At 71.6% G+C, this 168,593-nt stretch carries 143 protein-coding genes and 2 pseudogenes (1 of these 145 cut by a window edge); 61 read left to right on the top strand and 84 right to left on the bottom strand.

What is annotated here, in order from left to right:
• Nucleotides 1-136: 136 nt before the first annotated feature.
• The 4 genes from ACFY0F_RS28810 to ACFY0F_RS28795 form a co-directional block, all read right to left on the bottom strand.
• Nucleotides 137-862 (bottom strand): 3'-5' exonuclease, encoded by a 726-nt coding sequence (locus ACFY0F_RS28810; RefSeq protein WP_388800372.1) that lies wholly within the window; start codon nucleotides 860-862, stop codon nucleotides 137-139.
• A gap of 113 nt (nucleotides 863-975) precedes the next feature.
• Nucleotides 976-2,217, bottom strand: a complete 1,242-nt coding sequence (locus ACFY0F_RS28805; RefSeq protein WP_388800369.1) for an SAV2148 family HEPN domain-containing protein — start codon at nucleotides 2,215-2,217, stop codon at nucleotides 976-978.
• Nucleotides 2,218-2,319: 102 nt separating this feature from the next.
• The gene (locus ACFY0F_RS28800; protein WP_388800366.1) at nucleotides 2,320-3,639 is read right to left on the bottom strand and encodes a copper amine oxidase; all 1,320 of its coding nucleotides are present in this window, start codon (nucleotides 3,637-3,639) and stop codon (nucleotides 2,320-2,322) included.
• Nucleotides 3,640-3,707: 68 nt separating this feature from the next.
• Complete coding sequence (locus ACFY0F_RS28795) at nucleotides 3,708-4,532, bottom strand: Tat pathway signal sequence domain protein (protein ID WP_388800363.1); 825 nt, start codon at nucleotides 4,530-4,532, stop codon at nucleotides 3,708-3,710.
• A gap of 196 nt (nucleotides 4,533-4,728) precedes the next feature.
• On the opposite strand from ACFY0F_RS28795, the gene glgX reads away from it, so the two are divergent.
• The 3 genes from glgX (at nucleotide 4,729) to ACFY0F_RS28780 (ending at nucleotide 10,692) form a co-directional block, all read left to right on the top strand.
• Nucleotides 4,729-6,849, top strand: a complete 2,121-nt coding sequence (gene glgX / locus ACFY0F_RS28790; protein ID WP_388800360.1) for a glycogen debranching protein GlgX — start codon at nucleotides 4,729-4,731, stop codon at nucleotides 6,847-6,849.
• Nucleotides 6,850-6,919: 70 nt separating this feature from the next.
• A complete protein-coding gene (gene treY, locus ACFY0F_RS28785) occupies nucleotides 6,920-9,277 on the top strand; it encodes a malto-oligosyltrehalose synthase (protein ID WP_388800356.1) in 2,358 nt (785 codons plus the stop codon).
• Between the two features lie 164 nt (nucleotides 9,278-9,441).
• On the top strand, nucleotides 9,442-10,692 hold the full coding sequence (locus ACFY0F_RS28780) for a M14 family zinc carboxypeptidase (RefSeq protein WP_388800409.1): 1,251 nt from the start codon (nucleotides 9,442-9,444) through the stop codon (nucleotides 10,690-10,692).
• Between the two features lie 55 nt (nucleotides 10,693-10,747).
• Here the strand turns inward: ACFY0F_RS28780 and ACFY0F_RS28775 are convergent, their stop codons facing one another.
• Together ACFY0F_RS28775 and ACFY0F_RS28770 are read right to left on the bottom strand one after the other, a co-directional pair.
• On the bottom strand, nucleotides 10,748-11,173 hold the full coding sequence (locus ACFY0F_RS28775) for an SSI family serine proteinase inhibitor (protein ID WP_388800353.1): 426 nt from the start codon (nucleotides 11,171-11,173) through the stop codon (nucleotides 10,748-10,750).
• Nucleotides 11,174-11,258: 85 nt separating this feature from the next.
• Nucleotides 11,259-11,810, bottom strand: a complete 552-nt coding sequence (locus ACFY0F_RS28770) for an FHA domain-containing protein (protein WP_388800350.1) — start codon at nucleotides 11,808-11,810, stop codon at nucleotides 11,259-11,261.
• A gap of 175 nt (nucleotides 11,811-11,985) precedes the next feature.
• Between ACFY0F_RS28770 and treZ the strand changes: the two genes are divergently transcribed.
• Nucleotides 11,986-13,734 carry a malto-oligosyltrehalose trehalohydrolase gene (gene treZ / locus ACFY0F_RS28765; RefSeq protein ID WP_388800347.1) on the top strand — a complete coding sequence of 583 codons (1,749 nt, stop codon included), beginning with the start codon at nucleotides 11,986-11,988 and terminating at the stop codon, nucleotides 13,732-13,734.
• A 28-nt stretch (nucleotides 13,735-13,762) separates the two neighbouring features.
• On the opposite strand, the gene ACFY0F_RS28760 is transcribed toward treZ, so the two are convergent.
• From ACFY0F_RS28760 to ACFY0F_RS28735, 6 genes are all read right to left on the bottom strand, one after another.
• Nucleotides 13,763-14,713 carry an aminoglycoside phosphotransferase family protein gene (locus ACFY0F_RS28760; protein WP_388800406.1) on the bottom strand — a complete coding sequence of 317 codons (951 nt, stop codon included), beginning with the start codon at nucleotides 14,711-14,713 and terminating at the stop codon, nucleotides 13,763-13,765.
• Between the two features lie 52 nt (nucleotides 14,714-14,765).
• Nucleotides 14,766-15,893, bottom strand: a complete 1,128-nt coding sequence (locus ACFY0F_RS28755; RefSeq protein ID WP_388800344.1) for a M24 family metallopeptidase — start codon at nucleotides 15,891-15,893, stop codon at nucleotides 14,766-14,768.
• 160 nt (nucleotides 15,894-16,053) lie between these two features.
• On the bottom strand, nucleotides 16,054-16,617 hold the full coding sequence (locus ACFY0F_RS28750; RefSeq protein WP_388800341.1) for a PDZ domain-containing protein: 564 nt from the start codon (nucleotides 16,615-16,617) through the stop codon (nucleotides 16,054-16,056).
• Nucleotides 16,618-17,061: 444 nt separating this feature from the next.
• Nucleotides 17,062-19,251 (bottom strand): germacradienol/geosmin synthase Cyc2, encoded by a 2,190-nt coding sequence (cyc2, locus tag ACFY0F_RS28745; RefSeq protein ID WP_388800338.1) that lies wholly within the window; start codon nucleotides 19,249-19,251, stop codon nucleotides 17,062-17,064.
• A gap of 95 nt (nucleotides 19,252-19,346) precedes the next feature.
• A complete protein-coding gene (locus ACFY0F_RS28740; protein WP_388800335.1) occupies nucleotides 19,347-20,549 on the bottom strand; it encodes a damage-control phosphatase ARMT1 family protein in 1,203 nt (400 codons plus the stop codon).
• Nucleotides 20,550-20,571: 22 nt separating this feature from the next.
• Nucleotides 20,572-21,219, bottom strand: a complete 648-nt coding sequence (locus tag ACFY0F_RS28735; RefSeq protein ID WP_388800332.1) for a ScbR family autoregulator-binding transcription factor — start codon at nucleotides 21,217-21,219, stop codon at nucleotides 20,572-20,574.
• A 324-nt stretch (nucleotides 21,220-21,543) separates the two neighbouring features.
• Here ACFY0F_RS28735 and ACFY0F_RS28730 point away from each other — a divergent pair, with 324 nt between their 5' ends.
• Nucleotides 21,544-22,500, top strand: coding sequence for a lytic polysaccharide monooxygenase (locus ACFY0F_RS28730; RefSeq protein WP_388800329.1), 957 nt, complete (start codon nucleotides 21,544-21,546; stop codon nucleotides 22,498-22,500).
• Between the two features lie 18 nt (nucleotides 22,501-22,518).
• Here ACFY0F_RS28730 and ACFY0F_RS28725 read toward each other — a convergent pair whose 3' ends face one another.
• Entirely contained in the window at nucleotides 22,519-23,178 is a 660-nt protein-coding gene (locus tag ACFY0F_RS28725) for a Tat pathway signal sequence domain protein (protein ID WP_388800326.1), read from the bottom strand.
• A 675-nt stretch (nucleotides 23,179-23,853) separates the two neighbouring features.
• Between ACFY0F_RS28725 and ACFY0F_RS28720 the strand changes: the two genes are divergently transcribed.
• From ACFY0F_RS28720 to ACFY0F_RS28705, 4 genes and pseudogenes are all read left to right on the top strand, one after another.
• Complete coding sequence (locus ACFY0F_RS28720; protein WP_388800322.1) at nucleotides 23,854-24,555, top strand: DUF6230 family protein; 702 nt, start codon at nucleotides 23,854-23,856, stop codon at nucleotides 24,553-24,555.
• On the top strand, nucleotides 24,555-24,956 hold the full coding sequence (locus ACFY0F_RS28715) for a DUF6114 domain-containing protein (protein WP_388800319.1): 402 nt from the start codon (nucleotides 24,555-24,557) through the stop codon (nucleotides 24,954-24,956). The genes ACFY0F_RS28720 and ACFY0F_RS28715 overlap by 1 nt, the downstream gene beginning before the upstream one ends.
• Before the next feature lie 183 nt (nucleotides 24,957-25,139).
• On the top strand, nucleotides 25,140-25,595 hold the full coding sequence (locus tag ACFY0F_RS28710; RefSeq protein WP_388800316.1) for a tellurite resistance TerB family protein: 456 nt from the start codon (nucleotides 25,140-25,142) through the stop codon (nucleotides 25,593-25,595).
• A 20-nt stretch (nucleotides 25,596-25,615) separates the two neighbouring features.
• Nucleotides 25,616-25,768, top strand: a pseudogene (locus tag ACFY0F_RS28705) (AsnC family protein); the annotation flags it as partial.
• On the opposite strand, the gene ACFY0F_RS28700 reads toward ACFY0F_RS28705, so the two are convergent.
• From ACFY0F_RS28700 to ACFY0F_RS28690, 3 genes are all read right to left on the bottom strand, one after another.
• On the bottom strand, nucleotides 25,729-26,085 hold the full coding sequence (locus tag ACFY0F_RS28700) for an MFS transporter (protein ID WP_388800403.1): 357 nt from the start codon (nucleotides 26,083-26,085) through the stop codon (nucleotides 25,729-25,731). The pseudogene ACFY0F_RS28705 and the gene ACFY0F_RS28700 sit on opposite strands and share 40 nt — an antisense overlap.
• Nucleotides 26,086-26,271: 186 nt before the next feature.
• Nucleotides 26,272-27,768 carry an aromatic amino acid lyase gene (locus ACFY0F_RS28695; RefSeq protein WP_388800313.1) on the bottom strand — a complete coding sequence of 499 codons (1,497 nt, stop codon included), beginning with the start codon at nucleotides 27,766-27,768 and terminating at the stop codon, nucleotides 26,272-26,274.
• Between the two features lie 40 nt (nucleotides 27,769-27,808).
• Nucleotides 27,809-28,765 carry a glycine betaine ABC transporter substrate-binding protein gene (locus tag ACFY0F_RS28690; protein WP_388800309.1) on the bottom strand — a complete coding sequence of 319 codons (957 nt, stop codon included), beginning with the start codon at nucleotides 28,763-28,765 and terminating at the stop codon, nucleotides 27,809-27,811.
• Nucleotides 28,766-29,074: 309 nt separating this feature from the next.
• Here ACFY0F_RS28690 and ACFY0F_RS28685 point away from each other — a divergent pair, with 309 nt between their 5' ends.
• The 4 genes from ACFY0F_RS28685 to ACFY0F_RS28670 are packed head-to-tail and all read left to right on the top strand — an operon-like array spanning nucleotide 29,075 to nucleotide 33,119.
• Nucleotides 29,075-31,588 carry an ATP-binding protein gene (locus tag ACFY0F_RS28685; RefSeq protein WP_388800306.1) on the top strand — a complete coding sequence of 838 codons (2,514 nt, stop codon included), beginning with the start codon at nucleotides 29,075-29,077 and terminating at the stop codon, nucleotides 31,586-31,588.
• Entirely contained in the window at nucleotides 31,585-32,061 is a 477-nt protein-coding gene (locus tag ACFY0F_RS28680; RefSeq protein ID WP_388800303.1) for a roadblock/LC7 domain-containing protein, read from the top strand. Before ACFY0F_RS28685 ends, ACFY0F_RS28680 begins: the two co-directional genes overlap by 4 nt.
• 49 nt (nucleotides 32,062-32,110) lie before the next feature.
• The gene (locus tag ACFY0F_RS28675; protein ID WP_388800300.1) at nucleotides 32,111-32,527 is read left to right on the top strand and encodes a DUF742 domain-containing protein; all 417 of its coding nucleotides are present in this window, start codon (nucleotides 32,111-32,113) and stop codon (nucleotides 32,525-32,527) included.
• Nucleotides 32,514-33,119 (top strand): ATP/GTP-binding protein, encoded by a 606-nt coding sequence (locus ACFY0F_RS28670; protein WP_388800297.1) that lies wholly within the window; start codon nucleotides 32,514-32,516, stop codon nucleotides 33,117-33,119. Before ACFY0F_RS28675 ends, ACFY0F_RS28670 begins: the two co-directional genes overlap by 14 nt.
• Nucleotides 33,120-33,128: 9 nt before the next feature.
• Here the strand turns inward: ACFY0F_RS28670 and ACFY0F_RS28665 are convergent, their stop codons facing one another.
• From ACFY0F_RS28665 to ACFY0F_RS28635, 7 genes are all read right to left on the bottom strand, one after another.
• Complete coding sequence (locus ACFY0F_RS28665; protein WP_388800294.1) at nucleotides 33,129-33,797, bottom strand: ABC transporter permease; 669 nt, start codon at nucleotides 33,795-33,797, stop codon at nucleotides 33,129-33,131.
• Nucleotides 33,794-34,510, bottom strand: coding sequence for an ABC transporter permease (locus ACFY0F_RS28660; RefSeq protein ID WP_388800291.1), 717 nt, complete (start codon nucleotides 34,508-34,510; stop codon nucleotides 33,794-33,796). The genes ACFY0F_RS28665 and ACFY0F_RS28660 overlap by 4 nt, the downstream gene beginning before the upstream one ends.
• Nucleotides 34,507-35,637, bottom strand: coding sequence for an ABC transporter ATP-binding protein (locus ACFY0F_RS28655; protein ID WP_388800288.1), 1,131 nt, complete (start codon nucleotides 35,635-35,637; stop codon nucleotides 34,507-34,509). The genes ACFY0F_RS28660 and ACFY0F_RS28655 overlap by 4 nt, the downstream gene beginning before the upstream one ends.
• A 142-nt stretch (nucleotides 35,638-35,779) precedes the next feature.
• Nucleotides 35,780-36,187, bottom strand: coding sequence for a peptide-methionine (R)-S-oxide reductase MsrB (gene msrB / locus ACFY0F_RS28650; protein WP_388800285.1), 408 nt, complete (start codon nucleotides 36,185-36,187; stop codon nucleotides 35,780-35,782).
• Nucleotides 36,188-36,200: 13 nt separating this feature from the next.
• Nucleotides 36,201-37,589, bottom strand: coding sequence for a UDP-N-acetylmuramate--L-alanine ligase (gene murC / locus ACFY0F_RS28645; RefSeq protein ID WP_388800282.1), 1,389 nt, complete (start codon nucleotides 37,587-37,589; stop codon nucleotides 36,201-36,203).
• Nucleotides 37,590-38,113: 524 nt separating this feature from the next.
• Nucleotides 38,114-38,587: an indole-3-glycerol phosphate synthase gene (locus tag ACFY0F_RS28640; protein ID WP_388800279.1), complete on the bottom strand. Its 474-nt coding sequence runs from the start codon at nucleotides 38,585-38,587 to the stop codon at nucleotides 38,114-38,116.
• Nucleotides 38,588-38,683: 96 nt separating this feature from the next.
• Nucleotides 38,684-39,514, bottom strand: a complete 831-nt coding sequence (locus ACFY0F_RS28635) for a pyrimidine reductase family protein (RefSeq protein ID WP_388800276.1) — start codon at nucleotides 39,512-39,514, stop codon at nucleotides 38,684-38,686.
• Nucleotides 39,515-39,550: 36 nt separating this feature from the next.
• Between ACFY0F_RS28635 and zapE the strand changes: the two genes are divergently transcribed.
• From zapE to ACFY0F_RS28590, 9 genes are all read left to right on the top strand, one after another.
• Nucleotides 39,551-40,663 carry a cell division protein ZapE gene (gene zapE, locus ACFY0F_RS28630; protein ID WP_388800273.1) on the top strand — a complete coding sequence of 371 codons (1,113 nt, stop codon included), beginning with the start codon at nucleotides 39,551-39,553 and terminating at the stop codon, nucleotides 40,661-40,663.
• 185 nt (nucleotides 40,664-40,848) lie between these two features.
• Nucleotides 40,849-41,244 carry a hypothetical protein gene (locus ACFY0F_RS28625; RefSeq protein ID WP_388800270.1) on the top strand — a complete coding sequence of 132 codons (396 nt, stop codon included), beginning with the start codon at nucleotides 40,849-40,851 and terminating at the stop codon, nucleotides 41,242-41,244.
• Nucleotides 41,245-41,324: 80 nt separating this feature from the next.
• Nucleotides 41,325-41,906 carry a carbonic anhydrase gene (locus tag ACFY0F_RS28620; RefSeq protein ID WP_388800267.1) on the top strand — a complete coding sequence of 194 codons (582 nt, stop codon included), beginning with the start codon at nucleotides 41,325-41,327 and terminating at the stop codon, nucleotides 41,904-41,906.
• Nucleotides 41,907-41,914: 8 nt separating this feature from the next.
• Nucleotides 41,915-43,405 carry a SulP family inorganic anion transporter gene (locus ACFY0F_RS28615; protein ID WP_388800264.1) on the top strand — a complete coding sequence of 497 codons (1,491 nt, stop codon included), beginning with the start codon at nucleotides 41,915-41,917 and terminating at the stop codon, nucleotides 43,403-43,405.
• A 186-nt stretch (nucleotides 43,406-43,591) separates the two neighbouring features.
• Nucleotides 43,592-44,437: a slipin family protein gene (locus ACFY0F_RS28610; RefSeq protein ID WP_388800261.1), complete on the top strand. Its 846-nt coding sequence runs from the start codon at nucleotides 43,592-43,594 to the stop codon at nucleotides 44,435-44,437.
• Between the two features lie 157 nt (nucleotides 44,438-44,594).
• Entirely contained in the window at nucleotides 44,595-45,473 is an 879-nt protein-coding gene (locus ACFY0F_RS28605; protein WP_388800258.1) for a PPK2 family polyphosphate kinase, read from the top strand.
• 46 nt (nucleotides 45,474-45,519) lie between these two features.
• Nucleotides 45,520-47,040 carry an FAD-dependent oxidoreductase gene (locus tag ACFY0F_RS28600; RefSeq protein ID WP_388800255.1) on the top strand — a complete coding sequence of 507 codons (1,521 nt, stop codon included), beginning with the start codon at nucleotides 45,520-45,522 and terminating at the stop codon, nucleotides 47,038-47,040.
• Nucleotides 47,041-47,126: 86 nt separating this feature from the next.
• Nucleotides 47,127-47,984, top strand: coding sequence for a polysaccharide deacetylase family protein (locus tag ACFY0F_RS28595; RefSeq protein ID WP_388800252.1), 858 nt, complete (start codon nucleotides 47,127-47,129; stop codon nucleotides 47,982-47,984).
• Between the two features lie 18 nt (nucleotides 47,985-48,002).
• On the top strand, nucleotides 48,003-48,218 hold the full coding sequence (locus tag ACFY0F_RS28590) for a hypothetical protein (RefSeq protein WP_388800248.1): 216 nt from the start codon (nucleotides 48,003-48,005) through the stop codon (nucleotides 48,216-48,218).
• Here the strand turns inward: ACFY0F_RS28590 and ACFY0F_RS28585 are convergent.
• Together ACFY0F_RS28585 and ACFY0F_RS28580 are read right to left on the bottom strand one after the other, a co-directional pair.
• Complete coding sequence (locus tag ACFY0F_RS28585; protein WP_388800246.1) at nucleotides 48,210-48,881, bottom strand: ABC transporter; 672 nt, start codon at nucleotides 48,879-48,881, stop codon at nucleotides 48,210-48,212. The genes ACFY0F_RS28590 and ACFY0F_RS28585 overlap by 9 nt on opposite strands.
• Complete coding sequence (locus ACFY0F_RS28580; RefSeq protein WP_388800243.1) at nucleotides 48,878-49,780, bottom strand: ATP-binding cassette domain-containing protein; 903 nt, start codon at nucleotides 49,778-49,780, stop codon at nucleotides 48,878-48,880. The genes ACFY0F_RS28585 and ACFY0F_RS28580 overlap by 4 nt, the downstream gene beginning before the upstream one ends.
• 79 nt (nucleotides 49,781-49,859) lie before the next feature.
• On the opposite strand from ACFY0F_RS28580, the gene ACFY0F_RS28575 reads away from it, so the two are divergent.
• From ACFY0F_RS28575 to ACFY0F_RS28555, 5 genes are all read left to right on the top strand, one after another.
• A complete protein-coding gene (locus ACFY0F_RS28575; protein WP_388800239.1) occupies nucleotides 49,860-50,576 on the top strand; it encodes an aminoacyl-tRNA hydrolase in 717 nt (238 codons plus the stop codon).
• A 182-nt stretch (nucleotides 50,577-50,758) separates the two neighbouring features.
• The gene (locus ACFY0F_RS28570) at nucleotides 50,759-52,069 is read left to right on the top strand and encodes a DUF692 domain-containing protein (protein ID WP_388800235.1); all 1,311 of its coding nucleotides are present in this window, start codon (nucleotides 50,759-50,761) and stop codon (nucleotides 52,067-52,069) included.
• A gap of 136 nt (nucleotides 52,070-52,205) precedes the next feature.
• Complete coding sequence (locus ACFY0F_RS28565; RefSeq protein ID WP_388800232.1) at nucleotides 52,206-52,982, top strand: DUF4142 domain-containing protein; 777 nt, start codon at nucleotides 52,206-52,208, stop codon at nucleotides 52,980-52,982.
• A 97-nt stretch (nucleotides 52,983-53,079) separates the two neighbouring features.
• Entirely contained in the window at nucleotides 53,080-53,865 is a 786-nt protein-coding gene (locus tag ACFY0F_RS28560) for a TIGR04222 domain-containing membrane protein (protein ID WP_388800229.1), read from the top strand.
• Between the two features lie 148 nt (nucleotides 53,866-54,013).
• Nucleotides 54,014-55,633, top strand: a complete 1,620-nt coding sequence (locus tag ACFY0F_RS28555) for an alpha/beta hydrolase (protein WP_388800227.1) — start codon at nucleotides 54,014-54,016, stop codon at nucleotides 55,631-55,633.
• 7 nt (nucleotides 55,634-55,640) lie between these two features.
• Here ACFY0F_RS28555 and hemQ read toward each other — a convergent pair whose 3' ends face one another.
• Nucleotides 55,641-56,372: a hydrogen peroxide-dependent heme synthase gene (gene hemQ, locus ACFY0F_RS28550; protein WP_388800224.1), complete on the bottom strand. Its 732-nt coding sequence runs from the start codon at nucleotides 56,370-56,372 to the stop codon at nucleotides 55,641-55,643.
• Between the two features lie 4 nt (nucleotides 56,373-56,376).
• Nucleotides 56,377-57,885, bottom strand: a complete 1,509-nt coding sequence (gene hemG / locus ACFY0F_RS28545) for a protoporphyrinogen oxidase (RefSeq protein ID WP_388800222.1) — start codon at nucleotides 57,883-57,885, stop codon at nucleotides 56,377-56,379.
• 159 nt (nucleotides 57,886-58,044) lie between these two features.
• Here hemG and ACFY0F_RS28540 point away from each other — a divergent pair, with 159 nt between their 5' ends.
• Together ACFY0F_RS28540 and ACFY0F_RS28535 are read left to right on the top strand one after the other, a co-directional pair.
• On the top strand, nucleotides 58,045-59,013 hold the full coding sequence (locus ACFY0F_RS28540) for a DUF4349 domain-containing protein (protein WP_388800219.1): 969 nt from the start codon (nucleotides 58,045-58,047) through the stop codon (nucleotides 59,011-59,013).
• 36 nt (nucleotides 59,014-59,049) lie between these two features.
• Nucleotides 59,050-60,450 (top strand): FAD-dependent oxidoreductase, encoded by a 1,401-nt coding sequence (locus ACFY0F_RS28535; RefSeq protein WP_388800216.1) that lies wholly within the window; start codon nucleotides 59,050-59,052, stop codon nucleotides 60,448-60,450.
• Between the two features lie 29 nt (nucleotides 60,451-60,479).
• Here the strand turns inward: ACFY0F_RS28535 and ACFY0F_RS28530 are convergent, their stop codons facing one another.
• On the bottom strand, nucleotides 60,480-60,782 hold the full coding sequence (locus ACFY0F_RS28530) for a hypothetical protein (RefSeq protein ID WP_388800213.1): 303 nt from the start codon (nucleotides 60,780-60,782) through the stop codon (nucleotides 60,480-60,482).
• Nucleotides 60,783-60,874: 92 nt separating this feature from the next.
• On the opposite strand from ACFY0F_RS28530, the gene ACFY0F_RS28525 reads away from it, so the two are divergent.
• Nucleotides 60,875-61,708, top strand: a complete 834-nt coding sequence (locus tag ACFY0F_RS28525) for a rhomboid family intramembrane serine protease (protein ID WP_388800210.1) — start codon at nucleotides 60,875-60,877, stop codon at nucleotides 61,706-61,708.
• A gap of 1 nt (nucleotide 61,709) precedes the next feature.
• Here ACFY0F_RS28525 and hemE read toward each other — a convergent pair whose 3' ends face one another.
• The gene (gene hemE / locus ACFY0F_RS28520) at nucleotides 61,710-62,786 is read right to left on the bottom strand and encodes a uroporphyrinogen decarboxylase (protein WP_388800207.1); all 1,077 of its coding nucleotides are present in this window, start codon (nucleotides 62,784-62,786) and stop codon (nucleotides 61,710-61,712) included.
• A 107-nt stretch (nucleotides 62,787-62,893) separates the two neighbouring features.
• Between hemE and ACFY0F_RS28515 the strand changes: the two genes are divergently transcribed.
• The 3 genes from ACFY0F_RS28515 to ACFY0F_RS28505 all read left to right on the top strand — a co-directional run bounded on the left by ACFY0F_RS28515 (nucleotide 62,894) and on the right by ACFY0F_RS28505 (nucleotide 66,042).
• Complete coding sequence (locus ACFY0F_RS28515) at nucleotides 62,894-63,571, top strand: DUF3000 domain-containing protein (protein ID WP_388800204.1); 678 nt, start codon at nucleotides 62,894-62,896, stop codon at nucleotides 63,569-63,571.
• Between the two features lie 386 nt (nucleotides 63,572-63,957).
• Nucleotides 63,958-64,617 carry a LuxR C-terminal-related transcriptional regulator gene (locus ACFY0F_RS28510; protein ID WP_388800201.1) on the top strand — a complete coding sequence of 220 codons (660 nt, stop codon included), beginning with the start codon at nucleotides 63,958-63,960 and terminating at the stop codon, nucleotides 64,615-64,617.
• Between the two features lie 135 nt (nucleotides 64,618-64,752).
• On the top strand, nucleotides 64,753-66,042 hold the full coding sequence (locus tag ACFY0F_RS28505; protein WP_388800198.1) for an HRDC domain-containing protein: 1,290 nt from the start codon (nucleotides 64,753-64,755) through the stop codon (nucleotides 66,040-66,042).
• A 282-nt stretch (nucleotides 66,043-66,324) separates the two neighbouring features.
• Here the strand turns inward: ACFY0F_RS28505 and ACFY0F_RS28500 are convergent, their stop codons facing one another.
• The 3 genes from ACFY0F_RS28500 to ACFY0F_RS28490 are packed head-to-tail and all read right to left on the bottom strand — an operon-like array spanning nucleotide 66,325 to nucleotide 69,433.
• A complete protein-coding gene (locus ACFY0F_RS28500) occupies nucleotides 66,325-67,155 on the bottom strand; it encodes a carbohydrate ABC transporter permease (RefSeq protein WP_388800195.1) in 831 nt (276 codons plus the stop codon).
• The gene (locus tag ACFY0F_RS28495; RefSeq protein WP_388800192.1) at nucleotides 67,152-68,114 is read right to left on the bottom strand and encodes a carbohydrate ABC transporter permease; all 963 of its coding nucleotides are present in this window, start codon (nucleotides 68,112-68,114) and stop codon (nucleotides 67,152-67,154) included. Before ACFY0F_RS28495 ends, ACFY0F_RS28500 begins: the two co-directional genes overlap by 4 nt.
• A complete protein-coding gene (locus ACFY0F_RS28490; protein WP_388800189.1) occupies nucleotides 68,114-69,433 on the bottom strand; it encodes an extracellular solute-binding protein in 1,320 nt (439 codons plus the stop codon). Before ACFY0F_RS28490 ends, ACFY0F_RS28495 begins: the two co-directional genes overlap by 1 nt.
• Before the next feature lie 168 nt (nucleotides 69,434-69,601).
• Here ACFY0F_RS28490 and ACFY0F_RS28485 point away from each other — a divergent pair, with 168 nt between their 5' ends.
• From ACFY0F_RS28485 to ACFY0F_RS28450, 8 genes are all read left to right on the top strand, one after another.
• Nucleotides 69,602-71,968, top strand: a complete 2,367-nt coding sequence (locus ACFY0F_RS28485) for a glycoside hydrolase family 2 protein (protein WP_388800186.1) — start codon at nucleotides 69,602-69,604, stop codon at nucleotides 71,966-71,968.
• Entirely contained in the window at nucleotides 71,968-73,005 is a 1,038-nt protein-coding gene (locus tag ACFY0F_RS28480; RefSeq protein ID WP_388800183.1) for a LacI family DNA-binding transcriptional regulator, read from the top strand. Before ACFY0F_RS28485 ends, ACFY0F_RS28480 begins: the two co-directional genes overlap by 1 nt.
• A 205-nt stretch (nucleotides 73,006-73,210) precedes the next feature.
• Entirely contained in the window at nucleotides 73,211-73,738 is a 528-nt protein-coding gene (locus tag ACFY0F_RS28475) for an AAA family ATPase (protein ID WP_388800180.1), read from the top strand.
• Nucleotides 73,739-73,889: 151 nt separating this feature from the next.
• Entirely contained in the window at nucleotides 73,890-75,110 is a 1,221-nt protein-coding gene (locus ACFY0F_RS28470) for a thiolase family protein (protein WP_388800177.1), read from the top strand.
• Nucleotides 75,107-77,236 carry a 3-hydroxyacyl-CoA dehydrogenase NAD-binding domain-containing protein gene (locus tag ACFY0F_RS28465; protein ID WP_388800174.1) on the top strand — a complete coding sequence of 710 codons (2,130 nt, stop codon included), beginning with the start codon at nucleotides 75,107-75,109 and terminating at the stop codon, nucleotides 77,234-77,236. Before ACFY0F_RS28470 ends, ACFY0F_RS28465 begins: the two co-directional genes overlap by 4 nt.
• A gap of 207 nt (nucleotides 77,237-77,443) precedes the next feature.
• A complete protein-coding gene (locus ACFY0F_RS28460) occupies nucleotides 77,444-78,388 on the top strand; it encodes an RNA polymerase sigma-70 factor (protein ID WP_388800171.1) in 945 nt (314 codons plus the stop codon).
• Between the two features lie 109 nt (nucleotides 78,389-78,497).
• On the top strand, nucleotides 78,498-79,703 hold the full coding sequence (locus ACFY0F_RS28455) for an NAD(P)/FAD-dependent oxidoreductase (protein WP_388800168.1): 1,206 nt from the start codon (nucleotides 78,498-78,500) through the stop codon (nucleotides 79,701-79,703).
• 63 nt (nucleotides 79,704-79,766) lie between these two features.
• Nucleotides 79,767-80,747 carry a hypothetical protein gene (locus tag ACFY0F_RS28450; RefSeq protein ID WP_388800165.1) on the top strand — a complete coding sequence of 327 codons (981 nt, stop codon included), beginning with the start codon at nucleotides 79,767-79,769 and terminating at the stop codon, nucleotides 80,745-80,747.
• Between the two features lie 18 nt (nucleotides 80,748-80,765).
• On the opposite strand, the gene ACFY0F_RS28445 is transcribed toward ACFY0F_RS28450, so the two are convergent.
• A complete protein-coding gene (locus ACFY0F_RS28445) occupies nucleotides 80,766-81,479 on the bottom strand; it encodes an SDR family oxidoreductase (RefSeq protein WP_388800162.1) in 714 nt (237 codons plus the stop codon).
• Between the two features lie 183 nt (nucleotides 81,480-81,662).
• Between ACFY0F_RS28445 and ACFY0F_RS28440 the strand changes: the two genes are divergently transcribed.
• The 3 genes from ACFY0F_RS28440 (at nucleotide 81,663) to ACFY0F_RS28430 (ending at nucleotide 84,122) form a co-directional block, all read left to right on the top strand.
• Nucleotides 81,663-82,274: a TetR/AcrR family transcriptional regulator gene (locus tag ACFY0F_RS28440; protein ID WP_388800159.1), complete on the top strand. Its 612-nt coding sequence runs from the start codon at nucleotides 81,663-81,665 to the stop codon at nucleotides 82,272-82,274.
• Between the two features lie 80 nt (nucleotides 82,275-82,354).
• Nucleotides 82,355-83,116: a phytanoyl-CoA dioxygenase family protein gene (locus ACFY0F_RS28435; protein ID WP_388800156.1), complete on the top strand. Its 762-nt coding sequence runs from the start codon at nucleotides 82,355-82,357 to the stop codon at nucleotides 83,114-83,116.
• Between the two features lie 133 nt (nucleotides 83,117-83,249).
• Nucleotides 83,250-84,122, top strand: a complete 873-nt coding sequence (locus tag ACFY0F_RS28430) for a GyrI-like domain-containing protein (RefSeq protein ID WP_388800153.1) — start codon at nucleotides 83,250-83,252, stop codon at nucleotides 84,120-84,122.
• A gap of 64 nt (nucleotides 84,123-84,186) precedes the next feature.
• Here the strand turns inward: ACFY0F_RS28430 and ACFY0F_RS28425 are convergent, their stop codons facing one another.
• The 6 genes from ACFY0F_RS28425 to ACFY0F_RS28400 form a co-directional block, all read right to left on the bottom strand.
• Entirely contained in the window at nucleotides 84,187-84,729 is a 543-nt protein-coding gene (locus ACFY0F_RS28425; protein WP_388800150.1) for a DUF4232 domain-containing protein, read from the bottom strand.
• Nucleotides 84,730-84,850: 121 nt separating this feature from the next.
• Nucleotides 84,851-85,165, bottom strand: coding sequence for a hypothetical protein (locus tag ACFY0F_RS28420; RefSeq protein ID WP_388800147.1), 315 nt, complete (start codon nucleotides 85,163-85,165; stop codon nucleotides 84,851-84,853).
• A 126-nt stretch (nucleotides 85,166-85,291) separates the two neighbouring features.
• Nucleotides 85,292-87,259 carry a PIG-L family deacetylase gene (locus ACFY0F_RS28415; protein WP_388800144.1) on the bottom strand — a complete coding sequence of 656 codons (1,968 nt, stop codon included), beginning with the start codon at nucleotides 87,257-87,259 and terminating at the stop codon, nucleotides 85,292-85,294.
• Nucleotides 87,260-87,294: 35 nt separating this feature from the next.
• Nucleotides 87,295-90,165, bottom strand: coding sequence for a stealth conserved region 3 domain-containing protein (locus ACFY0F_RS28410; protein WP_388800141.1), 2,871 nt, complete (start codon nucleotides 90,163-90,165; stop codon nucleotides 87,295-87,297).
• Nucleotides 90,166-90,175: 10 nt separating this feature from the next.
• Nucleotides 90,176-91,141 (bottom strand): hypothetical protein, encoded by a 966-nt coding sequence (locus ACFY0F_RS28405; protein WP_388800138.1) that lies wholly within the window; start codon nucleotides 91,139-91,141, stop codon nucleotides 90,176-90,178.
• The gene (locus tag ACFY0F_RS28400; protein WP_388800400.1) at nucleotides 91,138-92,823 is read right to left on the bottom strand and encodes a stealth family protein; all 1,686 of its coding nucleotides are present in this window, start codon (nucleotides 92,821-92,823) and stop codon (nucleotides 91,138-91,140) included. The genes ACFY0F_RS28405 and ACFY0F_RS28400 overlap by 4 nt, the downstream gene beginning before the upstream one ends.
• Nucleotides 92,824-93,419: 596 nt before the next feature.
• Here ACFY0F_RS28400 and ACFY0F_RS28395 point away from each other — a divergent pair.
• Entirely contained in the window at nucleotides 93,420-94,526 is a 1,107-nt protein-coding gene (locus ACFY0F_RS28395; RefSeq protein ID WP_388800135.1) for an LCP family protein, read from the top strand.
• A 30-nt stretch (nucleotides 94,527-94,556) separates the two neighbouring features.
• Here ACFY0F_RS28395 and ACFY0F_RS28390 read toward each other — a convergent pair whose 3' ends face one another.
• Complete coding sequence (locus ACFY0F_RS28390) at nucleotides 94,557-95,573, bottom strand: hypothetical protein (protein ID WP_388800132.1); 1,017 nt, start codon at nucleotides 95,571-95,573, stop codon at nucleotides 94,557-94,559.
• 73 nt (nucleotides 95,574-95,646) lie between these two features.
• Here ACFY0F_RS28390 and ACFY0F_RS28385 point away from each other — a divergent pair, with 73 nt between their 5' ends.
• Complete coding sequence (locus tag ACFY0F_RS28385) at nucleotides 95,647-96,021, top strand: NTP pyrophosphohydrolase (protein WP_388800129.1); 375 nt, start codon at nucleotides 95,647-95,649, stop codon at nucleotides 96,019-96,021.
• Between the two features lie 45 nt (nucleotides 96,022-96,066).
• Here ACFY0F_RS28385 and ACFY0F_RS28380 read toward each other — a convergent pair whose 3' ends face one another.
• The 9 genes from ACFY0F_RS28380 to ngcE form a co-directional block, all read right to left on the bottom strand.
• A complete protein-coding gene (locus tag ACFY0F_RS28380) occupies nucleotides 96,067-97,587 on the bottom strand; it encodes an amino acid permease (protein WP_388800126.1) in 1,521 nt (506 codons plus the stop codon).
• A 235-nt stretch (nucleotides 97,588-97,822) separates the two neighbouring features.
• Nucleotides 97,823-99,751, bottom strand: coding sequence for a 1-deoxy-D-xylulose-5-phosphate synthase (gene dxs, locus ACFY0F_RS28375; protein ID WP_388800123.1), 1,929 nt, complete (start codon nucleotides 99,749-99,751; stop codon nucleotides 97,823-97,825).
• A 326-nt stretch (nucleotides 99,752-100,077) separates the two neighbouring features.
• Nucleotides 100,078-101,406, bottom strand: a complete 1,329-nt coding sequence (locus tag ACFY0F_RS28370) for a sugar ABC transporter permease (protein WP_388800120.1) — start codon at nucleotides 101,404-101,406, stop codon at nucleotides 100,078-100,080.
• On the bottom strand, nucleotides 101,403-102,194 hold the full coding sequence (locus ACFY0F_RS28365) for an ATP-binding cassette domain-containing protein (protein WP_388800396.1): 792 nt from the start codon (nucleotides 102,192-102,194) through the stop codon (nucleotides 101,403-101,405). Before ACFY0F_RS28365 ends, ACFY0F_RS28370 begins: the two co-directional genes overlap by 4 nt.
• Nucleotides 102,195-102,466: 272 nt before the next feature.
• Complete coding sequence (locus ACFY0F_RS28360) at nucleotides 102,467-103,561, bottom strand: sugar ABC transporter substrate-binding protein (protein WP_388800118.1); 1,095 nt, start codon at nucleotides 103,559-103,561, stop codon at nucleotides 102,467-102,469.
• A gap of 135 nt (nucleotides 103,562-103,696) precedes the next feature.
• Nucleotides 103,697-104,896: an ROK family protein gene (locus ACFY0F_RS28355; protein ID WP_388800115.1), complete on the bottom strand. Its 1,200-nt coding sequence runs from the start codon at nucleotides 104,894-104,896 to the stop codon at nucleotides 103,697-103,699.
• A gap of 419 nt (nucleotides 104,897-105,315) precedes the next feature.
• The gene (locus ACFY0F_RS28350; RefSeq protein ID WP_388800112.1) at nucleotides 105,316-106,257 is read right to left on the bottom strand and encodes a carbohydrate ABC transporter permease; all 942 of its coding nucleotides are present in this window, start codon (nucleotides 106,255-106,257) and stop codon (nucleotides 105,316-105,318) included.
• A gap of 4 nt (nucleotides 106,258-106,261) precedes the next feature.
• Nucleotides 106,262-107,188: a carbohydrate ABC transporter permease gene (locus ACFY0F_RS28345; RefSeq protein WP_388800109.1), complete on the bottom strand. Its 927-nt coding sequence runs from the start codon at nucleotides 107,186-107,188 to the stop codon at nucleotides 106,262-106,264.
• Between the two features lie 48 nt (nucleotides 107,189-107,236).
• Nucleotides 107,237-108,688 carry an N-acetylglucosamine/diacetylchitobiose ABC transporter substrate-binding protein gene (ngcE, locus tag ACFY0F_RS28340; protein WP_388800106.1) on the bottom strand — a complete coding sequence of 484 codons (1,452 nt, stop codon included), beginning with the start codon at nucleotides 108,686-108,688 and terminating at the stop codon, nucleotides 107,237-107,239.
• 341 nt (nucleotides 108,689-109,029) lie between these two features.
• Here ngcE and ACFY0F_RS28335 point away from each other — a divergent pair, with 341 nt between their 5' ends.
• A complete protein-coding gene (locus tag ACFY0F_RS28335; protein WP_388800103.1) occupies nucleotides 109,030-112,833 on the top strand; it encodes a GH92 family glycosyl hydrolase in 3,804 nt (1,267 codons plus the stop codon).
• A 49-nt stretch (nucleotides 112,834-112,882) separates the two neighbouring features.
• On the opposite strand, the gene ACFY0F_RS28330 is transcribed toward ACFY0F_RS28335, so the two are convergent.
• From ACFY0F_RS28330 to ACFY0F_RS28320, 3 genes are all read right to left on the bottom strand, one after another.
• Nucleotides 112,883-113,890 carry a lytic polysaccharide monooxygenase gene (locus ACFY0F_RS28330; protein WP_388800393.1) on the bottom strand — a complete coding sequence of 336 codons (1,008 nt, stop codon included), beginning with the start codon at nucleotides 113,888-113,890 and terminating at the stop codon, nucleotides 112,883-112,885.
• A 359-nt stretch (nucleotides 113,891-114,249) separates the two neighbouring features.
• Nucleotides 114,250-114,687 (bottom strand): nuclear transport factor 2 family protein, encoded by a 438-nt coding sequence (locus ACFY0F_RS28325; protein WP_388800101.1) that lies wholly within the window; start codon nucleotides 114,685-114,687, stop codon nucleotides 114,250-114,252.
• 44 nt (nucleotides 114,688-114,731) lie between these two features.
• Nucleotides 114,732-115,652 (bottom strand): zinc-binding dehydrogenase, encoded by a 921-nt coding sequence (locus ACFY0F_RS28320; protein ID WP_388800098.1) that lies wholly within the window; start codon nucleotides 115,650-115,652, stop codon nucleotides 114,732-114,734.
• 118 nt (nucleotides 115,653-115,770) lie between these two features.
• On the opposite strand from ACFY0F_RS28320, the gene ACFY0F_RS28315 reads away from it, so the two are divergent.
• Entirely contained in the window at nucleotides 115,771-116,736 is a 966-nt protein-coding gene (locus tag ACFY0F_RS28315) for a LysR family transcriptional regulator (RefSeq protein ID WP_388800095.1), read from the top strand.
• Nucleotides 116,737-116,792: 56 nt separating this feature from the next.
• Here the strand turns inward: ACFY0F_RS28315 and ACFY0F_RS28310 are convergent, their stop codons facing one another.
• From ACFY0F_RS28310 to ACFY0F_RS28300, 3 genes and pseudogenes are all read right to left on the bottom strand, one after another.
• On the bottom strand, nucleotides 116,793-117,914 hold the full coding sequence (locus ACFY0F_RS28310; protein ID WP_388800390.1) for a cytochrome P450: 1,122 nt from the start codon (nucleotides 117,912-117,914) through the stop codon (nucleotides 116,793-116,795).
• Nucleotides 117,915-118,055: 141 nt separating this feature from the next.
• Nucleotides 118,056-119,417 (bottom strand): annotated as a pseudogene (locus ACFY0F_RS28305) (NAD(P)/FAD-dependent oxidoreductase); the annotation flags it as partial.
• Nucleotides 119,414-119,680 (bottom strand): ferredoxin, encoded by a 267-nt coding sequence (locus tag ACFY0F_RS28300; protein WP_388800092.1) that lies wholly within the window; start codon nucleotides 119,678-119,680, stop codon nucleotides 119,414-119,416. The pseudogene ACFY0F_RS28305 and the gene ACFY0F_RS28300, both read right to left, overlap by 4 nt.
• On the opposite strand from ACFY0F_RS28300, the gene ACFY0F_RS28295 reads away from it, so the two are divergent.
• Nucleotides 119,679-120,236, top strand: coding sequence for a GNAT family N-acetyltransferase (locus tag ACFY0F_RS28295; RefSeq protein WP_388800089.1), 558 nt, complete (start codon nucleotides 119,679-119,681; stop codon nucleotides 120,234-120,236). The genes ACFY0F_RS28300 and ACFY0F_RS28295 overlap by 2 nt on opposite strands.
• A 24-nt stretch (nucleotides 120,237-120,260) precedes the next feature.
• Here ACFY0F_RS28295 and ACFY0F_RS28290 read toward each other — a convergent pair whose 3' ends face one another.
• Both ACFY0F_RS28290 and ACFY0F_RS28285 read right to left on the bottom strand, forming a co-directional pair.
• On the bottom strand, nucleotides 120,261-121,562 hold the full coding sequence (locus tag ACFY0F_RS28290; protein ID WP_388800086.1) for a cytochrome P450: 1,302 nt from the start codon (nucleotides 121,560-121,562) through the stop codon (nucleotides 120,261-120,263).
• 275 nt (nucleotides 121,563-121,837) lie between these two features.
• Nucleotides 121,838-122,326 (bottom strand): hypothetical protein, encoded by a 489-nt coding sequence (locus tag ACFY0F_RS28285; RefSeq protein WP_388800083.1) that lies wholly within the window; start codon nucleotides 122,324-122,326, stop codon nucleotides 121,838-121,840.
• A gap of 196 nt (nucleotides 122,327-122,522) precedes the next feature.
• Here ACFY0F_RS28285 and map point away from each other — a divergent pair, with 196 nt between their 5' ends.
• The gene (gene map / locus ACFY0F_RS28280; RefSeq protein WP_388800079.1) at nucleotides 122,523-123,305 is read left to right on the top strand and encodes a type I methionyl aminopeptidase; all 783 of its coding nucleotides are present in this window, start codon (nucleotides 122,523-122,525) and stop codon (nucleotides 123,303-123,305) included.
• On the opposite strand, the gene ACFY0F_RS28275 is transcribed toward map, so the two are convergent.
• The 4 genes from ACFY0F_RS28275 to ACFY0F_RS28260 form a co-directional block, all read right to left on the bottom strand.
• Complete coding sequence (locus ACFY0F_RS28275; protein WP_388800076.1) at nucleotides 123,277-124,104, bottom strand: DUF2182 domain-containing protein; 828 nt, start codon at nucleotides 124,102-124,104, stop codon at nucleotides 123,277-123,279. The genes map and ACFY0F_RS28275 overlap by 29 nt on opposite strands.
• Nucleotides 124,101-124,715, bottom strand: coding sequence for a DUF1326 domain-containing protein (locus ACFY0F_RS28270; RefSeq protein WP_388800073.1), 615 nt, complete (start codon nucleotides 124,713-124,715; stop codon nucleotides 124,101-124,103). Before ACFY0F_RS28270 ends, ACFY0F_RS28275 begins: the two co-directional genes overlap by 4 nt.
• Before the next feature lie 135 nt (nucleotides 124,716-124,850).
• A complete protein-coding gene (locus ACFY0F_RS28265; protein ID WP_388800070.1) occupies nucleotides 124,851-126,389 on the bottom strand; it encodes an ATP-binding protein in 1,539 nt (512 codons plus the stop codon).
• 276 nt (nucleotides 126,390-126,665) lie between these two features.
• A complete protein-coding gene (locus tag ACFY0F_RS28260; RefSeq protein ID WP_388800067.1) occupies nucleotides 126,666-129,461 on the bottom strand; it encodes an aconitate hydratase in 2,796 nt (931 codons plus the stop codon).
• 350 nt (nucleotides 129,462-129,811) lie between these two features.
• Between ACFY0F_RS28260 and ACFY0F_RS28255 the strand changes: the two genes are divergently transcribed.
• The 3 genes from ACFY0F_RS28255 (at nucleotide 129,812) to ACFY0F_RS28245 (ending at nucleotide 132,210) form a co-directional block, all read left to right on the top strand.
• Nucleotides 129,812-130,273 carry a GNAT family N-acetyltransferase gene (locus ACFY0F_RS28255; RefSeq protein ID WP_388800387.1) on the top strand — a complete coding sequence of 154 codons (462 nt, stop codon included), beginning with the start codon at nucleotides 129,812-129,814 and terminating at the stop codon, nucleotides 130,271-130,273.
• Nucleotides 130,274-130,418: 145 nt separating this feature from the next.
• Entirely contained in the window at nucleotides 130,419-130,616 is a 198-nt protein-coding gene (locus ACFY0F_RS28250; RefSeq protein WP_388800064.1) for a DUF4236 domain-containing protein, read from the top strand.
• Between the two features lie 64 nt (nucleotides 130,617-130,680).
• Nucleotides 130,681-132,210, top strand: a complete 1,530-nt coding sequence (locus tag ACFY0F_RS28245) for a helix-turn-helix domain-containing protein (protein WP_388800061.1) — start codon at nucleotides 130,681-130,683, stop codon at nucleotides 132,208-132,210.
• Between the two features lie 681 nt (nucleotides 132,211-132,891).
• On the opposite strand, the gene ACFY0F_RS28240 is transcribed toward ACFY0F_RS28245, so the two are convergent.
• The 4 genes from ACFY0F_RS28240 to ACFY0F_RS28225 form a co-directional block, all read right to left on the bottom strand.
• Nucleotides 132,892-134,499: an alpha/beta hydrolase gene (locus tag ACFY0F_RS28240; RefSeq protein WP_388800058.1), complete on the bottom strand. Its 1,608-nt coding sequence runs from the start codon at nucleotides 134,497-134,499 to the stop codon at nucleotides 132,892-132,894.
• Between the two features lie 347 nt (nucleotides 134,500-134,846).
• Nucleotides 134,847-135,545: a response regulator gene (locus tag ACFY0F_RS28235; RefSeq protein ID WP_388800055.1), complete on the bottom strand. Its 699-nt coding sequence runs from the start codon at nucleotides 135,543-135,545 to the stop codon at nucleotides 134,847-134,849.
• Entirely contained in the window at nucleotides 135,542-136,636 is a 1,095-nt protein-coding gene (locus tag ACFY0F_RS28230) for a sensor histidine kinase (protein WP_388800052.1), read from the bottom strand. The genes ACFY0F_RS28235 and ACFY0F_RS28230 overlap by 4 nt, the downstream gene beginning before the upstream one ends.
• A 995-nt stretch (nucleotides 136,637-137,631) precedes the next feature.
• On the bottom strand, nucleotides 137,632-138,051 hold the full coding sequence (locus ACFY0F_RS28225) for a hypothetical protein (protein ID WP_388800049.1): 420 nt from the start codon (nucleotides 138,049-138,051) through the stop codon (nucleotides 137,632-137,634).
• A 647-nt stretch (nucleotides 138,052-138,698) separates the two neighbouring features.
• Between ACFY0F_RS28225 and ACFY0F_RS28220 the strand changes: the two genes are divergently transcribed.
• The gene (locus tag ACFY0F_RS28220; protein WP_388800046.1) at nucleotides 138,699-139,841 is read left to right on the top strand and encodes a pentapeptide repeat-containing protein; all 1,143 of its coding nucleotides are present in this window, start codon (nucleotides 138,699-138,701) and stop codon (nucleotides 139,839-139,841) included.
• 27 nt (nucleotides 139,842-139,868) lie between these two features.
• On the opposite strand, the gene ACFY0F_RS28215 is transcribed toward ACFY0F_RS28220, so the two are convergent.
• From ACFY0F_RS28215 to ACFY0F_RS28195, 5 genes are all read right to left on the bottom strand, one after another.
• The gene (locus ACFY0F_RS28215) at nucleotides 139,869-140,702 is read right to left on the bottom strand and encodes a class I SAM-dependent methyltransferase (protein ID WP_388800043.1); all 834 of its coding nucleotides are present in this window, start codon (nucleotides 140,700-140,702) and stop codon (nucleotides 139,869-139,871) included.
• An 88-nt stretch (nucleotides 140,703-140,790) separates the two neighbouring features.
• A complete protein-coding gene (locus ACFY0F_RS28210; RefSeq protein ID WP_388800040.1) occupies nucleotides 140,791-142,158 on the bottom strand; it encodes a hypothetical protein in 1,368 nt (455 codons plus the stop codon).
• Between the two features lie 283 nt (nucleotides 142,159-142,441).
• Nucleotides 142,442-142,870 carry a DUF6299 family protein gene (locus ACFY0F_RS28205; RefSeq protein ID WP_388800037.1) on the bottom strand — a complete coding sequence of 143 codons (429 nt, stop codon included), beginning with the start codon at nucleotides 142,868-142,870 and terminating at the stop codon, nucleotides 142,442-142,444.
• A 134-nt stretch (nucleotides 142,871-143,004) separates the two neighbouring features.
• On the bottom strand, nucleotides 143,005-143,403 hold the full coding sequence (locus ACFY0F_RS28200; RefSeq protein ID WP_388800034.1) for a RidA family protein: 399 nt from the start codon (nucleotides 143,401-143,403) through the stop codon (nucleotides 143,005-143,007).
• Nucleotides 143,400-144,527 carry an acyl-CoA dehydrogenase family protein gene (locus tag ACFY0F_RS28195; RefSeq protein WP_388800031.1) on the bottom strand — a complete coding sequence of 376 codons (1,128 nt, stop codon included), beginning with the start codon at nucleotides 144,525-144,527 and terminating at the stop codon, nucleotides 143,400-143,402. Before ACFY0F_RS28195 ends, ACFY0F_RS28200 begins: the two co-directional genes overlap by 4 nt.
• A 164-nt stretch (nucleotides 144,528-144,691) precedes the next feature.
• Between ACFY0F_RS28195 and ACFY0F_RS28190 the strand changes: the two genes are divergently transcribed.
• Nucleotides 144,692-146,293, top strand: a complete 1,602-nt coding sequence (locus ACFY0F_RS28190; RefSeq protein ID WP_388800028.1) for an AMP-binding protein — start codon at nucleotides 144,692-144,694, stop codon at nucleotides 146,291-146,293.
• Nucleotides 146,294-146,308: 15 nt separating this feature from the next.
• Nucleotides 146,309-147,154: a PaaX family transcriptional regulator C-terminal domain-containing protein gene (locus ACFY0F_RS28185; protein ID WP_388800025.1), complete on the top strand. Its 846-nt coding sequence runs from the start codon at nucleotides 146,309-146,311 to the stop codon at nucleotides 147,152-147,154.
• 13 nt (nucleotides 147,155-147,167) lie between these two features.
• On the opposite strand, the gene ACFY0F_RS28180 is transcribed toward ACFY0F_RS28185, so the two are convergent.
• Complete coding sequence (locus ACFY0F_RS28180) at nucleotides 147,168-149,435, bottom strand: bifunctional salicylyl-CoA 5-hydroxylase/oxidoreductase (RefSeq protein ID WP_388800022.1); 2,268 nt, start codon at nucleotides 149,433-149,435, stop codon at nucleotides 147,168-147,170.
• A gap of 1 nt (nucleotide 149,436) precedes the next feature.
• Nucleotides 149,437-150,264 carry an enoyl-CoA hydratase family protein gene (locus tag ACFY0F_RS28175; RefSeq protein ID WP_388800019.1) on the bottom strand — a complete coding sequence of 276 codons (828 nt, stop codon included), beginning with the start codon at nucleotides 150,262-150,264 and terminating at the stop codon, nucleotides 149,437-149,439.
• A gap of 309 nt (nucleotides 150,265-150,573) precedes the next feature.
• Here ACFY0F_RS28175 and ACFY0F_RS28170 point away from each other — a divergent pair, with 309 nt between their 5' ends.
• Entirely contained in the window at nucleotides 150,574-151,026 is a 453-nt protein-coding gene (locus ACFY0F_RS28170) for an ATP-binding protein (protein ID WP_388800016.1), read from the top strand.
• A 320-nt stretch (nucleotides 151,027-151,346) separates the two neighbouring features.
• Here the strand turns inward: ACFY0F_RS28170 and ACFY0F_RS28165 are convergent, their stop codons facing one another.
• The 3 genes from ACFY0F_RS28165 to ACFY0F_RS28155 all read right to left on the bottom strand — a co-directional run bounded on the left by ACFY0F_RS28165 (nucleotide 151,347) and on the right by ACFY0F_RS28155 (nucleotide 155,241).
• Nucleotides 151,347-152,792: an amino acid permease gene (locus tag ACFY0F_RS28165; protein ID WP_388800013.1), complete on the bottom strand. Its 1,446-nt coding sequence runs from the start codon at nucleotides 152,790-152,792 to the stop codon at nucleotides 151,347-151,349.
• A 134-nt stretch (nucleotides 152,793-152,926) separates the two neighbouring features.
• Complete coding sequence (gene argF, locus ACFY0F_RS28160; protein WP_388800010.1) at nucleotides 152,927-153,934, bottom strand: ornithine carbamoyltransferase; 1,008 nt, start codon at nucleotides 153,932-153,934, stop codon at nucleotides 152,927-152,929.
• Nucleotides 153,935-154,017: 83 nt separating this feature from the next.
• Nucleotides 154,018-155,241: an arginine deiminase gene (locus ACFY0F_RS28155; protein ID WP_388800007.1), complete on the bottom strand. Its 1,224-nt coding sequence runs from the start codon at nucleotides 155,239-155,241 to the stop codon at nucleotides 154,018-154,020.
• Nucleotides 155,242-155,364: 123 nt separating this feature from the next.
• Here ACFY0F_RS28155 and ACFY0F_RS28150 point away from each other — a divergent pair, with 123 nt between their 5' ends.
• Both ACFY0F_RS28150 and ACFY0F_RS28145 read left to right on the top strand, forming a co-directional pair.
• Nucleotides 155,365-156,402: an SPFH domain-containing protein gene (locus ACFY0F_RS28150; protein WP_388800004.1), complete on the top strand. Its 1,038-nt coding sequence runs from the start codon at nucleotides 155,365-155,367 to the stop codon at nucleotides 156,400-156,402.
• Nucleotides 156,399-157,298, top strand: a complete 900-nt coding sequence (locus tag ACFY0F_RS28145) for a hypothetical protein (RefSeq protein ID WP_388800001.1) — start codon at nucleotides 156,399-156,401, stop codon at nucleotides 157,296-157,298. Before ACFY0F_RS28150 ends, ACFY0F_RS28145 begins: the two co-directional genes overlap by 4 nt.
• 7 nt (nucleotides 157,299-157,305) lie before the next feature.
• On the opposite strand, the gene ACFY0F_RS28140 is transcribed toward ACFY0F_RS28145, so the two are convergent.
• Together ACFY0F_RS28140 and ACFY0F_RS28135 are read right to left on the bottom strand one after the other, a co-directional pair.
• Nucleotides 157,306-157,848: a DUF5825 family protein gene (locus ACFY0F_RS28140; RefSeq protein ID WP_388799998.1), complete on the bottom strand. Its 543-nt coding sequence runs from the start codon at nucleotides 157,846-157,848 to the stop codon at nucleotides 157,306-157,308.
• Nucleotides 157,845-159,704: a RiPP maturation radical SAM C-methyltransferase gene (locus ACFY0F_RS28135; RefSeq protein ID WP_388799995.1), complete on the bottom strand. Its 1,860-nt coding sequence runs from the start codon at nucleotides 159,702-159,704 to the stop codon at nucleotides 157,845-157,847. Before ACFY0F_RS28135 ends, ACFY0F_RS28140 begins: the two co-directional genes overlap by 4 nt.
• A gap of 345 nt (nucleotides 159,705-160,049) precedes the next feature.
• Between ACFY0F_RS28135 and ACFY0F_RS28130 the strand changes: the two genes are divergently transcribed.
• The gene (locus tag ACFY0F_RS28130) at nucleotides 160,050-160,712 is read left to right on the top strand and encodes a hypothetical protein (protein ID WP_388799993.1); all 663 of its coding nucleotides are present in this window, start codon (nucleotides 160,050-160,052) and stop codon (nucleotides 160,710-160,712) included.
• A 6-nt stretch (nucleotides 160,713-160,718) separates the two neighbouring features.
• Here ACFY0F_RS28130 and ACFY0F_RS28125 read toward each other — a convergent pair whose 3' ends face one another.
• The 5 genes from ACFY0F_RS28125 to ACFY0F_RS28105 all read right to left on the bottom strand — a co-directional run bounded on the left by ACFY0F_RS28125 (nucleotide 160,719) and on the right by ACFY0F_RS28105 (nucleotide 166,924).
• A complete protein-coding gene (locus ACFY0F_RS28125) occupies nucleotides 160,719-163,265 on the bottom strand; it encodes a polynucleotide kinase-phosphatase (RefSeq protein WP_388799990.1) in 2,547 nt (848 codons plus the stop codon).
• Nucleotides 163,262-164,737 (bottom strand): 3' terminal RNA ribose 2'-O-methyltransferase Hen1, encoded by a 1,476-nt coding sequence (locus ACFY0F_RS28120; RefSeq protein ID WP_388799986.1) that lies wholly within the window; start codon nucleotides 164,735-164,737, stop codon nucleotides 163,262-163,264. The genes ACFY0F_RS28125 and ACFY0F_RS28120 overlap by 4 nt, the downstream gene beginning before the upstream one ends.
• A gap of 72 nt (nucleotides 164,738-164,809) precedes the next feature.
• Entirely contained in the window at nucleotides 164,810-165,730 is a 921-nt protein-coding gene (locus tag ACFY0F_RS28115) for an LLM class F420-dependent oxidoreductase (RefSeq protein ID WP_388799983.1), read from the bottom strand.
• A gap of 74 nt (nucleotides 165,731-165,804) precedes the next feature.
• The gene (locus ACFY0F_RS28110) at nucleotides 165,805-166,275 is read right to left on the bottom strand and encodes a DUF6099 family protein (RefSeq protein WP_388799980.1); all 471 of its coding nucleotides are present in this window, start codon (nucleotides 166,273-166,275) and stop codon (nucleotides 165,805-165,807) included.
• Nucleotides 166,276-166,501: 226 nt separating this feature from the next.
• Complete coding sequence (locus tag ACFY0F_RS28105; RefSeq protein ID WP_388799978.1) at nucleotides 166,502-166,924, bottom strand: VOC family protein; 423 nt, start codon at nucleotides 166,922-166,924, stop codon at nucleotides 166,502-166,504.
• 174 nt (nucleotides 166,925-167,098) lie between these two features.
• Between ACFY0F_RS28105 and ACFY0F_RS28100 the strand changes: the two genes are divergently transcribed.
• A complete protein-coding gene (locus ACFY0F_RS28100; protein WP_388799975.1) occupies nucleotides 167,099-168,142 on the top strand; it encodes a helix-turn-helix transcriptional regulator in 1,044 nt (347 codons plus the stop codon).
• On the opposite strand, the gene ACFY0F_RS28095 is transcribed toward ACFY0F_RS28100, so the two are convergent.
• Both ACFY0F_RS28095 and ACFY0F_RS28090 read right to left on the bottom strand, forming a co-directional pair.
• Entirely contained in the window at nucleotides 168,046-168,381 is a 336-nt protein-coding gene (locus ACFY0F_RS28095; RefSeq protein WP_388799972.1) for a nucleotide pyrophosphohydrolase, read from the bottom strand. The two genes, ACFY0F_RS28100 and ACFY0F_RS28095, sit on opposite strands and share 97 nt — an antisense overlap.
• A protein-coding gene (locus tag ACFY0F_RS28090; RefSeq protein WP_388800384.1) for an AAA family ATPase crosses the window boundary here: on the bottom strand, nucleotides 168,378-168,593 show its 3' end. 948 nt of this gene lie beyond the right edge of the window; the window shows 216 of its 1,164 coding nt (coding positions 949-1,164); its start codon lies off the right edge, out of view; it ends in the stop codon at nucleotides 168,378-168,380. The genes ACFY0F_RS28095 and ACFY0F_RS28090 overlap by 4 nt, the downstream gene beginning before the upstream one ends.

Here is a 168,593-nt window from a genome sequence, read left to right as displayed (position 1 = left end):
GACGCCCTCCTCCGCCTTGCAGCCGGACGCTCCCCCACGCTCGAATGAGCTCGCGCGGGGGCACCCCCATTCGCCCCGCTCACCAGCGCCGACGACGCACCGCCCGTGCCCTGCGACCTGATCCGCCGGACAGGCCCTACGCCGGTCGGCTCTCCACGAGTTCCCGGAGGGGCCACGTCCCGTCCACCACCGCGTCCGTCTGCCCCTTGCCGCGCAGGAAGTTCTGGAAGTCCGCCGCCCACTCGGCGTACCAGCCGACCTGACGGCGGTGCAGCTCCGCCGGGCCGAGGGCGGCCACCTTGGGGTGGCGGTCGGCTATCGCCGAGGCCAGGCGGGCCGCGGCCAGGGCGTCGGCGGTGGCGTCGTGGGCCGTGTCGAGCACGACGCCGTACTCCGTGCAGACCGCTTCGAGGTTGCGCTTGCCGCGGCGGTAGCGGTCCACCTGGCGGTCGATGGTGTACGGGTCGATCACCGGGGCCGGGTCCGGACCGCCGAGCCGGTCGGAGAGCGAGGGCAGGCCGTACCGCCGCAGTTCGGCGGAGAGCAGGGTGAGATCGAAGGCCGCGTTGTAGGCGACGACCGGCACGCCCGTCTTCCAGTAGGCCGTCAGAACGTCGGCGACGGCGTCGGCGACCCGGTCGGCCGGCGCTCCCTCGGCCGCGGCGCGTTCGTTGCTGATGCCGTGCACCGCCACCGCGTCGGCCGGGATCTCCACTCCCGGGTCGGCGAGCCACTCCCGGCGTCCCATGGGCTGCCCGGCCCTGACCTCTATCACGGCTGCCGTGACGATGCGCGCCTCGCACGGATCCGTCCCGGTCGTCTCCAGGTCGAAGCCGATCAGCAGCTCCCGGTGCCAGCCCATGGGCGGCCCCCCTTCTCGGTGGTGCGTTCCCCCGTTGATCTTTCAGTGGCTCCACCCTCGCACGCACCACTGACAATCCGAGGGCCGCGTTTCCGCCTGCCGGCCGGGGCGGTTCAGGACACCGGTCGCGAATCCACCCAAGCCAGCTCGAACTCCTCGCGGTATGTGGCGAAGAGCCCGCCTTCACCCACGTCGCCCGACTTGACCACCCGGTTGCCGCCTCGCAGCACCAGGACGGGTGACTCCATTCCGCGTGCGCCGCGCAGGTAGGACTGCACCACGGCGATGCCGTCGGCGCCGTCGCCGTCGACGAGGTAGGCGGAGAAGCGCGGGGTCTCGTCGTAGACCTGGATGGCGAAGGCGTCCGGATCGCGCAGCCGGGAACGCACCCGGCGCATGTGCAGGATGTTCATCTCGACGGAGCGGCTCAGTTCGCCCCGTTTCATCCCGAGTTCGCGCTCACGCCGCTTCACGGCGCTGGAGGCCGGGTTGAGGAAGAGCAGCCGGACCCGGCAGCCGGACTCGGCCAGGCGGACCAGTCGTCGTCCGGAGAAGTTCTGCACGAGCAGGTTGAGGCCGATGCCGACGGCGTCGAGCCGACGGGCGCCGCCGAAGAGGTCCTCGGCCGGGAACTGGCGCATCAGCCGTACCCGGTCGGGGTGCACGGCGACCACGTCCGCGTACCGGTCGCCGACCAGGCTCTCGACCGCGTCCACGGGCAGCCTGCGCGCGGACGGCACGTCGCCGCCCGCGCCGAGCATCTCCAGCAGTCGTGCGGAGGCCCGTTCGGCCTGGTTCAGCACGGCCTCGGACAGTGCCCGGTTGCGGGAGACGACGTTGCGGGTGACCTCGAGTTCGTCCAGGGCGAGTTCGACGTCCCGGCGCTCGTCGAAGTACGGCTCGAAGCACGGCCAGTGCTGCACCATCAGCTCGCGCAGCTGGGGCAGCGTGAGGAAGCTGAGGACGTTGTCGTCGGCCGGGTCGAGCAGATAGCCCTTGCGCCGGCTGACCTCGCGCACGGCGACCGCGCGCTGCACCCACTCCTGCCCGGCGGGGCCGGCCGCGGCGACCACCCACTCGTCGCCGTGGACGGGTTCGTAGACGGGCCGCAGGACGGCCGCCACGACGGCGCGCAGCCGCTGTTCGACGAGGTTCAGCCAGATGTAGGCCCGCCCGGCCCGCTGGGCGCGGGTGCGCACCTCGAGCCAGGCGTCGGCGCCCCAGTCCAGTTCCGGCCCGATGGAACCCGCCGCGTCCATCGGCCGCGCCAGGGACACCACTGCGGGCGGGACGTCCGTGGAGTTCCCCTCGTGACCCTCGTCACCGGGGGACAGCTCCAGCCCTCCCGAGCCCACCCGTGCACCGCCTTCCGCTCCCCCGAGCTCTCCCCATGCCAACGATCAAGGAAGCGTACTCCGGGAGCGGTCGGCGGTGCAGCCGGATGGACAGGTCGATTCTCAAGTGCGCGGGCGCCAGTGTCCGTTCTGCCACGCGAGCTCGTCGGGAGTGAGCGGATTCATAGCGGTGACGTCGCGCGGGGCGATCGAGAATCCCTGCCAGTGGACCGGCATGGGCTGCTGGTCCTCGTCGCGGGCTATGTGGTGGAAGCCGACGTTCATCCAGACGATGGGGTGGGTGAGCGTCTGGCCGTTGACCCACTTGTCGACCGACTTGCCCGCGCCGGCGGGGCAGTTGCCCGGGTTGTTGGTGGCGAACTGCTCGCACTTGTTGTACTCGGTGAAGTACACGTCGTGCTGGGTGAAGCTGCGGCCCGGGTACTTCGTGGTGGGGCCGGGGACGATCTCGTAGGAGCGCGCGTGGCCGTCCTTGTTCTTCCCCGTGGCGCTGACCATCCGCCACCAGCGGTAGGGCTTGGCGTCGCCCGCGAGCTCCTTGGTGACGTTGGTCCGGGTGGTCTTCGCGGTCGGGGCCTCCTGGCCGCGGGCGGGTGCGGAGACGGCCGAGTCGTACTGCTCGACCTTCCCCTTGGAGGAGCCGTCGAGGCCGAAGTCGAGCCGCCAGAAGACGTTGTGGCTGTGGCTGGTGGCGTAGGCCTTGGCGCCCTTGCCGATGGGCCAGCCGCGGCCGTCGCCGGCGTCGTAGTCGTCGAAGGAGAGGCTGCCGGTGGCGCCCACGTTCATGTTGACCGTGCCGTCGTCCTGGAAACGCCACTCGGTCATGTACTCGTACCAGCCGACCTGGTTGACCGTGTAGACGAGCAGGTCCTTGCCCTGGGCCTGGAAGACCTTGTTCGCGGTGTCGCCCTGCATGCGGTAGGCGTGGCCGCGGGAGCGGGTGGTGGTGCACAGGCCGCCCACGTTCGGGTGCTGCGGGTCCCAGGAGTCGGGGACCCTGACGGTCTTGATGGTGCCGCCGGGGCACTCCCCGGGCGCCAGGTTGACCAGGCCCTGGGCGAAGCCGAAGCCCGTCAGGTCGTCGTACTCGACGCTGCCGTCGTCGTAGGGGACGTCGATCTGGGCGAGGCGGGCGCTGTTGAGGACCTTGATCGGCTTGGTCTCGCCCTTGGGCTGGTAGGAGACGTCGTCCAGGACGAGGCCGGCCTTGCTGTCGTAGCGCCAGCACATCCGCCAGGTGGTGCCGCTGGAGAGCTTCTGCTCGATCTTGTAGGCGGCGCTGCAGCCGGCGGTCGCCGCCGGGGCGGTCCTCGGCCGGGCGACGGCGGGCCCCGCGCCGGCCGTCGCGCCGGCGGCCAGCGCGGCCACGGTGACGCCGACGGCGGCCCGCTTGCGGGCCCGGCTGACTCTGTTCGTGTGCATGAAGAGGTGACTCCTCGCGAGGGGTGCGGGTTCGGAAGACGGGCGGACGACGTGTCCGAAGGGGCGGCTCAGCCGCGGTCGAGCTTGGCCACCTTGCGGGCGCTCAGGTCGATGATCAGCGACCTGGCGTCGATCCACGGGCCGTTCTTGACCTTCGGGAACAGCCGCACGCAGCGGTGTTCGCCGCACTTGTCGAGCACGGCGGGCCGGGCGCCCGGGACGGCCCGGTAGACCGCGCCGTTGAACAGCAGCTGGTCCGGGGAGGTGAGTTCCCTGCCGGTGGCGTCCTTGTAGTCCGCCTTGAGGCCGGCGCCCAGCGGATCGGCGATGAGCAGTCTGGCCGCCTCGACGTTCTCGGCCCGGCTCAGCGGCGGCTGGACGCCGTGCTGGGTGCCGGTCTGCTCGACCTTGCCGGTGTCGAGGTTCACGGTCTTCGTGATCAGGGCGTCGCTCTTGTAGTCGTAGAACGTCACGTCGGCCCGGCGCGGTGCGTTCGCGTCGTCGGCCTCGTCGGCCTCCGGGTCGGCGAGGTCCACCGTGAGACGCTGCGGCCCACGGCCCCCGTCGACGTTCTTCGCCGAGCCGAGCGACTGCCCGCTCGCGGCGATCCTCCCGGCCCGCTGCAGCTCGTCGTCGGTCAGCGGGTCACCGCCGACACCCTTCCTGCCCTCGGCCGGCGCCTGCTGGACCACGGCCGGCCGGGCGGCACCGTCCGCCTGGCCCTGACCCTGGCCCGACTCCTGGGCGGCCCGGCCGCCGCCGCTCGCCCCTCCCGACTCGTCCGCCCCCGCCGTGCCCGGCAGGGTGACGGCGACCATCGCGGCGGTCCCGGCCAGCGCTATGGCCGTGCCGGCCACCACCTTGCCCAAATGGCGGCGCACTGTCTCGCGCACATCTTCCCCTTACTCCCCCAGATCGTCGGGAGTACGTTCCTGCCCCGCTTTTTCGGTACACGGCTCACAAAACGGCGCCGTATCCATTGGTCGGCCGGTAAGAGGGACGTAAGTCATAGGTGGTTCCATCACTTTCCGGGAGACTCGGAACGCAAGGCGGCACCGGCCACGCGGCACACCTGGGAGAGTCGTATCCATGCAGGTCTGGCCTGGAGAGGCATATCCGCTCGGCGCCACGTACGACGGCGCCGGGACCAACTTCGCGGTCTTCACGGAAGCCGCGAACCGAGTAGAGCTGTGTCTGCTGCACGACGACGGCTCCGAGACGGCGGTCGAACTACGGGAGAGCGACGCGTTCGTGCGGCACGCGTACCTGCCGGGCGTGATGCCCGGGCAGCGGTACGGGTTCCGGGTGCACGGGCCGTACGACCCGGCGCGCGGGCTGCGCTGCAACTCGGCGAAGCTGCTGCTCGACCCGTACGCGAAGGCGATCAGCGGCTCGATCCGGTGGGGCGAGGAGGTCTACGGCTACCACTTCGGCTCCCCCGACAGCCGTAACGACCTCGACTCCGCGCCGCACACCATGACGTCGGTGGTGATCAACCCCTACTTCGACTGGGGCGACGACCGGCGGCCACGGACCGAATACCACCACACGGTGATCTACGAGGCCCATGTGAAGGGCCTGACCATGCGCCACCCCGGTCTGCCGGAGGAACTGCGCGGCACGTACGCGGCGCTCGCCCACCCGGCGATCATCGAACACCTGACCGAGCTCGGGGTGACGGCCCTGGAGCTGATGCCCGTACACCAGTTCGTCAACGACCATCGTCTGGTCGACATGGGCCTGAACAACTACTGGGGCTACAACACCATCGGCTTCTTCGCCCCGCACAACGCGTACGCCTCCTGGGGCGACCGCGGCCAGCAGGTCCTGGAGTTCAAGTCGGCGGTCCGGGCGCTGCACGAGGCCGGGATCGAGGTGATCCTGGACGTGGTCTACAACCACACCGCCGAGGGCAACCACCTGGGCCCGACGCTGTCCTTCCGGGGCATCGACAACCCCTCGTACTACCGTCTGACCGACGACCGCCGCTACTACATGGACACCACCGGCACCGGCAACTCCCTGCTCATGCGGTCCCCGCACGTGCTCCAGCTGATCATGGACTCGCTGCGGTACTGGGTCACCGAGATGCACGTCGACGGATTCCGCTTCGATCTCGCGGCGACCCTGGCGCGGCAGTTCCACGAGGTGGACCGGCTGTCGTCGTTCTTCGACCTGGTGCAGCAGGACCCCGTGGTCTCCCAGGTGAAGCTCATCGCCGAGCCGTGGGACGTGGGCGAGGGCGGCTACCAGGTGGGGAACTTCCCGCCGATGTGGACCGAGTGGAACGGCAAGTACCGCGACACGGTACGGGACCTGTGGCGCGGCGAGCCGCGGGCGCTCGCGGAGTTCGCCTCCCGGCTGACCGGCTCCTCGGACCTCTACCAGGACGACGGGCGGCGCCCGCTGGCCTCGATCAACTTCGTGACCTGCCACGACGGTTTCACGCTGCACGATCTGGTGTCCTACAACGACAAGCACAACGACGCCAACGGCGAGGAGAACCGGGACGGGGAGAGCCACAACCGGTCCTGGAACTGCGGGGTGGAGGGCGACACCGACGACCCGGGCGTGCGGGCGCTGCGTGCCCGGCAGATGCGGAACTTCATCGCGACGCTGATGCTGTCCCAGGGCGTGCCCATGATCAGCCACGGCGACGAGTTCGCCCGCACCCAGCGCGGCAACAACAACGCCTACTGCCAGGACAACGAGCTGTCCTGGGTGGACTGGCCCGAGGACGGGGAGGACGGCAGCGAGCTGCTGGACTTCACGCGCGCGCTGGTGTGGCTGCGCAGGGAGCACCCGGTCCTGCGGCGGCGGCGCTTCTTCCACGGGCGGCCGGTGGAGGGCACCCACGACGAGCTGTCAGACATCGCCTGGTTCACCCCCGACGGCCGGGAGATGACCCAGGAGGACTGGGACTCGGCGCAGGCCTCGGCACTGACCGTGTTCCTCAACGGCAACGCGATCTCCGAACCCGGGGCGCGCGGCGAGCGCATCACCGACGACTCCTTCCTGCTGATGTTCAACCCCTCGCCCGAGCCGCTGGAGTTCGTGGTTCCGGTCAACCACGGGCGGCAGTGGCAGGTGGTGGTCGACACGGCCCGCACGGAGGTGGCGCCCCCGGACGCGGACGCCAAGATCCAGGCCGGGGACCGCCTCCCCCTGCCGGACCGCAGCATGACGGTGCTGCGGCGGCCGGCTCAGTAACGCTCACGCACGCGTGGACAGGTGCGGTGCCGGTGACACGAAAGTCGGCAGGCTGGGTACGTAGGTCTGCATGACATCAGAGCGCCCCGACCCAGCGGTACCGACCGCCACCTACCGGCTCCAGCTGCAGCCCGAGTTTCCCTTCGGGGCCGCCGCGGCGGCGGTACCGTACCTGGCGTCGCTCGGTGTCTCGCACCTGCACCTGTCCCCCGTCCTGGAGGCCGTGCCCCGCTCCGCCCACGGGTACGACGTGGTGGACCACGCGCGCGTGCGCGAGGAGCTGGGCGGCGAGGAGGGGCTGCGGGCGCTGTCGGCGACCGCCCGCGCGCACGGCCTCGGCCTCGTCGTGGACATCGTGCCGAACCACATGGCCATGGCGCCGTCCCACAACCGCGCCCTGTGGGAGGTGCTGCGCGAGGGCCCCAAGTCGCCGTACGCGCGCTGGTTCGACATCGACTGGGACGCGCAGGGCGGGCAGCTTCTGCTGCCGGTGCTCGGGCGTCCGGTCGGCGAGGAACTGGGCCGTCTGGTGGTCGAGGGCGACGTGCTGCGCTACCACGACCACGCCTTTCCGCTCCGCGAGGGCACCGCGGACCTGCCGCTGCCCCGGCTGCTGGACGAGCAGTGGTACCGGCCGGTGTGGTGGCGACTGGCCCGCACCGAGCTCAACTACCGGAGGTTCTTCAGCATCTCGGAGCTCATCGGGGTGCGGGTGGAGGACCCGGAGGTGTTCGACGCCACGCACGGCAAGATCCTCCAGCTGCTGCACGAGGGCGTGGTCGACGGGCTGCGCATCGACCACCCGGACGGCCTGGCCGACCCCGAGGGCTACCTGCGGCGGCTGCACGAGGCGACCGGCGGGCGCTGGACGGTCGTCGAGAAGATCCTGTCCGACGGGGAGCACCTGCCGGCCGGCTGGCCGGTCGCGGGCACCACCGGGTACGACGCCCTCAGGCACGTCGACGGCGTGTTCACGGACCCCGAGGGGGCGGCCGACCTGCTCGCGCGGTACCGGGCGTTCGCGGCCCCGCAGACCGACCGGGGCGGCGTCTGGGCGGCCACGGCGCGGCGGGCGGCGTACAAGGTGCTGACGCACGAGCTGGCCGCCGAGACGGACCGGCTGACCCGGGTGGCGAGCCGGCTGTGCGCGAACTCGGCGGATCCGGCACTGCGCGACCGCGCCCCCTGGGCGCTGCGCACCGCGCTGGAGGAGCTGCTGGTCCGGCTGCCGGTGTACCGGCCGTACGCCTCCCAGGACGCGGCCGCCGTCGTCACCGAGGAGGCCGCCGAGGAGGCCCGCAGGGCCTTCGTCGTGCCCGAGGAGGGCGACGCGGTCGACATCGTGCGCGACCTGCTGACCGGCCCGGCCGGGGTCGACCCGGCCCTCGCGGAGTTCCGCGCCCGGTTCGCGCAGACCGCGTCGGCCCTGCGCGCCAAGTCCGTCGAGGACACGGCGTTCTACCGCTACGTTCCGCTGCTTTCGGCGACCGAGGTGGGCGGCGAGCCGGGCAGCCCCGGCGTGTCCCCGCAGGACTTCCACGCGTACTGCGCGCGCGTGCAGCGCGACTGGCCGTCCACCGGCACCGTGGTGTCCACGCACGACACCAAGCGCAGCGCCGACGTGCGTGCGGCGCTGGCCGTGCTCACCGAGTGCCCGCAGCGCTGGGCGGCCCTGCTCGCGGAGCTCACCCCGGAGGGGGGCGCGGCCGTGCCGGACGGGCAGCTGGCCTGGGCCGCCTGGCAGACGGTGTTCGGTCTCGGCCCGGCGGACACCGAGCGCGTCCAGCAGGCCCTGCTGAAGCACGTCCGGGAGGCCGGGCTCTACACCAGCTGGACGGAGCAGGAACCGCCGTACGAGGAGGCGGTGGCCGCGTTCGTGGCGGCCGGGCCGTGCGGGGCGCCCGGCGAACGGGTGATCTCCTTCCGGGACTCGCTGGGAGCCCACATCCGGGCCAACGTCCTCGGGACGGCCCTGGTCCACCTGACGATGCCGGGGGTGCCGGACCTCTACCAGGGGACGGAGGGCGAGTACCGGGCGCTGGTGGACCCGGACAACCGGCGGCCGGTGCGGTTCCCGCCCGAGGATCCCGGGGAGAAGGGCGCGCTGACGGCGGCGGCGCTGCGGCTGCGCGCCGAACGGCCGGAGGCCTTCGGTGCCGCCGCGACGTACGCGCCGCTGGCCGCGGAGGGCACGGCCGCTGACCACTGCCTGGCGTTCGCGCGTTCCGGTCAGGTGGTCACCGCCGTGACCCGGATGTCGCTGCGGCTGGCCGAGACGGGCGGCTGGGGCGACACCCGGCTGCCGCTGCCACCGGGCCGATGGGCCGACGCCTTGAACCCGGAGCGGCGCTTCGAGGGCCACGCACGCGTGGCGGAGCTGTTCACGCCGCTGCCGGTGGCGCTGCTGGAACGCGTCGGGGAGGCCTGAGCCGCACGCCCACCCCGTCCCGGCCGCCGCCCCGGCCGATGCCCCACGGGCGCCCCCGGCCGATGCCCGACGGGCGCCCCCGCAAGGCTCCCCCTCGATCTGCTTGACAGCTCACCCGTGCCGTGCGGCACTGGGAGGGCGAAGCCGGGCTGGACGAGTCGGGGGTGAGTCCGCTGCCGGAGCTGCGTTATCCCAGTGTGGCCGAACTGGTCTCGTCGGCGGGGGCGCTGGCCGCCGACGAGCCCGGCGTGTGTGCCCTGCGGCAGGTGGGCCTGTCCCGGGCGGGCAGACCGCTGCACCTGCTGTCCGTCGGGCACCGGCGGCGGGCCGTCCTCGTGGTGGCCGGCGCCCACGCCAACGAGCCGACGGGCGGCTGCACGCTCCTCGCTCTGGCTGAGCGGGTGGTGCGCGAACGGGAGCTGAGGGCGGACACCTCCTGGCACTTCCTGCTGTGCGCCGACCCGGACGGCGCGAGCCTCCATGTCACCCCGGCGCCGCGCAGTCTGCTCGACTACCACCGTGGCTTCTACCGGCCCGCCCAGCCGGAACAGCCGGAGTGGTCGCCGTCCGTGCTGCCGCCGGACCGGCTGCCTCCCGAGACGCGGGCGCTGACCGGCGTGATCGACGAGCTGCGCCCCTATCTGCAGGTCACGCTGCACGGCACCGACCTGGGCGGTAGCTGGGTGCAGCTGACCAGGGACGTGCCCGGCCTCGCCGAGCCGTTCGCCAAGTCCGCGGCGGAGCTGCACATCCCGGTGGAGACGGGTGCCTCGGACGCGGCGGGCTGGCCCGCCTCCGGCCCCGGCGTGCACGTGATGCCCGATCCGGGCTCGAGCCTCGCCTACCCGAGCATGCCGGACGACGCACGGCACAGCACCTGGTTCCGCGTCCACCGCTACGGCGGCCTGACGGCAGTGGTCGAGGTGCCGATGTGGGCCAGCGACCTGGTGGACGACCCGGCGCCGCACCCCGCGCCGGCGGCGGCGATGCGGCGGCTGGCGCGTCGGCTGCTGCGGGACGCGCTGGAGGTCGAACGGGTGCTCGCCGAGGCCCTGCCCCGGCTGGAGGACACCGACGTGCCCCTGCTGCGGGCCGCCAGATGGGCCCTGGAGGTGGTGCCGGGCCTGGCCGCGGACTGGACCGGTACCCCGCCCGCCGGCAGCACGATGGCCTACGTCGGCAGCGTGGACGCCTTCGGCCGCCGGCTGCCGCTGCGCGCGGCCGCGATGCTGCTGCGGGTGCTGCGGGAGGCGGACGACCGGGCGGCGCCCCGGCTGGAACGTCTCGTCGCCTCCTGGTGCGAGGCGTTCGCCGAGCGCTTCCGCGCCCGCTGGGTGCCGCTGGAACACCAGGTGGAGCACCAGTCCCGCACGGTGCTCGCGGCGGCGCTGCACGCGCGCGAACGGGTGGCGTGAGGCCGACACCGGCCGCACGCCGCCGACGGGCACTCGCCGCTCGGCCGTCGCCCGCTCAGCCGTCCAGCGCGAACACCGCCCCGGTCCGCGCCCCCATCTGGCAGGCGTTCGAGAACGTCTCCCGGTAGTCCACGGCACGGCCGTGCCACTGGCCGTTCGCGTACACGGTCACCGGCGCGTAGATCATCGGGCAGAACGCGTTCTTCTTCTGCGGGATGGCGCGGATGTCCCCCTTCGCGGCCGTGAGTTCGGCGCAGGCCTCGGCCGCGTGGCGGTGCCCCTGCGGCGGCTCGCACAGCAGCAGGGTGCCGCGCGTCTCACCGGAGCGGGCGTCGCCCCGGGTCACGCTGAGGTAGAGCCAGTCGCCCTGACGGGTGGGGCCGGGCGCGGTCTGCGCGGCGGCCGCCGGGCCGGCGGCGAGGAGGGCGGCCGTCGCCAGCAGGGCGCCGCGTACCGCTGTCGCTTTGATGGTGTGCGTCATTCCCGGTGCATCGGCACGGCGGCCTGCGCACCCCAGCCCGACTCACCCGAACGGGAACGCACGCGCGCGTACCGCCGCACCGGTCTCACTGGACGGCGAGCCGGAACGCCATCCGTCCGAAGGCGATCTGGTCGCCCTCGCGGACGACGGCCGCGCCGGTCACCCGCCGTCCGTTGACGGTGGTGCCGTTGGTGGAGCCGAGGTCCCTGAGGACCCACATGCCGCCCTGGCGGCGCAGTTCGGCGTGCACCCGGGAGACGGTCTCGTGGTTGAGTCGGAGCCCGCTGGCCGGGTCACGGCCTATGCGCAGCGGATGGGTGCTGTCGGGGTGCGGCAGGAGCAGCTTCGGCAGTCGTTCGGCCTGCCAGGCGCGGCGCAGCCGCACGGTGAAGCCGGAGACCGCCTCGACGGTGCCGAACAGCAGGCGCGCGAGGCGGTTGTCCCCCGGCAGGTCGGCGGTGAGGACGGCGAGTTCGTCGGCGCGGCGGGCGGCGAGCGCGAGTTCCATACGGCGTACGAACGTGTCGTGCGACAGCCGGCCCATGGCGACGCCGTCGCGGAGCACGCGCAGCACCTTGTCGCGCTCCGCGTCGGACAGCCGCGCGGGATACGTGGAGAACTCGAAGGACGACGTCACGCTGGTGATTGTCGGTCAGTGAACCCCGGGTGTCCAGAAAACGGGGAAACGGCCGCCGCACGCGTACTTCCGGCGACACCCGCGCGCACATCGCGTCCGGGAAGGCGCGTTGATCGCGTTTTGCAGCACGATGGACGGGCTACATCACGGTGAGCAGACGAAGGGGAACCGTCCCGTGCAGTTCGAGGTGTGGGCACCGCAGGCAGACCGTGTGACGCTCCATTGCGACGGCGCCACGCGCGCGTTGGAGCGCGACAGGGACCGGGCCGGGTGGTGGACCGGTGAGGCGGAGGCGAGCGACGGCTCGCGGTACGGATTCGCGCTGGACGACGGGCCGGTGCTGCCCGACCCGCGTTCGCGCCGGCAACCCGAGGGGCCGGACGGGCCGAGCGCGGTCGTCGACCACGGGCGGTACGCGTGGCGTACCGAGGCGGGGCCGGAGCGCGGGCTGCCCGGTGCGGTGCTGTACGAGCTGCACGTGGGCACGTACACCCGCGAGGGCACCCTGGACGCGGCGGCGGCGCGGCTGGAGCATCTCGTCCGACTGGGTGTGACCCATGTCGAGTTGATGCCGCTGTGCCCGTTCCCCGGGCGGCACGGGTGGGGGTACGAGGGGGTGTCGCTGTGGGCGGTGCACGAGCCGTACGGCGGGCCCGAGGCGCTCAAGCGGTTCGTCGACCGGGCGCACGAACTCGGCCTCGGCGTGGTCCTCGACGTGGTGCACAACCACCTGGGGCCGTCCGGCAACCACCTGCCCGCGTTCGGGCCCTACTTCACGGACACGCACCACACGCCCTGGGGAGCGGCGGTCAACCTCGACGCACCCGGGTCGGACGAGGTGCGCGCGTACTTCGTCGGCAGCGCGCTGGCCTGGCTGCGCGACTACCGGATCGACGGGCTGCGGCTGGACGCGGTGCACGCGCTGCGCGACACGCGCGCGTGCCACTTCCTGGAGGAGCTCTCGGCGGCCGTCGACGGTCTCGCCCGCGAGGTGGGCCGGCCGCTGTTCCTCATCGGCGAGTCGGACCTGGGCGACCCGCGGGTCATCACCCCGCGCGCGCAGAACGGCCTCGGACTGCACGCGCAGTGGAACGACGACTTCCACCACGCCCTGCACACCGCGCTGACCGGCGAGTCCCAGGGCTACTACGCCGACTTCGCGCGTGATCCGTTCGCCGCCCTTGCCAAGACGCTGACGGGGGGCTACTTCCACGACGGCACGTACTCCAGCTTCCGGGGCCGGCACCACGGCCGCCCGCTGGACCGGGTGCGCACGGCGGGGCACCGGCTGCTCGGCTACGCCCAGACCCACGACCAGGTCGGCAACCGCGCCCAGGGCGACCGCCTGTCGGCCGCCCTCTCCCCCGGGCTGCTGGCCTGCGCCGCCACGCTGGTCCTGACCGCGCCGTTCACGCCGATGCTGTTCATGGGCGAGGAGTGGGCGGCCGGCACGCCGTGGCAGTTCTTCACCGACCACACCGACCCGGAGCTCGCCCAGGCCGTACGGCAGGGGAGGCGGCGGGAGTTCGCGGCGCACGGCTGGGCCGAGGAGGACGTGCCCGACCCGCAGGACCCGGCGACCCGGGACCGCTCCTGTCTGGACTGGTCGGAGCCCGAGCGGGAGCCCCACGCGCGTGTGCTGGCCTGGTACCGGCAGCTCATCGCGCTGAGGCACGAGCAGCCCGACCTCACCGACCCCGACCTCGCGGACACCAAGGTGGCCTACGACGCCCGGGCCCGCTGGCTGGCCTTCCGGCGCGGGGACGTCCGGGTGGTGGTCAACCTGGGCAAGGTGGAGGCGGCGATCCCGCTCGGCACCCGCCCGGCCGAGGTTCTCGCCGCCTGGGACCCGGTCGAGACGCCCGGGGCGGACGGTCTGCTGCAGGTGCCCGGGGAGTCGTGCGTGGTGCTGACCCAGGAGTGACCCCGGCGCCGGCGGGGCACGGCGGCTGCTAGAGCTCCTCCTCCCCGTCCTCCCTGAGCTCCGTCACCCGCTCCAGCAGGATCGCCTCCCAGGCCCGTCTCAGCTGGGCCCTCAGGAGCGTGGGGGAGCAGGTGCCGCGGCCGTCCAGGCGGTCGGTGAGGCGGATGACGGTGTCGCAGCGGGCGAGCCACAGGCCGCGCAGGCAGGGGCGGGCGCCGTATCCGGCGAGGGTGGCGGCGCGGACGGCGGCGGGCGAGCCGACGGCGAGGGCGAGGGAGGCGATGTCCTCGGCGGGGTCGCCGACGGCCGCGGCGGTCCAGTCGAGGACGCCGCGCACCCGCCCGTCGGCGCTGACCACGAGGTGCTCGCCCCTGAGGTCGTGGTGGACCAGGACCGAGGTCCCCGGCTGTGCGGCGAGCTGGGCCGCGGCGGGCGCGGTCAGCTGGGACATCCGGGCGGGATCGAACTCGTCGGCGGCGCCGAGGCGTTCGGCCGCGTGCACGGCCATCCGGCGGAGCGCCTCGAGGGAGCGCGGGGCGATGCGCGGGACGCCGAGCGTCTCGGCCTGCCGTGCGGGGACCTCCCGCAGCCCGGTGAGCAGCCCGGCCAGGTCCGCCTCGCCGACGGCGGAGACGTCGTGCTCCTCCGCCGTGCCGCCGGGCACCTTGGTGTCGAGCGTGTAGGTGAGGCCGGGCGCCCACTCGCCGTGCGCCACGCTGGTGGGGACGGCGACGGGCAGGTGCGGGCGCACGAGGTCGCGCAGGCGCAGTTCGCGGCGCTGGCGGGCGGCGGCCTCGCGGTCGGGGGCGAGGCGCAGCACATGGCGGGTGCCGACCCACCAGCTGGAGTGCTCGCCGGTCTCCGTGACGGGCCGCACGTCGGGTCCGGAGGTGCCCTCCGCGCTCTCCGCGCTCTCCTTGAGCAGCGAACGGACCAGTCGGCGGACGGTGTCCGCGGTGGGTGTCGGTGCCTGGGTCATGGTCGCGTCGTCGTCGTTCCGGGGGATGTCGGTGGATGCCCGCTGTGTCATCTCAGTCCACTATCACCATCTCGCGGGTGGTGTTGTTGAGGCGGCGGCCGCCGTCCCCGGTCACCGTGACGATGTCCTCGATGCGGACTCCGAAGCGGCCGGGCAGGTAGACGCCGGGTTCGACGGAGAAGCACATCCCGGGCACGAGGAGCTGCTCCTCGCCCTCGATCATGTACGGCGGCTCGTGCGTGGTGACGCCGATGCCGTGGCCGGTGCGGTGGATGAAGTACTCGCCGTACCCCGCGTCGGAGATCACCGCACGGGCGGCCCGGTCGACCTCCTGGCAGGCGACACCGGGCCGGACGGCGCGGAAGCCGGCCTCCTGGGCGGCCCGCACGACGTCGTGGACCCTGCGCTCCTCCTCGGTGGGTTCGCCGACGTGGACGGTGCGGGTGGTGTCGGACCCGTAGCCGTCCTTGAGGCCGCCGAAGTCGAGGACGACCATGTCGCCGCGGCGGATGACGCGGTCGCCGACCTCGTGGTGCGGGTTCGCGCCGTTCGGGCCTGAGCCGACGATGGTGAAGTCGACCTGGGAGTGTCCGAACCGGCGCAGCAGGTCGGCGAGGTCCTGGCCGACCTCGGACTCCCGGCGGCCCGCGAAGGGGACCTTGCGGATCTCCTCGAACGCCGCGTCGGCGGCCGCCCCGGCCGCCGCCAGCAGCTCCAGCTCGGCGGTGTCCTTGACGGCGCGCAGCATCGGCAGGGCGTCGGTGAGGGCCGCGTAGGAGGTGTCGGGCAGCGTCCTGAGCAGGCCGAGCAGGTGCAGGGCCCAGGCGTTGTCGCTGATGCCGAGCCGGCCGCTGCCGGGGAGGAGGGCGGCGGTGACGGCGTAGGGGTCCTCGCCGTCGGTCCAGTCCAGCAGGGTCAGGGCGTCGGCGCCGGCCGCCTTCTGCGCGTCCGGCGCCTCCAGCGTGGGTACCACGAGCACGGGGTCCCGGCCGGGGGCGAGGACGAGCACGGTGAGGCGTTCGGTGACGGCGGTCGGCGTGTAGCCGGTCAGCCACACCAGGTCCGGGCCCGGCGCCACCAGCAGCCCGGCCAGCCCGGCATCGGCGGCGGCGCGCGCGGCGCGCTCCATACGGGCCCTGTAGTCGTCGGCGGTGAAGGGCGCGAGCGCGCTGCCGGTCATGCGGACCTCCGTGGACGTGGGAAACGTGCAGGGCAAGGAACCACGGGAGCATCCTGCCCGGACCCGGAGGGCGACGCGAGCCGGTTGCGGGGTCAGGTGGGCGGAACCTGGTGGACGACGCCACCACATTCGAACACAGGTACCCCTGGGAGCGGGGTGATCATGTGACCAGGCCCGGAACCACGCGCAGCTGCTGGTAGCCGCCGCTGCGGTGGCGCACCGTGAGGGTGACCCGGGCTCCTGGGCGGGCGTGGGCGACCGCCCGGGCGAGGTCGGCGGCCGTGTCGACCCGGGCCCCGCCGACCTGGAGGAGTACGTCGCCGCGGACCAGGCCCGCCGAGTATGCCGGACCGGGGACGTGGACGCCGACGACCAGCGCGCCCGACTTGTGCGCGTCCATCACCTCCAGCCCGAGGGTGGCGGCGGGCCACGCCCGGGCGGGGCCGCGCTCGTCGGAGGACGCGGCCCCGGCCGAGGGTCCGGGCGGCAGCGCCTCGTGCCGCAGCTCCGCGAGTCTGCTCATGCCGATCACGGTGGCCCCGAACGTGCCGAGCCCGACGCCGGACAGCACCAGGACCGTGCCGACGAGCGCGCCGAACAGTCCGGTTCGCAGACGTCGGCCGCGTCGGCGCGCGGCGTGCGGGCGCCGGGCGGGCCTGCTGGGGCCGCCCTTCCTCCGCTCCTGACCCGGGATCGGCTTGGGGCGCAGCGCAGTCTGTTCCATGGATCGCCTCCGGCTGGTGCTCTCCCAGGCGCACTACCCGGCGCACCAGGGCGTGACGAGCCACGAACGAGTGAGACTGAGACCGTGCCGTCGACGACACGTCACCGTCGGTCCGCTCCGTCAGCTCCGCCGCCGCTCCCCCGCGCATGACTCTGCGGAAGGCAGCACCGCCGACCGCGGCGCGCAACCGGGCGGGCGGGTGCGCGGCGGGCAGCAGGACGGCGACGGCGTGCTCCGCCAGGCCGTGCGCGGTCAGCGGTGTCACGTCGGGCAGCAGGACGGCGACGGCGTGCTCCGCCAGGCCGTGCGCGGTCAGCGGTGTCACGTCGGGCAGCCGCAGCGGGACACCGGTACGAGGCGGCGATCCGGATCGAGCCGGGTTCGCTCGCCGAGTCGGTGATCGGCCCCGCACCGCCGAGCACGCGGCGGCCCGCGTGCGGCAGCTCAGCCGACGGGCAGCGCCGGCGGCCGGTCCGGGAGGAAGGCGTGGATGCGGCGGGCCAGGTACTCGCTCTTGTAGCGGTCGACGGCCCGGTGCCAGTTCAGGATCCCGGCCAGCCAGTTGCGCAGGTCGGCGACATAGCCGTCCATGATCCCGCGCGCTTCGGCCGTGAGCTGGAAGTCCTCCTGCACGACGGGCAGTTCGTGCGCGACTACGTGTTCGAACTGCTGCATCCGCTGGGTCATCAGGTCGTGCACGACCCCGAGTGCGGCCGGGTAGTCGACGCCGAAGAAGTTCTGCACGACCAGGACGGCGTTGTGGATCTCGCCCTCGTACTCGATCTCCTTCTGGTACGAGAAGACGTCGTTGAGGAGGCAGGCGTAGTCGATGGCGGCGTTCTCCAGTGAGCGGACCGGGCCGCTGCGGTACACCTCCGGCGGGATGGCCGGGCCGTGCCCCATGCGGCACAGGCTCAGGGTGAGATCGGAACCGAAGGTGGCCCGTCGCATCTCCAGATAGTCGACCGGGTCGGGGACGCGGTTCTGCAACTGGTTGGACAGCTCCCAGACCCAGCTCTCGGTCATCGTGTCGACGGCCCGCTTCAGGGTGCGCCGCTGCTCGGGGGACATGTCCGCGGTCGTGCGCGCCCACAGGTCGATCAGCGCGCGTTCCATGGCGTTGACGGGGACGACGGGCGCCTGCTCGCCGTCGACCGGCATGCAGGACGACAGACGGGCCGTGGTCAGCCGGGCGGCCGCCAGGTCGCGGCGGTGGCCGTACACCAGGGGGTAGTAGTCGTCGCCGTAGGTGCCGAAGGCGAGCCACGCGGCGCTGAGGTCGAGGGCCTCGGGGGTGGCGTCGGGGTCGAGGCCGGCCGAACACAGCGCGAGGTCGCAGGAGGCGAGCTTGTCCTCGTCCCACACGCCCTCCGACAGCATGCCCATCCGTCCCGTCCACTCCACGAGGCCCCGGCGGGCGCGGTCGAGGTGCGGGCTCAGCTCCACCTGGAACGGCATGTGGAAGTCCGGCAGCAGGGACGGGCCGACCTTCTGGAAGGGCGTGTGGGAGTAGGCCCGCAGCCTCCCCCACTGCCTGAAGGGCGTGGGAGGTGCCCCCATCACCGCCGCCGAGGCCATCAGCGCGCCGACGTCGGCCGCGGAGGTGCCGGGCCCGGTCGGCCCGTGCCAGGGCGCGGCGGAGGTGGCGCCCTCGTTCATGTACCGGCTGGAGCGCAGGTGCCATTCGTGGCCGCCCGACTGCCAGTCCTGCAGGCCCTTGGTGTACGCCGCGACGGCCGCGACCTCGTCCGGGGGGAGTCCCTTGTCCAGGGCGAGGGCGGGCACTTCGGTGAGCGCGGTGTGCTCGAACTGATGGAGGCGGGAGGTGAGGATGTCGTTGACGGTGTCGGCGGCCTCCTGGGTGGTGCAGCCGAAGAAGGTCTCCAGGACCAGGACGCCGTTGCTGTTCTCCCCCTCGTCCTCGACCTCCCGCTGGTAGGAGAACAGGTCGTTGCGCAGGTGGACGGCGTCGGAGAAGGTCTCCATGAGCACCCGCAGCGGCCGCGACCCGGCGACGGACGCGGGCACTTCGGCGGTGGCGTACTCGACGAGCCCGGCGGACCACGGGGCGCCGCCCACCTTGCGGCGCATCTCGATGTACTCGACGGGGTTGGCGATCCGCCCCTCGTCGATGTTGGACAGCTCCCACAGGGACTCGTTCAGCAGGTGTTCGGTGGCCCGCGCGAACCGCTCGCGCCAGCCCACCGACATCGACGGCACCGTGCGCGCCCACAGGTCGGCGAGGCCCGCCTCGACCGGGTTCCGCGGCTCGGGTACCGCGTCGTTCAGGTCCAGCGGCATGAACAGCGGCAGCCGGTCGAGGTGCGCCTTCCCGGCGGCGCGGTCCGGGGTGCGCTTGAACATGTCCAGGAAGTGGTCGTCGAAGAAGAACACCCACACGTACCAGTCGGTGATCAGCGAGAGCGCGGGACCGTCGCAGTCGGGGTGGGTGTAGGCGCACAGGAGCCCGTAGTCGTGTGCCTCGAGGTCGGCCTGTTCCCAGATCCCGGAGCCCTCCAGCATGCCCATCTCGCGCGCCCACGCCGTCGAGTGGGCGCGCGCCTCGTCGACATGGGGGTTCAGCCGCGCGGGATACGGCATGTAGAAGTGCGGGAGTACGAAGGGCTGCGTCATGGCCGGGCCCTACCCGCGGCCTCCGACGGACATCCGTGACGCGGCAGGTGATCACACCATCGCGTGAAATGCCGCGGAAACCGGGGAACTTCGGGTCACCGCCGGTGCGCGCCGGCCGGCCGCCCGCCGACCTGGACGAGCGCGTGGGTACCGCCGGTGCGCCAGCGCTGTTCCTCGGCGGCGACCAGGGCGGCCTCGGTGTCCGCGTCGAGGCCGGTGATCACGTCGGACTTCAGCGTGCGCAGGGCGGCGACCGGACCCGGGAAGTACCCGGTGACGTCCTGGAAGGGCGTGGTCGGTGGCCACATCCGGTCACCGACCAGGCGGCGGTAGTTGAGATCGCCCTTGACCACGGTCAGCGCGGCGGCCGCGAACTCGTCGCGCAGGTCGTCCGGCATGTCCGCGTACGGCAGCGGGGCGCAGGAGAAGGGGTGGGCGCGCACCTCGAGGCGGCCGTCGGCCATGGCCGCCCACAGCCGCCGTCCGTATCCGGCCGCCGCGCCGGGTGCCGCGGTGAGCCGGCGCAGGGCGTCGACCACGTCGGAGGTGGTGGCGTCGGACACGTAGTACGGGTGGGGCTTGACGTGCAGCACGGCCCGTGCGGCACGGCCCTCGGTGAGGAGGTGGTCGATCAGCAGCAGGTCGGGGACGAGTTCCCGTCCCGCGTTGTCCGCGACGAGGCAGAGGGTGCCGGTGCCGGAGGCCGGGAGCAGGGACCACAGGGCGTCGCTGTCGTCGGCCACCAGGGCCCGGTCCGTCTCCTCCGCGTCGGCGCCGGCCGCCGAGAGGCGGAAGCCGAGGTCGGCGCGGTTACCCCAGAGGGAGCCGTGCAGCAGGGCGCCGGCCCGTTCACCGGGTGGCAGGTCCTCGAGGGCGTCGAGCGCGGCCAGTTCCTCGTCCGTCTCCTCGGAGTCGAGTTCGGCGCGCTTGAAGGAGCGGAAGGGGTCGATGCCCGCCCAGGGGCCGGGGATGAAGTAGGCGACGGCGTCGAGGAGCCGGCGGTAGAAGTAGCTCTCCGACCACAGCCAGGGCACTTCGAACCAGGAGCGGCCGGTCCAGGTGTCCGCGCCCCAGGTCCGCCACCGGTCACGGTCGGGGGCGTCCGCGGGCAGCGGTTCGATCACTCCCTCGGTGCAGCTCTTCAGCAGTGCGTCCAATGCGCGGTGCTGCCCTGGGCCGTAGGGGAAGGCCTCACGCACCTGGCGGATGATCGCGGGATGCCGCTCGGCCAGTACGCCGTGCGGGAAGGAGCCGGGTTCGTCGCCGAGGATGACGGGTGCGGCGGGGGTGTCGGGCATACGCGTCACCGTACCCCGCGGCTCAGGCGGCCCTGGTCTCCCGTTCCAGCTGGGTGGTGAGGGCCAGATAGCGGGGGCGCCGGGGCACCGGCACCAGGCCCCGGATCATCAGGTGCCACATCTCGGCGATCCGGCGGGGCAGCCGTCCGTCGGGGTCGAGGGAGCGGCCGGCGACCCGGGTGCCGACGAAGAAGTACACGAGGGAGTGGGCGGCGGCGGCCACGTCGACGTCGGGGTGGACGTCGGACTCCCTGACCGCGGCGAGGAGTTTGCGGGTGGAGAGGTCCAGCCAGTCGGAGAACGGGTGCTTCAGCGGGGGGCGGACGGCCACGTGCGCGGTGGCGAGGCGGAGTCCCGCCCGGGGAATCGGATCGTCGACCGCGAGCCGGGCGATCCCGAACGTGGCGCGGATCAGGAACTCGAGCGAGGAGCAGCCACGGTTCTCCACTTCCCGCACCACCTGTCGCGACGCCTGGCCCTGCAACTCCAGGATGGCCCTCGCCAGATCCTCCTTGGCGGCGAAGTGGAAGTAGAGCGCGCCCTTGGTGACCCGGGCGTGCTCGACGATGTCGCTCAGGCTGGTCGCCTCGTAGCCGTGGCGGTCGAACAGGTCGGCTGCGGCGTGGATGATCGTCGCCCGGGTCTGCTCGGCGCGTAACTGCCTCGCCATCTGCGGGACACTCCTTGAAGTGGAAAACGTACGGGACGTTCCGTTTGCCCTTACCCATCGCACACGATAACTCACCCTGTGACAACGGAACGGCTTGTGCGGGACCGGTACCGGACACGTGTAAACGTCCCGCACTGCGACCCCCCGCACTGCGACCCCGGCGGGGCCCGCACCGGTGAGCGCCACGATACGAGGAGGAGGTCGAGCGGTCCTCGACGGGGCCTGGAACGGACGCGTGGAAGAGCCGGCGATCTGAACGCTCCCCGCCTGTTTCCCGTACTGCACGGAACACCGTTGCCACGCCGGCCGAGGAGGCGTTCCGCGATGAGTCGGATGACCGGACATCTGAGGGGCACGGGGGTCGCCGCGGCGGCCTCCGCCCTGCTGTCGCTGTGGGCGGCGGCACCGGCGGTGGCGCACGGCGCGCCGACGAGCCCGGTCAGCCGGGTGTACGCCTGCTCCCCCGACGGCGGCAGCGCGGCCCGGTCGGCGGCGTGCCGCGCGGCCGTCGCCGCGAACGGGGCGTCCTTCGCCATGTGGGACAACCTGCGGGTCGCGGGTGTGAACGGCCGGGACCGGCAGGTGATTCCGGACGGACGGCTGTGCAGCGGTGGCCTGCCCGCCTACAAGGGCCTCGACCTGGCCCGTGCGGACTGGCCGTCGACCCGGCTGACGCCGGGCGCGAAACTCGCGATGACGTACGCCTCGACGATCCCGCACACCGGCACGTTCAAGCTGTACCTGACCAAGCCGGGCTATGACCCGGCCAAGCCGTTGACCTGGGCCGAACTGCCCACGCGGCCCTTCGCCCAGGTCACGGACCCGGCTCTGACCGACGGTGCGTACCACTTCGCGGCCAAGCTGCCCTCGGACCGCAGGGGGCGGCACGTCCTCTTCACGATCTGGCAGAACAGCAGCACGTCGGACACCTATTACTCGTGTTCCGACGTGGTGTTCCCCGCGACGAAGGCCGACCGGGCCACCGCGTCGGCGCCGGCTTCCGCTTCGGCTTCGGTTTCGCCCGGTGCGGCCACCGGGCAGGCGTCCCGGCCGTCCGCCGCCGCCTCGAGCCGGCCGGCGGCCGAGGGGACGGCACAGGAGACGTCCGGTACGGCGACGACGGCGCCGCGGACCGAGGGCACCACGGCCGACAGCACCCCGGTGGCCTCCGCGACCGATACCGGCTCCGGGCCGTCCGCCCCCCTACTGGCGGGCGGCGCCGCCGCGGTGCTGGTGCTCACCGGGGGCGCCGCCCTGGCTGTGCGTCTGCGTCGGCGGTGAACGCCTCGGTCAGAACGCTCAGTTGACGAAGACCGGGGCGCCCGAGTCGGTGACGGGGGCGTACTTGGCGGTGAAGTAACCGCTGGCGAAACAGAGCGAGGAGCCAGAGGTCTTGGTGAACTGCTGGTTGGTGAAGTTGATGCTGTTGTCGCTGTTGTCGGCCTTACCGGTCAGGCTGGCCGCCTGGTAGACGCAGTTGATGGAGCCCAGCAGCGTCTTCAGCTTGACGGTGGTCTGGATGGTCGAGCCGCTCGCCGGGGTCACGGTGAGCGTGCCGTCGGAGTTCACGGAGGTGGTGTAGGGCATGTTGTCGACCGTGATGCTGCTGACGCCGGTGACACCGAGGACGTTGCTGGTGCAGCTGGCGGCGTCGAAGGTCTGCGCGCCGGCCGACTCGACGGCCGTGCCGGGCGCGGCCGGGTTGTCCTTGACGGTGGCGGTGAACTGCGACGACGTGCACTTGACGCCGCTGGTGCCGGTCGCGCTGGAGTAGAGCGTGGCGGAGGTGCCGCTCGCCAGCGGCGCGGTGAGGACGTCACCGACCGCGACCGGCGTGCCGCCGAGGCCGCCGGTGGTAAGGACCGGGGTGCCGTCCGCCGCAGAAGCGGGGACGGCGGCCAGCGGGAGCGCGAGGGCGGCGACGGCTCCGGCGAGGGTCACGAGGGTACGAGTGCGCATTGCGGGTGCCTCTTTCCTGGGTGGGGGGCTTGCTGAGGGGGTGTGGGGGGTCGGGGGCGCGCTCGGCGCCTGCCGCCGCCGGCCCGTGACGCCTTCTCCGTACGTACGGGCCGGCAACGGCAGCTGGCACCGGCCGAAAGCCTTGGACAGACCTCTGGCCGGGCCGGATGAGGAGCGGCCGGGCACGGGCCGAGAACGGGAAGGGACCGTGCCGGTGCCGCGTGGGTACACAGACGCTCGACGGAAGGTTTCCGGCCACCGGCGTGCTGCCCGGCGGGCCTGTGATGTCTGCGATGCCTGCGAAGCGGAATCCTTTTGAAACGGAGTGCCGCGCCGGGTGCAGCCACGGACGCCTGTCCGTGTCGTACTGCGGATCCGGCGCCACGGATCCGGTCGAGCCAGGGGCAGTTGTAGACCTGAGCATCAGTCAGCGTCAAGATGGATCAAGGGAGTTAACGTCCTTGAACGCAGGTGACGCATAATCGACACTCTTTTTTCACAACTCCCTTGACCCCTCATGTAACCCCCGGTAACTTCCTCGGAGGCTACTGCCGCGTAACGAGAAAGCCCTTGCAACCGCCGGGAGTGCGAGGAGACGTGCGCGACAGCCGCTGTCCGCGCCAGGACAACGTGCCACGAAGCCCGACCGCATGACTATGCCCCATGGGAGCAGACATGGCCTCGTCCCCGGACCTCTCGTCCGCCGACAACACCCCCGAGAACCCCGAAAGCGGTTCCGCACCCGAACCCGCCGAAGCCTCCGGGGTCGCCGCCGGCTCCGGGAGACGCGGCCGGGTCCGGCTGCGCCGGGCCGCCGTGATGGCGGTGCCCGCCGCCGCGGTCACCGCGGGACTCGCGGTCCTCACCGCACAGGGCGCCCTGGGTGTCCAGTTCGCCATTTCCGGCATGCCGTTCGTGGTCAAGGCCGACCGGCTCGACGGAAAGGGTTTCGAGCAGTTCGGCGCGCTGGACAACATGATCAAGGACAGCCCCAACGCCGGCGACACCGACGGCCAGGAACTGGTCGTCACCTCGGTGGTGAAGAACGGCACGCTCACCAACATGTGCCAGAGCGTCGACCTCGGCGGTATCCAGCTCGTGCTCACCGCCGGCACCGGGAAGAAGAAGGTGCATGTGGAGCACCTGGCGATCGATTCCGACGACATCCAGGGCAACGCCGACTTCAAGGGCATCGAGATCGGCCGCGACGCGAGCACCTTCGACAAGGCCGACGTCCAGGGCCCCAGGGGCGTCTACGGCCAGCAGGCCGACGAGGTCCACATCACGAACCTCAACCAGCACAACTACGCCGCCACCGCGGCCGTCTTCAAGCTCCCCAACCTGCACATGAAGTTCTCCAGCGACGGCTGCAAGTGATGGACCGCTTCCGGCAGTGGAGAGGGCAACGGCCCTTCGCGGGCGGCCTGCTGCTGGTGCTGGCCGGCGCCGAGATCCTGGTGACCATGAAGGCACCGCTCCCGGTCATCCTGCACGTCGGCATGCAGGGCCTGGCGGGTTACCTGTTGCCCACGGTGATGCTGATCCTCGGTCTGCTGATCCTCTTCAGCCCCGCCCAGCGTCTCTTCTACTCCATCCTCGGAGTCCTGATCTCCCTGGGCACGTGGGCCACCTCCAACCTCGGTGGTTTCATCGTCGGCCTCGCCCTCGGCGTCACCGGCAGCTGCCTCGCCTTCGGCTGGCTCCCGGACCAGGACCCCCGCGTGAGCCGCCGGAAGCGCAAGCAGCAGGAACGCCAGGCGCAGGTCGGAGCCGCCTGAACCCGTGGTCCCGCACGAGGCGGGCACGGCCGTGGGGACGGCCGTGCCCGCCTCGGGGCGCCCCGTTGGGGAACGGGGCGCCCGGCACACCGCCCACGCCGGTCGGCGGAACTTATCCGTCGGCGCCCGAGTTTCCACGTCGTTGGGGAAGTCTCCGTGTGCCGATCCGTATGAGGAGTTCGCATGGCCCTGTGGGACCGCGTCAAGGAGTCCGCGTCGACGATGCAGACCCAGCTCGTGGCGAAGAAGAACGACCTGAAGAGCGGCGCCTTCCGCGACGCGAGCATGGCGATGTGCGCGCTCGTGGCGGCCGCCGACGGGACGATCGACCCGGCCGAACGGCAGCGCGTGGCGCAGCTCATCGCCACCAACGAGGTGTTGCAGAACTTCCCCGCCGACGACCTGCGGCGCCGCTTCGAGGACAATCTGAACAAGCTGACCGCCGACTTCGCCTTCGGCAAGGTGAGCGTGCTGCAGGAGATCGCCAAGGCGAAGAAGAAGCCCGCCGAGGCGCGGGCCGTCATCCAGATCGGCATCGTCATCGGCGGTGCGGACGGTGACTTCGACAAGACCGAACAGGCCGTGGTCCGCGAGGCCTGCTTCACCCTGGAGCTGCCGCCGCACGAGTTCGACCTCTGAGCGCAGCGGGGAGCGGGGGCATGCTCGACGACGTCGACCGTGCCCTCGTCCACGCCCTGCACATCGACGGGCGCGCTCCGTTCAGCCGGGTCGCCGCTGTGCTCGGTGTCTCGGCGCAGACCGTCGCCCGGCGCTACCGCAGGCTGCGGACCGAGGCCGGACTGCGGGTCGTCGCCGCCTTGATCAGCCCGATGGTCTGGAGGATGATCAGCGCCGCGGCCGCGCCCTGCACCGCGCGGAAGGCGATCAGCAGGCTCGCCGTCGGTGCGAGCGCGCAGGCCGTCGACGCCACTGCGAACGCCGTGACACCCAGGACGAACAGGCGGCGCCGGCCCGCGATGTCACCGAGTCGGCCGCCGGTGATCAGCAGTACCGCGAACGGCAGGGTGTAGGCGGCGGAGAACCACTGGATGTCCGACACCGATCCGCCCAGATCGGCGTGCACGGCGGGAGCGGCGACCTGGACGACGGTGGCGTCCAGCAGGTTCATCGCCTCGCCGAGCAGCAGGGCGGTCAGCGCGGTCCGACGCCGGTGGTGGGGCGGTGGCGGGGCGACGGGGGGCGGTATGCGTTCCATGGTCATGCGGCCGGCGTCGGCGTGGTGCCGGCGGGGGCTCCAGCGGGAGACCGCCGTTGCGTGATTTCTTCCGTCGAGACCGCTCCACGCGGCGAAAACTTACAACGCGGCCAGCACCGGCAGCAGTTCGGCGGCCGTCGTCACGTCCCCGGTCAGCGGGCGGTCCTCGGTGTCGGGCGGCAGGGCGGCGGCCGCCACGGTGAAGGCGGGGACGGGCGGCGGGACCGGAAGGAGGCGCAACGCGCGTACGGCCGTGACGAGTTCGCAGGCCAGGACGGTGGTGTAGGCGTCGGCGGCCCGCTGGGTCTGGCGTGCGGCCTGACCGGCGAAGCTAGCGGCCTCCTCCAGGCCGTGCGAGACGACGGCGTGTCCGGCGGACGCGGGCGCGGCGCTGGAACGCAGCTCCGCCAGGGCGGAGTTGGCCGTGTACTCCAGGATCATCGTGCCGGAGCTGCTCACCGGGCCGGCGGCGAGGAAGGCGGGCAGCCCGGTGAGGTCGGCGCGGCCCAGTGCCGCGAGGCGGGCGGCGGAGAGCTGGGCGGTCTGGAGCAGCGCGAGGTTCAGTCCGTCCAGGGCGAGGCCGAGCGGGGCCGCGAAGAACCCGCCGTGGTGGTAGGCGTGGCCGTCCGGGGTGACGAGTGGGTTCTCCGACGGGCAGTTGACCTCGGCCTCGATGATCCCGCGCAGCCTGCCGCAGGCTTCGAGAGCGGCGCCGTGCACCTGCGGGAAGGCACGGAACCCGTACGGGTCCTGGATCCGGCGCCCGGCGGCGCGCGGCCGTTCGGGCATGCCGAGCAGCCGCCGCACCTCGGCGGCCGCACGGGCCGCACCGGGGTAGGGGCGCAGGGCGTGCACCTCGGCGGCATAGGCCTCCGGGGAACCGGAGACGGCGGCGAGCGAGAGGGCGGCGACCGCGTGGGTGGCCCGCAGCAGCACCTCGGCGTCGTATCCGGCGAGCGCGGCCCGGCCGAGTGCGAGCGCGTTGCTGCTGAGCAGCGCGAGCGCGTCCCCGGGGCCGGGTGTCACGGGCGCGGGCAGCCCGTCCGGTGGGGCGTCCGGGCGGGGTCGGCCACCGCTGTCCGCCGCCGAGGTCAGCCAGGGCCGTTCCCCGATCAGGGTCAGCCCCGTCTGGGCGAGGGCCGTCAGGTCGCCGGTGCCGAGGCCGCCGTACTCGTTGACGGCCGGGTGGGCACCGAGGCGCAGGGCTTCGGTGAGGGCGGTCACGAAGGCGGGGTGGATGCCGGAGCCGCCGGCCAGGAGCTGGTTGGCGCGGACGGCGAGCATGGCGCGGACCTGGCGGGCGGGCAGGAGCGGGCCCGCGCCGCCCGCGTGACTGCGCAGCAGCCGCAGCCCGTGGGCGGTCTCGTCGTCGGGGTCGACCGTCACCGAGCGGTGGGCGCCGACGCCGGTACCGCGCCCGTACAGGCGGCCGGTGGCGGCCAGCCGGCCCGCCGTCTCCCAGGACCGGCGGACCCGCTCCAGCGCGCCGGCCGGCACACGGGGTTCGGCGGCGGCGTCGGCGAGCCGGACTATCCCGGTCAGGCCGAGGCCTTGGCCGTCGAGCACGACGTGGGTGGCCCCGGCGTCCGGGGACACCCACGTCGCTCCTTCGACGCTCGTGTCCAACGGTGCCGGGTCAGTCGAGGCCGGCGGACTTCAGCCAGGCCTTGGCGACGTCCAGCGGGTCCTTGTTCTGCGACTGCACCTGGGTGTCCAGGTCCAGCAGCGCGGCCGTGTCCAGCTTCGCGGAGACGGCGTTGAGGGCGTCCACGCCCTTCTGGTTCAGCGCGCTCTTGTAGACCAGCGGCTGCACGTTCTCGAACCCGAAGAGGTTCTTCGGGTCCTGCAGGACGACGAACTTCTCCTTGGAGATGGTCGGGTCCGTGGTGAAGATGTCCGCGGCCTGCACGGTGTTCTTCTTCAGCGCCGTCTGGGTGAGCGTGCCGCCCGCGTCCAGCGCCTTGAAGGACTTGAACTGGAGGCCGTAGACCGACTTCAGGCCGACCAGGCCCTGCTGCCGGGTCTGGAACTCCGGCGAGGCGCCGATGACCAGGTCCTTCGCCACGGCCTTGAGGTCGGCGACGGAGGACTTGCCGGTGAGGTTGTACTTCGCCGCCGTCTCCTTGTTGACGGTGACGGAGTCCTTGCTCTGGGCCGAGGCCGGCTTCAGCAGAGTCAGTTTGGAGTCCAGCTTGGCGTTGAGGGCGGCCGTGGTCTCCGCGACCGTCTTCGGGGTGACCTTCGGGTCGAGGTAGGCGAGCAGCGCGCCGTTGTACTCGGGCAGGACCGAGATGCTGCCGTTCTTGAGCAGGCCGTAGGTCGTCTCGCGGCTGCCGATGTTCGGCTTGTATTCGACCTTGATTCCCTTGGCCTTCAGGGCCTCGCCGTAGATGTCGGCGAGCAGGGTGCTCTCGGGGAAGTTGTTCGAGCCGACGACGACGGTGCCGCCGCTCGCCTTCTTGCCCGCGAGCGGGTCGTCGGACTTGTCGGAGGAGGAACAGCCCGCCAGCAGGGCCGTCGCCGTGGCCAGCACGGCGATCGCCGCGCCAGGGTGTCTCCGGAATGACCTGCTGGTGTGGGTGTTGGTAGTCACGGTTCCCGTTCCGGGCTCAGATGGTGCGGTGGACAACGTGCACAGCGTGGAACAGCTCTGAGACTGATCCAATCCAGGCTGTCTTCGGTCAGTCAAGAGTGTTCTGGTCACTGGTTGGCTTCGGTCAGTGGCTAGTTGTGTAGCACAAGCGGTTCATTTGTAACGGATTCTTGACATGCGGTCTGGTGATTGACGCTTCAAGGACGCTGTAGTCTCACGGCCGTTGACGTCGGTCACAGCGGTGTACGGGGCCCGCTTCGGTGTCGTTGCTGATCATTCAGGTGGAGACACCCCTACCTAGGAGGCCCTGTGTCCACGAAGGCTGTGGACGCGCCCGCCCGGGGCTTTGCAGACCGCTGGCCCTTCCGGCGCAAGCTGAACATCCTGGTCGGCGTGCCTCTCGCGGTGATCGCGGCACTGCTGTCCTACCTCATCACCGACCTCCTCCAGCAGTCCGGCAGCGCCCGGTCGGCGGCGCGGCTGGTGCGCGACAGCGCCCAGGTCGCCCGGCTGGTGAACCTGGTCGAGGCCGAGCACCAGCAGGCCATCCTGCTCTCGGTGCGCTACGAGGCGGGTGCCGGCAGGCCCTCCCCGAAGGGCTACCGGGCGGCGCAGCAGGCGGTCGACACCCAGGCGGAGAAGGTGCGCGACACCTTCGGCGGCCGGCTGCCGGACACCGAGGCACAGGCCCTCAGGCAGGTCGAGGGTCTGAGCAGCCTGCGCCGGACCGTCGAGGGCGGTTACTTCCCGGCCGACAACATCGACCCGGCGTACACCAATGCCTCGCAGGACCTGATCGACGGGCTGGACCTGGACCGCAACGTCTCCCTGGCCTCGACGTTCACCGGCAGCCTGCTGGACTCGCTGCTGCGCGCGGACGCCGCCCACAGCTCCTTCGAGACCAGCGTGTTCTCGGCGACCACCGGGGACACCAACGCACTGATCGAGTTCACCGGCGCGGTCGGCGCCTACGACCTTTACGAGCACCAGGCGGACCGGTTCGCCCGGTTCGCCACCGCCGACCAGGCCGAGGCGCTGGCCGGGATGGAGCACACCGCCGCGCAGCGCGCCATCGCCGAGTCGTACGCCGAGCTGCAGATCGCCCCCGGGAAGCTGGAGGCCGGCAGCCAGGCCGAGATCAGGGCGGCGGTCAAGGACGCGCTGGACGACTACCCCGACTACCCGGCACAGGCCGCGGCCCGGCTGAAGATCACCACCTCGCTGATCGACCGGATCGCCGTCCGGGCCGACGCGGCGTCGAGCTCCGCGCAGTGGCGGGCCGGGCTGCTGCTGAGCGTCGCGCTGATCGGCTTCGCGCTGTGGCTCGCCTTCGCCTTCGTGGTCCGCCGTTCGGTGATCCGGCCGGTGCAGGCCCTGACCGATGTGGCGCGGGAGGTCGCCGACGTCGCGGGCCGGGAACTGGCCCGGGTGGCCGACGACGACTCCGAGGACGACGGGCCGCCCCGGCTGCGGGACGTGCCCGTCACCGCGCGCGACGAGATCGGCGACCTGGCCGGCGCCTTCAACCGCGTGCAGACCAGCGCGGCGGCGCTGCTCGAGCGGCAGGTGCTCAGCCGGCGCAACGTCGCGGAGATGTTCGGCAACGTCGGCCGCCGGGTCAGCAACCTGACCACGCGCCAGCTGGCGCTGATCGACGCGGTGGAGCGGGGCGAGACCGATCCGGCCCTGCTGGAGCGGCTGTACTCCATCGACCACATCGCCGTGCGCCTGCGCCGCAACGCCGACAGCCTGATGCTGCTGGCCGGCATCCGGGAGACCGTCCTGGACGCCGGGCCGACCGCGCTCAGCAACGTCGTACGGGCCGCGCTCGGGCAGATCGAGGGCTACCAGCGGGTACGGCTGCACGCGGCGGCGGACGCGATGATCGAGCCGGACATCATCGGGGACCTCACCCTGATGGTGGCCGAACTCCTGGAGAACGCGGTGTCGTTCTCCCCGCAGGGCAGCCCCATCGAGGTGACCGTCAGCTCCGGCGACGAGGGCACCCACGTCGTCATCACCGACCACGGCCTCGGCATGAGCGCCGAGCGTCTCGCGGAGGAGAACGCCCGTCTGATCCGCCGCGAACGCCTGGACCTGGTGCCGACCAAGGTCCTCGGCCTGTTCGTGGTCGGCACGCTGGCGCGCCGCTGGGACATCGGGGTCGTCCTCTCCCGCACCCCGGGCGGAGGCGTGACGGCGGAGGTGACCTTGCCGGCCCGCCTGCTGCTGACGGTGGCCTCCGGTGGTCCGGCGGAGAGGGATCTTTCCGCCGGGCCCGTTTCCACCGAGGCGGCGACGGTGAGCGCCGGCCACGGGGCTTCCGGTGCGGCGGTGCTCACCGGCGCGTCCGCCGCCCCCCTCGGCTCGACGTCCGCCGCTCCTCCCCCGACTCCCACCGCCCCCGCGCCCCCCGACGCGGGGCCCGGGCACGACCGTCCCTCCCCGCTCCCCCGGCGGGTCCCGCGCCGGGAGTCGGCGGGCGAGGAGGGGACCGGCGCCGGGACACCCACGCCCGCGGCAGGTGCCTCCCGCCCCCTCCACCGCCGGGTGCGCGGAGCGACCCTCCGCACGACCGCCGGTGCCGCCCAGGTCGTGCCGCAGGTGGCACGGACCGTCGACGCCGACGCCGTACGCGACGCGCTGGACGAGTTCGAGGCGGCGGTGGAACGCGCCCGGCGGGACAGCGACACCGGGGACTTCCCGCGTCCCGACCTGACCGGAGCGACGGGCGGGGCGGGCGGGACCGGCGGGACCGGCGGGACCGAGACGACGCACCACACGCACGACCAGAACCACCTCCCGGAAGGAGCCGAGCAGTGAGCACGTCGACAGGTGACACCCCGACGGGCGGCACCCAGCCGACCGATCTGCAGGCCGCCGCGGCCGACTTCAATTGGCTGCTCAAGCGGTTCGCCACCGAGACCGCGGGTGTCGTGGACGCCATCGCCGTGTCCTCCGACGGGCTGCTCATCGCCGTGTCGGAGCTGCGCGAGCGCGCCCACTCCGAGCGGCTGGCCGCGATCGTCTCCGGCATCACCAGCCTGGCCGCCGGCGCCTCCGGCAACTACGGGCTGGGCAGCCTCAACAAGGTCATCATCGATCTGCAGGGCGGCCATGTCATCGTCTCCGCCATCGGCAGCGGCGCCGTCCTCGGCGTGGTCGCCGACAAGGAGGCCAAGCTCGGCAACATCGCGTACGAGATGACACTGTTCGCCAACCGCGCCGGCGCCGCGCTCAGCCCCCAGCTCGTGCTGGAGCTGAAGAACACCGTCGGCGTCCCGTCGACGCGCTGACCGCCGGCGCGGTCAGGGCGAGACAGCCGAGAGAGGAAGACACGCAGTCATGGCGGACGGCTCCCCGCCCCCGGGCCCCGACCCGGTGGGCCCCGCCCCCGCCGTACGGCCGTTCCTGGTCACCGCGGGCCGGGTCGCGGACAGCGGCTCCGGCCGGACGGTGCCCGTCGAGACCCAGGTGGTGGCCACCGCCGCCGGGCTCGACGCGCTCGAGACGCTGTCCTTCGAACGGCACGACATCGTCGCCGCCTGCCGGCTCCCGCTGTCGATCGCGGAGCTGGCGGCCCGGCTGCGACTGCACCTCAACGTGGTCCGCGTCCTGGCCGAGGATCTGCGCGCGGCCGGGCAGCTGACGGTGTGCGTGCCCGACTCCGACGCCACCCACGACGCGTCCGTCCTGCGCAGGGTTATCGATGGCCTCCGCGCCATCCCCGACTCCCGGGGGGTACTGAGTGACACCGACTGAAGCTCCGACCGGCGGCCCGGCCGCGCGGCCGGCCGCGATACGGCCCCCGCTGCCGGTGAAGATGGTCGTCGCGGGCGGTTTCGGCGTGGGCAAGACCACCGCCGTGGGCGCGATCTCGGAGATCGAGCCGCTGACCACCGAGGCCGCGATCACGGAGGTCGCGGCGGGGGTGGACGACCTCACGCACACCCCGCGCAAGTCCACCACCACGGTGGCGATGGACTTCGGCTGCATCACCATCGACCCGACGCTCAAGCTGTACCTGTTCGGCACGCCCGGGCAGGAGCGGTTCGGGTTCATGTGGGACGACATCGTCGAGGGCGCGGTCGGCGGGCTGGTCATCGTCGACACCCGCCGCCTGGACGACTGCTACGCCGCCGTCGACTACTTCGAGCACAAGGGCATCCCGTTCGCGGTGGCGGTCAACGCCTTCGACGGAACGGTGGAGCACACCCTGGACGAGGTCCGCTGGGCGCTCGACGTCAACGACGGCGTCCCGGTGCTGGTCTTCGACGCCCGGGAACGCGGCTCGGTGCGGGACGCGCTGCTCGTCGTACTGGAGCTGGCGCTGGCCCGCACCGAGGGACGCTGACGGCCGTGCTCAGCCCGCGCGGCGTACGCCCGGTGACACCGCGATCCTGTTCACCAGCGAGAACACCGCGAGGGTGACCAGCGCCAGCCCCGCCACCAGGGTGGCGCCGCCCACCACCTTCGCGTAGCTGCGCTGGGCGAGGCCGTCGATGATGTACCGCCCGAGCCCGCCGAGGCTGACGTAGGCGACGATGGTGGCCGTCGAGACGATCTGGATGGCGGCCGAGCGCAGCCCGCTGAGGATCAGCGGGAGCGCGACGGGCAGTTCGACCTGGAACAGGATCCGCGGCTCCCCCATGCCCATGCCCCGTGCGGCGTCCACCGGCGACGGGTCCACGGAGCGCATCGCCTCGTACGTCGTCACCAGGATCGGCGGCACGGCGAGAGCGACCAGCGGGATCATGACGGGCACCAGGCCGAAGCCGATCAGGACGAACATCAGCACCAGCAGACCGAAGCTGGGCAGCGCCCGCGCGGCGGTGGCGGCGAGCGCCAGGACGTTGCCGCCGCGGCCCGTGTGCCCGGTGAGCAGACCCACCGGCAGGCCGATGGCGGCGGCGACGGCGAGGGCGATCAGTGTGTACTGGACGTGCTCGCGCAGCCGGGTGGGAATGCCGTCGTAGCCGTGCCAGTTGGCGTTGTCGCTGAAGAAGGCGTTGACGAAGTGGAGTACGTTCATCGGACGGCGTCCTCCAGGGCGGCCGCGGCCGGTTCGGGCCGGGCCTCGGCGTCGACGGGGCGTGCCCTGCGGGTGCCGCGCGGCATCCAGGGCGTCAGGAGCAGACGGACGCCGACCAGCACGGCGTCCGCGAGCACGGCGAGGACGGCCGAGCCGATCACCGAGAGCCAGATCAGCCGCGGCTGGTGGTAGGTCATGCCGTCGTGGAGCAGATTGCCGAGGCCGCCCTGGTTGCCGATGAGCGCGCCGACGCTGACGAGTGAGATGCTCGAGACGGTCGCGACCCTGAGGCCCGCGAGGATGGCGGGAACGGCGATCGGCAACTGCACCTGGAGGTAGCGGCGTACCGGTCCGAAGCCCATGGCGGTGGCGGCGGCGAGGGTCTCCTGCGGCACCGAGCGGACGGCGTCGACGATCGCCGGGACGAGCACCACCAGGCTGTAGAGGGCCAGGGGGATCATCACCGTGGTCTCGGTCTGGCCCGTGTAGTCGATGAGGATGACGAACAGGGCGAGCGAGGGGATCGCGTACACCACGGTCGTCACCCACAGCACGGGCGCGTACAGCCAGCGCAGCCGTACGCACAGCTGGGCGACCGGCAGGGCCACCAGCAGGCCGGCGAGGACCGGCAGCAGGGCCTCGCGCAGGTGCAGGCCGATCAGGCCCCAGTAGCTGTTCTGAAGGTCGCTCGGAAGGTGGAACAGGCCGTTCATCCGGCCACCTTCGCAGCGCGGGGCGCCTCCGCGTGGGCCTCGCGGATGGCCTCGCCGATGACCTGCTGCGAGACGACGCCGACGACCCGCCCGGCGTCGTCGACGGCGACGGCCCAGCCGGTCGGGGAGAGCACGGTGCCGTCGAGGGCGGCCCGCAGCGAGTCCCGGCCGGCCACGAAGGGCCGCCCGTACGACAGCAGCCGCTCCGGCGCGATCTCACCGGGGGTGAGGTCCTGCGGCCTGCTCCAGCCGAGCGGACGGCCGTCGAGGTCGGTCACGAGGACGTAGGGCGCGTCGGCGGTGCCGCGGGCGGCGATCCGCTCGGCGCTCGCGTCGACGGCGACGACCGGCGCGGTCTGCAGCTGCAGCCCGGCGGAGGAGAAGAAGGACAACCGGCGGATACCGCGGTCCGCGCCGAGGAAGTCCTCGACGAAGGAGTCGGCGGGGTCGGACAGGAGTTCGGAGGGCGGGGCGAACTGGGCCAGGTGGCCGCCGGTGCGCATCACGGCGACCATCGTGCCCAGTTTGACGGCCTCGTCGATGTCGTGCGTGACGAAGACGATCGTCTTGCCCAGCTCCTCCTGGAGGCGCAGGAGTTCGTCCTGCAGGCCCTTGCGCACCACCGGGTCGACGGCCGAGAACGGCTCGTCCATCAGCAGCACCGGCGGGTCCGCGGCCAGCGCCCGCGCCACGCCGACGCGTTGCTGCTGACCGCCGGAGAGCTGGTAGGGGTAGCGCCTGGCGAGTGAGGAGTCGAGCCCGACCCGGTCCATCAGCTCGGCCGCGCGCCCCCGGGCCTTGTCCTTGCTCCAGCCCAGCAGCCGGGGCACGGTGGCGATGTTGTCGATGATCGTCCGGTGCTGGAAGAGGCCGGCGTTCTGGATGACGTACCCCATGGACCGGCGCAGGGTGTTGACCGGCTGCTTCTGGATGTCGACGCCGTCGATGAGGATGGTGCCCTCACTCGGCTCGACCATCCGGTTGATCATCCGCAGGGTCGTGGTCTTGCCGCAGCCGGACGGGCCCACGAGGACGGTGATCGAGCGGTCCGGAATCTCCAACGACAGCCGGTCGACCGCCACCGTGCCGTCCGGGTACCGCTTGGTGACTGAATCTATCCTTATCAAGGCGCCGCATACCCTTCGGGTGTGGCAGAAGCTGCCCGTTCTCGGCCACGGTCGTCATTGTTCGGGCCGTTTGAGGGCTGCAGTCTAGACCTCGATTGTGTCCGTACTCCGACAGCCGACGCCCTGACAGGATCTACCGGAGTCAGCCCTCGTCCGGGGCCAGCCGCAGCGAGATGCTGTTGATGCAGTACCGCTGGTCCGTCGGGGTCGGATAGCCCTCGCCCTCGAAGACATGCCCCAGGTGGGAGCCGCAGCGGGCGCAGCGGACCTCGGTGCGGACCATGCCGTGCGAGCGGTCCTCGACGAGCTCCACGGCGTCGGTGTCCTTCGGGTCGTAGAAGGACGGCCAGCCGCAGTGGGACTCGAACTTGGTGGTGGAGGTGAACAGTTCGGCACCGCAGGCGCGACAGGAGTACACGCCCTTGGTCTTGGTGTCGGTGTACTCACCGGTGAAGGCGGGCTCCGTGGCGGCCTGCCGCAGGACGGCGTACTCGGCCGGGTTCAGCTCCGCGCGCCACTGCTCGTCCGGCTTCTCGACGTAGTACGACATGAGTCTCAGCCCCTCACTTCGACAGCTGGTCCAGGATCAGCGGGCCGAGGTCGGTGACGTCGCCCGCTCCCATGGTGAGAACGAGATCACCGGCCTTCGCCATTCCCGCGATCAGCGCCGGCGCCTGCTCCTTGTCATGCACGGCCGTGACCTGCGCGCCCGCGGCCCGTGCCGCGTCGATGATCAGGTCGCTGGTGACGCCGGGGATCGGGTCCTCGCGGGCCGGGTAGATGTCGAGGACGACCGAGGCGTCGGCGAGCGCCAGGGACTGGCCCATCTCCTTGCCCAGCTCCTGGGTGCGGGAGAACAGGTGCGGCTGGAAGAGGACCAGGATCCGGGCGTCGCCCGCGGCCGCGCGCATCGCCTCCAGGTCGGCGGTCATCTCCGTGGGGTGGTGGGCGTAGGAGTCGATCACCTGGACGCCGGCCGCCTCGCCCTTGAGCTGCAGACGCCGCTTGACGCCCGTGTACGCGGCCAGCGCGCCGGCCAGCCCGGTGGCCGGGACGCCCAGCGCCGCGCCCGCCACGAGCGCGGCCACCGCGTTGTGGGCGTAGTGGCGGCCGGGGACGGAGACGGCGAAGGTGAGTTCCTGCCCGTCCAGGAGGACGGTGACCTCGCTCTTCAGGCCCTGCGGCACGACCGACAGCACACGTACGTCCGCGTCCTCCGCCTCCCCGTACGTCACCGTCCGCACCGATCCCGCCAGGCGCCGGGTCAGCTCCCGGGCGCCCTCGTGGTCGGCGGAGATCACCAGCGTGCCACCGGGCACGATCCGGCCGGCGAAGGTCTCGAAGGACTCGTAGATCTCGTCCATCGAGGCGTAGTTGGCGTGATGGTCCAGTTCCACGTTGAGGACGATCGCGACCTCGGGGGCGTACTTGTGGAAGCTGCGGTCCGATTCGTCGGCCTCGGCGACGAAGATGTCGCCCTCTCCGTGCAGCGCGTTGGAGCCGGGCGCGTCCAGGTCGCCGCCGATGGCGTACGACGGGTTCAGGCCCAGCTCGGTCAGCGACACCGCGAGCATCGACGTCGTCGTGGTCTTGCCGTGGGTGCCGGCGACCGCGATCGGACGCAGCCCGTCCATCAGGGCGGCGAGGGCGTCGGAGCGGTGCACCACCGGGACGCCGAGTTCGGCGGCGCGGACGAGCTCCGGGTTGTCCTTCCGGATCGCCGACGACACGACCACGCAGGTGGCGTCCTCGGCGAGGTGCCCGGCCGCGTGCCCGATGTGCACGGTCGCGCCCAGGGCCCGCAGCGCCTCGGCGGTCGCCGACTCCTTGGCGTCACTGCCCGCCACCTTGGCCCCGCGCTGCGCGAGGATCTTCGCGATACCCGACATCCCGGCGCCGCCGATGCCGATGAAGTGCGGTCGGTCCATGGCGGGGGGAAGGCCGGCTGCCATGTGCGTATCTCCCAAGATCCGGTACTACGGTGAGCGCCCCCACCCTATAGCGGCCGCGGTGCGACCGCCGCGACTACGTCGCCGCCGTGGGGCGGACCCGTACCACCGACGGACGCCGACCGCTTCGAGGGGCGGCGCGGCCCACCCGCGCAGGGCACCGGGCAGCAGCGCCGAGGCGGGGCGGACCCGTACCACCGGCAGACGCCGACCGCTTCGGGGGCGGCCCACCCGCGCGGGGCGCCGGGCAGCAGCGCCGAGGCGGGGCGGACCCGTACCACCGGCAGACGCCGACCGCTTCGGGGGGCGGCGCGGCCCACCCGCGCGGGCGCGCCGGGCAGCAGCGCCGAGGCGGGGCGGACCCGTACCACCGGCAGACGCCGACCGTTTCGGGGGCGGCCCACCCGCGCGGGGCGCCCGGGGCAAGGCGAGGCAGGGTGGAGGGGAGCCGCCGGTGCCCTGGGGCCCGGGGTCACGGCCGTCCTGCACGGCCGAGCACAGCGGCAGCGGCAGCGGCGGGGCGGCGGCTAGGCCTTGCTGTGCGAGAACAGTTTCAGCACCGGTACCCCCACCTTGTGCCGGGCCCGTGAGGCCCAGTCGCGGTGGAAGAACTCCTCCACGTAGTGGGGGTCGGTCAGCACGATCACCTCGTCCGCCTCCACCTCGTCGACGAGGGCCTTCAGCGCGTCCAGCGGGTGGTCCTCGATCAGCCGGCCCTCCGCATCGCCGCCCGCCGCCCGCAGCGCCCTCAGGGACACGTCCAGGGCCTGCCGGCCGAGCGCCCTGGCGTCGTCGCCCTCCGGGGTGGCGCCCTCGCGCGCGGCCTCGTCGAGTTCGCCGAGCGCGATGTCGTCGATGGCCCTGAGCAGGCGGTCCGCCTGGTCGCCGCGTGGCTGGAGCAGCACGTGGAAGAAGACCTGCTCCTCTCCGTGCAAGGTGCTGACGAACTCCACGTCGGCGGACGTCAGGGCCTTCTCGATCATCAAAACGCTTGTGAACACCAGCGCCCCTTCTCCTTCGCGCAACCGCGGGCCTCTTCCTCCGCGAGCCCCGGCGGGTCCCGCGGAAACCATCCTGCCCCGTGATCGCACGGATTTTCAGGACCGACGGTAGCGACTGAACAGGAATCCGGACTCTTCCAGCAGGGACACCAGCTCGAAGCGCCGGGGCACGGGGACGGACGGTCCCCCGGCGATGCGCTGCGCGTCCCCCGCGGTGAGCATGGGCGAGACGGTAAGGCAGAGCTCGTCGAGCACCTCCGCGGCCACGAGCTGGCCGAGCAGCCGGGGGCCGCCCTCGGTGAGCAGCCGGGTGTGGCCGAGGTCCGCGAGGGCCTGGACGGCACGGGCCGGGTCCACCCCCATCCCGTCGCCCGCCACGACCACCCGGGCGCCCGCCTTCTCCGCGGCGGCGACCCGGTCGGGGGCCGCTGCCGCTCCGGTCAGGACGAGGGTGGGCACCAGGGGCGAGGTGAACAGCGGGAGGGAGAAGTCCAGCTCCAGGCTCGCGGTGACGACCGCGATCGCCGGGGCCGGGCCCTGCCCCGCCGCGGACCGCAGCCCGGCGAACTCCACCCGCTCGCGAGCCGGCCGGTACCCCTCCTGCCGTACCGTTTCCGCACCGACCACGACGACGTCCGCCAGCGCCCGGAGCGTGCCGAAGATCCGCATGTCGGCCGCGCTGGAGATGGGGTGCGAGCGGCCTTCGTGCTGGGCCGCGCCGTCGAGGGTGGACACCATGTTGGCCCGCAGCCACGGCACCCGCCCGCCGGGTGCGGCCGGCTCGGGATAGGCGTAGGCGGCGGCGAGCTCGGCGAGGCTCCACTCACGGTCGGCGTCGGCGCCGGGAGCCTCGTCGGCCCCCTCACGGGCGGCGGCACCGATGCTCTGGTCGGCTGTTTCGTCGGTCACAGGGAACAGGCGTCGCATCCGTGCAGTGTGTCACGGCGCCTAAAGTAGGGAAGCGTGCCTACTTCCACCGCTGCCTCCGGGATCGGCCCCGTGGCCGACGCGGCCCCCCTGTCCCTGTGTGACCGTGAGCCGCACGTCCCCGCGGACCGGCTGGTCGCCGAGATGGTGCCGCCGCCGCGCTTCGACTCGGTGCGCTTCGCCACGTACATCCCGGACCCCGGCCAGCCCAGCCAGATCGAGGCGGTGGGGGTGCTCGAGGACTTCGCGGCCGGGACCGACGGCGCACGCGCGGGAGGCGCCCCCCGCAGGGGTCTGTTCGGCTTCGGCAGGGCCAAGGCCCCCAAGGCCCCGGCCGGCCCGCGCGGCGTCTACCTGGACGGCGGCTACGGCGTGGGCAAGACCCACCTGCTCGCCTCCCTCTGGCACGCCAGCCCGGCCGAGCCGTCCCGCAAGGCGTTCGGCACGTTCGTCGAGCTGACCAACCTGGTCGGCGCGCTCGGCTTCCAGCAGACGGTGCAGACGCTGTCCGGGCACAGCCTGCTGTGCATCGACGAGTTCGAGCTCGACGACCCGGGCGACACGGTCCTGGTGTCCACCCTGCTCGGCAGGCTGGTCGAGGCGGGCGTGGCGCTGGCGGCCACCTCCAACACGCTGCCCGGCAAGCTCGGCGAGGGCCGGTTCGCGGCGGCCGACTTCCTGCGCGAGATCCAGGGGCTGTCGGCTCATTTCCGCACCCTGCGCATCGACGGCGAGGACTACCGCCACCGCGGGCTGCCCGAGGCCCCGGCGCCGTTCTCCGACGAGCAGGTGACCCGGGCCGCGCACGCCACCGAGGGCGCGTCGCTCGACGACTTCCCACGGCTGCTGGACCACCTCGCCCGGGTGCACCCCAGCCGGTACGGCGCGCTGACCGACGGCCTGCGGGCCGTGTGCCTCACCGGCGTGCGCCCGGTCCCCGACCAGTCGACGGCCCTGCGGCTCGTCGTCCTGGCGGACCGGCTCTACGACCGTGAGGTGCCCGTCCTGGCCTCGGGACTGCCGTTCGACCAGCTGTTCAGCGAGGAGATGCTGAACGGCGGCTACCGCAAGAAGTACTTCCGTGCGATATCCCGGCTCACCGCGCTCGCCAGGGACGCCAAGGACCTGGTGCCGGCGGAGCAGGGCTGATACCGCAACAGGACGCGCCGATCAAGGGCCGGTTCAGGCCACGCCACCGGCGCTTTTCACGCTCTCTTCCGCGCGTAACACCGAGTTAACCCAGCAAACATCTCCGTTGGGTTACGGTGCTTCTTGACCATCCATTGACCTAACCTTGGCATGGACCAGAGGCGTGAGACGCGGGAGGGGGGCGCATGTTCCGAGGTAGGACAACCCTGGCCGTGATCTCGCTCCTCGCCACAGCCCTGCTCGCACTGCAGCTCTTCACGCCCGCCGGAACCTTCGCATCCGCGCACACTTTCCATCAGGTGAAGGCCAAGGCCGAGCCCGGAATCAAGTCCTCCTCCAAGCCGGTGCACGACGGTTCCGACACGTTCCGCGACCTGAGTTGCCCCGGGGACCCGGCCGGTCCCCCGCACACCCGCCACCGCCAGCGCACCGCCGCCTGCGGGTGGGCGCAGGAACGACCGCTGCCGACCCGTGAACGGGTGGAGGCGCGGCCGGTGGCCGCCCCCCACGGGACGCACCACCGCACGGCCAGACCCTGGAGATCCCTCTCCCCTGCCGCGCTGCAGGTCTTCCGCTGCTGAGAGCCGGTTGCTGTTTCCCCCACACATCCGTCGTGCAAGCCCGACGCGCCGCCGAAGCGCGCCAGGAGGATCCCACACACATGCAGCAGCCCCTCATCGACAACGCCCGTGCGTTCGGACAGCGCCCTGAGGAGTTCGCCAAGCTCGCCGAAGGCCAGTCCCCGCAGGTCCTGTTCATCACCTGCTCCGATTCCAGGGTCGTCCCGGCCCTGATCACGGGCGCCCGTCCCGGCGAGCTCTTCGAGCTGCGCACCGCGGGCAACATCGTCCCGCCGTACGCCTCGGAGCACCCCTGCAGCGAGGCGGCCACCATCGAGTACGCCGTGGAGGTGCTCGGCGTGAAGGACGTGGTCGTCTGCGGCCACTCCCACTGCGGAGCGGTCGGCGCGCTGGTGCGCGGGGACGACCTCGACGCCGTGCCCGCCGTGCGCGACTGGCTGGCGCACGCCACGCCCCGCCCCAAGGGGGCCGTGGAGGACCCGGCGGTCGCGGAGGGCGTGCAGAGCCACGTCCTCGCCCAGCTGCTGCGGCTGCGCTCGTACCCGTGCGTGGCCGACAAGCTGGCGCAGGGCCGGCTCGCCCTGCACGCCTGGTACTACGAGGTGCACACCGGCGCCGTACGGACGCACCGCCCGCAGACCGACACCTTCGAGTCCCTGTGAGCGCGCCGATGACCAACGTGACCCCCATATCGCCGACGCCCCCGAAGTCCCGGTTCCCGTACCTCAAGCAGGACTTCGCCGCGTCCCTCGTCGTCTTCCTGGTCGCGCTCCCGCTGTGCGTGGGCGTGGCCGTCGCCTCCGGTGTCCCGGCGGAGCTCGGACTCGTCACCGGCATCGTGGGCGGCATCGTCACCGGGCTGATGCGGGGCAGCAGCCTGCAGGTGTCGGGGCCTGCGGCCGGGCTGACCGTGCTGGTCTTCGAGGCGGTGCAGGAGTTCGGGCTGCCCGCGCTCGGCGCCATCGTGCTGGCCACCGGCCTGCTCCAGGTCCTCATGGGCGGGCTGAAGGTCGGCCGCTACTTCAGGGCCATCTCCGTCTCGGTCGTCGAGGGCATGCTCGCCGGCATCGGCCTGGTGCTGATCGCCGGACAGCTGTACCCGGCGCTGGCCGCGAAGGCCCCCGACTCGGGCCTGGGCAAGATAGCCGGGCTGCCCGGGGCGTTCGTCGACTCCCTGGGCAGCAAGGGGGCGCTGGCCTCGTTCGCGCTCTGCGCGGGCACGATTGCCGTGCTGGTGCTGTGGAAGCACATGCCGGCGAAGGTGCGTACGCTGCCGGGTCCGCTCGCCGCGGTCGGCCTCGCCACGCTGGCCGCGCTGGTCCTGTCCCTGCCGGTGGCCACCGTCGAGGTGAAGGGGCTGATCGACTCGATCCAGCCGCCGCCGATGAGCTCCCTCGGGGAGCTGGCGGGCCTCGGGATGCTGGGCACGGTCCTCGCGTTCACGCTGATCGCGTCCGCCGAGTCGCTGTTCAGCGCGGCGGCGGTGGACCGGATGCACGACGGGCCGCGCACGCAGTACGACAAGGAGCTCCTCGCCCAGGGCGTGGGCAACACGATCTGCGGGCTGCTCGGCGCACTGCCGATGACCGCGGTGATCGTGCGCAGCGCGGCGAACGTCCAGGCGGGCGCGCGGACGAAGGCGTCCCGTGTGCTGCACGGCGTGTGGCTGCTGCTGTTCGCGGCGCTGCTGCCGGCGGCGCTCGGCTACATCCCGATCCCGGCCCTCGCGGGCATCCTGATCTACTCGGGCGCCAAGCTGGTTCCCGTCCGGGCGCTCGCCGGCCTGTGGCGCGAGCAGCGTGGCGAGGCGGTGATCCTGAGCGTCACGGCGGTGTCGATCGTGGCGGTCAGCATGTTCGAGGGCGTGCTCATCGGACTGGCGCTGGCCGTCGTCAAGACCGCCTGGGAGTCCTCGCACGTCAAGCTGGATGTCGTCGACAAGGGCGCCGGTCCCGTCGAGGCGTACCTGTCCGGCAACGCGACCTTCCTGCGGCTGCCGAAGATCCTCGACACCCTGGAGGCGCTGCCCCAGGACCGCCCGATCCGGCTGGACCTGTCCGGTCTGCACCATCTCGACCACGCCTGCCGCACAGCCCTGGAGAACTGGGCCGAACGGCACAGCGCGGCGGGCACTGAGCCGGTGCGGCTCATGGCGGCCTAGCCACACCCGGGACGGCCGGCCCGGGACGCGGAAAGCGCGGCCCGGCCCGGCCGGCCACCCCCGCCACCTCACCCCGCCACCCTCACCCTGCCGCCCCGCCCGGTCCCCGGTCGCCCGGGACATGGCCTCCGGACGAACGCGGGCATATCGTTACAAGACGATGCCTCTGGTGTGGAGGAGGTCGTCATGATTCAGGAACTGGTGGGAGCGATCGTCGCAGCCGGCGCCGCGGGTCTGGTGTACCTGGCCGCGGCGGCGCGGGTCGTCAAGCAGTACGAACGCGGCGTGGTCTTCCGGCTCGGCCGGGTCGCCGACGCGCACAGACCACCGGGCTTCACCATGATCGTCCCCGGGGTCGACCGGCTGCGCAAGGTCAACATGCAGATCGTGACGATGCCGGTGCCCGCGCAGGAGGGCATCACCCGCGACAACGTGACCGTGCGGGTGGACGCGGTGGTCTACTTCAAGGTCGTCGATCCGGTGAGCGCGATCATCCGGGTCGAGGACTACCGGTTCGCGGTCTCGCAGATGGCGCAGACCTCCCTGAGGTCCATCATCGGCAAGAGCGATCTCGACGACCTGCTCTCCAACCGCGAGAAACTGAACCAGGGGCTCGAGTTGATGATCGACAGCCCGGCCGTCGAGTGGGGTGTCACGATCGACCGGGTCGAGATCAAGGACGTGTCCCTGCCGGACACGATGAAGCGCTCCATGGCCCGCCAGGCCGAGGCCGACCGGGAACGCCGGGCCAGGATCATCAACGCCGACGCCGAGCTGCAGGCCTCGAAGAAGCTGGCCGAGGCCGCGCAGCAGATGGCCGACACGCCCTCCGCCCTGCAACTGCGGCTGCTGCAGACGGTGATGGCGGTGGCGGCGGAGAAGAACTCCACCCTGGTACTGCCCATCCCGGTGGAACTGCTGCGGTTCCTGGAGAAGGGTTCCCAGGAGACGGGACCCCAGGAGAAGAGCCTCGAGGAGAAGCACGCCCCGCAGCAGACCGGCACCGACGACGTGGTCCTCCGACCGGGATGACGCGGCCGGCGCCACCACGGCCCCCGTCCGGCGCGCCCCGACCGGCCACGCGGCCACGCACCGGCCCGGGACACACGCACCGGCCGCTACGCCCGCCGAGCCGGGGAACCCGGTGACGCGGAGGCGACCGAGGGATGCCGGACGGAAGGGGCGCACGGTGGCGAGGAACGGCAAGGGCAAGGACGAGGACAAGGCGGCCCACCTCCGCGAGCGGCTGCGCCTCCCCGTCGGCCGACCCGTGGACCTCGGCGCGTACGACGCCGCGGCCACCCCCGGCGGCCCCGGTGACAAGGCCGCCGCCAAGGACGCCACCGCGCGGACCGGCAAGCGCTTGGCCGCTCTTCAGGAGCGTCTGTGGGCGGCGGGCGTCCGCGGTGACCGGCGCCGCCTGCTGCTGGTCCTGCAGGGCATGGACACCAGCGGCAAGGGCGGCACAGTCAAGCATGTCGTCAGCCACTTCAACCCCTCCGGCTGTCGGCTCAAGGCCTTCAAGCAGCCGACCGACGAGGAGCGCCGGCACCCCTTCCTCCGGCGCGTCCGCAGGGCGCTGCCCGAGCCGGGTGAGATCGGCGTCTTCGACCGCTCGCACTACGAGGACGTGCTGATCGCCCGGGTGCACGAGCTGGCCCCGAGCACCGAGATCGAGCTGCGCTACCCCCAGATCAACGACTTCGAGCGGACCCTCACCGAGGACGGTGTGACCGTGGTCAAGTGCTTCCTGCACATCTCGTACGAGGAACAGTGCCGCCGGCTGCTCAAACGCCTCGACAACCCGGAGAAGCACTGGAAGTTCGATCCGGCCGACATCGAGGAGCGCGCCAGGTGGCCCGCCTACCAGGAGGCGTACCGGATCGCCCTGGAGCGCTGCTCGACCCGGGACGCTCCCTGGTACCTGATCCCGGCGGACCACAAGTGGTACCGCAACTGGGCGATCAGCCGGCTGTTGCTGGCCCATCTGGAGGAGCTGGACCCGGGGTATCCGGCGGCGGACTTCGATGTGGCCCGGTGCCGGGAGCGGCTGCTGAAGGAGGGGTGACGGCCGGGCCACGGTCAAGTCCGCCGGGGCGGGGTACCCGGCGTCCATGAGCGATCACCGGCACAGCAGCGGTTCGTACTGGCTCCAGACGGCACCGGGCCCGTCCCACCCTGCCCTGACCGATGACGTGGACGTCGACGTGGCCGTGATCGGCGCGGGTGTGGCCGGGCTGAGCACGGCGCACGAGCTGGCCCGGGCCGGGCTCGGCGTGGCGGTGCTGGAGGCACGGCGGGTGGCGGCCGGTGTCACGGGGCACACCACCGCCAAGCTGACCGCCCAGCACACCCTGATCTACGACAGGCTGCGCCGGACCCGGGGAACGGAGGGCGCGCGGCTGTACGCACGCTCGCAGTCGGAGGCGATCGAGCACGCCGCCGCGCTGGTCGGGGAAATGGGCATCGACTGCGACTGGGAGCGCAGGAGCGCCTACACCTTCGTCCGCGACCACGACCGGGTGGAGGAGGTGCGGGCCGAGGCCGAGGCCGCGCGGGAGGCCGGGCTGCCGGCCTCGTTCGTGACCGAGACGGGACTGCCGTTCCCGGTGGCGGGGGCGGTCCGGGTGACCGGGCAGGCGCAGTTCCACCCGCGCAAGTACCTGCTGGCCCTGACCGAGGACCTGCTCGCCCGCGGTGGCCGGGTCTACGAGGACACCACGGTCACCGGCCTGGAGGAGGACGAGCCGTGCCGGCTGACCACCGCCTCGGGCGCCACGGTGACGGCCCGGCACGTCGTGGTCGCCACGCACTACCCGGTCTTCGACCGCGCCCTGCTGTTCACCCGGCTCTCCCCGCGCCGGGAACTCGTCGTCGCCGGAACCCTGGACGCGAGCCAGGACCCCGACGGGATGTACATCACCCCCGAGGAGGACACCCGCTCGGTGCGCACCGCGCCCATGGGCGAGGACGGTCAGCGGCTGCTGGTCGTCACCGGGGAGCACTTCACCCCCGGCACCGGCGACACCGCGGCCCGCTTCGACCGGCTGGAGGCGTGGGCCGGCGAGCACTTCCCCGGCGTGGAGCTCACCCACGCCTGGGCCACCCAGGACAACGAGCCGACCGACACCGTGCCGCTGGTCGGCCCGCTGTATCCCGGTGCCCGGCACACGTACGTCGCCACCGGCTTCAACGGCTGGGGCATGAGCGGCGGAATGATGGCAGGTCTGCTGCTCACCTCGCTGATCACCGGGCGGGACTGCCCGTGGCGGGAGCTGTACGACCCGCGCCGGCTGAAGTCCGCCGTGCGGGAGGCCCCGTCGTTCCTCAGGAACCAGGCGAAGGTGGCCGGGCACTTCATCGGTGACCGGCTGCGCCCGGCGCCGTCCGTCGACGAGATCGGCCCCGGTGAGGGGGCCGTGGTGCACTCCGGGCACGAGCGGCTGGCCGTCCACCGTGACGAGGGCGGCAAGCTGCACGCCCTCTCCGCCCGGTGCACCCACATGGGCTGCCTGGTCGCCTTCAACTCGGCCGAACGGGCCTGGGAATGCCCGTGCCACGGCTCCCGCTTCGACATCGACGGCAAGGTGGTCCAGGGACCGGCGGTCAAGCCGCTGGAACAGCGGGATCTGTGAGGGGGCTGCCGCCGGGCGGGTGACCGCACCGACGAGCCTTCCATGGGATCATCACACAGAGGACCATCCCGCCCTATTTTCGTACGGTGATCAGACCTGTACGACGAATCGCTGCCGTGTGCGCCCTGGGCGCGGCCATCGCCGCCTGCGGCACGACCGGAGCGCCCCACGCCGGTCACCCGGCCCCCGCCGGGCCCGCCCCCGCGAAGCCCGTCCCCTCTGTCACACACCCGCCCACCCTCTCCCCCGGCCCGGGCGGCCTGACTCCGGTCTTCGAGAACGGGCCGCGGACCCGGGGGAAGACGGTCGCGCTCACCTTCGACGCCGACATGACCGCCGACGAGGGGCCGCGCGCGGCGGCGGGCGAGCACTTCGACAACCCGGCGCTGATCGCCACGCTGCGGTCGCTGAAGGTGCCGGCCACCGTGTTCATGACGGGCCGGTGGGCGGACGAGTACCCGGCCGAGGCCCGCTCCCTCGGCCACGACCCGCAGTTCGAGGTCGCCAACCACTCCTACAGCCACTACGCGTTCACCGGGGACTGCTACGGCCTGCCGACCGTCCCCGCGGACCGGATGCGCTCGGAGGTGGAGCGGGCGTACACCGCCATCCGCAGGGCGGGTGTGCCGCATCCGCTGCCGTACTTCCGTTTCCCCGGCGGCTGCTACGACCGGAAGGCACTGCGCGCGCTGGGCGGCCTCGGGGTGACGGCCGTGCAGTGGGACGTGGTGAGCGGCGACGCGTTCGCCACGGACGCGGACGCGGTGGCCCGGCAGGTGCTGGACGGGGTGAAGCCGGGCTCGGTCGTCGTCATGCACTGCACGCGCAGCGCGGCCCCGACGACGGAGCGGGCCGTGCGCACGGTCGTGCCGGAACTGCGCAAGCGGGGCTACCGGTTCGTGAAGGTGTCGGAGCTGATCGGGGCCACGGGCGCCCGGCGCTGACCGGCCTACGCTGGAGGCATGAGCGACACCAGCGACTCCCCCGACAGCGGCTCCCCCGTCGGCGGCTACTGCACGATCGCCGACGCCGCGAAGCCGCCGAAGGCCGCCGGGCCGCCCTACGCCGAGTGCGTGCTGTGCCGGGAGCCGACGGAGTACCCGGAGTCGTACAAGGGCATCACGCTCTGCCCCGTGTGCGAGTGGCAGGAGGCGCAGCGCACGGCCTGCTCAGGGTGAGCGGCGGGCGGTGAGCGCGCAGGCCAGGGCCGAGGCGGCGGTGGCGAGCAGCGCCGCCCCGGCGAGCGGCAGCAGCGGCAGCGGGACGTGGCCGGACTGCGAGCCGGTGACCAGTCCCCGTACCGCCGCCTGCGCCGGGGAGCCGGCCGTCACGAGCAGCAGCAGCGCGGCCAGCAGCATCGCGGGCACCGCGCGGCCGGGCGAGCGCAGCAGCGGCCAGTTGGTGAGGGCGCCGACGGCCGTGCCCAGCAGGGCGCAGGCCAGCACCGCCAGGAGGCCGGCGGCACCTGCTTCGGGACGCGGCACGAGGGCGCGGTGCCCGACGCTCGCGGGATCGCTGATCCAGGTGACGGCCAGGACGGCCACCGTGCCGAGCACCGCCGAGGTGGTCAGGGCGACCAGCAGGCAGGCCAGGTGCGCCCTGCCGGGTCCGGCCGCCGCGGCGACGCAGGTGCGGGCCGCGGGCGGTTCGTTGGTGACGCAGATCCGCACCAGCCAGGCGGCGACCGGCAGCAGGGCGGCGGCGGTGTAGCCGAGCGAGTCGAGCACCGGCTGCCCGCCCTGCACCCCGATGGCCAGGAACGCCGCGTACAGGAGGAACGGCGGCAGCCAGCGCTGGGAGCGCAGCAGCAGGGCGGCCTGGTAGCGCAGGAGGGCGGTCATGGGCGGCTTTCGGTGTCTGGGGCGGGGTCAGGGTCTGGGACGGGGTCGGGGCCGGGGTCGCCGGGGTGCACACCGACGACGTGCCAGGGCGGACGGGCCGTCAGCAGGGCACGCAGCACGACGTCCGAGTGGGAGGCGGGGACGCCGAGCCGGTAGGTGCCGGGCGTCTGCTCCTCGGCCGTGGTGACCGTCCTGGCCACCTCGTCGGGCAGCCGGCCGCCCGGCGGGCCCTGCACGGTGACGAGCTTGTGCGGCCCGGCCGGTACGGTCGCGCGGCCCGTACGGCGGTCGAGGCCGCCGTCGACGACCGCGTAGGTGGCGTCGGCCGCCTCGGCGAGGCGGCGCGGGTCGTGGTCGACGAACACGACGGCGCCTCCCGCCGCCACGCGTTCGGCCACCGCTCGTTCCAGCTCCGCCCGGGCCGCGGTGTCCAGTCCGGTCCACGCCTCGTCGAGGACGAGCAGTTCCGGCTCGGCGAGCAGCGCCTGGGCGACCGCCACCTTCTGGCTGCTGCCCTTGGACAGCCGGTCCATCGGTGTCCGGGCGTGGGAGCCCGCGCCGAAGCGGTCCAGCCATTCGGCCGCCGCGCGGGGTGCCGCCCGGCGGGACAGGCCGTGGACGGTGCCGAGGTGGGTCAGGTATTCGGCGGCGGTGAAGGGGAGGGCCGGCGGGAACCGCTCCGGGACGTAGGCGGTGCGCGGGCGGCCGGAGACCCGGCCCTCGCTGGGGGCGTCGATCCCGGCGAGCAGGCGCAGCAGCGTGGACTTGCCGGTGCCGTTGGCGCCTTCGACGCGGGTGAGGGTCCCCGGCGCCAGGGCCAGGTCGACGCCGCGCAGCACCCAGGGCCCGCGCAGACCGTAGCGGCGGCCCACTTGCTCCAGCAGCACCTCACCTGTCATGGCCGGACATCCTCGCTCCCGCTTCCGCCGTCCGCACGCGCCCGGCGGTACCGATCTTCCGCCTGGCAGACTGGAGGACGTGACCAGCGACCCCGCCGTTCCCGGCGACAGCCCCTTCCGTGCCGAGCGCACCGCGCGCGACGAGGCTCCGCAGTTCGTCCTGCCCCTCGTGGTGCGGCTCGAGAAGACGGCGCCCCCGGCGCGTACCGACGCGCTGGAGACCGCCGCCCGTGCCGTGCTGACGATGCTCGGCGACGAGCGGTCGACGGGGGACGGCGAGTGGGCCGAGGCCATGCGGGACTGGGAGGACGCCCGGATCCGGAAGGTGGTCAGGCGGGCCCGGGGGGCCGAGTGGCGGCGGGCGGAGGCGCTGCCCGGGATCACGGTCACCGGGAAGGCGGCGGAGGTCCGCGTGTTCCCGCCCGTCCCCCTGGACGGCTGGCCCAAGGACCTGGCCAGGCTGCAGGTGTCCGGCACCGAGCTGGACGACCCGGAGCCGCCCGCCGACGCCGATCTGACGGCGCCCGTGCTGTGGCTGAACCCGGAGCTGGAGATGTCCGCGGGCAAGGCGATGGCCCAGGTGGGCCACGGTGCCCAGCTCGCCTGGTGGGAGCTGTCCGACGAGGAGCGGGCCGCCTGGCGCGAGGAGGGCTTCCCGCTCACCGTGCGCACCGCCGCCCCGGCCCTGTGGCCCGAACTGATCGCTTCGGGGCTGCCGTTGGTGCGCGACGCGGGCTTCACGGAGATCGCTCCCGGCTCGTGCACGGTGGTCGCCGACCATCCGGCGCTGCGGTGACCGGGGGGAGGAGACGCAACCCGGAGTTGCCTGACGGGGCGCTCTGCGCGACGTCCGCCGGGCCCCGGCAGGCGCGCCGCTAACCTCAAATGTTGCTCTGAAGGCAGGGGCCGCCGGGTTCGCGGCCCGGTGCCGGGGCCATACCCCCCTCACGCCGGAAGACGGGTGAGAGGGGGCGGGCGATGCAGCGACTGGGCATGGGGATCGGCTGGCGGCCGGAGATCGCGGATGTCGTGGAGGGCATGCCGGGCATCGACTGGGTCGAGGTGGTGGCGGAGAACGTGTGCCCCGGGCACCTCCCCGAGTCGCTGCGCCGGCTGCGCGAGCGCGGGGTGACCGTGGTGCCGCACGGTGTCTCGCTCGGCCTCGGGGGCGCCGACCGGCCCGACGCGGGGCGGCTGACGGCCCTCGCCGAGCGGGCCGCGGCATGCGGCTCCCCGCTGGTCACCGAGCACATCGCGTTCGTCCGTGGGGGCGGTCCGCTGACCGCTTCCCCGCGCCTGGAGGCGGGCCATCTGCTTCCCGTGCCGCGCACCCGGGACGCCCTCGACGTGCTCTGCGAGAACGTGCGCATCGCCCAGGACGCGCTGCCGGTGCCGCTCGCCGTGGAGAACATCGCGGCGCTGATCGCCTGGCCCGGCGAGGAGATGACGGAGGGTCAGTTCCTGTACGAGCTGGCCGACCGGACCGGCGTGCGTCTGCTGATCGACGTGGCGAACCTGCACACCAACCACGTCAACCGGGGCGAGGACCCCGCCGAGGCGCTGGCCGAACTGCCCCTGGAGGCGATCGCGTACGTCCATGTCGCAGGTGGCTTCGAGCGGGACGGGGTCTGGCACGACAGCCACGCCCATCCCGTGCCCGAGCCGGTCCTCGGCATCCTCACCGACCTGGCCTCCCGCGTCGACCCGCCGGGGGTACTCCTGGAGCGGGACGAGAACTTCCCGGAACCGCCCGAGCTGGAGCGGGAGTTGGCGGCGATCCGGGAGGCCGTGGGGAAGGGGCGGTCAACGGGGGCCGCCCCTTCCCCGAAGCCGGCCGAGACCTCCGCGCCGGCACGGCCGGCACCCTCGGACGCGGTTCGCCAGCGCCTCGGCCTCGCCCAGACCGCGATGCTGTCCGCACTCGTGGCCGGGACACCGGTGCCGGAGGGGTTCGACCGGGCGCGGATGCGGGTGCAGGCACGGGCACTCGCGGCGAAGCGGGCCGATGTGGTGGCGAAGGTGGCGCCGGAGCTGCCGGAGATCCTCGGCGAGGGATACCGTGCCGCGTTCCTCGGCTATGCCCAGGGTCAGCCGATGACCGGGGGCTACCGGCAGGACGCGCTGGACTTCGCCGGGCACCTGCTCTGCACGGGGCGGTTCGCGGATCCCCGGAGGCGGAAGGAGTTGCGTGAGTGGTGGCTGGAGCGGTCGGGGCCGGTGCCGCGCTCCAGCCGCCCCGTGGTGCGGGCGGCCCGCGCGGCACGGAGGGTGCTGCTGCGGCAGGCGTGACGGTGTCGCCGACTTCACGTCCGAATTCAGGGTATTTACCATCCTATGCGGTACGGCAGTGACAGAAGATGCGCAGTAATATGCCAACTCCGCACCCCTGGAAGCACTGGTGTGCGGTGCCGCGACAGGAGGTGCCATGCGACCGCGACCCCCCGTCAGGGGACGGGGCATATTCAGCGGCACCGGGATCATCATCTCGGGCCTCACCGCGACGCTGGCGGCGCTGATCTTCCCGGTGTGGTCGTACACCGACCAGCCGAAGGCGACCGGCGCGAGCGTGCTGCAGGCGGACACCTACCTCACACAGTACGGCCCGCTGTCCGCGCAGGACCGCGACTTCATCACGAAGGTGCGGCTGGCCGGACTGTGGGAGCTGCCCGCCGGGGAGCTGGCGCAGGAGAAGGGCACCACCGCGGCCGTACGCACGGCGGGACGGCACCTGGTCGACGGCCACACCTTCCTCGACGAGCGGGTCCGGGACGTCGCCGGCAAGCTGGGCCTCGGACTGCCGAACGAACCCACCGACCAGCAGAAGCAGTGGCTCGACACCCTGAAGTCGGCGCAGGGGGAGGACTTCGACCGCCAGTTCGCCAACATCGTGCGGCTCGCGCACGGCAGGGTGTTCTCGGTGGTCGCCGAGGTGCGCGCCGGTACGCAGAACTCGCTGGTGCGCAGCCTCGCCGACGACGCGAACACCACGGTCCTGGACCACATCCAGGTCCTGGAGGCCACGGGTTACGTGGACTTCGCCGCGCTGGCCCGGGACCTCGCCGCGAGCGGCACGCCCACTCCCCCCGGCTCCGGCCTGCCGAGCGTCGCCACCGGTTCCCCGATCCCGGTCGCCCCGTCCCCGGCACCGAGCTACACGCTCCCGCCGGCCGCCTCCAGCCCGCCGCCGTCCAACGGCTCCTGACCAGCGGGGCGAAGCACAACGTCACATGTCGGCAACACTGTGTCCGGATCGTGAACAGGGCATGGAGTTTCCCAGACCACTGGCATAGAAACTTGTCATGTTCTGGCTCCTCCTCTTACTGCTGGCCTGGGCCGTCGCCGGCACGGCGTGCACTCGGCTGTGCCTGGCCGCCGTACACGCGGCGGCAGTCGACAGACAGGACGCGACCACGGGCCGGGAGCACGATCTGACGTTGTACGAGGCGGCGTTCCTGTCCGGCGGGCCGGCCCGGGTCGCCGATCTGACCATGGTCTCCATGGCGCGGCAGCGGCGCCTGCTGCTCGCGCACACCGGTTGGGCGACCGTCGTCGACCCGCGCGGGCGGGACGAGATGGAGCGGTCGGTGATAGGCGCCATCGGTCCGGAGGGGCAGTCCCGCATCGGTCCCGTGCGGTCCGCGGCGGCGGGCGCGGAAGCGGTGCGCAGCCTCGCCGACTCACTGGTGCGCGCGGGGCTCGCGGTGCCCGACGGGGCGCGTACGACCGTGGCGGCCGGTGTCCGCCAGGTCCGGGCCGCCGCCCTCGCCGTCCTCGCGCTGGGCGCGACCGCGCTGCTGACGCCCGCGCCGACCCAGATGCCGCGCGAGCTGGTCGCCCTGTGGTTCGCGCTGCCCCTCGCCCTCACCCTGAGCTGTCTGGCCATAGCCCGGGTCGAGGTGCACCCGTACTCCCGCTGGGCCTCCCCGGCCGGGCAGCGGCTGCTCGGCGCGCTGACCCGGCGGACCGGCGACCCGGCCGGCGACCGGGGGTATCTGACCTCCGTCGCCGTACGCGGCATCCGCGCGATCGGCGAACCGGAACTGCGCGCGGCCTTCGCGCACCGCGACCAGCCCTGCAGGGACTGAACCCTTCCCCGGGGCCCCCGCTCCCGGGGGCGCACAGGGGGCATTCGCGCCGACACCGCCCGGATGGTGCTTGCCTTCGTCGACGCACGTACGAAACATCCCTTTTGTCCCGGCGGTTCGCCGCCGCCCGCTGCGAAAGGGTTACGCGATGAGAGCTGCCGTCCTCTACTCGGCCGCCGGGTCCTTGCTGTTGAGCACCCTGGCCGCCGCCCCCGCCGGCGGCGCACCCGGCGTCCTCCAGGCGGCTCGGCTGCGGGGCGTCGAGGTGGCCGCCGCCCGTGCGCGTGCGGCCGGCATCGACTTCGGCACGTGCCCGGCCGGCCAGAAGGCGCCGGACGGCCTGCAATGCGGCACGGTGACCGTCCCGCTGGACTACGCGCATCCCGACGGCAGGAAGATCCGACTGACCGTCAGCCGGGTGCGGGCGACCCACAAGGACCCGCGCAACAGCAAGCGCAAGGTGCCCCGCCAGGGCGCCCTCGTGTTCAACCCTGGCGGTCCGGGCGGCTCCGGCATGTACTTCCCGCTGGTCGGCCTGCTGCCCGAGTGGAAGCGCATCGCGGCCGCCTACGACCTCGTCGGCTACGCCCCGCGCGGGGTGGGCCGGTCGGCGCCGCTGTCCTGCCAGGACCCCAGGCAGTTCGCCGGCGGGCCGACCGAGGCGCCGACGCACCCCTCGACCGCCTACAAGAAGAAGCGCATCGCCCGGGCGAAGGCGTACGCGCGCGGCTGCGCGCAGCGCTCGGGAAGCGCTCTGCGGTACTACAACTCCCTGAACAACGCCCGTGATCTGGACGTCCTGCGCGCCGCGCTGGGCGAGGACAGGCTGACGTTCATGGGCGCCTCGTACGGCACCTACTTCGGGGCGGTGTACGCGACGCTGTTCCCCTCGCACGTACGGCGGATGGTCCTGGACTCGGCGGTGAACCCCGCCCCCGAACAGGTCTGGTACCGCGACAACCTCGACCAGTCGGCCGCGTTCGAGGGCCGCTGGGCCGACTTCCGGGACTGGGTGGCCCGGCACGACGACGTGTACCGGCTCGGCGACACGGCGGAGAAGGTCCGGCGCGGCTACGAGACGGCACGGGCGCGGCTGGCCGCACGGCCGGCGGGCGGGAAGGTCGGGCCCGGGCAGTTGCAGGCGGCGTTCCTGTCGGCCGCGTACTACGACGACTACTGGCCGAGCCGCGCCGAGGCGCTGTCGGCGTACTTGAAGGGTGATGCGGGACCGCTGCTGCGGGTGGCGGCGCCGAGCCCGGCGACGGCCGCCGAGGCGGAGAACACCAGCGCGGTGTACACCGCCGTCGAGTGCAACGACGCGCCCTGGCCGACCAACTGGGCGGTGTGGGACCGCGACAACACCCGACTCGCGCGCAGGGCGCCCTTCGAGACCTGGGAGAACGTGTGGATGAACCTGCCCTGCGCCTACTGGCCGGCACCCCGGCAGCGGCCGGTCGACGTGCGGACCGGTCCGGGTGAGTTGCCGCCGACGCTGATCCTGGCCGCCGAGCGGGACGCGGCCGCGCCGTACGGCGGAGCGCTGGAGATGCACCGGCGGCTCGCGGACTCGGTGCTGGTGACCGAGCGGGACGCGGGCACGCACGGCATCGCGGGCGGGGCGAACCCGTGCGTCAACGCCCACCTCGAGGCGTATCTGCTGCAGGGTCGTCTCCCGGTGCGGCACGCGTCCTGCGCACCGCACCCGGAGCCGAGGCCGGGGGCGCCCCGCAAGCAGGCCCTGAGGGACCAGCTCAAGGGCAGAGCCTGACGGCTGCTCAGGCCAGCCCCGCCACCAGCTCGGCGATGTCCTTGCGGCGCCCCGTGTAGAAGGGCACTTCCTCCCGGACGTGCATGCGGGCCTCGGAGGCACGCAGGTGGCGCATGAGGTCGACGATGCGGTACAGCTCGTCGGCCTCGAAGGCCAGGATCCACTCGTAGTCGCCGAGCGAGAACGACGCGACCGTGTTGGCGCGCACGTCCGGGTAGCCGCGGGCCATCTTGCCGTGGTCGGCGAGCATGCGGCGGCGGTCCTCGTCGGGCAGCAGGTACCAGTCGTAGGAGCGCACGAACGGGTAGACGCTGACGTAGTTGCGCGGCGTCTCGTCGGCGAGGAACGCCGGGATGTGCGAGCGGTTGAACTCGGCCGGACGGTGCAGCGCCATGTTCGACCAGACCGGCGCGAGGGCGCGGCCCAGCTTGGTGCGGCGGAAGAGGTTGTACGCCTCCTGGAGCTGGTCGCTGGTCTCGGCGTGCCACCAGATCATGAGGTCGGCGTCGGCGCGCAGCCCGGAGACGTCGTACGTGCCGCGGATCGTCACGTCCTTCGCGGCGAGCTGGTCGAACAGCTCCTGTACCTCGTCGGCGTAGCCCGCGCGGTCCTCGGGCAGCACGTCCTTCAGCTTGAAGACGGACCACAGGGTGTAGCGGATGACCTCGTTGAGGTCCTTGGCCAGCTTGCCCTTGTTCGGGATCCTGCCGGACTCGGTGGTGGGGGCGTCGTCACTCATGGGCCTATTCTCCCGCTCCGCCGTGCAGGCTCTGCACCGGGTTGGCGGTGAGCTCCTCCACACCCACCCGTCGCCCACCACCACCCTCAACCGAAGCGCTTCGCGCTGCCCCCTTTGATTCCAGGTCGCCGTGGAGCTGGTCGACGGCCGCGTAGGCGCTCGCGATGCACGCCGGGATGCCCACGCCGTCGTACTGCGCGCCGCACACCGCGAGGCCCGGCAGCTTCGCGACGTGCTCGCGGATGCGGGCCACGCGCGCGTGGTGCCCGACGGGGTACTGGGGCAGTCCGTCCGTCCAGCGGGTGACGCGGGTCTCCAGGGGGGCGGCGGCCAGCCCGGTGGCCTCGCGCAGGTCGTGCCGGGAGACCTCCACCAGCTCGGCGTCCGCGCGCTGGAGGATCTCCGTCTCGGCGTACCGCCCGACGGAGGTGCGCAGGACCACGACGTCGGGGTCCTCGTCGGCGATCCAGCCCCACTTCTGGGAGGCGAACGTGGAGGCCTTGATGGTGCGCCCGTCGACGGGCGGGACGAGGAAGCCGCTGCCGTCCGGCAGGCTGACGTCGGCCCTGCGGTAGGCGAGGGTGACCAGGGCCATGGAGGCGTACTCGACACCGCGCAGTGCGGCGGCGGCCTCCGGGGACTCGGCGGCCAGCAGTCCGGCGGCGGCCGGGGCGGGGACGGCGACGACCACGGCGTCGGCGTGCAGGACGCGGTCACCGGCCGCGACCCGCCATCCGCCGCCGGGCTCCCGGCGCAGTTCGTCCACCTGCGCCTGCGTGACGATCTCGCCCCCCCGGCCGCGCACCGACTCCGCGACCGCGAGCGGCAGCCGGCCCACGCCGCCCTCGATGCCCATGAACACCGGGCCGGTCTGCTGCTGGGCGGCCGCCTTCGCCTGGATCTCGCGGACCGCCTCGGTCAGCGAGGTGTGGGTGCGGGCGGCCTGGAAGAGCTGGGGCACGGCCGAGCGCATCGAGATGCGGTACGCGTCGCCCGCGTACACCCCGCCGAGGAGCGGCTCGACGAGGCGGTCGACGACCTCGCGGCCCAGCCGCGCCGCCACGTACTCCCCCACCGCCACGTCGTCGCCGACCTCGGTGCGGGGCAGCTCGGCGTCGCGCTCGATGCGGGCCAGCCCCGCGTCGGAGAGCACGCCGGTCAGGGGGGCGGCGGTGCCGGGGACGCCCATGACATGGCCCTTGGGCATGGGGCGCAGGGCGCCGCGGGTCCAGATCGAGGCCGACGCGGTCGCCGGGGGCCGCAGGCGGTCGGCCAGGCCGACCTCGCGCGCGAGGGCGACCGCCTCGGGGCGGCGCGCGAGCATCGACTCGGCGCCCAGGTCGACGCGTACGCCCGCGATCTCACCGGGCAGCAGCTTGCCGCCGACCCGGTCCGACGCCTCCAGCACGGTGACCCGCGCCCCGCGGTCCAGCAGCCGGTGGGCGGCGGCCAGCCCCGCGATGCCCGCTCCGATGACGACGACATGGCCCGCGCCCGCACTTGATCCGCTCATAACCCAACCCTCTCACCCACCGCCGGTCCCCGTGGCAGGGCCTTGTGGCCCCGACGCGACGTGACCGTGACCGCATCGGAACCGTCGCCCTCCAACGCGCCGCCCCCTCCCCGCGTCGAAGGAACATCAGTCGTCGCGACCCTCGGGGGGTACCGTCAGATGCGCACATCACGATCACCGCTACGGCTCGGCCGGCCCCTGGCCGCCGTTCTGCTCGCCGCGTCCCTCGCGCTCGCCGGGTGCAGCTCCGGGGGCGACTCCGGCGGCGGGACGTCCGGCAGCAAGGCCGACGCCGGCAGCGCCGCGCAGCGGGGCGCGTCCGACGGCAGGGCGCGCGGCGCCGAAGCCGCCACCAAGGCGCCCCGGCTCACCGCGAGCCACATCATCCGCACCGCCACCCTCACCGTGCAGGTCGAGGACGTGCCCAAGGCGCTCGACGAGGCCCGCTCCACCGCCGAGAGCGCCGGCGGCTATGTCGGGAACGAGACCACCAGCCGGGACTCCGCGGGCCACGAACGCACGCGGGTCGTGCTGCGGGTCCCCACCGGCAAGTACGACGAGGTCCTCACCGAGCTGCAGGGCACGGGCCGGCTCGTCCACCGCACGGCCAAGGCGCAGGACGTCACCGACCAGGTCGTGGACGTCGACAGCCGGATCAGGTCACAGCGGGCCAGCGTCGCCCGGATCCGCGAGCTGATGGACCGGGCCGGCAAGCTCAGTGACGTCGTGACCCTGGAAGGGGAGCTGAGCAGCCGGGAGGCCGACCTCGAGGCGCTGCTCGCCCAGCAGGCGTCCCTGAAGGACCGCACGAGCCTGGCCACCATCACCCTGTCGCTGTCGCAGACGCCGGTGCGGCACGCCGGGAAGGACGGCTCCCCCGGCTTCGGGGACGCCCTGGCGGGCGGCTGGCACGCGTTCGTCACGTTGCTGCGCTGGATCGCCCTGGCCCTGGGCGCCGTACTGCCGTTCGCCGTGCTCGCCGCGCTGCTCGCGCTGCTGTGGCTGCGGGCCGTACGTCCCCGGCTGCCGCGCCGCGCCCCCACCGCACCCATGGCGACCGCGCTCGGTCCCCTGCCGACGGCCCGCCCGGCCCCGCGGTCGGCACCCGAGCCGGAGAACGAGGGCTGAGCGACCCGAAATGCCGCGTGCGCGTAGCGTGTTCGCATGAGCATGAGCGCTGGGCAGGGCGGGACGGAACGACTGGTCGTGATCGGCGGCGACGCCACGGGGATGTCCGCGGCGTCGCAGGCACGCCGGCTGCGCGGGCCGGGGGAACTGGAGATCGTGGCCTTCGAGCGCGGCCACTTCACCTCCTTCTCGGCGTGCGGCATCCCGTACTGGGTGGGCGGTGCCGTGCCCGAACGCGACCAGTTGATCGCGCGCACTCCCGAGGAGCACCGCGCGCGGGACATCGACCTGCGCATGCGCACCGAGGTCATGGAGATCGACGTGACCGGCCGGCGGGTACGCGCGCGTGACGTCGATTCCGGCGCCGAGTCCTGGACGTCGTACGACAAACTCGTCATCGCCACGGGCGCCCGCCCGGTCCGCCCCGACCTGCCGGGCGTGGACGCTCCCGGTGTGCACGGTGTGCAGACCCTGGACGACGGCCAGGCCCTCCTCGACACGCTGGCGGGCACCCGCGGCCGTCGCGCGGTGGTCGTGGGCGCCGGTTACATCGGTGTGGAGATGGCCGAGGCGCTGATCGACCGGGGCTTCGAGGTGACGGTCGTCAACCGCGGCACGGAGCCCATGTCGACCCTGGACCCGGACATGGGCCGCCTGGTGCACCGGGCCATGGAGGGGCTCGGCATCACCATGGTGAACGACGCCGAGGTGACGAAACTGCTCACCGGTGAGGACGGCCGGATCCGCGCGGTGGCCACGGAGGAGGCCGAGTACCCCGCGGACGTCGTCGTCCTGGGCATCGGCGTCCGCCCGGAGACGACGCTCGCCGCTGCGGCGGGTCTCCCGCTCGGCGCCCATGGCGGCCTGCTCACCGACCTCTCCATGCGGGTGCGCGGCCATGAGGACATCTGGGCCGGCGGTGACTGCGTGGAGGTGCTGAACCTGGTCTCCGGCCAGCAGCAGTACGTGCCGCTCGGCACCCACGCCAACAAGCACGGCCAGGTCATCGGCACCAACGTGGGCGGCGGTTACGCCACCTTCCCCGGCGTGGTCGGCACGGCCGTCAGCAAGGTGTGCGACCTGGAGATCGCCCGGACCGGCCTGCGGGAGAAGGACGCCCGCAGGGCGGGCCTGCGGTTCGAGGCCGTCACCATCGAGTCGACGAGCCGGGCCGGCTACTACCCCGGCGCCTCCCCCATGACGGTCAAGATGCTCGCCGAGCACCGCACGGGGCGGCTGCTCGGCGTGCAGATCGTCGGCAGGGAGGGCGCGGGCAAGCGGGTCGACATCGCGGCGGTCGCGCTCACGGCGGGCATGACCGTGGAACGGATGACGTCCCTGGACCTGGGCTACGCCCCGCCGTTCTCACCGGTGTGGGACCCGGTACTGGTGGCGGCGAGAAAGGCGACGGCGAAGGTGCGGGCGGGGCTGCGCTAGGACTGCCGGATGATCGGCGGGACGGGCTCTCAGGCCGTCCCGCTGATCCTCGGCAGGGAGGTCACTCCGGCGTTGGAGGTCATGTTCGAGCCGGACGACATGGCCGCGGGCTGCTCCCCGGCCGGTTTGGCGTGCGCCGCGGACGCCCGGGTGGAGCGCAGCCGGTGGCTCACCGCCTCGTCCAGCGTGACCGGCCGCTGCATCTGCGCGGCCAGCCGGCCCGCCTCCTGGCCGAGCCGCGCGACGTCCTCCCAGGGGAGCCGCACCACGAGAGAGAGCTCCGCCTCGCCGTCGGGCGTGGCGTGCATGGGAGGAGTAACTCGGTCGTTCATCGCCTGATCCTCACGTCGGTTGAGGAGGGATACGCACACCCGCCCGGCGGCGTTCACCGATTCGCCCGCCGCATCGGGGGCAGTACTTGTGTGTGGTCATCCCCGTCCATGACGTGAACCCCGTGCGCCGCACCCCCTGGGTGACGTATGCGCTCATCGCCGCGAACGTCCTCGTGTTCCTGTCCACGCCCGGCATAGCGGGGTCCGTGGCCGGGGGCAGCGACCTGGTGCAGCTGTGTCATCTGCAGGCCTTCATGGACCACTACGCGGCCGTCCCCAGAGAGCTGATCCACCATCAGATGCCGCGCCTGGTCCCGACGGGCGGCGTGGGCGTGGGCCCGCACGGCCCGGGCTGTGTGGTGGCGGCGCCGGGCTACGACAAGTCCCCGCCGCTGTCGGTGTTCACCGCGATGTTCCTGCACGGCAGCTGGCTGCACCTGCTGGGCAACATGCTGTTCCTGCTGATCTTCGGCAACAACGTCGAGGACCGGATGGGCCACATCCGCTACTTCCTCTTCTACGTCGTCTGCGGCTACGCGGCCGGGTACGGCTTCGCGCTGCTCAACGCCTCCTCCAGCGACCCGCTGATCGGCGCGTCCGGGGCGATCGCGGGGGTCCTGGGCGCCTATCTGGTGCTGTACCCGAAGGCCAGGGTCTGGGTCCTGGTCCCGTTCCTGATCTTCCTGCCGCTGCGGCTGCCCGCCTGGCTGGTGCTGGGCTTCTGGTTCGGGCTGCAGGCGGTGTACTCCTCCGGGCACGGTGTGTCCGGCGCCGGCACGGTGGCGTACGCGGCGCACGTGGTCGGCTTCATCGCGGGCATGCTGCTCGCCTGGCCGCTCAAGCCCGGCACCCCGCCCCCGCCGGAGCCGCGCGGCCTGCTCTTCGGCAGGCGGGCCCGACCCCGGCAGGCCTGGCAGACCTGGTAGGTCAGCGGGCGGTCTGCGTGTGCACGTACTCCGCGAGCCGGGTCAGCGCGTCCGGGTCGGTGGCCGGCATGACTCCGTGGCCGAGGTTGAAGACGTGGCCCTCCAGGTCCGCGGCCGCGTCGAGGACCTCGCGGGTCTTGGCCTCGACGACGTCGGTGCCGGCGAACAGGACCGTCGGGTCGAGGTTGCCCTGCAGCGCCTTGCCGGGGCCGACCCGGCGGGCGGCCTCGTCCAGCGGGACGCGCCAGTCGACGCCGACGACGTCCGCGCCGGCCTCGCCCATGAGCTTCAGCAGCTCGCCGGTGCCGACGCCGAAGTGGATGCGCGGGACGCCGTACCCCGCGACCGCCTCGAAGACCTTCGCCGAGGCCGGCATCGCCGAGTGGCGGTAGTCGGCCGGGGCCAGCGCGCCGGCCCAGGAGTCGAACAGCTGCACCGCCGAGGCGCCCGCCTCGATCTGCACCTTCAGGAAGGCGGCGGTGATGTCCGCGAGGCGGTCCAGCAGGTCGGCCCACAACTCGGGGTCGCCGTACATCATCGCCTTGGCGTTCTCGAAGGTGCGGGACGGGCCGCCCTCGACGAGATAGCTGGCGAGGGTGAACGGCGCGCCGGCGAAGCCGATCAGCGGGGTGCCGCCCAGCTCGCGGGTGAGCAGGCCGATCGCCTCGGTGACGTAGGAGACGTCCTCGGGGGTCAGGTCGCGCAGCCGGGCGAGGTCGGCCCGGGTGCGGACCGGCTGTGCGACGACCGGGCCCACGCCGGGCTTGATGTCGAGGTCGAGACCGATGGCCTTCAGCGGTACGACGATGTCGCTGAAGTAGATCGCCGCGTCCACGCCGTGCCTGCGCACCGGCTGCAGCGTGATCTCGGTGACCAGCTCGGGCCGCGTGCAGGACTCCAGCATCCCGATGCCCTCGCGCACCTTGTGGTACTCCGGCAGGGAGCGCCCGGCCTGCCGCATGAACCACACGGGCGTGTGCGGCACGGGCTCACGCCGGCACGCCTTGAGGAAGGGGGAGTCGTACGTCGCGGACGGCGGCGTCGGCTGCCCGCCGGTGGAAGTCTCGTTGGCACTCACGGGGCAAGTCTCGCACGGCGGCGCCGGGGCCCATGCCGGGGTGCGGCGACCGCCGGTGCGGGGTGTCTGCCCTGCACGACGCCCTCGTTCCCCTTACTCTTCCCCGCATGGCTGCGGCTCAGGGACGACTGTCGGACGGCGCTGGTGGAATGGACGACGCGAAGGAGACGGGGGAAGCGGAGGGGCATACGGGCGGCGGGGCGCCGCCGGCCTTCCGGGCCGCGGTCGAGGCACTGCGGGCCGCCCGGCTGCGGCCGCAGATCGAGGTGGAGCCGACGCCCGCTCCGCAGCGGCTGGCCCCCTTCGCGTACGCCCTGGAGGCCGCGGTCGTCGACGGTGACCAGGATCTCGCCGACGGCCGTCTGGTACTGCTGCACGATCCGGCGGGGCACGACGCCTGGCGCGGCACCTTCCGGCTGGTGACCCTGGTGCGTGCGGAGCTGGAGCCGGAGATGGCGGCCGATCCGCTGCTGCCCGAGGTGTGCTGGTCGTGGCTGACCGGCGCCCTGCAGGCCCGCGGTCTCACGTACGGCGAGCCGAGCGGCACGGTGACGCGCGCGAGCTCGCACTACTTCGGCGGGCTGTCCGAGCGTCCCGCCGCCTCGCAGATCGAGATCCGCGCCTCCTGGACGCCCCGCGAGGGCCTGGGCGGGGTCCCGGAGACCGCCGCCCACCTCGCCTCGTGGTGCGACCTGCTGGCCCAGGTCGCGGGCCTGCCGCCGGCCGCCCCCGGCGACGCGTCCGTGGTGACCCTGCCGCAGCGCAGGGGACCCCAGTCCCGCTAGGGCCTGTCCGGCGGATCATGCCCTAGTCCTCAGTCCCGCTGGTCCGTCGGTCGCCGCTGGTCCGTCGGCCCCGCCGGCCCAAAGGTCCCCTCGGCCCCACCGAGGATGCCGCGGCGTCTACCCGATGGTCGGCCGACTCACCCTTCGTTGACCCTCTCTTTGTCGATACGGCCACTTTCCGAACCGGAATCGCACCGGCTCGGACCGATTCGATCTTCGGGTGATCGATCGCGTGTCCGAATTGCCCGTATTGTTACTCACTGGATCGTGATCATTCCCTAAAGGCGGACACGTTTGGTGCCGAAGACGACTGTGACCTTGAAAGCACGGTTCGTCCCGGCTCCATCCCCATAGCCGGCCCCGTCCCCGCCACCCCAGGAGGCCTGGTGTCCGTTCTCCTCGAGCAGCCCGCAAGCCTGGTCGCCTACCGCCCGAACAAGCCGACCGCCATGGTGGTCGTGGCCGACCCGCGCGTCCGCTCCACCGTCACCCGCCATCTGTGGGCGCTCGGCGTACGCGACGTCATCGAGGCCTCGTCCATCGCGGAGGCTCGTCCCCGCATCGGCAACCCCCGTGACATCTGCGTCGCCGACGTCCACCTCCCCGACGGCTCCGGCCTGACCCTGCTGTCCGAGACCCGCGCCGCGGGCTGGCCCAACGGCCTCGCGCTGTCCGCCGCCGACGACATCGGCGCCGTACGCAACGCCCTGGCCGGCGGGGTCAAGGGCTACGTCGTCACCGGCACCCGGACCAACATCGGGCTCCCCGCCCGGCCCGGTGCCGCCCCCATCGGCGCCGCCGCCCGTATGCACCGCCGCCCCCCGGGTGCCCCGAGTCACCCGGGCGGCTACCGGGAGCTGTCCGGCCGCGAGGTCGAGGTGCTGCGGCTGGTCGCCGAAGGCCAGTCGAACAAGGCGATCGGCGTCTCCATGGGGCTGTCCGCCCTGACCGTCAAGAGCCACCTCGCCCGTATCGCCCGCAAGCTCGGCACGGGTGACCGGGCCGGGATGGTGGCGGTGGCCCTGCGCACCGGGATCATCCACTGACCTCTCCGGCGTTCGTCCATGTGAACCACGGTTGTCACCCGCCCGACCGGTTCCTGACTGGTTTACGCCCCTCCCACGCCCGTCGACGGAACGTTCCGTCGACGGGTGCTGTCCACACACGGATACCCTTGACAGGTGACCGACGCCCAAGAGACCGCAGCAGACATGCCACTGCGCACCACCGGAGGAACCCCTCCGGACGACGGCGGATCTTCTGCGACGGCGGCGCCGATCCCTCTTCTCGAGCCGCGCGAGGGCATCCCCCCGGTGATCGCCGACGAGGCCGCGCTGGCCGAGGTGGTCGCCGCCTTCGCCGCGGGCACCGGCCCCGTCGCCGTCGACGCCGAGCGCGCCTCCGGCTACCGCTACGGGCAGCGCGCCTATCTGGTGCAGCTGCGCCGCGAGGGCGCCGGGACCGCGCTGATCGACCCTGTCGCCTGCCCCGATCTGTCGGGCCTCGGCGAGGCGCTGTCGGGCGCCGAGTGGGTGCTGCACGCGGCCACCCAGGATCTGCCCTGCCTGCGTGAGATAGGCATGGTGCCCAGCAGCCTGTTCGACACCGAGCTGGCCGGCCGGCTCGCCGGGTTCCCCCGGGTCGGCCTCGGCGCGATGGTCGAGGGCGTCCTCGGCTTCGTACTGGAGAAGGGGCACTCCGCCGTCGACTGGTCGACCCGGCCGCTGCCCGAGCCGTGGCTGAGGTACGCCGCGCTGGACGTCGAGCTGCTCGTCGATCTCCGCGACGCCCTGGAGAAGGAGCTGGACCGGCAGGGCAAGCTGGAGTGGGCCCGGCAGGAGTTCGACGCCATCGCGGCCGCGCCGCCCGCCGAACCGCGCAAGGACCCCTGGCGCCGTACGTCCGGGATGCACAAGGTGCGCCGCCGGCGGCAGCTGGCCGTCGTGCGCGAGCTGTGGCAGACGAGGGACCATATCGCCCAGCGGCGGGACGTGTCGCCGGGCAAGGTGCTCAGTGACGCCGCCATCGTCGAGGCCGCGCTCGCCCTGCCGGGCAACGTGCACGCCCTCGCCGCGCTGAACGGGTTCGGCCACCGGGTGGGCCGGCGGCAGCTCGAGCAGTGGCAGGCGGCGGTGGACCGCGCCAAGGCGCTCCCCGACGCACAGCTTCCGCAGCCGGGGCAGCCGGTCACCGGGCCGCCGCCGCCCCGGGCGTGGGCGGACAAGGACCCCTCCGCCGCGGCGCGCCTCTCGGCGGCTCGGGCGGGGGTGTCCTCGCTGGCCGAACGGCTCAACATGCCCCAGGAGAACCTGATCACCCCGGACACGGTGCGGCGGCTCTGCTGGGAGCCGCCGAAGAGTGTGGACGAGGAGTCCGTGGCGGCGGCTCTCGCCGGGCACGGGGCGCGGGCCTGGCAGGTGGAGTTGGTGACGCCAGTGCTTGTTGCTGCGCTGGCTGCGCAGGAGGCCTAGGGGGGTTTCTTGTGGATCAGGCCGGTTGAGACCGACGGGCCTTCCAGCCGACCCGAGCGGGGGCGATGGGTGTGCCCCCGCGCGAGCTCGTTCGAGCGTGGGGGAGTCGGCAACCGACGACAACGCCGCGGATGGGCGCGTGCCAAGCCCCGCGTCTGCGGCATGATCCGCCGGACAGGCCCTGGTCGCCGTAGCGCCTTGTGGCCCAGTGCGACCGCGGGTCGTCTGTGGTTGCTCGCGCAGTTCCCCGCGCCCCTTTGGCGCGCGTCACCTCGGGGCACGTCATCTTGTCGCTCCCCTCATGAAGCCGTTGTAGATGAAGCGCTGCAGCCCGAGGAAGACGATCAGCGTCGGCAGGATCACCAGTACCGCTCCTGCCGAGATCGTCTCCCAGTGGGCGCCGAAGGGGCCGCGGAAGCGGAAAAGAGACGTCGAGATCACGCCAAGATCCTGCGACGGCATATAGAGGAAGGGGATGTAGAAATCGTTGTAGACGGTGATCCCCTTCACGATCACCACGGTCGCCGTCGCGGGTTTCAGCAGCGGGAAGATGATCTTCCGGTAGATGGTGAAGGCGTTGGCGCCGTCCAGCCGGGCGGCCTCGTCGAGGGAGACCGGGATCGACCTGACGAACTGCAGGAAGATGTAGATCGAGACGATGTCCGTGCCCATGTAGAGCGCGATCGGTGCCCACCGGGTGTCGAAGAGACCGAAGCTGTTGACGATCTGGAAGGTGGCCACCTGGGTGGTCACGCCGGGGACCAGCGCGGCCAGCAGGAACAGCGCCACCACGAGCTTCTTGAAGCGGAAGGTGAACCGGTCGATGGCGTACGCGGTCATCGAGCCGATGAGGACGGTGCCGCCGATGGCGAAGACCAGGATGAAGGCCGTGTTGCCGAAGGCCCGCAGCATTCCGCCGTCCTGGAACGCCGTCACGTAGTTGTGGAAGTTGAGCAGGTCGTGCGGCGCGGTGAGGGCGCCGCTGTCGTCGGCCATCTCCTCCGGGGTCTTCAGGGACGTCAGGAGGACGGCGCCGAGCGGGAGCAGCACGACCACCGTAGCGGTGATCAGCGACAGGTACACCAGGGTGCGGGCGACGGTGCTGCGCGTCATACCAGGTCCATCCTGTTGTCGGCGGAGTCAGGGACGAGCCGCCGTTGCAGCCAGGTCACCGCCAGGACGATCAGCAGCAGGACGACCGCGGCCGCCGAGGCGAGCCCCGTCTTGTTGAACTCGAAGGCCAGTTTCACGGTCTGGATCACGAAGGTCTCCGTTCCGGTCGCGCCGCCGGTCATGATGTAGGGGATGTCGAAGGCGGACAGCGAACCGGAGACCGAGAGGATCACGGTCAGTGTCACCACCGGCTTGATGCCGGGCGCGATGATGTGCCGGAACTGCTGCCAGCGGTTCGCACCGTCCAGTTCGGCCGCCTCGTACAGCTCCCCCGGGATGGACTGGATCGCGCCGAGGAAGAGGACGAAGTTCAGGCCGAGGTAGCGCCAGACGGAGACGCCCGCGAGGGAGAGGTTCGCGGAGACGGGGGTGCCCAGCCAGGCGTGGTGGGTGTGCGCGCCGAACAGGCTCAGCACCGAGTCCAGGGTGCCGCCGTCCTGGAAGAAGTAGAGGAAGACGAAGCCGATCGCCACCCCGTTGATCAGGTACGGGAAGAAGAGCACGCCCTTGAAGAAGTTCCGGAACCGGACGTCGAAGCTCAGGACGGTAGCGAAGTAGAGCGCGGCGACGATCTGCACGGCGGAGGCGGCCAGGTAGTAGCCGCTGACGAAGAAGACCTCGAAGAGGTCGGGCCGGGTGAAGAGTTCGGTGTAGTTGCCGGTGCCGGTGTAGTGCAGTTCCGGGCTGACGCCGTCCCAGTCGGTGAAGCTGTACGCGACCATGTTGGCGATCGGCGCGTAGGTGAAGGTGACCAGCAGGGCGAGCGGGGCGAGCAGGAAGAGCCAGGGGGTCGCCGCCCGGCCGATCCGTGTCCGGCGGGGCGCGTGTTCGGGGACGGGCGCCGGCCCGGACGGGGCCGTGGTCACCCCGTGGGCCGCCTTCTGGGTGGTGTCCGTCATCAGGACCCCGACCCCACGGTCTTCTGCGCGGCGGACCACTTCTTGGCGAGGCCGTTCAGGAAGTCGTCGAGACTGCCGCTCTTCGCGCCACGGGCGAGGTCGACGAGGTCTTGGCGGTAGTCGGGCTTGTTGATGCCGACCTCGGACTGGTCGTCGATCAGCTTGACCTTGGCGCCCGCGGAGTCGTCGAGTTCGATCAGCTTCACGCCCGCGTCCTCGTACGGCTTGAGGACGGTGGGCAGGGGTGCGTCCTTCAGCGGGGAGACGGCGAGGTTGTCCTTGTCGTAGCCGGACTTGTCGGTGAACCAGTCGATCCAGGCGCGGGCCGCCTCCTTGTGCGCGGAGTGGACGTTGACGGCCTGGTTGTAGTCGGGGCCGACGGTCGCGCAGAACTTGCCGTCCACCTGGGCGGGGAAGGGCATGAAGCCGATGTCGTCGGGGTTCACCCGGGCCCCCCGGGCCGCGTCCTGGAACTGGATGACCGCCCAGGTGCCGAGCCACTGCGTGGCGATCTTCCCCTTGGCCAACTGGGCCTTGGACGCCTCCCAGTTGGTGGTCGTCGGGTCCTTCTCGGCGAGCCCGTCGTGCACGATGTCGTAGAGCAGCTCGTCGCCGACGCGCAGGTCCGCGCCCTGGGCCCAGGGATCGCCGTCGGCGAGCTTGGTGGTGGCCTGAGTGTCGCAGTGCACCGAGCCGTTGACGAACGTCCAGGAGGTCAGCGGCCACTGGGCGGCGAAGTTCGTGTAGTACGGGGTCGCGCCGGTCTTCGACTTGATCGCCTTGAGGTCGTCGAGGAACTCGGCCGGGGTGGTGGGCCAGTGGGTGACGCCGGCCTGCTTCCAGACCCGCTTGTTGTAGACGAAGCCGGGGGTCACGCCGATCGGGCTCTGGCCGTAGACCTTGCCGTCGACGGTGGTGAAGTCGGTGAACCGGTACTTCTTGGCGCGCTCCTGCTGGGTGCCGAGGGAGGCGAAGAACCTGGGGTAGTCGCTCTTCTTGATCACCCCGGGGATCATCAGGACGTCGCCGTAGTTCTCCGTGTTCATACGGATCTTGACTTCGGACTCGTAGTTGGTGAGGGCCTGGAACTCGACCTTCACCTTCGGGTACGTCCTGTTGAACTCGGCGGCGTACTTCTTCATCGTGCCGTCCTGCACCAGGTCGGTCCGCTGGGTGAGGACCGTGATGGTCCCGCTCACCTTGGACGGGTCGTCCGGCGCCTTGGCGTCGGCGCCCTTCGTGGAGCCTCCCGTACCGGTGCAGCCGGCGAGCAACAGGGCGGCTCCCGCGGCCGTGGCCAGAATCGTGCGGCGGTTCATGTGCATCAGCTCCGTTCATTTCGTTCATGACGCAGGGGACGGACGAGCACGTGCGAGATGGCTGGTTCGGCACTCTGACAGCGCTTTCCTCAACCGGTAAAGTCCCAATCCCGCCAAGGCTGGACAAGTACCTCTGATCCCCTGGTTGGACCGGTTTAGGGAGTGCGCATGCTGGAGGCCACACCGCTCGCCGAGGGCTGGATCCTGCGCCACGAAGGAGCGGCCCTGCCCGCCCGGGTGCCGGGTTGCGTGCACACGGATCTGCTCGCGGCCGGGCTGATCCCGGACCCGTTCCTCGGACGCGACGAGACGGAGGTGGCCTGGGTCGGGCAGCGGGAGTGGACGTACGAGAGGGAGCTGCGGGAGACGTCCGCGCACGAGCGGACCGATCTCGTCTTCGACGGTCTGGACACCGCCGCCCGGATCACGCTCGACGGGCGACTCCTGGGCGGCGTACGGAACATGCACCGCTCGCATCGCTTCGACGTGACCGGGGCGACGGGTCTGCTGGCGGTGCGCTTCGCCTCCGCCTACACCGAGGCCGAGGCCGTCCGCGACCGGCTGGGCGAACGGCCCGCCGCCTACGCCGAGCCGTACCAGTACATCCGCAAGATGGCCTGCTCGTTCGGCTGGGACTGGGGGCCCACGCTGGTCACGGCGGGCATCTGGCGGCCGGTGCGACTGGAACGGTGGTCGACCGCCCGGATCGGCCGGGTGCGGCCCCTGGTGACCGTCGAACAGGGCACCGGTGTCGTCGAGTTGCGGGTGGACGTCGAGCGGACGCGGGCCGAGGCGCGGCTGGCCGTGGAGGCCCGGGTGGGCGGGCGGGCGGCGCGCGCCGAGGTCGAGGGGACGAGTGGGGTCGTACGGCTGAGGATCCCGGACGTGGAGCTGTGGTGGCCCCGTGGCTACGGTGAGCAGCCGCTCCACGGCATCGAGTTGACGTTGGTCCACGGTGACGAGGTGCTCGACACCTGGCACCGCCGGATCGGTTTCCGTAACGTCGAGCTGGACCGGCGGCCCGACGCGCACGGCACCGGCTTCACCCTCGTCGTCAACGGGGAGCGGCTGTTCGCGCGGGGCGTGAACTGGATCCCGGACGACGTCTTCCCCTCCCGTGTCACCCGCGAGCGCTACCGGGAGCGGCTGGGGCAGGCCGCCGCGGCGGGTGTGGACCTGGTGCGGGTGTGGGGCGGCGGGATCTACGAGAGCGAGGACTTCTACGACGCCTGCGACGAACTGGGCCTGATGGTCTGGCAGGACTTCCCGTTCGCGTGCGCGGCCTACCCGGAGGAGCAGCCGCTGCGCGGCGAGGTGGAGGCGGAGGCCCGGGAGAACGTCGTACGGCTGATGCCGCACCCCTCACTGGTGCTGTGGAACGGCAACAACGAGAACCTGTGGGGCTTCCGGGACTGGGGCTGGGAGCCGCGGCTGGCCGGTGACTCCTGGGGCGAGGGGTACTACCTGGGCCTGCTGCCGCGGGTGGTGGCCGAGCTGGATCCGACACGTCCCTACACGGCGGGCAGTCCGTGGTCGGGGTCCTGGGCGCACCACCCGAACGACCCGGCGCACGGCACGCACCACTCGTGGGAGGTGTGGAACCGGGAGGACTACGCGGACTACCGGCTGAGCGTGCCGCGTTTCGTGGCCGAGTTCGGCTGGCAGGCGCCGCCCGCGTACGCGACGCTGCGGCGCGCGCTGCCCGGTGAGCAGCTCGCGGCGGACTCCGCCGGCATGCTGCACCACCAGAAGGCGGACGACGGCAACGGCAAGCTGGAGCGCGGCCTCGCCCGTCACTTCGCGTTGCCTGAAGGGGACTTCGACCGCTGGCACTACCTCACGCAGGTCAACCAGGCACGGGCGGTGGCCGCCGGGATCGAGCACTGGCGGTCGCACTGGCCGGTGTGCGCGGGGACGGTGGTCTGGCAGCTCAACGACTGCTGGCCGGTGACGTCCTGGGCGGCCGTCGACGGGGACGGGCGGGAGAAACCGCTGTACCACGAGCTGCGGCGGTTGTACGCCGACCGGCTGCTGACGGTGCGGGCGGGGGCGGACGGGCTGGTGCTGGCCGCCGTCAACCAGGCCGCCGAGGAGTGGACGGGGACGGTGACGCTGCGCCGGATGACCGTCGAGGGCGCGCTGGTCGGCACGGCGCGTGTGGATCTGGTGGCGCGGGCGCGGGCCGTGGCGGACATCGGGGTGCCCGGCGAGCTCCGGCCGACCGGGCCGAAGGAGTTCCTGGTCGCCGACGTGGCAGGGCTGCGCGCCCTGTACTTCCCGGCCCCCGACCGTGAGATCCCGTATCCCCGGCCGGAGTTCGACGTGAGCGTCGTGCCGGGCGCGGTGACGGTGACGGCCCGTACCCTCGTCCGGGACCTGCTGTTGCAGGCCGACCGGCTGGACCCGGCCGCGCGGGCGGACCGCGGGCTGGTCACGCTGCTTCCCGGGGAACGGGTCACGATCGGCGTGCGGGGATGGAAGACTCCCGACGAGGCCGCCGCCCGGGCCGCCCTGTACTGCGTGGAGCCCGCCTGATGACGGCGACGCCGCCCCCTCGCGTCACCATCAGGGACGTCGCCGCGCGGGCCGGGGTGTCCAAGGGCGCGGTGTCGCTGGCCTTCAACCACAAGCCGGGGCTGTCGGAGGCGACCCGCGACCGGATCTTCGCGGCGGCGCGGGAGCTGGGCTGGGCGCCGAACCTCACCGCGCGGTCGCTCGCGGGCGCCCGGGTGGACGTGGTGGGGCTGGCGATCTGCCGGCCGGCCCAGATGCTGGGCCTCGAACCCTTCTACATGGAGTTCGTCTCGGGCGTGGAGAGCGTGCTGACCGAGCGGTCCTGCTCGCTGCTGCTCAGGCTCGTACGGAACGTACGGGAGGAGGCCGGTCTGCTGGAGTCCTGGTGGAAGGGGCGGCAGATCGGCGGGGCGATCCTGGTGGACTTCAGGGCGGACGACCCGAGGCCGGCGGTGGCCGAGCGGCTGGGGCTGCCGGTGGTGGCGGTCGGGCACCCGTCGCTGACCGGGGGGCTCACCTCGGTGTGGACCGACGACTCCACCGCCGTCACGGAGGCCGTGCGCTACCTCGCCGCGCTCGGGCACCGGCGGATCGCCCGGGTCGGCGGCGCGGCGGCGCTCGGGCACACCGCGATGCGCACGGCCGCCTTCGACCAGGCGGCACGGTCCCTGGAGCTGGCCGGGGCCTGGCAGGTCACCACGGACTACTCCGGCGAGGCCGGGGCCCGGGCGACGCGCTCGCTGCTCACCGCCGCGCCGCAGGACCGGCCCACCGCGATCGTCTACGACAACGACATCATGGCGGTGGCCGGGCTCTCGGTGGCGTCCGAGATGGGTCTGCGCGTGCCCGCCGACGTCTCCCTGCTGGCCTGGGACGACTCCCAGCTGTGCCGGCTGACCCACCCGACGCTGTCCGCGATGAGCCATGACGTGCACGGATTCGGCGCGGAGGCGGCCAGGACGCTGTTCGCCGTGATCACGGGAGAGAACCCGGGCTCGCACCCGGTCCCCACACCCGTGCTGGCCCCGAGGGGGTCGACGGCACCACCGGATCGCTAGGGGGTGTCCGGCGGATCATGCCGCAGACGCGGGGCTCGGCACGCCCTCCTCCGCCTTGCAGCCGGACGCGCCCCCACGCTCGAACCGAGCTCGCGCGGGGGGACCCCCATTCGCCCCGCTCACCAGCGCCGATGAGGCACCGCCCGTGCCCTGCGACCTGATCCGCCGGACAGGCCCCAGTGGCCCGGGAATAGCATCGGGTCCCGTGATCGTATGGCTGAACGGCACCCACGGCGCGGGCAAGACGACGACCAGCGCGCTCGTGCGGCAACTGATCCCGGACTCGCGGGTGTTCGACGCCGAGAAGGTCGGCGAGACGCTCATGGACATCACGCCGGGGCTGCCCGAGACGGACAACTTCCAGCACTGGCCGCCGTGGCGGCCGCTCGTCGTCGAGACCGCCCGCCGCGTGCTCGACTACACCGGCGGCACGCTGGTGATACCGATGACCGTCCTGGTCGAGGAGTACTGGCGTGAGATCAGCGGAGGCTTCGCCCGCCACGCCATCCCGGTCAGGCACTTCGTCCTCCATGCCGACCAGGACACCCTGCGCGGGCGCATCGCGGGCGACACCGTTCTCGGCCCCGACTCCCCGTTCCGGCTCAGACACCTCGAGCCCTACGCCGAGGCGGCCCGTACGTGGCTGCACGCCGAGGCCGAGGTCGTCGACACGACTCACCTCACGCCCGCCGAGGCCGCCCAGTGGATCGCCGAGGCCGTCCGGAGACGGTGAGCCTCGGGCGCCGCGCCGTCGGTGTGACCTTCACCGCTTGGGCAGCCTGGACTGGGCAGCTACGTTACCGATAAGTAGCATGGGTCCTGAGCGCGCGCTCAGCGCTTGCGCGTCGCAGCAGTGCCATCCCGCACCCTGGAGGAGAGCCATCGTGCCTCGTACCGTCAGGGACGTCGTCTTCGTAGACGGCGTCCGCACCCCGTTCGGCAAGGCGGGCCCCAAGGGCATCTACCACGAGACCCGCGCCGACGACCTCGTCGTGAAGGCGATCCGGGAGCTGCTGCGCCGCAACCCCGGGCTCGACCCGAAGAAGATCGACGAGGTCGCCATCGCCGCGACCACGCAGATCGGTGACCAGGGCCTGACCCTGGGCCGCACGGCCGGCATCCTCGCCGGTCTGCCCCAGTCCGTCCCCGGCTACTCCATCGACCGCATGTGCGCGGGCGCGCTGACCGCCGTGACGACCACGGCCGGTTCGATCGCGTTCGGCGCGTACGACGCCGTCATCGCCGGTGGTGTCGAGCACATGGGCCGCCACCCGATGGGCGAGGGCGTGGACCCGAACCCGCGCTTCGTCAGCGAGAAGCTGGTCGACGAGTCGGCGCTGTTCATGGGCATGACCGCGGAGAACCTGCACGACCGGTACCCGCACATCACCAAGCTGCGCGCCGACGAGTACGCCGTGCGCTCGCAGGAGAAGGCCGCCAAGGCGTACGCCAACGGCAAGATCCAGGCCGACCTGGTGCCGATCTCGGTGCGCCGCACCAGCCCGGAGGCCGGTGAGACGGGCTGGGGCCTGGTCACCGCCGACGAGCCGATGCGCCCGGGCACGACCCTGGAGAACCTCGCCGGTCTCAAGACCCCGTTCCGCGTCCACGGCCGGGTCACCGCCGGTAACGCGGCCGGTCTGAACGACGGCGCCACCGCCTCGATCATCGCCAGCGAGGACTTCGCCCGCGAGAACGGCCTGCCGGTCAAGATGCGCCTGGTCTCCTACGCCTTCGCGGGCGTGGAGCCGGAGGTCATGGGCTACGGCCCGATCCCGGCCACGGAGAAGGCCCTCGCCAAGGCGGGTCTGTCCATCGAGGACATCAACCTCTTCGAGATCAACGAGGCCTTCGCCGTCCAGGTCCTGGCCTTCCTCGACCACTACGGCATCGCCGACGACGACGAGCGCGTCAACCAGTACGGCGGTGCCATCGCGTTCGGCCACCCGCTGGCCTCCTCCGGCGTCCGTCTGATGACGCAGCTGGCCCGCCAGTTCGAGGAGCAGCCGCACGTCCGCTACGGCCTGACCACCATGTGCGTCGGCTTCGGCATGGGCGCGACGGTCATCTGGGAGAACCCGCACTTCGACGGAGGCGACAAGTGAGCACCACCGCTGAACTCCTGAAGGGCGCGGCCGAGCTCTTCCCGGACGAGGTCGTCACGCAGGCGCACGTACGCCACTTCGACCTGCCCCTGGGCGCCGGGCGCTTCGCCCTCATCACCCTGGACAACGGCTTCGACCACACCAAGCCGACCACCTTCGGCCCGGCCTCGCTCGCGAACCTGAACACCGCGATCGACCAGGTCGAGAAGGAGGCCGCGGACGGCGAGATCGTCGGCGTCGGCGTCACCGGCAAGCCGTTCATCTTCGCGGTCGGCGCCGACCTCAAGGGCGTCGAGCTGCTCAAGGAGCACAAGGACGCGCTGGCCATCGGCAAGGGCGGCCACGAGGTCTTCAAGCGGCTGTCGGGTCTCGCGGTCCCCACCTTCGCGTACTACAACGGCGCGGCGATGGGCGGCGGTGTCGAGGTCGGCCTGCACTGCACCTACCGCACGGTGTCCGCGTCGCTCCCCGCGTTCTCGCTGCCCGAGGTGTTCCTGGGCCTGGTCCCGGGCTGGGGCGGCTGCACGCTGCTGCCGAACCTGATCGGCGCCGACAAGGCGATCTCGGTCGTCATCGAGAACAGCCTCAACCAGAACAAGCAGCTCAAGGGGAAGCAGGTCTACGAGCTCGGGATCGCCGACGCGATCTTCGAGGGCGCCGACTTCCTGGAGCAGTCGCTGATCTGGACGGCGGCCGTCCTCAAGGGCGAGATCGCCGTCGAGCGCCCCGCGATCGACCGCGGTGAGGGCTGGGACCAGGCCGTCGCCAGGGGCCGTTTCATCGCCGACTCCAAGGTGCACGGCGCGGCCCCGGCCGCCTACCGCGCCCTGGACATCATCGCCGCCGCCAAGAACGGCGACCTGCAGCAGGGCTTCGACGCCGAGGACCAGGCGCTGGCCGACCTCATCATGGGCGGCGAGCTGCGCGCCGGCATCTACGCCTTCAACCTGGTGCAGAAGCGCGGCAAGCGTCCCGCGGGCGCGCCGGACAAGTCGCTGGCCCGCCCGGTCACCAAGGTCGGCGTGGTCGGCGCGGGCCTGATGGCCTCGCAGCTCGCCCTGCTGTTCCTGCGCCGCCTGGAGGTCCCGGTCGTCCTCACGGACATCGACCAGGAGCGCGTCGACAAGGGTGTGGGCTACGTCCACGCCGAGATCGACAAGCTGCTGGGCAAGGGCCGCATCAACCAGGACAAGGCGAACCGCCTCAAGGCCCTGGTCACCGGTGTGCTGGACAAGGCCGAGGGCTTCGCGGACGCCGACTTCATCATCGAAGCGGTGTTCGAGGAGATCGGCGTCAAGCAGCAGGTGTTCGCCGAGGTGGAGGCGGTCGCCCCGGCGCACGCGATCCTGGCGACGAACACCTCCTCCCTCTCGGTGACGGAGATGGCGTCGAAGCTGCAGCACCCCGAGCGGGTCGTCGGCTTCCACTTCTTCAACCCGGTGGCGATCCTCCCCCTCCTGGAGATCGTCCGCGGCGAGAAGACGGACGACGCGTCGCTCGCGACCGCCTTCGCGGTGGCCAAGAAGCTGAAGAAGACCGCGGTCCTGGTGAAGGACGCCCCGGCGTTCGTCGTGAACCGCATCCTGACCCGCTTCATGGGCGAGATCCAGAACGTCATCGACGAGGGCACGCCGATCGAGGTCGCGGAGAAGGCGGTGGAGCCGCTCGGCCTGCCGATGTCCCCGCTGGTCCTGCTCGAACTGGTCGGCCCGGCGATCGGCCTGCACGTCTCGGAGACCCTCAACCGGGCCTTCCCGGACCGCTTCACGGTCTCCGAGAACCTCGCCGCCGTCGTCAAGGCGGGCAAGCGCGGCTTCTACGTCTACGACAGCGGCAAGCCCGAGCTGGACCCGGAGGTCGCCGCGCTGCTCGAGCAGGGCGACACCGTCCTGACCGAGGAGCAGGTCCGCGCCCGCGTCCTGGACGCGGTGGCCCAGGAGATCGGTCTGATGCTCGACGAGGGCGTCGTCGCCGAGGCCCAGGACATCGACCTCTGCCTCATCACCGGCGCCGGCTGGCCCTTCCACCTGGGCGGCATCACGCCGTACCTGGACCGCGAGGGCGTCTCGGAACGCGTGAACGGCAAGCAGTTCCTGGCCCCGGGCGTGGCGAGCGTCCCGGCGTAGCCACCTCCGTACGGACACCCGATGCCCGGCGCACCGACTGGTGTGCCGGGCATCGGCGTGTCCGGCAGGAGGGCCACCTTGATACACCGCTCGGCGGTGTCGTCGGCGTACCCGGGCCTGGCCGCCCACGTTCGTCTGCCGCACCGGTCGCGCAGCGCGGCCCGAGATGCGGCGGCCGGCGTCCGGAGCGCGGGCTAGGATCCGGGCATGGCGCTGACCGTGGACGACGTGGATCGGTTCGAGGCCTCCCGGGCCCGTCTGGAGGCCATCGCCTACCGCCTCCTGGGGTCCGCGAGCGAGGCGGAGGACGTCGTGCAGGAGACGTTCCTGCGCTGGCAGGGCGCCGACCTCGCCCGTATCGAGGTGCCGGAGGCATGGCTGACGAAGGTGCTGACCAACCTGTGCCTCAACCAGCTCACCTCGGCCCGCGCGCGGCGCGAGACGTACGTGGGTCAGTGGCTTCCCGAGCCGCTGCTCGCCGGGGACCCGATGCTCGGCCCGGCCGACACCGCCGAGCAGCGGGAGTCGGTCTCGTACGCGGTCCTCGTCCTGCTGGAGCGCCTCTCCCCCAACGAGCGGGCGGTGTACGTGCTGCGGGAGGCCTTCGACTACCCGCACCGGGAGATCGCCGGGATCCTCGACATCACCGAGGCCGCCAGCCAGCAGATCTTCCACCGTGCCAAGAAGCACGTCGCGGACGGCAGGACACGCACCGAGATCGACGAGGCCGCCGCCCGGCGGATCGTCGAGGAGTTCCTCGCGGCCGCCACCAGCGGCCGGACCGAGCCGCTCGTGCGGCTGCTCACCCAGGACGCCGTCGCGATCGGGGACGGCGGGGGCAAGGTCCCGGCCCGCGCCAAGGCGTTCGAGGGCGCGGTCGCGGTCGCCAGGTTCCTGCGGGGCCTGTTCAAGCCGAGCAAGGCCAAGCAGGCCTACGTCGGCGGCTCACCCGAGGTCCACGCCACGACCGCCAACGGTGGTCCCGCCGTCGTGGCGGTCGTCGACGGCCGGGTCGTCGGCGTCATGTGCCTGGAGCTCACCCCCGACGGCATCACCGCGTTCCGGAGCCAGGTCAACCCCGACAAGCTCGAACGCGCGACCCGGCGGTGGGCGGCCGACGCCCACGGGGAGCCTCTGCTCAACGCCTTCTGAGCCGCGCCCGCGTGTGTGAGGTGCTTCACACCGCACTCCTGTCAGGAAGCGGCGGGCCGCCCGGTTCAAGGGGCGAACCCGCTGAAGAGCTCAAGACAGGAGCAGGGACATGCAGCACCGCATCGTCGTCCTCGGGGCCGGATACGCCGGAGCCATCGCCGCCGGGCGCCTCGCCAGGCGGCTGCACCGGGAAGACGTGGCCATCACCCTCGTCAACGCCGGGCCGGACTTCGTCGAGCGCGTCCGGATGCACCAGCTCGCGGCCGGGCAGGACCTCGCGCCGCGGCCCCTCGGCGAGATGTTCGCGGGCACCGGCGTCGAACTGAAGCTCGCGAAGGTCACCGGTGTCGACGTCGACCGCAGGACCGTTTCCGTCGTCGGCGTCGAGGACGCCGGGGAGCGGGAGGAACTGTCGTACGACACCCTCGTGTACGCCCTCGGCAGCGGCTGGAACGACCAGGGCGTCCCCGGCACCGCCGAGTACGCCCACGAGATCACCGGCCGTCCCGGAGCCCTGCGGCTGCGTGCACGCCTTGCCCTCCTGGAGGCCGGGGCACCTGTGGTCGTGGTCGGCGGCGGCCTCACCGGACTGGAGTTCGCGGCCGAGATCGCCGAGTCCCGCCCGGACCTCGACGTCGCTCTCGCCGCCCGCGGCGGCCTCGGTGACTGGCTCTCGCCGAAGGGCCGCCGGCACGTGCGGAAGGTCTTCGACAAGCTCGGCATCACCGTGCACGAACACACCGCCGTCACCGGCGTCGAGGCCGACCGCGTCGCCACCGCCGACGGCTCGTCCATCCCGGCCGCGGTCACGGTGTGGACCACCGGCTTCGCCGTCCACCCGATCGCCCAGGCCACCACCCTGGAGGTCACCGACACGGGCCGGATCGTGGTCGACGCGACCATGCGCTCCGTCTCGCACCCGGACGTGTACGCCATCGGCGACGCGGCCATGGCGATGGGCGCCGGTGACAAGCCGCTGCGCATGTCGTGTGCCTCGGGCACCCCGATGGCATGGCAGGCGGCCGACGCCATCGCGGCACGTCTGACCGGCGGGAAGCTCCCGCACGTGTCGCTGCGCTACTTCAACCAGTGTGTCTCGCTGGGCCGCCGGGAAGGTCTGATCCAGTACGTCACCGCCGACGACCGCCCGGTGCGGGCGGCCCTGACCGGGCGGCCGGCCGCGGTGTACAAGGAGCTGGTCTGCAGGGGCGCGGCCTGGAGCGTCGCCAACCCGATGCTCGGGATGCCGACCCGGCCCCGCCGCGTCGTGCGGGAACCGGCCGGGTCCGGCTCGGCGGTCAGGGCAGCGGCCTGACGCACTCGGCGCAACGGGCGGGGTCGGCGGCGCGTACTCCCGCCCGGATATCTTGATACGACCATGAGAGCCACCCGCTCGCGAATCATCACGATCGCAACCATTGTGCTGGTCACCGCCGCTGTCCTGACCGCCGTGCTCCGCGCCACCCGTGACGGGGGCGGGGACGAGAGCCCCCGCCCCGGCCAGGGTGCGCGGCAGGTCGACCTGGCGCGGGAAGTGGCGGACTTCACCCGCCGGTTCGGCCCGGGCCACGGTTACCGGCAGCCCGGCCAGGCGGACCGTACGGCTGTCGCCGAAGGCGTCGGGCTGCTCCTGGACGGCCACCGGGGACAGGCGGAACACCTGCTCTCGCAGCACGGCTTCACGCTGCGCACGGTTCTCGACCGGGTCTCCGGCCGCCGTTACGCCGAGGTGGCCGACCGCACCGACGCCGCGGTGGATCCGCGGGGCTGGGGCCGGGTCTACGTGGATCTGGACCACCCTCCGCGCTGGTCGGTGCAGATCCCGCACCCGGTGGCCGACCTCGACACCGAGCAACTGGGCGTACGGGTCCTGCGGGGCTCCCCCGGCGGTGTCATGGTACTCGCGGGCGCACATCGCGCGGCCGGACGCGGCAACGCCGCGGACGTGGCCCACCGCCAGGACACCGTCTTCTACGCCGTCTGCGCCGAACTGGTCCGCCGCGGAATGCCCGCCGTCCAGCTGCACGGCATGGCCGCCTCCGCCGCCTCCGGCTACGACGTGGTCGCCTCCACCGGTGCCGGATCGGCGGGCCGCGCGGACGCTCTCAGACTGGCCGACGCCCTGGGCAGGCGCGGCTTCCGGGTGTGCCGGGCCTGGGAGCGCAACTGCCCGCTGGAGGGCCGGTTGAACATCGAGGGCCGGGCCGCCGACGCCGCGGACGTGCCGTTCCTGCACGTCGAGTCCGTCCCCGAGGTGCGTGCCGACGGGGCCCCCGCCGACCGCGCGGCCGCAGCGGTCGACCTGGTCACGCGCCTTTGGGCGAGCGCGTCGGCGACCGCGCCGCCCGGACGGCCCTGACAGGACGCCCCCTGCCCGTCAGGCGCGGGCGTGGACGCCGATGCCCCCGGAGACGATGAGGTTGTCGCCGGTGATGTAGCCGGCGGAGGCCGAGGCGAGGAAGGCCACGGCTTCGGCGATGTCGGCGGGAGCGCCGACGCGGCCGAGCGGCACGTCCTCGGCCCAGGAGTCGATCATTTCCCGGGAGACACCCATCCTGCTGTAGACAGGCGTGTCGACCAGCCCTGGGCTGACGGCGTTGACGCGGATGCCGCGGGGGGCGAGTTCGAGCGCGAGGGACCGCACGAGGGGCACCAGAGCGCCCTTGGCGGCTGTCATGGCTGCCCCGAGCCCTTCGCCCGCGCCCACGGTGACGACGACCGAGGCGCCCTCGTCGAGGAGCGGAAGCGCCTTCTGCAGGGTGAAGAAGGTGCCCTTGACGTTGACGTCGAACAGCTCGTCGAAGGTGTCCTCGTCGGTCGATTCGATCGGCCCGGGGCGGGAGACGCCCGCGTTGAGGAAGAGCACGTCGAGGGAGCCGAAGTGCCGGCGTGCCTGGTCCATCGCGTGGTCGAGGTCCGGCAGTGACCGTGCGTCGGCCCGGACGACCACGACGTCTTCCGGAAGTCCGGCGCCCGCGACATTGCCGACGCCGGTGACCATGACGCGGTAGCCGCGGGAGTGGAGCAGTTCGGCGGTCGCCCTGCCGATGCCGCTGGTTCCACCGGTGATCAGAGCTGCGGGTGCGGACATGATGCGTTCCTTTGCGTAGTCCGGGGCGGTAGGGGCGATGGGTGAGCGGTGCGCGACTCGGGCCGCGAGCGGCGCGGTCGACCGTGCTGGACCGATCCCCCTTCGGCAGCGTACGCCAGCTTGACAGTGACTGCCAACCATGCAGTGAGTGTCGAGCTGGCATCGCTCGGCTAGCCTGGTGGCATGAAGCAGGAAGCCAAGACGGCGACCGGCGCGTCGGCCACGCTGTGGGACCGGACGCGGCGACTGGCCTCCCAGGAGATCCTCGACACGGCTCTGCGCCTGTTCACCGAGCAGGGTTACGACGAGACGACCATCGCCCAGATCGCGCGCGAGGCCGGCGTCTCCCAGCGCACCCTCTTCCGCTACTTCGGCACCAAGGAGGACCTCCTCGGCGGCGACCAGCACCGGTTCGGGCAAGTCCTGACGGACACGGTCGGCGAACAGCCCGCCGAGGCCGGTGCCTGGGAGGCCCTGCGCGCAGGCGTCGCCGCCGTACTGGCCCTGCACGACAGCCGGGAACAGGCCCTGCAGCGCTTCCGTCTCCTGCACAACACCCCGTCACTGCGTGCCGGTTGGCTCGAGAAGCGGCTGCAGTTCCAGGAGGACCTGCTGCCGCTCGTCGAGGCGCGCATGGAGAACGCCGGCGCCGGCAGCGCGGAGCCAAGGGTCCGCGCGGTGATCGCGACGGCGTTCGCATGCCTGGACGCCGCTTCGATGACGTGGGTCGGAAACGACGGCAAGGGCGACATCATGGACCTGTACGACGAGTGCCTGGCCGCGGTGCGCGGCTAGCCTGCGACGGCAACGGCCCGGGGCCGAGCGGGAGTCGGCGACGCCGGACACTCGCGCACGGAGCGGCGTACCATCCGTCCATGGTGTCTGGGCCTCTCTCGGACGGTCAGGTCGACGAGTTCGTCGAACGAGGCTGGACCGTTCTGCGGAACGCCTTCGCTCCGGCGGTGGCCGAAGCGGTGCGCAGGGGCCTCGGCGGGCGGCTCGGGATCGACCTGGAGCGCCCGGAGCAGTGGACCCGGCCCCGGGTCTGGCTGCGGGAGATGCTGACGGAGCCGCCGTACACGGACGCTCTGAGCGAACGGTTCCGCTCGGCCGTGGATCAGCTGGTGGGGCCCGGCCGTTGGGAGATGACGCGGGAGATGGGCTGGTGGCCGGTCACCTTCCCCGCCTTCGACGATCCCCCTTACGGGGATGACTGGCACATCGAGGGAGACTGGTTCCACCACCACGTCTGGTCGCCCGAACAGGCGCTGCTCAATCTCTTCTGCTTCTCGACCGTGGATCCCGGCGGGGGCGGGACCCTCCTCGCCGACGGCTCGCATCATCTGGCCGCCCGCATCCTGTGGGAGGCGGAGCCGGAGGGACTGGAGGCCGACGGGTTCGACGAACCCCTGAGTCGCGTCCTGGGCGCGCAGGGCCGGCCGGGAGTGACCGAGGTCGTCGCACAGGAGGGCGACGTGGTGCTCGCCCATCCGCTGTTGTTCCACTCCTCCCACCCGAATCACGGGACCCGCCCGCGGGTCATGGCCCAGCCCGCCTTCAGCATGACCGAGCCCAGGCGCACCGAGGGAGACGGCCTGTTCCCCGTGGAGATCCCGCCGGCCCGCGCCCGGCCGTGAACCCCACGCCCGGTGACCCGGAAGGGGCCCGGCCCGGTGGGCTGCCGCACCCGACCGGAGCGGGCACGGAATGTCGGGTGCGGCAGGCCTGGTCCTTCCTAACGTTGGTGGTCCGAAGGGAAGGAGGCCGGAGTTGCTGGATCGGCTGAACCAGGCGATGGAGCACATCGAGGGACACCTCGACCAGCACATCGAGGTGTCCGCGCTGGCCCGGATCACCGTCACGTCGGAATACCACTTCCGGCGGCTGTTCTCGTCACTGGCGGGGATGCCGCTGTCGGAGTACATCCGGCGCCGGCGGCTCACCGTCGCGGCGGCCGAGGTGCTGGCCGGTCGACCGGCCTTGCTGGAGATCGCGATCCGCTACGGCTACACCTCCGGCGAGGCGTTCGCCCGGGCGTTCCGAGCCGTCCACGGCGTCGGTCCCGGCGAGGCCAGACGTACCGGCGCGGCTCTGAACGCGCAGCCCCGGCTGTCCTTCCGCCTCACCGTGGAAGGGAACAGCACCATGCGGTACCGCATCGTGGAGAAGGAAGCGTTCCGGGTCGTCGGCAAGAAGGCCCGCGTGCCGCTGATCCATCAGGGCGTCAACCCGCACATCGCCGAGCACGTCCGGAGCATCTCGCCGCAGACCATGCTGCGGATCGCCGGTCTCTCGGACCAGGATCCGCAGGGCGTGGTGTCGGCGACCGTGCGCCTTTCGGACGGGTTCGAGGAGGGCAGCGAACTCGACTACTACCACGCCGTGGTGACCACGGCCGCCGAGTTGCCCGAGGACCTCGACGTGCTGGACTGCCCGGCGGGCACCTGGGCCGTGTTCGAGAACACCGGTCCGTTCCCGCAGGCGCTGCAGCAGATGTGGGCCGACGTGGCCGCCCAGTGGATCCCGTCCAACCCGTACGAGTACCGTCCCGGGCCGGAGATCCTGCGCGCCCGCCCGTCGCAGGACGACCCGGAGCGGTCCGCAGCACAGTTGTGGATCCCGGTGTCCCGCACCGCGGCCTGAACGGGCGCGGGCCCGCGGTGCACCAGGCGCCGGCCACCGAGTCGTGGCCGGCGCCTGGTGTCGGTTACTGCCCGACCGGGTTGAGGTAGGTGGCCGGGTGGGTGGCGCCGTCCTGCTTGAGGATCTGGCCGCCGAAGGGCCACTTCAGGGTGAAGTGCTTCGTCTCGTTCGGCGGGGTGACCAGGAACTTCGACGGAACGAACTTCTCCCTCTGCGGCGTGGACGCGGCGACCGGGAGCAGGGTGATGCTGAAGTCCGTCGTGGCACCCGGCTCCAGGGTCAGCGTCTCGGGCTTCGCGGCGGAGCGTGCCAGCGACCAGGTGCCGTCGGTGGGCTGAGCGCCGACCATGTCGACGCCGGCGAAGCCGTTCAGGGTGCAGGTGTGGGTGCTCTTGTTGGTGAACCAGACGAACGCCTGCGTCTGCTTCTTCGTCTGGCCCATCTCCGGCTTCGCGTCGTCGCCCGTGGCGAAGCCGGCCTTCAGGTCGGCGGTGTGGCAACGGGCCGGCGCGGCCTTGGCGGTGGCGGCGGAGGCCGGGACGGCGGCAGCGGCGGTTCCGGCGACGACGACGGCCGCAAGGGCCACGGCGGTCAGCTTGCTCTTCATGATGCTTGGGTTCCCCTCGTTTTTTGGATCGGCGCGCGAGGTCAGCGCGCGCCTGCGCATCTGAAGACGTGTGATGCCCGTGTGCGGTTCGGTGCGCCGGAGAACCTTTTTCGGACCCGTTTCAGGGCAGCGGTGCCGCCTCGACATGGACGGCTCGCAGTTCCGTGCCGTCGCGGTCGCGGCGGGAGCGGCCCAGGATGCCGACGGCCAGGTGCGAGGGGTCCTCGGGGTCGTCGCGCGGGACGAAGGTGACGACGTCCGGATGGTGGCTCGTCACCAACCAGCCCTCACCGGTGTTGAGTTCGAGCACCCGGAAGTCACCGGCCGGGGTGGCGACGTGCACGGGGCCGAACTCGCGGAGGATGCCGACGGCCTGCTCGGTGAGATCGGCGGCGGGGTGTTCGAGCACCACGCAGGTGCCGTGCTCGAACAGCACCCATGACTTGCCGGAGCCGTGAGCAGACGCCGCCAGGCGTCGATGAGTGTCTCGGTGTCCACGGTGGTCATCATCGCGCACCCGCGCCCCCGGCACGTCTCCAGGGCCGGCCCCGGCTCCGGTCCGTCAGCCCACCACCTGCCACGAGCCGAACCCGACCGACCCCCGGCCGGCCTGTCGGGCGACGGCCAGACGGCCGTCCGGGCCCAGCAGCGCGATGGTGGCGCGGCCGAGGACGTCGAAGGCCGCGGCGGGGGCGTGGGCCGGGGGGCCGCCGAGGGTGTCGGTGGACAGTTCCTGCCAGGGGTGGTCGCCGGGCAGGAAGCGGTAGGCGATGCCGCCGGGATCGCTGAGGGTGGCCACCAGCGTTCCGGTCTCCGGGTCGGGCCCCGGGGCGCAGGCGACGGCGCCGAAGCCGCCGCGGCCGCCGATCGACTCGGCCGGCCTGGTCCAGCGGCCGCCCGGCGCGTCCTCCTCGGCCATGAGCAGCCGGCCCGTCTCGGGCTGCCGGTAGACCGTCATGACCCGGCCGTTCGGCTGGACGACGGCTGCGGCGGGTGAGGCGGGGACCGTGAGCCGGAACCGGGGGGCGCGCTGCAGCGGCTGGTGGAGGGAGCTCTGCGCCCAGTGGAAGACGCCTTCCCGGCTGGCGGCGAAGACCTCCACCCGGCCGTTCGGCGCGGTCAGCGCCGCGACACCCTCCTGGAGTTCGTGGCCGCGCAGGTCCGTCCACCTGCCCCAGACACCGTCCGTCTCCTGGACGCGGGTGTGCAGGCCCTGTCCCCCGTTGCGGACGAACAGGTGCAGCCGTCCCAGCGCGTCACGGGTGACGGCCGGCGTGCCCAGATGCCGGTCGCGCTCGGGGTTCCCCGCGGAGGGGTTGCCCAGGATGGTCCACCCGGTGAACCGCCCGTCCCGCTCGGCCTGTTCGAGCAGGACGATCTCCCGCCGCTGGGAGTGGTCCGGCCCCAGGTGCGACAGGCGCCGGGCCAGGACCTGCCAGCGGCCGTCCGGGGTCAGGCTCACCGCGAGCCCGGGTGAGAGCGGTCCGCCGCCCAGGAAGAACGGTCCGCGCCACTGGCCGTTTCCGGGCTGGGTCTCCAGCCACACCGCGGCCTGCTGGTCGACGACGGCGAAGGCCGTGAGGCGGCCGCGCGCGTCGCGCCCGAGCCAGGCCCCGTGCGGGTGGCGCGGGGTGGTGCTCTGCACCCAGCCCGTGGTGCGCGCGCTCCAGCCGACCGCGTAGTCGCCGCTGCCCGCGGGATCACCGCAGTCGTAGCCGTCGGCCGCGCCGTAGACGTTGAGGAAGTGCTCCTTGAGGGAGACGGCTCGCGGGCCCAGCGAGTGCGGCCACCGTTCGTTGGAGTAGCCGCGGAAGGCCTCGACCACGAAGGTGCGGCCCTCGCCGGGCCCCTGGTAGCTCTCCAGCGCGAGCCATGAGAAGAGGCCGGCCGCGGTGTGGTCGCAGTGGTCGGCCAGGTCGCCGAAGTCGTGGTGCTGCGGGAACCGTTCGTCGTGGACCAGCCGGTCCGGATCCGGGTCCATGGTGCGTACGAGGGTCGGCCGGACGAGGTCGAGGATCTGGACCAGCGTGTCCACCAGCCCGGTGCGGGTGTACCAGAAGCGTTCGTCCACGAGTCCGCCGCTCACCACCAGCGTGGGGATCCGTTCGGCCTCCTCCTGCCAGAGGACGTGCAGGCTGCGGGAGGGGCCGTCGGGGCCGCCGTGCTGCCGGATGTTGAGGAAGACGAGCTTCACCCAGGGCGCGTCGGCCAGTGCGTACACCTCGGCGACGGCGCCGCCCGCGGTGGTGAGGGTGGACGGTGTCCAGGGCGCGGTGCGGTCGCCGAGGACCATCGCGCCGTACGCGGCCCTGATGCCGTTCTGCCGCGCCTTCCCGTAGGCCTCCCGGTCCTCGGCGGGCGGCGCGATCTGCCAGGGGCGGGGGTTGCGTCCGTCGGCTTCCCCGCTGGTCAGGTAGACCGTCGTGGTGGGTGTGCCCGCCTTGATCGCCTGGAAGGTCACGGGGTTCATGAAGTACAGGTCGTCGTCCGGGTGGGCGACGATCTGAAGGATGGAGGCGGGGCTGGACACGCGCGGGGTTCTTTCCTCGGTCTGGGTGGGGTGGGTCACAGCGGCCATCCGGGCAGATAGCCGGCGTGGGCGCGCCGGTTGCGCGGGGATCCCGTCTCGTACTGGCTCGCGACCGGGAAGTAGCTCGGCAGGAACGCCGCGAGGATCGCGTCCTGTTCCTCCTCCGGCACATCGCCGTCGTGGAAGTCGTTGAGGCAGAACACGTCGTGGGGACGCGCGGTCAGGATCCGGTTCAGCCGGGGGCCGTGCTCGGCCAGCCCGACGTTGACGAATCCGCAGGAGATGCTGCCGGGCACGCTGCGCAGCGTGTGGAAGCCGTAGTAGTGGTGCAGGGACGACGCGATCGACACGTCACTGTGGCTGCGGAGCTGGTTGCCGGCGGTGACCGCCGCCTCGGGCCCGTAGTCGCGCTCGATGTCGGCGAGCACGCTGCGCCGCAACGGATGCGGGGCGTGCAGGAACGTGTGCACCAGGGTCTGCCCGAAGGACCGCTCGATCAGGGCGCGGTTGTTCTTCGCGGCGCTGACGTTGTGCTCGTCGTCGTCCGACGGCGGGGACATCGGCACGGACGTGGGCGACATGAAGTGCCGGGCCTGTCCGTTGCCCAGGAAGAACATGCCGGGGGTGACGGTCCGGCCGAGGAACACGTCGTCGTTGAAGTAGAGGAAGTGCTCGGCCAGCCCCTCGATGTGGTGCAACTGGCTTTCGATGGCGTGCGAGTTGTACGTGGGCAGCGCTCCCCGGTCGCCGAAGATCTCGGTGTGGTCGACGACGCGCACCCGGGGGTGGGACTCGTCCAGCCAGTGCGGGACCTGCCCGTCGGTGACGAGGTAGATGTTCCGGATCCACGGGGCGTACATGTCGATGGACCTGAGGGAGTAGCGCAGTTCGTCGCGGTCGCGGAACCGGGCCGCGCTGGTGGCCGCGTCCTGGGTCGCCATGCCCAGATCGGCCAGGACCGCGTTCTTGCGCTCCAGCCAGTCGACGTCGGCACCGTTCACCCAGGTGTAGACGGCATCCACGGGGAAGCCGACGTCGCCGTGGACGGTCTGGTTGAAGGCCACCAGGGTGGGGTAGCGGCGCCCGCCCAGGGTCGTGGTGCTGCGCCGCATGACGCTGTGCGGGATCCGGTCGCCGATCAGGGTGCGGGTCGGGGCCGTGAGGTGGTCGTCGTCCTCGGGTGCGTCGTCCCAGAAGGTGATGGTGCAGCCGTAGACGGCGCCGAGGCGGAGCGTGCGGGACGGGGAGACGACGCTCTGGTACACGCGGATCCCCGAGGCGGGGGTGCGGGAGTAGTCGCCCACCAGGGCCGCGAGCACGGTCGCGACCGTCTTCTGGCCCTCGTTGAGCACGGAGGCGTAGACGGGCTCGTCCGCGTAGCGGTCGGCGAGCGCCTTGAAGACGGCCTCCCGGTGGTCGCCGTGCACGGCGACGGTGTGCCGCACCATGCGGTCGCGTACGACCATGTACGGGATGCCCGCTCCCTCCAGGGCGTTGGCGGCCAGCGCGAGGTTCGCCTGGACCACGTCCCACGGGGACTCCCACTCCAGCAGCCGGCACACCTGGCCGCCGTCGTGGACCAGGCCGCGCCGCCCCAGCAGGCGTTCCTCCAGTACGCGCTGGCCGCTGGTGCGGACCGAGCCGGGCGGCGCGGGCGCGGCCGCCGGCAGATTGCCGTCGGAGCCGCTGAGGTAGGCGTGCACCGCCTGGCGTTCCGTCTTCGCGAGGTCGCGGCGCCCGCTGTCCCGCTCGGCCAGGAGCTCGTGGAAGAGCCGCTCCCAGTGCGAGGTGACCACGGCGGGCGAGAACCGGCTCACGGAGGCGAGGGCCGCCGCGCCCATCCGGTGGCGCAGCTCGGAGTCCTCGATCAGCCGCAGGAGCGCGGAGGCCAGCGCGTCGGTGTCGCCGGGGGGAACCAGGAAGCCGGTGTGGCCGTCGATCACCACTTCGCGCGGGCCGTTGGGCGCGTCGTAGGAGACGACGGGGACGCCCGCCGCGTGCGCCTCCGCGAGCACCAGCCCGAACGCCTCGTTGCGCGAGGTGAGCAGGGCGATGCTGGCCTTGGCCCACTCCTCGGCGAGGTAGGGCGAGTTGCCGTTGAGCTGGACGCAGTCGTGCAGGGAGAGCATGTCCATCTGACGGCGCAGGGCGCCGCTGAGCGGGCCGTCCCCGAAGACGCGCAGGCACCAGTCGGGGTGGGCCGCTGCCACCTTCGCCCAGGCGGTGAGGGCGTGGTCGATCTGCTTCTCGGCGACGAGCCGGCCGGCGATGACGACGGTCCGGGTCTGCAGCGTCGACCGGGGCCGGAACCCGCTGGGCAGAGCGTTGGGCACCACCACCAGGCGGGGTGCGGCCGCGCCGAGGGTCTCGGCGAACCACTCCCGGGTGCGCTCGCTCAGCACGGCCAGCGCGTCCAGCCGGGCGGCGTACCGCCGCAGCGGTTCACCGCTGGTGCCGCGCAGTTCGGAGACCCGGTGTTCCTGGTGGACGGTGATCACGTGGGCCGGGGCGAGCCGGACGGCCAGGGCCATCAGCGCGGGCGTCGTGGTGATCAGGACGTCGGTGTCGGTCTGCTGCAGGGCGAGTTCGAGTTCAAGGTCGGTGAGCCGGCTGAAGGCGGACTCCCAGGACCGGTCGACGATCTCGCTCGGCAGATCGGCCAGGCCGGCCCACACCGTGTCGTCGACGGTGCCGGCCCGCAGCGGCCTGGGGGTGTCCCCAGTGAGGTCGACCAGGTAGTCGACCCGCACGCGTTCGTCGGGCTGGAAGAACTGCGCGGGCTTGCTCTTGAAGACGCTGAGCACGCGGACCTCGTGCCGGGTGGCGAGTTCGGACGCCTGGTTGAACACGGCCCGTTCGGTGCCGCCGACGGCATCGGCCGTGGTCAGCAGGAATGTGATCTTCACTTCTGGGGATTCAGTCTGCCTCGGGCATGCGCGTGCAGGTGACGCGGAGGTTGCCTGCGGGGGTGTAGCGCGGTTGGACGATCATGGGGGTGCGGCCTGCCGGGGTCATCGCCATGCTGCGCATGGCGAAGACGCGCCGCGGGTTGCGGACGTCGTGCAGCCGTCTGCCGAGCCGCAGCGACGGCCCGGCCTCCTGGCACAGTACGACGTCCCAGTGCTCCGGTCTGGAGGAGCGCGGATCCATCCGGTCCAGCGGCACCTCCGTCCGGTAGGTGTCCGGTCCCAGGGGGTGGACGGGCTGCCGGATCCGGCGCCCGGCGGCGACGAACTCGGCCCACGGGGCGTCCGCACGAGTGCCCAGCACCCGGAAGTCGACCGCGATCCCGGCATGGGTCATGTGCACCTTGGCCACCTCGACGGCCGGTCTGGGGGCCGAGCTGACGATGCGGGCGGTGCCGGTGACCGTACGTCCGACGCGATGGCGGGCGCCGGTGACCGGCGAGGCCGCCATGGGCTTGGTCGGGCCCTCGTAGGGCGTCGGCGGCTGCAGGAGCAGCAGCGCCACCGAACGCGACCGGCGCCCGGTGTACATCCGCAGCCCGAGCTTCCACCGTCCGGGTCCGGCGGGTACGCCGCCGAGTTCCGCGCCCATCAGGATCGCGGCGTCCATGAGGAGTTCACCGCCCGGGCCGCGGTACACGCGCGCCTCGGCGAGAAGCCGTCTGCGGCGCCGGCGCACCACCACGGCGGCCCGGTCGGGCAGTCGGGCGGAGCGGGGCAGCACGGCGTGCAGGTTCACCGTCTGGCCGTCGAGGACGGCCGCGTAGCGCAGCTGGGCGGTGCGGTTCTGCCGCAGGGGCACGAACACGCGCAGCATCAGCCACAGGCGCAAGGAGCGGAGCATGGCGCGCGGTCCGCGCGGCGCGGTGGTGTCCCTGCCGGACGCCGTGGCGGGGGTCGCGGTGGAGGTGGTCATGCCCGGGCTCCGTCCAGCTCCGCGGCCGGGGCCGTCCGTGGCGCGGGGATGCCGGCGGCGGCTCGCTCGTAGGGGCTCGGCACGGGGAAGTAGGCGTTCAGGAAGTCGGCGACCATGCGGTCCTGGGCCTCGGGGTCGGCGGCGGCCACGGTGTCGTTCATGCAGAAGGTGTCGTAGTTGCGCCTGGCGAGCAGCGTGTTGAGACGGCGCTGGGCCAGGTCGTCCGCGAGGTCGATGTACTGGTACCGGATGTCCCCGGCCGTCGCGCGCGCCGAGTGGTACGCGTAGTAGTGGTACAGCGAGGAGACCACGGGCACGTCGTGCGGCGAGCGGAAGCGGGAGTGCTGGGTGACCCGGTGGGCGTGGGCGTAGACCTGCTCGATCTCGGTGAGGACGCTGCGGCGCAGGGCGTGCGGGGTGTGCTTCATCTTCTGGGAGATGACGGTGCCGAACTGCTGGGCGATGAGTCCCCGGCTGTTCTTGCCCGCCGCGTTGACCGGCAGGTCCGTGAAGTCGGCGCGGCCCGAGGGGATCAGTGCCTTCGACCGGAAGGATTTGGACAGCCCGTTGGGGTGGAAGAACGTGCCGGGCTGCACGGGCCGGCCGAGGAAGACGTCGTCGTTCAGGTAGAGGAAGTGTTCGGAGAGCTCGGGGATGTGGTGCAACTGACTCTCGATGGCGTGGGAGTTGAACGTCGGCAGCGCGTCCGGCTCGGAGAAGATCTCGCTGTGGTCCACCACCCTGATCCCGGGGAAGCCGGTGTCGAGCCAGGAGGGCACCTGCCCCGCGGTGACGAGGTAGATGGTCCGCACCCAGGGCGCGTACTGGTGGATCGACCGCAGCGAGTAGCGCAGTTCGTCGCGGCTGGCGTACCGCGAGTCGTTCGCCGCCTGCTCGTGCAGGGTGCCGTCGCCGGTGCTCCGTTCGAGCACGCGTCGGGTGGCCTCCTTGCGGGCGCGCCAGACGGGGTCGGAGTCGTCGACCCAGGTGTAGACGACGTCGATCGGGAAGAGGTGGTCGTCGGGCAGGGCGGCGACGAACTCGGGCAGGGTGCGGGCCTGTCCGGTGGTGTACATGAACGGCACTTCGCTGAATCGTTTCTGCTCGGCTCGGCAGCGGCCCGCGTCCACCGGGACCTCGGTCGTCACACGGTTCGGGCGGGGCGCGACAAGCCGGCCCTCCTGCTCGGCCCAGAACTCGATGTCACAGCCGGACTCCCGGCCGAACACCAGCTTCCCGGTGGGATCGCAGACGTTCCACGCGATGCGCAGCACGCGCTGCGTCCGCAGGGCACGCCAGCTCGCCGTCGAGGTGCCCGGCCGGACCGGCCCCGGGGCGACGCCGCCGACGTAGCCCGGGTAGTGGCCGCAGGCGGTCCGCAGGAGGTCCTCCACGTCGGCACGCAGCCGCTCCGGCACGGCGACGCACGGGTTCGGTGACGCGGTGCCGCGGACGCAGAAGTAGTCGATCCCGGCCTCTTCCAGCAGGGTGACCAGGATGTGCAGGTTCCGCGCCCGGGCGGCCCAGGCGGTGATGCCGGGGACCTCGACGGCCCGGCGGTGCCTGCCGTCCACGCGGACGATCCGCAGCGGACCGGCGGTGTCCTCGCCGCCGCGCCCGTCGCCGAGCGCCCGCACCACCAGGGCGGAACGCGCCGCGTCGGCGGCGGTCAGCGACCGCATCACCGCGGCCCGGAGCGGGCGCGGCACCCGGCGGACGATCTGCCGCCTGGCTCCGACCGGCACGAGTGACCGGTACGTCGAGACGAGCGCGCTCGCCTCGGGGTTGTTCCCACTCACCTGACTTCCGCACCGTCCCCCACGCTGCAGCAGACCGGGCTCGGCCGTCACACCGCCGTCCGGGATGCACAGGACCACGGCCACCCTCCCTCGTCTCTCACCGGTCCAGGACAGGTGAGCACCCGCGGTCGCACGCCCCCCTCGTCCCCAGGCCCGGGTGCGCGACCGCCGGAACACTTCGGACGAGCCGATCGGTTCCATGCGACAATCGTTCAACTTTCACAAGCTGCACACATCTTCAATGCGCGTTCACTTGACTGTCAATCATGCGTCCACATTTCGAAAAGTACATGTGACGGCCATGTGAATGAGGGGCGAGCATACAGTGACCAGGCGACCTGTGTGCGACGCGCCGCCCGGTCTATAGTTCGCACACGCCACGGCGTCAGAGCCGCGCAGGCCCGGTCCCTCCCCCACTCGTGCCCTGCCCCATGTGCGAACCAAGGCGCACCACAGTTGAGTTGAGGAAGGAACCCGTCATGACGCATGCCCCGACGGAGCCGGGCACCGGCGGCGGAGCGAGAGCCGACGCCGCGGATGTCACGTCGGACACACCGCCGCGTCGTCGTCGGCGTGTCCGGCGCTGGATCGCGGGCTGTGCCGTCGTCCTGGTCGCGGGCGCGGGCACGACGGCCTACTGGCTGTACAGCGCCCTCGACTCCAACATCAAGGGTGTCGACCTCGACCGGGCCATCGGCGACGACCGCCCGCCGAAGCTGCCGACATCCGGTCAGAACCTGCTGGTCCTGGGCTCGGACTCGCGCGCCGGCGCCAACGCCGCGCTGCACACGGGCCGGGTGTCCGGGGCGCGTTCGGACACCGCGCTGGTCGTCCACATACCCGAGGGCCGCAAGCGGGCCGTGGCGGTCAGCATTCCCCGCGACACCCTGGTCACCCGCCCCGAGTGCACCGGGCGGGACGGGACGAGGCTGGCCGGGGCGAAGCGGGTGATGTTCAACTCCGTCTACTCGCTGGCCGGTCCGGCCTGTGTCGTCAAGACGGTGGAACAGATGTCCGGGGTGCGCATGGACCACTTCGTGGAGATCGACTTCGCCGGCTTCAAGGAACTCGTCGACGCGATAGGCGGCGTGACCGTCACCGTCGGCCAGGACATCCACGACCCCTCCAGCGGCCTGGACATCACCGCCGGCACCCACCGGCTGAACGGCACCCGGGCACTGCAGTTCGTCCGCACCCGGCACGGCATCGGAGACGGCAGCGATCTCGGGCGCATCGGGCTGCAGCAGAAGTTCCTGACGGCCCTGCTCACCGAGATCAAGCACCAGGACCTGCTGGGCAGCCCCGCCAAGGCGTACACCATCGCCGACACCCTCACCGCGTCCCTGACCACGGACTCCCGGCTCGCCTCCCTGACGAAACTCGCCGAGTTCGGCCGCAGCGTGAACGGGATCGACCCGGCGGCCATGGAGACGATGATGCTCCCGGTGCGCTACGACACCCAGGACCCCAACCGGGTCGTGGCCGCCCGGCCCCAGGCGGACCAGTTGTGGCAGGCGCTCCGGACGGACGGCACCATCCCCGCGTCGGCCCGCAGGTCACCGGCCCGGGGCGACGGCACGCCCTGAGGAACCCCGGCCCCGCGACCGGCCGGCCGCTCACACCTCCCGCCACGCCTCCAGCGCCAGCCCCGGCTCGGCCTTGCGGCGGGTGAGGAGGAGGCGGCCGGTCGACGGGGACAACGTTGCCGCCACGACCCGGTCCTCGGCGTCGATCGCGAGGGACACCACCGCGTCGACGGGAAGCTGCGGACCCGACTCCGCCCACCAGGCCCCCGCCGACTCCTCCTGGGTGGGATATGCGGCGAAGGCCACCCGCCCGCCCGCCGAGCGCTGGGCCAGCAGCGTGCAGTCGTGGCCGTCGAGGTCGCAGCGCACCGCGGTCACCGGGCCGGGGCCCGCCGACGGGAGCAGGGTGACCGGCTTGCCGCCGGGGCGCCAGGCGCACAGGTCGCCCGCGTCGTCGGTGTAGTAGAGGGTGGTGCTCTCGGGTGAGGTGGCCAGCGCGTACAGGGTGCCGGGACGGACCGGGGCCTGCACGGTCTCCTGGAGGACCGGCTCGGCGCCCGGCTCGTCCTGGCGCCAGTACAGGATGCCGCCCGGGACGGGCGCGTACAGCTCCACCCGGCCCGACTCCCCCGTCACCGCGGCGAGCCCGTCCTGGACGTCCCGGCCCTTGAGGTCCCGCCAGGCCTCCCAGCCGCCCTTCTCCTTCTGCGCGAGCATGCTCACCCCGCCGCCCTTGTTGCGGACGAAGAGGTGGGCTCGGCCCTGCTCGTCGACGGCGACGGCCGGTGTGCCGGTGCGCTCGCCCTTCTTGTCGGGATGGCCGACCGGGTTCCAGTCGAGGGCGGCCAGGAGCGGGCGGAAGTGCGTGGAGTGGACGAGGCCCGACTCGCCCTTGGTCGTGGGCCGCCAGGAGACCAGGTGGGCGTAGTCGTCGGCGCCCTGACCGACCGCCAGGACGGGGTGCAGCTTCTGGTCGCCGCCCACCGTGCGCGGTGGGCTCCAGGGGCCGCCGGGTGCGCGCTCCGCCCGGCACAGCACGGCGTCGTCCGAGGGGAGGTAGACACTGAGGCGGCCGTCGCGGCCGCGCAGGAGCCAGTCGCCGTTCACCGGTTCACTTTACGCGGGACCGGCCGCCCGCCGTGGCCCGCCCCTGGGGCGGGGTCCGTGCGACCCTGGTCACATGCCTGAGGAAGTCTCCCTGCTCGTGATCATCGACGCCGCGAACGTGGTGGGGTCGGTGCCGGACGGCTGGTGGCGGGACCGGAAGGGAGCCGCCGAGCGCCTGCGCGACCGGATCGCCGACAACGGGCTGCCGGGCCGTCCGGATCCGGTGGAGATCGTGCTGGTGGTCGAGGGTGCGGCCCGTGGCGTGGAGTCGGCGCCCGGCGTACGGGTGGACTCCGCGCCCGGCAGCGGCGACGACCGGATCGTGGAACTGGTCGCCCAGGAGCCCCCCGGCCGTCCCAGGCTGGTCGTCACCGCCGACCGGGAGCTGAGGGACCGCGTCATCAAGCTGGGGGCGGAGGTGACGGGGCCCCGGACGGTGCTCGGCTGAGCAGGGTGCCTCGCCGGTCCCCGCGGCGGTGGGTGCGGCATCCGGTCAGGAGACGTTGCCGCTCGGGGGCGCGGCCTCGCCGAGCGTGGTGTCCTCGCGCCGTGCGAGGCGGCTGTGCGAGCGGCCGTAGAGGAAGTACACGACGAAGCCGATCACCATCCAGATCGCGAACCGCAGCCAGGTCTCGGCGGGCAGGTTCACCATCAGCCACAGCGAGGCCAGCACCGACAGGATCGGGACGAGCGGCACCAGCGGGGTCCGGAAGGAGCGCGGCAGGTCGGGCCGGGTACGGCGCAGGATGATCACGCTGATCGAGACGACGACGAAGGCGAAGAGCGTGCCGATGTTCACCAGTTCGGCGAGTTGGCTGAGGCTGGTGAAGCCCGCGACGACCGCGATGACCACACCGAGCAGGATGGTCGGCCGGTACGGGGTGCGGAATTTCGGGTGGGTGTGCGAGAAGAAGCGGGGCAGCAGCCCGTCGCGGCTCATCGCGAAGAACACCCGGGACTGGCCGAGCAGAAGGATCATGCACACGGTGGTCAGTCCGACGGCGGCACCGAAGCTGATCAGGCCCGCGAACCAGGGGTGCCCGGTGGCCTTGAACGCGTCCGCGAGCGGTGCGTCCACGGACAGCGAGCTGTACTTCTGCATACCGGTCACGACGATCGACACGGCGACGTACAACGCGGTGCAGATGACCAGGGAGCCGAGGATGCCGCGCGGCACGTCGCGCTGCGGGTTGCGGGTCTCCTCGGCGGCGGTGGCCACCACGTCGAAGCCGATGAACGCGAAGAAGACGACGGACGCCGCGGTGAAGATGCCCATGACACCGAAGTTGGAGGGCGCCCAGCCGAACATCAGCTGGATGAGCGGGGCCTTGAGGTCGCCACCAGCCGCCACGGGCTGCGAGGGCGGGATGAACGGATGGTAGTTGCCGCTGTTGATGAAGAACGCGCCCGCGATGATGACGACGAGGACGACGGCCACCTTGATGGCGACGACGATCGAGGTGACCCGTGCGGAGAGCTTCATGCCGACGACGAGGATGGCGGTGAGCACCAGCACCAGGGCGGCGGCGAGGATGTCGAATCCGAAGCCGGAGTTGGTGTCTCTGCCGCTGAGCGCCCCCGGCAGGTGCCAGCCCGCGTTGTCCAGCAGCGAGTGGATGTATCCGGACCATCCGACGGCGACCACCGCCGTACCGAGGGCCAGTTCCAGCACCAGGTCCCAGCCGATGATCCAGGCGGGCAGCTCGCCGAGCGAGGAGTACGAGAAGGTGTACGCGGAGCCCGCCACCGGTACCGTTGAGGCGAACTCGGCGTAGCAGAGGGCGGCGAGCGCGCACACGACACCGGCCACGACGAAGGACAGGGAGACGGCGGGGCCGGCCGAGTTCTTGGCGGCGGCGCCGGTCAGGACGAAGATGCCGGTGCCGATGATGACGCCGACGCCGAAGACGGTGAGGTCGAGCGCGGAGAGGGACTTCCTGAGCGCGTGCTCGGGCTCCTCGGTGTCGAGGATGGATTGTTCGACCTTCTTCGTCCGGAAGAGGGTGCTGCTCACGGGCCTACCTCCCACACGCTCGTCGCTCGACATGATCGAGAGGGCTGGGGATGCGTATGCCCCGGCACAGGCAGGTTCACGCAAAAGAGCCGATTCCGCCACCGGGAGGCGTGGCGGAACCGGCTCTAGGAACGACAGCGTCTAGGCCCTGCCCGTTTGGATCACCCGGCGTCGCGGGGTCTGGCCGACTGGAAGGCGCCGTGAGCCATAGCCGACCTGATCCAAACGACCGGCCCTAGTCGCGCGCGGACTCCACGGAGTCGACCTCGGCCGTCGGACGGTCGTACCTTCCGTCGAGCCGGGAGACGAGACCGGTGACCTGGCGGGCGATGTCGGGGGCGGTCAGCCCGATCTCGGCCATGACCTCGGCGCGGGAGGCGTGGTCGAGGAACCGCGGCGGGATGCCGAAGTCGCGCAGCGGCACGTCGACGCCGGCGTCCCGCAGGGCCTGGGCGACCGCCGAGCCGACGCCGCCGACCCGGCTGTTGTCCTCGACGGTGACGACCACGCGGTGCCGGTCCGCGAGCGGGGCCATGGCCTCGTCGACGGGCTTGACCCAGCGCGGGTCGACGACGGTGGTGGAGATGCCCTGCTGGTCGAGCAGAGCGGCGATCTCCAGGCACATCGGGGCCAGCGCGCCGACGGAGACCAGCAGGACGTCCGGACGGTCCGTGCCGGGTTCACGCAGCACGTCCATGCCGCCGACCCGGCCGACGGCCGGTACGGCGGGGCCGACGGCGCCCTTGGAGAAGCGGACCACGGTCGGCGCGTCCTTGACCTCGACGGCCTCGCGAAGCTGGGCGCGCACCTGGTCGGCGTCGCGCGGCGCGGCCAGCCGGAGCCCCGGCACGACCTGCAGGATCGACATGTCCCACATGCCGTTGTGCGAGGCACCGTCGGTGCCGGTGACACCGGCCCGGTCCAGTACGAAGGTCACCCCGCACTTGTGCAGGGCGACGTCCATCAGGACCTGGTCGAAGGCGCGGTTGAGGAAGGTGGCGTACACCGCGAAGACCGGGTGCAGACCGCCGGTGGCGAGGCCCGCGGCGGACACGGCGGCGTGCTGCTCGGCGATGCCGACGTCGTACACCCGCTCCGGGAAGGCCTTGGCGAACCTGTCGAGGCCGACCGGCTGGAGCATCGCGGCCGTGATGGCGACGATGTCCTTGCGCTCCTGGCCCAGCTTCACCATCTCGTCGCCGAAGACCGAGGTCCAGTCGGCGCCGGAGCTGGCGATGGGCAGACCGGTGTCGGGGTGGATCTTGCCGACGGCGTGGAAGCGGTCGGCCTCGTCCTGCAGGGCGGGCTGGTAGCCACGGCCCTTCTCGGTGAGGCAGTGCACGATCACCGGGCCGCCGAAGCGCTTCGCGCGTGCCAGCGCCGACTCCAGCGCCTCGATGTCGTGGCCGTCGATCGGGCCGACGTACTTCAGGCCCAGGTCCTCGAACATGCCCTGCGGGGCGATGAAGTCCTTCAGCCCCTTCTTGGCGCCGTGCAGCGTCTCGTACAGCGGCTTGCCGACGTACGGGGTGCGGTCGAGGATCTCCTTGGTCCGGGCGAGGAAACGCTCGTACCCGTCGGTCGTGCGCAGCGTGGCCAGGTGGTTGGCGAGACCGCCGATGGTCGGGGCGTATGACCGCTCGTTGTCGTTGACGACGATGACGAGCGGGCGGTCCTTGGCCTCGGCGATGTTGTTGAGCGCCTCCCAGGCCATACCGCCGGTCAGCGCGCCGTCACCGATCACCGCCACGACGTGGCTGTCCCGCTCCAGGAGCTGGTTGGCCTTCGCCAGGCCGTCGGCCCAGCCGAGGACCGTCGAGGCGTGGCTGTTCTCGATGACGTCGTGCTCGGACTCGGCCTGCGAGGGGTAGCCCGACAGGCCGCCCTTCATCTTCAGCCTGGAGAAGTCCTGCCGGCCGGTGAGCAGCTTGTGCACGTACGACTGGTGCCCTGTGTCCCACAGCACCTTGTCCTTCGGGGACTCGAAGACACGGTGCAGAGCGATGGTGAGCTCGACCACGCCCAGGTTGGGGCCCAGGTGGCCGCCGGTCTTGGAGACGGCGTCGACGAGGAAGCTCCGGATCTCCTCTGCCAGCTGGTCCAGCTCCTCCAGGCTGAGCCGGTCCAGATCGCGCGGTCCCCTGATGCGGGTCAGCAGCGGCACCCGTGCCTCCTTGCAGTAAAAGCTGATCGAGCTGTTGCCGGGCTCGTCGAGTCTAATGTTCCGCCGTGGCGCACGGCGCCCGGGCCGTGCGTGATACATCACCCGAACGGCGGTACCCATCTGACGGTGTCCCAAGACACACCAGTGCCCGGCGCCTTGAGGACACCGGGCAACCAGAGCGCCCCACAAGGGCGCTGGGGTCCGCTCGGCCGACGGCCACCGCAACGCCCAAGGGGCGCGGGGAACTGCGCGACCAGCCCAAACGGACCGGCACCCGCCGAACCACCGCACCCCTTACGGCGCTGCCGCGTAAACGGCGCCCCGCGTTACGCGCGCCCCGCAGCCTTCTGGCTACGACGCGACACCGAGTCGATGACCACCGCACCCAGCAGCACCGCACCGGTGATCATGTACTGGATGGACGTGTTCATGTTCAGCAGGTCCAGACCCGTCTGGATCGACTGGATCACGAGCATGCCCAGCAGCGCCGACCACACCGAGCCCCGGCCACCGAAGAGGCTCGTACCGCCGATGACGGCCGCCGCGATGGCGAGCATCAGCGTGTTGCCGCCACCGGCGTTCAGCGTGGCGCTCGCGGTCTGACCCGCGAAGAACATGCCGCCGATCGCCGCGAAGCCGCCGGAGATGGCGAACACGGTGATCCGGACCATCGGCACGCTGATACCGGCGCGCCGGGCCGCCTCGATGCCGCCGCCGACCGCGAAGACCTTGCGGCCGTAGGTCGTACGGCGCAGCACGAAGTCCACGACGACCAGCGCGGCGAGGAAGATCACCAGGGCGTTGGAGACGCCCTCGGCGTTGTTCAGCACGGCCGCGGCGGCGAAGGACGCGATGGCGAGCAGACCGACGCGGATGAGGATCTCGCTGGTGGGCCGGTAGGGCACACCGGCCGCGCGACGGCGGCGCTGCTCGTTGAACGAGCCCACGAGCGTCAGCACGACACCGAGGCCCGCCAGCAGGTAGGCGCCGACGATGGCCTGGTCCATGAAGAACGAGCTCTGGCCGAGGAGGTGCACCGGGCCGGAGTCGGACGGGATGTTGATCGTGCCGCTGTCGCCCAGCAGCCACAGCATCAGACCGTTCCAGCCGAGGAAGCCGGCCAGTGTGACGACGAACGCGGGCACGCCGATCTTCGCGAAGAACCAGCCGTGCAGCGCGCCGATACCGACGCCGGTGACGATCGTGAGGACGAGCGCCAGCCACTCGTTCATGCCGTGGTTGACGACGAAGACCGCGAACACCGTGGACGCCAGACCGCTGACCGAGCCGACGGACAGGTCGATCTCACCGAGCAGCAGCACGAACACCAGACCGATGGCGAGCATGCCGGTGGCCGAGAGGAAGTAGCTGATGCTGGACAGGTTGTCGGCGCTGAGGAAGCGGTCGTTCTTCACCTGGAAGATGGTCCAGATGATGATCAGGCCGATGACGACCGGCAGCGAGCCCAGCTCACCGCCCTTGATCTTCCGCTTGAACTCGGTGATGTAGCCCTTGAAGCCCTCTTCGCGGACCAGCAGGCGCGGGTCGACGACGGGAACGGCGGCGGACGTGGGGTCCTCGACGGAGGCGACTGCGGTGTCCTCGGACACCACGGGCTCAGCGTCCTTCTTCACGGTGTTCGACGTCTCGCTCACTTGGCCGCCTCCGCGGTGCGACGCCCCGCACGACGGGTCACGGCGTTGTCCGTGGCACCGGTGATCGCGGCGATGATCTCTTCGTGGCTGGTGTCCTTCACGGAGAAGGAGCCGTTGTTCTTGCCCAGGCGCAGCACGGCGACGGTGTCCGCGACGGCCTTGACGTCCGCCATGTTGTGGCTGATGAGGATGACGCCGAGGTTGCGCTCCCGCAGCCGCTCGACCAGGTCGAGGACCTGCGCCGTCTGCTCGACGCCGAGGGCGGCGGTGGGCTCGTCGAGGATGACCACCTTCGGGTCACCGATCAGGGCGCGGGCGATGGCCACGACCTGGCGCTGACCGCCGGAGAGGCTGGCGATCGGGATGCGGACGCTCGGGATGCGGATGGAGAGCGTGCTCAGCAGCTCGCGGGCCTGCTTCTCCATCGACACCTCGTCGATGACGCCCCGGTGCAGCAGCTCGCGGCCCAGGAAGAGGTTGCCGACCACGTCGAGGTTGTCGCACAGCGCGAGGTCCTGGTAGACCGTCGCGACGCCGAGCCCCTGGGCGTCGTGCGGCTTGTTGATCGTGACCGGCTTGCCCTCCCACTCGATGACGCCCTCGTCGATGGGGTGGACACCCGCGATCGTCTTGACCAGGGTGGACTTTCCTGCGCCGTTGTCGCCCACCAGGGCGACCACTTCTCCGGCGTGGACCTCCAGCTCGACGTCGGTGAGGGCCTGGACCGCACCGAACCGCTTGGAGACTCCGCGCAACGCCAGCACGGGCGTAGCGGACACGTGAACCATCTCCTTCGCCGCCTGACCGGCGGGGATGCCGCGCTTGGGAAGCATGCGCGGAGGGACGTGCTAATGCACGTGGTTAACAAGATGAACATGCGCGAACACGCTGCGCTTGGCAACGGTTCCGTCCGACGCCCGCCCGGCAGCGGGGTATGAAGGCCGGGGCGGACGTCGGCGGGGTTCGCGGGGACCGCCGGGCGGTCCGGTGCCCGGTCGACGCCCGTACGAGCGCTCACAAGATGGCTCGTACGGGCGTCACCCGGGCGTCGCTGGGGTGCCTACTGCAGGCCGGCGGCCTTGCAGGCCTTGGCGAACTCGCCGGTGCAGATCTCCTGGACGGTGTAGATCTTGTCCTTGACGACCGTGTCCTTGATGTTGGACTTGGTGACCGAGATCGGGGTCAGCAGGTCGGAGGGCACCTTGTCACCGGAGCCGCTGGTCTGCGTCGTGGTGGCCAGGGAGGAGATGCTCTTGCCCTGGAGCAGGTCGTAGGCCATCTCCGCGGCGGTGTCGGCCTCCTGCTTGAACGGCTTGTAGACCGTGCTGGACTGCGTGCCGGCGAGGATGCGCTGGATGCCCGCGAGCTCGGCGTCCTGGCCGGTCAGCGGGATGCCGCTGATGCCGGCGCCCTTGAGGGTGGTGGCGATACCCGCGGCCATGTCGTCGTTGGCCGAGTAGACGCCCGCGATCTTCTTGGCGCCCAGCTGGGTGATGGCCGCCTTCATCTTCTGGGCGGCGACGGAGTCCTTCCACAGGCCGGACTGCTCGTAGGCGATGTTCACCTTGCCGTCGAGGACCTTGTGCGCGCCCTGCTTGAACTGGGCGGCGTTCGGGTCGGCGTCGTCACCGTTGATCATGACGACCTTGGAGCTCTTGGTCGCCTTGGAGCCGAGCGCGTCGAGCAGTCCCTGGCCCTGCAGCTCGCCGACCTTGACGTTGTCGAAGGAGACGTACCCCGAGACCGGGCCCTGGGCGAGGCGGTCGTACGCGACGACCTTGATGCCCTTGTTGACGGCGGTCTGGATGGAGGACTTGATGGCGGCCGAGTCCTGGGCGCTGATCACGATGACCTTGACGCCCTTGGTGATCATGCTGCTCACCTGCTGGGCCTGCTTGGCAGTGTCACCCGCGGCGTTCGCGTACTCGACCGTGCAGTCGGAGCAGAGCGACTTGATCTTCGCCTCGAAGAACGGGTGGTCGAACTTCTCGTAGCGCGCGGTGACGCTGTCGGGAAGCAGCAGACCGATGGTCTTGCCGCCGCTGGAGGAGTTCTTCGTGCTGCCGGAGTCGTCCTTCTTGTCGCCGGCCTTGCCACAGGCGGCCATCGACAGGGCCATCGAAACCGCCGCGGTTCCGATCACGACTCTACGCATCGTTGCGTTCATTCTTGGGGTGCCTCCCTGACAGGGCCGCAACGCTGCGGCCGAGGTGGCTGGAAGTCAACTCGGCCGTACGTGCGACGTCAAGAAGTAAATACTTAACGAGATGGCAACGGCGTCATTCGTTCTCTAAGTGAAGGCGGGTGCGGCGACCGCCGGAGCACCGTCCAAAAGGGTTGAATCACCCATTTCGCTGAGGGCGAGGGCGAGCGCCCCGAGCACCTCCGCACGGCCTCCGAGGGCCCCTGGGAGCACGGAGAGCTGCCGTGCGGCGCTGGGGATGGCGTAGCGGCCGACGGACTCCCTGATCGGCCCCAGGACGAGCTCTCCGGCCTCTGCGAGATCGCCGCCGAGGACCACCCGGCTGGGGTTGAGCAGGTTGCAGAGGTTGGCCACGCCGCTGCCCACGTGACGGCCGACGTCGGCGATCACCCGGCGGCAGCCCGGGTCGCCGTCCCGCGCCAGCCGTACGACGCCCTCCAGGGTCAGGTCGGTGCCGTGGCTGGACCACAGGAGCGGGAGCACGTAGCGCGCGGCGGCGAAGGTCTCCAGGCAGCCGCGGTTCCCGCAGCGGCAGACCGGTCCGGCCTCGTCGAGTGTGATGTGCCCGATCTCCCCCGCCGTGCCGCCCGGGCCGCGGTAGATCTTCCCGTTGATCACCAGTCCGGCGCCGACACCGCTGGCGACCTTGATGTAAGCAAGATCACGTACGCCCCGCCCGCTGCCCCAGACCAGTTCGCCGAGGGCGCCGAGGTTGGCGTCGTTGTCCACGTGCACGGGGACGCCGAGGCGGGCCCGGAGCTCCTCGGCCGGGCGGGCGCCGGTCCAGCCCGGCAGGATCGCGGTCGAGCCGAGCGTCCCGGACTCGACGTCGATCGGTCCGGGCACGCCGACGCCGACTCCGGCGATCTTGGACCGGTCGACGCTGGTCGCCTCGACCAGGCGGTTGACCAGCACTTCCGCCCGGTCGAAGCCCTGGGTCGCGGAGGAGTCGACGTCCAGCGGCTCGGACTCCTCGGCCAGTACCTGGTGCGCGAGGTTCCCGATCGCGACGCGCAGGTGGGTGTGCCCGAAGTCGACGCCGATGACGATGCCCGCGTCACCGCTCAGCGAGACGCTGCGGGCCCGCCGGCCGCCGGCCGAGGTGGGTGTGACCTCGACCGTGCCGCCGTCCTTCAGTTCCCGCACGATGTTGGAGACCGTCGCGGCGGACAGGCCGGTCGTCCGCGCGATCTCGGCCTGCGTGAGCGACCCGGCCAGCCGTACCGCGCGTACGACCCGTTCCAGGTTGGCTCGGTGCAGCGACGACTGCGACCCCGGAGTCTCCATCGACCCATCCACTCCCGCCATCGGCCGGGCGGCCTCTGCGCCGCCCGTGGCCCAGGTCACATCTGCGGAACCGGGCCACTTACAAGTTATGAACTCCAAGCTGTGCTGAACGGGTTACCGCAGTCAAGTCCTTGACGGAAATCGCTCTCGCATGTTCCGTTCCGCACGGGACACCTTCCGGGCATGCGCACGCCACTCCCGAGCAGGGCGGGAGTGGCGGAGAGGCGGGTTCGCGGCGGCCGTGACGGGGGCCGGGGACGGGGTTCTCCGGGGTGCCGGAGAGTCGGCGGGACCGTTCAGGCGCGGAATGATCCAGAACCGTCGGGCGGGAAGGCGGGCGGCCGGGTGCGAATCTGCAGGTGCGAAGATGAGGCCTGGTCGTGTGGTGGGGACGGGACCGGCGGGCCGGCCCCCGAGCCCTACTTCAGAGCCCCCGCCGTGAGCCCCGCGACCACCTGACGCTGGAACACGATGTACGCGGCGAGCACCGGCAGCATCGCCATCACCAGGCCCGCGAACAGGCCGGACCAGTCACCCTTGTAGCCCTGGCTGGCGGCGAGCTGGACCAGGCCCTGCGTGAGGACGCGCTTGTCGGGGTCGGTGTTGAGGACCGTGGGGAGCATGTACTGGTTCCACTGGCCCAGGAAGTTGAAGATGCCGACGCTGATCAGGCCGGGCTTGGCCATCGGCAGCATGATCTGGAAGAACGTACGGGAGTGGGAGGCGCCGTCGACGAAGGCCGCCTCCGCCACCGAGGTCGGCAGGGTACGGAAGAACGCCGTCAGGAAGAACACCGTGAACGGCAGCGAGTACGCGATGTAGACCAGGATCAGGCCGTGGATGGTGTTCAGCAGGCCCATGTTGTTCACGACGTAGAACAGCGGGACCAGCGCCAGCATCACCGGGAAGCTCATGCCGCCGATGAACAGGTAGTAGATGAAGCGGTTGCCGGGGAAGTCGAAGCGGGCCAGGACGTAGGCCGCCATGGAGCCGAGGACCAGCGTGCCGATGAGCGAACCGCCGACCACGAGGACGGTGTTGAGGAAGTAGTCGCTCATGTTGGCGTCGGTCCAGGCCCGCGCCCAGTTGTCGAAGTGCAGCTTGTCCGGGAGCGCCCAGGGCGAATCGAAGATGGAGCCGTCGTCCTTGAAGGACGTCATCACCGCCCACAGCAGCGGCATGACCACCATGATCGCCCAGATGACCAGGATGCCGTGCGAGAAGACGTTGAGGACGCCGCCCTCCTTCTTCCGCCCGGGCCTCGCCCCGGCCGGCACGTCCACCTTCACCACGGGGACGCCGGACTTGGCGGGCGCGGGGGCGGGGGTCTCGGGGGTCTCGGGAGATTCCGTCGTCTTCATCTGCTCAGTACTCCAGCCGCTCGCGACGGCCCAGCCGCATCACGACCGCGGCGAAGGCCAGCGTGACGACGAGCAGGGCGACGCCGATGGTGGTGGCGTAGGCGGCCTGACCGTCCCGGAACGCCTTCTGGTACACGTACAGGACCATCACGGTCGTCGAGTAGTCGGGGCCTCCCGGCCCGGTCGTCATGATCTGCACGACCGCGAAGGACTCGGCGCCCAGGGCGAGGATGCCCATGTAGACCCAGCCGGACTGCACGGTGTCCCACAGCAGCGGCAGGGTGATGCGGAAGAAGGTGGTGGCGCGGCCGGCGCCGTCCAGCAGCGCGGCCTCGTACAGGTCCGCCGGGATGGAGGCCATGCCCGCCGAGAACAGGACCACGAAGAAGCCGACCGTGGACCAGACGAGCACCGCCATCACGCACCACAGGGCCAGGTGCGGGTCGCCCAGCCACAGCGGCTGGAGGTGGCCGAGGCCGACCCCCCGCAGCAGCGAGTTGAGCGCGCCGCTGTCGGGGTTGTACGCGAAGGCGAAGAGCAGGGAGACGATCGCGATCGACAGCACCTGCGGGAAGAAATAGACGATTTTGTAGAAGGAGGAGCCCCGGACACCGGAGATCACCGGGCCGCCCCTCCTTCTGCGTCCGCCCACATTGATCATGAAGGCGAAGAACAGCGCCAGGCTGATCGTCACCAGCGGCAGCACGACCGCGAACATCAAGCTGTGCTGCAAGGACTTCCAGAAGATCTCGTCGTTGAGCATCCTCTTGTAGTTGTCCAGGCCGACCATCTTGAATTCGGGGCTCAGACCGGTCCAGTCCGTGAACGAGTAGTAGATGGACTGGATGAAGGGCCAGACCACGAAGAGCGCGTACAGTCCCAGGGGAAGCGCCAGGAACCCCACGATGAACCGGTACTTGCCGTGCTGCATCGCCACTCCGGTGCCGATATGGAATACGGGCTGTAGGGGCCGTACGGGCTACTGGTGTTTGTAGTGCTTGATCGTCGAATCCTTGGCGGCCGCGTCGGCGAAGCCCTGGATCTTCTTGATGGTCTCGGCCGGGGTGGCCCGTCCGGCCATCATCTCCCCGAGACCGGCCACACCGATCTGCTCCTTCTGCAACTGGACGTACCAGTCCTGGAGGCGCGGATTCACCACGTTGTCGCCCGCCTTCTCCAGCGCGGCGACGCCCGATTTCAGGCCAGGGGTGAGAGTGATCCCGGAGGTGCCGCCGTTGTAGGCGGTCAGCGACTTCACCTTGGCCGTGAAGTTCTTCGAGGAGGCCTCACTGAGCATGATGCGCAGCTGCTCCATGCCGCCCTCCGGGTTCGCGGCCTTCTGCGGGACGACGAAGGGCTCGCCACCGGAGGCCCAGATGGTGCCGAAGGGCATCTTGTCGGAGGAGTCGATGCCGGTGGGCGCGGAGACGGCGAGGTCGAAGTCCTTGGGGATGACGTTCGCCGACTCGTTCTCCACCCATGAGCCGTTCGGGATGAACAGCGCCTTGCCCTTGGCCCAGGCGGTCTGCGACTGGATGTGGTCCAGGCCGGGGGTGCCCTGCAGGATGTACCCCTTCTTGTAGAGCTCGTAGTAGGCCTCGAAGCAGGCCTTGACGGCCGGGTGCTTCCAGGCGTTCGGCTCCAGGTTGTCGATGGCGTCGAGCACCTCACGGCCGCCGACCTTGCCGATCATCGGGTAGAGCGAGAAGGGGATGTAGTACGGGTACTTGCCCGCGTAGGTCCAGCCCGCCATGCCCTTCTTCTTGGCCTTGGCGCACACCGCGAGCATCTGGTCCCAGGTCTCGGGGTACTTCTCGTCCAGCGAGTCCAGGGCCTTCTGGGAGTACCAGACGCCGTAGACGGTGTACGCGTAGTACAGGATCCACACCGGCTTGCCGTCGAACTGGCCCATCTCCACGATGCCGGGGCGCAGCGTGTCGCGGACCTTCTTGCCCGGGTCGTCGTAGGACGGGGCGTCCAGCAGCGGGGTGAGGTCGGCGAGCTGCTTCTTGCCGACCAGCACGCCCATGTCCATCTGCTCGGCGCCCGAGTTGTCGATGAGGTCGGGCGGGTTGCCCTGGTTGAAGCGGGGCTGCAGGGTGGACTGGATCTTCTGGGTGGCGGAGAACTTCACCTTTGCCTTCGGGAAGTCCTTCTGGTAGATCTTCACGGCGTCCTGCGCGTATTCCTTGCCGAAACCGCCGTCGAACAGCACGAATTCCAGCTGGGCGGTGTCGTTGACGCCGAGCGGGTTCTTGCTGGTCTTCTTGCCCGTCTTGGCCTTGTCCTGACCACCGCCGCCACTGCTGGCGCACGCGGACAGGAAACCCGCCGCCGGGACGCCCATGAGACCGAGTGCGGCCGACCGCTTGATCAGATCGCGGCGGCCCACGCCGCCGGTACCGTGGTTCGCTGCGGAAGTGGATCCCATGCTCAAGTCCTCGCCTTCTCCAGGACTCAGGCGGTGAACCGGATCCTCCCGGCACCGCGGTCGGGTAGCGCTGGGTCGTGCAGGAAACGCCGACAGGTATAGTCCACTCCTCACCGGCGGAGCAAGATCGGACGCAAGGTTGGCCATCGGTCTTATCCGAGTTGAGACCTCGCGGAAATATGAGCCTCCTGTCTGTTCCACGCAGGAAATATCCCCGCTATTAGGCCTGAATGCCACGCCCAACACCCTTGACATCACCGGCCACTTGACCACCTACTGGTTCCTGCGCCCGCAGGTGACAACGTTGTCCGGATGACCGAGCGCAGGGAGGGTTTCCGTAGATGCAGCGGAGGACTCGGTACGGATGGGGTCCGACGGCCGTCCTCACGGCCGCCTTCGTCATGGCGGTGGGCTCACAGGGGGCCGCGGTCGCGCTGCCCGCCCAGGCGCCCGCCGCCGACCGGGAGTTCGCATCCTCGTTCGAACCCGGTGATCCGGTACCGGACTGGCTGAACACCGTCGACACCGGACCGGACGGCGCCGAGCGTGCCTCGGGCGTCGACGGCGGCTACAGCACCGGCATCCCGGGCAATGTGACCGACCATGTCACCGACGTGCGGGCGAGCGGTGAGAACACGGGCGCGGGCGAGGTGAAGGAGAACCTGGTCGACGGTGAGCCCGGCACCAAGTGGCTGACCTTCGAGGACACCGGCTGGGTCGAGTTCGATCTGGACAAACCGATAAAACTCCTTACCTATGCCCTCACCTCGGCCAATGACTTCGCCGAACGGGACCCCAAGGACTGGACCCTGAAGGGTTCCACCGACGGCAAGGACTGGAAGACCGTCGACACCCGCTCGGGCGAGTCCTTCCCCGAACGGTTCCGCACGAAGACCTACGACCTCTCTGAGCCGGCCGAGTACCAGCACTTCCGGCTGGAGATCACGGAGAACGCCGGCGCCCCGGACATCGTGCAACTCGCCGACGTGCAGTTCTCCACGGGCGGCGGGGGCGGCCCGGTCCCGCAGGACATGCTCTCGCTGGTCGACCGGGGGCCGAGCGGCTCGCCGACCGCGAAGGCCGGAGCCGGGTTCACCGGAAAGCGGGCACTGCGTTACGCCGGACGCCACAAGGCGGACGGCCGGGCGTACTCGTACAACAAGATCTTCGACCTGAACGTGGAGGTCGGCCGCGACACCCAGTTGTCGTACCGTCTCTTCCCCTCCATGGCCGACGGCGACCGCGACTACGACGCCACCAACGTCTCCGTGGACCTCGCCTTCACCGACGGCACCTATCTGAGCGACCTGGGCGCGAGCGACCAGCACGGCTTCCCGCTGTCGCCGCGGGGGCAGGGCGCCGCCAAGGTGCTCTACGTCAACCAGTGGAACGACGTGGTCTCCCGGATCGGGTCGGTCGCGGCGGGGAAGACGGTCGACCGCATACTGCTGGCCTACGACTCGCCGGACGGGCCGGCGAAGTTCCGCGGCTGGCTGGACGACGTGGCGATCAGGCCGGTCGCTCCCGAAAAGCCCCGGGCCCACCTGTCCGACTACGCGCTGACCACGCGCGGCACCAACTCCAGCGGCAGTTTCTCCCGCGGCAACGACTTCCCGGCGACCGCGCTCCCGCACGGCTTCAACTTCTGGACGCCGGTGACCAACGCGTCCTCGCTGAGCTGGCTGTACGAGTATGCGCGGGCCAACAACGAGGACAACCTGCCGACGCTGCAGGCGTTCAGCGCGAGCCACGAGCCGAGCCCCTGGATGGGTGACCGGCAGACCTTCCAGGTGATGCCGTCCACCGCAGCGGGCATCCCGGACACCGGCCGCGAGGCACGCGCGCTGCCCTTCCGGCACGAGAACGAGACGGCGCGGCCGTACTACTACGGGGTGCGGTTCGAGAACGGGCTGAAGGCGGAGATGACGCCGACGGATCACGCGGCGGTGCTGCGCTTCACCTATCCGGGCGCGGACGCGAGCGTGCTCTTCGACAACGTCACCGAGCAGGCGGGCCTCACCCTGGACGAGGAGCACGGGACCGTCACCGGTTACTCCGACGTCAAGTCGGGCCTGTCGACGGGCGCGACGCGACTGTTCGTGTACGGCGAGTTCGACAAGCCGGTCACGGACGGCGCCGCGAGCGGGGTCAAGGGCTACCTGCGCTTCGACGCCGGCGCCGACCGCACGGTCACCCTGCGCCTGGCGACCTCGCTGATCAGCACCGACCAGGCGAAGGACAACCTGCGCCAGGAGATCCCGGACGGCACCTCCTTCGACACGGTCAGGGCGCGCGCCCAGCGGATCTGGGACGGGCTGCTCGGCCGGGTGGAGGTCGAGGGCGCGACCCCCGACCAGCTGACCACGCTGTACTCGGGCCTGTACCGGTTGTACCTCTACCCCGACTCCGGTTTCGAGAAGGTCGGCGGCAGGAGCAGGTACGCCTCGCCCTTCTCCCCCATGCCGGGTCCGGACACCCCGACGCACACCGGCGCGAAGATCGTGGACGGCACGGTGTACGTCAACAACGGCTTCTGGGACACCTACCGCACGACCTGGCCGGCGTACTCCCTGCTGACACCGTCCCAGGCGGGCAGGATGGTCGACGGCTTCGTCCAGCAGTACAAGGACGGCGGCTGGACCTCGCGCTGGTCCTCCCCCGGGTACGCCGACCTGATGACCGGCACCTCCTCGGACGTGGCCTTCGCCGACGCCTACGTCAAGGGCGTCGACTTCGACGCGAAGGCGGCGTACGACGCGGCCCTGAAGAACGCGACCGTCGTGCCGCCGATGCCGGGCGTGGGCCGCAAGGGCATGAGCACCTCGCCGTTCCTCGGCTACACCAGTACCGACACGCACGAGGGCCTGTCGTGGGCGATGGAGGGGTACGTCAACGACTACGGCATCGCGAGAATGGGCGAGGCCCTGTACCGGAAGACCGGCGAGAGGCACTACAAGGAGGAGTCGCAGTACTTCCTCAACCGCGCCCGGGACTACGTCGACCTCTTCGACTCCAGGGCCGGTTTCTTCCAGGGCCGCGACGAGAAGGGCCGCCGGCGGGTCGACTCCTCGAAGTACGACCCGCGCGTGTGGGGCTACGACTACACCGAGACCAACGGCTGGGGCTACGCCTTCACCGCCCCGCAGGACAGCCGGGGCCTGGCCAACCTGTACGGCGGCCGTGACGCCCTCGCCGACAAGCTCGACCAGTACTTCGCCACGCCGGAGACGGCCTCCCCCGGCTTCGTGGGCTCCTACGGCGGTGTCATCCACGAGATGACCGAGGCACGGGACGTGCGGATGGGCATGTACGGCCACTCCAACCAGGTCGCGCACCACGTGATCTACATGTACGACGCGGCCGGCCAGCCCTGGAAGGCGCAGGCCGCCGTCCGTGAGGCACTGTCCCGCCTCTACACGGGCAGCGGGATCGGGCAGGGCTACCACGGGGACGAGGACAACGGCGAGCAGTCGGCCTGGTACCTCTTCTCCGCGCTCGGCTTCTACCCGCTGGTGATGGGCAGCGGCGAGTACGCCATCGGCTCCCCGCTGTTCACGAAGGCGACCGTCCACCTGGAGAACGGCCGGGACCTGGTGGTGCGGGCGCCGAGAAACAGCGCGAGGAACGTCTACGTGCAGGGCCTGACCGTCAACGGGCGCCCCTGGAGCTCCACTTCGCTGCCCCACTCCCTGATCGCCAAGGGCGGGGTCCTGGACTTCCACATGGGCTCGAAGCCCTCCACGTGGGGTTCCGGCCGGAACGCGGCCCCGGTCTCCATCACCCGGGACGACAGGGTCCCCACTCCCCGCGCGGACGTCCTGCAGGGCGACGGCGCCCTGTTCGACAACACCTCGGCGACGGACGCGGCGGTCACCTCGGTGGCGTTGCCGGCCAAGGGCTCGGTGAAGCCGCTCCAGTACACCCTGACCTCGTCCGCCGACCGCACCGGTGCCCCGGCCGGCTGGACCCTCCAGGGCTCCGTCGACGGCAGGCACTGGAAGACCCTCGACCACCGCTCGCGTGAGGTCTTCCGCTGGGACCACCAGACCCGGGCGTTCACGATCGCGTCGCCGGGCGCGTACCGGAAGTACCGGCTGGTGCTCGATCGCAGGTCGACGCTGGCGGAGGTGGAACTGCTGGCCTGACCGGCCCGGGCGGGCCCCTCTCCGTTCGGGGCCCGCCCGGAGCGGTCGTTCAGCCGACCTGGCAGGGCAGGGTCGTCGTGCTGTCACCGCCGGAGCCCTGGACGACGTATCCGAACGTCGTACTCCGCCCCGGACTCAACGAGCCGTTCCAGTCGACGTTGTGGACCATCACGTCCTGTCCGCTGTACGTCGCGTTGCCGTTCCACAGGCTGGCCACCGACTGGTCGCCGGGCAGGGTCCAGTCGACCATCCAGCCGAGCATCGGTACGTCACCGCTGTTGGTGACGGTCACCTCGGACTGATAGCCGCCGGGCCAGGTGCCGGTGGTCCGGCGGGTGGCCGTGCAGGTGCCGGGCGGGGGCTCGGTCGGGTTGCCCGGGTCGTGGATGCCCGTGACCTCGCCGTTGCCGCCGTCGAAGACGACGTCGGAGCAGGAGTAGAAGGTCTCCGCGCTGTCCGAGCGCTGCCACACCATGTAGATGATGTGGCGTCCCGACTTGTTGGCCGGCAGCTTGCCGGTCCAGGAGTAGCTGGCGTCGACCGTGCCCGGGCTGCCGTGCAGCGGTGGGTGGTCCACGGTGAGGAAGGGCTGGTCCTCCATCTCGTCCCAGGTGAGCGGCTTGGTCGGGTCGTAGCCGTCCTTGGTGACGTAGACGTAGAACCAACCGGGGTGCGCCGCCCAGGCGTTGTACGAGAAGTCGACGGTCGCGCCCGCGGTGAGGTGGGTGACCGGCCAGTCGGCGCGGGCGGCGTTGAAGCCCGTGAAGTTGGGGTTGCCGCCGCTGCACAGTTGGCCGTCCGGCACGAAGCCGCGGGTGCGGCCGGCGCCGTCCGAGCGCAGCACCGAGAACCAGTTGTAGAAGGGCGTGGTGCCGCTGACCTGCTGGGCCGCCTTGCAGGCGGGGTTGACGGGCTTGATCTCACCGGTGCTGGTGAGTGCGTCCTGCCAGCACAGGAAGGTACGGCTGCCCGGTTTCATCGGCGTCCCGTGCGCCTCGGCCCGTCCGTCGGCGGCGAGGATCAGGCCGAGGGCGGGGACGGTGGTGAGGAGGGCCATGAGGACCAGGAAGAGGGCGCCCCGGCGGGTGGGGTGGGGTAACCGGGGGCGCTCCGCGCGGGCGTTGGGGGGTGGTGGGGACGGTGGCGGTGGGGATGTCGTAGGCATGACACATCTACCTCTGGGTTGACGGTCGTGCGGGGTCTGCGGGGTCCGAGTGTGCGTGGGGGGTTGGGCGAGGCGGGAGCGAACCCGGCGGCGGGTTCCGGTCCGACGATGGGAGCGCTCCCACCTCACTTCCTTCGGAAGTTAGCCGCTGGGGGGCGATATGTAAACGGTGACGCGGGACGGAGTCTGCATCGGCCGCCGGATCACGTGCGAGCACGTACGGAGAACCACCGCGGGTTCGCGGGGGTGGCTCACTCGGTTCCCGTGGGCCGGTGGGTGTCGTGGTCGGGGAAGAGGGTCGCCGCCACGTGCCGGGTGTCGGCGTACTCGACGACAGAGCGGATCTTGCCGTCGCGCACGGTGTAGACGCCGATGCAGCGGTTGTCGTAGGCGCCGCCGTACACGGTCGTGGCCTTGGCGGTCCATTCGGCCACCACGCGGTCGCCCTCGGCGATCGTGCCCAGCAGTTCGATCTCCAGGGTACCGGGGACGAAGACCGTTCCCATGTTGCCGAGGAATTCACCGACGATCTCGTCGCGGCCTCGCCACACCCTGGAGACGGGCAGGTCGCCCGGGTAGTGCCAGGTCGCGTCCTCGGAGAAGCTGTCGTGGATGACGTCGGCGTCGCCGTCGCGTACGGCCTCGACGTAGCGGATGACGACGGCCCTGGGGTCGCTGGTGACGGTCACAGTCTTGCTCCTTCGGTCCGGGGGTGATGGAGGACAGGGGCGGTTCAGGAAAGGGTGAGGACGGCCTTGCCGCGGATGCGACGGTCGCGCAGGTCGGTCAGGGTGGTCGCGGTGTCGGCCCAGTCCGTGACGCGGCCGATCTCCGGGTGCAGGCGGCCTTCGACGGTCAGCCGGACGAGCGCCGTCAGATCGTCGTCGAGGCGGCTGTCGGCGTCGAGGTAGTGGAAGTGGCGGATGACGGCCGACTCGGGCCCGGTGAAGAAGTCGAAGAAGTCCAGCGTCGCGGGTGTGCGGCCGGCCTGCCCGAACCAGATGAGGGTGCCGCGCCTGGCGAGCCGCGCGAGCGCGAGGGGGACGGCCTGACCTCCGGTCGACTCCAGCACGATGTCGTACGGACCTCGGGCGTCGTCGACCTCGTGGACGATCTCGGCGGCACCGAGCGCGGCGAGCCGGGCGCCGCGCTCCGCGTTCCGGGTCACGGCGGTGACCTCGGCCCCGGCGGCGGCCGCGAGCTCGGTGACGAAGTGGCCCACACCCCCGGAGGCACCCGTCAGCAGGACCCGTCGGCCCAGCACCGGTCCGGCGGCGCGCAGCAGTCGCAGCGCGGTGAGCCCGGCCAGGGGCAGCGCCGCGCCGTGGACCGTGGAGACGCTGTCCGGCAGTTCGGCCAGTGCGTCGGTCGGGACCGCCGCGTACTCCGCCCAGCCGCCCGACATGGGGTGGCCGACGACCCGCGTGGTTCCGGACGGTCCGCTGCCGTCGGCGGCCGGCTGCACGACCAGGCCCGCGATGTCCTTGCCGGGGCGCTCGCCGGGGACGGGCTTCTCCAGTTTGAACGTCTCGCCCCGGTTGACCGAGAACGCCCCGACCTTCACCAGCGCCTCGTCCGGGCGCGGCGTCGGCTCGGCGACGTCGGCGAGTACGACCGGCTCGGCGGGATCTCCGGTCGCCACGAACGCTTTCATCGTGCTCATCCCTTCGTTGGCTCTGCCGTCGAGACCATCCGACGGTGTGGAGCGGCGGCCCGGCCAACAACCAGGCCGTCATCCCGACAACGCGGGGTTGTCGCATAAGGTCAGCGGCATGGACCTCGACCTCGCCCTGGTCCGCGCCTTCGTCGCGACCGCCGGGACACTTCACTTCGGGCGGGCCGCCGAAGAACTGGGGACCAGTCAGCAGGCGCTGTCCAAGCGCATCGCACGGCTGGAGAAGACCCTGGGCACGAGGTTGTTCGAGCGCCGGGGCGGTATCCGGCTGAGCGAGACGGGGGTGCGCTTCCTGCCGGCCGCGCGCGAGGCGCTTGCGGCCGGCGAGCGGGCGATCGAGGCGGTGACGGGCGCCGGACCGGCCGTACGGATCGACACGTGGGGGCATCTGTACGCGCCGATGCGCACGGTCGCCGAGGCGGTAGTGGAGTTCGGCGCGGTGCGGTGGGAGCCGGGCCCGGGACGTGACTGGCCGTCAGTGGCGCAGGCGCTGCTCCGCGGTGACACGGACCTGGGATTCGGCCGGGTGCACCCGCTGCCCGACGGCCGGGACGCGGGACTCACCCAGCGGCTGGTGCGGCTGGAACCCGTCGACGTGGTGGTCGGCCCGTCCCACTCGTCGGCCGGCGCCGACGCACTGCGCCCGGCCGACCTGCGCGACAGCGTCCTGTGGTGCCCGGCCGAACTGAGCCGCCTGGACTTCCTGCGTCGCTTCGCCGACGAGTTCGGGATCACGCAGCGGCACGACGGCCCCAACCTGGGCCTGGACCGCCTCGCCCGGCACCTGCGCGCCGACCCGGAGGGCTTCACCGTCTTCCCCGCCGACGTGCCGCTGCCGGACCACACGGGCCTGCGCTGTATCCCGCTCGTCGAGCCGACACCGCTGTACGCGTGGTCGCTGGCCTGGCGGGAGTCGTCGCGCCATCCCCTGCTCGACACCTTGCTGCGCGGCTTCGCCGAGGCCGGCCGCACCCGGCGCTGGCTGGAGTACGCACCCGGGCACGACTGGCTCCCCGACATCGACCATCCGAAAATCGCGGCCCGTAAGGACTTGTCCGGCTGATCATGTGACTGCTCCGCGACGGCGATCAGGAGATGCCGGGTTCGGCTGCTGCCGCGTCAACCGCCGCCCTGCCCGATGTCCAGATGGATGGGACCCCGGAGGACGGGGCTTCGTCGGTACGGGGGCGGGTCGGCGGCCAGCCTGGGTCGGTCGAGTCGGCGTACCAATTCGGTCAGCGCGATCTGGGTTTCCCGCCGCGCCAGGGGACCGCCGAAGCAGAGGTGGATGCCGCTGCCGAACCCGAGGTGCTGGTTGTCGCGTCGGTCGGGGTCGAAGCGGTCGGGGTCGTGGAAGCGCTGCGGATCGCGGCTGCCCGAGGCCAGCATGAGCATGATCTGGGAGCCCTGGGGGATGACGGTGTCGGCGACGGTGATGTCGCTGTACGCCGCCCGCCAGGGAATGATGTGCACCGGGGGCTCGTAGCGCAGCAGTTCCTCGACCAGCGGTACGACCAGGCCCGGTTCGTGGCGCAGACGCCGCAGTATGTGCGGGTGGCGCAGCAGCGTCAGCATGCCGTTGGTGATGAGGTTGACGACGGTCTCATGGCCGGCGATGAGAAGCAGTCTCGCGGTGGCGACGATATCGGCGTCGGTCATCCGGCCGTCGGGTCCGTCGTCGTTGGCCAGCCGTGCCAGCAGGCCGTCTCCTTCCCGGCCGTGGCGCTGTTCCACCAACTCGCCGAGGCGCCGGCGCAAGTCCTTGCGGGCCTGTACGCCCTTGTCCAGCCTCTCCTTCGGGTCGGTCTCGGGGTCGTAGTCGACCGACTTCATGATGTCGTTCACCCAGAGGTGGAACCTCGGCTCGTCCTCGCGTGGCACGCCGAGCAGGTGACAGATCACCGTGACGGGGAACGGGAAGGCGAAATCGTCGACGACGTCGATCTGCTCCTTGCCCGCCAGATCGTCGACCAGGCTGCGGACGGTGGCGGTCAGGAAGCCTTCGAGTCCGGTCACCAGTCCCGGGGTGTGCGGGGGGCCGAAGTGACGCATCGCCATACGCCGCAGGCGATCGTGCCCGGGCGAGTCCATGTGGATGAACGACGACGTGGCCCCTTCCTCGGGTGGGGGCATCGGACGCGACAGACTGCGCAGGTCGGAACTCAGGTGCGGGTCGTTCAGCACGTCCGTGATCTCGCGGTAGGTGCTGACGACGTAGCTGCCGTCCTCCTGCCGGGCCACCGGCGTCCTGCGCAACTCGGCATACAGCGGGTAGGGATCGGCCCGGGTGGAGTAGTCGAAGATCCGTTGCAGCACGCCGGGCTTCCCGGTCGTGGTCGTCCGGCCATCCTCCCGCCGATGCTGGTGCACGGCCGTGGCGTGGCGCGCACCCGGGTCATGTCCTGTGACAACCACGGTGGCGCCCTGGGCGAGCAGAGTGGGCCCGGGGAAGTCGACGGACACCGGTTTCGTGTCGGCCGGCTGGTCCGGCGTCGGGCAGGGAGGCGGGAAAGGTGCGGCCGTCTCGATCAGCCGTCGGTAGTACTGCAGCCACTTGCCGTTGTTGAAGCTCACGGCAGCTGTGACGCGGCCCCGGTAGCCGTATGCGGTGACGAAACGGTGGTCGTCCAGCGATCCCTGGGTGACGACCACCTCGTCGGCGAAGGTCGGCACGCCGACGGACTTGATGTTGACGCCGAACTGGATCGACCAGAACAGCGGGATGGACAGGTGGGGCCGGCGGTCCGCCTGGGCGCTGACCATGTTGTGTGCCGCGACCTCTGCCTGCTCCACGGCGTTGGCCCAGTGCTCCTGTGCGATGAGCCGGTACTCGTAGATGGGGTTCGGGCAACGTGCCACGTCTCCCGCGGCGAAGACATGGTCGAGGGCGCGGCCATTGATGTCGAGGGCGCGGCAGCCCGTGTCACAGGTGATTCCCCACACGTCCGCCGCCAGTCCCGATGCCCGCAGCCACTCGGTGTTGCGGATGCTTCCGAGGGCCACCACCGCCACATCGGCGTCGACCGTGCTGCCGTCGTCGAAGTGAGCACGGCGAAAACGCCCCCGGGCGTCGCCCTCCAGCCGGGTGACCTTCACACCGCAGCGCAGGTCGACACCGTGAGCACGCTGCAGGTCCGACGCGACCTCACCGATCATGGCACCGAGCGCCCCGACCAGCGGGGCCGGCGCGAGTTCGGCGACGGTCACCGGGATGTCCCGCTCCCGGCAGATGGAGGCGATCTCGGAGCCGGTGAACCCCGCACCGATGACCAGGACCCGGGACGGCCCCGCGGCCAGGGCCCGCTGCAGCCCCTCGGCATGTTCGCGCGTACGCACGACGAACACGCCGTCCAGGGCTGCCTCGGACTCGACGAACCACGGCCGGGCCCGTACCCCCGTGGAGATCAGCACCCGGTCGAACGGAATGTCGCGTCCGTCGGCGAGACGCACATGGTCGGCCGCCAGGTCCAGCCCGCTCGCGGGCACCCCCAGCAGCCACTCGGCTTCGATGTCACGACGTCGAGGCAGTGTGGTGCCGCCGGCCGGCACCCACCCGGTGAGTACCTGCTTGGACAAGGGGGGCCGGTCATAGGGCTCGCCCAGCTCGTCGCCGATCATGGTCAGCGATCCGGTGAAACCCTCCTCGCGCAGAGCCTCCGCCGCCCGCAGGCCCGCCAGGGACGCCCCGACGACCACGATGCGGCCATCGCGCCTGAAGGCTTGCAGGTTGTCGGCGCCGGTCATGACGTCGACACCTCCGCCGGCGCGTTCCGTGCCTCCAACCGGTCGACGAGGATCGCCTGGACCGGGCAGGCGGCCGCGGCGCGGAGCACCTGCTCGCGCCGGGCGTCGTCGGGGCTCGGGTCGTACATCAGCGCTTCTTCATATCCCTGATGCGGCTGCATTCCGGGTACGAAAGCGGCGCTCTTTTGGATTGCCGTCTCGACGGAAAACATGTGGCGTGCCTGTCGGCCTCGCGCGCACAGCAGCGTGATCAAATAGGGCATGGCATCGTCGTGGACCGGCAATCTGGTACGCCTGCGCGCCGTCGAGCCCGATGACTGGACGGCGTTCGCGCGTTTCGCCGACGATGACGGGCCGCAAGGGGGTCGGCTGGATCTGCCGAGGTCTGCCGAGAGCTACCGTGCCTGGGCGAAGGAGCAGGCCGTTGCCGAGTGCGACGACGACCGCTTCCGGTTGGCGGTCGAAGCGACGGCCACGGGAGAGCTGGTCGGTACGGTCGGCTCACATCGCACCGGCCCTCGCTCAGGCTGGTTCGAGTTCGACATCACCATCAGCGCCGGACACCGGCGCAAGGGCTACGCGGCGGAAACCGTGGTGCTGCTGCTGCGCTTCATGTTCGCCGAGCGGCGCTATCACAAATGCCTGGCCGCGGTTCTGGCCCACAACGAGGCGTCGCTGGCGCTTTTTCGTGGGCTCGGTTTCACGGAGGAGGGACGCCTGCGGGAACACGTTTTCTTCGACGGCCGGCACCACGACCTCGTCATGATGGGCATGCTCGTCGACGAGTTCGACCGGCGACACACGAGGAGCGAACCATGAGCCGGTGATCCGAGCGCGTGTCCCTCAGCCGCGCAAGGTGGCACGCAGGTGCAGGCCGGCGGTTGCGAGACCTTCGAAGGTGGTGACCCGGTAGCCGTGTTCCGCGCCGGGCGGCTCGCTCAAGTGGTAGCGGCGGGCTGTCTGCGCGGTCATGAGCGTGAGCATGGCCATGGCCAGAGCGGCTCCCTCGCAACCGTGCGGCCCGGTACCGAAGCCGAGGAAGACCCCGGGTTTCTCCGACGAGCCCGAATCGTCGAGCCAGCGTTCGGGCCGGAACCGGTCCGGTTCGGGGTGTTCCCGTGCGTCGCGGTGGGCGGTGTAGGGGCAGACGAGAACGGTGGATCCGGCATCGATGGTGTAGTCGGCGAGCTGGGTCTGTCGCGGGGCGCGCCGGGTGAGCAGCCAGCTCGGGGGGTGCAGCCGGAGCACTTCGCGTACCAGCGCCTGGGTGTACCGCAGGTTGTCGAGGTGGGTGCTGGTCGTCGTGGCCGGGTCAGCGGGCAGCAGGGCGGCTTCGGACGCGACGCGGTCCGCGGCCTGGGCGTATCGGGCCAGGTGGAGCAAGATCCAGCCAGCTGCCCGGGAGGGTGTCTCGAAGGTGGCGACGGTGATTCCGGGAAGAGTGTCCAGGACGGCTTCTTCCGGCAGCGGGCCGTAGCGGGAGGAGGGCAGGAGCATCTGTCCCAGCACGTCGTCACCGAGCCGGCCCGATGAACGGCGCCGGCGGACGACGGACCGCGCGGCGTTGGTGAACGCGACCTGCCGCCGTGTGCGGAACCGCCGTGCCGGTGTGGGGACCCAGCGCGGCCACACCCAGTGCGTGGGACGTACGAGCACCTCCCGGGCCACGAAGAGCTGCCAGGCGAAGGGCAGCAGGGCAGGAGCGTCTTCGGAGAAGAGGTAGCGCACGCCGATCTCTGCCAGGGCGGGCCGGACCATGGGCAGAATCTCGACATCCCGGCCCGTGGGCCAGTGATCGGCAAATCGAGCGGTCCCTGGCGCGATCTCACCGATCCGGGCCGCAACCGCCTGCGGGCGCAGTCCGCGCATACGGGCGGCGCGAGCGTGCACCCGTTCCTCGGGCATCGGCGCTCCGCCCGTCCGCTTCAACGGCGGGAAGAGAGGCGAGGACGGCTTGGGGAAGTCCTGCGCGCGGTGCAGGACCTCTTCACACACCCCGCCCGCACCGGCTACGTAGACACCCGACTCCAACTGCCACACGTCCCCGCACTCGTCAGCGCCACGGCGCGCGAGTGCGAGCCGGTCGCGGCTCCAGGCCGCGAAGCTGCCTCCGGGCAACCGCGGCGGCTCATTCACTCGGCCCATGGGATCGCCCCTGACTTCTCGTGCCCCGTCCGGCCGATGTCGCCGGCAGCGTGGCCAGGAGCCGGCGGGAGCCCGGGGCGCCCGCCGAGCGTGTGGTCACACCTTGTCGTCGCCGGTGTGCGTGCCCCAGTCGTGGGCCCCGTACGCACCGTAGTTGCGAGTGAAGGACAACTTGGCGAGCAGCTTGGCGATCATGAGGCACTCCTCTCGCTTGCCTTCGCACCATGTGCCGTACGTCCGATTTTTTCGCATATGACACATGGATTCAAGGCGCGTCAGGGCGGCGGTCGAGTGGACGCAGAGCGCGGCGGGCCGGTGATCAGAAAGCCCACGAGCGAGGTCACAGCGCCGACGGCCTCGGCGATCGCGCTGCCGGTCCTCTTCGGCCCCCAGAACGGCTCGTACATGTTCGGCAGCGGACCGAGAGCGCCCACGTTCACGTACCCATAGAGCAGCACGGCGCCCAGCGCGGAGACGGACACCAGGAACGTGAACACCCACACCGGCCGTCGGCGGCCGAGGAGCAGGACCAGCAGCGCGGCCAGCGACGCCACGGCGGCTTCGAGGCGGAACAACGTTCCCTGGCTGATCTGCTGCCCGACCCGGTCATACGGAGAGGCGAGGTCGGCGTGCACGTAGGCGTCCACGGCCAGCGCGGCTGCGGTCACCACTTGGGCCAGCACGCGCACGACCGTGCGCATGCTGATGGCGGTGCGGTGCGGGCGGCCGCCGGGTCCTGGAGCCGCCGCCTGACGGAACTTCACGTTTGGCGGACCTCTCTTCCGCGGCAAGACTGGCCCACGTTCCCGGCCGCACCAACGCCGACACTCTCCGCGAGCGGGCCATCACCCGATCGGGCCGCGCGGCGAGTTCCCAGGCCTTGGCCTCCGCCTCGGGGCCCCCATTCCGTACCGGTATAGTTGGCCGGTATAGTTATTGGACGCATGAGAAAGTCGCCGCATGATCGAGATCCTGAACCCCACCCGGGTGGCCCGGGCGAAGGACACGGGCGCCCTGGTCGCCGACATCCTGCAGACGGTGAAGGGCCGTAGCACGATCGGCACGAACCTGCTGGACATAGACCGATGGACCAAGGCCATGATCGTCGAGGCGGGAGCGCAGTCCTGCTACGTCGACTACGCGCCGTCCTTCGGACGCGGCCCGTTCGGCCACTACATCTGCACGGCCGTCAACGACGCCGTGCTCCACGGGCGGCCGTACGACTACCAGCTCGCCGACGGCGATCTGCTGACGCTGGACCTCGCCGTCTCCAAGGGCGGAGTCGCCGCGGACGCCGCCATCAGCTTCATCGTGGGCGACGCGAAGCCCCCGGAGAGCGTCGCGATGATCAGCGCGACCGAGCGTGCGCTGGCCGCGGGGATCGCCGTCGCCGGGCCCGGGGCCCGCATCGGCGACATCTCCCATGCCATCGGTACGGTCCTCAGCGAGGCGGGGTACCCGATCAACACCGATTTCGGAGGTCATGGCATCGGATCGACGATGCACCAGGACCCGCACGTCGCGAACACCGGACGGCCCGGCCGGGGATACAAACTGCGCCCAGGGCTGCTGCTGGCCCTGGAGCCGTGGGTCATGGCGGACACCGCCACACTCGTCACCGATGCCGACGGATGGACGCTCCGCAGCGCGACGGGCTGCCGGACGGCACACACCGAGCACACGATCGCCATCACCGACGACGGTGCCGAGATCCTCACCTTGCCGAGGCAAGCACGACCGTGAGGTCGCAGCCCCCGTGTACCCCGGACCCGTCACAGAGGGGGAGGCCCCGCATCCCGGTCATGCCGCCGCCCGTGAGGTTGGGGGCCAGGAAGGGCGCCCAGAAGACGGCGATCGCGAGGGCCAGCGAGGTCAGGCCGACGACGCGGGCGAGAAGCGGGCCCCGCGGCAGGCGTTTCTCGGCGGCGACGACGGTGGCCAGGCCCGCCATGGCCCAGAGGTTCATCACACCGAACGCGGTGAGCAGCAGCATCAGGGACCAGCAGCAGCCGAGGCAGAACGCGCCATGGTGGGCGCCGGCGCGTACGTGACGCGACGGGCCGTGGTACGACGCGTAGCGGAGCAGCAGGCCGAGCGGTGAGCGGCACTTGGTGAGGCAGAAGTCCTTGAACGGGGTGAGCTGGTAGACACCGTTGACGGCGAAGACGGCGGCGGCAGCCGCCGTCCCTGCCGTGGGGTGTGCGGTGGTGACCTGATCGGCGCCGACGGCCAGGGCGTACGCCGGCAGTCCGGCGGCCGCCCAGACCAGGACGTAGCCGGCGGTGAACGCGATCATGCGCGGGCCCTCGTGCACGGGGCCCGTCCGGGCGTACAGGGAGGCGACCGGTGCCGTGGCGGGCAGCATCATCGCGGTCATCATGATCGTCCAGGTGACCATGGAGGCGAGCAGGTCCCCCGTCATGGTCCCGGATCCCATGTCGCCCCGGCGCAGCACCACCCATGCCCAGGCGGCGGCCGCCGTGAGCAGCACCAGCCCGGTGTGGCGCGTCCGGTGGCGGACGGTGACCGTCGTTCTGGTCACGCCGACCACGAGAAGGGCGCCGAGTGCGCGTTGCGGCCGGTGAAGTCCCATGAGCGGCCGTGTACGTCCTTGCCGAGGGCCCGCGTCGACCGGGCGACGGTCAGGGTGCTGTTGGCCGGGTGGAACATACCGGTCAGCCCCATGACCGGGCCGTCCTCGCCGAACTGCGGGGCCACCTGGTCCTCGATCTCGATGTCGAGGGCGTCCCCCACCCGCACGGTGTGGCGGCGCCCGTCGTCGCCGAAGTCGATGGGGACGCGCTCGACGCCGAGGACCTCGCCGATGAGGGGCACGAGCGCCGCCATCGGTCCGCCGACCTGCCCGGAGAACACCTTGCCCAGGGCGTCCGCCTGGCTGTCGTCGGCCGAGGCGTCGACGTACAGCGCCACCTGCCAGCCGCCGTCGGCCATCACCTGCGGGGTGTCGGCGAAGACGACGACGCTGCGGTCCGAGACGTCCACGCCGTCGACCTCTCCGCTTGCGACATGGAACGCGAGGGTCACCTGGCAGCGCTCGTTGTCGGCGGGTGCGGTGAGGCCCGAGGTGGTGCAGGGGCACACGGTGTCGCAGTTGCAGCTCTCCACATACGTACCGTTCACATTCCAAGCCATCTTCGTTCTCCTGCCTGGTGCGGGCGCCCGTCAGCGATGCGGAGCGGCGCCCGGTCGGCGGAACGAGAGGACTGATGCGGGCGCCGGCCTTGCGCGGGTCCTTGGCGTGTGCGGGCCGCCCGAGTACTTCCCAGGCTAGTCCCGCACCGGCACCCGCACCTCTGCGCATTCCCCGGCCGTCTCGCTCCCGGGCCGGCGCTCCGCGCCTTGAACCGCTGCCGGGAGCACGACGGTGAACTCCGTGCGGCCGGGGACGCTGGTGGCGTGGATGCGGCCGCCGTGGGCCGTGGTGATGGCCGCCGCCACGGCCAGGCCCAGTCCGGATCCGCTGCCGGTGGCCGAGGAGCGGGTGCGGGCGGTGTCCGCGCGGGTGAAGCGTTCGAAGACCGTGGGAAGGAGGTCGGGCGGGATGCCGGGGCCGTCGTCGTGGACGCGGATGACGCGGTGGGTGTCCGTGGACTCGACGCCGGCCACCACCGTCGTACCCGCCGGTGTGTGCACGCGCGCGTTGGCGAGCAGGTTGGCGACCACCTGGCGCAGGCGGGCCGCGTCGCCGACGACCAAGGCGGGGGCGTCGGGGATGTCCAGCCGCAGGTCGAGCTGCCGGACGTGGTCGCCGCCCGCGGCCCGCGCGTCCCAGACCGCCTCGGCGACCAGTACGGCGAGGTCCACCTCGGCGGAGTGCAGGGGGCGTCCCTCGTCCAGGCGGGCGAGCAGGAGGAGGTCCTCCACGAGGCCCGTCATCCGTGCCGACTCGGCCGAGACACGGCTCCAGGCGAGGACCGGCTCGATCCGGTCGGGTCCGCGGTTCATCAGCTCGGCGTATCCGGCGATGGACGCGAGCGGTGTGCGCAGTTCGTGGCTGGCGTCGGCCAGGAAGCGCCGCATACGTTCCTCGCCACGCCGGCGTTCGGCGAGGGAGGCCTCGACGTGGTCGATCATGCGGTTGAGGGCGGCGCCGACCTGGCCGGCCTCGGTGCCGGGGTCGGTGTCCCGCTCGGGCACCCGGGTCAGCCCGGTCGCCTCACCGTGGCCGAGCGGTGTGCGGGAGACCGCCACGGCCGTGGCGGCGACCCGGCCGAGCGGGCGCAACTGGCGGCGGATGACCACCGCGCAGACGCAGCCGGCGACCACGAGTCCCGCGCCGGCGACCACGGCCTCGACCTCGACCAGGCCGCCGATGGTGTCCCGTACGTCGTCCATGGGCAGACCGGTGAGGACCCGGATCCCGTCCGCGTCCAGGGAGGTGACCCGGTACGCGCCGAGCCCGGGGACGGTGCGGGTGTGCGTCGAGCCGTCGGCCGGGACGCCGCGGAGGGCGGCGCGCTGGGCGGAGTCGAGGGGGCGCGGCGTCGCGTCCTGGCGGACGACCGCGGCCGAGAGGATGGCGCCGCCGGCGTCGGGCCGGGCGGCGAGCATGCCGGCCGGGTGGCCGTTCTCGTCGAGGAAGGCCAGATCGGCGGTGCGCTCCGGGTGGAGCGCGGCGCCGCCCACGCTGTGTTCGGCGGCGTCGGTCACCCGGTCGTCCAGGTTGCCCATGAGAGCGGCGCGCTGGACGAACACGGTGGTGAGGGCCATCGCGGCGCACACCGCGACCAGGGCGGTGGTGACAAGGAGCAGCATGCGGGCGCGCAGTGAGCGGCCGCTCGGCCGGATGCGGGGTTCGGCGGTCATCTCCCCTCCTCCCCCGCCCGGCGCCACACCTCGGCCGGAGACTCGGTGAGACCGCTTCGGGACGCGAGGATGCCAGACATGTATCGATTCTGTGCCGGTGTCCTGGGGGAACGCTGTGTTCAGCCTGAGTGTCGGTGATGACCTGGCGCGGGTTCCGCCGCGGGTCGGCCGCGGCTCCGGGACGGACCCGGCAACGGCGGAGGGCCGCACCCCCGTCACCGGGGATGCGGCCCTCGACTGCCCTGCCGTACCGCTTGCTTGCGGACTGCTCGCGGACTACTTGCGGATCAGGCTGCGCAGCACGTACTGCATGATGCCGCCGTTGCGGTAGTAGTCGGCCTCACCGGGGGTGTCGATGCGGACGACCGCGTCGAACTCGACGCCCGTGTCGGTGGTGACCTTCACCGTGCGGGGGGTGGTGCCGTTGTTGAGTTCCTCGACGCCTGCGAAGGAGAAGGTCTCCTCGCCGGTCAGACCGAGGGACTCGGCGTTCTGGCCCTCCGGGAACTGCAGCGGCAGGACGCCCATGCCGATGAGGTTCGAGCGGTGGATGCGCTCGTACGACTCGGCGATGACGGCCTTGACGCCGAGCAGCGCGGTGCCCTTGGCCGCCCAGTCGCGGGACGAACCGGAGCCGTACTCCTTGCCGGCCAGGACGACCAGCGGGATGCCCTGCTCGATGTAGTTGCGCGAGGCGTCGTAGATGAAGGAGACCGGGCCGCCGTCCTGCGTGAAGTCGCGGGTGTAGCCGCCCTCGGTGCCCGGCGCGATCTGGTTGCGCAGGCGGATGTTGGCGAACGTACCGCGGATCATGACCTCGTGGTTGCCGCGGCGGGAGCCGTAGCTGTTGAAGTCGCGGCGCTCGACACCGTGCTCGGTGAGGTACTTGCCGGCCGGGGTGTCGGCCTTGATGGCGCCGGCGGGCGAGATGTGGTCGGTCGTCACCGAGTCGCCCAGCTTGGCGAGGACGCGCGCGCCGGAGATGTCGGAGACCGGGGCCGGCTCCATCTCCATGCCCTCGAAGTACGGGGGCTTGCGGACGTACGTCGACTCGGCGTCCCACTCGAAGGTGTTGCCGGTCGGGATCGGCAGCGCCTGCCACTGGGCGTCGCCCGCGAAGACGTCCTGGTAGGACTTGTTGAACATGTCCTCGCCGATGGCGTTGGCGACGACGTCGTTCACCTCGGACTCGGAGGGCCAGATGTCCTTCAGGAAGACCGGGTTGCCGTCCTGGTCGGTACCGAGGGCGTCCCGCGTGATGTCCACCTTCATGGAGCCCGCGAGGGCGTACGCGACGACCAGCGGCGGGGAGGCCAGGTAGTTCATCTTGACGTCGGGGTTGATACGGCCCTCGAAGTTGCGGTTGCCGGAGAGGACCGAGGTGACGGCGAGGTCGTTGTCGTTGACGGCCTTGGAGACCTCCTCCGGCAGCGGGCCGGAGTTGCCGATGCAGGTGGTGCAGCCGTAACCGACCAGGTTGAAGCCGACCTTGTCGAGGTACGGGGTCAGGCCCGCCTTGTCGAAGTAGTCGGTGACGACCTTCGAACCCGGGGCGAGGGTGGTCTTGACCCACGGCTTGCGGGTCAGGCCCTTCTCGACCGCCTTCTTGGCCACCAGGGCGGCGGCGACCATGACGTACGGGTTGGAGGTGTTGGTGCAGGAGGTGATGGCGGCGACCGTCACCGCGCCGTGGTCCAGCTCGTAGGTGGTGCCGTCGGGGGCGGTCACCTGGACCGGGTTGGACGGTACGGCGCCGGTGCCCTGGCCGTGCTGCGGGGCGCCCGCGCCGTTCTCCTGGCTGCCGTAGGCCGGGGCGTCGGAGGCCGGGAAGGACTCGGCGCTCGCCTCGTCGACCGGGGAGGCGGCGGCGGCCGGGGTCTGCGCGACGGGGGCCTCGACGTAGTTGAGGACGTCCTTGGCGAACTGCTGGGCGGCCTCGGCGAGGACGATGCGGTCCTGCGGGCGCTTCGGGCCGGCGATCGAGGGGACGACCGTCGACAGGTCGAGCTCCAGCTTCTCGGAGAAGTCGGGCTCGGCCTTCGGGTCCAGCCAGAGGCCCTGCTCCTTGGCGTAGGCCTCGACGAGGGCGACCTGCTGGTCGGAACGGCCGGTCAGACGCAGGTAGTTCAGGGTCTCGTCGTCTACGGGGAAGATCGCGGCGGTGGAGCCGAACTCCGGCGACATGTTGCCGATGGTGGCGCGGTTGGCGAGGGAGGTGGCGGCGACGCCCTCACCGTAGAACTCGACGAACTTGCCGACCACACCGTGCTTGCGAAGCATCTCGGTGATGGTGAGCACGAGGTCGGTGGCGGTGGTGCCGGCGGGCAGCTCGCCGGTGAGCTTGAAGCCGACGACGCGCGGGATGAGCATGGAGACCGGCTGGCCGAGCATCGCGGCCTCGGCCTCGATGCCGCCGACGCCCCAGCCGAGGACGCCGAGGCCGTTGACCATGGTGGTGTGCGAGTCGGTGCCGACGAGGGTGTCGGGGTACGCCTGGCCGCCCCGGACCATGACCGTGCGGGCCAGGTGCTCGATGTTCACCTGGTGGACGATGCCGGTGCCGGGCGGGACGACCTTGAACTCGTCGAAGGCGGTCTGACCCCAGCGCAGGAACTGGTAGCGCTCCTTGTTGCGGCCGTACTCGAGCTCGACGTTGGCCTTGAAGGCGTCGTTGGTGCCGAACTTGTCGGCGATCACGGAGTGGTCGATGACCAGCTCGGCCGGGGCCAGCGGGTTGATCTTCGCCGGGTCGCCGCCGAGCTCCTTCACGGCCTCACGCATGGTGGCGAGGTCCACGACACAGGGCACGCCGGTGAAGTCCTGCATGATCACGCGGGCCGGCGTGAACTGGATCTCCTGGCTGGGCTGCGCCTGGGAGTCCCAGCTGCCGAGGGCGCGGATGTGGTCGGCGGTGATGTTCGCGCCGTCCTCCGTGCGGAGCAGGTTCTCCAGCAGGACCTTGAGGCTGTACGGCAGTCGGGCCGAGCCCTCCACCTTGTCCAGCCGGAAGATCTCGTACGACTCGTCGCCCACCTGCAGCGTGCTGCGGGCGTCGAAGCTGTTCGCCGACACGACAGTCTCCTTCATTGATGTGCGCGTACCACCACGATCCTGCCGCCTCGGCATCTGGGCCGATCCGCTAAGGTAAGGCTAAGTTAGGCAACCCTTACCGAGCTGGCGGCTGCGGTGCACCCTCGGCAGATATCTCGATGTCGAGATAACTCTAGTACATGGGGCGCGGGACGGTCATGCCCGGCCCCGTTGCCCATTGCCTGCCGCCCGCCCACGGCCCGATACCGGCGGAGAATCACTTGGTCAGTGCTCGGCGGGGAGATCATCATGTCGGAATGCCTGAGAACCGATTCCCGGCGGCACCGACCGTGACATGACTCCCCCGGTACACGAAGGCGGATCAGGAGGAGATCCTCGGCAAGAGCGAGGACCCCTTCGGCGTCGCCTCGGCCGGTCTGACCTGGCTGCCGAAAGAGGAACACTTCGGCATCACACACGAAGGCCGTCTTGTGGCACACGCCGGCCTGCTGCGACTGCCTGTCGCGATCGGCGACACCGGGACGGAGGTGGTGGGGGTCGGCGGGGTGGCCGTCGCACCCGGCATGCAGGGGCGGGGCCTTGCCCGGCTCGTCGTCACGGCCGCCGTGGAACACGCCCGCACGATGGGCCCTCTGCACGCGCTCCTCTTCTGCCGGCCTCCCCTCGCGCCGCTCTACCAGCACCTCGGGTGGCACTCGCTCGACGAGGACGTACGCGTCGAACAACCCGGAGACCGCCTGGTGACCATGCCGCTCCGAACCATGGTGACGCCCCTGCGCGACGGCGCCCGCTGGCCCTCAGGGCCGGTCCGGCTGCTCTCGCTCCCCATGTGACGGAGGGCCGTCCAGCACGGCGACCAGGATTCACCTGCCAGAGACGACACCTGCGCGCGGATCCGGACTCTTCACCCATCGGTGCGCCGGGACGGGGTATCCGGGTTGAGCGGCAATCAGACCGGCGACCACCGAGGAGGCAGACATGCCGCTCACGTTCCGCAAGAGTTTCCGGATCCTGCCCGGTGTGCGACTGAACATCAACCGGCACTCCTGGTCCATCACGACCGGCGGCAAGAACGGCCCGCGCCACACCCACAGCAGTACCGGACGTAATACGACATCCATGGATTTGCCGGGACCTTTCGGGTGGCGTCACACCCGCTCGACCAGGGGTGATTGACGGGACGTCACCCGGACGGACCCCCCAGGAGGCGCCATCTCATATCTGAGATAACCTCAACCCCATGGCAGACGACTACCTCGTACGCATCGGCAAGCTCATCCGTGACGCGCGACACCACCGAGGCTGGACGCAGGCACAGCTCGCGGAGGCGCTCGGCACCAGCCAGAGCGCCGTCAATCGCATCGAGCGCGGCAACCAGAACATCAGCCTTGAGATGATCGCCCGAATCGGTGAAGCCCTGGACAGCGAGATCGTGTCGCTGGGCTACGCGGGCCCGATGCATCTGCGCGTGGTCGGCGGGCGCCGGCTCTCGGGCGCCATCGACGTCAAGACCAGCAAGAACGCCTGCGTGGCACTGCTGTGCGCCTCGCTGCTCAACAAGGGGCGCACGGTGCTGCGCAGGGTGGCACGCATCGAGGAGGTGTACCGCCTTCTGGAGGTACTCAACTCCATCGGTGTGCGCAGCCGCTGGATCAACGACGGCGTCGACCTCGAACTGGTCCCGCCCGCCGAGCTGGACATCGCGGCGATCGACGCCGAGGCGGCGGTCCGCACACGCTCCATCATCATGTTCTTCGGCCCCCTGCTGCACCGCATGGACCACTTCAAGCTGCCGTACGCCGGCGGCTGCGACCTGGGCACGCGGACGATCGAGCCGCACATGATCGCGCTGCGCCGGTTCGGGCTGGACATCGCGGCGACCGAGGGCCAGTACCACGCACAGGTCGACCGCTCGGTGCGGCCGGACCGGCCGATCGTACTGACCGAGCGCGGCGACACCGTCACCGAGAACGCGCTGCTGGCCGCAGCCCGGCACGACGGCGTCACGGTCATCCGCAACGCCTCCTCCAACTACATGGTCCAGGACCTCTGCTTCTTCCTGGAGGCCCTGGGCGTCAAGGTCGAGGGCATCGGCACCACCACGCTCACCGTGCACGGCGTGCCGGACATCGACGTCGACGTGGACTACTCCCCCTCGGAGGACCCGGTCGAGGCGATGAGCCTGGTGGCCGCCGCCGTGGTCACCGAGTCGGAACTGACGGTGCGCCGGGTGCCGATCGAGTTCCTGGAGATCGAGCTGGCCGTCCTGGAGGAGATGGGCCTCGACCACGACCGCAGCCCGGAGTACGTCGCCGACAACGGCCGCACCCGGCTGGTGGACCTCACCGTCCGGCCCTCCAAGCTGGAGGCGCCGATCGACAAGATCCACCCCATGCCGTTCCCCGGCCTGAACATCGACAACGTCCCGTTCTTCGCGGCGATCGCGGCGTCCGCCCAGGGCAAGACGCTGATCCACGACTGGGTCTACGACAACCGCGCGATCTACCTGACCGACCTCAACCGCCTCGGCGGACGGCTCCAGTTGCTCGACCCGCACCGTGTCCTCGTCGAGGGCCCGACCCGCTGGCGCGCCGCCGAGATGATGTGCCCACCCGCCCTGCGGCCCGCCGTGGTCGTCCTGCTGGCGATGATGGCGGCCGAGGGCACGTCGGTGCTGCGCAACGTGTACGTCATCAACCGGGGGTACGAGGACCTCGCCGAGCGGCTGAACTCGATCGGGGCGCAGATCGAGATCTTCCGGGACATCTGAAGGTCTTCGGAAACAGCGCCGCCACACCCCTCCTGACCTGCACGAACGCGAGACAGGAGGGGATGTGACGGCGCCTATGGGACTTTTCTGGGATTTTTGGCCGCCGCCGAAGGCTTCTGGTCGCCGCGCCCTCGACGTGATGCGTCGTCGCACACATGTCGACGGAAAACAGATTGAAGAAAACCGCAGGACAGCAGCGCGCAATGGGCAAATCGGACTCACGATCGATGCGCATCGTGGGCGCTACGGGGGCTACGCGCGACCGACGGTCCCAGCAGCGGCATCTCCGTCTCTCTGACAGCCGGCGCCCTGCAAGCGATCCGCGAGCGGGTCGGCAAGCGGGGCGTGTCCGCACACCTGGAGAAGGCCGCAAGCGGCCCCCTCGTCCTGGACAGCGAGGGCCTGGCCAAAGCCGTACAGCGCGACCGCGAGGGTCTACGAGTGGCTCATCGCCGCCCTCGACGCCGACCTTCCGGTGATCACCTCGGCCACCGCCCTCGCCCAGCCGGGCCGAGTCACGATCCTGACGTCCGACGTCGAGGACATGGCGTGGTCCAACACCGGTTGTGCCCGGGGTCCTTCCGGCGAGTTCGACAGGACGGGCGATGACCCGATCCGTGGATACCGCGTGAGTGGAGGGCACGTACTGTCCGGAGGACGGGAACACCGGGTTCCGGCCGGTTACTTCTGGGTGGCGTCGGTGCAGTAGAGATCCTTGTCCGGCAGGTGGCCGGTGGCCAGGAAGTCGACGGTGGCCTTGTCGGCGCAGGTGGAGCCTTCGTTGTAGGTGTAGTGCCCGCCGTTGTCGACGCCGACGAAGACGGAACCGTTACCGAGGGCCTTGTGCAGCCCGACGCCGCCTTCCCACGGGGTGGCGTTGTCCCGGCGGTTCTGCAGGATCAGGGTGTTGCGCGGGCCGCCGGACACGACCTTGACAGTCGACTCAGCCGGCTTGTTCCAGAAGGCGCATGCCCAGATGTTGGCGGGCATGCCGGCGGTCAGCGGCCACTTCTTCCGATCGGCGGCGGTGCGGGTGGCGTAGCCGTCGACGCTGTGCGGCCATTCGGCGTCGCCGCAGGTGAGAGCCATGAACACGGTGGCCTGGTTGTCCGCGGGGACGCCCGGGGACGACGGCGAGTCGGCGAACACCTCCTTGAGGAGCGCGGCGTCGGCGGCCGTGGTGCTGCCGTGGGACAGGTCGTCGGCCGCCCTCCAGAACCGGACGAGCACCGGAAGGGTGTTGTTGTGCAGAAGCAGGGCGTAGGTCATGTTCCGCAGCAGCGGCCCGTCCATCGACACCGATGCGCCGGGAATCGCCGCGGGCGTGCGGTCGAGCCGGTCGGCGAGGGTGAGATAGGTGTGGGTCACCTGCGCGACGTTCGTGCCCAGCTTCAGGGTGCTGTTCTGCGCCGCGGCGACGCGGGCGGCGTCGGGGAACCGGTCGGCCATGCCCTTGCCCCAGGTGCCCGCGACCTGGTTGGCCCATACCTTGGTGGGGTCTACGTTGCCTTCCAGGATCATGCGATCGGTGTGGTTCTGGAAGAGGGACCGGTAGACGGCGCCGAGGTAGGTGCCGTAGGACTGGCCCCAGTAGGAGACCTTCTTCTCACCGAGCGCCTGACGGATACGGTTTATGTCGCGGGCGGTGTTGGCGGTGTTGTAGTACCGCAGGTTCTTGCCCACGGTGTCGGCGCACTGCTTGGCGTCGGCTTTGGCGAGGGCCACGTTCTTGGTGATCGAGCCGTCCACGGCGGGATAGGGAAAGAGCCCGGTCACGCTGGGGTCCTTCAGACCACAACTCTGCGGGGTGCTGTGTTCGACGCCGCGCGGGTCGAAGCCGACCAGGTCGTAGCGGTCCAGCACGGACTTCGGCAGGGTGGACGCCATGGTTTCGGGCATGTCGAGACCGCCCAGAGCCGGCCCGCCGGGGTTCAGCACCAGGACGCCACGTCGCTTCCCGGGTATGGCGGTGGACAGCCGGGAGACCGCCACGTCGATCTTCGTGCCGCCCGGGTGCTGGTAGTTCAGGGGAACTTCCAACGTCCCGCAGGCCAGGTGGGGGCTACGGGTTTGTCCCTCGGCCAAGGCCGGGCACTTGCCCCAGGTGATCCTGGCGTCCCCCGCGGTCTGGCCGGCGCTCTTGGCGGCGACCTGGGCCGGTTGCGAGCCCTGGGCATCGGCGCCGCACGCAACCAGTGCGGTCCCTGCCACCGTGGAGACCAGCAGGGCCGCGGCGAGTCGGCGGCCTCCGGGGAGACCGTACTTCGCGGAACTGCGCGTATTGGTCATGGCGTTGTCCTTGGCTACTCGGCTGGTCGGCCTGCCTGTTCAGGCCGTCGTGTTGACGGTTCGAGTCAACAAGAGGTCACCGGTCGCGCGCGTCACCGCGGAGAGGACACATCAGGTAGCTCGCTCGGGGGATGCCGGGCCGAACCTGAGAAGGGGTGAGCGGCCCCAGTGGATCGGGGGCGGGCAAGTTGTGGGAGCGGACCGAGCCGTTGCCGCCGGTGCGCCGCCCCGCACGGATCACCCGGGGCGAGGGCGTCCGTCACCCGGAGCGAGGCGTCCGGACGTCCGGCCAGGAGGCGATCGCGGCCGTGGCGCGCTCGCCTGACCCGGCCGGCATCACAGGGCCGTCAGGCGCGGTCGCCGTCCCCCGTCAACCCCGCCCGATACGCCAGGACCACCGCCTGGACGCGGTCACGGAGGTCCAGTTTGGTCAGGATGCGGGAGACGTAGGTCTTCACGGTCTCGTGGCTGATGACCAGCTCGGTGGCGATTTCGGCGTTCGACAGGCCCTCGCTGATGAGGAGAAGGACCTCGTGCTCACGGGGGGTGAGGACCTTGATGCGCTCGCGCTCGGGGGACGCGGGGGCGGCAGAGGGGCGTACGCGTTCGGCGAAGCGGCCGATCAGGGTGCGGGTCACAGCGGGGGCCAGGAGGGACTCGCCGCGGGCGACGACGCGTACCGCGTTGATCAGTTCGGGCGGTGGTGCATCCTTCAGCAGGAAGCCGCTGGCACCGGCGCGGAGAGCCTCGTACACGTACTCGTCCACGTTGAAGGTCGTGACGACGAGGATCCTGGCAGGAGTGAGGGAGTCGGGGCCTGCCAGGCGGCGGGTGGCCTCGATTCCGTCGAGCAGGGGCATGCGGATGTCCATGACGACGACGTCCGGCTTCAGCTCCTGCGTGCTCCGGATCGCCGCTCGGCCGTCCATGGCCTCCCCCACGACCTCGATGTCGGGCTGGGCGGAGAGGATCGTGACGAAGCCGGCACGCACGAGGGCCTGGTCCTCGCAGACCAGCACCCTGATCGCAGCAGGCGGAACACTCACGCGGCACCTCCCGAGGGGATCCGTGCGTGCACGCGGAAACCGCCCTGCGGGCGGGGCCCTGCCGCGAACTCGCCTCCCAGCATCTCCACCCGTTCCCGCAGCCCGGTCAGGCCCCGGCCACCCGAGACGTACGGGCCGCCACCCGGCAGGGCGGCGGACACGAGAGCGCCGTCGGCCGTCCCGGCGGTGGTGACCTCCACGTCCGTCCAGCCGGGGGTGTGCGCAAGCCGTACCAGCGTCCGCCGGCCCGCGGCATACTTCACGGCGTTCGTCAGGGATTCCTGCACGACGCGATACGCCGTGAGCTGGGCACCTACGGCCATGGCCGACTGCTCTCCGTCCTCGACCAGCTCGACCGGCTGGCCGCCCGCTCGTGTCTGCTCCACCAGATCAGGCACCCGGCCCGGCAGCGGCGTCCGCTCCCGGGGCGCCGAATCACCGGTCGCCTCCAGCACACCGAGCAGGAACCGGAGCTCGGCCAGCGCGCGACGCCCGGTGCCGTTGATGGCGTCGAGGGACTCGTGGAGGCGGTCCGGCGACTCGGTCAGGTACTGTGCCGCGCCCGCCTGCACCACCATCGCGGTCACATGGTGTGTCACCACGTCGTGCAACTCCCGCGCCAGGCGGCTGCGTTCCGCCACGATGGCCATCTGCGCGGACAGGCGCCGCCGCTCGGCCTCCTGCTGCCGCCGCCCGCGGACCAGGACTCCCAGGCTCCACACCACCACAAGGACCAGGTAATAGAGCAGGTAGTCGGTCAGGTCCTCGGGCGAATCCAGCGCGTACAGGGCGACGCCGAAGACCAGGTAACCGCCCGTCGCCGCCAGCGGTACGACCCGCCGGAAGCGGTCCTGGTGGGCACCCACGGAGTACAGCGCGATGTACAGCCCCAGGCTACCGAAGGTCGGCGGCAGGCCCAGGCACTCGTACACCGCGAACGAGGCCCCCGTCACCGCGAGGCAGGCGGCCGGCCACCGGGTGCGCACCGCAAGCGGCAGGGTCTGCCCCAGAGTCAGCAGCACACTCGCGACGGAGGCGCCATGAGTGGGAAGAGTGCCGAACTGCGCGCCGATCCGCGACAGCGGCGCCACGAACGACAGCACCGTGAAGACAAGCGCGAACCCACGGTCCCTGGTAGCGGCAGGACGTGATCCCCACCAGCGCGTCAGCACGCGGAGCCGAGCGGCTGCGGCGGCGACCGGGTTCACCCGGCCCTGCGCACGCGCCGTCGGCACGGGGGATGCCGAACCCGCTGGTTCACGTGCTGCTTGGTCTTCCGTCATGGTCATCCACGATCCCGTAGGTCCGGCGCTGAGCGACATGGGGACCGAGCCGTGGTCCGCTGCCCGCCCGTTCGCTACGACCTGTTCGGTGTCGAGCGTCGCACGGCGTTGCGGGCCGGACGGTCTTGCACTGTGAGCCTAGCGTTCTGAGGCGTGGGTTGCGTCCCCCGAGAGAGGACACCGGGGTAGCCCGTTCGGGAGATGCGCGAAGACGGCAAGTGCCCGCCTGTCGGTGACGACGCCCAGGAGTCGCGGCCCTTGGCTTTCCAGCATCGAACGTGCAGACCGCCCTCCGGGAGCGGCCCCGAGGAGGAAACCATGTCGCCCGACCACCGTCAGTCACCCCGATGCAACCCGCCGATCGCGGGGTCCACCGGACCGGAGCGGCCAAGCAGAACACCGGAGGCCCTGTGCGGTGGGAGACGTCGGCGTGGGTGCGTCCGCCGGTAGCGTTCGTACCGACGCCGGCCGTGAACGGGACCACCGGCACCATCGTCAACAACGCCGCCGACGCCACTCCGCTGACCCCTCCAGGGGTGGGCACGGGAGTTCTCTGGGACTTTTCTGGGACTTCTGACTGCGTCAACTGGCGCGACCGTGAAACAGCCGAAAGGTCATCTGCGCAGGCCAGCGCGGCGTAGCCGCCCAGCGTGGCAGGTCAGCGGGCCGGTTGGTCTCTTCCGGGACATCTGAGGGTCTTCCGGAGCAATGCCGTTACGCCCCTCCTGGCCTGCGTCTGTGCGAGCCGGGAGGGGGGTCGGGTGGCGGACTCCGGCCCCGCAGCCGGGCCAGGGCATGGACGGCTACGCTACGCCGCTGGTGTCGAAATTGCAGCGGAAGTCCGCTCCGTTGGCGCCGTTGCGGAGGCAGACCCACAATTCGATTACCGCGCCTTCGGGCATGTTGTGGTTGTTGTTGTATTCCCAGGTGGAGCCGGCGCCGTTCGCGTCCTGTACTTCTGCTGAGTAGGGGGTTCCGTCGGAGCCGCTCCAGTACACGTAGGCGACGGCGCGGTAACCGTCGGCGCAGTCGTCGCGGACGCCGAACTTGTCCCCGCTGCTGATCCACCGAGCTTCGCCGCAGCGGTCGGGGGTGTAGACGTGGCTGTCCACTCCCTCGGCGCCGGCAGGGGCGGCGTGGGCTGCGGGCGTGAGGGCGGTCAGTCCGCTGATGGCGAGGGCTGTGGTGGCGGCGAGCGGGGCGAGGCGCCTTCGGATGGTCATGTGTCGGTCCTCCCGTCGGGCGGGGCGCCTTGGCGGCGTCCCGGCTTTCGCGCAGACCACGGTGGGCTGTTGGAGCCGGGAAGGCCAGGGTCGTTGGGCAGGTGGCGTCTTTCCGGGATGACTCACCCTTTGACGTGCTGGGACGCGGCGTGGGGTGGCGAACGGGTGGGACGAACCCCAGGGCCGGCCCAGGGTGCCTACGGCCAGGTTGCACCAGGTCGCCACCGCCCGCGGCGCGTTGCCGCTTCGCAGCGGCATCAGTTGTGTCTTCTGTGCATGCGGGTCTCAAGGGATCCGTTGCCGTCGTCCAGGGCGCCTGCAGTTGTCCAGGGTCACCGGGTAGCCGGGCTTCGAGGCTGCGGCCCCGGCCGTACTGTCGCTCGCCTAGTCGTCGGACGCGGAGGCACCGCAGGCCGACGTGAGCAGGCAGAGGGCTGCGGCCAGGGCGGTGGCGACCGGCCGGTTCATCGACATACGGGCTCCTCGTTCATGTTCACGGGCGTATGGGCTGTACTCACCGGACTGAGAGGCTTGTGTCGCAGTAGTCGGGGCGAACCGGCCCTCAGTTCCCAGCGGTTGTCGGCTACTTGCCGGGCGTCACCCGAACGACCGCAGCTTGACCGGCTTCGGCCCTGTCCTAAGATCCGATGCCCATGGGGGGATCTGTTCGTGACCGCTCGCGTCTGACCCGGACCGTCGTCATCGCGTCGGCAGCACTGGCCGGGCTTGCCGTACTGGGCGTTGGGCTCCTGGTTCTTCCGGGTCTCGTGGTCGACCACGATCTCGCCGGCGGCCAGCTTGCCGCAGCGGACCGGCTGAACGCGGTGAACAACGTGCGCACCACGCTTCTGCAGACGGTGGGCGGCGCGGTGGTGCTGTTCGGCGCCTACGCCACGTGGCGGCAGTTGCGCGTCAGCCAGGACGGGTTGCACGCGACCCGCGAAGGAAACGTCACCGATCGCTTCAGCCGGGCCGTGGACCAGCTCGGAAGCGACAAGCTGGACGTGCGGATCGGGGGCATCTACGCCTTGTGGCGGATCGCCGACCACTCCGTCCGCGATCACGAGGCGGTCGTCTCCATCATGGCGGCGTATCTTCGGACGCACCTGCCCTGGCCGCCGCAGGAGCCCGGAGTGCCGCCCGCGGACGCCTCGATCAACTCGGTGCTGCCGTTGGAGACCCGCGCCGCGGATGCCCAGACGGCACTGACCTGCCTCGGGGTCCTGCGCCGGGAGCCACGCCCCGAGTGGCTCAACGTCAGCCTGACCGACCTGCGAAGAGCCGACTGCGACGGGCTCTGGCTGCAGGAAGTCAACCTTGACGGCACGTGCCTGGAGGCGGCGAGCATCTACCAGGTCAACTTGAGCAAGGCTTCACTGATAGCGGCCAACCTGCGGCACGCCGAGCTGGGAACCTCGATTCTCCACCAGGTTCGCTGTATCGAGGCCGACCTGCGCGGCGCACGCCTGGTCAAGGCCGACCTGCGGGAGGCGGACTTCTCGCGTGCGGACCTGCGGGAAGCGAACCTGCGCAAGGTGCGTGCCCATGGCGCCGTGTTCGCCGGCGCGGACCTGAGAATGGCCGACCTCCGAGGCTGCGACCTCAGCCGCGCGGTCTTGCGAGAGGCCAGTCTGGAAGGTGCGCTGGCGAGCGACCTCACGATCTGGCCGAACGGGTTCGACGCTCAGGCGGCCGGCGTCGTCGTCACCGCCGACCCTGGCGCCGAACCGGACAACGCGCTGCCCGCCGCCGCGATCACGAGGCAGGCCCCGCCGCTGCGGTCGGCCTGATGTCCGGCCCTCCAAGCCGGAGGCGCCTCAGCGGAGCGCCAGCAGGCCGTACAGCAGTGGGATCCGGGGCTCGGGCAGTCGCCACCAGCCGGACGGGGTACGGGTCATCCGCGGCCAGCGCGGCCACGGCAACTCGTCGTACTCCCGCAGTCGCCGGAGCGTCATCCCTGCCTCCGTCACCGCGTTGACGGCCTCGTCGATGCCGTGCATCCACTCGTAACTGTCCCGCACGCCCTCGACCGCGGGTCCGTCGGTGTACGTGTACGTCGCATCGCGGTGTACGGGTCCACGGCCGCCGAGATAGTCGTGGCGCAGCAGTAGCTCGGAGCCCTCACCCGGGCCTGGGGCGGGCTTCACACCCAGGGAGTTCAGAAGCGGATGGAATTCGACGACGTACAGCCGGCCGCCAGGACGCAGCAGACGGCTGACGGTCTGCGCCCACCGGAGGAGGTCGGGGAGATAGCACAGGGCTCCCTTGCCGGTGTAGACGACGTCGAAGCGCCGCTCACCGAGAGCCTCGACGGCGTCGTAGACATTGGCCTGCACGTACGTCACGTCGAGTCCCGCCCGGTCCGCGACGGCGCGGGCCGCCGCCACGGACGCCGGGGAGAAGTCGAGCCCCGTGGTCCGCGCTCCTCGCTGTGCGAAGGCGATCGTCTCGGTGCCGAGATGGCACTGGAGGTGCAGGACGTCACGTCCGTCGAGGTCCCCGAGGTCGTCCCATTCGAAGGGGGCGAACCAGCGCGCGGGGTCGAGGCCCTGTTCGAGGCCGTAGAACCGGCTGGCCACGTGCACCGGGGTGCGCGCGTCCCAGTTCTCCTGGTTGGCGCGCATCAGCCGCTCGTGCTCATCGATGCTCATGGACGCCATCCAAGCGCGAACAGCCAGTGTCAGGTAGTCAATGGCTGGCCAGTGCCGGGGCGGGCCGGTCAGGTGACGCCGGCGGCCGTCACCAGCTCCAGCCGTGACCGCCGCCGCTGTGGAACAGGGCCATGACCGCGGTGACCACCACGAGGTACCCGGTGGCGCGGCCCTGGCGGAACATGGCGGCGAGCGCCCAGGCGAAAGCGGCGTACCAGGGCATCGACCACGGCGCCGTGAGGAGCCAGGCGAAGGCGAGCGCGAACGTCACGGCGGCGGGAGCGGGGGTGTCCTCCGGCGCCCGGTGGCGCAGTGCCGCGGCGAGCGCCAGCATCAGCACGGGCCACAGCAGACGGATGACGGTCGAGGAGGCGCCGGCGCCCAGCGACGCGGTGGCGAACCCGTCGAACGCCTGCCACACCGAGGGTCGGGAGATCTGGTGTGTGGCCGCGGAGAGCGGGGCCAGCGCGTGCGAGCCGTAGACGCTGTACACGCCGGCCAGGGTCAGTACGGCGGCGGACAGCTGTCGCAGGGCACGCCGCCAGGTACCGGAGCGCAGCAACGGCCAGGCCAGTCCGACGCCGAGCAGGGCGGCACTGATCTTGACGCCGCAGGCCAGGCCGACGAGCACGCCGACCGTCGCGTCGTGGTGCCGTCCGGCGGTCCGGGTGGCGAGGCAGACCGCGCAGACGGCCAGGCAGGCGACGAGGGTGTCCAGGTGCCCGCCGACGACCATCAGGCCGATCAGGAGGGGGTTGGCGGTCCACAGCAGCCCGGCCCGGACGGGATCGTCGGCGGTGCGCATCAGCAGGTAGCCCGTGGCCAGGAACGCGGCCGCGCCCGCGAGCATCAGGACCGTGATGGTCAGCCATGGCCGGTCGCCGCCGACGTACGCCGCGGCGGCCTGCCACCACGTCGCGACCGGCCCGTACACCGAGGGTGCGTCCCGCCAGGCGGCGCCCACGAGATCGGCGTAGCCGCCGCCCAGCTGGGCGGGGGTCGTCAGATACGGGTCGCCGCCGAGCGCGGTGATGCGGCCGTAGGCGGCGTAGCTGGCCGTGTCGGAGGAACCGACCGGGGTGACGCCCGCCAGGACGACCGTGGCGAGGGCGCCGACGCGGAAGAGGCGCCGGGGGTCGGGGCTCCAGCCCTCGCGGTGCGCCTTGAGGGTCAGGAGCGTGCCGAGGCAGGACAGGGCTATGGCCGTCAGCGTGGCGGCCAGGGAGAGGGCGCCGGGCAGAGGGGGCAGGCGGAGCCAGCCCGTCGCCGCCTTGAGCGTGTTGTAGTTGGGGGCGCTCGCGCCGACCAACCCGAACAGCACGACGCCCGCCACGGACATCCACAGGCCCGCGGGCAGCGCGGACCGGGCGAGGACCGTCGACGGCCGCGAGGGGATGGTGCGCATGCCGCCCGAAGAGCGCGGGGCCCACTCGTTGTCGTCGGTTGTCCAGGTCACTGTCTGCCCTGAGCTGTCGGTGCTTCGGCGTTCCGCGGGGACAGGACTGACAAGATACGGACGCGGTCGGATGTCCCCTAGGCGGAACGCTACCGCCCACCGAGGGGGCCGTGTGCTGCGGACGGTGCCGCACATCGACCCCCGTCCGGGGCGTTTCCGCAGGTCACGGCGGCTGGGCAGGGGTGGGGGACCCCGAATCCGGCGGGTTCGCTTCCGCAACATTCACCCACGCACCACTCCTGACAGGCCTGGTGTTGCGGTGGCGGCCACCTGACGCGTGCGGTCAGGGCCGGACCAGGGTCACGTCCTGCTCCCGGTCGGCGTGGAAGTGCGGTACCGGGACGCCGTCCTCGGGGCGCAGGTCCAGGACGTTGGCCTCGACGCGGGCCGCGCCGGGCTCGAACCGCTCCTGGGTGACCCGGCCGGAGTTCTCCCAGTGGTGCTCGGCGCCGTCGCACTGGGCGCGGCTGCCGCCGATGCCGTGCCGGTCTCCGGAGCGGTCCTGGCTGACGGAGGTGCCGATGTAGACCGGACTCGTGTCGGCGGCGTTGCAGCGGTAGGTACCGGAGACGGTGACGGTGCCGTCCGCGGCGACGCGTCCCGTGCGGTCGACCGTGACGGTCTCGGACGGGCCGGCGGTCGCGGGTGCGACGGCGGCGAACAGCAGGGCGGCGCCGGCGGCGGCGCCGAGGACGGGACGCAGGGGCAGCATGGAGTACCTCCCGGATCATGGGGTGCGGCCTCCACCTGTACCGCCCACGGGGCGCTCGCGGTGTGATCGTCACTCAAACGGTGGCGCGTCACGCGTTGCCGCGCGGCGGCGCGTGACGGCGGCGCGACCGGGGGTCAGGGGAGTACGGCGAACCCGTCGAGCTCGACCATCGCCTTCTCGTCCCACAGCCGGACGACCTCCACGACGGCCATCGCCGGGTAGTCGCGGCCCGCGGACCTCCGCCAGATGCGGCCGAGTTCGGGCGCGTGGGTGCGGTAGGCGGCGACGTCGGTGGTGTAGACGGTGACGCGGGCGAGGGCGTCGGGGGTGCCGCCGGCCGCGTTCAGGGCGGTGAGGAGGTTGCCGAGGGCCTGCTGGAACTGTTCGGGGAGGGTGTCGCCGAGGACCTTGCCGTCGGGGTCGAGGGCGGTCTGGCCCGCGAGGAAGACGAGCCGGCCGCCGGTGGCGACGACGGCGTGGGAGAAGCCGGTCGGCGGGGAGAGCTCGGGCGGGTTGACACGCTCGGCGGTCATCGGGCCTCCACGTGGGCGTACAGCTCCTTGGCGATGATGCCGCGCTGCACCTCGCTGGCGCCCTCGTACACGCGGGGGGCGCGCACCTCGCGGTAGAGGTGTTCGAGGAGGTGGCCGCGGCGCAGGGCGCGGGCGCCCTGCAGCTGGACGGCCGCGTCGACGACGTACTGCGCGGTCTCGGTGGCGAGCAGCTTCGCCATCGCCGAGCGCTTGGGGACGTCCGGGGCGTCCTCGTCGTACGCCGTGGCCGCCGCGTACACCATCAGGCGTGCCGCGTCGGTGCGCAGCGCCATCTCGGCGACCTGGTGGGCGACGGCCTGCAGGTCGCTCAGCTTGCCGCCGAAGGCGTCGCGCCGCGCGGTGTGGGCGAGGGTGGCGTCCAGCGCGGCCTGCGCCATGCCGACGGCGAAGGCGCCGACGCTGGGCCGGAAGAGGTTGAGGGTGCCCATGGCGACCCGGAAGCCGCGGTCCGGCTCGCCGAGGACGTCGTCCGCGGTGACGGGTACGGCGTCGAAGCCGAGGCTGCCGATGGGGTGCGGGGAGAGCATCTCCAGGGCGGAGCCGGTGAGGCCGGGGCGGTCGGCGGGGACCAGGAAGGCGGTCACCCCGCGGGCGCCCGCTTCGGGGGTGGTGCGCGCGAACACCGTGTAGAAGTCGGCTTCGGGGGCGTTGGAGATCCAGCACTTCTCGCCGGTGAGCCGCCAGCGCCCGGGGCCGTCGGGTGCCGCCGCGAGGGAGAGCGCCGCCGCGTCCGATCCGGCCCCCGGCTCGCTCAGGGCGAAGGCGGCCACGGCGCTGCCGTCGGCGACCCGGGGCAGCCAGTGCCCGCGCTGGGCCGGGGTGCCGTGGGCGTGGACGGGGTGGGCGCCCAGGCCCTGCAGGGCGAGGGCGGTCTCGGCCTCGGTGCAGGCGTACGCCAGGGACTCCCGCATGAGGCACAGGTCCAGCGCGCCGGAGGTGAACAGCCGGGACAGCAGGCCCAGCCGGCCGAGTTCGGCGACGAGCGGGCGGTTGACGCGGCCCGGTTCGCCCTTCTCGGCGATCGGGCGCAGCCGTTCGGCGGCCAGAGTGCGCAGTTCGGCGCACCGGGCGGCCTGTTGCGGTTCGAGCGAGAATGCGGACAACTCGCCGGTCTCCTCTCCCGTTTCTCCCCGCGTCTCCCGGTGCCGTACCCGTGCGCCGGGGCGCACCCCTCACGGTATCGCGTTCGGTTGACTGTCGTCACCAACGCGATACGCTCCTTGCGCGAGCCCACCATCAGCGCCAGTCCGGCAAGGGGGCAACCGCCATGCATGTCTCGGCCCACGTCGACACCTTCGCGCGCGACCACCTCCCGCCGCCCGGCGAATGGCCCGAACTGCGCTTCGACCTGCCGGAGCTGCGTTACCCGGACCGGCTGAACTGCGCGGCCGAACTGCTGGACCACGCCGCCCCGGGCCGCCCGGTGTTCCACACCCCCGCGGGCCCGTCCTGGACCTACGGCGACCTGCGGGCCCGCGTCGACCATGTGGCCCACGTCCTCACCCGTGACCTCGGGGTGGTCCCCGGCAACCGCGTCCTGCTGCGCGGCCCGACCACTCCCTGGCTCGCGGCCTGCTGGCTGGCGGTACTGAAGGCGGGGGCGGTCGCCGTGACCGTGCTGGCCCAGCAGCGCCCGCACGAGCTGGCGACGATGTGCGAGATCGCCCGGGTGGGGCACGCCCTGTGCGACGTCCGGGCCGTGGACGACCTGGTGAAGGCCGGTGTGCCGGGCCTCAGGATCACGACGTACGGCGGTGACGGGCCGGACGACCTCCTCGCGCGCGCGGCGCCCGGAACCCCGTTCCGGGCGGTCGACACGGCGTCCGACGACGTGGCGCTGATCGCGTTCACCTCGGGCACCACCGGCCGCCCCAAGGGGTGCCTGCACTTCCACCGGGACGTCCTGGCGATCGCGGACACCTTCTCCCGGCATGTGCTCAGGCCCCGGGCGGACGACGTCTTCACCGGCAGTCCCCCGCTGGGCTTCACCTTCGGCCTCGGCGGGCTGGTGGTCTTCCCGCTGCGGGCCGGGGCCAGCGCCCTGCTCCTCGAACAGGCCGGCCCGAGACAGCTCCTGCCCGCGATCGCCGAGCACCGGGTGTCGGTGCTGTTCACGGCGCCGACCGCGTACCGGGCGATGCTCGGGGAACTGGACGGACCCGCCGGCCATGACCTGTCGTCCCTGCGGCGCTGTGTCTCGGCCGGTGAGAACCTGCCCGCCGCGACCTGGCGGGCCTGGCACGAGCGCACCGGGCTGCGGGTCATCAACGGCATCGGCGCGACCGAGCTGCTGCACATCTTCGTCTCCGCCGCCGACGAGCACATCCGGCCCGGCACGACCGGCCTGCCGGTGCCCGGATGGCAGGCGCGGGTGCAGGACGAGCACGGCGACCCCGTGCCCGACGGCGTACCCGGCCTGCTGGCGGTGCGCGGGCCGGTCGGCTGCCGCTATCTGTCCGACCCCCGGCAGCGGGAGTACGTGCGCGGCGGCTGGAACCTCACCGGGGACACGTATGTCCGGGAGTGCGACGGGTACCTCCGCTATGTGGCTCGCGCCGACGACATGATCATCTCCGCCGGGTACAACATCGCCGGGCCGGAGGTGGAGGACGCGCTGCTGCGTCACCCGGACGTGGTGGAGGCGGCGGTCGTCGGACGGCCCGACGAGGCGCGCGGGCAGGTCGTGGTGGCGTACGCCGTACTGAAGGAGGGCGCGGACCGGGACGCCGAGGCGCTGCGCGCCCATCTGCGGTCCGAGCTGGCACCGTACAAGTGCCCGCGCGAGTTCGTCCTCCTCGACGCGCTGCCGCGCACCGCGACCGGCAAGCTCCAGCGGTTCCGCCTGCGCACCGATGGTGACCAGCAGTGATGCCGAAGACTTAAAATGATCAACGTGTCCGACCAGCACGCCCCCCGGTCCCTCATCGTCACGCTCTACGGCGCGTACGGCCGCTTCATGCCCGGCCCGATGCCCGTCGCCGAGCTGATCAGACTGCTGGCCGCGGTCGGCGTGGACGCGCCCTCCGTGCGCTCGTCGGTCTCCCGGCTGAAACGGCGCGGACTGCTGGTGCCGGCCCGCACCGCCGAGGGCGCGGCCGGGTACGAACTCTCGTCCGAAGCGCTGCAGTTGCTGGACGACGGCGACCGGCGCATCTACGCCACGGCGGCCCCCCGGGACGAGGGCTGGGTGCTGGCGGTGTTCTCGGTGCCGGAGTCGGAGCGGCAGAAACGGCATGTGCTGCGCTCCCGGCTGGCCGGCCTGGGCTTCGGCACGGCGGCCCCCGGTGTGTGGATCGCCCCGGCCCGGCTGCACGAGGAGACCCGGCACACCCTGCGGCGCCTCGGCCTCGATCCGTACGTCGACTTCTTCCGCGGTGAGCACCTGGGTTTCGCGCCCACCGTGGAGGCGGTCGCCCGCTGGTGGGACCTGACGGCGATCGCCAAGGCGCACGAGGCGTTCCTCGACGTGCACGCGCCCGTGCTGCACGCCTGGGAGCGCCGCGCGGACACCCCGCCGGAGGAGGCCTACCGCGACTACCTCCTCGCCCTGGACCTGTGGCGCCACCTGCCCTACACCGACCCCGGGCTGCCCGCCCGGCTGCTGCCCGCCGACTGGCCGGGGGCGCGCTCGGCCGCGGTGTTCCGGGGGCTGCACGAGCGGCTGCGGGACGCGGGGGCCGGGTTCGTGGCCGGGGTGAGCCAGTCCCTCTCCGACCACCGCAGGACCTGAGGACGGGCGGCGGTCAGCTCCGCAGGGTGAGCCGGGGCCTGGGGGCGTCCGTGCGGCCGGTCTGCGGGCGGCGGCTGCCCGCACGGTAGGGCGCGGGCCAGACGGCGCCCGGGCCCTCGTAGCCCTGCTCGGCCGCCGCGTGCAGCGTCCAGTGCGGGTCGTACAGGTGCGGGCGGGCCAGCGCGCACAGGTCCGTACGGCCCGCCAGGATCAGGGAGTTGACGTCGTCCCAGGAGGAGATCGCGCCGACCGCGATCACCGGGATGCCCGCCGCGTTCCGGATGCGGTCGGCGAACGGCGTCTGGTACGACCGCCCGTACTCCGGCCGCTCCTCGGCGACCACCTGGCCGGTCGACACGTCGATCGCGTCGGCGCCGTGCGCGGCGAAGGCGCGGGCGATCTCCACGGCGTCCTCGGCGGTGTTGCCGCCCTCGGCCCAGTCCGTGGCGGAGATCCGCACCGTCATGGGCTTCCCCTCCGGCCACACCGCGCGTACGGCGTCGAAGACCTCCAGCGGGAAGCGGAGCCGTTTCGCCGGCGAGCCGCCGTAGGCGTCGGCACGCAGGTTGGTGAGCGGGGAGAGGAAGCCGGAGAGCAGATAGCCGTGCGCGCAGTGCAGTTCGAGCAGGTCGAAACCGGCGCGGGCGGCCCGCCGGGCGGCGGCGGCGAACTGTTCGCGGATGTCGGTGAGCTGGGCGCGGGACAGCTCGCGCGGGATCTGGCTGCGCGGTCCGTACGGCAGTGGGGAGGCGGCCACGAGCGGCCAGTTGCCGTCGGGCAGCGGCTCGTCGATGCCCTCCCACATCAGCCTCGTCGAGCCCTTGCGGCCGGCGTGGCCGAGCTGTACGCCGATCGCGGTGCCGGGTGCCCGGGTGTGCACGAAATCGGTGATCCGCCGCCAGGCCTCGGTCTGTCTGCCGGTCCAGAGCCCGGTGCAGCCGGGGGTGATCCGGCCCTCCTCGCTCACGCACACCATCTCGGTCATCACCAGCCCGGCGCCACCGAGGGCCCGGGAGCCGAGGTGGACGAGGTGGAAGTCACCGGGGACGCCGTCCTTCGCCGAGTACATGTCCATGGGCGAGACGACGACGCGGTTGCGCAGGGTCAGGCCGCGCAGCCGGAACGGGGTGAACATCGGGGGCGTGCCGGGCGGGCAGCCGAAGTCCCTCTCCACGGCCTCGGTGAAGCGGGCGTCGCGCAGGCGCAGGTTGTCGTGGGTGACACGGCGGCTTCGGGTGAGCAGGTTGAAGGCGAACCGGCGGGGCGGCTGGTCGAGGTAGAGCGCGAGGTCCTCGAACCATGCGAGGCTGGCCTGGGCCGCCCGCTGGGTGGAGGCGACGACGGGCCTGCGCTCCGCCTCGTACGCGGTCAGCGCCTCGGTCAGGGTGGGCTGTTCGGTCAGACAGGCGGCGAGGGCGAGGGCGTCCTCGACGGCGAGTTTGGTGCCGGAGCCGATGGAGAAGTGCGCGGTGTGGGCGGCGTCGCCGAGGAGGACGACGTTGCCGTGGGACCAGCGGTCGTTGACGACCGTGCGGAAGGTGGTCCAGGCGGACTTGTTGGAGCGCAGCGGGCGACCGCCGAGCGCGTCGGCGAAGATCTTGGCGCAGTGCTCGACCGACTGCTGTTCGTCCATCTCGGCGAACCCGGCGGCCCGCCACACCTCCTCGCGCATCTCGACGATCACCGTCGAGGCATCGGCCGCGTAGGGGTAGCCGTGCAACTGCATCACGCCGTGCTCGGTCTCGGCGATCTCGAAGCGGAAGGCGTCGAAGGGGAAGTCGGCGGCGAGCCAGATGTAGCGGCACCGGTGGGTGGTCACATGCGGCCGGAACACGGTGGCGTGGGCCTCGCGGGTGGTGCTGTGCACCCCGTCGGCGGCGATGACGAGGTCGTGGGTCACGGAGAGCCGGGCGGCGTCGGGCGCTTCGGTGCGGAACCGGATCTCCACCCCGAGGGAGCGGCAGCGCTCGTGCAGGATCTCGAGGAGCCGCCGCCGGCCGAGCGCGGCGAACCCGTGTCCCGAGGAGCGGTGCCGTACGCCCCGGTGCACGATGTCGATGTCGTCCCAGCGGACGAAGTCCCGCTGGAGGGCCGAGTAGACCACCGGGTCGGCGTGCTCGATGCCGCCGAGGGTCTCGTCGGAGAGGACGACGCCGAAGCCGAAGGTGTCGTCGGGGGCGTTGCGTTCCCAGAGGGTGACCTCACGGGCCGGGTCGAGGCGCTTGAGCAGCGCCGCGGCGTACAGGCCGCCGGGGCCGCCGCCGATCACGGCGACTCTCATGTCACCTCCCCCGCCACTTGGGCGGCCGTTTCGCGGTGAACGCCGCGTGGAACTCGGCGTAGTCCTCGCCGTTCATCAGCAGCGCCTGGGTGGAGGCGTCCAGCTCGACCGCCGCCGACAGGGGCATGTCCAGCTCGGCGGTGAGCAGGGCCTTCGTCTGGGCGTGGGCCAGCGCCGGCCCGTCGGCCAGGCGGCGGGCCAGTTCGGCGGCGGCCCGGTCCGCGCCGCCCTCCTCGGCCAGCTCGCTGATCAGGCCGATCCGCTCGGCCTCCGGCGCCCGCACCGGCTCGCCCAGCATCAGCAGCCGGGTGGCGTGACCGAGGCCGACGACCCTGGGCAGCAGGTAGGCCGCGCCCATGTCGCCGCCGGACAGGCCGACCCGGGTGAAGAGGAAGGCGAAGCGGGCCGACGGGTCGGCGACACGGAAGTCGGCGGCGAGCGCGAGCACGGCTCCGGCGCCCGCCGCGACGCCGTGCACGGCCGCGATCACGGGGAACGGGCACTCGCGTACGGCGCGGACGACCTGCCCGGTCATCCGGTTGAAGTCGAGGAGCTGGGCGGTGTCCATGGCGAGGGTGGCGCCGATGATCTCGTCGACGTCGCCGCCGGAGCAGAAGCCGCGCCCCTCGCCGGCCAGCACCAGGGCCCGTACCGACCGCTCGCGGGACAGCTCGGCGAGCAGGTCGCGCAGGTCGGCGTAGGCGCCGAAGGTGAGGGCGTTGAGCTTGTCGGGGCGGGTGAGGGTCACGGTGGCGACTCCGTCGGCGAGGCCGACGCGCAGATGCTCCCAGCGCGGGGTGCGGGCGGCGGAGCCGGTGAAGGGACTCATGACGGGCGGCCTCCTCGGGGGGCGGCGGTGCCTCACGTATCGCTGCTGGCTCTACCCCATGAAGCTATCACTCATTTGTGACTGTCGTCATGAGTGCGCGACAGTGCCGAGCCGCTCTCTCCGGTCCGGTCACGTCGGTCACCGGACGTCGACACTCCGGTAACAGCGGGGCCGGGGACGCGAGGCGGGCCGCCCGGGTGGGTAAGCCGCCCGGTACCGGGGCCGAGGGCTCCGGATGCGGTGCCCGGCTCAGGAGCCTCGGGCCGGGCCCGTACCATTCATACGGTTGAAAGCAGGACAGCCTGCTCCATGAACGGATCCGCCTTGTACGAACGCCACTCAGCCCCCGCCTCCTGGCGCATCGCGCTGCCGCACACCGCCGCCGCGGTGCCCGTGGCCCGCGCGCTGGTGCGCACGGCGCTGGCCGAGCAGGACCACGCGGCCGACTGCGACACCGCGGAGCTGCTCACGGCGGAGCTGGTCGCCAACGCGGTGGAGCACACCGCGGGCACCGGCCCGATCGAGCTGGTGGTGGAGGTGGCGTCGACCGGCTGCCGGGTCGAGGTGCACGACCCGGACCCGGCGCCGCCCGGGAACCTCACCCGCGCGGTGGTGGAGGCGCCCGACCCCTGGGACGAGGGCGGGCGGGGCCTGCTGCTGATCCAGGCCCTGAGCTCGTCCTGCGGGCACCGGCCCACCGACGCGGGCAAGGCGGTGTGGTTCAGACTCCCCGTGGTGCCCGCGCAGCGGCGTCCGCTGTGACCTCCGCGCCGGCCGGCGCTGGGCTCCCCAACCTGTAACCCATCCCCGTTTCCCTCCCCGATGCCCATGCACCGGCACGCACAAGTTGTCGTCGCGCGTTGCAGCGGAGAACCCTGGCAGGTGACGGTGACACCTGCTACGAGCAGGCAACGAGCCATCTCCTCGACGACGGGGCTCGACGGCGCACCCACCGCCGCAGGGCTGAGGCCGACGACCGGCCTCAGCCCTGCTTCACGTGTCTCAGCCCACTGATCGTGTTTCCGGATGCGCGCCCGTGTCTACGGTCGGCTCCCCCTCCGCCAGCGGGTGGTCGCTGTGGTTCAGACCGTCTGCGCTTTCCTCTCGGGAACGACGTCCGCGGCCTCGTCCGACGGTGTCGCCAGCCGGGAGTTGCGGCGTCCGTAGCCGGCGTACACGCCGAGGCCCACGGCCAGGAACACCGCGAACTGGATCCAGGTCGTCCAGCCCGTCTCGTACATCAGGTACAGGCAGAAGCCGACCCCGAGCAGCGGGACGACCGGGTACAGCGGTACCCGGAAGGTGCGGGCGAGGCCCGGTTCGCGGCGGCGCAGGGCGATCACCGAGATGTTGACGACGGCCATGATGGCCAGCGTGCCGATGGTGCACAGGTTCATCACGGCGTCCAGCGAGGCGAAGGCGGCCGGGACCGCGAAGACGACGGCGACGATCAGGGTGCCGGCGACCGGGGTCGCGGTCTTCGGCGAGACCTTCTCGAAGACGCGCGGGATCAGTCCGTCCCGGGACATCGACATCAGGATGCGGGTCTGGCCGTACATGACGGCGAGCACGACGGAGGCGATGGCGACGACCGCGCCGAAGGCGATCACCCCGCCGCCGATCGCCGACCCGGTGACCTGGTTGACGACGTACGACAGCGCGGCGGGCCGGCCGCCGACCTGGCCGCCGCCGATGGCGCCGATCGCGGCGAGGGCGACCGCGCAGTACAGCAGGGTGACCACGCCCATGCAGACGAGGATGGCGAGCGGGATGTCCCGGCGGGGGTTCTTCGCCTCCTCACCGGCGGTGGTGATCGCGTCGAAGCCGATGTAGGAGAAGAACGCTGCCGTGGTGCCGGCGCCGATGCCGCCGATGCCGGCGGGCGCGAACGGGGTGAGGTTGCCGTCCTTGAAGGCGCTGAAGCCGATCGCGCAGAAGGCGACCAGGATGGCGAGCTTGACGGCTGCCATGGCGGCGGTGGCCCCGGCGCTCTCCCGGACCCCGCGCACCAGCAGCGCGCAGCCCATGGCGATGACGATCACGGCGGGAAGGTTGACCACCCCGCCGTCGCCCGGTCCGGCGCTGAGCGCGGCGGGGAGCTGCCAGCCGGTGAGGCTGTGCAGCAGTTCGTTGACGTACTGGCTCCAGCCGACGGCGACGGCCGAGATGGAGATGCCGTACTCCAGCAGCAGGCACCAGCCGACCAGGAAGGCGGTGGACTCGCCGAGGCCGGCGTAGGCGAAGGAGTACGAGGATCCGGAGACCGGGATGGCGCCACCCAGCTCGGCGAAGGAGAGGGCGGTGAAGACGCAGGTGATCGCGGCGAGGACGAAGGAGACGACGACGGCCGGGCCGGCCTGGGCGACCGAGTCGGACAGGCCGACGAAGATGCCGGTGCCGACGATCGCGCCGACACCGAAGCAGATCAGCTGGAACAGGCCCATGGTGCGTTTGAGGCCGTGGCCTTCGCGGTCGGCGCCGGACTCGGCGACGAGGAGCGCGGGGGGCTTGATGCGGGGAGCGGGCATGCGGGTGGTGCTCGTTTCTGGTGGTGCGGGGCGGCCGGGGTCGGTCGCGACGGCGGCACCGGAAGGGGTGGTTCCGGGCCGCCGGTCAGGATAAGGCCTGGTGAGGCGGGCTAGGCAAGACCTGGTGGGGCGGATCAGGCGAGGGTGGCGACGAGGACCGCCTTGATCGTGTGCAGCCGGTTCTCGGCCTCGTCGAAGACGACCGAGTGCTCCGACTCGAAGACCTCGTCCGTCACCTCCAGGGAGGTCAGGCCGTAGGTCTCGTGGATCTCCCGCCCGACCTTGGTGCCGAGGTCGTGGAAGGCGGGGAGGCAGTGCAGGAACTTCACGCCGGGGTTGCCGGTGGCGCGCAGTACGTCCATGGTCACCGCGTACGGCGCCAGCGCGGCGATGCGCTCCGCCCAGACCTCCTTGGGCTCGCCCATGGAGACCCAGACGTCGGTGGCGACGAAGTCGGCGCCCGCCACACCCTCGCCGATCTCCTCGGTCAGGGTGACGCGGGCGCCGCTGACCTCGGCGAGCTTGCGGGCGTGGATGACGACGTCGTCGGCGGGCCAGTACTCCCGCGGGGCGACGATCCGGACGTCCATGCCGAGCAGGGCGCCGGTGACGAGGTAGGAGTTGCCCATGTTGAAGCGGGCGTCTCCGAGGTAGGCGAAGGCGGTCGCGCCGAGCGGCTTCGTGCAGTGCTCGGTCATGGTGAGCACGTCGGCGAGCATCTGCGTGGGGTGCCAGTCGTCGGTCAGGCCGTTGTAGACGGGCACCCCGGCGTACGCGGCGAGCTGTTCGACCTTCTCCTGGCTGGCCCCGCGGTACTCGATGCCGTCGTACATCCGGCCGAGCACGCGCGCGGTGTCCTTCACGGACTCCTTGTGCCCGATCTGCGAGCCCGACGGGTCGAGGTACGTCGTCGACGCACCCTGGTCGGCGGCGGCGACCTCGAACGCGCAGCGGGTGCGGGTCGAGGTCTTCTCGAAGATCAGCGCGATGTTCTTCCCCCGCAGGTACCGCGTCTCGGCCCCCGCCTTCTTGGCGTCCTTCAGCTCGGCGGCCAGCTCGACCAGACCGCGGAACTCCTCCCCGGTGAAGTCCAGCTCCTTGAGGAAGTGGCGGCCGGCGAGGGCGGTCGGGACTGTCGCCATGGGGGCGCTCCGGGGGGACGGGGAAACGGGACGATGGAAGTCTATACGATACTCCACATTTATATACAGCCGCTCTGTCCGCTCTATACCGCCGCCCGCTCCACCGGACAGCTCATGCAGCGCGGCCCGCCCCTCCCCCGCCCCAGTTCGCTGCCGGGGATCTCGATCACCTCGATGCCCTGTTTGCGCAGGTGGGTGTTGGTGGTGGAGTTGCGCTCATAGGCCACGACGACGCCCGGCTCCACCGCGAGCACGTTGCAGCCGTCGTCCCACTGCTCACGCTCGGCCGCGTGCACGTCCTGGGTGGCGGTGAGCACCCGGATCTCGCTCAGGCCGAGGGCGGCGGCGATCGCCCGGTGCATGTGCTCGGCCGGGTGGTCGGTGACCTTGAGCTCCTTGTCGTCGACACCCGGTTCGATGGTGTACGAGCGGAGCATGCCGAGCCCGGCGTACTGGGTGAAGGTGTCGCCGTCGACCATGGTCATGACCGTGTCCAGATGCATGAAGGCCCGCCGCTTCGGCATGTCCAGCGCCACGATGGTGCGCGCGGAGCCCGCCGCGAACAGCTTGTGCGCGAGCATCTCCACGGCCTGCGGGGTGGTGCGCTCGCTCATCCCGACGAGGACCGCGCCGTTGCCGATCACCAGCACGTCACCGCCCTCGATGGTGGACGGGTGGTCGGCCTGCCCCCGCGACCAGACGCGGAACGCCTCCTCCCGGAACAGCGGATGGTGCCGGTAGATCGCCTCGAAGTGCACGGTCTCCCGCTGCCGGGCGGGCAGCCGCATGGCGTTGATGGCGACCCCGTCGTAGATCCAGGCGGAGGTGTCACGGGTGAAGAGGTGGTTGGGCAGGGGGCGCAGCAGGAAGTCGTCCATCTCCATCACATGGAAGCGGACGGAGGTCGGCTCCTCGTGCGCCTCCAGGAACTCCCGCTTGGTCATGCCGCCGACCAGGGCCTCGGTCAGCTCGGGCGCGGGCATCGTCTCGAAGACGGCGCGCAGGTGGTCGGTGGCGAGGGGACCGTACTCCTTCTCGTCGAAGACCCGGTCCAGGACGAGCGATCTGGCCTCGGGGACGTCCAGGGTCTCGGTGAGCAGGTCGCCGAAGAGGTGGACGGTGACCCCGCGGTCGCGCAGCACGTCGGCGAACCCGTCGTGCTCGGCGCGCGCCCGGCGCACCCACAGCACGTCGTCGAAGAGGAGGGCGTCCTTGTTGCTGGGGGTGAGCCTCTTGAGCTCGAGATCCGGCCGGTGCAGGATGACGCGGCGCAGCCGCCCGGCTTCGGAGTCGACATGGAATCCCATGCCTCCATCCTGACCAATCGCCTTCTGATTTCACCCCGCATTGCGGTTTCTCGTTCTCGTCCCATTGACGACAAGTGGCGCGAGCGATTATCGTCCTCGTGACGAAAAGAAACGAGGGATCCGATGGCCGACATCACCCGGCGCCTGGGCTGGCGCCACCTGCGCGGCGCCCCGACGGCGCACGTCCGGCACCACCGCTCGGGCAGGCTGGCGCACGACGGGCCCGGTCTCAGCTTCTGGTACCGCTCGCTGACCGCCGCGCTGTCCGAGGTGCCGGTGGACGACCGGGAGCTGGCGATGACCTTCCACGCCCGCACGGCCGACTTCCAGGACGTGGCGGTGCAGGCCACGGTGACCTACCGGATCAGCGACCCGGCCGTGGCCGCCGCCCGGCTGGACTTCTCCATAGACCCGGACACCGGTGTGTGGCGGGGCGCCCCGCTGGAGCAACTGGGCACACTGCTGACCGAGACGGCTCAGCAGCACGCCCTGGACGTACTGGCCCGTACTCCCCTGGCGGCCGCGCTGGTGGACGGCGTGACGGCCGTGCGCGAGCGGATCGCGGCAGGACTGGGCGCGGAACCGCGGCTCCCGGCGACCGGTATCGAGGTCGTCGCCGTCCGGGTGATGGCGCTGCGTCCCGAGCCGGAGGTGGAGCGGGCGCTGCGGACGCCGGCGCGCGAGCAGATCCAGCAGGAGGCCGACCGGGCGACCTACGAACGGCGGGCGGTGGCCGTCGAGCGAGAGCGGGCGATCGCCGAGAACGAACTGGCAAGCCAGATCGAACTCGCCCGTCGGGAAGAGCAGTTGGTCGAGCAGCGCGGCACCAACACCCGCCGCGAGGCCGAGGAGCACGCGGCGGCGGACGCGGTACGTGCGCAGGCCGAGGCGGCGCGCACGGTGAAACTCGCGGAGGCGGAGGCCGCGCGGTCGGTGCGGCTGGCCCGTGCCGAGGCCGAGGGCGCGCGCGAGGTCGGCGCGGCGCGGGCCGAGGCGCAGGCGGCCTGGTTGCGGGTGCACGCGGAGGTCGACACCCGGACGCTGCACGCCCTCACGGGAACCCGGCTGGCCGAGAACCTGCCGCGGATCGACAGCCTGACGGTGTCGCCGGACGTGCTGACGGGGCTGCTCGCGAAGCTGGGGACCGGGCGGCCGGCGTGAGCCTCGCCCCACGCGCCGTGCTGGTCCACCGGACCACGGAGTACGAGGAGTTGCTGGCCCGGCACGGCACGCACGGGCAGGCCGCCTTCTTCCTCGCCTCCCGGGGCCGGGCCGTCGAGGAGGTGGCCGGCCGCCACCACCGCACCCGGCGGGCGCTGGCCGAGGTCGCCTCGACGGTGCCGCCGGCCTGGCGGCAGACCACGGTCGAGCGGGGCGATCTGGACCGTTTCCTGTTCGGACCCGAGGACGTGGTCGTGGTGGTCGGCCAGGACGGGCTGGTGGCGAACGTGGCCAAGTACCTCGCGGGCCAGCCGGTGGTGGGCATCGACACCGACCCCGGCCGCAATCCGGGGGTGCTGGTGCGGCACCGGCCCGAGGACGCCGCGGTCCTGCTGCCGGCCGTCCCGGCCCGGGGCACCGGCGTAGAGGAGCTCACGATGGTCGAGGCCGTCGCCGACGACACGCAGCGGCTGGTCGCGCTCAACGAGATCTACCTCGGGGCGGCCGGTCACCAGACGGCCCGCTACCGCCTGGGCCTCGACGGCGACGGGGGTGTCGTCGAGGCCCAGGCCTCCTCCGGGGTGCTGGTGGGCACGGGGACGGGGGCGAGCGGGTGGCTGCGGTCGGTGTGGCAGGAGCGGGGCAGCCGCCTCACCCTGCCCGGGCCGGCCGAGGACCGCCTGGTGTGGTTCGTGCGGGAGGCCTGGCCGTCACCCGCCACGGGGACATCCCTGGTCGCCGGGGAACTCACGGCCGCCGCCGCCCTTTCGGTCACCGTCGAGTCCGACCGTCTCGTCGCGTTCGGCGACGGCATCGAGAGCGACGCGCTGGAGCTCACCTGGGGGCAGACGGTCCGGGTGGGCGTCTGCGGGCGGCGGCTGCGCCTGGTGGGCTGACGGCGGTTCACACGGCGGTGCAGGGGACGGGCCAGCGCCGGATGCGGGGCGGCAGGGTCACCGCCCAGCCGTCGGTGACCAGGGCCAGCCGCTCTGCGGCCAGCAGGTCGGTGGCCGTCCGCTCGGCGGGGGACAGCTCGCCGAGGGGCGTGGGCTCCAGCAAGGTGTGGAAGGCGGCGAACAGCGCCGGGTGGTCGAGGGTGATCCGTGCGGCGGCGCCGGGTTCCCTGCGGTCCAGGACGCTGACGAAGTCCGGGCCGCGCCGGTGGTAGAGCAGCCCGTGGCGGTGCCCGGCCCGCCAGGCGGTCAGCTCCTCCGGCTCGTCGCGGCGTCGCGCCGGGGGCGGCAGGTGGCGCAGGTTCCGGATGTCGTACGGGAGCTGCGTGTCGGCCGCCTCCCAGGCGACGGTGAGCCCGCGGCCCTGACACTCGCGCAGGAACCGCACCGCCTCCGCCGACTCCCGGCCCCCCGCGTCCAGCCGCAACGGCTCGTGCACCTCGACCCCGCGCCCGGTGACGCGGTGCGGGACGTCGGTGGGCAGCGCGCTCATCCGGTCACCCCCGCCCCGTCGGGCAGGCGGACCGGAGCGTCCCAGGTGGGCAGGGAGACGTACGTCCGGCCGTCACGGAAGAGCAGGCCGAGGGCGAGGGCGCGGTGCAGCCAGGCGGTGAGCGTGCCGGAGGGGACGTCGTGGCCGTCGGCCGTCAGCAGCCGGTGCAGCGCCGGCTCGGTGCGGCCGTCCTCGAGATGGCGCAGGGCGGCCGCGGCCCAGCCGGTGAAGCGGTGGGTGGTGTGCGGCCGGCCGTGCCGGCGGTCATGGACCAGGAGGGCACCCTCCCCCTCGCGGTCCGCCGCCTCCTCTTCGTATTCCAGCCGGGAGTGCGGATGCCCGGCCCGCCACTGGGCGACCGCCTCCTTCAGGCGCCGCTCGACCGGGCCCCCTATACCTGCGTCCTCGGTGTCGAACAGATAGACCAGGTCGGCGAGTTCGTCCTCGGGCAGGTCGTAGACATGGCCGTACATCGCGGCCGGGCGCCGCTTGCCGAAGCCGAGGTCCGGGTCGGTGAAGTGCGGGCTGAACCGCTCCAGTTGGATGCGGTGGGCGCCGCTCGGCGGCTGGAGGTGGACGAGGGCCGGGAGCTGGTCGATCACCGGTTCGTAGTCCTCCGCCGTCTCCCCGGGGAAGCCGTAGAGGAGGTTCCAGGAGCAGGTGAGCGAGTGGTTCTCGCACTCCCTGAGGGTGCGGACGTTGCGGGCACCGGTGACCCCCTTGTCCATCAGGTCCAGGACCCGGCTGCCCAGGCTCTCGATGCCGGGCTGGATGTGCACCGTGCCCGAGCGGCCGAGGAGGCCGAGCTGGTCGCGGGTGAGATTGGACTTGACCTCGTAGTGCAGCCGCAGGTCCCAGCCGCTGTCGACGACACGGGGCAGGAAGTCCCGGAAGTAGGCCATGTCGATGATGTTGTCGACCGTGACGACGTCGAGGATGCGGTGGCGGCGGACGAGACGGTCGATCTCGTCCCACAGCCGCTCCCCCGGTTTGGCGCGGAAGGCCATGGACGAGCCGTTGAGCCCGCAGAACGTGCAGTGGTGCTTCTCGCCCCACCAGCAGCCCCGGGCCCCTTCCACGACCAGCTTCGGATGGACGTACTCCACGACCGGGGACGCCTCCAGGGCGGTCTGCCACTGGTCGTAGTCCGGCGACGGTATGTCGGCCGGCGCCACCGTGCGCCGGGTCTCCGGGTTGGCGCGGGACGTGTGGCCGTCCCACCAGCACAGGCCAGGGACATCCGCCGGGGGTGTGCCCTGGTCCAGGTGGCGCAGGAGGGCCGGGAAGGCGTACTCGCCCTCGCCGCGCACCACGTGGTCCACGAAGGGGTGGTTGCGGTGCAGGGCGTGCCCCATGGGCCCGTCGCAGTTGCTGCCGCCGAACACGACGGCCAGCCCGGGGCGTCGGCGCTTGAGCTCCCGCGCCAGGGCCAGCGAGGCGACGTTCTGCATGAAGGTGGTGGTGAACCCGACGACATCGGGTTCGGCGGCCAGCACCTCGGTCGCGCACCGGGCGATGAACCCGGCCGCGTACGGGCGCATGGCGAGCGCGGTGTCGATGAAGACGCCGCGCGCCGCGGCGTAGTCCCGCAGCCGCGCGGTCCCCCAGTCGGGGTCGTCGTACAGGACGCCGGAGAAGACCCAGTCGCCGAGGCCGTGGAAGATCGAGTCGCTGCCGACCTCCACGTAGTCCGCGGGCCGCAGCCGCCCGCCCGAGCGTTCCAGCAGGAACTCCGCCCAGCGCAGCGAACCGTGGAACTCCGTCACCTCGTCACACGGGCGGGCCTGCCGCACCAGCCGGTGCAGCAGGCCCAGTTGCAGTGACGGCAGGTCGATCGGATGCCAGGGCATCGTCACGAGGTGCACTCTCACGCCGGCCCCCCGGTCAGCGGGTCGGCCGTTTCTCCAGGATGGCAGGCCGGCGGCCGGTACTCCGGTCCTCCCGCACGACGACCTTCTTGATCTCCATGTCCACTCCCCAGGGACGCGTGATTTCGAACAGCCTTGCGTGTACGGGCGTCCACATTATGGACGGGTGTCTGTGTGTCACAAGTGTGTTCCGGGACAAAGCTGACCCTTGATCAACTACGCCTCGATGTACCTACAGTGATCGCCACGCCGAGCGGAGCCTGACCACTCCGTCATCACGCACGTCATTCAGCGACCGGGGGAACCGTGTCGCCACGGGGAGGGTGTTCAGCCATGCCGTCAAGGGTTTTCCTCAGCAGGCCCGTCGCCGCCGTCCTGGCCGTCGCCGGGATCGCCGCCGGTGTCCTGGTCGGCAGAACCGGTCTGACCACGGTGGCCGGCTGCGGAGTCAGCAGCGACCCGTACCCGTCCCAGACCGCCGAGGACTGGGTCACCTACGCCGACCACGTCGCCGTGGCCACCCCGGTGCGGGAGCGGGAGACCAACCGTCATGAGTACACCAAGGGTCCTCTCCGCTACGACGCCGACCGCGCGGTGACGTTCCGCACGGACGACCTCCTCTGGTCCAGCCGGCGTTCGGCGAAACCACTGGACAAGAGCTTCGACATGACCGCCCCGGGCTGGCGGGTGTACAAGAGCGGCAGCCGCCTGAAGCGGACGGCCACCGACGCCCCCCGGCTGGAGACCGGCCACACCTATCTCCTCGCCCTGCGCTGGACCGACGACGGGTGGACCGTCCTCGGGGAGGGCGCCGCCGTGCCCTTCGACGATCACACGGGCGACCAGGGCGAGTGGTGCGGACGCGTGCTGAGCAAGGAGGACGTCGCCCAGGGCGAGCGCTTCTCCCGCTCGGACGACCACAGCATGGAGAAGGCGATCCTCGGCCAGAGCGAGCAGGCCGTCACCCGTGAACTGCGGCACGCCCGCAAGGGATGAGTGTGCTCACAGCCTGGGGTCCACCGGCTCCGACTCCAGCGCCAGCACCCCGAACACCGCCTCGTGCACCCGCCACAGCGGCTCACCGTCCGCGAGCCGGTCCAGGGCCTCAAGACCCAGCGCGTACTCGCGGATCGCCAGCGACCGCTTGTGGTTCAGGAAGCGGGTGCGCAGACGCGCCAGGTTGTCGGGACGCGTGTACTCCGGACCGTAGATGATCCGCAGGTACTCCCGCCCCCGGCACTTGATCCCGGGCTGGACCAGCCGGCCCTCCGCGCTGCGGACGACGGCGCCCAGCGGCTTGACGACCATGCCCTCGCCGCCGCGGCCGGTCATCTCCAGCCACCAGTCGACGCCCGCCCGCACCGACTCCGGGTCACCGGTGTCGACGTAGAGCCGCCGGGTCGTCTGCAGCAGGCCGCTGCCGTCGTGCTCCACCAGCCGGTCGAGCAGGGCGAGTTGCTCGTCGTGCGGCAGGGCGGCGAGGCTGCGGCCCTGGACGGCCAGGAGCTGGAACGGCGCCAGGCGTACGCCGTCCAGGCCCTCGGTCGGCCAGCAGTAGCGCCGGTAGGCCTCGGTGAACGCGGCCGCGGCGTCGGCCCGTTCGCGCTGCCGGGCGAGCAGGTCGGTGACGTCCACGCCGCGCGCCGCCGCGCCCTGAAGAGCGGCCAGGGCGGGTGGGAACACCGCGCCGGAGGCGGCGCCCACGGCCGCGTACTGCGACCGCAGCAGCCCGGAGGCCTTCAGCGACCACGGCATCAGCTCGGCGTCCAGCAGCAGCCAGTCCGTTCCGAGTTCGTCCCAGAGGCCGACCGCGTCGGCCGCCGACCGCAGACGTCCGAGGATCTCCTCGGTCACCTCCTGGTCGTCGAAGAAGGGCCGGCCGGTGCGGGTGTAGAGCGAGCCGGTAGGGCCCTCCACTCCGAACCTCGCGCGCGCCGCGTCCGCGTCCCGGCACACCAGCGCCACCGCCCGCGAGCCCATGTGCTTCTCCTCGCACACGACCCGCTCGACGCCGTCCGCCGCGTACTGCGCGAAGGCCTCCGCCGGGTGCTCCAAATATCCCTCCGCCTGCGAGGTCGCCGTCGGCGCCATGGTCGGCGGCAGGTACGGCAGCAGCCTCGGGTCGACGGCGAACCGGCTCATGACCTCCAGTGCCGCGGCCGCGTTCTCCTCACGGACGGACACCCGGCCCGCGTGCCGGGTCTCGACCACCCGGCGGCCGTGCACGTCGCCCAGGTCGAGCGGCCGTCCGTCGTGCCCGCCCGGCGCCTCGGTCCGCAGCGGCCTGGCCGGCTCGTACCAGACCCGCTCGGCCGGTACGTCGGCCAGCTCGCGCTCCGGCCAGCGCAGCGCGGTCAGCTTGCCGCCGAAGACGGCGCCGGTGTCCAGGCAGATGGTGTTGTTCAGCCAGGTGGCCTCGGGCACGGGTGTGTGGCCGTAGACGACCGCCGCCCGGCCCCGGTAGTCCTCCGCCCACGGGTAGCGCACCGGCAGCCCGAACTCGTCGGTCTCGCCCGTGGTCTCCCCGTACAGCGCGTGCGAGCGGACCCGGCCGGAGGTACGGCCGTGGTACTTCTCCGGCAGACCCGCGTGGCAGACCACGAGCCGGCCGCCGTCGAGGACGTAGTGGCTGACCAGAGAGTCGATGAACTCCCGTACCTCCTGCTTGAACTCCTCGCTCTCGCCGTCCATCTGCTCGATGGTCTCGGCGAGTCCGTGCGTGTGCTGGACCTTGCGGCCCTTGAGGTGACGCCCGTACTTGTTCTCGTGGTTGCCGGGCACGCACAGCGCGTTGCCCGACTTCACCATCGACATCACGCGGCGCAGCACACCCGGGCTGTCCGGGCCGCGGTCGACGAGGTCACCGACGAAGACGGCCGTGCGTCCCTCCGGGTGGACTCCGTCCGTGTAACCCAACTTGCCGAGCAGTGACTCGAGTTCGTGCGAGCAACCGTGGATGTCGCCGATGATGTCGAAGGGGCCGGTGAGGTGGGTGAGGTCGTTGAAGCGCTTCTCGGTGACGACGGTGGCGTGCTCGACGTCCTCGACCCCCCGCAGGACGTGCACCTTGCGGAAGCCCTCGCGCTCCAGGTGCCGCAGGGAGCGGCGGAGTTCGCGGATGTGGCGCTGGATGACCCGGCGCGGCATGTCGGCCCGGTCGGTGCGGGCCGCGTTGCGCTCGGCGCAGACCTCCTCGGGGACGTCCAGCACGATGGCGATGGGCAGCACGTCGTACTTCTTGGCCAGGTCGATCAGTTGCCGGCGGGCGTCCTGCTGGACGCTGGTCGCGTCGACGACCGTGCGGCGGCCGGCGGCCAGCCGCTTGCCCGCGATGTAGTGCAGGACGTCGAAGGCGTCCTTGCTCGCACTCTGGTCGTTCTCGTCGTCGGAGACCAGGCCCCGGCAGAAGTCGGAGGAGATCACCTCGGTCGGCTTGAAGTGCCGGCGGGCGAACGTCGACTTGCCGGAGCCGGAGGCGCCGACGAGCACGACGAGGGAGAGGTCGGTGACCGGCAGGACCCGCCCCTTGTGCTGTGTCGTCCCGGTCATGCCGCCTTCGCCTCCTTCTCGGTCGCGGTACCTGTGCTCATTGCAAAAACGGCCATCTGGGTGGGCGGCCCCACCTCGGGGTCGTCGGGCCCGACGGGTGCGAACTCCACGTGGTAGCCGTGCCGTTCGGCCACCGTGCGCGCCCAGGCGCGGAACTCCTCACGGGTCCACTCGAAGCGGTGGTCGCCGTGCCGGACGTGGCCTGCCGGGAGGGACTCCCAGCGGACGTTGTACTCGACGTTGGGGGTGGTCACGAGGACCGTGCGGGGGCGGGCCGCGCCGAACACCGCGTACTCCAAGGCCGGCAGCCGGGGCAGGTCGAGGTGCTCGATCACCTCGCTGAGCACGGCGGCGTCGTACCCCTTGAGCCGGTTGTCCGTGTAGGCGAGCGAGCTCTGGAAGAGCTTGACGCGCGAGGCCTGCCGCTCCCCCATCCGGTCCAGCTTCAGGCGGCGGGAGGCGATGGTCAGCGCACGCATCGACACGTCGACGCCGACGATCTCGGTGAACCGCACGTCCTTCAGCAGCGCCTGCACCAACTGGCCCTGGCCGCAGCCGAGGTCGAGGACGCGGGCCGCGCCGGACTCGCGCAGTGCCGCGATGATCGCGTCCCGGCGCTGCACGGCGAGCGGGGTGGGCTTCTCCTCGGTCTCCGTCTCGTCGGCGACGGCGTTGTCGATGTCCTCGACCTCGCTGTCGTCCGCCTCGGCGAGCCGCACCAGCTCCAGGCGCTCCATCGCCTGCCGGGTCAGCGACCAGCGGCGGGAGAGGTACCGGCTGGTGATCAGTTTCTGCTCCGGGTGGTCGGGCAGCCAGCCCTCCCCGGCCCGCAGCAGCTTGTCGACCTCGTCGGACGACACCCAGTAGTGCTTGGCGTCGTCGAGGACGGGGAGCAGCACGTACAGGTGTCGCAGGGCCTCGGCGAGGGTGAGCTGCGCGGACTCCAGTACGAGCCGCACGTACCGCGAGTCCCCCCACTCGGGGAACTCGGTGTCCAGCGCGACGGGCTCGGCGGTCACCGCCCACCCGAGCGGCTCGAAGAGGCGCCGTACGAGCTCGGGGCCGCCCCGGGCGGGCAGCGCGGGCACCTCGATCCGGAGCGGCAGCGGCTCGGCGGCCCGCTCGGGCCGGGCGTTGCACACACCGCGCATCGCGCTGGAGAAGACACTGCTGAGCGCCACCGCGAGCAGTGAAGAAGCGGCGTAGGGCCGGTCGTTGACGTACTGCGCGAGCGCCGCGTCGGGAGCCCCGCCGCGGCCCTTGCCCTTCCCCCGCCGCACCAGCGCCACCGCATCCACCTCCAGCAGCAGCGCCGCCGTGCAGCGCTCGGCGTCCGCCTCGGGGTAGAGGACGTGCGCCTTGCCGTAGGAGGTGGAGAACGCCTGCGCCTTCTCGGGATGCTTGTGCAGCAGGAAGCCGAGGTCGGTGGCGGGGCGTTCCGGGGTGCCGGTGGTGCCGATGGTCAGGAACATGCCCCGAGTCTGACCGCCCGGGGCTTCCGGTGACCAGCGGTTTTCACCCCGGGCGGACGCGGTGGGCGGGTCTCACCCGAGCTGGGACTGCACCTGCGCGGAGATCAGCTCGAGGTGGTCGAGGTCGGCGAGGTCGAGGATCTGGAGGTAGATGCGCCGGGAGCCGATCTCGGCGTAGCGGCCGATCTTGTCGACGACCTCGGCGGGGCTGCCGGCGAGGCCGTTGGCCTTGAGTTCGTCGACCTCGCGGCCGATCACGGCGGCCCGGCGGGCGACCTCCTGGTCGTCCTTGCCGACGCAGACGACGAGGGCGTTGGAGTACGTCAGCTCGTCGGCGCGGCCGGTCTCCTCGGCGGCGGCGCGGACCCGGCCGAACTGCTGCTCGCTGTCCTCGACCGACGCGAACGGCATGTTGAACTCGTCGGCGTACCGGGCGGCCAGCTTCGGGGTGCGGGTCGCGCCCTGGCCGCCGATCAGCACCGGGATCCGCTGCTGGGCGGGCTTGGGCAGCGCGGGCGAGTCGGTGAGGTCGTAGTACGTGCCGTGGAAGTCGAAGGTGTCGCCGAGCTTGGTCTGCCACAGCCCGGTGACGATCGCCAGCTGCTCCTCCAGGCGGCCGATCTTCTCCTTCGGGAAGGGGATGCCGTATGCCTTGTGCTCGTCCTCGTACCAGCCCGCCCCGAGGCCGAGTTCGATCCGGCCGCCGGACATCTGGTCGACCTGGGCGACCTGGATGGCGAGGACGCCGGGCAGTCGGAAGGTGCCGGCCGTCATCAGTGTGCCGAGGCGGATGCGCTTGGTCTCACGGGCGAGGCCGGCCAGGGTGATCCAGGCGTCGGTGGGGCCGGGCAGGCCGTCCACGTCGCCCATGTGGAGGTAGTGGTCCGAACGGAAAAACGCGTCGAAGCCGAGCTCCTCGGTGGCCTTGGCCACGGCGAGCAAGGTGTCGTAGGTGGCCCCCTGCTGGGGCTCGGTGAAGATTCGAAGGTCCATGGTTCCATCCTGCACGGCGGCGGCCGCTTCGGTCGTGCCCGGGGGCCGTGCCGCGCGGATGCCGGGTCACGGCTTCAGCCCGGCTCCCGCTCCGGCAGCGCCGCCTCCCTCGCGGCCAGCTTTCTGAGCATCTCCAGGACGCGGTCCCGGGACTCGTCCGCCGCGTCGATGGCCTCCATGCACTGCCAGTACGTCGCCTCGTCGGCCGCGGCGCTGGCGATGCCGACGAGGGCGATACCGACCTCGCCGAGCAGGCCGCCGAGGCCGAGCAGGGCCTCGCGGGCGTCGTCCAGCTCGGTGAGCCGGGCGGCGCGCAGGTCGGCGGGGTCCAGCGCGTAGGTGTCCAGGACACCGCAGCCCCGGCCCGCCAGCTCGGTCAGCCCCAGGGCCTCGCCCCGCAGTTCGGGCGGGCCGGAGACCGCGAGGCGGCTGCCGATCGCCTGGGCCAGGGCCTGTGCCTGCCACACCTCCGTCAGGATCTGCGCCGCCTCGCCGCCGACCGCCAAGGCACGCCTGCTCGTCATGATGAGTCGCACCGCGTCCATGCGCTGCCCCCGTCCGTCCGACGTGCTCTCACACGTCCGTCCGCCCGTACTCACCTTGTTCACTACCCAGAGTGAAGTGGCTTGAGACGAAAAGCCAGTGGAAGACGGAAATCTGCGGACAACAATTCGGATTCGGTGCGCTCATCGACTTCGGAGAGTAATAACGGAAGGTGATATTCCGTCGGGTGCCGCTGTGTGCGCGGTGCCGCGGGCGCCCTGCGCCGGCTCAGCCGTTGTAGGGGGCGGTGACGTCCAGGACCCAGGTCACGCCGCAGCGGTCGGTGAGCATGCCGTACAGCGGCGCCCACGGGGCGGGTTCCAGGGGCCGCACCACCGTGGAGCCCTCGGCGAGCTTCTGCCACAGGGCTTCGATCTCGTCGGGGTCGGTGCCGCGTACGGAGACGAAGAACGGCTTCTCGCCCTGGTTCCAGGGGAGTTGGGACGGGACGTCGTAGGCCATGACGTGGAAGCCGTTGTCCGCGACCACCTCGCCCCACATCACCCAGTCCGCCTCGTTCTCGTTCTGTACGTTGCCGGCGTCCTTGTACGTGACGGCGACGGTGCGCCCGCCGAAGACCGCCTGGTAGAAGTCCAGCGCCGCGGACGCGGAGCCCCGGAAGTTCAGGTGTGCGGTGGTGGTGACGGACATGGCCCGCTCCTCGCGTTCGGTGTGTCGAATGTGTGCCGCCGGGATCACCGAGCGCCGGGCGCGGCGGCCGTGACCTGGGGTGACGGCCTCTTGGCGGCCCCTTGGCGGCTGTGTGACCACCTTGGCAGGAGTAGCGGACAGGACGTGTCCTGTACTCCGGGCAGAATGGCGCGCATGCACAAGACGTCCTCGCGGCTGCTGGCGCTGCTCTCACTGCTCCAGACGCACCGTGACTGGTCCGGCGAGGATCTTGCCGAGCGTCTCGAGGTCACCCCGCGCACGGTGCGCCGTGACATGGACCGCCTGCGGGAGCTCGGTTACCCGATCCTGGCCTTCAAAGGGCCCGCCGGCGGTTACCGCCTGGACGCCGGGTCCCAACTGCCTCCGCTGCTGTTCGACGACGACCAGGCCGTCGCCCTGGCCGTGGCCCTGCAGACCGCCGCGGCGGACCCCACGATCCGTGCGGACGCCGCCCGCGCCCTGGCCACCGTGCGCCAGGTCATGCCGCCCCGCCTGCGCCACCGCATCGACATGCTCCGCCTCACCGCCCTGCGGTCACCCGAGGACGCCGACGCCGCACCGGTCGACTCCCGCGTGCTGCCGGCGCTGGCCGACGCCGTCCGTGCCCGGGTCGAGTTTCGCTTCGACTACGGGCGGGACCACACCGCCGTCGATGAGCGGCCCCGCCGGACCCAGCCCCACCACCTGGTCACCTGGCGCGGCCGCTGGTATCTGGTGGCCTGGGACCTCGACCGCGGGGACTGGCGGACGTTCCGCGTGGACCGCGTAGCCCCTCGCACCCCCGTCGGCCCCCGGTTCACCCCACGCGAGCTTCCCGGGGGCGACGTGTCCGCCTTCGTCATCGGGCGGTTCCGTGGTTCCGACGGCACCACGGCCGACTGGCCCTGCCGAGGTGAGGTCGTCCTCGGCCTCCCCGCCACCGCCGTGGCTCCCTTCGCCCGGGACGGGATCGTCGAGGAACTCGGCCCCGACCGCTGCCGGCTCATCCTGGGCTCCTGGTCGTGGACCGGCCTGGCCGCCGCCATCGGCCGCTTCGACACCGACATCGAGGTCGTCGGCCCGCCCGAACTGTCCGCCGCGTTCGCGCGCCTCGCCATCCGCTACGCGTCGCCCGGCGCAGGGAACCTCTGCTCGTTCCGGTCGATCTTGGCGGCCAGGGCGGCCAGCGGGTCGATGCCGAGCACCTCGCAGAGCTGAAGGAGATAGGCGAGCACGTCGGCGACCTCGTCCGTGACGCGGTGCGCGGTGGCGGGGTCGTCCATGACACGGGCCGACTCCTCGGGGGTCAGCCACTGGAAGATCTCGACCAGTTCGGAGGCCTCCACGCTGAGGGCGGCCACGAGGTTCTTGGGTGTGTGGTACGGCTGCCAGTTCCGGGCGGCCGCGAACTCGGCCAGCCGGCGCTGCAGTTTCGCCACGTCCAGGTGTTCCGTCACGGGTTCAGGTGTACCACCGTCACGCCCTCCGCCCCGGCGGCCCATGACGCGTCCCCGACCGTCCCGAGGAGGCGGATGTGCCCGGCCCCGCTCGTCCACGCCGCGAGCCGCAGCAGTTCCGTACGCTGTCCGGCGTCCAGCGCCCGGTCCAGTCCGTCGGCGAGGACGGTGAGCGTGCGCAGGGCCGCGGGGACCTCGCCGGGCGGGTCGAC

The sequence above is a fragment of the Streptomyces sp. NPDC001544 genome, assembly GCF_042894285.1.
Lineage (GTDB): Bacteria > Actinomycetota > Actinomycetes > Streptomycetales > Streptomycetaceae > Streptomyces.
The sequence above is the reverse complement of the archived record's forward strand: the minus strand, read 5'-3'. Positions and strand labels throughout refer to the sequence as shown.

Excerpts from the sequence above, each read along its gene's own strand:
- ACFY0F_RS28810 (WP_388800372.1), bottom strand. The coding sequence starts at position 862 with ATGGGCTGGCACCGGGAGCTGCTGATCGGCTTCGACCTGGAGACGACC.
- ACFY0F_RS28800 (WP_388800366.1), bottom strand. The coding sequence starts at position 3,639 with ATGCACACGAACAGAGTCAGCCGGGCCCGCAAGCGGGCCGCCGTCGGC.
- glgX (WP_388800360.1), top strand. The coding sequence starts at position 4,729 with ATGCAGGTCTGGCCTGGAGAGGCATATCCGCTCGGCGCCACGTACGAC.
- treY (WP_388800356.1), top strand. The coding sequence starts at position 6,920 with ATGACATCAGAGCGCCCCGACCCAGCGGTACCGACCGCCACCTACCGG.
- ACFY0F_RS28775 (WP_388800353.1), bottom strand. The coding sequence starts at position 11,173 with ATGACGCACACCATCAAAGCGACAGCGGTACGCGGCGCCCTGCTGGCG.
- ACFY0F_RS28760 (WP_388800406.1), bottom strand. The coding sequence starts at position 14,713 with ATGACCCAGGCACCGACACCCACCGCGGACACCGTCCGCCGACTGGTC.
- ACFY0F_RS28755 (WP_388800344.1), bottom strand. The coding sequence starts at position 15,893 with ATGACCGGCAGCGCGCTCGCGCCCTTCACCGCCGACGACTACAGGGCC.
- ACFY0F_RS28750 (WP_388800341.1), bottom strand. The coding sequence starts at position 16,617 with ATGGAACAGACTGCGCTGCGCCCCAAGCCGATCCCGGGTCAGGAGCGG.
- cyc2 (WP_388800338.1), bottom strand. The coding sequence starts at position 19,251 with ATGACGCAGCCCTTCGTACTCCCGCACTTCTACATGCCGTATCCCGCG.
- ACFY0F_RS28740 (WP_388800335.1), bottom strand. The coding sequence starts at position 20,549 with ATGCCCGACACCCCCGCCGCACCCGTCATCCTCGGCGACGAACCCGGC.
- ACFY0F_RS28735 (WP_388800332.1), bottom strand. The coding sequence starts at position 21,219 with ATGGCGAGGCAGTTACGCGCCGAGCAGACCCGGGCGACGATCATCCAC.
- ACFY0F_RS28730 (WP_388800329.1), top strand. The coding sequence starts at position 21,544 with ATGAGTCGGATGACCGGACATCTGAGGGGCACGGGGGTCGCCGCGGCG.
- ACFY0F_RS28725 (WP_388800326.1), bottom strand. The coding sequence starts at position 23,178 with ATGCGCACTCGTACCCTCGTGACCCTCGCCGGAGCCGTCGCCGCCCTC.
- ACFY0F_RS28720 (WP_388800322.1), top strand. The coding sequence starts at position 23,854 with ATGGCCTCGTCCCCGGACCTCTCGTCCGCCGACAACACCCCCGAGAAC.
- ACFY0F_RS28715 (WP_388800319.1), top strand. The coding sequence starts at position 24,555 with ATGGACCGCTTCCGGCAGTGGAGAGGGCAACGGCCCTTCGCGGGCGGC.
- ACFY0F_RS28710 (WP_388800316.1), top strand. The coding sequence starts at position 25,140 with ATGGCCCTGTGGGACCGCGTCAAGGAGTCCGCGTCGACGATGCAGACC.
- ACFY0F_RS28700 (WP_388800403.1), bottom strand. The coding sequence starts at position 26,085 with ATGAACCTGCTGGACGCCACCGTCGTCCAGGTCGCCGCTCCCGCCGTG.
- ACFY0F_RS28675 (WP_388800300.1), top strand. The coding sequence starts at position 32,111 with ATGGCGGACGGCTCCCCGCCCCCGGGCCCCGACCCGGTGGGCCCCGCC.
- ACFY0F_RS28665 (WP_388800294.1), bottom strand. The coding sequence starts at position 33,797 with ATGAACGTACTCCACTTCGTCAACGCCTTCTTCAGCGACAACGCCAAC.
- ACFY0F_RS28660 (WP_388800291.1), bottom strand. The coding sequence starts at position 34,510 with ATGAACGGCCTGTTCCACCTTCCGAGCGACCTTCAGAACAGCTACTGG.
- msrB (WP_388800285.1), bottom strand. The coding sequence starts at position 36,187 with ATGTCGTACTACGTCGAGAAGCCGGACGAGCAGTGGCGCGCGGAGCTG.
- murC (WP_388800282.1), bottom strand. The coding sequence starts at position 37,589 with ATGGCAGCCGGCCTTCCCCCCGCCATGGACCGACCGCACTTCATCGGC.
- ACFY0F_RS28635 (WP_388800276.1), bottom strand. The coding sequence starts at position 39,514 with ATGCGACGCCTGTTCCCTGTGACCGACGAAACAGCCGACCAGAGCATC.
- ACFY0F_RS28625 (WP_388800270.1), top strand. The coding sequence starts at position 40,849 with ATGTTCCGAGGTAGGACAACCCTGGCCGTGATCTCGCTCCTCGCCACA.
- ACFY0F_RS28620 (WP_388800267.1), top strand. The coding sequence starts at position 41,325 with ATGCAGCAGCCCCTCATCGACAACGCCCGTGCGTTCGGACAGCGCCCT.
- ACFY0F_RS28615 (WP_388800264.1), top strand. The coding sequence starts at position 41,915 with ATGACCAACGTGACCCCCATATCGCCGACGCCCCCGAAGTCCCGGTTC.
- ACFY0F_RS28610 (WP_388800261.1), top strand. The coding sequence starts at position 43,592 with ATGATTCAGGAACTGGTGGGAGCGATCGTCGCAGCCGGCGCCGCGGGT.
- ACFY0F_RS28600 (WP_388800255.1), top strand. The coding sequence starts at position 45,520 with ATGAGCGATCACCGGCACAGCAGCGGTTCGTACTGGCTCCAGACGGCA.
- ACFY0F_RS28590 (WP_388800248.1), top strand. The coding sequence starts at position 48,003 with ATGAGCGACACCAGCGACTCCCCCGACAGCGGCTCCCCCGTCGGCGGC.
- ACFY0F_RS28585 (WP_388800246.1), bottom strand. The coding sequence starts at position 48,881 with ATGACCGCCCTCCTGCGCTACCAGGCCGCCCTGCTGCTGCGCTCCCAG.
- ACFY0F_RS28580 (WP_388800243.1), bottom strand. The coding sequence starts at position 49,780 with ATGACAGGTGAGGTGCTGCTGGAGCAAGTGGGCCGCCGCTACGGTCTG.
- ACFY0F_RS28570 (WP_388800235.1), top strand. The coding sequence starts at position 50,759 with ATGCAGCGACTGGGCATGGGGATCGGCTGGCGGCCGGAGATCGCGGAT.
- ACFY0F_RS28565 (WP_388800232.1), top strand. The coding sequence starts at position 52,206 with ATGCGACCGCGACCCCCCGTCAGGGGACGGGGCATATTCAGCGGCACC.
- ACFY0F_RS28560 (WP_388800229.1), top strand. The coding sequence starts at position 53,080 with ATGTTCTGGCTCCTCCTCTTACTGCTGGCCTGGGCCGTCGCCGGCACG.
- ACFY0F_RS28555 (WP_388800227.1), top strand. The coding sequence starts at position 54,014 with ATGAGAGCTGCCGTCCTCTACTCGGCCGCCGGGTCCTTGCTGTTGAGC.
- hemQ (WP_388800224.1), bottom strand. The coding sequence starts at position 56,372 with ATGAGTGACGACGCCCCCACCACCGAGTCCGGCAGGATCCCGAACAAG.
- hemG (WP_388800222.1), bottom strand. The coding sequence starts at position 57,885 with ATGAGCGGATCAAGTGCGGGCGCGGGCCATGTCGTCGTCATCGGAGCG.
- ACFY0F_RS28540 (WP_388800219.1), top strand. The coding sequence starts at position 58,045 with ATGCGCACATCACGATCACCGCTACGGCTCGGCCGGCCCCTGGCCGCC.
- ACFY0F_RS28535 (WP_388800216.1), top strand. The coding sequence starts at position 59,050 with ATGAGCATGAGCGCTGGGCAGGGCGGGACGGAACGACTGGTCGTGATC.
- ACFY0F_RS28530 (WP_388800213.1), bottom strand. The coding sequence starts at position 60,782 with ATGAACGACCGAGTTACTCCTCCCATGCACGCCACGCCCGACGGCGAG.
- ACFY0F_RS28515 (WP_388800204.1), top strand. The coding sequence starts at position 62,894 with ATGGCTGCGGCTCAGGGACGACTGTCGGACGGCGCTGGTGGAATGGAC.
- ACFY0F_RS28500 (WP_388800195.1), bottom strand. The coding sequence starts at position 67,155 with ATGACGCGCAGCACCGTCGCCCGCACCCTGGTGTACCTGTCGCTGATC.
- ACFY0F_RS28495 (WP_388800192.1), bottom strand. The coding sequence starts at position 68,114 with ATGACGGACACCACCCAGAAGGCGGCCCACGGGGTGACCACGGCCCCG.
- ACFY0F_RS28490 (WP_388800189.1), bottom strand. The coding sequence starts at position 69,433 with ATGAACCGCCGCACGATTCTGGCCACGGCCGCGGGAGCCGCCCTGTTG.
- ACFY0F_RS28485 (WP_388800186.1), top strand. The coding sequence starts at position 69,602 with ATGCTGGAGGCCACACCGCTCGCCGAGGGCTGGATCCTGCGCCACGAA.
- ACFY0F_RS28480 (WP_388800183.1), top strand. The coding sequence starts at position 71,968 with ATGACGGCGACGCCGCCCCCTCGCGTCACCATCAGGGACGTCGCCGCG.
- ACFY0F_RS28460 (WP_388800171.1), top strand. The coding sequence starts at position 77,444 with ATGGCGCTGACCGTGGACGACGTGGATCGGTTCGAGGCCTCCCGGGCC.
- ACFY0F_RS28455 (WP_388800168.1), top strand. The coding sequence starts at position 78,498 with ATGCAGCACCGCATCGTCGTCCTCGGGGCCGGATACGCCGGAGCCATC.
- ACFY0F_RS28450 (WP_388800165.1), top strand. The coding sequence starts at position 79,767 with ATGAGAGCCACCCGCTCGCGAATCATCACGATCGCAACCATTGTGCTG.
- ACFY0F_RS28445 (WP_388800162.1), bottom strand. The coding sequence starts at position 81,479 with ATGTCCGCACCCGCAGCTCTGATCACCGGTGGAACCAGCGGCATCGGC.
- ACFY0F_RS28440 (WP_388800159.1), top strand. The coding sequence starts at position 81,663 with ATGAAGCAGGAAGCCAAGACGGCGACCGGCGCGTCGGCCACGCTGTGG.
- ACFY0F_RS28435 (WP_388800156.1), top strand. The coding sequence starts at position 82,355 with ATGGTGTCTGGGCCTCTCTCGGACGGTCAGGTCGACGAGTTCGTCGAA.
- ACFY0F_RS28425 (WP_388800150.1), bottom strand. The coding sequence starts at position 84,729 with ATGAAGAGCAAGCTGACCGCCGTGGCCCTTGCGGCCGTCGTCGTCGCC.
- ACFY0F_RS28405 (WP_388800138.1), bottom strand. The coding sequence starts at position 91,141 with ATGACCACCTCCACCGCGACCCCCGCCACGGCGTCCGGCAGGGACACC.
- ACFY0F_RS28400 (WP_388800400.1), bottom strand. The coding sequence starts at position 92,823 with ATGCGGTCGCTGACCGCCGCCGACGCGGCGCGTTCCGCCCTGGTGGTG.
- ACFY0F_RS28395 (WP_388800135.1), top strand. The coding sequence starts at position 93,420 with ATGACGCATGCCCCGACGGAGCCGGGCACCGGCGGCGGAGCGAGAGCC.
- ACFY0F_RS28385 (WP_388800129.1), top strand. The coding sequence starts at position 95,647 with ATGCCTGAGGAAGTCTCCCTGCTCGTGATCATCGACGCCGCGAACGTG.
- ACFY0F_RS28365 (WP_388800396.1), bottom strand. The coding sequence starts at position 102,194 with ATGGTTCACGTGTCCGCTACGCCCGTGCTGGCGTTGCGCGGAGTCTCC.
- ACFY0F_RS28360 (WP_388800118.1), bottom strand. The coding sequence starts at position 103,561 with ATGCGTAGAGTCGTGATCGGAACCGCGGCGGTTTCGATGGCCCTGTCG.
- ACFY0F_RS28355 (WP_388800115.1), bottom strand. The coding sequence starts at position 104,896 with ATGGAGACTCCGGGGTCGCAGTCGTCGCTGCACCGAGCCAACCTGGAA.
- ACFY0F_RS28350 (WP_388800112.1), bottom strand. The coding sequence starts at position 106,257 with ATGAAGACGACGGAATCTCCCGAGACCCCCGAGACCCCCGCCCCCGCG.
- ACFY0F_RS28345 (WP_388800109.1), bottom strand. The coding sequence starts at position 107,188 with ATGCAGCACGGCAAGTACCGGTTCATCGTGGGGTTCCTGGCGCTTCCC.
- ngcE (WP_388800106.1), bottom strand. The coding sequence starts at position 108,688 with ATGGGATCCACTTCCGCAGCGAACCACGGTACCGGCGGCGTGGGCCGC.
- ACFY0F_RS28335 (WP_388800103.1), top strand. The coding sequence starts at position 109,030 with ATGCAGCGGAGGACTCGGTACGGATGGGGTCCGACGGCCGTCCTCACG.
- ACFY0F_RS28330 (WP_388800393.1), bottom strand. The coding sequence starts at position 113,890 with ATGGCCCTCCTCACCACCGTCCCCGCCCTCGGCCTGATCCTCGCCGCC.
- ACFY0F_RS28320 (WP_388800098.1), bottom strand. The coding sequence starts at position 115,652 with ATGAAAGCGTTCGTGGCGACCGGAGATCCCGCCGAGCCGGTCGTACTC.
- ACFY0F_RS28315 (WP_388800095.1), top strand. The coding sequence starts at position 115,771 with ATGGACCTCGACCTCGCCCTGGTCCGCGCCTTCGTCGCGACCGCCGGG.
- ACFY0F_RS28295 (WP_388800089.1), top strand. The coding sequence starts at position 119,679 with ATGGCATCGTCGTGGACCGGCAATCTGGTACGCCTGCGCGCCGTCGAG.
- ACFY0F_RS28300 (WP_388800092.1), bottom strand. The coding sequence starts at position 119,680 with ATGCCCTATTTGATCACGCTGCTGTGCGCGCGAGGCCGACAGGCACGC.
- ACFY0F_RS28290 (WP_388800086.1), bottom strand. The coding sequence starts at position 121,562 with ATGGGCCGAGTGAATGAGCCGCCGCGGTTGCCCGGAGGCAGCTTCGCG.
- map (WP_388800079.1), top strand. The coding sequence starts at position 122,523 with ATGATCGAGATCCTGAACCCCACCCGGGTGGCCCGGGCGAAGGACACG.
- ACFY0F_RS28270 (WP_388800073.1), bottom strand. The coding sequence starts at position 124,715 with ATGGCTTGGAATGTGAACGGTACGTATGTGGAGAGCTGCAACTGCGAC.
- ACFY0F_RS28265 (WP_388800070.1), bottom strand. The coding sequence starts at position 126,389 with ATGACCGCCGAACCCCGCATCCGGCCGAGCGGCCGCTCACTGCGCGCC.
- ACFY0F_RS28250 (WP_388800064.1), top strand. The coding sequence starts at position 130,419 with ATGCCGCTCACGTTCCGCAAGAGTTTCCGGATCCTGCCCGGTGTGCGA.
- ACFY0F_RS28245 (WP_388800061.1), top strand. The coding sequence starts at position 130,681 with ATGGCAGACGACTACCTCGTACGCATCGGCAAGCTCATCCGTGACGCG.
- ACFY0F_RS28240 (WP_388800058.1), bottom strand. The coding sequence starts at position 134,499 with ATGACCAATACGCGCAGTTCCGCGAAGTACGGTCTCCCCGGAGGCCGC.
- ACFY0F_RS28225 (WP_388800049.1), bottom strand. The coding sequence starts at position 138,051 with ATGACCATCCGAAGGCGCCTCGCCCCGCTCGCCGCCACCACAGCCCTC.
- ACFY0F_RS28220 (WP_388800046.1), top strand. The coding sequence starts at position 138,699 with ATGCCCATGGGGGGATCTGTTCGTGACCGCTCGCGTCTGACCCGGACC.
- ACFY0F_RS28215 (WP_388800043.1), bottom strand. The coding sequence starts at position 140,702 with ATGAGCATCGATGAGCACGAGCGGCTGATGCGCGCCAACCAGGAGAAC.
- ACFY0F_RS28205 (WP_388800037.1), bottom strand. The coding sequence starts at position 142,870 with ATGCTGCCCCTGCGTCCCGTCCTCGGCGCCGCCGCCGGCGCCGCCCTG.
- ACFY0F_RS28200 (WP_388800034.1), bottom strand. The coding sequence starts at position 143,403 with ATGACCGCCGAGCGTGTCAACCCGCCCGAGCTCTCCCCGCCGACCGGC.
- ACFY0F_RS28190 (WP_388800028.1), top strand. The coding sequence starts at position 144,692 with ATGCATGTCTCGGCCCACGTCGACACCTTCGCGCGCGACCACCTCCCG.
- ACFY0F_RS28185 (WP_388800025.1), top strand. The coding sequence starts at position 146,309 with ATGATCAACGTGTCCGACCAGCACGCCCCCCGGTCCCTCATCGTCACG.
- ACFY0F_RS28180 (WP_388800022.1), bottom strand. The coding sequence starts at position 149,435 with ATGAGAGTCGCCGTGATCGGCGGCGGCCCCGGCGGCCTGTACGCCGCG.
- ACFY0F_RS28175 (WP_388800019.1), bottom strand. The coding sequence starts at position 150,264 with ATGAGTCCCTTCACCGGCTCCGCCGCCCGCACCCCGCGCTGGGAGCAT.
- ACFY0F_RS28170 (WP_388800016.1), top strand. The coding sequence starts at position 150,574 with ATGAACGGATCCGCCTTGTACGAACGCCACTCAGCCCCCGCCTCCTGG.
- ACFY0F_RS28165 (WP_388800013.1), bottom strand. The coding sequence starts at position 152,792 with ATGCCCGCTCCCCGCATCAAGCCCCCCGCGCTCCTCGTCGCCGAGTCC.
- argF (WP_388800010.1), bottom strand. The coding sequence starts at position 153,934 with ATGGCGACAGTCCCGACCGCCCTCGCCGGCCGCCACTTCCTCAAGGAG.
- ACFY0F_RS28155 (WP_388800007.1), bottom strand. The coding sequence starts at position 155,241 with ATGGGATTCCATGTCGACTCCGAAGCCGGGCGGCTGCGCCGCGTCATC.
- ACFY0F_RS28150 (WP_388800004.1), top strand. The coding sequence starts at position 155,365 with ATGGCCGACATCACCCGGCGCCTGGGCTGGCGCCACCTGCGCGGCGCC.
- ACFY0F_RS28140 (WP_388799998.1), bottom strand. The coding sequence starts at position 157,848 with ATGAGCGCGCTGCCCACCGACGTCCCGCACCGCGTCACCGGGCGCGGG.
- ACFY0F_RS28130 (WP_388799993.1), top strand. The coding sequence starts at position 160,050 with ATGCCGTCAAGGGTTTTCCTCAGCAGGCCCGTCGCCGCCGTCCTGGCC.
- ACFY0F_RS28125 (WP_388799990.1), bottom strand. The coding sequence starts at position 163,265 with ATGACCGGGACGACACAGCACAAGGGGCGGGTCCTGCCGGTCACCGAC.
- ACFY0F_RS28120 (WP_388799986.1), bottom strand. The coding sequence starts at position 164,737 with ATGTTCCTGACCATCGGCACCACCGGCACCCCGGAACGCCCCGCCACC.
- ACFY0F_RS28115 (WP_388799983.1), bottom strand. The coding sequence starts at position 165,730 with ATGGACCTTCGAATCTTCACCGAGCCCCAGCAGGGGGCCACCTACGAC.
- ACFY0F_RS28110 (WP_388799980.1), bottom strand. The coding sequence starts at position 166,275 with ATGGACGCGGTGCGACTCATCATGACGAGCAGGCGTGCCTTGGCGGTC.
- ACFY0F_RS28105 (WP_388799978.1), bottom strand. The coding sequence starts at position 166,924 with ATGTCCGTCACCACCACCGCACACCTGAACTTCCGGGGCTCCGCGTCC.
- ACFY0F_RS28100 (WP_388799975.1), top strand. The coding sequence starts at position 167,099 with ATGCACAAGACGTCCTCGCGGCTGCTGGCGCTGCTCTCACTGCTCCAG.